The organism is Wenyingzhuangia sp. IMCC45574 (assembly GCF_054182685.1).
The window spans coordinates 3,570,031-3,800,716 of sequence record NZ_CM135169.1; the positions used below are offsets into that span (position 1 = coordinate 3,570,031).

At 33.6% G+C, this 230,686-nt stretch carries 169 protein-coding genes, 3 tRNA genes and 3 rRNA genes (2 of these 175 running past the window's edge); 104 read left to right on the top strand and 71 right to left on the bottom strand.

The features are described 5' to 3' along the window. The 3 genes from ppk2 to ACXHHC_RS15300 form a co-directional block, all read left to right on the top strand. Positions 1 to 51: the end of a polyphosphate kinase 2 gene (gene ppk2 / locus ACXHHC_RS15290; RefSeq protein WP_458227236.1), read on the top strand. The gene continues 732 nt to the left of window position 1, outside the view; the window shows 51 of its 783 coding nt (coding positions 733–783); its start codon lies off the left edge, out of view; the stop codon is at positions 49 to 51. Positions 52 to 111: 60 nt separating this feature from the next. After that, entirely contained in the window at positions 112 to 1,182 is a 1,071-nt protein-coding gene (locus tag ACXHHC_RS15295) for a hypothetical protein (RefSeq protein WP_458227237.1), read from the top strand. 122 nt (positions 1,183 to 1,304) lie between these two features. Beyond that, positions 1,305 to 2,027 (top strand): DsbA family oxidoreductase, encoded by a 723-nt coding sequence (locus tag ACXHHC_RS15300; RefSeq protein ID WP_458227238.1) that lies wholly within the window; start codon positions 1,305 to 1,307, stop codon positions 2,025 to 2,027. A 94-nt stretch (positions 2,028 to 2,121) separates the two neighbouring features. On the opposite strand, the gene ACXHHC_RS15305 is transcribed toward ACXHHC_RS15300, so the two are convergent. The 3 genes from ACXHHC_RS15305 to ACXHHC_RS15315 all read right to left on the bottom strand — a co-directional run bounded on the left by ACXHHC_RS15305 (position 2,122) and on the right by ACXHHC_RS15315 (position 6,312). Then, positions 2,122 to 2,991 carry a GNAT family N-acetyltransferase gene (locus tag ACXHHC_RS15305; RefSeq protein ID WP_458227239.1) on the bottom strand — a complete coding sequence of 290 codons (870 nt, stop codon included), beginning with the start codon at positions 2,989 to 2,991 and terminating at the stop codon, positions 2,122 to 2,124. 81 nt (positions 2,992 to 3,072) lie between these two features. Beyond that, positions 3,073 to 4,992, bottom strand: a complete 1,920-nt coding sequence (locus tag ACXHHC_RS15310) for a P-loop NTPase fold protein (RefSeq protein ID WP_458227240.1) — start codon at positions 4,990 to 4,992, stop codon at positions 3,073 to 3,075. 111 nt (positions 4,993 to 5,103) lie between these two features. Then, a complete protein-coding gene (locus ACXHHC_RS15315) occupies positions 5,104 to 6,312 on the bottom strand; it encodes an RsmB/NOP family class I SAM-dependent RNA methyltransferase (protein ID WP_458227241.1) in 1,209 nt (402 codons plus the stop codon). Positions 6,313 to 6,619: 307 nt separating this feature from the next. Here ACXHHC_RS15315 and recG point away from each other — a divergent pair, with 307 nt between their 5' ends. The 5 genes from recG to ACXHHC_RS15340 all read left to right on the top strand — a co-directional run bounded on the left by recG (position 6,620) and on the right by ACXHHC_RS15340 (position 14,561). Then, entirely contained in the window at positions 6,620 to 8,719 is a 2,100-nt protein-coding gene (gene recG / locus ACXHHC_RS15320) for an ATP-dependent DNA helicase RecG (RefSeq protein ID WP_458227242.1), read from the top strand. Between the two features lie 39 nt (positions 8,720 to 8,758). Next, on the top strand, positions 8,759 to 9,889 hold the full coding sequence (locus ACXHHC_RS15325; RefSeq protein WP_458227243.1) for an MBL fold metallo-hydrolase: 1,131 nt from the start codon (positions 8,759 to 8,761) through the stop codon (positions 9,887 to 9,889). Positions 9,890 to 10,024: 135 nt separating this feature from the next. Next, on the top strand, positions 10,025 to 12,451 hold the full coding sequence (gene pheT / locus ACXHHC_RS15330) for a phenylalanine--tRNA ligase subunit beta (RefSeq protein WP_458227244.1): 2,427 nt from the start codon (positions 10,025 to 10,027) through the stop codon (positions 12,449 to 12,451). Between the two features lie 105 nt (positions 12,452 to 12,556). Further along, positions 12,557 to 13,597 (top strand): quinone-dependent dihydroorotate dehydrogenase, encoded by a 1,041-nt coding sequence (locus ACXHHC_RS15335; RefSeq protein ID WP_458227245.1) that lies wholly within the window; start codon positions 12,557 to 12,559, stop codon positions 13,595 to 13,597. A gap of 1 nt (position 13,598) precedes the next feature. Further along, positions 13,599 to 14,561, top strand: coding sequence for a glycosyltransferase (locus ACXHHC_RS15340; protein ID WP_458227246.1), 963 nt, complete (start codon positions 13,599 to 13,601; stop codon positions 14,559 to 14,561). Between the two features lie 35 nt (positions 14,562 to 14,596). On the opposite strand, the gene ACXHHC_RS15345 is transcribed toward ACXHHC_RS15340, so the two are convergent. From ACXHHC_RS15345 to ACXHHC_RS15375, 7 genes are all read right to left on the bottom strand, one after another. Then, the gene (locus ACXHHC_RS15345) at positions 14,597 to 15,139 is read right to left on the bottom strand and encodes a pyridoxamine 5'-phosphate oxidase family protein (protein WP_458227247.1); all 543 of its coding nucleotides are present in this window, start codon (positions 15,137 to 15,139) and stop codon (positions 14,597 to 14,599) included. 401 nt (positions 15,140 to 15,540) lie between these two features. Next, positions 15,541 to 16,992 carry a 23S rRNA (uracil(1939)-C(5))-methyltransferase RlmD gene (rlmD, locus tag ACXHHC_RS15350; RefSeq protein WP_458227248.1) on the bottom strand — a complete coding sequence of 484 codons (1,452 nt, stop codon included), beginning with the start codon at positions 16,990 to 16,992 and terminating at the stop codon, positions 15,541 to 15,543. Between the two features lie 98 nt (positions 16,993 to 17,090). Next, positions 17,091 to 17,549 (bottom strand): TspO/MBR family protein, encoded by a 459-nt coding sequence (locus tag ACXHHC_RS15355; protein WP_458227249.1) that lies wholly within the window; start codon positions 17,547 to 17,549, stop codon positions 17,091 to 17,093. A 3-nt stretch (positions 17,550 to 17,552) separates the two neighbouring features. Then, the gene (locus ACXHHC_RS15360) at positions 17,553 to 18,941 is read right to left on the bottom strand and encodes a TolC family protein (RefSeq protein WP_458227250.1); all 1,389 of its coding nucleotides are present in this window, start codon (positions 18,939 to 18,941) and stop codon (positions 17,553 to 17,555) included. Beyond that, on the bottom strand, positions 18,941 to 20,335 hold the full coding sequence (locus ACXHHC_RS15365; RefSeq protein ID WP_458227251.1) for an HlyD family secretion protein: 1,395 nt from the start codon (positions 20,333 to 20,335) through the stop codon (positions 18,941 to 18,943). Before ACXHHC_RS15365 ends, ACXHHC_RS15360 begins: the two co-directional genes overlap by 1 nt. A 3-nt stretch (positions 20,336 to 20,338) precedes the next feature. Beyond that, on the bottom strand, positions 20,339 to 21,973 hold the full coding sequence (locus ACXHHC_RS15370) for a peptidase domain-containing ABC transporter (RefSeq protein ID WP_458227252.1): 1,635 nt from the start codon (positions 21,971 to 21,973) through the stop codon (positions 20,339 to 20,341). Between the two features lie 58 nt (positions 21,974 to 22,031). Beyond that, a complete protein-coding gene (locus tag ACXHHC_RS15375; RefSeq protein WP_458227253.1) occupies positions 22,032 to 23,000 on the bottom strand; it encodes a sodium-dependent bicarbonate transport family permease in 969 nt (322 codons plus the stop codon). A 198-nt stretch (positions 23,001 to 23,198) separates the two neighbouring features. On the opposite strand from ACXHHC_RS15375, the gene ACXHHC_RS15380 reads away from it, so the two are divergent. Beyond that, positions 23,199 to 24,122: a LysR family transcriptional regulator gene (locus ACXHHC_RS15380; RefSeq protein WP_458227254.1), complete on the top strand. Its 924-nt coding sequence runs from the start codon at positions 23,199 to 23,201 to the stop codon at positions 24,120 to 24,122. On the opposite strand, the gene ACXHHC_RS15385 is transcribed toward ACXHHC_RS15380, so the two are convergent. The 10 genes from ACXHHC_RS15385 to ACXHHC_RS15430 are packed head-to-tail and all read right to left on the bottom strand — an operon-like array spanning position 24,116 to position 31,757. After that, complete coding sequence (locus ACXHHC_RS15385) at positions 24,116 to 24,577, bottom strand: SRPBCC family protein (protein WP_458227255.1); 462 nt, start codon at positions 24,575 to 24,577, stop codon at positions 24,116 to 24,118. The genes ACXHHC_RS15380 and ACXHHC_RS15385 overlap by 7 nt on opposite strands. A 16-nt stretch (positions 24,578 to 24,593) precedes the next feature. Then, entirely contained in the window at positions 24,594 to 24,776 is a 183-nt protein-coding gene (locus ACXHHC_RS15390; protein ID WP_458227256.1) for a Lacal_2735 family protein, read from the bottom strand. 4 nt (positions 24,777 to 24,780) lie between these two features. Next, positions 24,781 to 25,476: an SDR family NAD(P)-dependent oxidoreductase gene (locus tag ACXHHC_RS15395; protein WP_458227257.1), complete on the bottom strand. Its 696-nt coding sequence runs from the start codon at positions 25,474 to 25,476 to the stop codon at positions 24,781 to 24,783. 7 nt (positions 25,477 to 25,483) lie between these two features. Continuing rightward, positions 25,484 to 25,756: a TIGR03643 family protein gene (locus tag ACXHHC_RS15400; protein ID WP_458227258.1), complete on the bottom strand. Its 273-nt coding sequence runs from the start codon at positions 25,754 to 25,756 to the stop codon at positions 25,484 to 25,486. 10 nt (positions 25,757 to 25,766) lie between these two features. Next, a complete protein-coding gene (locus ACXHHC_RS15405; protein ID WP_458227259.1) occupies positions 25,767 to 26,183 on the bottom strand; it encodes a hypothetical protein in 417 nt (138 codons plus the stop codon). Next, entirely contained in the window at positions 26,170 to 27,654 is a 1,485-nt protein-coding gene (locus ACXHHC_RS15410) for an FAD-binding domain-containing protein (RefSeq protein WP_458227260.1), read from the bottom strand. The genes ACXHHC_RS15405 and ACXHHC_RS15410 overlap by 14 nt, the downstream gene beginning before the upstream one ends. A gap of 4 nt (positions 27,655 to 27,658) precedes the next feature. After that, positions 27,659 to 29,080, bottom strand: a complete 1,422-nt coding sequence (locus ACXHHC_RS15415) for an SDR family oxidoreductase (protein WP_458227261.1) — start codon at positions 29,078 to 29,080, stop codon at positions 27,659 to 27,661. Between the two features lie 60 nt (positions 29,081 to 29,140). Next, positions 29,141 to 29,782, bottom strand: coding sequence for a flavin reductase family protein (locus ACXHHC_RS15420; RefSeq protein ID WP_458227262.1), 642 nt, complete (start codon positions 29,780 to 29,782; stop codon positions 29,141 to 29,143). A 3-nt stretch (positions 29,783 to 29,785) separates the two neighbouring features. Next, positions 29,786 to 31,096 (bottom strand): ABC1 kinase family protein, encoded by a 1,311-nt coding sequence (locus ACXHHC_RS15425; RefSeq protein WP_458227263.1) that lies wholly within the window; start codon positions 31,094 to 31,096, stop codon positions 29,786 to 29,788. A gap of 4 nt (positions 31,097 to 31,100) precedes the next feature. Beyond that, the gene (locus ACXHHC_RS15430) at positions 31,101 to 31,757 is read right to left on the bottom strand and encodes a TetR/AcrR family transcriptional regulator (RefSeq protein WP_458227264.1); all 657 of its coding nucleotides are present in this window, start codon (positions 31,755 to 31,757) and stop codon (positions 31,101 to 31,103) included. A 340-nt stretch (positions 31,758 to 32,097) separates the two neighbouring features. On the opposite strand from ACXHHC_RS15430, the gene ACXHHC_RS15435 reads away from it, so the two are divergent. Continuing rightward, positions 32,098 to 32,346, top strand: a complete 249-nt coding sequence (locus tag ACXHHC_RS15435; protein ID WP_458227265.1) for a hypothetical protein — start codon at positions 32,098 to 32,100, stop codon at positions 32,344 to 32,346. Here ACXHHC_RS15435 and coaD read toward each other — a convergent pair. After that, positions 32,336 to 32,800 carry a pantetheine-phosphate adenylyltransferase gene (gene coaD, locus ACXHHC_RS15440; protein ID WP_458227266.1) on the bottom strand — a complete coding sequence of 155 codons (465 nt, stop codon included), beginning with the start codon at positions 32,798 to 32,800 and terminating at the stop codon, positions 32,336 to 32,338. The two genes, ACXHHC_RS15435 and coaD, sit on opposite strands and share 11 nt — an antisense overlap. A 4-nt stretch (positions 32,801 to 32,804) precedes the next feature. Beyond that, a complete protein-coding gene (locus tag ACXHHC_RS15445) occupies positions 32,805 to 33,785 on the bottom strand; it encodes a D-alanine--D-alanine ligase (RefSeq protein ID WP_458227267.1) in 981 nt (326 codons plus the stop codon). A gap of 90 nt (positions 33,786 to 33,875) precedes the next feature. Between ACXHHC_RS15445 and ACXHHC_RS15450 the strand changes: the two genes are divergently transcribed. Both ACXHHC_RS15450 and ACXHHC_RS15455 read left to right on the top strand, forming a co-directional pair. After that, positions 33,876 to 34,475, top strand: a complete 600-nt coding sequence (locus ACXHHC_RS15450) for a PASTA domain-containing protein (protein ID WP_458227268.1) — start codon at positions 33,876 to 33,878, stop codon at positions 34,473 to 34,475. Positions 34,476 to 34,483: 8 nt separating this feature from the next. Then, positions 34,484 to 35,494: an RluA family pseudouridine synthase gene (locus ACXHHC_RS15455; RefSeq protein WP_458227269.1), complete on the top strand. Its 1,011-nt coding sequence runs from the start codon at positions 34,484 to 34,486 to the stop codon at positions 35,492 to 35,494. Between the two features lie 48 nt (positions 35,495 to 35,542). Here ACXHHC_RS15455 and ACXHHC_RS15460 read toward each other — a convergent pair whose 3' ends face one another. After that, a complete protein-coding gene (locus ACXHHC_RS15460; protein ID WP_458227270.1) occupies positions 35,543 to 39,151 on the bottom strand; it encodes a T9SS type A sorting domain-containing protein in 3,609 nt (1,202 codons plus the stop codon). 123 nt (positions 39,152 to 39,274) lie between these two features. Between ACXHHC_RS15460 and yaaA the strand changes: the two genes are divergently transcribed. The 3 genes from yaaA (at position 39,275) to dnaK (ending at position 42,905) form a co-directional block, all read left to right on the top strand. After that, complete coding sequence (gene yaaA / locus ACXHHC_RS15465) at positions 39,275 to 40,033, top strand: peroxide stress protein YaaA (protein WP_458227271.1); 759 nt, start codon at positions 39,275 to 39,277, stop codon at positions 40,031 to 40,033. A gap of 141 nt (positions 40,034 to 40,174) precedes the next feature. Next, positions 40,175 to 40,834, top strand: coding sequence for a hypothetical protein (locus ACXHHC_RS15470; protein ID WP_458227272.1), 660 nt, complete (start codon positions 40,175 to 40,177; stop codon positions 40,832 to 40,834). A 163-nt stretch (positions 40,835 to 40,997) separates the two neighbouring features. Beyond that, positions 40,998 to 42,905, top strand: a complete 1,908-nt coding sequence (gene dnaK / locus ACXHHC_RS15475; protein ID WP_458227273.1) for a molecular chaperone DnaK — start codon at positions 40,998 to 41,000, stop codon at positions 42,903 to 42,905. A gap of 190 nt (positions 42,906 to 43,095) precedes the next feature. Here the strand turns inward: dnaK and ACXHHC_RS15480 are convergent, their stop codons facing one another. From ACXHHC_RS15480 to ACXHHC_RS15490, 3 genes are all read right to left on the bottom strand, one after another. Further along, entirely contained in the window at positions 43,096 to 43,296 is a 201-nt protein-coding gene (locus ACXHHC_RS15480) for a hypothetical protein (protein ID WP_458227274.1), read from the bottom strand. Between the two features lie 35 nt (positions 43,297 to 43,331). Beyond that, positions 43,332 to 43,766, bottom strand: coding sequence for an Hsp20/alpha crystallin family protein (locus ACXHHC_RS15485; protein WP_458227275.1), 435 nt, complete (start codon positions 43,764 to 43,766; stop codon positions 43,332 to 43,334). 118 nt (positions 43,767 to 43,884) lie between these two features. Then, positions 43,885 to 44,796, bottom strand: coding sequence for a histone deacetylase family protein (locus ACXHHC_RS15490; protein ID WP_458227276.1), 912 nt, complete (start codon positions 44,794 to 44,796; stop codon positions 43,885 to 43,887). A gap of 77 nt (positions 44,797 to 44,873) precedes the next feature. Here ACXHHC_RS15490 and ACXHHC_RS15495 point away from each other — a divergent pair, with 77 nt between their 5' ends. Next, entirely contained in the window at positions 44,874 to 45,296 is a 423-nt protein-coding gene (locus ACXHHC_RS15495) for a secondary thiamine-phosphate synthase enzyme YjbQ (protein WP_458227277.1), read from the top strand. Here ACXHHC_RS15495 and ACXHHC_RS15500 read toward each other — a convergent pair. The 11 genes from ACXHHC_RS15500 to ACXHHC_RS15550 form a co-directional block, all read right to left on the bottom strand. Continuing rightward, a complete protein-coding gene (locus ACXHHC_RS15500; RefSeq protein WP_458227278.1) occupies positions 45,277 to 46,116 on the bottom strand; it encodes an SGNH/GDSL hydrolase family protein in 840 nt (279 codons plus the stop codon). The genes ACXHHC_RS15495 and ACXHHC_RS15500 overlap by 20 nt on opposite strands. 100 nt (positions 46,117 to 46,216) lie before the next feature. Beyond that, positions 46,217 to 46,720, bottom strand: a complete 504-nt coding sequence (locus ACXHHC_RS15505) for a hypothetical protein (protein WP_458227279.1) — start codon at positions 46,718 to 46,720, stop codon at positions 46,217 to 46,219. 41 nt (positions 46,721 to 46,761) lie between these two features. After that, positions 46,762 to 47,145 carry an alkyl hydroperoxide reductase gene (locus tag ACXHHC_RS15510; protein WP_458227280.1) on the bottom strand — a complete coding sequence of 128 codons (384 nt, stop codon included), beginning with the start codon at positions 47,143 to 47,145 and terminating at the stop codon, positions 46,762 to 46,764. A 78-nt stretch (positions 47,146 to 47,223) separates the two neighbouring features. Next, positions 47,224 to 48,513: a cryptochrome/photolyase family protein gene (locus ACXHHC_RS15515; protein WP_458227281.1), complete on the bottom strand. Its 1,290-nt coding sequence runs from the start codon at positions 48,511 to 48,513 to the stop codon at positions 47,224 to 47,226. Next, entirely contained in the window at positions 48,500 to 49,192 is a 693-nt protein-coding gene (locus tag ACXHHC_RS15520; protein ID WP_458227282.1) for a lycopene cyclase domain-containing protein, read from the bottom strand. Before ACXHHC_RS15520 ends, ACXHHC_RS15515 begins: the two co-directional genes overlap by 14 nt. After that, positions 49,192 to 49,650, bottom strand: a complete 459-nt coding sequence (locus ACXHHC_RS15525) for a sterol desaturase family protein (RefSeq protein WP_458227283.1) — start codon at positions 49,648 to 49,650, stop codon at positions 49,192 to 49,194. Before ACXHHC_RS15525 ends, ACXHHC_RS15520 begins: the two co-directional genes overlap by 1 nt. Next, positions 49,643 to 50,104 (bottom strand): hypothetical protein, encoded by a 462-nt coding sequence (locus ACXHHC_RS15530; RefSeq protein WP_458227284.1) that lies wholly within the window; start codon positions 50,102 to 50,104, stop codon positions 49,643 to 49,645. The genes ACXHHC_RS15525 and ACXHHC_RS15530 overlap by 8 nt, the downstream gene beginning before the upstream one ends. 2 nt (positions 50,105 to 50,106) lie before the next feature. After that, on the bottom strand, positions 50,107 to 50,943 hold the full coding sequence (locus ACXHHC_RS15535) for a phytoene/squalene synthase family protein (RefSeq protein WP_458227285.1): 837 nt from the start codon (positions 50,941 to 50,943) through the stop codon (positions 50,107 to 50,109). Next, the gene (locus ACXHHC_RS15540; protein WP_458227286.1) at positions 50,940 to 52,406 is read right to left on the bottom strand and encodes a phytoene desaturase family protein; all 1,467 of its coding nucleotides are present in this window, start codon (positions 52,404 to 52,406) and stop codon (positions 50,940 to 50,942) included. Before ACXHHC_RS15540 ends, ACXHHC_RS15535 begins: the two co-directional genes overlap by 4 nt. Positions 52,407 to 52,545: 139 nt before the next feature. Further along, entirely contained in the window at positions 52,546 to 53,394 is an 849-nt protein-coding gene (locus ACXHHC_RS15545) for a LytTR family transcriptional regulator DNA-binding domain-containing protein (RefSeq protein ID WP_458227287.1), read from the bottom strand. A gap of 8 nt (positions 53,395 to 53,402) precedes the next feature. Further along, positions 53,403 to 54,320, bottom strand: a complete 918-nt coding sequence (locus ACXHHC_RS15550) for a lysophospholipid acyltransferase family protein (RefSeq protein WP_458227288.1) — start codon at positions 54,318 to 54,320, stop codon at positions 53,403 to 53,405. A 63-nt stretch (positions 54,321 to 54,383) separates the two neighbouring features. Here ACXHHC_RS15550 and ACXHHC_RS15555 point away from each other — a divergent pair, with 63 nt between their 5' ends. The 3 genes from ACXHHC_RS15555 to ACXHHC_RS15565 all read left to right on the top strand — a co-directional run bounded on the left by ACXHHC_RS15555 (position 54,384) and on the right by ACXHHC_RS15565 (position 57,426). Beyond that, positions 54,384 to 55,037 carry a rhomboid family intramembrane serine protease gene (locus ACXHHC_RS15555; protein ID WP_458227289.1) on the top strand — a complete coding sequence of 218 codons (654 nt, stop codon included), beginning with the start codon at positions 54,384 to 54,386 and terminating at the stop codon, positions 55,035 to 55,037. A 74-nt stretch (positions 55,038 to 55,111) separates the two neighbouring features. Beyond that, a complete protein-coding gene (locus ACXHHC_RS15560) occupies positions 55,112 to 56,764 on the top strand; it encodes a SulP family inorganic anion transporter (RefSeq protein ID WP_458227290.1) in 1,653 nt (550 codons plus the stop codon). Positions 56,765 to 57,096: 332 nt separating this feature from the next. Next, positions 57,097 to 57,426 (top strand): hypothetical protein, encoded by a 330-nt coding sequence (locus tag ACXHHC_RS15565; protein WP_458227291.1) that lies wholly within the window; start codon positions 57,097 to 57,099, stop codon positions 57,424 to 57,426. Between the two features lie 198 nt (positions 57,427 to 57,624). On the opposite strand, the gene ACXHHC_RS15570 is transcribed toward ACXHHC_RS15565, so the two are convergent. The 11 genes from ACXHHC_RS15570 to polA all read right to left on the bottom strand — a co-directional run bounded on the left by ACXHHC_RS15570 (position 57,625) and on the right by polA (position 69,286). Continuing rightward, positions 57,625 to 57,966, bottom strand: a complete 342-nt coding sequence (locus ACXHHC_RS15570; RefSeq protein ID WP_458227292.1) for a VOC family protein — start codon at positions 57,964 to 57,966, stop codon at positions 57,625 to 57,627. Continuing rightward, the gene (locus ACXHHC_RS15575; protein ID WP_458227293.1) at positions 57,959 to 60,319 is read right to left on the bottom strand and encodes an efflux RND transporter permease subunit; all 2,361 of its coding nucleotides are present in this window, start codon (positions 60,317 to 60,319) and stop codon (positions 57,959 to 57,961) included. The genes ACXHHC_RS15570 and ACXHHC_RS15575 overlap by 8 nt, the downstream gene beginning before the upstream one ends. A gap of 105 nt (positions 60,320 to 60,424) precedes the next feature. Then, entirely contained in the window at positions 60,425 to 60,979 is a 555-nt protein-coding gene (gene frr, locus ACXHHC_RS15580) for a ribosome recycling factor (protein ID WP_458227294.1), read from the bottom strand. A 7-nt stretch (positions 60,980 to 60,986) separates the two neighbouring features. Further along, positions 60,987 to 61,697 carry a UMP kinase gene (pyrH, locus tag ACXHHC_RS15585; RefSeq protein WP_458227295.1) on the bottom strand — a complete coding sequence of 237 codons (711 nt, stop codon included), beginning with the start codon at positions 61,695 to 61,697 and terminating at the stop codon, positions 60,987 to 60,989. 149 nt (positions 61,698 to 61,846) lie between these two features. Next, complete coding sequence (gene tsf / locus ACXHHC_RS15590) at positions 61,847 to 62,812, bottom strand: translation elongation factor Ts (RefSeq protein ID WP_458227296.1); 966 nt, start codon at positions 62,810 to 62,812, stop codon at positions 61,847 to 61,849. Positions 62,813 to 62,899: 87 nt separating this feature from the next. Next, positions 62,900 to 63,649 (bottom strand): 30S ribosomal protein S2, encoded by a 750-nt coding sequence (gene rpsB, locus ACXHHC_RS15595; RefSeq protein ID WP_458227297.1) that lies wholly within the window; start codon positions 63,647 to 63,649, stop codon positions 62,900 to 62,902. A gap of 244 nt (positions 63,650 to 63,893) precedes the next feature. After that, the gene (gene rpsI, locus ACXHHC_RS15600; RefSeq protein ID WP_458227298.1) at positions 63,894 to 64,280 is read right to left on the bottom strand and encodes a 30S ribosomal protein S9; all 387 of its coding nucleotides are present in this window, start codon (positions 64,278 to 64,280) and stop codon (positions 63,894 to 63,896) included. Positions 64,281 to 64,282: 2 nt separating this feature from the next. Then, positions 64,283 to 64,744 carry a 50S ribosomal protein L13 gene (rplM, locus tag ACXHHC_RS15605; RefSeq protein WP_458227299.1) on the bottom strand — a complete coding sequence of 154 codons (462 nt, stop codon included), beginning with the start codon at positions 64,742 to 64,744 and terminating at the stop codon, positions 64,283 to 64,285. 166 nt (positions 64,745 to 64,910) lie between these two features. Beyond that, positions 64,911 to 65,726: a TerC family protein gene (locus ACXHHC_RS15610; RefSeq protein ID WP_458227300.1), complete on the bottom strand. Its 816-nt coding sequence runs from the start codon at positions 65,724 to 65,726 to the stop codon at positions 64,911 to 64,913. Positions 65,727 to 65,892: 166 nt separating this feature from the next. Next, positions 65,893 to 66,465, bottom strand: coding sequence for an RDD family protein (locus tag ACXHHC_RS15615; RefSeq protein WP_458227301.1), 573 nt, complete (start codon positions 66,463 to 66,465; stop codon positions 65,893 to 65,895). A 28-nt stretch (positions 66,466 to 66,493) separates the two neighbouring features. Beyond that, positions 66,494 to 69,286 (bottom strand): DNA polymerase I, encoded by a 2,793-nt coding sequence (gene polA, locus ACXHHC_RS15620; RefSeq protein WP_458227302.1) that lies wholly within the window; start codon positions 69,284 to 69,286, stop codon positions 66,494 to 66,496. Positions 69,287 to 69,499: 213 nt separating this feature from the next. On the opposite strand from polA, the gene ACXHHC_RS15625 reads away from it, so the two are divergent. Further along, positions 69,500 to 69,799 carry a thioredoxin family protein gene (locus ACXHHC_RS15625; RefSeq protein WP_458227303.1) on the top strand — a complete coding sequence of 100 codons (300 nt, stop codon included), beginning with the start codon at positions 69,500 to 69,502 and terminating at the stop codon, positions 69,797 to 69,799. Here ACXHHC_RS15625 and ACXHHC_RS15630 read toward each other — a convergent pair. After that, the gene (locus tag ACXHHC_RS15630) at positions 69,796 to 70,428 is read right to left on the bottom strand and encodes a polysaccharide deacetylase family protein (protein ID WP_458227304.1); all 633 of its coding nucleotides are present in this window, start codon (positions 70,426 to 70,428) and stop codon (positions 69,796 to 69,798) included. The genes ACXHHC_RS15625 and ACXHHC_RS15630 overlap by 4 nt on opposite strands. A 3-nt stretch (positions 70,429 to 70,431) precedes the next feature. Beyond that, the gene (locus ACXHHC_RS15635; RefSeq protein WP_458227305.1) at positions 70,432 to 73,509 is read right to left on the bottom strand and encodes a glycosyltransferase family 117 protein; all 3,078 of its coding nucleotides are present in this window, start codon (positions 73,507 to 73,509) and stop codon (positions 70,432 to 70,434) included. Between the two features lie 228 nt (positions 73,510 to 73,737). Here ACXHHC_RS15635 and ACXHHC_RS15640 point away from each other — a divergent pair. After that, positions 73,738 to 73,808 (top strand) — tRNA-Gln (locus tag ACXHHC_RS15640). Positions 73,809 to 74,006: 198 nt separating this feature from the next. Next, positions 74,007 to 74,159 carry a hypothetical protein gene (locus ACXHHC_RS15645; RefSeq protein WP_458227306.1) on the top strand — a complete coding sequence of 51 codons (153 nt, stop codon included), beginning with the start codon at positions 74,007 to 74,009 and terminating at the stop codon, positions 74,157 to 74,159. 70 nt (positions 74,160 to 74,229) lie between these two features. On the opposite strand, the gene ACXHHC_RS15650 is transcribed toward ACXHHC_RS15645, so the two are convergent. Further along, positions 74,230 to 74,661: a helix-turn-helix domain-containing protein gene (locus ACXHHC_RS15650; RefSeq protein ID WP_458227307.1), complete on the bottom strand. Its 432-nt coding sequence runs from the start codon at positions 74,659 to 74,661 to the stop codon at positions 74,230 to 74,232. 415 nt (positions 74,662 to 75,076) lie between these two features. Here ACXHHC_RS15650 and ACXHHC_RS15655 point away from each other — a divergent pair, with 415 nt between their 5' ends. After that, a complete protein-coding gene (locus ACXHHC_RS15655) occupies positions 75,077 to 75,277 on the top strand; it encodes a hypothetical protein (RefSeq protein ID WP_458227308.1) in 201 nt (66 codons plus the stop codon). Between the two features lie 29 nt (positions 75,278 to 75,306). Then, positions 75,307 to 76,095 (top strand): hypothetical protein, encoded by a 789-nt coding sequence (locus ACXHHC_RS15660; RefSeq protein ID WP_458227309.1) that lies wholly within the window; start codon positions 75,307 to 75,309, stop codon positions 76,093 to 76,095. A 54-nt stretch (positions 76,096 to 76,149) separates the two neighbouring features. Here the strand turns inward: ACXHHC_RS15660 and ACXHHC_RS15665 are convergent, their stop codons facing one another. The 8 genes from ACXHHC_RS15665 to ACXHHC_RS15700 all read right to left on the bottom strand — a co-directional run bounded on the left by ACXHHC_RS15665 (position 76,150) and on the right by ACXHHC_RS15700 (position 83,702). Beyond that, positions 76,150 to 76,617 (bottom strand): hypothetical protein, encoded by a 468-nt coding sequence (locus ACXHHC_RS15665; RefSeq protein ID WP_458227310.1) that lies wholly within the window; start codon positions 76,615 to 76,617, stop codon positions 76,150 to 76,152. An 11-nt stretch (positions 76,618 to 76,628) separates the two neighbouring features. Further along, positions 76,629 to 77,207 carry a hypothetical protein gene (locus ACXHHC_RS15670; RefSeq protein WP_458227311.1) on the bottom strand — a complete coding sequence of 193 codons (579 nt, stop codon included), beginning with the start codon at positions 77,205 to 77,207 and terminating at the stop codon, positions 76,629 to 76,631. Between the two features lie 23 nt (positions 77,208 to 77,230). Further along, the gene (locus ACXHHC_RS15675; RefSeq protein WP_458227312.1) at positions 77,231 to 77,545 is read right to left on the bottom strand and encodes a hypothetical protein; all 315 of its coding nucleotides are present in this window, start codon (positions 77,543 to 77,545) and stop codon (positions 77,231 to 77,233) included. Further along, positions 77,532 to 77,813 (bottom strand): hypothetical protein, encoded by a 282-nt coding sequence (locus tag ACXHHC_RS15680; RefSeq protein WP_458227313.1) that lies wholly within the window; start codon positions 77,811 to 77,813, stop codon positions 77,532 to 77,534. The genes ACXHHC_RS15675 and ACXHHC_RS15680 overlap by 14 nt, the downstream gene beginning before the upstream one ends. 213 nt (positions 77,814 to 78,026) lie before the next feature. After that, positions 78,027 to 81,107: a hypothetical protein gene (locus tag ACXHHC_RS15685; RefSeq protein WP_458227314.1), complete on the bottom strand. Its 3,081-nt coding sequence runs from the start codon at positions 81,105 to 81,107 to the stop codon at positions 78,027 to 78,029. An 8-nt stretch (positions 81,108 to 81,115) separates the two neighbouring features. After that, the gene (locus ACXHHC_RS15690) at positions 81,116 to 81,604 is read right to left on the bottom strand and encodes a hypothetical protein (RefSeq protein ID WP_458227315.1); all 489 of its coding nucleotides are present in this window, start codon (positions 81,602 to 81,604) and stop codon (positions 81,116 to 81,118) included. A gap of 12 nt (positions 81,605 to 81,616) precedes the next feature. Then, a complete protein-coding gene (locus tag ACXHHC_RS15695; RefSeq protein WP_458227316.1) occupies positions 81,617 to 82,834 on the bottom strand; it encodes a hypothetical protein in 1,218 nt (405 codons plus the stop codon). Between the two features lie 475 nt (positions 82,835 to 83,309). Next, positions 83,310 to 83,702: a hypothetical protein gene (locus tag ACXHHC_RS15700; protein WP_458227317.1), complete on the bottom strand. Its 393-nt coding sequence runs from the start codon at positions 83,700 to 83,702 to the stop codon at positions 83,310 to 83,312. Between the two features lie 275 nt (positions 83,703 to 83,977). Here ACXHHC_RS15700 and ACXHHC_RS15705 point away from each other — a divergent pair, with 275 nt between their 5' ends. From ACXHHC_RS15705 to ACXHHC_RS15865, 33 genes are all read left to right on the top strand, one after another. Continuing rightward, positions 83,978 to 84,964 (top strand): family 43 glycosylhydrolase, encoded by a 987-nt coding sequence (locus ACXHHC_RS15705; RefSeq protein ID WP_458227318.1) that lies wholly within the window; start codon positions 83,978 to 83,980, stop codon positions 84,962 to 84,964. 230 nt (positions 84,965 to 85,194) lie between these two features. Next, positions 85,195 to 87,612 carry a glycoside hydrolase family 2 TIM barrel-domain containing protein gene (locus ACXHHC_RS15710; protein ID WP_458227319.1) on the top strand — a complete coding sequence of 806 codons (2,418 nt, stop codon included), beginning with the start codon at positions 85,195 to 85,197 and terminating at the stop codon, positions 87,610 to 87,612. After that, a complete protein-coding gene (locus ACXHHC_RS15715) occupies positions 87,612 to 89,045 on the top strand; it encodes a carbon starvation CstA family protein (protein WP_458227320.1) in 1,434 nt (477 codons plus the stop codon). The genes ACXHHC_RS15710 and ACXHHC_RS15715 overlap by 1 nt, the downstream gene beginning before the upstream one ends. Before the next feature lie 297 nt (positions 89,046 to 89,342). After that, positions 89,343 to 90,134: a T9SS type A sorting domain-containing protein gene (locus tag ACXHHC_RS15720; protein ID WP_458227321.1), complete on the top strand. Its 792-nt coding sequence runs from the start codon at positions 89,343 to 89,345 to the stop codon at positions 90,132 to 90,134. Between the two features lie 175 nt (positions 90,135 to 90,309). Beyond that, a complete protein-coding gene (locus ACXHHC_RS15725; RefSeq protein ID WP_458227322.1) occupies positions 90,310 to 91,656 on the top strand; it encodes a T9SS type A sorting domain-containing protein in 1,347 nt (448 codons plus the stop codon). Between the two features lie 145 nt (positions 91,657 to 91,801). Then, complete coding sequence (locus ACXHHC_RS15730) at positions 91,802 to 94,621, top strand: hypothetical protein (protein ID WP_458227323.1); 2,820 nt, start codon at positions 91,802 to 91,804, stop codon at positions 94,619 to 94,621. A 300-nt stretch (positions 94,622 to 94,921) separates the two neighbouring features. After that, positions 94,922 to 97,828, top strand: coding sequence for an outer membrane protein assembly factor BamB family protein (locus ACXHHC_RS15735; protein ID WP_458227324.1), 2,907 nt, complete (start codon positions 94,922 to 94,924; stop codon positions 97,826 to 97,828). Positions 97,829 to 97,831: 3 nt separating this feature from the next. Beyond that, on the top strand, positions 97,832 to 99,403 hold the full coding sequence (locus ACXHHC_RS15740; protein WP_458227325.1) for a T9SS type A sorting domain-containing protein: 1,572 nt from the start codon (positions 97,832 to 97,834) through the stop codon (positions 99,401 to 99,403). A 121-nt stretch (positions 99,404 to 99,524) separates the two neighbouring features. Next, complete coding sequence (locus tag ACXHHC_RS15745) at positions 99,525 to 100,991, top strand: sulfatase family protein (RefSeq protein ID WP_458227326.1); 1,467 nt, start codon at positions 99,525 to 99,527, stop codon at positions 100,989 to 100,991. A gap of 29 nt (positions 100,992 to 101,020) precedes the next feature. After that, entirely contained in the window at positions 101,021 to 102,988 is a 1,968-nt protein-coding gene (locus ACXHHC_RS15750) for an FAD-dependent oxidoreductase (RefSeq protein WP_458227327.1), read from the top strand. Between the two features lie 148 nt (positions 102,989 to 103,136). After that, positions 103,137 to 104,327 (top strand): hypothetical protein, encoded by a 1,191-nt coding sequence (locus tag ACXHHC_RS15755; RefSeq protein WP_458227328.1) that lies wholly within the window; start codon positions 103,137 to 103,139, stop codon positions 104,325 to 104,327. 9 nt (positions 104,328 to 104,336) lie between these two features. Next, positions 104,337 to 106,160, top strand: a complete 1,824-nt coding sequence (locus ACXHHC_RS15760; protein ID WP_458227329.1) for an alpha-1,3-galactosidase-related protein — start codon at positions 104,337 to 104,339, stop codon at positions 106,158 to 106,160. A 156-nt stretch (positions 106,161 to 106,316) separates the two neighbouring features. Continuing rightward, the gene (locus ACXHHC_RS15765; RefSeq protein WP_458227330.1) at positions 106,317 to 108,599 is read left to right on the top strand and encodes a beta-galactosidase; all 2,283 of its coding nucleotides are present in this window, start codon (positions 106,317 to 106,319) and stop codon (positions 108,597 to 108,599) included. A 213-nt stretch (positions 108,600 to 108,812) separates the two neighbouring features. Continuing rightward, positions 108,813 to 109,700, top strand: a complete 888-nt coding sequence (locus ACXHHC_RS15770; RefSeq protein WP_458227331.1) for a sialate O-acetylesterase — start codon at positions 108,813 to 108,815, stop codon at positions 109,698 to 109,700. Between the two features lie 5 nt (positions 109,701 to 109,705). Then, entirely contained in the window at positions 109,706 to 111,202 is a 1,497-nt protein-coding gene (locus tag ACXHHC_RS15775) for a sulfatase (protein WP_458227332.1), read from the top strand. 14 nt (positions 111,203 to 111,216) lie between these two features. After that, complete coding sequence (locus ACXHHC_RS15780; protein ID WP_458227333.1) at positions 111,217 to 112,632, top strand: sulfatase; 1,416 nt, start codon at positions 111,217 to 111,219, stop codon at positions 112,630 to 112,632. Positions 112,633 to 112,641: 9 nt separating this feature from the next. Continuing rightward, positions 112,642 to 115,275, top strand: a complete 2,634-nt coding sequence (locus ACXHHC_RS15785; protein ID WP_458227334.1) for a sugar-binding domain-containing protein — start codon at positions 112,642 to 112,644, stop codon at positions 115,273 to 115,275. 10 nt (positions 115,276 to 115,285) lie between these two features. Beyond that, on the top strand, positions 115,286 to 116,680 hold the full coding sequence (locus ACXHHC_RS15790) for an arylsulfatase (RefSeq protein WP_458227335.1): 1,395 nt from the start codon (positions 115,286 to 115,288) through the stop codon (positions 116,678 to 116,680). A 3-nt stretch (positions 116,681 to 116,683) separates the two neighbouring features. Then, entirely contained in the window at positions 116,684 to 118,147 is a 1,464-nt protein-coding gene (locus ACXHHC_RS15795; RefSeq protein ID WP_458227336.1) for a twin-arginine translocation signal domain-containing protein, read from the top strand. 103 nt (positions 118,148 to 118,250) lie between these two features. Then, complete coding sequence (locus tag ACXHHC_RS15800; RefSeq protein ID WP_458227337.1) at positions 118,251 to 119,777, top strand: sulfatase family protein; 1,527 nt, start codon at positions 118,251 to 118,253, stop codon at positions 119,775 to 119,777. A gap of 216 nt (positions 119,778 to 119,993) precedes the next feature. Next, entirely contained in the window at positions 119,994 to 121,409 is a 1,416-nt protein-coding gene (locus ACXHHC_RS15805; RefSeq protein ID WP_458227338.1) for a sialate O-acetylesterase, read from the top strand. 467 nt (positions 121,410 to 121,876) lie between these two features. Beyond that, positions 121,877 to 122,701 (top strand): SGNH/GDSL hydrolase family protein, encoded by an 825-nt coding sequence (locus tag ACXHHC_RS15810; RefSeq protein WP_458227339.1) that lies wholly within the window; start codon positions 121,877 to 121,879, stop codon positions 122,699 to 122,701. A 136-nt stretch (positions 122,702 to 122,837) separates the two neighbouring features. Continuing rightward, positions 122,838 to 125,528, top strand: a complete 2,691-nt coding sequence (locus ACXHHC_RS15815; protein ID WP_458227340.1) for an outer membrane protein assembly factor BamB family protein — start codon at positions 122,838 to 122,840, stop codon at positions 125,526 to 125,528. A gap of 12 nt (positions 125,529 to 125,540) precedes the next feature. Continuing rightward, positions 125,541 to 126,446, top strand: a complete 906-nt coding sequence (locus ACXHHC_RS15820) for a sialate O-acetylesterase (RefSeq protein ID WP_458227341.1) — start codon at positions 125,541 to 125,543, stop codon at positions 126,444 to 126,446. A gap of 1 nt (position 126,447) precedes the next feature. After that, on the top strand, positions 126,448 to 127,953 hold the full coding sequence (locus tag ACXHHC_RS15825; protein ID WP_458227342.1) for a sulfatase: 1,506 nt from the start codon (positions 126,448 to 126,450) through the stop codon (positions 127,951 to 127,953). 184 nt (positions 127,954 to 128,137) lie between these two features. Beyond that, entirely contained in the window at positions 128,138 to 129,568 is a 1,431-nt protein-coding gene (locus ACXHHC_RS15830) for an arylsulfatase (RefSeq protein WP_458227343.1), read from the top strand. Between the two features lie 5 nt (positions 129,569 to 129,573). Further along, positions 129,574 to 132,528, top strand: coding sequence for a T9SS type A sorting domain-containing protein (locus ACXHHC_RS15835; protein ID WP_458227344.1), 2,955 nt, complete (start codon positions 129,574 to 129,576; stop codon positions 132,526 to 132,528). Next, entirely contained in the window at positions 132,525 to 133,205 is a 681-nt protein-coding gene (locus ACXHHC_RS15840) for a glycoside hydrolase family 78 protein (protein ID WP_458227345.1), read from the top strand. The genes ACXHHC_RS15835 and ACXHHC_RS15840 overlap by 4 nt, the downstream gene beginning before the upstream one ends. 16 nt (positions 133,206 to 133,221) lie before the next feature. Beyond that, positions 133,222 to 136,272 (top strand): glycoside hydrolase family 2 TIM barrel-domain containing protein, encoded by a 3,051-nt coding sequence (locus tag ACXHHC_RS15845; RefSeq protein WP_458227346.1) that lies wholly within the window; start codon positions 133,222 to 133,224, stop codon positions 136,270 to 136,272. A 131-nt stretch (positions 136,273 to 136,403) separates the two neighbouring features. Continuing rightward, positions 136,404 to 137,936: a sulfatase family protein gene (locus ACXHHC_RS15850; RefSeq protein WP_458227347.1), complete on the top strand. Its 1,533-nt coding sequence runs from the start codon at positions 136,404 to 136,406 to the stop codon at positions 137,934 to 137,936. 714 nt (positions 137,937 to 138,650) lie between these two features. Further along, on the top strand, positions 138,651 to 140,216 hold the full coding sequence (locus tag ACXHHC_RS15855) for a sugar porter family MFS transporter (RefSeq protein ID WP_458227348.1): 1,566 nt from the start codon (positions 138,651 to 138,653) through the stop codon (positions 140,214 to 140,216). A 3-nt stretch (positions 140,217 to 140,219) separates the two neighbouring features. Next, positions 140,220 to 140,963, top strand: coding sequence for a ThuA domain-containing protein (locus ACXHHC_RS15860; protein WP_458227349.1), 744 nt, complete (start codon positions 140,220 to 140,222; stop codon positions 140,961 to 140,963). Positions 140,964 to 140,974: 11 nt separating this feature from the next. Next, on the top strand, positions 140,975 to 141,805 hold the full coding sequence (locus ACXHHC_RS15865; protein ID WP_458227350.1) for an SDR family NAD(P)-dependent oxidoreductase: 831 nt from the start codon (positions 140,975 to 140,977) through the stop codon (positions 141,803 to 141,805). A gap of 62 nt (positions 141,806 to 141,867) precedes the next feature. On the opposite strand, the gene ACXHHC_RS15870 is transcribed toward ACXHHC_RS15865, so the two are convergent. Then, entirely contained in the window at positions 141,868 to 142,785 is a 918-nt protein-coding gene (locus ACXHHC_RS15870; RefSeq protein WP_458227351.1) for a 3-keto-disaccharide hydrolase, read from the bottom strand. A 318-nt stretch (positions 142,786 to 143,103) separates the two neighbouring features. On the opposite strand from ACXHHC_RS15870, the gene ACXHHC_RS15875 reads away from it, so the two are divergent. The 9 genes from ACXHHC_RS15875 to ACXHHC_RS15915 all read left to right on the top strand — a co-directional run bounded on the left by ACXHHC_RS15875 (position 143,104) and on the right by ACXHHC_RS15915 (position 161,848). Then, a complete protein-coding gene (locus ACXHHC_RS15875) occupies positions 143,104 to 144,399 on the top strand; it encodes a hypothetical protein (protein WP_458227352.1) in 1,296 nt (431 codons plus the stop codon). Positions 144,400 to 144,433: 34 nt separating this feature from the next. After that, on the top strand, positions 144,434 to 146,011 hold the full coding sequence (locus ACXHHC_RS15880) for a sulfatase-like hydrolase/transferase (protein ID WP_458227353.1): 1,578 nt from the start codon (positions 144,434 to 144,436) through the stop codon (positions 146,009 to 146,011). Between the two features lie 119 nt (positions 146,012 to 146,130). After that, on the top strand, positions 146,131 to 147,948 hold the full coding sequence (locus ACXHHC_RS15885; RefSeq protein WP_458227354.1) for an alpha-1,3-galactosidase-related protein: 1,818 nt from the start codon (positions 146,131 to 146,133) through the stop codon (positions 147,946 to 147,948). A 228-nt stretch (positions 147,949 to 148,176) separates the two neighbouring features. Beyond that, positions 148,177 to 152,025 (top strand): ATP-binding protein, encoded by a 3,849-nt coding sequence (locus ACXHHC_RS15890; RefSeq protein ID WP_458227355.1) that lies wholly within the window; start codon positions 148,177 to 148,179, stop codon positions 152,023 to 152,025. Between the two features lie 167 nt (positions 152,026 to 152,192). Beyond that, positions 152,193 to 156,137, top strand: a complete 3,945-nt coding sequence (locus ACXHHC_RS15895) for a DUF1588 domain-containing protein (protein WP_458227356.1) — start codon at positions 152,193 to 152,195, stop codon at positions 156,135 to 156,137. 17 nt (positions 156,138 to 156,154) lie between these two features. Then, positions 156,155 to 157,507, top strand: a complete 1,353-nt coding sequence (locus ACXHHC_RS15900; protein ID WP_458227357.1) for a DUF1552 domain-containing protein — start codon at positions 156,155 to 156,157, stop codon at positions 157,505 to 157,507. Positions 157,508 to 157,613: 106 nt separating this feature from the next. After that, the gene (gene fucP, locus ACXHHC_RS15905) at positions 157,614 to 158,933 is read left to right on the top strand and encodes an L-fucose:H+ symporter permease (protein WP_458227358.1); all 1,320 of its coding nucleotides are present in this window, start codon (positions 157,614 to 157,616) and stop codon (positions 158,931 to 158,933) included. A gap of 4 nt (positions 158,934 to 158,937) precedes the next feature. Then, positions 158,938 to 159,939 (top strand): cytochrome-c peroxidase, encoded by a 1,002-nt coding sequence (locus tag ACXHHC_RS15910; protein ID WP_458227359.1) that lies wholly within the window; start codon positions 158,938 to 158,940, stop codon positions 159,937 to 159,939. A 10-nt stretch (positions 159,940 to 159,949) separates the two neighbouring features. Further along, positions 159,950 to 161,848, top strand: a complete 1,899-nt coding sequence (locus ACXHHC_RS15915) for an outer membrane protein assembly factor BamB family protein (RefSeq protein ID WP_458227360.1) — start codon at positions 159,950 to 159,952, stop codon at positions 161,846 to 161,848. Between the two features lie 208 nt (positions 161,849 to 162,056). On the opposite strand, the gene tnpA is transcribed toward ACXHHC_RS15915, so the two are convergent. Next, the gene (gene tnpA / locus ACXHHC_RS15920; protein WP_458227361.1) at positions 162,057 to 162,512 is read right to left on the bottom strand and encodes an IS200/IS605 family transposase; all 456 of its coding nucleotides are present in this window, start codon (positions 162,510 to 162,512) and stop codon (positions 162,057 to 162,059) included. Between the two features lie 1,126 nt (positions 162,513 to 163,638). Between tnpA and ACXHHC_RS15925 the strand changes: the two genes are divergently transcribed. The 9 genes from ACXHHC_RS15925 to infB all read left to right on the top strand — a co-directional run bounded on the left by ACXHHC_RS15925 (position 163,639) and on the right by infB (position 178,868). Next, positions 163,639 to 164,994: a sulfatase gene (locus ACXHHC_RS15925; RefSeq protein ID WP_458227362.1), complete on the top strand. Its 1,356-nt coding sequence runs from the start codon at positions 163,639 to 163,641 to the stop codon at positions 164,992 to 164,994. Between the two features lie 2 nt (positions 164,995 to 164,996). Then, positions 164,997 to 166,406 carry a sulfatase-like hydrolase/transferase gene (locus ACXHHC_RS15930; protein ID WP_458227363.1) on the top strand — a complete coding sequence of 470 codons (1,410 nt, stop codon included), beginning with the start codon at positions 164,997 to 164,999 and terminating at the stop codon, positions 166,404 to 166,406. An 8-nt stretch (positions 166,407 to 166,414) separates the two neighbouring features. After that, a complete protein-coding gene (locus ACXHHC_RS15935; protein ID WP_458227364.1) occupies positions 166,415 to 167,893 on the top strand; it encodes a sulfatase family protein in 1,479 nt (492 codons plus the stop codon). 7 nt (positions 167,894 to 167,900) lie between these two features. Further along, positions 167,901 to 170,249 (top strand): glycoside hydrolase family 2 TIM barrel-domain containing protein, encoded by a 2,349-nt coding sequence (locus ACXHHC_RS15940; protein ID WP_458227365.1) that lies wholly within the window; start codon positions 167,901 to 167,903, stop codon positions 170,247 to 170,249. Positions 170,250 to 170,395: 146 nt separating this feature from the next. Beyond that, the gene (locus ACXHHC_RS15945; protein ID WP_458227366.1) at positions 170,396 to 172,282 is read left to right on the top strand and encodes an alpha-1,3-galactosidase-related protein; all 1,887 of its coding nucleotides are present in this window, start codon (positions 170,396 to 170,398) and stop codon (positions 172,280 to 172,282) included. 101 nt (positions 172,283 to 172,383) lie between these two features. Next, positions 172,384 to 173,955, top strand: coding sequence for a sulfatase family protein (locus ACXHHC_RS15950; RefSeq protein WP_458227367.1), 1,572 nt, complete (start codon positions 172,384 to 172,386; stop codon positions 173,953 to 173,955). Positions 173,956 to 174,084: 129 nt separating this feature from the next. Continuing rightward, positions 174,085 to 174,549 (top strand): ribosome assembly cofactor RimP, encoded by a 465-nt coding sequence (gene rimP / locus ACXHHC_RS15955; RefSeq protein WP_458227368.1) that lies wholly within the window; start codon positions 174,085 to 174,087, stop codon positions 174,547 to 174,549. After that, positions 174,550 to 175,800 carry a transcription termination factor NusA gene (gene nusA, locus ACXHHC_RS15960; protein ID WP_458227369.1) on the top strand — a complete coding sequence of 417 codons (1,251 nt, stop codon included), beginning with the start codon at positions 174,550 to 174,552 and terminating at the stop codon, positions 175,798 to 175,800. 62 nt (positions 175,801 to 175,862) lie between these two features. Then, a complete protein-coding gene (gene infB, locus ACXHHC_RS15965; protein WP_458227370.1) occupies positions 175,863 to 178,868 on the top strand; it encodes a translation initiation factor IF-2 in 3,006 nt (1,001 codons plus the stop codon). A 216-nt stretch (positions 178,869 to 179,084) separates the two neighbouring features. Here infB and ACXHHC_RS15970 read toward each other — a convergent pair whose 3' ends face one another. Continuing rightward, on the bottom strand, positions 179,085 to 179,618 hold the full coding sequence (locus tag ACXHHC_RS15970) for a DUF1697 domain-containing protein (RefSeq protein ID WP_458227371.1): 534 nt from the start codon (positions 179,616 to 179,618) through the stop codon (positions 179,085 to 179,087). Between the two features lie 96 nt (positions 179,619 to 179,714). Between ACXHHC_RS15970 and pta the strand changes: the two genes are divergently transcribed. Together pta and ACXHHC_RS15980 are read left to right on the top strand one after the other, a co-directional pair. Further along, complete coding sequence (gene pta / locus ACXHHC_RS15975) at positions 179,715 to 181,808, top strand: phosphate acetyltransferase (protein WP_458227372.1); 2,094 nt, start codon at positions 179,715 to 179,717, stop codon at positions 181,806 to 181,808. A gap of 87 nt (positions 181,809 to 181,895) precedes the next feature. Next, a complete protein-coding gene (locus ACXHHC_RS15980; protein WP_458227373.1) occupies positions 181,896 to 183,080 on the top strand; it encodes an acetate/propionate family kinase in 1,185 nt (394 codons plus the stop codon). 7 nt (positions 183,081 to 183,087) lie between these two features. Here ACXHHC_RS15980 and ACXHHC_RS15985 read toward each other — a convergent pair whose 3' ends face one another. Both ACXHHC_RS15985 and ACXHHC_RS15990 read right to left on the bottom strand, forming a co-directional pair. After that, complete coding sequence (locus tag ACXHHC_RS15985; RefSeq protein WP_458227374.1) at positions 183,088 to 184,893, bottom strand: ATP-binding protein; 1,806 nt, start codon at positions 184,891 to 184,893, stop codon at positions 183,088 to 183,090. A gap of 9 nt (positions 184,894 to 184,902) precedes the next feature. Further along, positions 184,903 to 185,505, bottom strand: coding sequence for a response regulator transcription factor (locus ACXHHC_RS15990; protein WP_458227375.1), 603 nt, complete (start codon positions 185,503 to 185,505; stop codon positions 184,903 to 184,905). A gap of 194 nt (positions 185,506 to 185,699) precedes the next feature. On the opposite strand from ACXHHC_RS15990, the gene ACXHHC_RS15995 reads away from it, so the two are divergent. From ACXHHC_RS15995 to ACXHHC_RS16025, 7 genes are all read left to right on the top strand, one after another. Further along, positions 185,700 to 186,365 (top strand): hypothetical protein, encoded by a 666-nt coding sequence (locus ACXHHC_RS15995; protein WP_458227376.1) that lies wholly within the window; start codon positions 185,700 to 185,702, stop codon positions 186,363 to 186,365. A 20-nt stretch (positions 186,366 to 186,385) separates the two neighbouring features. Further along, positions 186,386 to 188,401: a hypothetical protein gene (locus tag ACXHHC_RS16000; protein WP_458227377.1), complete on the top strand. Its 2,016-nt coding sequence runs from the start codon at positions 186,386 to 186,388 to the stop codon at positions 188,399 to 188,401. 126 nt (positions 188,402 to 188,527) lie between these two features. After that, on the top strand, positions 188,528 to 189,364 hold the full coding sequence (locus ACXHHC_RS16005; protein ID WP_458227378.1) for a hypothetical protein: 837 nt from the start codon (positions 188,528 to 188,530) through the stop codon (positions 189,362 to 189,364). Next, positions 189,357 to 190,385 carry a lipid A deacylase LpxR family protein gene (locus ACXHHC_RS16010; protein ID WP_458227379.1) on the top strand — a complete coding sequence of 343 codons (1,029 nt, stop codon included), beginning with the start codon at positions 189,357 to 189,359 and terminating at the stop codon, positions 190,383 to 190,385. Before ACXHHC_RS16005 ends, ACXHHC_RS16010 begins: the two co-directional genes overlap by 8 nt. Positions 190,386 to 190,477: 92 nt before the next feature. After that, a complete protein-coding gene (locus tag ACXHHC_RS16015; protein WP_458227380.1) occupies positions 190,478 to 191,158 on the top strand; it encodes a Crp/Fnr family transcriptional regulator in 681 nt (226 codons plus the stop codon). 58 nt (positions 191,159 to 191,216) lie between these two features. Continuing rightward, the gene (locus ACXHHC_RS16020; protein WP_458227381.1) at positions 191,217 to 192,146 is read left to right on the top strand and encodes an anti-sigma factor; all 930 of its coding nucleotides are present in this window, start codon (positions 191,217 to 191,219) and stop codon (positions 192,144 to 192,146) included. A 124-nt stretch (positions 192,147 to 192,270) separates the two neighbouring features. Continuing rightward, the gene (locus ACXHHC_RS16025) at positions 192,271 to 192,924 is read left to right on the top strand and encodes an outer membrane protein (RefSeq protein WP_458227382.1); all 654 of its coding nucleotides are present in this window, start codon (positions 192,271 to 192,273) and stop codon (positions 192,922 to 192,924) included. 41 nt (positions 192,925 to 192,965) lie between these two features. Here ACXHHC_RS16025 and ACXHHC_RS16030 read toward each other — a convergent pair whose 3' ends face one another. Next, positions 192,966 to 193,391 (bottom strand): hypothetical protein, encoded by a 426-nt coding sequence (locus ACXHHC_RS16030; RefSeq protein WP_458227383.1) that lies wholly within the window; start codon positions 193,389 to 193,391, stop codon positions 192,966 to 192,968. Positions 193,392 to 193,469: 78 nt separating this feature from the next. On the opposite strand from ACXHHC_RS16030, the gene ACXHHC_RS16035 reads away from it, so the two are divergent. The 14 genes from ACXHHC_RS16035 (at position 193,470) to ACXHHC_RS16100 (ending at position 208,425) form a co-directional block, all read left to right on the top strand. Next, entirely contained in the window at positions 193,470 to 193,880 is a 411-nt protein-coding gene (locus ACXHHC_RS16035; protein ID WP_458227384.1) for a winged helix-turn-helix transcriptional regulator, read from the top strand. 5 nt (positions 193,881 to 193,885) lie between these two features. Further along, positions 193,886 to 194,566 (top strand): hypothetical protein, encoded by a 681-nt coding sequence (locus ACXHHC_RS16040; RefSeq protein WP_458227385.1) that lies wholly within the window; start codon positions 193,886 to 193,888, stop codon positions 194,564 to 194,566. Between the two features lie 73 nt (positions 194,567 to 194,639). Beyond that, positions 194,640 to 195,200, top strand: coding sequence for a TetR/AcrR family transcriptional regulator (locus ACXHHC_RS16045; RefSeq protein ID WP_458227386.1), 561 nt, complete (start codon positions 194,640 to 194,642; stop codon positions 195,198 to 195,200). Positions 195,201 to 195,268: 68 nt separating this feature from the next. Beyond that, on the top strand, positions 195,269 to 195,832 hold the full coding sequence (locus ACXHHC_RS16050) for a carboxymuconolactone decarboxylase family protein (protein WP_458227387.1): 564 nt from the start codon (positions 195,269 to 195,271) through the stop codon (positions 195,830 to 195,832). A 775-nt stretch (positions 195,833 to 196,607) separates the two neighbouring features. Continuing rightward, positions 196,608 to 198,127: ribosomal RNA gene (locus ACXHHC_RS16055) — 16S ribosomal RNA — on the top strand. 84 nt (positions 198,128 to 198,211) lie between these two features. Beyond that, positions 198,212 to 198,285 (top strand) — tRNA-Ile (locus ACXHHC_RS16060). 156 nt (positions 198,286 to 198,441) lie between these two features. Continuing rightward, a tRNA-Ala gene (locus ACXHHC_RS16065) sits at positions 198,442 to 198,515 on the top strand. Between the two features lie 244 nt (positions 198,516 to 198,759). Next, positions 198,760 to 201,537 (top strand): 23S ribosomal RNA (locus ACXHHC_RS16070). A 207-nt stretch (positions 201,538 to 201,744) separates the two neighbouring features. Beyond that, positions 201,745 to 201,853 (top strand): 5S ribosomal RNA (gene rrf, locus ACXHHC_RS16075). The 16S, 23S and 5S rRNA genes sit together here with 2 tRNA genes alongside, the layout of an rRNA operon. 958 nt (positions 201,854 to 202,811) lie before the next feature. Then, complete coding sequence (locus ACXHHC_RS16080) at positions 202,812 to 204,020, top strand: PAS domain-containing sensor histidine kinase (RefSeq protein ID WP_458227388.1); 1,209 nt, start codon at positions 202,812 to 202,814, stop codon at positions 204,018 to 204,020. Beyond that, positions 203,992 to 205,035 carry a response regulator gene (locus tag ACXHHC_RS16085; protein ID WP_458227389.1) on the top strand — a complete coding sequence of 348 codons (1,044 nt, stop codon included), beginning with the start codon at positions 203,992 to 203,994 and terminating at the stop codon, positions 205,033 to 205,035. The genes ACXHHC_RS16080 and ACXHHC_RS16085 overlap by 29 nt, the downstream gene beginning before the upstream one ends. A gap of 90 nt (positions 205,036 to 205,125) precedes the next feature. Then, entirely contained in the window at positions 205,126 to 206,229 is a 1,104-nt protein-coding gene (locus ACXHHC_RS16090) for an ATP-binding protein (RefSeq protein WP_458227390.1), read from the top strand. Between the two features lie 501 nt (positions 206,230 to 206,730). After that, complete coding sequence (locus ACXHHC_RS16095; protein WP_458227391.1) at positions 206,731 to 207,114, top strand: DUF6326 family protein; 384 nt, start codon at positions 206,731 to 206,733, stop codon at positions 207,112 to 207,114. A gap of 114 nt (positions 207,115 to 207,228) precedes the next feature. Continuing rightward, on the top strand, positions 207,229 to 208,425 hold the full coding sequence (locus ACXHHC_RS16100; protein WP_458226684.1) for an IS256 family transposase: 1,197 nt from the start codon (positions 207,229 to 207,231) through the stop codon (positions 208,423 to 208,425). A gap of 17 nt (positions 208,426 to 208,442) precedes the next feature. Here the strand turns inward: ACXHHC_RS16100 and ACXHHC_RS16105 are convergent, their stop codons facing one another. Both ACXHHC_RS16105 and dnaE read right to left on the bottom strand, forming a co-directional pair. Beyond that, the gene (locus tag ACXHHC_RS16105; protein ID WP_458227392.1) at positions 208,443 to 209,039 is read right to left on the bottom strand and encodes a Crp/Fnr family transcriptional regulator; all 597 of its coding nucleotides are present in this window, start codon (positions 209,037 to 209,039) and stop codon (positions 208,443 to 208,445) included. A gap of 204 nt (positions 209,040 to 209,243) precedes the next feature. Continuing rightward, positions 209,244 to 213,746, bottom strand: a complete 4,503-nt coding sequence (gene dnaE, locus ACXHHC_RS16110; RefSeq protein ID WP_458227393.1) for a DNA polymerase III subunit alpha — start codon at positions 213,744 to 213,746, stop codon at positions 209,244 to 209,246. 412 nt (positions 213,747 to 214,158) lie between these two features. Here dnaE and ACXHHC_RS16115 point away from each other — a divergent pair, with 412 nt between their 5' ends. Then, on the top strand, positions 214,159 to 214,377 hold the full coding sequence (locus ACXHHC_RS16115) for a hypothetical protein (protein ID WP_458227394.1): 219 nt from the start codon (positions 214,159 to 214,161) through the stop codon (positions 214,375 to 214,377). Between the two features lie 76 nt (positions 214,378 to 214,453). Here the strand turns inward: ACXHHC_RS16115 and bioB are convergent, their stop codons facing one another. After that, complete coding sequence (gene bioB / locus ACXHHC_RS16120) at positions 214,454 to 215,569, bottom strand: biotin synthase BioB (protein ID WP_458227395.1); 1,116 nt, start codon at positions 215,567 to 215,569, stop codon at positions 214,454 to 214,456. A gap of 50 nt (positions 215,570 to 215,619) precedes the next feature. Beyond that, positions 215,620 to 216,777, bottom strand: coding sequence for a beta-ketoacyl synthase N-terminal-like domain-containing protein (locus tag ACXHHC_RS16125; RefSeq protein WP_458227396.1), 1,158 nt, complete (start codon positions 216,775 to 216,777; stop codon positions 215,620 to 215,622). Positions 216,778 to 216,877: 100 nt separating this feature from the next. Between ACXHHC_RS16125 and ACXHHC_RS16130 the strand changes: the two genes are divergently transcribed. Next, a complete protein-coding gene (locus ACXHHC_RS16130; RefSeq protein ID WP_458227397.1) occupies positions 216,878 to 217,216 on the top strand; it encodes a cupin domain-containing protein in 339 nt (112 codons plus the stop codon). 59 nt (positions 217,217 to 217,275) lie between these two features. On the opposite strand, the gene gldJ is transcribed toward ACXHHC_RS16130, so the two are convergent. Next, positions 217,276 to 218,988 (bottom strand): gliding motility lipoprotein GldJ, encoded by a 1,713-nt coding sequence (gene gldJ / locus ACXHHC_RS16135; protein WP_458227398.1) that lies wholly within the window; start codon positions 218,986 to 218,988, stop codon positions 217,276 to 217,278. Between the two features lie 118 nt (positions 218,989 to 219,106). Between gldJ and porU the strand changes: the two genes are divergently transcribed. The 3 genes from porU to ACXHHC_RS16150 all read left to right on the top strand — a co-directional run bounded on the left by porU (position 219,107) and on the right by ACXHHC_RS16150 (position 225,278). Continuing rightward, a complete protein-coding gene (gene porU, locus ACXHHC_RS16140; protein ID WP_458227399.1) occupies positions 219,107 to 223,033 on the top strand; it encodes a type IX secretion system sortase PorU in 3,927 nt (1,308 codons plus the stop codon). A gap of 29 nt (positions 223,034 to 223,062) precedes the next feature. Beyond that, positions 223,063 to 224,145: a type IX secretion system outer membrane channel protein PorV gene (porV, locus tag ACXHHC_RS16145; RefSeq protein WP_458227400.1), complete on the top strand. Its 1,083-nt coding sequence runs from the start codon at positions 223,063 to 223,065 to the stop codon at positions 224,143 to 224,145. Between the two features lie 62 nt (positions 224,146 to 224,207). Further along, entirely contained in the window at positions 224,208 to 225,278 is a 1,071-nt protein-coding gene (locus ACXHHC_RS16150) for a 3-oxoacyl-ACP synthase III family protein (protein ID WP_458227401.1), read from the top strand. Here ACXHHC_RS16150 and tsaD read toward each other — a convergent pair. Then, positions 225,275 to 226,297: a tRNA (adenosine(37)-N6)-threonylcarbamoyltransferase complex transferase subunit TsaD gene (gene tsaD, locus ACXHHC_RS16155; protein ID WP_458227402.1), complete on the bottom strand. Its 1,023-nt coding sequence runs from the start codon at positions 226,295 to 226,297 to the stop codon at positions 225,275 to 225,277. The two genes, ACXHHC_RS16150 and tsaD, sit on opposite strands and share 4 nt — an antisense overlap. Before the next feature lie 94 nt (positions 226,298 to 226,391). Between tsaD and ACXHHC_RS16160 the strand changes: the two genes are divergently transcribed. After that, positions 226,392 to 230,686, top strand: the 5' portion of a protein-coding gene (locus tag ACXHHC_RS16160) for a translocation/assembly module TamB domain-containing protein (protein WP_458227403.1). The gene runs 52 nt beyond the window's last position; the window shows 4,295 of its 4,347 coding nt (coding positions 1–4,295); it begins with the start codon at positions 226,392 to 226,394; its stop codon lies off the right edge, out of view.

Here is a 230,686-nt window from a genome sequence, read left to right on the forward strand (position 1 = left end):
ATTAAATATTTATTGTCTAGAATACCTTACGACAAGAAAAGAAAGGTGTAACAAATCAACGTTTGAAAATAGATAAAAGGATATTTTCAAAACTGTTTAAGAAGAAGATGTATGCAGCAACCCGATTATCAAAACATATCTAAAAAAAAGCCAACTTATCCGGTACAACCTTTTTTTAGTGAATACCTATCAAATTATAATAGAAACGTATTAATCCCTATTTTTTACGACGACCTGCTTCGTTTTTCTGGAGCTATAGAAGTGTACGATGAACATGGAGAAGATACTTTGTGGGTACGTGTGTATTATCCAGAACACGAGCGTATAGGTATAGATAGAGATTTAAAAAAAGTATATTCTATTTTACACGGTGATGGGTCGGATACTTCGGTGCCTTTTTTAAATATAGATGCGGTAGATTACTGTACGTTTGGGAATTCTAAGCCTTTTAGAATTAAGGTGCGTAATGTCTTAAACGATAACTATACCTACATGTACATAAAAAAAGCAGATGCTTCTCGTGTGTATGGTTTGGAGTTAGAGCACTTGTTATCTCCTAACCGTATTAATTTTTTGGTACATGGTGAAACTTTAATAGAAGATCATATTTCTGGAATTCCTGGAGATATTTTTATACAAGATGGATTGGATTCGTATTCTGTTAGAACCCAAAAACAAATAGCCAAAGAATATGTAAAGTTTAACGAACGTTGCATTGTTCGTTTGTTGGGAGATATGCGTTCTTACAATTATGTAATAGTACCCACTCACGATTTTGATCAGGTACGTTATAGAATTAGAGCTATTGATTTTGACCAACAGTGTTACGAGGGGAAACTAAAAGTCTACATGCCTCAATATTTAAGAGAAAATAGGGTGTATGTAGATATGGTTCATAACAATCTACGACCAGAATCTATACAGCAGTACAAACAAGAGGAGCGATCTACTATTGCCAAGCGTATTCTATTAGGAAAAAAGAGAATTCGTGAATTGGTAAACTGTATGTTACAAGACCGTATTTCTTCCGATGAAAAAATAGAACAGTTAAAAAAGGATTTGGTAGATTATACTAAGGATACCAAGTTTTTAAAGTGCAAATGCATGGGCGAAATTATGGAAACCGCTTTTAATTATGTAGTAAAACATTACAAAGATAATAGAGAAGCTTTTGTCTGGTAGCTTTACCAGATAGCTTTTAAAATAATAGGTGATCGTAAGAAACGATTACCTATTATTTTTTGTTAAAAGTGCATGTGTAAGTAATCCCTAAATTTGAGACAAAAAAAGAAATTTAATAGAACATGAATACAGATAAAATGAATATAGAGGTTTGGAGCGATATTATGTGTCCCTTTTGTTTTATAGGGAAACGTCGTTTTGAAAATGCATTGGAGAAATTTCCAAACAAAGAAGGAATAAATGTAAGTTGGAAGAGTTTTGAATTGTATCCGGATATAGATACTAAGGCAGATACAGGGATTAAAGACTTTTTAGTAAAATACAAAGGAATTTCCGAGGATCAAGCATTGGGTTTAATGTCTAATGTTCGTCAGGCAGCAGCGGATACTCAGTTAAATTTTAATTGGGAGGAAGTAGTAGTGGCAAATACACGCAAAGCACATGAGTTGGTGCATTTGGCAGCAAAACATGGGGTTCAGAACCAAATGAAAGAGCAATTATTCAATGCGTATTTTACAGATGGTAAAAATGTAGACGATTTAGAAACGCTACTTCAAATAGGAGAGGGACTTGGACTGGATAGAGAAGCAATGGTAGTTTCTTTAACTACGAATGAGTTTACACAGGCAGTAGAAGCAGATGTTCGTGAATCTCAAATGTTGGGGGTATCTGGAGTTCCGTTTTTTGTGCTGAATAGAAAATATGCTGTGTCTGGTGCACAATCTGAGGACTACTTTTTAAAAGCTTTAGAAACTGCTTATGGAGAATGGAAAAATGGCGGATTGGCTACCATTGATGAAAAACAACAAGGTAGTAGCTGTACGCCTGGGAGTGGGTGTTGTTAATTTATATTAAAAAATAGTTCACGAATAGGTGCTCGTTATAAACGAGTACCTGTTTTTTTGAGGTATGTAGAAAGGTGAGTGTTGCGTATACAAACTATCCCAACTCAAAAGTAGTGATTCCATAGGTTTTCTGAATGTCTGTTTTAGGAGTGGGACCTAAATACATTCTAGCACATTCAAACGTGTATTTTCCTTTGTGTTTTTCTACGAGTTCTATGGCTTGTTGGTTTACTAGCGGAATGTCTAAATACACAGGAGCATCTAAGGCTGTGTTTAAGCAGGCTTTAAATAACTCTTCGGGAACCTTAGGAGAGTTCGCAAACAAAGGGCCTATTTTAAAACCGTTATTTACTTTTCTAATCGCCGCATAACCTTTAACAGTGTTGTCTGTAGAAAACTGAATAGCGTTACTGTTTGGGAGTTTTAACCATTCTCGTAAAAAGTTGTTTCTTTCATAGACAAAGCATGTTTGGTCATAGTTAGCTATGGTTGTGAAGTCAGATTGCTGAATGGGAGTCACTAGCTCGCTGTATGTATAATGTTTTCCTGTAAACTCATAACGAACATCTTTAAAAGCAATGTTAAAACCACCTTTGTTGTAAAAAGGTTGCATGGCTACCACACCGTCCATACCAATGGTTGCTTTGGGTTTAAGTCTGCTCAGGAGTAAGTTTTTTCTTAAGTGCCATAGTTTTTCTCCTATTCCGTTCCCTCTAAAGTCTGGGTGTACAATAAACAAACCCATAAAACCAAATTCTCCATGGTAAGAAACCACAGAACCACCAGCTATCAATTCGTTATTAGCGTAAAAACCATAAAAGCCCTCGGGGTCTGCTGCCCAAAAAGCATCTATGTCATGGGTGCCTGGATTCCAACCCTCGTTTTTAGCCCAGCTTAAGAGTGTTTTTAAACTGTTCTTATCTAGTGGTTGAATGGCTAAGTTTTCTACTTCTATTTCTTTCATGCTGTTTTCTTGTGTTTTTTTTAGCGTATTGAAACACTAATTGTGGTTGTAGTCCTCGAAGGGATTCGAGAACTAGAGGGATTATGCTTGAGACTTAAGAGTTTCTATACGGATCAATATTTTATCAAGAGTATCTATAAGTATATTTATTTGAAATTTCTTTATCGAAGACAAATGATTTAATTCATTATTTAATAAAGACATTAAATCATTTAAACAATGAAAGTCGTCTATGCAATATTTTCCTAGTGAAACATTGGCATAAATTTGCTCAGGAAAGTATCTCTTATTAAGGAAGTCTATAAAGTTTTGAATATTATGATTGGTCAAAGAAAGAATATTGGATGTCAATATCTTAGGATTAACTTTAGAAAATATAGAACTCTTTTCAAGAGATATATTACTACTCATAGATATTTCGGAAAGTCTTATTTCTAATTCGTTTATATTTTTATTAGTTATGCTTTCTAAAGTTAGTTTGATTGTTTTATTTTGATTTTTAGTGTTGTAAATTTTTATTCTTTCATTGCAGTATTGTTTTAAGTTTATGAAGAAAGCTGATTTACTCTGTAAGTATCCTTTACCATGAGAAAAGTCTTTTATTAATTGAAATGATGAGTATTGACTGTTATTTAATATTTCTTCAAATTTAGTTCTCAATTCTAAATCAAGTTTTTTTATATCTGTGGTGTGTATTTTATTTAGGTCTAATTCATAAAATATCATTGCTATGTGTATAAGAATATATGGGTTGTCAATTTTATTGTTTTTATATTCTTTTTTCATCTCTTTTAGTAAATCAGTAAACTCTTCATTTTCGAGGTTACTCCATAACCATAGTTTTTCCCAATTTTGAAGTTTAGATGTTCTAAATAATTTGTTTTCTAAAATACTATTGTTTAAGTCTGTAATATTTGAATAACCGTTATTTATAAATTCTGAAATGAATTCATAATTAATTATTTCATGTTCATTTTGTAGCTGGAATTTATCTATTATAATCTTGTACTTTAATCTTATGTTTTTAACATCTTCGTCTTCATCTTCAAATAATCTAGAAATGTTTCCTGATATTTTATGATTACCATTTTTGTATTCTAAATAAACTAATAAAAAATGGGCAATTAAGCTTTTACAAAATGTATTGTAGTTTTCTTTGCTAGTAATCTCATTAGAAAATTGAGAAGTGAATCTATCAAAATCAAAGATAGCTTGTCTGAGAATTCTTAAATTTTCAATTTTTGAAGCGATAAACAGCTCCTTGATTATCTCTAAGTTGTCTGAATATATTTTACTTTTAGATGTGTTTAATGTTTTGACAAACTGTTGAATAGCAGTTGAGGTGTTTGGTGATAAAGTAAGTGTCTGTCCAATTAATTTTTCTTTGAATTCATTGTACTCTTTTAGATCCTCGTTTTGCTTTGTAAACTTTGTTTCGTCTCCGATTAATATAACATTGCATGAGAGGTGTTCAACAAATTCATTTATATACCCGAATAGTTCATTTAATCTAATATTAGCTCTTTCTAAGTCATCAAAAATTAAAATTTTAGATCCCTTAATTTTTTCATTATCAGATTTTAAGATGCCAATAGAGTCTATGTTAATAGAGACTCTACCATCTGTTTCACCATCTCCATCAGTATCAATATTTATACTTGTGGCTGTTTTAATGACTCCAAAAAGTATTTTTTTTATAATCTTTGCAGATTTGGAATAAAGAAGGGGGTTTAGGACTTCTTTAATTTTTGAGATGATTTCATTTTTAGTTTTGACACCATAAAGACTTATGTAAATAGGTTTTAACTCTATTGTTTCTTCATCGAGGATGTTAGTTTCTTTATTCTTCCATTGATTAATTTTGTTCTTAATGAAGTAAGTTTTTCCTGCTCCCCACTTACCTTTTAATAACACAGCAAATTTAGGGTTAGGGGTGGCAATATACTCATCTAAGTATTTTTCAATCTGGTCGTTTGAGTTAAAATTAAGTTCTTTATTCATATCAATTTCTTATTTGAAGTATAACAATTATAAAATCAAGTCCTTGATAAAAATAAAAAATCCCAACACTAAAATTAGCATTGGGATTGATATTTTATATTAAAAAGAAGTCTATTCTACTCTTTCTAACAAAGCCATATAGAAACCATCGTATCCAGATTTATGGGCTAGTATTTTTTTGTCTTCTATAAATTTAAAATTCGGGTTGTTGGCTAAGAAGAATTCTACCTGTTGTTGGTTTTCGCTAGGAAGTACAGAACAAGTAGCGTATACCACTTTACCACCTACTTTTACAATTTTAGAATAGCGATCTAAAATTTCGCGTTGGGTATCTTTAATATTTTCAATGAATTCAGGGGCTAATTTCCACTTACTGTCTGGGTTTCTTTTTAAAACTCCCAAACCAGAACACGGTGCATCAATTAATACACGGTCTGCAGTGTTGTATAGCTTTTTAATTGTTTTGCTAGATTCTATTTTACGTGTTGTAATGTTATGAGCACCCGCTCTTTTGGCACGTTTCTTAAGTTCTACCAATTTACCACCGTAAATATCTGTAGCAATAATAGAACCTTTGTTTTCTAATAAAGCGGCAATGTGTAGGGTTTTACCTCCTGCACCTGCACAAGTGTCTACTACACGCATTCCAGGTTTTACATCTAAAAAGTCTGCTACTAATTGAGACGAGGCATCTTGCATTTCGAACAATCCACTTTTAAAAGCAGCTGTTTTAAACACATTTTTACGTTCTTCTAATTCCAACGCACAAGGATATCCTTTAATAGGTTGGGTAATAATATCGTCTTTAGCTAAAATGGTTTTAAGCTGTTCTTTGGTTCCTCTTAATGTGTTGGTACGCAAAATAGCAGATGCAGGAATGTTTTGAGCTTTAAGCTCTTTGGTCCAAACAGTTTCTCCTAGCTCTTTTGCACCTAGTTCATCCATCCAGTCTGGAATAGATTGCGCTATGGCACGGTTGCTTTGTAGTTCGTCAAACTTTCCTTTAATTCTTCTTACAGGAGTGTCTACAAAATATTTCCACTCAGGTAGTTCTATACCTCTTAAGACTGCCCATACAGCAAATAATTTCCACAAATTATCGCGAGTATAATGATCTTTAGTTCCAGCAATTTCGTTGTACAAACGTTTCCATCGTACAATTTCATAAATAGTTTCGGCTACGAACTTACGATCTCTAGCTCCCCATCTGGCATCCTTTTTTAGTGCCTTTTGCACCACTTTGTCGGCATATTCCTCCTCATTAAAAATAAGCTGTAATGAATCTATTACTGTAAAAACTAAATTTCTATGTAGTCTCATTGGTATTCCTTTTTGGAAGTGCAAAGTTAGTGTTTTACATTGGATGTAGCAGCCGAAAATTTTCTTGATAAAAATTAGCTAGAAAAGGATAGATTTAAGGAAATCTATCCTTGGGGTATAGAAATTAATCTTTAGGGGTAGATTAATAATATCATACTTTAGTACCACGAATATAGATTTTTTTTTTAATTCATGTGGAAAAAATATACATCATGTATGTATATTCGTTTTTGATGTGTTTTTTAGATTGATATTGTTTAAGTTTGATTAGCTGTTCTAAGCTTTTAATTGTTCTGATAGCGTACATATGTTCGATTTTGATACCAATGTTTCTTTTTTAACAGGCATAGGGCCTGCCAAAGCTGCTGTACTCCAAAAAGAAATGGGAGTGTTTACGGCCAATCAACTATTGAATTTATTTCCCAATAGGTATGTAGACAAATCTAAAATATACACCATACGCGAATTATTACCCAATCAGGCAGAAGTACAGTTAAAAGGAATAGTAGTAGATATAAAAGAAGTAAAGCAAAAAAGAGGTTCTCGTTTGGTAGCTAGTTTTAAAGACGAAACCGGTACAATGGAACTGGTTTGGTTTAGAGCTTCTAGATGGTTAAAGGCGAGTATAAAAGTAAACGAACCGTATATTATATATGGTAAAATAAACTTTTTTAACGGTTTGTTTAGTATGCCTCATCCAGAAATGGAGTTAGAAGCCAATTATAAAAGAAGCTTGTCTCAGGGGTTGCAAGCGGTATATCCTTCTACAGAAAAAATGAGTGCCAAGGGATTTAATAACAAAGTAATGGGGAGAGCCTTGGAGCATTTGTTAAAAGAAGCATACCCTTTTATAGAAGAAACCTTGTCTCAGGAAATTTTAGACGATTTAGGCTTGCTGCCTAAAAAAGATGCCTTGTTTAATATTCATTTTCCTAAAAGTCACGAATTATTAGCACAGGCCAAAAAACGATTAAAGTTTGAGGAGTTTTTTTACATACAAACACAACTCATCAGAAATAAGTTTATAAGAAAAGACAAAATAAAAGGTTTTGTTTTTGAACAAGTGGGCGAAAAATTCAATTCGTTTTACAAATCGGGCTTACAATTCGATTTGACCAACGCACAAAAGAGAGTACTTAGAGAGATTCGTGCAGACATGGCAAGTGGTGCACATATGAATCGTTTGCTACAGGGAGATGTGGGGGCAGGTAAAACCATTGTAGCCTTACTTTCTATGTTAATAGCTTTGGATAACAATTTTCAGACAGCCATTTTAGCACCCACAGCTATTTTAGCAAGTCAGCATTATTTGGCAATTTCGGAATTAGTAGCTCCATTTGGAATTACGGTAAAGTTATTAACCGGTGCTACCCGTGTAAAAGAAAGAAGAGAAATTCATGCTGGTTTGGAAAGTGGAGAACTAGAAATTTTAGTAGGGACACATGCCATACTAGAAGACAAAGTGGTGTTTAAAAATTTAGGATTGGCTATTATAGACGAGCAGCATCGTTTTGGAGTGGCCCAACGTTCTAAAATGTGGATGAAGAACACCTTGCCACCGCATGTATTAATTATGACTGCCACTCCCATACCCAGAACCTTGGCCATGAGTGCATATGGAGATTTAGACGTTTCTATTATAGACGAATTACCACCAGGAAGAAAACCTGTACAAACCGTACATCGTTTTGATAGTGCTCGTTTGCGTGTGTTTAAGTTTATGCGAGATGAGATAGCAAAAGGAAGACAGGTCTATGTGGTATATCCATTAATAGAGGAATCCGAGGCGATGGATTATAAAGATTTAATGGATGGGTATGAAAGCATTCAACGTGAATTTCCCTTACCAAAATATAAGATTAGCATTGTGCACGGGAAAATGAAACCCGATGATAAAGAGTTGGAAATGCAACGCTTTGTAAAAGGAGAAACACAAATTATGGTGGCTACTACGGTTATAGAAGTAGGAGTAAATGTACCCAATGCATCGGTAATGGTAATAGAAAGTTCCGAGCGTTTTGGACTCTCTCAGTTACACCAGTTGCGTGGTAGAGTAGGACGTGGAGCCGACCAGAGTTATTGTATTTTAATGTCGGGCGTAAAACTATCTAACGACTCTAAAACTCGTTTGGAGACCATGGTGCGCACCAGTGATGGTTTTGAGATTGCCGAAGTAGATTTAAAATTAAGAGGGCCAGGGAATTTAATGGGTACGCAACAAAGTGGGGTGCTCAACTTAAAAATTGCCGATTTGGTAAGAGATTCTAACGAGTTACATATGGCAAGAAACAAGGCTGTAGAGGTGTTGCGAGAAGATCCTAATTTAGCATTGCCTCAAAATTTACCCATAAAGAAGACCTATGCACAAATACACAGAAGAACCAGTATTTGGGCGAATATAAGTTAACGTAGCGAGAATTATCGCAACAGATTGTAGTAGTAAATAATGAAACGAATCGTAAAAAAGACAATGGTAATTTTTTTGTTTATAATTGTAGGTCTGGTAATTGGTTATTTTTTATTCACCAATTATTATCCAAGTTTTGGAGGTGATATAAGTTCAGAACAAAAAGAAATATTTAAAACTTCTCATCAGTACAAAGAGGGGAAGTTTAACAATACCAATCCAGTTCCCAAAGAATTAAGTTTTATGGAAACTCTAAAGTTGGCATATACATTTTTTACCACTAAGGTGCCTAATGGAAGACCTAAAGAAGCTTTGGCTGTAAAGAAAATAAATGCAGATGCTATAGAGAGCTACCAAGGAGATGCTCGTATGGTCTGGTTTGGACACTCATCTTTTTTACTACAGATAGATGGAAAAAACATTTTATTAGATCCTATGTTTGGTAAAGTTGCTGCTCCACATCCTTTGTTGGGAGCAGATCGTTTTAACGAGGAGTTTCCTGTAAAGATTGATAGTTTACCACAAATAGATGCAGTGATTTTCTCGCACGATCATTACGACCATTTAGACTACGAAACCATTGTGAAAATAAAAGATAAAACCAACCATTTTTACTTGCCTTTGGGAGTGGGAACGCATTTAAAGGCATGGGGAGTGCCTGCAGGTAAAATAACGGAATTGGATTGGTGGAAAGAAACTACTTTAGATGCTATAAAGTTGGTGTGTACACCGGCTCAACACTTCTCTGGTAGAAAGTTTAACAACGGACAAAGTACGCTGTGGAGTTCTTGGGTAATTACATCTAAAACGGAAAATATTTATTTTAGTGGAGACAGTGGTTATGCCAAGCATTTTAAAGAAATAGGAGAAAAGTACGGTCCTTTTGATTTGGCTTTGATGGAATGTGGGCAGTACAATAAAATGTGGTCTGATATACATATGATGCCCGAAGAAACTGCGCAAGCGGGTGTAGATGTAAAAGCTAAGAAGCTAATGCCTATTCATTGGGCAGGATTTAAATTGGCTTTACACGACTGGAAAGATCCCATTCAGCGTGTTACAAAAAAGGGGAAAGAGTTAAACTTGCCAATTATTACCCCAGAAATTGGAGAAGAAATTAAAGTAAAAGACTCCATCTCAATTTATGACAATTGGTGGAAAGATCTTTAAATATGAATGGCCTACTTGCATAACATCAATTTTAAATCTGTTAATTGTTAATAGAACATTATCATTAACCAATTAATCATTGCACATTGCTAATTGAAATCGTAAATTTGCGCACTTAAAAGAATTTTTGAACAGATGAAAATATCGTACAATTGGTTAAAACAATTTATCCAAATTGACTGGGAGGCTGCTAAAACAGGAGAGTTGTTAACAGATCTTGGGTTGGAAGTTGAAGGAATTGAGAAGGTAGAATCTATCAAAGGAAGTTTAGAGGGAGTTGTAGTAGGAGAGGTACTAACTTGCGAAAGACATCCTAATGCAGATAAATTAAGCGTAACTACGGTAAATGTTGGCGGAGAGGCTCCAATACAAGTAGTATGTGGTGCACCTAATGTTGCTGCTGGTCAAAAAGTACCTGTAGCTACTGTAGGTACCGTATTGTACGATGACAAAGGAGAAGGATTCAAAATTAAAAAAGGAAAAATTAGAGGAGAGGAAAGTCATGGAATGATTTGTGCTGAAGACGAGTTAGGTCTAGGTTCTGGTCATGATGGTATTCTAGTATTAGATGAAGATGTAGTACCTGGAACTCCTGCCGCTAAGGTTTTTAATATAGAAGTAGATGAGGTTTTTGAAATTGGTTTAACACCAAACAGAGCCGATGCTATGAGTCATATTGGAGTTGCCAGAGATTTAAGAGCTGGATTGTTACAACAAGGAATTAAGAAGGAGTTAATATCTCCATCGGTAAGTGATTTCCACATATACGAACGTTTGTTAAAGTTCGATTTACATGTAAAGGACTTTGATAGATGTCCTAAATATGGAGGAGTGGCTATTAAAGACGTAAAAGTTGAAGACTCTCCAGAATGGTTGCAAAATAGATTAAAAGCAATTGGGGTAAAACCAATTAACAATGTAGTAGATATTACCAACTATGTGTTACACGAGTTGGGACAACCTTTACATGCTTTTGATGCCAATAAGATTAAAGGAAATAAAGTAGTGGTTACTACTTTAGATGAAGGTACTAAATTTACCACCTTAGATGAGGTAGAGAGAGAGTTAAGCACAGAGGATTTAATGATTTGTGATGCTGAGGAAACACCACTATGTATAGCGGGAGTGTTAGGAGGTTTGGAATCTGGAGTTACAGATAGAACTACTTCTATTTTCTTAGAGGCAGCGTACTTTAATCCTGTATCGGTTCGTAAAACAGCTAAAAGGCATGGTTTAAATACCGATGCTTCTTTCCGTTTTGAAAGAGGAATAGATCCTAATATTACCAAGTATGCTTTAATTAGAGCTGCTTTGTTAATAGAAGAAATTGCAGGAGGTAAAGCAGTATCTGATGTAGATATTGTATATCCAAATAAGATTGATGATTTTGAGGTGTTTATGTCTTACGAAAACGTAAGTAGAGTTATTGGACAGGAATTACCAAGAGAAACAATTAAAAATATTTTGGCTTCGTTAGAAATTAAAATTAATAGCGAAACAGAAGGAGGTTTAGGTTTGGTAGTACCTGCTTATAGAGTAGATGTTCAAAGAGAAGCAGACATTGTAGAAGAAATTTTACGAGTGTATGGTTACAACAATATCGAGTTTTCTCACAAGTTAAACACTTCTATAGAGTCTTCTATTTTTGATGGTGTAAAAACAGAGAATACAATAGCAGAGCAGTTAAGAGTACAAGGTTTTAACGAAACCATGGCCAACTCTTTAACAAAAGCTTCTTATGTTGATTTGTCTGACAATTTGAATGCAGAGCACAATGTAGAAATGTTAAATCCTTTAAGTAGCGATTTAGCAGTGATGAGACAATCTTTATTGTTTAGTGGATTGGAGTCTGTAGCTTATAACATCAACAGAAAAAACAACGATATTAAGTTCTACGAGTTTGGTAAAACATACCATAAATACGGAGAAAAATACGACGAAGCAAAACACTTAACATTATTTGTGTCTGGTAACAGAAGCAAAGAATCTTGGGTAGACACTACTAAAGCAACAGATTTCTATTACATAAAGGCTATTGTAACTGGAGTTTTAGAAAGATTAGGACACAGTAACTTAAAGACAACTCCTACTAAAAACGATGTGTTTTCTGAAGGGATTACTTTAGGGTTAGGGAAAATGAATTTGGTAGACGTGGGTATTGTAAGTCCAAAAATCTTAAAAGAATTTGGGATAAAGCAACCTGTATTCTATGCAGATTTTAATTGGGATACCATTTTAAAAGTATCTCAAAACAATAAAATGAAAGTAAGTCCTTTACCAAAATATCCATTGGTAAAAAGAGATTTAGCCTTATTGTTAAATAACGAGGTAGCATTTAAAGATTTGTACAATGCAGCTTTCCAATCGGAAAAGAAGTTGTTAAAAGACGTAGATTTGTTTGATGTGTACGAGGGAGACAAGTTGCCTAAGGGTAAAAAGTCTTATGCATTGAGTTTTGTGTTACAAGATGAAAACAAAACGTTAGAAGACAAACAAATAGAAAAGATAATGAGTAAGCTTCAAGGTTCGTTCGAAAAACAGTTTGAAGCATCCTTAAGATAAATTAAAAAGCCTTTACTATTTTGTAAAGGCTTTTTTTATAACCGGATTCTTGCCAATAGAATCCAAATAAAGTTCGTAAATTTGCACAAATTTTAAGCAGGGCATATGAGTTTATACAAGTCAATTATTCGTCCAATCTTTTTTCAATACGACCCTGAAAAAGTTCACTATTTTGTTTTCGATACTGTAAAAGCATTGTCTAAAATACCCGGAGTTCCTGCGTTAACTAGAGCTTTTTACAAAGTGAATCATCCTAAGCTTCGCAGAGAGTTGTTTGGAATTAATTTTGAAAATCCGGTAGGTTTAGCAGCTGGGTTTGATAAAAATGCTGTACTGTTTAATGAGTTAGCAGATTATGGTTTTGGGTTTATAGAAATAGGTACTGTTACTCCTAAAGGACAAGAAGGAAATCCTAAAAAGCGTTTGTTTCGTTTAAAGGAAGATGCAGGTATTATCAATAGGATGGGGTTTAATAATCTTGGAGTTACAGAGATTGTTAAAAACTTAAGAAATAACAAAGGAAAAGTAATCATTGGAGGAAATATTGGGAAAAACACCAACATTCCAACAGAGCAATATACGCAAGACTATTGCGAGGTGTTTGAAGAGTTACATCCACATGTAGATTACTTTGTACTAAATGTAAGTTGTCCTAACGTAAGCAGCCACGCTAAATTAGAAGACAAAGATTACTTGTTAGAGTTGGTAGCTGCAGTGCAGAAAATTAACAACACTAAGAAAGAGCAAAGACCTATTTTATTAAAAATAGCTCCAGACTTAAATCACAATCAGTTAGATGAGATTATAGAGTTGGTTGCAGAGACTAAGTTAGATGGGGTTATTGCATCTAATACCTCTGTAAACAGAGAAGGTTTAAAGGCTACAGAAGAACAATTAGCAGCTATTGGAAACGGAGGATTAAGTGGAAAGCCTATTAAAGATAGAAGTACGGCAGTTGTAAAATACTTAGCAGAAAAGTCTAACAAAGCATTTCCTATTATAGGAGTAGGAGGTATTCATTCTGCAGAAGATGCTTTAGAGAAAATAAAAGCTGGTGCCGATTTGGTACAGGTATATACTGGATTTATATACGAAGGCCCATCGTTAGTTAAGAAAATTAATAAAGCGATTTTAAAGACTTTATAAAATGACACCAGAGCCAACTTATTCATTTATTGTTCCTGTGTATAACAGACCGCAGGAAATTGATGAGTTGTTATATAGTTTAACAAAGCAAGAGTTTCATAAACCTTTTGAAATTGTAATTGTAGAAGATGGTTCGGATTTTCCGGCTAAAGAAGTTGTAGATACCTATCAAGATCGTTTAGATATACAATATTTTGTTACCCAAAATGAAGGAGCGGGAATGGCTCGTAATTTTGGAATGACACATGCGGATGGAAAGTATTTTATCATTCTAGATTCGGATGTTTTGGTACCAAGTAATTACTTAAAAAGAGTACACAAAGCATTAAAAGAAAATTATACCGATGCTTTTGGAGGACCCGATGCAGCACATCCTACTTTTACCAATCTTCAAAAAGCAATTAATTTTTCTATGACCTCTGTAATGACAACTGGAGGAATAAGAGGGAAGAAAAAGAGTGTGGGTAAGTTTCAGCCCAGAAGCTTTAATTTTGGAATCTCTAGAAAAGCTTTTGAAAAGACAGGAGGTTTTTCTGAGATGAAATATGGAGAAGATATTGATTTAACATTCCGTTTGTGGAATCATGGTTTTGAAACTCAATTGATAGAAAAAGCATTTGTATTCCATAAAAGAAGAACCAGTTTAGATGCCTTCTTTCAACAAACACATAAGTTTGGAACAGCAAGACCTATTCTAAATAAAAAGTACCCAGGTACAGCTAAAATTACCTATTGGTTTCCAAGTGTTTTTATTCTTGGTTTTATTAGCGCTTCTATTTTATTTATGGCAGGGTATTGGCAGTTAATTATAGCCTATTATCTGTATTTTACACTATTGTTGATGAATGCACTTTTAGTGACTAAAAATGCCGCAGTAGCTTTTTTAACGATTATTACCACTTTAATACAAATGGCTGGCTATGGTTTTGGTTTTCTAAAGAGCCAGTTTGGAGTGAAGGGTTAAATATGGATTAAAAATTAATCATTTACCATTGATAATTATCCCAGTATTTTAGTCTCAAAACCATCAATACTTTGGGTGTTTTTTTCTTCCCAATAATTCTCAATTTTCTCTTGGCCTTGTTTTTCTGCCCAGTCTTTCAATACGGTTCTATCTTCTTTAAAATCCATAAATGGGACAGCAAATCCACAAGAACTTTGTACCAAGTCTATATCCATAACAATAACTTGTCTAGATCCTGCTGTGGTTGGAAATAAAGAAATATACTCTTGGTATTCTACATCTCTTGGGTGGTATATTTTAGCGGTTCCATAGAGCCTTAAAATAAGAGGCTTTCCCTCAAAAGCACAGAACATAATCGTCATTCGGTTACTTTTTAACAAGTGAGCAGCAGTTTCATTTCCACTACCTGTTAAGTTTAACCAAACTATTTTGTTAGCATCTATCACCCTAAAAGAGTCCATTCCTTTAGGAGATACATTTACATTACCTGTGGCTGCTGCAGTACCTACAAAAAAGATAGGTTGTTTTTTTATGAATTCTTGATGTTCTTGTCCTATTTCAGCATATTTTTTTCCCATAGTTGTAATTTCTATTTACAATAATAAAGCTACTATAAATTTCCTAAGCTTTAATAGTTAATTATGTTATAACTGTTTTAAAGTAACTTTAAAGATGTTGTTTTTTTTCTCAAATGATTTTTAACAGGTAAAAGAATGCTGTTTAAGTTTTTTGATTTAACAAATGATTAGTAAGTTTGTTTTTTATTAACCCCCAGTTCTAAAATATTTTTAGTATCTTAAAGAGAAAAAATTATGAGAGAAAAAATGACCTATTTTATTCTTATCCCCGCGTATCGTGGAGTAGAATTCGTATTTAACAGTTTCGGAACATTGATTAAGTCCTTTTCTGGCATGAGTGCTAAAGGAAAACAATAGAAAAAAAGAAAAGCATGTTATTAAAAATAACATGCTTTTCTTTTTTATTTTTCAAACAACACCACACTTTCTATGTGTGAAGTATGTGGAAACTGATCTACCAAACTCATTTTAGAAATTTTATAACCAGCATTCATTAGCGTTTCTGTATCTCTAGCCTGTGTGGCTGGGTTACAAGAAACATAGACCATTCTACTGGCACCTAGTTGAATTACTTTGTTCAAGGTTTTAGGAGCAATTCCTGCTCTTGGAGGATCTAAAACAATGGTTTCAATTTTTCCTTTGTATTGTGGGTATTGTAGTAGAAATTTTCCAACATCAGCAGCGTAGAAATCTACCCCTTTAATATTGTTTCTTTCTGCATTCTTTTTAGCATCAACAATAGCTTCTTCTACAATGTCAACTCCAATAATCTTGGTATCGGTAGTTTTAGATGCTAAAATTTGACCAATAGTTCCTGTTCCGCAGAACAAGTCCATTACAATTTTACCGTTTACAGTTTCTGCTTTTTCTAAAGCATAGTCTATTACTTTGGTGTATAACTTTTCTGCAGACTTAGGGTTGGTTTGAAAGAAACTTTTCATAGAAATTTCAAAGTTCAAACCAAGAAGGTTTTCTACAATAAAATCTTCTCCAAAAACAATTCTTTCATTCCCCGTAACAGCAAGTGTTCTGTCTCCAATTTCGTCGTTTGTAGTGTGGATTAGTCCTGCCAAACGACCGCCAAACAATTCTTTTAACAAGGCAACAAAACCGTCCATATCGAAGTGAGAAATTAGGGGACTGGTAGTTACCAAATTGCATAGGATTTGGTTGGTTTTATAAGATTTACGAACTACAAAATAACGAAAGAATCCTTTCTTTTGTGGTGCGTGCCATGCTTCTAAGCCAGAGGCAATACAAAACTCACGAATTACTTTTAAGTTGTCTTCTATTTTGGGATCAAATAAACCAGAGTCTTTGTCTAAGTTTTCTGTACACCACCAAGTTCCTCGTTTTTTAAAACCTAGAGCAAACTCATCAACATCTGTTTTTTGTTCAAAGTCATAACGAATGGCAGAAAAACCATATTCCATTTTGTTTCTGTAATGGAAAGCTTCTGGTGAACTAATAAATTCATCAAATAAATCTTCTATGTTTTCAACTTTCCCAATACGCTTAAACAATTCAAGTGTACTGTCTTTTTTGTATTCGTGTTGAATGTCAATAGGTAATTTAATATATGGAGCTCCAGGAATAATTTGGTAAGGCACCTCAACTTCTTGTTCAGAAGGTTCTAAAACTTCAAACAACTTAGCTTCTGCATAGCGTTTGCTCGTCTTTTTAATTTGTGCTTTTACAGTTTGTCCCGGTAGTGTATTGGGAACAAAAACCACAAACTCACCTTCTTCATTTCTAATTCGTCCTATACCTTTTCCTCCAAAGGCATAATCTTCTATTGTAATAGAGATAATTTCTCCTCTTTTTACAAACTTATTTCGTTCTCTTCTTGGCATGCCGCAAATGTACTTCTAAGTTTTTAAAGTTTAAAAGTTGCAGGTTGAAAGTTTTTTAAGAATTAGATTATTGAGGTCTCAGTACTAGTATCTAACTACTAATTCATAAAAACGATGTAAGCATTTAAAGAAGTAGCAATGAGCAACCAAATAAAATAGGGAGCTATCCAAAAAGAATTAAATTTAAGCGTTTTTAAGTTCTTAAATAAGAATAAAGAGACAACAAGACTTAACACTATAATAACCAACAACCCCAGTGTTGTTTGGTTAAGTGTGAAGAAAATAGGATTCCAACTGGTGTTTAAAATCCATTGAATAGCATAGAGTGACAGAATTCCTTTTAAGCCTGTAGCTACTTTTGTTAGTTTGGCCATGTAAACAGCAAAACAAATCATAATAGTGCTCCATGCAACTCCAAACATCCACCCAGGAGGTGTCCAAGGGGCTTTGTTAATGTTTTGGTACCAACCAGAGGCTACACCTGCTTTGGTTGATAAACTTCCAATCCAAAGGGCTAAAAAATTAAGAGCAAGGAATATTAGGAACTTTTTGAACATACACTATTCTTTGGGTATTATTTTATTGGTCAATAATAAATAATCCAGATAGTTCGTGATCAATTTGTTTTGACTACTTAGTAATTTTAACTCAGACTCAATTAACTTCTCTTGTCTTTTGTTGATTAAAAAGAGTGAACTCTCTCCAAATTCAAATCGTTGTTCTTCTGCTTTAAGAAGTCTAGCATATCCATCTACATTTTTCTCTAAAAAGAAAATTTGTTTAATTAAAGCTTCCTGATTTTGCTGGTTGGCTACTAACTTATTTTTTACTTCAGTCTTTTTGTAGGCAATATCATACTCAACATCGTTAATCTTATATTTACCTTCTCTTACTTTTCCTATTCCTTGTCTAAAAAGGATAGGGAAAGATAATTTTGCTCCCCATTTGTAGTCATTTGCATTAAAGGCAGGACGGAGACTTTCTTTTGTAGTTTCAAAAAGAGGGTTGTATTTTACCTTTAACTTAGGCTTTAATTTTTCTTTGTTTAATCGTTGTTTGATTTCTAATTGTTCTTTTTTTGCAACCTTTTCAGCAATAATTGGAAGTTTTTCCAAATCATCTTTATATTCCATCAATTCATTTTGAGGAATGGCACTTCTCTCTGGTCTAATAGTTTCTTTTAGTAGAATAGGTTGGTTTTTGTACCACATGTGGTTTTCTACCTTTAATTTTTTCTCTAGTAAAAGCTGTTTGTATTTTTCTAAGTTGATTAGGTTGTTTTGCAAATATACTCTTGCTTCTAAGGTGTCTATGGATGTTTTTTCCCCGCTTTCCAAAGATCTTTTGGTGTTATGTAGGTAAAGATAGCTCAGTTTTATGTTGTTTTGTAAAAACTCATAAGTTAAGGTGTACTGTTGCCAATCAGCATAGGCTTTAGAAGCTTTGTAAACGAGTTCGTTTAGCAATTGCATTTGTTGATTTTTAGCAATCTTTTGATACACTTTAGCTGCTTTTAAATCTGTTCTCCTTTGGTTTACTAGTAAACCTTGTAATAGATCTACTTCTACACCAGCATTCCATAAACCTCTGTATGTAGTTTTATTTTCTGGGTTTAAAAATTTTCCATTGTTGTTGCTAAAGCCCCCTACAACGTTCACTCCAATAGGAGTGGGTATGGTAATTTTGTTTTCAAAAATACTATAGTACTCCTTACCTTGAAAGTCTTTCTGATCTACGCTAGAAGTCAACACAGGGTCAAAACTACCTTTTGCATTTAATAGTTTTGCTTTGGCAACTCTTTCACGCAAATTGGCACTTTTAGCCAAAGGATGATGGTTTATTACGTTCGAAATAAACTCCTCGTAGCTTAATGTGTTTTCTTTGTCTTGGGCATGTATGCCAAGTGCAGATAGAAATACAACTATGTATGAAATGATTTTTTTTGTCATTATTTCACCGATTTAAGAGGTGCCTTTTGTTTTACTTCTTCGTCTTTCTTTTTATCTACATTTTCACCTTCTCCTTCTCTGTAGAAGTCTGCTGGGAAACCGTTTAAATTACGCCACAATTCGTAGTAAATAGGTACATCTTTTAATAAAATAAAAGTATAAGTTCCTGTTCCTATTCTTAAATCTTTTGGCCATTCTTTGTAAGAACTGTCTGGAGCTATTAAGACTCTATATTTTCCGTTTTTACTAATGTTTTGATCAATTGCAAAAATTTTACCTGAGAAAATTCCTGTAGATTTTTCTGGCCATCCACTAATTACAATTGCAGGCCAACCATCGAACCTTAACCTACAGTGATCGTTAATTTTTAATAAAGGTAAATCTTGTGGTTTTACATACACTTCTACTGCCAAATCGTAAGTAGAAGGCATAATGGTTAAGATATCTGTACCTTCTTTAATTAACTGCCCTGTACCTTTCTTTATGGTTTTGGTTATATAACCATTGGTAGGAGAGGTAATGTGATATAGGTTTTGTCGTTGTTGATAATTACTTAACTTATTTCTTAATTTAGACGTGTTAGACTGTGCTTCTAACTTAGAAGACAATGCACTTTGAATGTCAGAATTACTTTTAGCAATCTTTTGATTGTAGTCCTGAATAATAGAAGAAAATTCTATTTCTAAGTTGATCAACCCGTTTTTTTGATTTTCTAATTTGTTTTCTTGCGATAAGTACTTTGCATAATTCTCCTGATTCTTTAATTCTTTCTCTTGCAAGTCAGACAAAGATTTTAAGCCTTGCTTGTAAAGCTCTTGGGTACGCTTAAGCTGGTTGATTGATATTTTGTATTTTATTTCATACGCGTTTAAATCAATACTATCAATCTTAATTTTGTTCTTAGTTTGAAGTATTTTGTTTTTTACTTGCGCTAATTTTAATTCTTTACTTTGTCTAATAGATGAAAGCTGCTCTTTTAAAGCGATAATTTTATCTTCGTAAGAAGTAATACTTCCCGATTTAGCATCTACTTGCTCTTGAGTTCTTAGAACCAAATTAGGATCGAAGTAATCGTTTTTTACTTCGGAAATATATACTAAAGTGTCTCCTTTTTTAACATAATTACCTTCTCTTACATACCACTTTTCTAATCTACCCGAAATGATAGATTGTAAGGCTTGAGGTCTTTGTTCTGGAAGTAAAGTAGTTACATAACCTTTACCTTGTATGTTTTGTGTCCAAGGAACAAATAGTACAAATAATACCAATAACACTAAGAATATACCGTAGTAAATTCTTCTTTTGCTATCATCTTTTCCTTTAAAATGACCGCTAGTCTTAAAACTACTTAGCTTAACTAAATGACTAATTGAATTTTCAGAAATATTTAACATTGCTTATAGTTTAATAATTTTACTACATTGTTGATCCCAGTAGTGGTAATCTGCAATTATAATAGCTGTCCAACTTCTTTCTGGCGACATAATATAATCGATTATAGATTTTTTCTCTTCTCCATCTATAAAGTGTAGTGGGTCTTCTAGAAGTAACAAAGAAGGGTTTCCTATGAGTGCTCTGGAAAGAATAATTTTTTGAATAATGCTTCTTGCAATTCTTCTTCCTTGAGGGTCTAGTAATGTTTGCAGCCCTTCTGGTAACGCTTTTATGTATTCGGTTAAACTTAAAATGTCTAAAATTTCATCTAAGTTTTCTTTACTAATGTCTTTGTTTAGCACAATGTTTTCTTCTATTGTACCTTCAAAAATTCCAGAAGTAGGAACAGTAAAAGAAACTTTTTCGTAGAAATTTTCTAATTTGTAATAACTATCAGGTCTATTGTTATAGAGTAATTTACCATCAGACGGAGGTGTTATTCTAGCAATTACATTTAGTAACGTTGTTTTTCCTGAACCGGATTTTCCTCTTAGCAATACTTTAGATTTGGCAGGAATGCTAAATGATATTTTGTCTAAGGTATAATCTTCTGCTCCCGGATATTTAAATGATAAATCTTTTAATTCAATACTAACTCCTTCAGATGCATCTAAATTTGCTTTACCAGTACACTTGTCTAAGCTTAAATCTGTAACAAAACCTATTTTGTCTAGTGCAGTTAACACATCGTAAATTGTTTCTACCACCTTCATTATTTTCTCTACAGAGTTTATAATTAAAATGATAATAATTTCAGAAGCAACAAACTGTCCAATATTCATCTGTTGGTTAAATACCAAGAAACCTCCAAGAATTAATAAACTGGCAGCTACCCAAACTTTAAAACCAACAAAGAGTTTAAACTGTTGAATTAAAATTTTAAAGTGACTTTCTCTACTTTCTAAGTAGTTTAGGTTAATGTCGTCTGTTTTGTTTAAGTGTAGGTTTTTCTGACTATGAATTTTAAAGGTTTTAGTATTGTTCGCAATTTCCTCTATCCAGTGAGCCAAACTGTATTTGTATTTACTTTCTGTAATACTTGTAGCCAAACCTTTAGGTCCCGTAATTCTAAAAATTAGAAATATGATTAAAAATAAACTCAGCCCTAAAATAATAAAAGAGCTACTGTAGAATGTTAATAATACCAGACCAAAAATAATTTGAAAAGCTGCTAAGGAGAAGTCTATCAATATTTTTGGAAGCCCTTTTTGGATGGTCAATACATCAAAAAAACGGTTTACCATTTCTGGTACATGTATCTTATCAAAATTTAGTTGTTTTATCTTAGGAATACGGTAGGCAAATTCAAATGCAGATCTTGCAAAAATATCTTGTTGAATATCTTCTACAATTCTCATTTGATTGATTTGAACTTTACCGTTAATAGCAATACCAACGAGTACAAAGGAAACTAATACTACCCAAGAGGTTGTTAATTCTCCTGTTTGTAAATAGTTGATAATTGCTTGTATTCCAAGAGGTAAAGACAAGTTTACCAATCCGCTAACAATAGCATAGTAGTAAATTAGCCTTATCTTCTTTTTGTATTGTCTAATTAGAGTCCAAAAACGGACTAGTGGTGATGTTTCTGTAGCCATAGATGCTTTGTTGTTAGCAAACACTTAAAAAATAAAAATATAAAAAACCTATCAATAATTAGGCCGAAAAGCTTTGTATAATACTGTAATAAAATGGAATTCCTATAATAACATTTACGGGAAATGTAAGTCCCAGTGCCATAGGTAAGTAAAGTCCAGGGTTTGCGTTAGGGACACTTTCCTTCATAACGGCTGGAACGGCTATATAAGAGGCACTACTTCCTAATATAGCGAATAATAATTGATTTCCAGGGTTGTCTGTAATATAAAAACTGATGAATAATGTGATTAAACCGTGTACAAATGGCATTAACAATGAGAACACAAAGGGTTGAATTCCATTCTGAATTAAACTCTTAATGTGTTTTCCACTTTTAATACCCATATCTAGCAGAAAAACTGCCAAGAAACCTTTAAAAATATCTGTTGTAAAAGGTTCAATATCTGCGGCTTGTTTACTAGTAGCCATAGCTCCAATAATTAAACTACCTACTATTAAAAGCACACTACCATTGGTAACAGAGTGTAATACAATCTTTTTAAAATTGCTTTTCTCTTCTTTAGTTTTCTTAAAAATGTTAATCAGCGAAATTCCCACAATAATAGATGGTGCTTCCATAATTGCCATAATGGCAATCATATAGCCACTAAAACTTACCATTTCAAAATCTAGGAAAGAACAGGCGGTTACAAAAGTTACAGCACTTACAGAGCCATAAGAAGCAGCTATTGCTCCTGCGTTGTCTGCTCCTAATTTTTTTCTTAATAAAAAGAATGAAGTAATTGGTATTAGTAAGGCCAATCCTAGCGCTAAGATTACACTGTAGAGTACTTCGTAATTTAAGCCACTGTGAGACAATTCTTGTCCTCCTTTAAATCCTATAGATAATAAAAGATACATTGAAATGAATTTAGAACTCTGACTAGGTATTTCTAAATCACTTTTTATTTGCACGGCAATGATCCCTAGAATAAAGAATAATAGAGACGGATTTGTAATGTTTTCTAGAATAAGTTGATAATTCATAATTTGATTTTTAGAGGAAACACTTTTAGCGATTTAATGTTATCCGAATCTTTTGTTTAAATTAGATTGTAAATGATTTTTTGACTTTTGTTTTGTTTTAAATTGAAATAGCTGAGCTTTAATTGTTAGCGCAAAATTAACACGAAATATGTATTAATTTTTATTTAATGTTTTTATATTTGATATAAATATTTACTTATGAATTATACTTTACACCAATTGAAAGTTTTTTTAAAAGTTGTTGAACTTAAGAGTATAAGTAAAGCGGCTGTTGAATTACATTTAACGCAACCTGCAGTTTCCATTCAGGTAAAAAAATTACAAGATCAATTTGAGGTTCCTTTAACCGAGGTGATTGGTAAACAGCTACATATAACCGACTTTGGTAAGATATTATCTGTAAAGTGTAAAAAAATTATAGAAGTAGCCGATGAGATTAAGAGTACAGTGTCTCAATACAAAGGTTTGCTTACAGGTAAATTAAAAATTTCAGTAGTTTCTACAGGTAAATATGTAATTCCTTACATGATAAAATCGTTTATGGATATGTATCCTGGTATTGATATTTCTATAGACGTGTCTAATAAAACGAGTGTAATTAAACACTTACAGAGCAATACTACAGATTTTGCTTTGGTATCTGTTATTCCAGATGGATTGAAACTAAAGAGAATTGAGTTGATGGAAAACAAGCTCTATTTTGTGAGTAAGAATTCTGCTGAGAATGAAAATATTATAAAGAAGCCTAAAGACTTAGAAAAGGTAAATTTATTGTTTAGAGAAGAGGGATCGGCAACCAGGGCTGCTATGGAAGACTATTTAAAGCGACATAAGATTCAGGTGCTAAATTCAATGGAATTAGTTTCTAACGAGGCAATAAGACAGGCAATTTATGCAGATGTAGGTTTTTCTTTAATGCCTATTATTGGGTTAAAAGGTGGCTTAACTACAAAGGAAGTTAAGATTCACGAGCTAGATGATCTACCAATCATCACCAAATGGAATTTGGTGTATTTGGAAGAAAAAAAATTAACTCCAGCTCATGAAGCTTTTGTAAAGCACTTAATCGAAAAGAAAGACGAATTGATTTCTAAAAACTTTGATTGGTCTTTGGCTTATTGATTGAACATTTTTTCTACAATCTCAAATCGATATTTAAATATTTGATTTAGTTTTTTCTTGATAAATAAAGAATTTGCCACTGCTCCTAATATGCCAAAAGGAGGCTGATAGGTAACAATATCTTTCATGATGACACCGTTTTCGGTTTCTTCTAGAATGTGCTGATGGTGCCATATATTATAAGGACCAACTCTTTGTTCGTCTACAAAATAATGTCTATCTCTTACATGTGTAATTTCGGTTACCCATGTAGTTGGAATACTTAAAACAGGTTTTACAATATAACTAATAATCATTCCCTGGTACATAGGTTCGTCCCCGTTGTCAGAGGTAATATCGAATCCCATAAATTTTGGGGTGATTTCTTTTAAGTTTTTAGGAGATGATATAAAATCCCAAACAGTGTCTAAATCTGCTTTTATAAATTGTTCTCTTTTTAGTTGATAAAAGGCCATGTGTTTTATTTTTTTATTAAGCTGTTTTTTGCCCTCCTCGTAATTCTTGAAGTTTGGTTGCAATTTGCTCTGCTTCATACATTTTTTCGTCGCTTTTAGTTCTGTTTACAGAGGAGAGTTCAAAAGCTTCTTTTAATATTTTTTTATGTTCTTTTTCTAACTTTTCTAATGGAGATTTTTTCTTAAATAGTGAAAACATATGCTTATACTTTTAACGTTGACATTCCTCCGTCTACATGCATTACTTGTCCTGTAATCCAAGAAGCTTTAGAGGAGATTAAAAAACAAACCATTGCTGCTAAATCTTCTGGTTGCCCTACTTTTTTTAATGGATGCCTTTGTGCGTTTGCTTCTATTTTGGCATCGTTACTTAATAATTTTTTAGCTAAAGGGGTTTGTGTTATAGAAGGTGCCACGCAGTTGACTCTAATTGTGGGGGAGAGTTCTGCAGCCAAACTGCGTGTCAATCCTTCAATAGCTCCTTTAGAGCAGGCTACCTGAGTATGAAAATTATACCCTTGTTGCACTGCTACTGTAGAAAAGAGCACAATACTAGGTTGAATCCCAGCTTTTAATTTTTTTAAACAAAATTGTATCACCTTTATCGCTCCAACAACTTGCAGGTTATAGTCTGTTAGAAAATCGGCAGGTTTAATTCTGGCAAAAGGAAATAGGTTTATACTACCAGGACAATACACCAAACCATCTATGGCATCGGGTACAAACTCTAAATTCAATTCGTCCTGTGTTACGTCCAAAGGAAAGTAACTAACATTTTCTTGATCTTCTGGAGGTGTTGTATTATAGGTTCCAATAACCTTGTTTCCTTCAGAAGCTAATATTTTTGTGGTTGCTTTTCCAATTCCAGAAGAAGCACCTATTACTAAATAGGTTTTCATATTTTTCTTATCGTTTTGATATTTTATTTCCTGTAATCTGTCTTTGCAAGGAACATTTAAAGGTTCCTTTAGCGAATGTTCTCTTTTTTAAATGCTTAGTAGCTCTTCCTTGTACCCTTTTTCGCCACATTCTAAAGCTAGAAGCTTTCATCTCCTTTCTCATCAACTCAATTACTGCTTGCTCTTTTAATCCAAATTGGTATTCAATTGCTTCAAAAGGAGTTCTGTCTTCCCAAGCCATTTCTATAATTCTATCTATTTTATTTTCTGATAAATCCATTGCAGGGTTTTTATAAGGGGGATAGAGATTCGTTTCTAATTGTTAAAATTCTATTTATAAAAGAGATGTTGCTTTTGTATCTCTGGTCTTTTCTTAATTTGATAAAATTTCCATTGGCGTGAATACTAAACAAATCGCTATCAAAAAAAGACAATTGATAATAGGGTATAGGCCAAGAGTATCTGTCTAAAGATTGATTTAGATGTACTAAGATCCCCTTGGGCCTTAACTCTATATTTACATACTTAAGATCTTTTAAATCATTGAGGAATTCGTAGTACTTAGGACTTACTTGGGATAAAATCATTTTAGAAGAACCAATTCTTCCCATCCTAATTCTTTGCATAAAAGAAAAAGGAGTACCAACAATACGGTTGATTTCATCTCTGATTTTGTCATTTTTATAGCTCGTCTTATACAGCATCATTCAATGGCTTTGGTTCAATTACATGTTTTTCTATAATTCTTTCGTTTTCTTCCATTACCAATGGGTCATTTTTCATTTCCCATAGAATTTTTGTAGCCCTTTTTCTATTTTGCTTTAAATCTATAATAGGCATAGGGTAATCTATTCCCAATTTCATGTTGTACAGCCCTTGTTCTAAAGGTGACATTAGGTAAGGTTCGTGTATGTGTTTGTTTTGTAAATGTGCCAACTCTGGAACCCATTTTCTAATAAAATCAGCATTGGTATCGTGCTCGTATCCATTTTTAACCGGATTGTATATTCGCAAAGTATTTACACCTGTTTCGCCAGCTTGCATTTGTACTTGGGCAAAGTGAATTCCGGGTTCAAAATCTATAAACATTTTAGATAAATACACAGCACAGTCCTGCCATGGTTGCCATAACAAATGCGTAAAGAAAGAAACGATCATGGCACGCATTCTAAAATTTAAATAACCTGTTTCATTCAAACAACGCATAGAGGCATCAATCATAGGAATACCGGTATTACCTTCTTGCCAAGCAATTTGGTATTTCTGAGAAATGGCCTTTTTTAGTAATTGATAGCCTTTGTTTATACTAGAATCCTCCATGGTGTGTTCCATTTCGAATTTTTGAATGAAATGAGCTTGCCATTTTAAACGAGCGGTAAAAGCATCTAAATCTTTTTTGTTTTTACTAAGCGGACGTATTCCCTTGGCAGTTTTCCAAACTTGTCTTGTAGATAGGTTTCCCCATGCCAAATAAGGAGATAGTCTACTGCAAGATTCAGTGGCCTCTTTGGGTTTAGATATTCCTTTGTTGTAGTTAAGGTAACGATCTTTAAAAAAACTGTTTTCGTATTTTAAAGCTTCTGTAACACCTCCTCGCTGAATGCTGTTTTGATCTGGAGTTGCTAAATCTATTACTGTAAATTGTTTTTCTAGCTCTTCTATTTCGTGAATGGTCAATAGCTGATTCTTTGGGTTAAAAGGAATCAAAGGAGCATTCATATAATCTTTCCATTTGCCAATCCATCCTTTTCTGTTTTTAATACCTCTTAAAATTCCATTCCAAATATTTTCTTTCCATGTAATAAGGTTGTTATGACAATAGCGAGCTATTTTTTGGTCTCTATGATAGGTACACAATAGACCTGTTTCTTGATGCGAAAACAAATCTCTTATTACATAGTGTTGGTGTAGTTGGTTTAGAACAGCAGCTACTTCTGAATGTACTGCTAAAATCTTAGAGTTGTAAGGAATTAATAGTTGGTTTAAATCTGCTATAGATTCTTTAATAAAGTTCCAATGCCTTACATCGTAATGAGGATCTTTTATTAAAAAGTCTTCCATTACAAAAAGGAGTAATACTCTTTTTCCGGTGTTAACGGCATTAAAAATTGCTTCGTTGTCCTGTAGTCGTAAATCTCTTTTTAACCAAACCACAGCTAAAGGTTCTTTTGTGTACATAGGTTTAGATTTTGATTATGTTTTTTAGCATTCCGTTGAAAATGAAACCATGAAAAGGAAGTACAGCATACCAATACAAACGACCATACAAACCTTTAGGTCTAAAGATGGCTCTTTGGTATAATTTGTCTTGCAATACTTTAAATTCTAGCCAGGCCTCTCCAGGTAATTTCATTTCAGCGTAGAGTAATAATTTCTTTTCTTCTTTGTTGGCATATAGCACTCTCCAAAAGTCAATTACATCTCCTGTTTGTATTTTATCATCGTGGGTTCTCCCTCTTCTTAATCCAACTCCTCCGTATAACAGATCTATATAACCACGTATTTTCCATAGAATATTACCGTAGTACCAACCTGTATCTCCTCCAATAGACCATATTTTATCCATGGCTGTGTTTTCGTCTATTATTTTTGCATGTCTAATGTCTCTAAAGCAACCAAATTTTGGAGGATTGATGTGTTTACCAAAAGAGTCTGTTGCAATAGGGGAGTTTACTGCATCTTTCCAGCTAGATACAATTTCGTTTTGTTCTATTTTCTTAAAAGCACTTTTAACGGCTTCTTGGTAAGAAATAGGGACAATGTTAAGAATCTCGTTTATATCCGATGGTTTTGCAACTACCTCAACTTTCATACTATCTACTAAGCTTGTTGCTAGTGAATGCGTTGTGGTTGTAACAAAATAAAGCCAGTAAGACGAAAGCTTAGGTGTCATTACAGGAATGGTTACAATCCATCTTTTAAAGTTTCTTACTTTGGCAAATTGCAATAACATTTCTTTATAAGTCATAACCTCTGGTCCGCCTATATCAAAAGACTTGTTGTATAGTTTTGTTATTTTTATTGCCTTACTTAAAAACTGTATAACATCTACAATACCAATAGGCTGAGTTTTGGTGTTTAGCCATTTAGGAGTAACCATTACAGGTAGTTTCTCTACCAAATCACGTATAATTTCAAAAGAAGCACTACCGCTACCTACAATAATACCTGCTCTAAAAGTAGTTAGGTGGTAAGTTCCCTGACTAAGAATATCTTCCACTTTTTTTCTAGAACCTAAATGTTTAGATAGATTTTCATCATTTACAATTCCACTTAGGTAAATTACCTGTTCGCAGTTTGTTAAGTTTAGTTGATATCTAAAGTTATTGGCACAAATTTCTTCTAAAGTTTCAAAACCGTTTGCATCTGCAGACATAGAATGTATTAAGTAATAAGCTACATCTATATTGTTAGGAATGTTTTGTAAGGTTTCTGCTTTTAAGAAATCTACTTCTATAAAAGTTATGTTAGGACTATGTGTATATTCTTCGGGGGTTCTGTCTAAATCTCTTACACAGCAAACCAACTCGTGATTGTTTTGCAACAATACGGGGATTAATCTAAGTCCAATATATCCTGTGGTTCCTGTGATTAAGATTTTCATTTTTTTATTGCTTTATGCTGTAGGCTTTAGGCCATAAGCTTGTTTTTAAATTGTTGAAGCCTAAAGTTCATCGCTTAGAGCAGATAACTGCTTAGGTCTTTGATATGGTAAACGTTCTATTAAGTCGGTTTTTACATATCCATCCAAACCATTAATTCCAACGACTTCTCCTTTTGCTAAATCAACAAAACCGTCTTTGTGAATTAAGTCTTCTCTTACATATAGTTGTTGAATTTCTCCAATTACTAGAATGGTTCCATTTTCTTCTATTTTATACTCGTTTACGTATTTCATTAAGAGTTGCACAGGACTGTTTGCAACAAACGGAGTTGCACTTCCTGTTTTGTATTCCTCTTCCAAGTTGGTCACTTCAAACTCATTTACTTCAAACGGGTATTTAGCACTGGTATGGTGTGCATCTGTAATACTATTTTGGTGTATGTGATTTATAGAGTAATAACCATTCTCTTTGATATTGTCATAGGTGTTTCTTGCAACCGTAGTAGGTCTAAAAATCATACCTAACAATGGAGGAGCAGAGCCAAAGTGTACTACAGAACTAAATACAGATACATTTACAATGCCGCTGTTAGATATTGAACCTACTAAATTTGCAGACTTAATTCCGGTAACACTGTTTATTAAGTTGATTTTATAAAGATGCTCTAGCTCTTTTATTTCTTTGTTGCTAAATGTTTTCATGTATTAATACTTTAAATAGTTGTTAATAATGATGTCTTTTGCTTTTAAATCGTGCATTAAATTATAAAGCCCAAAAAAGGTTCTGTTTATGTATATAAAATGCTTAGATCCACGATTTCCATTCATGTTCTTTAACTCCTTGTTATCGTTAAATCGTTCGCTTAATTCTGCTATTTTTCCAAAGAATGTAGCATCCGAAAAATCGAAAACCTCCCCATGAAATGGTTGTGTAAATAAGCTTAGTAATTCGTGAAACAACGCTGTGAAATAAACAATCTCTTTATTATTATCGTTAGGAGTTAAGATCTCTAACTCGTACAATTTTTGCTGAAAAATATCTTTATTATCAATCACCTCTGGATTAGATAATTCAAAATAAGGAACATAAAATTCTTCGGGAATTTCTTTGGTACATCCAAAATCTAAGGCTACCAACTCATAGTTTTTAGAAATTAGAAAATTCCCTGGATGTGGGTCTGCATGTACCTTTTTTAAAGATCTAATCTGAAACATGTAAAAATCCCAAAAAGCTTGTCCTAGTTTTGTTCTAGTGGTTTCATCAATACTATCAATATTCAATTCAGACATATGTACTCCTTCCATCCAATCCATAGTTATTATTCTATCGGATGAGAGTTTAGGATAATAAGTTGGAAATTTTAAGTTGGGTATTTTTTTACAAGCTTCTGAGATTTCTATACTTTGTGCTACCTCGTGTATATAGTTGGTTTCTTCTATTAATTTATTTTCTACTTCTTTAAAATATTTGTCAGAACCTTCGCCTCTAATATTAAACATTTTAATAGCGATGGGTTTTACCAATGCCAAATCAGAACTAATACTTTGTGCCACTCCTGGATACTGTATTTTAACGGCCAATTTTTTTCCGTTTAAGGTTGCTTTGTGTACCTGTCCAATACTAGCAGCGTTTACAGAGTTTAAATCAAACGTATCGTATATTTGATTGGGGTTTTTACCAAAATATTTTCTAAAAGTTTTTAACACCAAAGCAGATGACAATGGTGGAACAGAGAACTGGGACAAAGAAAACTTATCTACATAAGCTTTAGGAAGGATGCTTTTTTCCATACTTAGCATTTGAGCAACCTTTAAAGCACTTCCTTTTAAATCTTTTAAACTATCATAAATATCAGCAGCATTAGACTTGTCTAAATTGTTTTTAGCTGCTGTGGCATCTCCAACGGTTTTTTCAACATTGTATTTAAGGTAGTTAATTCCAACCTTTGCTCCGGTGCTAATTAATTTAGAAGCCCGTTGTATTTTTCCTGTAGGTATACTGTCTAGTGTTTTCATAAGCTTATAAGGTTGGTTTTATTTTTTCTTTAAAAAAGAATTTTCCAAAGTCTATAATGTTTTTTAAAGGTGTTATGTCTAGTAAATCAAAACTTGCGTTTACAGATTTTTCTATAAAGATGTCTGTCTTTTCAAAACCAGCAGAAGTGTCCTCTATCCAAAACTTAAGAGTAAACAAGAGTTGGTTCCAAGCCATTTCTTCTATTCCTTTATTATTTAACTCATTTATTTTTTCTTTTTTAAAGTCTATTTTCTCAATATCTAATGCTTTAACAAATCCTTTAAAATGTGTTCTTAAAGGTTGTAGCATTTTAATTTTTTCTAAAATGTTTTTACTCTCTTTTAATGTTTGTATTACGTAGCTACGATTAGCTGTTAAAAGCTCAAAAAAGGTGTAATAGAAAACCAAAAGTTTGTTTTTTGCATCTAGGTGCTCAAAACTTTCGTCTTGTGAAATTAAATTGATGGTTTCTTTATAGAAAGTAGCATAGACATCCTGAGCAATACTTTCGAAAGAGTTGTAATGATCGTAGAATGTTTTTTCTTCGATGTTTAGTTCTTTAGAAAAACTATAAATGGATTTTGGTTGTGCTCCATGTTCTAGCACATATTCCATGTATTTTGACAAAATTTGTTGTTTGTTTATTTCTGTAGATTCCATAGTTGGCTGTTGTTTCTATTAAAATTACATCTAAACAAGGGGCGAATCAATTTTTACGAGACAAAAAAAGGAGGAGTATGTATGGTGTAAATGGTACTTTGTTTCCCTTGGTTTTATTGGGGCTGTACGGGATTTGTGATAAATAGGAAGCTGTTTTCAAAACTTTTGAAACAGCTAAAAATCCATTTTGTGGTTTTTGGGACTAGAAAGTTTCAGATGGGATGAATGGTTTCTATATTTTTTGCGGTTTAACGTTTATTTAACATTATCATGATTATTAGGTTATCTGAATAGGAGGGCTGGTTGACTATTTTTGTACCACCAATATAACTAACAGTTAATGAGAACTTTACTATTGTCAGCGTTGCTTTTAATTTCTACTCAGATATTTGCTGGTAAAACCAATCCTACTACAGATGGAGGAGATGGTGTAAATGAAGTTCCTAAAACTAATGTAGAAAGTTACTTTAAAAAAGAAAAGGTAGATTTTAAAGAGGTAAAAGACCTTTTTAGAAAGAATAAAAGGATAGATAGACTTTTCACACCAAAGGGTAAAAAGTCTATCAGAAAAAAATATACTATTGCTTAGTAGCTTTTATAACTGCTTCTGGAGCAAAGTTGCTTAAGTCTCCGTTGTGCTTTAAAATATCTCGAACAATACTAGAACTTATAAAAGAGGTATCTGCACTGGTTAACAAAAACACCGTGTCTATACCTGTTAATTTTCTATTGGTAATAGCAATGGCTTTTTCAAATTCAAAATCTGCTGGGTTACGTAAACCTCTTAGTAAAAAATCAGCATTCACTTCTTTACAGAATTCAGTAGTCAATCCAGAGTAAGTGGCAACAGTAATTTTTGGCTCGTCTTTAAAGGTTTCTTTAATAAAGTCTAAACGTTGTTCTAAAGAGAATCTATATTTTTTGGTATCGTTAATTCCAATAGCAATTACCAATTCATCAAACAAAGGCAAAGCACGTTCTATAACATTAGCATGACCAAGTGTTATAGGATCAAAAGAACCAGGGAAAACTGCTTTTTTCATAAGATTAGTTTGTTTTTAAAGCCATTTCTATGGCATTACTTAATAAATCAGTTAAAGGAATTCCTGCAGCTTTAGCCTGTTGTGGCAATAAACTTTCTGTGGTCATTCCTGGTACCGTATTCATTTCTAAAAAATACGGAATATCTTCAATAAAAATAAATTCAGATCTAGAAAAACCACTCATATTTAATGCTTTATATGCTTTGGTAGCTTCTGTATGCAAATTTTCTAATTGTTTTTTAGAGATTCTCGCTGGTGTTATTTCTTTAGATTTTCCTTCGTATTTTGCTTCATAGTCAAAGAAATCGTTCTCCGATACAATTTCGGTTGCAGGCAAAGGGATAATTTTATTTTGATAGTTGATAACACCAATAGATACTTCTGTACCATCTAAGAAGGCCTCAATTAAAATTTCGGTGTCCTCTGCAAAGGCTTTTTCAAAAGCTTTGTCAAAATCGTCTATGGTATTTACTTTAGAGATTCCAAAACTAGATCCTGCGTTGTTTGGTTTTACAAAACAAGGCAATCCTAATTCAGTAACAATAAAAGCTGTATCTATAGCCTCTCCTTTGTTAAAATACAAAGATTTAGCGGTGTTAATTCCGTGTTTACGTAACACGCTTAAACAATCTCTTTTGTTAAAGGTAAGTCCCATTTGGTACGATGGAGCAGAGGTATGAGGAATATCCAACATTTCAAAATATCCTAATAACTTTCCATCTTCTCCAGGAGTTCCGTGTATCACATTAAATACACAGTCAAAAGCTATTTTCTCTTGATGGATGGTTACAGAAAAATCGTTTTTATCGATTGGGAATTCTTTGTCATTTTCATCTAGGACAATCCATTTTTCTTTAGTGATAATTACTCTGTACGGATTGTATTTGTTTGTGTCAATATGATTAAAGACAACATTTCCACTAATAATAGAAATTCCATACTCGCTAGAGTAACCTCCCATTATTACAGCAATATTTAGCTTCATAAATACGTTAAATTTGGAGGCTAAAAATATTAAATATTAAATCAAAACCCTAGATGTAGGTTTTATATCTTTGCAAAAAAAGTTTTTGGAATGAAGCTATTACGTTTTTTAGGAAGTAAAATTTTTTGGATTAACACTGCCATCATTATTGTTTTAACATTAGGTGTAAGTATTGGAGTGGGGACTTATTTAGATACGTACACACATCAGGATCAAAAAATTGAAGTTCCAGAGTTAAGAGGACTCACCACCGATGAGGTTAAAGTAGTATTAGAAGATTTAAAATTAAGGTACGAAGTTTTAGAAACAGGATCGTATCAGCCTGAAATACCTAAAGGAGCCGTGTTAGAACAAAATCCTGCTGCAGGGCAAATTGTAAAAGAAAAAAGGAAAATATACATTACTACCAATCCACAAGGTTATGCCTTAAGTTCTATACCAGAGTTTTATGGAAAAACTAAAAAAGAAATAGAACAAATTATTATAAATAGTGGTTTTGTAATAGGAGAGTACGAAGAAGTAGAAGATATTGGAACTGTAATTAGAGGTTTAAAATACAAAGGAGAAGATTTAAACATAGGTGATAAATTACCTAAAACGTCGGTTATAGATATTGTAATAGGAAACGGAATGAGGAGTCAGATACCTGTAGTAACTGATTCTATTATTCCTGTGACAGATAATATATAAATTGGAATATGAGTGATTTTAATGTAGCAGAGGAGAATTTTGAGCATTATAAATTTGTTGCAGAACAAGGGCAGCAACCTTTACGTGTTGATAAGTTTTTAATGAATTTTATTATGAATGTTACCCGTAATAAAGTTCAACAAGCGGTTAAAGATGGTAATGTTTTGGTAAATGATGAGGTGGTTAAATCGAATCATAAAGTTAAGGCAGGAGATGTTGTAAAAGTTGTTTTTGAGTATGCTCCAAGAGAAACCGAAATTTTACCAGAAGATATTCCTTTAGATATAGTGCACGAGGATGATGATGTTATTGTATTAAATAAACCTGCCGGAATGGTAGTACATCCAGGTCATGGAAATTATACAGGAACTTTGGTAAATGCTTTAATGCACCATTTTAAAAATTTACCAGAAAACGCTGATGGTAGACCAGGCTTGGTACACAGAATAGATAAAGATACTAGTGGTTTATTGGTAGTGGCAAAGACAGAACATGCGTTGGCTCATTTATCACAACAATTTAAAGAGAAAACTTCAGAGCGATTGTATTATGCTTTGGTTTGGGGTAATATTCAAGAAGACGAAGGTACTATAGAAGGACATATAGGAAGACATTTAAAGAACCGTTTAATGCAAGACGTGTTTCCTGAAGGAGATTTTGGAAAAGCTGCAGTTACACATTTTAAAGTGTTAGAGCGTTTTATGTATGTTACTTTGGTACAGTGCGAATTGGAGACAGGTAGAACACACCAAATTAGAGCTCATTTTAAACACATTGGTCATACCTTATTTAATGATGAGCGTTATGGAGGAAATGCGGTTTTAAAAGGGACTACTTATACTAAATACAAGCAGTTTGTAGACAATTGTTTTAAGTTGATTCCAAGACAAGCTTTACATGCTAAAACACTCGGTTTTGAACACCCTACATCTGGAGAGTTTTTACGATTTAATTCTGACATACCAGAAGATATGGTTGCGGTGTTAGAAAAATGGAGAGGTTATACGGTAACGAATTAGATATAAAAAACAAAAGCACCTTTTTTAGGTGCTTTTGTTTTTTATAGATTATTTGGTAATCGCAATTTTTGTTCTACTGGTTGTTTTGTTTAATCTTTCTACAGACAAAATGTAGATTCCCGATTGTATATTGCTAATATCGATAAAAGGAATGTTGTTTGTTTTAACTAAGCTTCCTGTCATATCATATAATTCTATTTTGTTGATATCTTCTATGTTAATGTTAATAAGTTCACTAGAGATTTCGATATCAATTTCATCATTTGTAAAAATAGATATGTCATTAGATAGAGAACAGTTATCTAAAGCAAGAATTTCACTGGTTCTGGGGTTAGAAGCATTGTTTGATGGCCAAAAACTTCTAATAACTTCATTTTCTAATAATGGTTTAACTGCACAGAAATCAGTTAAGTTTTGATTATACATAACCCTTAGATAATTCATTTGATTTATATTTTGAATACCATCCAAAGATTGTAGGCTATTGTTAGCTTCTATATTTGTATAAGGTGCTTTTCCTAAGTTATGTAAAGCAGAAATAGAGTTTAATTTAGGATTGTGTACAATTCTTATTCTATTTACTTCTTTAAGATTATCCAAACCATCAAGTGTTTCTAATTCAGGATTTCCGTATGCAATAGGTGAAGAATAAGAACTAGAACCAATGACTAAATAGTTTTTTACAGTATTTAATTTTTCCAAGCCTTTAAGATTCTTTAGGTTGGCGTTTTTTTGAATATAAAATGTATATACAGAGGTAAGGTTTTCTAAACCTTGTAGAGAGGTAATTTTGTTATTTTCTCGAATGTTTAGCCATCCTTCTACACTTTCCACGTTATTTAGTCCTTCTAAGGATTCCAAAGAGTTATTTTCTCTTACAATCATAGAAGCTAAATTCATTTTTTTGTGAATGCCTTTCAGCACTTTAAAATCTCTAAGGGCATTATTAGAGCTAATATCGATAGAGGAATTTATAAACTCTAAGCTTTCTAAACCATCAAGAGAGGTTAATTGTTCGTTTCTATGAATTATTAAATCTTTCAGATTGGTTACACTACCAAGGCCATGTAGTGAAATTAATTGATCGTTATTTTCAATTGTAAGAACTTTAGTATTCATCTTACTAAGAGCCGATAAACTATTAAGAGATGAATTGTTAAAGGAACTAAATCTGTATGAAGTTTCAAGATTTTCTAGACCACTTAGAGATTTTAAAGCAATATTGTTATTTATGGTAATAGCTCCTTCAACTTTAGTAAGAGATATCAGCTTGTCTAAATTCGTGATATTTCCTATTTCATTTTCTTCTATAACTAGGTTCCCTGTAATTTTGGAATAGTTAAAGGTGTCTATTTCTGATTGTTGGGTAAAGATTAAACTTCCATTGTATGTGTCAATACCGTCAAATCCACCACTAACAGCGCAAAAATTATTCTTTAAATCGTCATAAGTGGGATTGTATCCATTTTCATAAATTGATAGGTTTTCGTCTTTGATTACATTGTTAGATACGATGTTTGATACACTACAAAGATTTAAACAGTTGCTATTATAGGTAATGTTCAAGACTCCACCTATAGAAGTTATGTTTTCTATTCCAGAGACAGATTCTAAACTTTTGTTAGACGATATGGACATACTTCCATGTATGCTTTTTAGAGCACTTAGGCTGGTAATATTTTTTAGAGATTGATTGTTAGAAATATTAATTGATCTAAGTAGCCCAGTGTAACGCTCATCTTTGTTTACTTGTTCTAGTTTTTCGAGTCCCTTTAATGATGTTAAATTTGAATTTCCAATAATTTTAAATTCCCCATGTAAAGTTGTTAGGCTTTCCAGTCCTTCTAAAGATTCTAGTAGAGAATCGTCATAAAAAGAAACTCCTTCAGGAGAGTAATTCATTGTAGTACCAATAGATAATGGGCCATTGATGGTTTTTAGCTTATTTAACCCCTCTAGGTTGATTAGTTTGTTATTATCAATTAAGGATACAAAGCCAGAAGAGGATATGTTATTTAACCCAGATAGGTTTTCCAATGAAGGGTTTTCTTTAATGGATATACCATTTTTAACCGATTGAATTTTTTCTAGTCCTTTAAGATTTAGAAGAGATTCATTGTTTTGAATAATAATACTATTTCGCCAAGCATTTCTATTTTCATCGCTATCTATTCTCTGTAAGGAGCTTAAACCTTTAATAGAGATTAAGTTTTTGTTATTCATAACTCTAAGAAATCCAACTATGGTTTCAAGCTTATCCAATCCGTCTAAAGAGATTAATGAAGGATTTCCTGTACCATCGTCATAGCCATATTCTCCTCCTCCTATGTATAGATTGTATACTTTTTTTAAGTTATTTAGTCCTTGTAAGTTTTTAAGGTTTGTGTTTTTTCGAATATATAAACTTCCTGTAATTTCTATTAATTTATTTAGTTTACTAAGATTTTCAATGTGTGAAGTATCTCCTTCTATGATTAAATTTCCAGCAATCAACTCGTAACCATTATCGTAAAACTGATCTAGTTGGTCTTGAGTGTATATATTATGGCTGATGGAGGAATTATTGTATAAAACCTTTACGGAACACTTATTTTTTAATTCTTCTGCTGTTGGATTGTAAACATTATCTTTTGTAATGAAACTTCCTGAAATATTGTTTGTTGTAACTAAGTGTTGAATACCACAATAGTTGTCTAACTTATCATTGTTTTCTACATAAAAACTACCTTCAATATTTTCAAGAGTACTGAGTTTATTGAGGTTTGTAATAATAGATGTGGAGGTGGAAGGCTTTATCGTTAAATCTCCTATAACTTTTTTATAAGGAAAGTTGTCTACACTATTTTGATCATCGAGTGTAACATTTCCTCTGTAGGTAGTACATCCTTCATTTATAACTTCATCTTTAGATGGATTATAGGCATTGTCAGTAATAATTACATTTTCATCTTTCTTGTTTTCAATTAGATGCTTTATTCCACAAAAATTTTTTAAATCTGAATTATTAATAATTTTTATTTTTCCTACTACAGATAAGATATTTTCTAAATTTAAAAGACTTGTAATACTACCAGTTAGATTTTCTTCAATTATTAAATCTCCTTTTATTTTTGTATACTTTCTGTTTCTATTTATATCAGACTGAGATTTTAAAATTAAATCTCCATCAAGCTGAGAACAATCTTTCGGAATCTCATCAAAATAAGCAGGGTTGTATTTATTCCCATACACAGTAAAGTCATATACCCAATTTTTTTCTATACCGCAAAAACGGTCAAGGTTAATATTGTTGGTAATTAAGACCCTATCAGGGTATATTTCACTACTGTTTAGGCCGTCAAGAGATTCTAAATTGGTGTTGTCTTTAATAATTATGTAACCGTAAAAACCCTTAATATTTTCTAGCCCTTCTAAATTTTTTAAATTTTTGTTGCCTCTTATATAAAGGTTCCTAATGCTTGTTAGTTTATAAAGACCATGTAAATTTTTAATATCTCCAGGGTTGGTTTCCGAGATAATTAGCGATGAACTAACGGATGAATAATTAAAGTTATCTATTTGATCTTGAGATGTAATAGTTAGTACTCCAAAGTAGGGTTGTTGACCATAGGAAAAAGCACTAAATAACATCAATAATAATAAGATGTATTTTTTCATAAAAGCAATTTATAAGGACGCGAAATTAATATTTTCTGACATTTGTTAGTGTTTATTAGTGTTAAATTAGTATGAACAATCTATTTAAGTTTTTAGTAGTTTTGTTTATCAAATTGAAGAAGTATGAAAATAGTAGTATCTCCTGCAAAATCTTTAGATTTCGAATCAAAATTACCAACGGATAAATTTACCCAAGGAGTATTTTTAGAGCAAGCTGAAGTTTTGAGTAAAGTTTTAAAAACTAAATCACCTAAAGACTTATCTACTTTAATGAAAATCTCAGATAAATTAGGAGAGTTAAACTGGCAACGCAATCAAGAATGGGCATTGCCTTTTTCTAACGAAAATGCAAGACCTTCCGTTTTTGCTTTTAATGGAGACGTGTATACTGGTTTAGATGCATATACTTTAAAGGAGAGTCAGCTAGATCAACTTCAAGATAAGTTACGAATACTGTCTGGACAATATGGAATTTTAAAGCCATTAGACTTAATGCAACCTTATCGTTTAGAAATGGGAACCAAGTTAGCTGTAAAAGAGCATAAAAACTTATATCAGTTTTGGGGAAATAGCGTAACAGAGAAATTAAACCAAGAATTAACAGAAAACGAAGTCTTTGTAAATTTGGCAAGTAATGAGTATTTTAAAGTAGTAAAACCCAAACTATTAAAAGTTCCTGTAATCACACCTCAGTTTAAAGACTATAAAGATGGTAAACTTAAGATGATTTCTTTCTTTGCAAAGAAGGCTAGAGGTTTAATGGTACGCTATATTATAGATAAAAAAATAGAATCTGTAGAAGGACTTAAAGGTTTTAATTACGAAGGATATGCATTTGATGCTAATTTATCAAAAGATGATGAGTTAGTTTTTACAAGATGAAAAATTTAAACGTTTTTTTTATGTAGTTGATATAAGTCACTTTTTTTGAGGGGTTTAGTTGTAAATACACAATAATTTATTACCTTTAGACATATATGTAACCTAGTGGTTGTGTATAATTACCCTTAATACCCTAAAATAATGATTAAGTTCATCCTATATAAAGTAATCCTAAGGATCAAGGATTTTTTCTTGAACACCAAAATTATACCTAGAAAATACGTTTATTCTTCTAATAGTTATCGTAGCAGGATAGATGAAAAGTATACGAATATAAATTCCTATACCTCTGTTGTTGATGACTTCTTAAAAGCAAATTTTAACGATACACCTACAGATATATCTTTCTTAGGAGTAAAGCTAGGCACTAGTAGAAAACAATTGCTTCAGTCTTTGGGAATTCCCAAGGCTACCATTACAGTGTCAAACAAGCACGATTTACAGGTGCTGTACTATAAGAAGTCTTTTGCTAAACAAAGAGCAAGAATAGAATTTCATTTTTATAGAAAAAAGTTATTCTACATACATGTTAGACTTTCAAGAGTAAATGCTATTATAAGAAAAGATTTATATGCTGTTTTAAAAAAGAAATACGGTGTCATACATTCTTCTAAAGATTTGGGTTATAAAAATCATAACGGTCATACATTAATGATTAATGACAATCTAAATTTTAACTTGAACTATTTTTTATTAGATGCTGAGTTCTTAAAGAATTTAAATTTCGAAACGAACCTTACCAAAAAGAGAAAGAGTAAGTCTAAAGAAAATGAAATAAGATATTATTACGAAAATTTATAACGGTAACATCAACGTAAAAACTCCTTTTAAAATTTAAAAGGAGTTTTTTTATGTCACCTTGTCAGCTATTCTGACAAAATTATAGTTGTTTATTCATGGCATACATATTGACTATACCAGATTGTAAAAATGAATCGACAACTTTATTAAATAATAAATCATTATGAGTAAGATTATTGGAATTGACTTAGGAACAACCAACTCATGTGTTTCTGTAATGGAAGGAAACGACCCAGTGGTAATTCCTAACGCGGAAGGAAAAAGAACAACACCATCTATTGTAGCATTCGTAGAAGGTGGTGAACGTAAAATTGGAGACCCAGCTAAAAGACAAGCGGTAACCAACCCTACTAAAACTATTTATTCTGTAAAGCGTTTTATGGGAAATAAATTTTCTGAATCTACTAACGAGGCTGGAAGAGTACCTTATAGCGTAGTAAAAGGAGATAACGATACTCCTAGAGTAGATATTGATGGACGTTTGTATACGCCTCAAGAAATTTCTGCGATGACGTTACAGAAAATGAAAAAAACAGCAGAAGATTACTTAGGGCAAGATGTTACTGAAGCTGTAATTACAGTACCTGCATACTTTAACGATGCACAACGTCAGGCAACTAAAGAAGCTGGAGAAATTGCTGGTTTAAAAGTACAACGTATAATTAACGAGCCAACTGCTGCGGCATTAGCTTATGGTATTGATAAGAAAGGTAGCGATCAGAAAATTGCTGTTTACGATTTAGGAGGAGGTACATTTGATATTTCTATCTTAGAAATTGGAGACGGAGTTTTTGAAGTATTGTCTACAAATGGAGATACACACTTAGGAGGTGATAACTTTGATGAGGTAATCATTGACTGGTTAGCAGATGAGTTTAATGCTGAAGAGCAAGTAGATTTACGTAAAGACCCTATGGCTTTGCAACGTTTAAGAGAGGCTGCAGAGAAAGCGAAGATTGAATTATCTTCTTCTGCTCAAACAGAGATTAACTTACCATACGTTACTGCTACTGCTTCTGGACCTAAGCACTTAGTTAAAACATTAACTAGAGCTAAGTTTGAGCAATTAGCTGCTGAATTGGTAGTTCGTTCTATGGAGCCAGTAAAGAAAGCTTTAGCGGATGCTGATTTAGATACATCTGAAATTGATGAAGTAATATTAGTAGGAGGATCTACTCGTATTCCTGTAATTCAAGAAGAAGTAAAGAAGTTCTTTGGAAAAGAGCCTAACAAAGGAGTAAACCCAGATGAGGTAGTTGCAATTGGAGCTGCTATTCAAGGTGGAGTTTTAGCTGGAGATGTTAAGGATGTATTGTTATTAGACGTTACACCGTTATCATTAGGTATTGAGACTATGGGGAATGTATTTACTAAGTTAATAGAAGCGAATACTACAATTCCTACTAAAAAGTCACAAGTATTCTCTACAGCTGTAGATAACCAACCATCTGTTGATATCCACGTGTTACAAGGAGAAAGAGCAATGGCTGCGGATAACAAAACTATTGGACGTTTCCAATTAACTGATATTCCACCAGCGCAAAGAGGTACTCCTCAAATTGAAGTAACTTTTGATATTGATGCAAACGGAATTATTAAAGTTTCTGCTGTAGATAAAGCAACCAACAAATCTCAAGAAATTAAGATTGAAGCTTCTTCTGGATTGTCTGAAGAAGAGATTGCTAAAATGAAAGCTGATGCTGAAGCAAATGCAGATGCAGATGCAAAAGCTAAAGAAACTGCAGAGAAGTTAAATACTGCTGATCAGATGATTTTCCAAACAGAGTCTCAATTAAAAGAGGTTGAAGGAAAATTACCAGAAGATAAGAAAGCACCAATTGACGAGGCTTTAACAGAGTTAAGAGCTGCACATGCTGCTAAAAACGTAGAAGGTATTGATCCAGCAATTGAAAAGTTAAATACTGCTTTACAAGGTGCTGCTGCTGAATTCCAAGCTGCTGCTCAGGCAAACCAAGCAGGAGGTGCTGCCGATGCTGGTGCACAACAAGCACAACCTAACGGAAACGCAGAAGATTCTGTTGAGGACGTAGACTTCGAAGAAGTTAAGTAGCCTGTACTGAGCGGAGTCGAAGTATAGACTTCGAAGAAGTAAAATAAAAACTAAGAGGCTTTAGATTAAATTTAAGGTTGAATATATAGCCCACTTTCAAAAAATTGAAAGTGGGCTTTTTTGTTTTGATGTATTATTGATTTTTTTATAAAAAAACGCTTCAGTATTTACTGAAGCGTTTCTGTTAAGTTTAAGAAGCCAACTCATATGAATCTGTCAGTATAGCTTCTATGACTTGTCTGTAACGATTGAACTTTTTTTGATACAACCAATTTTTTAATTCATTTAGTTCTTTGGGATTTAACCATTTTTTTGATTTCATCAACTCTTTCATAAATAAATCAGGTTGTTTATATACTTGATTTAAAACGTGTTTTTGTAATTCTATCATTTTGGTAAAATTTTAAAACAGGAGTTAAACTTAATTTATTGTACTTCTATTAGTTGAACAGGCTTTGGTTTAGCTTCTTCCTTTTTAGGTACCCATAATTTTAGAATACCATTTTCGTAAGAAGCTGTAATCTGATTTTGATCAACTTTATCGGTCAATCCAAAAGATCTACTGAACGATTGAAAGCTATATTCTTTAACCGTATAATTTTCGTTAGTGTTTTCTTCGTTTTTAAATTCTTTTTGAGAAGAAATAGTCAATCTGTTGTTATCTATTTCAATTTTAAAATCTTCTTTTGTAAAACCAGGAATGGCCAATTCAATCGAGTATCCATCTTCCTTCTCTGCAATATTTGCTAAAGGTGAAAACACATTGTTGTTAGAAAAATGTTTGTTTGCATCATTTATATCGTATGGGAAAAAACGATCAAACAAACTTGGGTAATTGTTTGAAAATTTAATTAATGACATAATTGTTTGATTTTAAGTTAAACACTTCATTTTGATATCTGTATAACAAATTATATGCCGACGCATTGTAAATGAAAAAATGACATTTTAAAATTGAAAAAATGTCAGAATCGTAAACCTAAGAGTGATTAGTTATCAAATCCTGAGCAATTCTAAACGTATTGCAATGTGCTTCTACAATGGTTTTTATGTCTTTAGAATAACCACCTCCCATACTACATACTACAGGAATGTTTTTATTAAAAAGAGTTTCCAAAACAAATTGGTCACGTTCTTTACAACCTTCAATAGAACAAGCTAGCTTGCCTAGTTTATCGGAATCTAAAATGTCTACACCAGATTGATAAAATACAAAATCTGGTTGTTGTTCGTTGAGTAGTTGCGGTAGTGTTTGTTTTAATGTATCTAGATACTCTTTATCCTTACAATCATTCTCTAAGGGAATGTCTAAATCAGATGTTTCTTTTTCAAACGGATAATTGTGTTTTCCATGCATAGAAAATGTAAAAATCTCTGGGGAGTTTCTACACATTTCAGCTGTCCCATTACCTTGATGCACATCCAGATCTATAATTACTATTTTTTTTGCGAGTTTGTTTTTTAATAGATAAAATGCAGCTACTGCTTGGTCGTTTAAATAACAAAAAGGATCAGGCTTGTTGCTGTAAGCATGGTGTGTGCCTCCAGCTACATTCATGGCAATTTTATGTTTTAATGCATACAAACTACAGTCTATGGTTCCTTGGGTAATAATTAATTCACGTTTTATTATTTCTGCACTTAATGGAAAGCCAGATTGACGAATTTCATTTTTGGAAAGTTCTAAATTTACAAGTCTATTTACATAGGCTTCTGTATGTGGGCCAATCAAATCTTCTATGTTTGCTTTTTTAGGTTTAAAGAAGTTGTCAAAATCGCAGGTTCCTTCGTGTAAAAGCTGTTTGGGAATCAAATCGTATTTTTCCATGGGAAAACGATGTCCATCTTTTAAAGTGTGTTCGTAACAGGGATGAAAGGCAATTTTAAGCAAAAGACAAATGAAATTTAATTTGATGTTCAAAGTTAAATTATACATCTTTGAATTACCATAAATTAGGTCAAACTATTATGAAATTCTATCAAAAAGAAATACAGTTAAAACCAAAGGTAAGAGGGTACCATTTGGTAACTCAAGAGGTGGTTAATGCTATTCCTGAGTTAAAAACGATGAAAATAGGGCAGTTACAAGTTTTTATAAAACATACTTCTGCCAGTTTAACTATTAATGAGAATGCAGATCCAACTGTGAGATATGATTTTGAAACACACATAAATAAAATGGTGCCAGAAGATATGCCATATTATCAGCACGATTATGAAGGAAGCGATGATATGCCTTCACACATAAAAGCTTCTATGATGGGGTGTTCTGTTACTATTCCTGTTACCAATGGAAAATTAAATCTTGGAATTTGGCAGGGAATTTATTTGGGGGAGCATAGGAATTATGGAGGAGCAAGAACCGTTGTAATTACAGCTTTTGGTCAATAAGTCCATTTATTTCTTTTTGAATTGATTTGCTTTTCTTTTTAGCTTCTTTATACGGGATTCCCACTTTCATATTAGGTCTTTTATGTCCTGTATAAGTAAGCCAAGCATCTTTCATTGTTTTTTGACGTTTATCGACTAACGTAAACAAGGCCTTTCCCTTAGGATATTTGGCCAAAGCTTCATTAAACGTTTTAAAATCTTTAAATTGATTATAGCCTAAACCAGCTAAGATCTGTTGGGTCATTACCCAATGTCCATGTGGTTTTGGGTGAATTCCATCACGAGTAAACGTAAAATCAGGGTTCGATTTTTGTTCGTTCAAAAGTTCGTTTTTCATTCCCTGGTGCAAGTTTATTACTTTCCATTGGTGAGTAAATGTTAAACTCATTAACCAATTGGAGTAAATATCTATAACGTTACCATACGCAGGGTCTGATTTTTTATCATATGGAGTAGTGTTGATATAGATTACAGGGAGCTTTCTCTTGATCAGTTCTTTGTTTAACCAAAACATACCTTGTTTATAAGCTTTAAATCTATCTTCGTTGAAAGGCATATAAATCCCATCATTAATACCATAAGAAGCAAACACAAAGTCAGGTTTGGTTTTATCTAAAATTCGTTGCAAGCGTTCTCTTAAATCTGGACGAGGGAATTTACCTTTGGCATGATCTGGTTCCGAAAGACCAGATACAGTTTCGCTAGGGAGTCCTACATTAATATATTCTCTTTTAACTTTGGGATTTTCTAATGTAAGAATGGTTTCTAAATAAGAAATATAATGCCCTTGATAGGTAATGCTATTTCCTAGAAATAACACGCGTTTGGCATTCTTAGGAATAACATAATTTTCTTGACTATGGCCAGTCAGTGAGAAAAAAAGAAAGAGTACAAATAGAGAAAGACGTTTTAAAAACATTTTATTTAACAGGCGTTAGAATTAAAGTTTTCCATCTACCTCTAGAAAAAGCAGTACCGTTTCCTTCTGGAATTTTACCATTGGTATGGCTACTGAACGCAATTTTTAGAACTGCACCTTCTTTAATTTTTACTTTACCAAAATCTAAAGTCTGTTCTTGATAATCTATAGTTGTAGGTTTGTTTTGTTTTTCACCAATCAGTTTATCATTAATAAAAACCTTATAGTGTGATTCTCCGTCAGTTTCTCCTAATGTTGTAACAGAGATGTTATATTTTCCTTTAGGAATAGAGGTTGTTGCTTTAGCCATTGCAAATTTTCCTTTGTGCTTACCTGCGTTTACAGCCAATGCTTTTTTGTATTTATGTATATAAAATTGAACATAAGGCTTTTGAGATACTTGCTCAAAATCTGAAATAGCTTGCAGAGTTATAGTGCTTTTTTGCGTGTTGATATTTGAACATCCAACTAATAGAATAGCTAAAAGGAAGAATATTTTTTTCATAAAAAAAGAAATTGTTAGTCTTAGTTTTAAAACTAAACAAATTAAGTTAATTTCCAACGATATTCTTTATGGACTTTCCATATAATTTTCCCGAAAGGGATCCACCAGATTAAATCGTTAAAAATTAAAGTGTAAAAGAATTCAAAAGGAACGATACCCTGTGCGTAGTTGGTTACAAAACCTAAGGGGCCAAATATTTTTCCTAAAAATCCCACAGCAATCACTGGCCAATGTCTCATAGGGTTGTAAGAAGCCCACCAATATCCTAAACCATAGACTCCTACAATCATACCTACTCCTTGCCATATCATGGGCATATTTAAAGGTTGCATTCCTACCAATTCAAAAAACTGATTTGGAAACAGTACTACCCAAGCTCCCCAAAGGAGGTTGTATATTGCTGCAATTTTTAAGGTTGTTTTCATAATTATATGTTTTTCGTTTTTTGTGTATTTGTTTATTCGGATTATTGTGTCGTCTTAACAAATCAACGAATTCACAAATCAACTTTGATTATTTAGTGCTTCTTTATACGTGCTAATCGCTCTTTCTCTGGCCATTTTATGGTCTACCATAGGTTTTGGATAACTAAGCTCATTTATTTCGGGTACCCACTTTTTTATATACTCTAAATTTTTATCAAATTTTTGAGTTTGTGTAGTTGGGTTAAAAACCCTAAAATACGGAGCAGCATCGCAACCTGTACCTGCAGCCCATTGCCAGTTTCCATTATTGGCAGACAAATCAAAATCTAACAGTTTTTCTGCAAAATAAGCTTCTCCCCATCTCCAATCTATCAAGAGATGTTTGCATAAAAAACTAGCAACAATCATGCGCACTCTATTGTGCATATGTCCCGTTTTATTCAATTCTCGCATTCCGGCATCTACAATAGGATACCCCGTTTGACCATTGCACCATTTTTGAAATTCATCTTCGTTATTTCTCCATGGAATGGCATCGTATTTAGCTCTAAAACTTTGTTTTTGTACATGTGGAAAGTGAAATAATATTTGCATAAAAAACTCTCTCCAAACCAATTCGCTTAAGTAAACAGCACTTTGTTCGGGTAAATCTAAAATTACTTGACGAATGCTTAACGTTCCAAAGCGTAAATGCAATCCTATTCTTGTTGTGTGATTTTTTGCGGGGAAATCTCTATGATCGCCGTAATTAGGAATTTTTTTTTGGTTGAAATTAGGGATTTCAATATTCGAAATTTCAAAACCTATTTCTTGTAATGTTAAAATCTGTGATTCAAATTTTAAAAAATTAGAGAAATCACAATCTTGTGTTTTTAGAGCTGTTTTGTTGAATTCATTCAGCCATTTGTTTTTATAGGGAGTGTAAACCGTGTAGGGTTTACCATCTGCTTTTACAATTTCGTTTTCTTCAAAAATTACCTGATCCTTATATCTGTGAAATTCAGCATTGTTTTCTTGAGCTATTTTGTAAATGGTTCTATCTCTTTCTAAGGCATAGGGTTCGTAATCTTTGTTGGTATAGATTGATGTTATATGGTATTCTTGAAATAGTTGTTCCCAAACCTCTTGAGTAGTACCGTAAAAAACACGTAGGCTACTTCCTTTTTCTTTTAGTGTTTTGTCTATATTAGATAAACAGCTATGTATAAAACTTACCCTGGCATCTTTTTTTGGAAGATGTTGTAAAATATTTGTGTCAAATATAAAAATAGGGACTACAGGAATTTCACCTTCTAAAGCTCGGTTTAAAGCAGTATTGTCAAATAGTCGTAAATCTCTTCGAAACCAAAAAATATTAACTTTTTGCATTCCATTTTTGTTTAAAAAGTTGATGAAAGTAAATGTTTCCAAAAATTAGTAACATTCCATAAAAAGTATCTTCTATGGGAATGGTAAACATTCTAATTCCTAAATTCTCTTGATTGTTGTACCATACAATAGGTTTTTCTAAAAAGCTCCCGGTTAGAATTCCGTTACTACCAAAGAAAAAAGGTAGAATTGCAAGAAAGGTTACATAGTAATAGAATAAATGAACCTTACGAGTACGTAAATACAATAGAAAACTACCGCATAGTAAAAAGGTTAAAAAGGAATACCATTTGTTGTAGTTCATAAAACTAAGGCCTATTAAAAACAACCCTAGAGCATAATTCAATTGTTTTAATTTTAAAGAAGTTTTTTTGTTTGGAATAAGGTAAACAAAAGCAAAATAGGTAAACGAACAAGCATAGGGAATACATACAAAGAATAAGAGTTCTTCTAAAGGCAAATGCCCTATGTATATTCCGGTTAAATAGTCTGGATTAAATCCCCAGAACTCTTTTTGTGTAAATATTTCGTCCCATATTAAGAAGAATAAGCCCACTAAAAAACAGCTGGTAAAAAATGCTTTCCATTCCTTATAAAATGCATGCTTTTTATAGAAACTAAAAGCAAAAGGAATAGAAATACAAGCCAAATCTATTATTAAATAGGTGTATTGCTGCATTAGAAATATTGCTTAAAGTACTTAAAAGGAACATACAACATACCAAAACATTCGCCTTCTTCTTTACCTAAATGTTTGTGGTGTACTTTGTGTGCTTTTCTAAGTGATTTTATATATGGGTTTTTAATATTCTTAAACCATGGGAAACGTTGGTGAATTATAATATCATGTACTAAGAAATAAGCTATTCCATATAGAAGAATTCCCAATCCGATAAAGAATAAAAAGTTTAGTTCTGGTCTAATTCCAAAGTAGAATAGAGCAATGCTTGGAATTGCAAAAATTACAAAAAAGGCATCATTTTTTTCGAATATTCCTTGGTATTTAGGTTGATGGTGATCTTCGTGGAGGTACCATAAAAAACCATGCATTACAAATTTGTGGGTACACCAAGTAATACATTCCATAAAAAGAAAAGTACCCAATGTTGTTAATAGAAATAAAGTAATACTACTCATTTTTTATTTTTTTTATATGTAACAAAATGATGTTCTGATACTGCTTGTCAATATCACTTTGTGTAATGTGTTGTTGAATGAATGTGTAATCTTGTTTTAAATTTGCTCTGTAACCTAAAAATTTTGGAGCCATTGTTTGAGTTAACCAACGTATGTATTTAGCTTCTACACTAGTAGGGTGTTCTTTAATGTAGCCCTCTAGTAGGTTTTTTCCTTTTTTAAAATATTTTAATTTATCAAAAGGAGACCATACAAATTCGGCTTTTTTCATAGTTGCTGCTGCCAAATACGGAGTAATTTTATCACATTTAGAAGCTTTACAAATCAAAATCATTTCTTCCAGCTGTTTTGCGTTTACACCTGCCTGAAAAATGTTTCTTACTTTACGTAAGGAATCACATTCATTAGCAAATAGTTGTAGAGAAAAAAACAGAGAAACAAATAACAATTTCATACTTAAACCAGCCTTAAGGAGTACTTTGTGTACGCTCTCATTAAAATTAAGATTTTTGTTGGGTTTGACACTCTAATTCTTTCATTCATTATTTGTTCGCTTTCAGTTGCTTTTAATTTTTTTAGCAATTTTAAATAGTATTTGTAAGCTAAATAAACCCCCATTTTACTTTCCATAGGAAGTTTTCTAATTCCAATTAGAGCTTGGGCAAAATCATTTTCTATATCCAGAATTATTTCTTGTTTGGTTTCTGGTGTCATTGGAAGTATGTTCAGGTTAGGAAAATAAGAGCGATCTAAATTTTCTAAATCATCTTTTAAATCACGTAAGAAATTTACTTTTTGAAAAGCAGAACCTAACTTCATGGCATAAGGTTTTAATTCTTGAAACCTTTCCTCGTTGTTGTCTACAAAAACACGTAAACACATTAAGCCCACAACATCTGCAGAACCATAAATATACTCTTCATATTCCTCTTTAGAAAGGTATTCTGTTTGAGATAAGTCACGTCTCATACTTTTTAAAAAGTCCAATACATAAGAATGTAAATCGTATTTTAGAACTACTTCCTGAAAAGAATTTAAAATGGGGTTTAGACTAATTTTTCTGTCTAAAGCCTTAAAGTATTCTTCTTCAAATTCGTTTAGTAGTGTTTCCTGTGGATAGTCATGGAAAGTATCTACAATTTCATCGGCATAACGAACAAATCCATAGATAGCATATATAGCAGATCTAATAGAGGGGGCAAACAGCAAAATCCCCATAGAGAATGAGGTACTGTATCTTTTGGTAATCAGTTGGCTACATTCGTAGCTTGTAGAGTCGAATAGTGCTTTCATGATGTAGTGTTTTTAGAAATGAGTTTGCTAACAATTTCACCCGAAATAATAGCTGGGGGAACTCCAGGTCCGGGAACGGTTAATTGTCCTGTAAAATATAGATTGTTTATTTTTTTACTTTTTAATTTAGGTCTTAGAATATGTGTTTGTAATAGGGTGTTTGCCAAGCCATAAGCGTTTCCTTTGTAAGAGTTAAATTGCTCTTTAAAATCGTTTACACAATAACTTTCTTTAAATAAAACATGTTCTCTAACGCTTTGTTTTGTAATTCTTTCGAGTCTATTGATAATAATATCAAAGTATTTTTCTCTTATTTCTGGTGTATCTTCCAATCCTGGTGCAATCGGAATTAAAAATGTACCCGCTTCTTTTTCTTCTGGAGCAAAATAATCATCGGTAATACTTGGGAAACTGGCATAGAACAAAGGTTCTGTTGGCCATTCTTTTGTGTCGTATATAGATTTTGCGTGTACATCAAAACTGGTGTCGAAAAATAAAGTATGGTGTTCTACGTTTTCTAGTTTTTTATCAAAAGCTACATAGAAAAGTAGGGCAGAAGGAGCAAAGGTTTGCTTTTCCCAAAATTTATCAGAATATTGTTTAAATTGATTTGGCAATAAGCTTTCCGTAAAATGATAGTCAGCACCACTTAGTACAACATCGCAAGGGTAGGTGCTAGATTGAGTTGTTACGGAGGCAACTTGTTTGTTGGTAAGATTAAATTTTTGAAGGTTTTGATTACAAATAATCTCTACCCCTAATTCTTCTGCAAGTTTGGCCATTCCTAATGCCACTTGATGCATTCCTTTTTTAGGATGCCAAGTTCCTAATTTTAAGTCTGCATAATTCATGAAATTGTAAAAACCAGGAGTAGTTTCTGGTTTTGCACCTAAAAAGAGAACTGGAAATTCTAATATTTGTTTTAGCTCTGGGTGTTTAATATGTTTGGCTACTTGCGATTTAATAGTACTAAAAAAAGCACCAATTTTTAGAGCTGTTTTAGGTGTTATAATTTCAAATAGATTTTCTCCGGGTTGATATACTAAATCTTTAATAGCTAAATTGTAATTGTCTTCGGCATCGGCAATAAATTTCTGCAATTGTTTTCCGCTTCCTTTTTCTTTTTCTTCAAATGTATTTACTACAGTATTAAAATTGGCAGCAATGTTAATTGCTTTGTCAACATCTGCGTAAACTTTATAACCAGGATCTAATTGTTCTAGTTGATAATAGTCAGAGGGATGTTTTTTAAAATCCCCAAAGAATTTTTCAAAGACATCTGGCATCCAATAAAAAGTTGGTCCCATGTCGAACACAAAACCTTCTTTTTTTAATTGTTGAGCTCTTCCTCCCACATGGGAATTCTTTTCCAAAATGGTAACGTTGTAGCCATATTGGGCTAAGTAGCAGCTAGCGGCTAGCGAGGAAAATCCCGCACCTATTATTATAATTTTTTTGCTCATTATAAATATCTTATTTACAGATGTTTATACAAGTATACAAATTACAATATTTGACCTATTAAATAAGGTGTATTTGGGTGGTATTTGTGATTGATGGGATGAATGGGCAGTTTACCACCGTAAAATGTGGTAAAAAGGACTAGTTTATTAACTGCTCTTTAGGGAAAGATCTAGAAACAGGAACCACATCTTCTATTTGTTTAAAGTAAACCTGTAAAGTTCTTGCGTTCCCTTCTACTTTAGAAATTTCATATTTGTTTACTAAGAAAGATCTATGACATCTTACAAATTGGGGATATTGTTCTAAAATAACAGCTACCTTTTTTAAGGTAATTCTAATAAGCTCCTTTTTAAGTTTATGATCATTTAAATAATAAACAGTAGTGTAGTTGTTGTTAGATTGTGCATAGAAAATAGTATCTATATCTAACTCCAAAGGAGGTTCTTTTATATTGTCAGATGGTATGCTTACAATGACCTTTTTTTCTTTTCGAATATTTTCTATAACACTTTTGGTAGGTACATTGTGTTTTCTGAATAGATGACGTTCTACCATAAAAATGATAAAAAATACTGGAAAAACACCTATAGAAAGTACCACTGCTACAAATCGTAGAAAAGAGAATTTGGGCATGTAATGAGCTACATAAGCAGTATGATAAAAATAGTTGGTAGTGCTAATAATTAAGAAAGAAACGAGTAGAAAAAGAGCTTCTTTTTTAACCGTCCAACTTTTAACACTAAAGATAAAAGGGAATATTTTAGGCAAGATAAAGTAGGTAATAAACAAACTAAAACTTACCAAAATACCATAACCAACAATTAAAAAAGGGTTGGCCGTAATAACTTCATGAATTCCATAGGGTTGAAATACCAGTAAAAATAAGTAGGTAAACACACCTACACCTAACACCATAGATAGTTTAACACTTAAATTATCAATAAGGTAATAAGGTTTGTTACACCAAGCTATAAATTCTTTAATCATTATTGTTTTTAACTATGTCTAACTAATACGTCTTTACTGTCTTTAGGAGCTTTTCCTATATGCTTAAACCTTTTGTGGGTCCAGAAGTATAGTTCTGGTCTGGCAGAAATATCTTTTTCTAATTTTTTTAAATAAATATCTGTAAGCGGATAACCGTCTGTTTTTTCGGGTGATTTAGATAGTATTTCAAATGTAATTTCATAATACCCCCTTTTTGGCATTTCTACGTGCATGTAAATTACAGCAAAATTAAAACGTTTTGCAAGCATTTCTGCTCCGGTATGAATAGGTACTACATGCCCAAACAAAGGTGCCCAGTAATGTGTTTTACTCACCTGTGGAGATTGGTCACTTAACAATCCGTACAAAGATTTTATTCCTTTTCTGTAGTTACTGGCTATCTGAGGAATGGTTTCTCTGGTAGGTACAAAATGAGAGCCAAATCTACCTCTGTTTTGTTTAACGTAATTATCAAAATACTTGTTTTTTAATTTACTGTAAGCCCCATAACATTCTAAACTAGTAGAGTGATTGATGTTAAATAACCATTCCCAATTTCCTAAATGTGCTCCTACCATAATCACACTTTTGTCTAATTGCTCCAGCTCTCTAAATATTTCTGGGTTTACGTATTTGTATCTTTTTTCTATTTCTTTCTGACGAATTCCAAAACCTTTTAACATTTCAATAAAAATGTCTACAAAGTGTCTAAAAGACTTTTTTTCAATAACTAAAAGTTCTTTGTCTGTTTTATCTGGAAAACACAATTTTAAATTTTTTCTAACCGTACTTTTTCTGTATCCTATAATGTAATAAACTAAATAATAGAATACATTAGATACCCCATATAAAAACCAAAGTGGTAATTTTGACAGTATAAAAATAATAGGATAAATAATTAGAAAACTAACCTTGTCTTTGTTCATGTTGTATTATACTAAGTAAGGGCAAATATCGTAATATATATTCTACAAAATAAACGAAACAAAATGAATTTTTTAGTATTACTAATTATTGGAGCCAATGTAGCGGCGAGTTTAAAAGGTTTTAAAGACAGGATTTTCTTTGATAAATACAAGTTCAATGTTTTAGCAATTCAGAAAGGGGATCAGCAACGTATGTTTTGGTCTGGTTTTTTACACGTAGACCCTATACATTTAGGGTTTAATATGTACGCTCTGTACTTGTTTTCCAATCAATTATTATATGGCTTTTCAGATTTACAATTCATAGGGGTATACTGTTTCAGTTTGTTAGCAGGTAGTGCTTTAACACTTGTTGTACATAAAAAAGAGCCTTATTACAATGCTGTAGGAGCTTCGGGGGCAGTAATGGGAATCATGTATGCTAGTTTTGTTATGTTTCCAGATAAAGAATATTCGTTTATGTTTTTTCCATTCATAGAGATTAAAGGATACTTATTGGGAATAGGATATTTATTTTATTCTATTTATGGAATGAAAAAGCAGTTGGGTAATATTGGACACACTGCACATTTAGGAGGTGCGATTGCAGGGTATATACTTACCATCTTAATGAAACCTCAAGTATTCCAATATCAACCATATAAAGTGTTGTTTTTGGCCATTCCAATTGTAGTACTTTGGGTGCTTCATAAAAAGAACATATTGAGTCAATTATAAGTATTTATTAATACTATATTATTGGTTTACTTCTATTTTAAAGCTTACTTTTGCAGCTTTAAAATAAAAACAACATGACTAACTTTTTCAAGACTTTAACTGCAAATCCTAAGAATGATATTCTAGCAGGGATGACGGTTTCTTTGGCAATGATACCAGAAGTAGTAGCTTTTGCTTTTGTTGCTCAAATAGATCCATTGGTAGCTTTATCTGGAGCTTTTGTAATTGGGTTGATAACAGCAATATTAGGAGGACGTCCGGGATTAATTTCTGGAGCTGCTGGAGCTGTGGCTGTAATTTTTGTTCACATGATTCAAGAAGGACACGAAAAAGGGATGTTATTTGATACTCCTATAGAAAACATGGGGTATTTCTATTTGTTAGGTGCCGTAATTTTAATGGGAATTATACAAATATTAGCAGGAGTTTTTAAACTAGGACGTTTTGTTCGATTGATTCCACACCCAGTTATGTTGGGGTTTGTAAATGGTTTGGCAATTGTGATTTTTTGGGCTCAAGTAAAAATGTTTACCCATAAAACGTTAGAAGTTTCTGCAGAAGGAGTTAAACACTACATCTCTAATTTTATGACAGGTCCAGAGCTATATACCATGATTGGTTTAGTAGCTTTAACAATAGCAATTATTGTTTTTTTACCTAAAATAACAAAAGTATTGCCTGCGGCCTTAACCGCAATTTTAATAGTAACATTAATTGTAGTATTCTCTGGTATGGACGTTTCTACCGTAGGTTCTTACATTCGCGAGGGTGGAGGAGATGGGTTAAAAGGAAAGTTCCCAACACCTAATATGGAGTTATGGCAAAACTTACCTTTTAATTTAGATACTTTAACATTCTTATTACCATATGCATTCTTAGCAGCATCTGTAGGATTGATAGAGTCTTTAATGACCATGAACTTGGTAGATGAGTTAACAGATACTAGAGGGAATGGAAACAAAGAATGTGTAGCACAAGGAATTGGAAATATTACAAGTGGATTGTTAGGTGGAACCGGAGGTTGTGGTATGATTGGACAAACCGTAATAAACATTAATGCAAAGGGAAGAGGACGTTTGTCTGGAATTATAATGGCTTTAACCCTATTGTCTTTTATTTTATTTGCAGATACTTATATAGAACAAGTACCTATTGCTGCTTTGGTAGGGGTAATGTTTGTAATGGTTTTTGAAACATTCGCTTGGTCTAGTATCCGTATTTTAAGAAAGATTCCAGTAGCAGATGCGTTTGTGTTAATCGCAGTGTCTGTAATTACCGTAGTTTTCGATTTAGCGATTGCGGTTTTTGCGGGAGTTATTATTTCTGCCTTGGTATTTGCATGGGAAAATGCTGTTAGAATACGTGCTAGAAAAAGAGTAAAGGATGGAGTGCCAACTTATGAAATTTGGGGGCCTTTATTCTTTGGTTCTGTAAATGTGTTTAACGAGAAATTCGATCCTAAAAACGACCCTAAGTACATAGAGATAGATTTTATTGAATCTCGTATTACAGATCACTCAGGTTTAGAAGCAATTAAGAATATTGTAAATAAATACAATGAGTTAGGAAAAGAGGTAAAGCTACGTCATTTAAGTAAAGACTGTAAAGTCTTGCTAAAGAAAGCAGATCCTAAATTTGCAGAGATGATTGTAGAAGATATAGACGATCCAAGATATAATTTGGTAGAAGATCCAGAAGCTTTTACTAAAGGGCTAAATGAGGCTTAAAAACTATATCAGTTAAATATATAAAACCGTAATGACTTAAAGTTGTTACGGTTTTTTTAGATGTTATTTTTTTAATTTTATGTTAGAGCTTGTATGGCATGATTTTTTGTTGTTGTAAATGAAATTTACTTCAATAAGTAAGTATGACGTTAAAAGAAAAAGTTACTATGAAAATTTTCATGAAACAGACCCAAGAGAGTCTTTTTTAATCCCAGGCTATAGAACTTATTCTGGTGGGCTGCAAGGTCCCCAACCAAAAATAAGTGTAGATGCATATATTTATAAGGGTAAAACACGGTTGTTTAATAATTAAGAGAGAGTGAATAATATTTATGAGTGAAAATAAGAATATAGTGTTAGTAATATCGGTTTTAATTGTTTTTATATTTTTTTTAATTGGTAATGAATATACCTTTGAAGATCGTGTTCTAAAAAAAGCATTAAATAAAAACTATAGAGGAGTTATTGTTGAAAAATATATAGATTATGAAAATCATGCTATTCCTAAAGTAGTTCTAAAAGATAAAAGGGAAGTTATAATTTATAAAAAGATATACGATAAAATAGAATTGGGTGATTCAATATCTAAACTAAAAGGAAGTTTTAAAGTATACTTATATAAACAGAAAAGAAAGATAGTTTTTGATACGGCTAATTATTGAATGTTTAAACTATCACAAAACTATTTTTCCCTCAGGTTCTCGGTGTAAACCAGATGACTCGGAAATGTTTTCCGAGCCTAGAATTTAATGTTATTTTGAGTTTAACTCTAGTTCTCTCCCCAAATGACGATACTTTCGAAAACCTATTTTTGTTAACGTGTAAACACTAATTTACCAAAACCCTGAATTAGCAGATAACTATTTATCCGACCAAATAGCCAATTCATTCCCAGCAGGGTCTATAAAATGAAAACGTTTACCACCTGGGAAAGAAAAAATAGCTTTAGAAATTTGCCCACCAAATTTTACAACTGTTTCTAGAATGGATTCAAGGTTTTCGTGGTACAACACAACCAAAGCACCGTTAATAATAGGTTCTTCAGAGTATTCAAAGCCTCCTTCTAAACCACTATCACTAAATGCGGTGTAGTCGGGTCCATAATCCATAAAAGTCCATCCAAAAGCATTAGCGTAGAATACTTTTACAGCAGCTAAGTCTTTCGCTTTAAACTCAATGTAATTAATAGCAGTTCTAGTCATTCGTTTTTTTTTTAGCAATATTTCGTTCAAAGGTAATTAACAAAGAAGGAAGAATTACCAAGTTAGAAACCATAGCGAACAATAGGGTAATAGAAATCAACCCTCCTAAAGCTTTAGTACCTCCAAAACTAGAAATAATAAATACCAAGAACCCAAAGAATAATACAATGGAGGTATAGAACATACTTAACCCAGTCTCGCGTAAGGCTTTGTAAACAGATTTTCGAATCTTACCCTTACTAGCTTGTAGTTCTTGCCTGTATTTGGCTAAAAAGTGAATTGTATCGTCTACTGATATACCAAAGGCAATACTAAATACTAAAATAGTAGAAGGTTTTAGTGGAATTCCTAAGTAACCCATAATACCCGCAGTAATCAATAGTGGCAATAAGTTCGGAACCAATGAGATTAAAATCATCTTATAGTTCAAGGATAATAAAAAGAATCTTTTGTTCTTAAACAAAGAACCAATAAAAATAGAGATTAAGATTACCGCTAAAGTTAAAGAAGTAACTAAGTTGTTAATTAGGTAATTGGTTCCTTTTACAAAAACCAAAGCCTTACCAGTCATTGTTACATGATATCTTTTTTCAGGAAAATGGTCTTTAATAATAGATTGTAAACGATCCTGAATTTCTTCCATACGTTCCGTACCAATGTCTTTCATAAACGTAGTAATTCTTGCATATCTACCAGTACTATCTACCATACTATTCAGTGCATTGGTATTACCACCAGAGTTTTTGGCATAACTTAATATAAAGTTCTTTTCTTGAGACGTTGGTAAAGCGTAAAAATCTACATTTCCGTTGTAAAAAGCTTGCTTAGAAAATTTTACCAAATTATTTATAGAAATGGGTTTAGAAAGTTCAGGTATTTTTAGAATTTCCTGCTCCAATTTATCAATACGTTTTAGGGTGCTTAGTTTCATAACACCTTTGTCTTTTTGGGTATCTACCAATATTTCTAACGGAAGTACCCCTCCAAATTCTTTTTCAAAAAATACAATGTCTTTATAGAATTGTGTTTTTTTAGACATGTCTTCAATCAAACTACCCGATACTTTAATTTGATTGGCACCAATCAATGCAACAAAAGCAATTAAAAAAGTAGCTAAGTAGGCATATTGTCTTTTATGACGTACAATCTGAGTCATTTGATTGATAATACCATCGGCCCACTTCTTTTCTAAGTGTTTTAAGTGTTTAGCTTTAGGCAAAGGCATAAAGCTATATAAAGTAGGAATCAATGTAATTGACAAGACAAAAATCCCCAAAATACTTACGGCAGCCACAACACCAAACTCTTTTAATAAAGTACTCTTGGTAAAGATAAAAGTGGCAAAACCTGCAGAGGTGGTAATATTAGTCATTAAAGTAGCATTACCAACTTTGGTAATAACTCTCTGTAATGATTTTGCTTTGTTTCCGTGTTTTTTAACTTCCTGTTGATACTTATGAATCAGGAAAATGGCATTAGGTACCCCAATTACAATAATTACAGGTGGAATTAAAGCGGTTAAAATAGAAATAGTATATCCAAATAAACCAATAAAACCAATAGACCAAACAACACCAATTATTACGACACTTAAAGTAATAGCCGTGGCTCTAAAAGAACGGAAGAAAAGAAAGAAAATTAGACCTGTAATTGCCAATCCCAGCCCAACGAACATTCCCATTTCAGATTTTACACTGGCGGAATTCATACTACGGATGTAAGGTACCCCAGAAACTCTAACCTGTAGGTTGTTGTCTTTACTAAATTTATCTATCAAAGGGTTAAATACATCTCTAATAAAGATTGCGCGAGCTTTGGTATTTACTACCTGCTTATCAATGTAAACCAAGGTCTGTACCGTACCTGTTTCTTTGTTAAAAAGTAAATTGTCGTAAAAAGGAAGATCGTTAAATATGTGATTTTTAACGTCTTGTATTTCTTTTAGGTTAAGGTTCTTTTTATTGAAAAGTGACTTTAGTTCAAAATTTTGCTTACTTACATTCTTCTCTAATTCTTGTATGTTGGTAAAAGAAATAACTCCTTCTATTTCTTTTTTAAAGGAACCAATAGTATCCGCTAAATGTAACCAATTGTTAAATTTTTGTTCGTTTGTAAATAGGGTATTATCCTGTACAGCCAATACAATAATATTTCCTTCTTCTCCAAATATGTCTAAAAACTCATCATATTCAATATTAATAGGATGGTCAGAAGGTAATAGGTTTGCCTCAGTGTACGAGAACTGAACATTTCTAAATTGTAGCCCTAAAAGAGCAGTAAAAAAAGCAATAATGATAAGAGTCGCAACTCTATGAGTTAAGATAGTCCTAGCCAGCGTATTCCAAAAATTCATAACCGGTGTTCGTGTTCAGTGGTATTAGTTCATGATAAAAGCTATCTAATTTAGGAATTTATCCTCTATTAGATAGCTTTTTGGTTGATTTTAAAAGTATTACAATTATACTTTCATAATTTCTGCATCCTTAACTACGTACAATTCATCAATTTTTTTGATGTAAGTGTCTGTTAAGCCTTGAATGTCTGCTTCAGCATTTGCTTTTTCATCGTCAGAAACCTCAGTTTTTTTAATATCGTTGTTAGAATCTCTACGAATGTTTCTGATACTAACTTTTGCATGTTCAGCTTCCGATTTAGCTTGTTTAGAAAGTTCTTTACGTCTTTCTTCTGTTAATGCAGGAACGTTAATGATAATACTTTCCCCATTGTTCATAGGGTTAAACCCTAAGTTAGCATTCATAATCCCTTTTTCAATTTCTGGAATCATGTTTTTTTCCCATGGCTGAACTGTAATAGTTTGGGCATCTGGAGTGTTTACATTGGCTACTTGACTTAATGGTGTTTGAGAACCATAATAATTTACCATAACACTTCCTAACATAGAAGGACTAGCTTTTCCAGCTCTAATATTACTAAACTCTTTTACCAAGTGGTTAATGGCATTTTCCATTCCTTCTTTGGCAGAATCAATAATAAATGTAACTTCTTCGTTCATAATATTCTTATTTATCTGTTACTACTGTACCTATATTTTCACCTTTGATTAACTTTTGTAAGTTACCTCTAGTGTTCATATCAAAAACTAAAATAGGTAATTTATTTTCTTCACTTAAAGTAAATGCTGTAGAATCCATAACTTTTAAACCTTTTCCTAAAACATCTTGATAAGAGATTGTTTCGAATTTAGTTGCTGTTGGATCTTTTTCTGGGTCTGCAGTATAAATACCATCTACACGAGTTCCTTTTAAAATTACATCTGCCTGAATTTCGATAGCTCTTAATACAGATGCAGTATCGGTAGTAAAATACGGGTTTCCTGTACCTGCTCCAAAAATAACAACTCTTCCTTTTTCTAAATGTCTAACAGCTCTTCTTTTAATAAATGGCTCTCCAATTTCTTCCATTTTAATTGCTGTTAACAATCGAGTAGGTACGCCTACAGCTTCTATAGCGCTTTGCAAAGCCATACCGTTAATACAAGTAGCCAACATACCCATGTAGTCTCCTTGTACTCTATCCATACCCTGTGCAGCACCAGAAACACCTCTAAAGATATTTCCTCCACCAATCACAATTGCAATTTCCAATCCAGTATCTACTGCTTCTTTAATTTCTTGAGCATATTCTGCTAATCTTTCTGGATCAATACCGTATTGGTTATTCCCCATTAAAGCTTCTCCACTTAGTTTTAATAGTATTCTTTTGTATTGCATGGTTGTTATTAAGATTTGTGCAAATATAAAATTTTAGTTTAAAATTTAGTTCGCTTCGTTGGTTTCTTGTTGATGATTTCTAATCAATAAAAAAAAGCCTCTCAAAATTAATTTGAGAGGCTTTCTATTTTATCATTACGATAATTAGATTATCCTAATGTTACTCTTGTAAAACCAGTAACTTCAACGTTAGAAGCTGCCACATATGCTGCAACAGTTTTCTTTTCGTCTTTAATAAAGTTTTGGTCTAATAAACATTGTTCTTGATCTAAAGTTGTGTTGTCAGAAATGAATCTTTCCATTTTTCCTGGTAAAATTCTATCCCAGATTTTCTCTGGTTTTCCTTCAGCAGCCAATTCAGCTTTAGCATCTTCTTCTGCTTTTGCTAAAACTTCTTCAGTTAATTGAGACTTAGAAATAAATTGAGGAACGTTTTTTAAAGTTTTCCCTAATCTTCCTAATTCAATGTTATCTTTTTCAATAGCAGCAATTCTTGCTTCAGTTTCAGAAGCAACAAATGCAGGATCAAAATCTTTGTAAGATAATGAAGTAGCTCCCATAGAAGCAACTTGCATTGCAATATCTCTAGATAAAGTATCAGCGCTATCAATAGCTTCAGATAAACCTACTAAAGAAGCAATCTTGTTTCCAACGTGAATGTAAGAACCTACGAAAGGAGCTTCAACTCTTGCGAAATCATTAATCTCTAATTTTTCTCCTACTACACCAGTTTGTTCAACTAATTTATCAGCAACAGAAACACCACCAAAGTCAGAAGCTAAAAACTCTTCTTTAGTTTTGTAGTCTAAAGCTGCAGCTGCTAAAGATTTAGCTAAAGCAACAAAATCTTCGTTTTTTCCAACAAAGTCAGTTTCACATCCTAATACTATAGAAACTCCAACAGTTTTGTCTTCGTTTACTACAGAGATAGCTGCTCCTTCGCTAGACTCACGATCAGCTCTTTTTGCAGCCATTTTCTGACCTCTTTTACGTAATACTTCAATCGCACCATCAAAATCACCTTCAGCTTCGATTAAAGCTTTTTTACAGTCCATCATACCAGCTCCAGTAATCTTTCTTAATTTCATTACATCAGCTGCTTTAATATCTGCCATAGTTATATTTTTTTAATGTTATTTTATAAAATGAACGGTACAAAATTAGAAAAGTTTTGTACCGTTACATGTTAAATTTTTGTAATATTATTTTGCTCCTTCAGTAGCAGGTGCTTCAGCCTCTTGTGCAGGTGCAGCAGCAGCTTCTTTACCAGCTTTTCTTTCGCTTAATCCTTTAGCAACAGCTTCAGTAGTTAACGATAAGATCTTATCAATAGATTTAGAAGCATCATCGTTAGATGGAATTACAAAGTCAACATCACTAGGATCAGAGTTTGTATCTACCATTGCAAAAACAGGAATGTTTAATTTCTTAGCTTCTGCTACAGCAATGTGCTCTTTCTTAACATCAATAATAAATAAAGCTCCAGGTAAACGAGTCATATCAGAAATAGAACCTAAGTTCTTTTCTAATTTAGCACGTTGACGATCGATTTGTAATTTTTCTCTTTTAGATAAAGCATCAAAAGAACCGTCAGTCTTCATTCTATCAATCTGAGCCATTTTCTTAACAGCTTTACGGATAGTAACAAAGTTAGTTAACATACCACCTGGCCATCTTTCTGTAATGTAAGGCATGTTTACAGCTCCAGCTTTTTCAGCAACGATATCTTTAGCTTGTTTCTTAGTTGCAACAAATAAGATTTTTCTTCCTGATGCAGCAATCTTTTCTAAAGCAGCAGATGCTTCGTCAATTTTAGCCGAAGTTTTGTATAAATCAATGATGTGAACTCCGTTACGCTCTGTGTAGATGTAAGGAGCCATACTTGGGTTCCACTTTCTTGTTAAGTGTCCAAAGTGTACACCAGCATCTAATAATTCTTGAATATTTGCCATAATATATATTGTTTAGAATTGTTATTTAGGCAATGGCTGAGTAGTTTCTTACAGATGTTAGATTTCAGAAGTTGAATAATTAAATTATTCAGGATTTCTAGGATCTTATATCTAAACTGAAAGTCTTAACCATTTGACTAAACAATGTTTTTAATTTGTTGTTAGCTTTGTAAAGCTAAAGGCTGAAAGCTTAAGAATAAATTGATAAACTTTAAACCTTGTAACTTTAAAAACTTTGTAAATATTAACGCTTTGAGAATTGGTATTTCTTTCTCGCTTTCTTTTGTCCGAATTTCTTACGTTCAACCATTCTAGGGTCACGAGTTAATAATCCTTCTGGTTTTAATACAGTTCTGTATTCAGGATTAATTTCACACAATGCTCTAGAGATTGCCAAACGAATAGCTTCAGCTTGTCCTGTAACTCCACCACCGTAAACATTTACAGTAATGTCAAAAGACTCTAAGTTGTCAGTTAATAATAAACCTTGTTTAACTTTGTACTGTAAAGTACCAGTAGTTAAGTAAGCATTTAATTCTTTTCCATTAACAGTAATGTTTCCTTTTCCTTCAGAAACGTATACTCTTGCTACGGCAGTTTTTCTTCTACCAATTTTGTGAATAGTTTCCATAATTATTTAAGGTCGTTTAAGTTAATAGCTGATGGTTGTTGAGCTTCTTGAGCGTGCTCAGCACCTGCATAAACGTATAAGTTTTTGTAAAGAGCGCTTCCTAATTTGTTTTTAGGTAACATTCCTTTTACTGCTTTTTCGATTAATCTTGTAGGATCTTTTTCGAACATTTCTGTTGCAGTTAAACTTCTTTGACCTCCTGGGTAACCTGTGTGACGAATGTAAGATTTGTCAGACCACTTGTTTCCAGTTAATTGAACTTTTTCAGCGTTGATGATTACAACGTTGTCACCACAATCTACGTGTGGAGTAAAGCTTGGCTTGTACTTACCTCTAATAAGTTTTGCAACTTTAGAAGCTAAACGACCCAATGTTTGTCCGTCCGCATCAACTAAAACCCACTGCTTATCAACAGTTGCTTTGTTAGCCGATACCGTTTTGTAACTTAATGTATCTTTTGACATTAGTTTTTGTATATAATTAAACAATAATTCTTCTTGGATTCTCCAAGGGATTGCAAAATTAGCACTATTTTTTTAATTGGCAATAAAAAAATAAGGCTATAAATTATTTAAATTTACAGCCTTTTTATTTTTAAAAGATTCATTTTCAGAATCCTCGTATATCAGATTATAGCTTTGCTTTTTTAGCTAATAATTTCTTTTGGTACCTGCTTTGTACTATATCTATTAAAACCAATATGGTAATTACAAAATAGAAAGTAGTTTTGCTCATTGGTGTAATATGATTTCCAAATAGTTCTATATGGGCTAAGTGTCCTCCTTCTGTAAGTAGCATAATTCCAACTATAAAAAGTATAAAAAGTCCCAGAACTTCATACATTCTGTTTTTCTTTAAGAATTTAGATACTTTATCAGCTAAAACTAACATTAGTCCACCGCTTAAAACAATAGCAATAGCCATAATAATAAAAGAAGTGGTCTCATCTTTTATCTCGCTAGTTAAGCCAATAGCAGCTAGAATAGAATCAAAAGAAAAAACAAGGTTCATAATTACAATAGTAACAATTGCTGCTGTGGCACTTTTTTTTGATTTTGAATCGTTGTCAACCCCTTCTTCTAAATCGTGTAAAGAAAGCATGTGCCAAATTTCTTTAATGGCGGTGTATAAAATAAATCCACCTCCAACAAGTACTATAATGCTGTGGCCGTTAAATGAAAACTTTACAATGTCTTTAATTTCTCCAGTTAACAAAGAGAATGGTTCTTGAAAAAGGTCTATCACGGAGACTAGTATAAATAGAAGAACAATTCTTAATACAATAGCTATTAAAATTCCTTTTTTTCTAACTCCTGCTTGGGTTTCAAGAGGTGCTTTTTTAGATTCTAAAGAAATGTATAATAAATTGTCGAATCCTAAGACTGCTTGTAGTATAACAAGCATAACCAGTGTAAAAATGCTTTGTAAGCTAAATAAATTTTCCATAGTAATTTTGAATTGTTCTTTGTTGTAAAAAAGTGATGAGTTTTGTTTATTCGAATACAGAGTCTACCTAAAAAATATATAGATCTTGGTTAGAAATAAATCTATTATTACGATACTTAAATACAAAAAAAATCAAGCTTAAGTTTATAGAACTGTATAGGTGTAATTAATCTTCTTTTTCTAAGACAACTTTGGTTTTAGACCATCTATCGTGCCAACCACCTTCACTACCCAAAAATGAAAAAGCGTCAAAAGGAACGATTCGATAGGCACTTCTTGCTAGAATCGTATTCAAAGATGGTTTTTCATTTTCTTCGGTCAGCACTTTTGTTTTCGTGATGATTTTTCCAAGTGTTTTTCCAGTATAAAACTCAAAGACTGAATAATAGATAAATGTAATAATGAACCCGGTTACGTAATCGAATATTTTATTCCCTTCCATAGATAGAATAAATGAAGGAGCTAGTAATCCTAAAATAAGCCCAAGGATAGCTGCAATAATCAACTTAAAGACTAAGTCGATTAAATAGTTTGCAAAACGCTTACTCTTAGAGGCTTCTTCATAAAGATTATCTAATTCTAAAAGATCGTTTTTTGCTTTTAAAACAGAATCTTCATTGTAATCATTACAGGTGTTATCATAATTAGGCTTTTTGAGTGTTAATCCACAAATAATTCCTTGTTCTAACGTTGCTTTGTGATTAGTGCAGCTTTTACATAAAGATAAGTTCTTTAACATAATTTATTTTTTCCAGTAAAAGTATCAATTAATGCGCATCTAACCAATTGTTTCCCATATCTGTATCTACTACTAAAGGAATGCTTAATTTATAAGCATTTTCCATCTTAGAAATGATTAAAGGTTTTAATTCTTCTAGTTCATCTTTATGGATGTCAAATACCAATTCATCATGTACTTGCAGTAACATCTTACTTTGATAATTTCCTTCTTCCAAGGCTTGCTGAATGTCAATCATAGCTATTTTAATAATGTCAGCAGCGGTTCCTTGGATAGGAGCATTTACAGCGTTTCGTTCGTCAGCAGAACGTACAATAGCGTTTGCGGAGTTGATGTTTTTTAAATATCGACGTCTGTCTAATAAGGTCTTTACGTAACCGTGCTCCTTGGCAAAGTCTACTTGATCTGCCATGTATTTTTTCAGCGTAGGATAGGTTTCGTAGTAGGTGTCAATTAGTTCTTTAGATTCTTTTCTACTTAAATTCGTTTGTTGACTCAGTCCAAAGGCAGAAACTCCGTAGATAATTCCAAAGTTTACAGTTTTGGCATGGCTACGTTGTTCTCTTGTTACCTCTTCTGGTGCAATACCAAAAACCTTGGCAGCTGTGGAGCGGTGAATGTCATCTCCATTTTGGAAAGAAGTAACCATTTCTGGATCTTGACTTAGCTCTGCGATTAATCTTAATTCTATTTGAGAGTAATCCGCAGCAAAAAGAATGTAGTTTTCGTCTTTTTTAATGAAAGCTTTACGAATTAATTTTCCTCTTTCGGTTCTTATAGGGATGTTTTGTAGGTTCGGATTGTTAGAACTTAAACGCCCTGTTGCGGCAGTAGATTGACTATATGTTGTGTGTACTCTATTAGTCGTAGGGTTTACTTCGTTTGGTAAGGAATCTACATAAGTGTTCTTCAATTTTACCAATCCACGATAACTTAATATTTTATCTACAATTTCATGTTCCGAGGCTAATTTGTTTAGGATGTCTTCTCCTGTAGCGTATTGACCTGTTTTTGTTTTTTTGGGTTTGTCAACCAATTTCATATTTTCAAATAAAACAATACCTAATTGTTTTGGTGAAGCGATATTGAATTCTTCGCCTGCTAAAGTGTATATTTCTTTTTCTAGGTTGATAATATCAGAGTCCAATTTAACAGATAATTCTTTTAAGAAATCAACATCTAAGTTAATTCCCGCTAGTTCCATTTTTCCTAAAACTTTTAGTAGTGGAAGTTCAATAGAATCGTATAGTGTTTCTAGGTTGTTCTCTTTTAGCTTTTCTCTAAATTGTTTTTCTAATTGAAAACACACGTCGGATTGTTCGCAAGTATAGGGTGTGATATTGTCTAGACTAACGTCGGAAAGTTTTACTTTGTTTCTTCCTTTACCTAAAACCTTTTCCTGATGTGTTACTTCGTAATTTAAGTACGTTTCTGACAAGACTTCTAATTGATGTCTCATGTCTGGATGTAACAAGTAGTGTGCTAAACTAATGTCAAAAATATCCCCGTGTAATACAATGTTGTAGTTTGCCAATATTTTAATATTGCTCTTTACATCATAACAAATCTTTTCTATAGATCTGTTTTCAAAGAAGACTTTTAGTTCTTCTAGAATTTGGAGTTTGTTTTCGGTTACAGGTATGTAGTATCCGGTATTGGGTTCGTATGAAAATCCAAACCCTATAATTTCATCCTTAAAATTTTCTCTTTCCGTCACCAGTTCAAAAGACACCTTGGGTTGTGTTGCTAGTTTTCTTAAGAATAGTTGTCTAGAAAAGTCTGTGTTTATATATTGATAAACAGATTTAGAGGAAGAGATAGTGCTGTAGCCTGTTGAAACCTGTTCGGGAGTAGATCCTTCCGAAAATAAATCAAGTTGATCACTAGGAGTGATGAGGTTTGTCTCTTTTTTTTCGGCTGTTACAACAGTTGGTTCTGGATTAAAAAGTTTGTTAATGCTGTCTGCAATTCTTCTAAACTCTAGATCGTGAAAAATTTTATGAACTTCTTCTAGGTTGGGTTTGCACATTGTAAAATCCTCTTCGTGATACGCAACAGGACAATCCAACATAATAGTTGCAAGCTGCTTAGATAGAATACCAAGTTCTTTATTGGCTTCTACTTTTTCTTTCATTTTACCTTTTAACTCGTGTGTATTAGCTAAAAGGCCTTCCATAGAGCCGTATTGTTTAATAAATTTTTTGGCAGTTTTGTCTCCAACACCAGGTAATCCAGGGATGTTGTCAACAGCATCACCCATCATTCCCAAATAATCTATCACTTGTAAAGGGGATTCTACTTCAAATTTTTCTTTTACTTTTTCTACGTCCCATATTTCAATACCATTTCCCATTCTTGCAGGACGATACATAAATATGTTCTCAGAAACCAATTGTGCATAATCTTTATCCGGAGTCACCATGTATACCTGGCATCCTTCTTTTTCTGCCTGTTTGGCAAGTGTTCCAATCAAGTCGTCTGCTTCAAAACCAGCTTCCTCAATAATGGGGATGTTCATGGCTTTTAAGATTTCTTGTATGTAAGGAACTGCAATTTTAATAGCTTCTGGTGTTTCTTGCCTGTTGGCTTTGTATGCTTCAAAAGCTTCAGTCCTTGCTGCAGATCCTCCTTTGTCAAAAGCTACTGCAAGTAATTCTGGTTTTTCTCTTTTAATAACATCTAGTAGGGAGTTAGTAAAACCTAAAATGGCAGAAGTATCCATGCCTTTAGAGTTTATTCTAGGATTTTTGATGAGGGCATAATAACCTCTAAATATTAATGCAAAAGCGTCTAATAGAAACAGTCTTTTTTCCGAAGCCATACGTGAAATTTTAAGTAGGGTAAATGTAACTAAAACTAGTGAATTGTAAGTGAAAGATTAAGTAGATACTGAGGTTTGTTAATAAACTGTTTTCTTTGTGTGAAATTATTTGTTGTTTTTTTTGTATAATTGTATAAAAAGTTATATTACACTAATTTTTGTGGTAATACAAATATTTGTCCAATAAAAAGGAGTTTAAAAAACAATACTAATATGACGAAATTTGGTGATTTAATTAAGGTAGATGTTCCTGTGTTGATTGATTTTTATGCGCAATGGAACGATGAAGAAGAAGAGCCTACAGGTATGGTTTTAAGAGATGTTGTTGCAGCTTTAGGTGATAGAGCAAAGGTGATTAAAATTGATATTGAAAAGAACGAAACTTTGGTGAATGCTTTAAAAGTAAAAGCGAATCCTACTTATGTTATCTATAAAAATGGAGATATGAAATGGAGGCAAGCTGGTGAGCAAGATGCTAATACTTTGATAAGTTTAGTGCAGCAGTACGTTTAAGGAATTACCTTAAAACAATACCCTTTATCTTTTAATTCTTTCAATACCCTAGGAAGTGTTTCTTTAAGTCTTGGAAATGCTTTTATACTGTCGTGAAATACCACAATGCTACCATTAGAAACATTGTTAAGTACGTTTTTGGTACATTTCACGTGAGAGATTGTATTGTCAAAATCTCCGCTTAGCACATCCCACATAATAATTTGATATCCCATTTCTATAAGCTTCTTTACTTGTTTTGGAGTTGTTTTTCCGTAGGGAGGCCTAAATATTTTTGAAGAATTTTTTTGGCTGATATGCTCTTCGGTAAGAAGTATGTTTTCTATGTATGTTTGATTGTTGTTTTTCCAACCATTTAGATGGTTAAATGTGTGGTTCCCAATTTTGTGATTTTCTGAAATGATTTGTTTTAGAATTTCAGGATGTTTTCTAATATTATCGCCAATGCAGAAGAAGGTTGCCTTAGCGTTGTAAATTCTTAGTTGTTCTAATACCCATGGTGTTATTTGGGGGATTGGACCATCGTCAAAAGTAAGATAGATTTCTTTTTCCTTTGTGTTAAAACTCCAAACCAATTTCTTAAAAAAGGTCTTAAGTAAGTTTGGAGTTTTAACAGGGTATGTTTTCATATATTATTTCAATAATCCTTCGAAAATTTCTATATGTTCAATGAATTCTTTTTCAACTTTTTCTTTGTAAACAGTGTCTTTCTCGTACTTATTTACGTCTGCAGCAATTGTTTGGTACATTCTAAACTCTGTATCTAGTTCCTGAGAAAGGTAGTTGATGTTTCCTCTAGTTAACTTGCTAAAATAAAGTAGTTTTTGTTGGAATATATTAAGTAATAAATCTGCGGCTTTTCTAGCTTTTTCGGGCCTGTTTAATAAGTAGTATTGTTCTGGAAATCCAAGGCAGACACCATACTGTTGGTATTTTTCTATAGGTAGTTTTTCAAAGCTAATATCTAGTATTTCTTCAGCTTTATCTAGTTTACCTTCGTTAATTAATGCTTCAACTAATCTAGAGATGTTGTTTCTGTATGATATAGAGTTTTTTCTAGATTCATTATCAACGTAAAAGTCTTTTCCATGATGACCAAAATCCCAAGATTTTATTTGTTCATAAAGTTTGTCAGAGTCAATTCTTCCCATACCCAAAATACCATATTCGTTTGGTGTTTTAATAGGTACTAGTTGAAAAGCTAAACCATCTAATTGTAAGTGATCTTTTAGCCATAAGTATTCGTCGTCGCTATTAGATCCTCCAGTAAAATAGATAGGTCTTTCCCAATTGTTGTTCGCTAAAATGTCTAACATTAAAATTCTGTTTTTAGTCAAACCTCTTTCATCTACATCTAAATCCATGTGGTCAACAATTAAGGCAGAGTCTTTTGCTTTAACAATTCCATTTTTTAGAACAGCTTCTTTATCAATGTTTAATCTAAGTTTGTTGGTAGGATAAAATTTTTCAAATTTCCCTTCTCCAACTTCAAGATAGGTCTTTTTACTAGGAGAACTTATCCATGTCATAAAGTCTTTAATGTCCCATCTTCCTTCTAGTTGCCCCGTATGGTAAGCTACATCCAAAGTTCCCCAGCGGTATTGTTTGTGAGTTAGTTGAGATGGAATAGGAGGGGCATCATAAGTTTTTCGCTTCATTTGGTCTATATACCAATCTGTAGCTAGTAAACTTGTATTGATGATTTTAATATCGGTTCTGTAACCTTCTACTTCTTGCATGTACCAAAGTGGAAAGGTATCGTTGTCTCCAATGGTAAATAAAATAGCGTTTTTGTCACAAGAATCTAAATATGCTTTTGCGTTAAAAAATGCAGTGTATTTGTTAGATCTGTCATGGTCGTCCCAATTTTGTGAAGCCATTAATAAGGGAGATACTAATAAGCAAGAAGCTGGTATTAATATGGCTACTGCTTTAGATGGTTTTATAAAAGAGCTTACTTTTTCAAAAATAGCGTAAACTCCAAAACCAACCCACATTGCAAAAATATAGAAAGAACCTACTATTGCGTAATCTCTTTCTCTTGGTTCAAAAGGCTTTGGGTTTGTATAAAATATAATAGCAAATCCGGTAAAGGCAAAGAAAAGTAATAGGTTGTAAAAGTTTCTCTTGTTTCTAGTAGATTGATATATTAGGCCTATTATTCCAAGAATAAATGGAATCCCAAAGTATAAATTTCTCCCTTTGTTGTTTTTCATTTCATCGGGTAGGTTGTCTTGAGATATTCCTACGGCTAAATTGTCTATGGGTTTAATTCCAGACATCCAGTTACCGTTAAAAGGATCCATTCTACCCTGCTCGTCATTTTGTTTTCCAATAAAATTCCAAAACAAATATCTAAAATACATGTATCCAAATTGAAATTTAGCCATAAAGGTTATGTTCTGACCAAAAGTAGGTTTCTCTCTACTCTTTTCAGGAATTCCTGCAATAGATTTGTAATAAGGTTCAGAGGCTGGCATTACCATTCGTGGTATAAAACCTTTGTGTTTGTCAGATGTTTTTTCGCGAGCGTTTTTGTAATCGTTTACAATAATGTATTTACCGTTTTCTAAATCTTTTTCATACTTAGGTTTTACATCTTGCATTATTACTTCTCCATTTGCATCTCTTGCAGGTTCTCTATCGTATTTAGAAGAGTAATAGGTGTCGTAAAAAATATTTGCATCACCGTATTGTTCACGATTGTAGTAGGCTAATAATTCTCTAGCAGAAGCAGGGTTGTTTTCATTAATGGTGGTGTTGGTGTTAGATCTTATAGGGAGCATAAGCCAGCACGAAAATCCAATCATCACAAATAAAATAGAGAGTAAAGCAGTGTTTGCTAAATACTTTTTATTTTTTTTGGTGTAGTTTAATCCAAAGTAGAAAGCAGCTATAATTACCAAGCCAGCTATAATAGTACCAGAATTAAAAGGTAGTCCTAAATTATTAATAAAAAACAATTCAGAAATACTAAAGAATTTAAGGGTAAAAGGAAACAAGAATTTAAATATAAATACCAAGGCTCCTACAGCAATAATGTTGGCAATAATAAAATTTTTAGTATTGTATTTTTTGTAATAGTGGTTTAAATATATAAATACAATAGAAGGTATTACTAATAGAGATAGAATGTGTACACCAAAAGATAGTCCAATTACTAAAGAAATTAAAATTAACCACTTATTACCTCTTGGTTCTGCAAAAGCACTTTCCCATTTTAATCCTAGCCAAAACAATAAGGCCATTAAGAAAGATGACATAGCGTATACTTCGGCTTCTACAGCACTAAACCAAAAACTATCAGAGAAGGTGTAAGTTAAACTACCTACAAAGGCACTACCTAAAATAGCAATTGCCTTGTTAGTGGTGAATTCACTTTTTTTAATAGCAACTCTTTTTATTAAATTGGTAAGTGACCAAAACATAAATAGAATGGTAAAAGCACTAGCTAAGCCAGACATAAAGTTTACCATATATGCTACGTTGCTACTAGAGCTACTAAACATTGCAAAGAAAGCACCTAACATTTGGAATAATGGAGCACCGGGTGGATGTCCAACCTCTAGTTTAACAGAAGTTGATATGTATTCTCCACAATCCCAGAAGCTAACAGTGGGCTCTAGTGTTAGAGTATAAGTAACTAGTGATATTCCAAAAACAATCCATCCTAGGATTATATTCCATTTCTGATAAGTATTTTCTTTCATCTGATGATATAAAGACTAAAATTTTAGTCACAAATTTAATTAATTAAAGATGTTGGCAGTGTAAATATCAAAAAATGTTCCCTTTTATAATCAGCGAGTATATAAAAGAAAAAAATATTTTATTGATAATCAGACATTAGTCTTTTTAAGTGAAAAAAAAACGATTTTTTTTTGAAAAAAGTTTTGTGGAATCGTAGATGTGCTGTATATTTGCATCCGCAAACGCACTGTCCCATGGTGTAATGGTAACACTCCGGTTTTTGGTACCGTCATTCAAGGTTCGAGTCCTTGTGGGACAACTTTAAGAAGCTCAGTTATATAACTGAGCTTCTTTTTTTTTATATAAGTTCCTCAAAAAACTTTTTTAGAATTATTTGTGTCCTAAATAATTGATAATGAGTTGTTAGTTTGTCCTGGTGTATATCTGTTGTGGTTTATTGTTTTCAAATAATGTTATAATTTCAAGACTACGTTTAATTAATAACAACTTTCTTGATATGGAAAAAGATACGAAAACAACAAGAGGTCAAAAAGAAAACAAAAACATAACAACTATAGAGCAAGTACATGAAATCTTAATGAACGAGATTAGAAAAAACTATAAAATAATTAAAGACTTTGAATCAAAAAACGCATTCAATAATAAATAGTTTTTAAGTATTCTATTCTGTAAGTTTTTGTAGTTCAGGCATTTTTATGTGTGGGTTAAGGGGAGTAGGGTTAAAAAACATCTTTTGACTTGATTTTTCCTTTAATAATTGCTCTCTGAATTATAATAGTTTCGAACATTTTAAAAATTTTATTGTTCTCAAACGACCTTTTATCTAAGTTCAATGATATATAGGACATGATATCATCAACAGAGTATTCATCAAGAATTTCATCTAAACTACGGGGTTTTTCTTCTTTTTTTACAGAAGAAGTTAGGTCTCTGTTGGTGTTTTCTTTTTCGGGTTTGTAATGCATGTTAAATAAACTTATGAATAACGGAATTTTAGATTTTGGTATCTTTCCGCTTGTTTCATAATTATATATTGTGTTTTTACTCATCCCTACTTCTTGACCTAACTCTTCTTGAGTCATGTCTAGTTCTTTTCTTTTTTTAGCTAATTCAAATCCATCCATATTCCTAAATAGTGATAGCTTAGTCACAAAAAAGTGACTAAAAATTTTATTTTTTTGATTGTTAATCACAAAATTGTGATTATATTTGTGATTAATGAGGCGTTAATACAAATATAACAATTAAAGGTTATTGATAATATTTTATAATGCTCATTATAAAAATGATATAAGTTAGTTACCCCTATCTTGCTAGACTATCTTATTGTTTGCTAGAAAAAGAGAAAAAATATGTTAAAGATTAAGAACATAGCGTTATGCTGTAGCATAAATACTATTTATGTACCTCAAGTGTTTTTTGCAAAAATCAACTTTTACTTAATTCGTATTCTGCGGAATATTAATTTCTAGATTCATTATTAGCTAAAACTACATTATTCCTATCATTTTTTAGAGGGATAATTTAAAAGTTCAAAAGATTGTTGAAAATTAGAAATTAATAAAAATGGGAAGATCAAGAGCATTTAATATGGCGTTGGAATTGTCAGATAAAAGAGGATATAAAGAATTAAAAAACTCTCATTCATACATTGTATGTGATTCTATTTTGGTGAATCATTCCAATAGAACCTTTTTTTTTACCCAACGTAGTGTTGCTAAAACAATTATTCAGCACAGCCGCTTTATTGCAGAGGTTGTGTCCTAGTTTTATTAGAATTATTAAAAGAAAAAGTTATGAAAGAAGGATATTGTGCAAGTATAAATGTAAGTGCGTTTTTTAAAGATATTTCGGAAATGGATGCAGATTGTGTGGGTTGGTATACAAAGTTAATTTTACACGAGTTTGAAAAAGGAAGTTTGCCTAATAGTACCGAAAAATTAGCATCTCTTTGTGGGGTAGCTTATTCGGAGTATCCAAGGTTTAATAGAGTATTTCAAAGGTATATTAAGATGAAGTTTATTCCCGATGAAGAGAATAGATTGGTGCATGGACAGTTTTCCGAATTGGTTAAAGAGAAAAAATTGTACTTAGACAAACGTGTAATCGCTGGAAAGAAAAGTTATTTAATAAAATTTTTAAAAAAGGAGTATCATATGGACAAGACTCTTGCTAATTACGTAAAGGAAAGGCTGAGTTTGGAGGATTTAAATCTAAAGAATGATAAACTTTTAAAGAAAAAAGTTGATCGTTTATTGAAAGAAAAAAACATAATTCTTTTTAAGAGGAAAGATGTAGAAGCTTGGTCATATCAAGAGACTTTAAATACTTCTAGAATTGATGATATGAAATTTAAAGAGGACGTTGTTACTTTTTTTGATCAAAAAACTCCAACCTTAACAAAACGTGCTATGGATTATATGGGGAATATTAATGATTATGATTTCTTTAAAGAGCAAACAGAGGCTTATATGGAGTACAAAGAATTAACTTCTGGTAAATCTATGTGCTGGAGAAGGTATAAAACAAGTTGGAGAAATAAAGATTGGAGAAAGCTTTTAGGTAGATTAGAAGAAGCGGGGTAAAAAAAGTTGACTAAGATAAATTTAGTCAACTTTTAAGGTTTAGAAAATTAGGGGCTAGTTATTAATTCTTTTGATAAAAGCTTGTACAGCTGCTTCTATTCCTCGTCTTAAAATGCTTCTAAAACCAAAAGTGGCTATTAGAATTAATCCAGCTATCCAGGGGTACCATTCAGGTAAATCATTTAACGTTTTAAAACTATCTATCATATAAGTATTAAGGTTTTCCCAATTTCCTGTTTTGTATGCGGTAATAAAGGGTACAATTATTACAATGGCAAAAGGTGTGTAAACAATCGTCATTAAAAACTCATCTTTCCAAGATTTTTGCATTTGTTTCACACTTTCAAAATCAATAGAATTGTCAGATGCTGTTATGCTTTCAATTCTTTTAACTTCTGCAAATGTCTTAGCTTCATTAATTTTGTTTTCTGATTCTATTTTAGAGAGCTTTCTTTTAGCTCTATTTTCTATGGCTTTTTTTCCTATGCCAATAAGGTCTAATACTGCGCTTATCCAATTCATAGTGTTCGTGTTTAAAATTCATTTAATAATATATAGGTTACGCTGTCTTGATTGTTTAATTGATCGAGCGTGTAATAATAATCTTTAGCGTCGTTTACAACTTGGCACCCAACAGACCAACCGTTTATAAACCAGTTAATTCTTTTTTGGTGTATAGTATAAGTGTTGGTATGAAAATTAAAGCCTTTATTGTATTCCCAGTTCCAATTTTTATTGGGGTCTTTAGGAGATGTTTTACGGATAATTTTAAATCCACCTACTTGTCTTAGTGCTTTCATTTTTTTCTTGTGAAGTCCAGGTTTCCAAACATTGTAATAACATTCGTCTGCTTTAATCTGGCCAACCCCTTTTTTATTCCACTTAAAGTAATTTTTAAAGCCATATGAACCACTATTTGTGGTTCCTGTAAGGACGTTGACACATTTTAGTTCCTTGTTAAAATGATAGAATTTATCATCGTATTTGTTAAATGCATTCTCTGAAGATCTTACTCCAATTAAAAAATCCTTATTAGGAAATCCAGAAAAACTTTTAAGGGATTGTATCTTGTTTAGTAGTTGTCTGTCTGTATATTTTTTTACGTTTGTCATGGTCTAAATTTTAAGGTTTGTGGTTACTGTGTTGAAACAACAATTTCCTCTATGTAGTATTCATTAATTCCAGAGATGTCTGTTTTTCTTATGTAAGCTTCGAATCGAATCTCCAGATGATCTTCATATGTTTTTAGAAATTGAATTTCATCGCTTATAGCATATAGTTTTCCTATATGAAGTGACTTTAATTGTTTCCAACTGATTAAGGTTTTGTTTACCGTCAGGTAGAAAGAGTTTAGAATATTTTCTATAGATTCTGTTAAATCTAATATTCTAGCTTTGTAGATTTCTCTTTCCGATTTTAGTTTTTTTATATTTTGTTTATAGTTTTCCACGTATAACTTCTTTTAGTTGTATTGTAAATTGATGATATTTTTCAACAAAAGTTTTCATGTCATGGTTAGCCTCTTTTAAGTCCTTAGTGTGGCTGTTTATGATCTCCATAATTTTGCTGTCCTTTTTTGCCAATTCTTTTTCCTTGCTTTTGTACAAATAGATAATAACCCCACCAAGAGCAATAATGCTTGATATTAAGATGGATTTAAGACCTAAATCTTCGTAATTACTAGGGGCGTGTTGTAAAAAAAATAAATAATTAATCATATTGTTTTCTTTTTTTGGGATTATAGAATTGAGTAGGGGTGGAGTTTCCTCAATTTTATAATCAGTGTTATAATAGCTTTTTTTTAGTTTTTTGTATAGGAAATACCATATCAGAATAAAACTCTGATATGGTATTAGTCAAGGAGTAACTTTGTATAAAAATTGCTATGATCTATGATTAAATGAAATGTAAATATGTTACTCCTTGAATTTTTAATTATTGAGTTTTAATTCTCTAATACCAGCTTCAGGAAATCCTTCTGCATTGTATTCTAAATTGCTCTTGTCAACACCCGTAAATGGTGTCCAGTCAATTTTATTGATTCGAATGTGAGCCACATCAAAATCAGCATTGATTCCTGCCCAAGAACCTAATCCACTGTTGTACATGTCTGTACCATTGTTATAGAACTCTTCTATTTTTGCTTCTTTAAAAGTTGGGAACCAACCTCCAAAGGTGTACTTCATAATATTAAACGGTACAAATGCTCTATTGGTTCTAATTAGGACATTGTCTACATACAATTCTGTTCTATCAGGATACCATGCAATTCCCCATTCGTGGTATTGATTGTCGTTGTACCTGTGAGCCAACTTTGTTAAATAGGCTAAGTATTGTTCACCTCCGTAGCTTGTTTGGTCGTACGCCCATCCATTACCAGATGATTTTTCACCAATCCAGTTGTTAAATTTACAAGCATTAAATAATGGCTCGTTTCTATCCTGTACGAATGAAGATTCCTTTACCCATGAACTAAAACTATTTGGGTTGTTGGTGTCAATCAGTAAGAAGGTACCGTATTTATCTGCTGATGATGGGTCTTGTACACCAACTCTGTACTGGTCGTCTATAGCATCTGGGTCGAAATATGCATTTTCTAATTCATCCCAACTAGCGAATACTCCCATACAAACATGTGATGGTAATTCCATATCAATTTCATTGTTAATAACCATGTAAGGGTCTCCGCCAGAGTAGGGTTGTCCTCCTTTGGCAATCCATTCGTCCCATCTTGGGTCTGATGGATACAACTCCATGTAGTGGAAGAACCATAGAGCAGGTGATAAACCACGCATTTCTGTTGGAATCTTCATGTTTACATTCATTCTACCATATTCACAATATTTTTTTGTGATTAAAATAGAACCCACTCGTGTTGTTCTGTCTGCTCCTACGTTAGGATCATTTGGTCCTGTGTACTGAGATGGAATACCGTAACCGTTGAATGAACTGTCTTTGGCTGGTTTTGCAACACCTTTAATTTCTCCGTTTAGCGGGTGTTCGTCTCCATGTTGTTCCAAAACAACACACTTCTCGGTTTCATCAAAGTATATCAGTTCACCATTGGTTCCTCCATTATACCCTCCCCACTGAGTGTGGTTTGTATCGAATAATCCAACAAACTTTTCTTTCTCAGCTTCAAAATCCGCAGCATTGCTAAAGTCTACCGAAAAAGGTTGGTCGTGTAATTCGTCTTGAGGGTCTAACAAGGTAATTGCAGCTTGTCCAATTTCTCCACTTGTATTGGATTTACATGTAATTGTATAGTCTCCACTAGGAATGTCTGGGTCAATAATTGTATTAATGGCATCAGATCTAACAAACCCAATCCACTTTATATCTGTTTTGTATTCGTTAGTACTTACATTTCCTGAGTTTAATGCAGGGATGTCTATTTCGTATGTAGCTGCATTTACTGTTGTAAGATTTATCAAATCACCATTAGTAGAATCGTTAATTAGTAAAGTGCCATTGTTGTCTTTAAAAATACTATCTAAAGTTGTACCTCCAGCTTGTTGAGCATCTATACTATTAATTTTAAAATCTAATAGATCTTCCGATGTTCCTGATGGAAGAATGATGTTAAAATCTAGCCTAAAAGAGTACGCAAAATCATTAGGTAAAACAAATTGGGTGATGTTCCCGTTTCCATTACTTAGTGTTTTGGTGATTTCTACCTCTTGGAAAGAAGAACTAGTATCGTATTGATATAGGTATCCTTTTAAACAAAAAGTGTAATCATCACCTGGCGAATTTAAATCGTAGTTAATGTCTACAACAACATCACTTCTGTTAGAAACACCTCTAAATGGAGCGATTGTTTGGTCTCCTAGTTTAATATTGGTGTTTGGTAAGAATACTACATCTCCACTAGCTGAACTGGTGTTCTTAAATACCAATGTTGGTGTGTAATCATAGAATTTAAAAATCTTAAATAAGTTTTCAATAATTTCTCTTTGATTTGCATCATTGGTGTCATCCATTGGGGTGTCAGATCCGTACTCGGCCAATGTTTTGGTATAAATAGTGTCTGGTAATTCTGTAAAATACATTCTATTTATATTTAAACCATTGGTGCTTCCGTCTTTTGCTCCAAAATACACTCGATCGTTAGAGCTAGATGTAAAGAAAGATGGATTGATACCAGAAGAAGTAATTTTATCTATTACATTACCTTCTTCGTAGATGTATGCTCTTACTTCTGGGTTAAAAATTAAACGAATTCCATACCACTTGTCCGTTGCGAAAGTTTGTGAAAAGGACACGGTGGTCGTTTCATCACTAAGACTAATAATTCCGTTGTTATATGTAACTTTAAAGAATTGGGTCTCGCTTGAATTGTACGATTCAAGTAGTACTACATTGTTGTTTGTACCATCTATATAGAAATTAAAACAAAGGTTAGAGTCTTGGGTTGACATGATGTTGTACGCAAATAAGCGTGCATTCTCATCAGTATGTGACCAGTTTAGACCTAAATATCTAGACTGTCCAATATTAAAAGCTTTTGATACAATTTCTGTATTGTTACTACTTGTTTTAGTAACCCAGCTTTTTCCGTTAGGAGACTCTAAAGGTCCCCAAAGACTGTAAAATTCTGCAAATTTCTCGGTGCTTTTGTAATAGAAACCGTTTGTATTTGTTGGTTCCGATATTTCTTGCAATCCGTTTAGGTACCAAGTAAAATGTTGGCCTTTGTATAATTTTTTCATGTATAATGGACTTTCTCCAACATACATATTTCCACAAGTAGTGAATGTTTCCACGTATTCTATTAGAGTAGTCTTGTTGACTACTCTAATTTGGTATTCAGTTTTCTCTAATAAATTTTCTAAAGATACTTTTTGGTTTAAAAAACCTTTGGTGTCTACAGTAATGTTATCAGCAACCAAAGACCACACGGAATCAGAAGCTAGTTTGTAGTAAAAAGCCATGGTCTGATTTACATCTGCTTTTTTAACAAAATTCACTTGTTTTATTTCGTATTTAATAGGGGTCTTATCTACACTCATAACATTTTTTATTTATATGAAACTAAATTAATTCCTGTGATAGTTGCTTGACTATCAATGTCTGTTCCTACAGCTACAGCTAGGTTCTTAATCCATAGTGTATCCGAAACTTTTTCGTAGATAATATTTTCTACGGTGTCTACAACTCTTGTTCCTATTGGTTCCGAAGAATATTGACTAGAGAAATAAGTTGTTTGGTCTACTACAGATCCGTCTAAGATGTAGTTTACTGCTCCTGCGTTAGAGTTACCAGATGAACTTCCTTCTGATGAACTTTGTTTTTGAATTAGATCGATGTCTAATATTCCTTCTTTAAACCAGTATTCTTCTATACTTCCATTAGAGATTATTCCTACGGTTTTACCTAGGGTTCTAAAAGGTGAGGTTAAAGTTGTTAATGCTTCTGATATGGAGTTGTATGGTCCATAATCGAAATCTACATTTGCTGAAGCTGCGCTAATAATTCTTACTTTGTTGTTTAATCCTGTGTACGGCATTTTATTTGAATTTTAAATTAAGTTTAATGATATAATTACGTCTTGTCCTAGTGGTGCAAGACCTTGGAAATAGTATAATGTATGGCTTTCGTCATCTATTGATATTGTAGATGTTAAGTACGAGTTGTTTGTACTAGAGTAGAAAATGTCTGCTGCAATAGCACTGTTTACGGCACTTTCTAATGATAGTCCAGATGGAACAGTAAAGAAGTGTACATTTTCTGCATCAAAAGGAGCATTTATTGTGTCATTTTGTGTTAATGTACTAGACGAAAAACTTTTGATGTTTACAGATGTTGGAATGCTGTTACTCTGTCCGTAGTACACCGTTGTATTGTTTGTAGGTGTTGGGTCTTCGTTGTTAGAGTTGTCGGTACCACAACATTTAGATACTAAATTGGCATCGGCAGTTCCAAATTTAAACCAGTATTCTTCTTGAATACTGTTGGCTAAGTCGTAGATTAAAACGGTTAAACCAACGGTTCTTGATCCTGCAGGTATTGCAGCTAAGGCATTTGCAACAGAAGTATACGGTCCGTAATGTGCATTAATACTGTTGATTAAATTTTGAACGTAATTCTGTGTTGTAAAGGGGCTTAAACCATCTCCATCATTATTTAGTTCGCTTAAATTACTGATGTTTTGAGTGTTTAAGTCGGCTAATGTTGCAAATGGACTTGTTCCGTCTCCATCATTGTTTAACTCGCTAACGTTTGTTGTTCCTCCAGTGTTTACATTGCTTAAATCTAAAAGTGTAGCAAACGGGCTGTTACCATCACCATCGTTTGTTAAATCACTTGTTTTAGTTACAGATGGACAAGAATTGAACTGAAGACAGTAGTTGTTGTTGTCTATCAGGTTGTGGGTTCCTGTAGTTTGATTAGCATCTAAGGTATAAACAATGTGTGTGTTGTTTATAATTTGATAGCTGTCTACTTTAAACTCTAGGCTGTTGTCAGAGTTGTTTTCGTCAACAATTTTTAAAGTTAATTTTTGATCTCCAATATAAGTAAGTGCTTCCGTTTGGTCTTCACTTTCACTGTTTTGAAGATTTACAATTAACGATGTAATTGAGGTGGGGGCTGTGTTACCACTGTTTGTGGAAAAGAAACCTCCGGTCTGTTCTGCTGTAGCAACATTACTTACAAAAGAGTAACCAATGCTGCTATTGAAGTCGTCTAGACTAATGTCTATAGAGATCTTTTTGCTGTTACATGAATTTATTATCATAATTATTATTTATTTGTTACCTCAAAATTATTTTAAAGAAGTCTTGAATATTTTTTTGAGAGTATTTTGATGTGCTTTTTTGGAGCTTGTTAAAAAAGAAGTCTTTGTTTAAAAGGAAGGTTTATAAAAAGTGTTGAACAAGTGTTTGAACAAGTAGTTGAACACTTGTTCAAAAAGTGTTCAAACCTTCAGTGTTTACGGGGGATTGTAAATTGCTTTTTTAGAGATAAAAACGTAAAAAAGTTAACTTTTTCACAAAAAAGTGACTTTTTTTTAATGTTTTATCTGTGGGTTTTTGTGTTTAAGTGGTTGTTTTTTAGTGTTTTACGTCTGTTTTTGGAGTGGTTTTTAAAAATGTCAAGTTTTTGAAGAAAAAAATAAAAGTGTCAAGTTTTTGAAAAAGTTGACAAAAAAGTTGACAAAAAACTTGACAAAAAACTTGACAAAAAAATAAAAGGGCAAAAAAAATGCTTCCTTATTTGGAAGCATTTTTTAAATATTCTAATTGTTGTTCTAAGAGGTTTTTAATATCCGAGAGTAACCTTGGGACATCTTCAAATGTAGGCCTGAATGTGTTTAGGTTCTCTTTTATAATATCCTCTGGATCTTTTAAGAGGATGGGTTTGTTGTAGCTTTTTAGAAATTCTTCGTTTACATAAGGGAAGCGGTCTTTTATTTTATATATAAGACTGATAGAAATGCCTCGGTTTCCTTGTAGGATACCGTAAATAGATGAATTACTAGAATACTTTAATTCTTTAGATAGCTCATTTCCAGTCATATCAAGAGCGCTAAGAAGCTCACTCATTATACTAGAGTCTTGTTTCAATTTTTGTTCTTTGGATATTTCCATTTTTTTCTTTTTCAATATTCAAATTTTTTAATTTGTTAGTATGTCATTTATAGGACAGAAAGAGTAATCCCGAAGAATGTCATATTTCATAGCTGTTTTTCTACTCTTTCTAAGTAAAAAAATCTACCTAAATATACATATTATTTTTTATTTTAAAAGTGGTTTTTACAGTAGTAAGTGGTATTTTAGATTGTTTTCCATGCTTAAATTTTAATGATATTAATCATGCAAAAGAATGCTGTTTACAGTTAGTTTTGTTTCTATAGAATATTTAAAATCCCAATTGTATTATGTGTAAATTAAGAAGTCTAATTTTTTTATTGTTTACAAGCGTATTGTTAGCGCAAAATCCTTTTGTAACTCATAAATTTACAGCAGACCCTTCTGCAAGAGTTTTTAATGATACTCTGTATGTCTATAGCTCTCATGATGAGGATGATGCTACTTATTTTGATATGTTAGATTGGGCTTGTTTTTCTACCACAAATATGAAGGATTGGAAAGATCATGGGGCAATTTTTTCTTTAAAAGATATAAAGTGGGCTAAAAAATGGGCTTGGGCTCCAGATGCTGTAAAAAGAAACGGGAAGTATTATTTCTATTATCCGGTAGAAAGAACAAAAATAGGTGTTGCTGTAGCGGCTCATCCAACAGGACCTTTTACAGATGTGTTAGGGAAACCTTTGGTAGATAATAAACAGGAACCTTTTGCAGGACCTGAACCTATAGATCCGGCAATTTTGATTGATGACGATGGGCAAGCGTATATGTATTTTGGTTGTAGAGATGCAAGAGTTGTAAAGCTAAAGGATAATATGATTGAGCGAGACGGTGCTTTGCATGAAGTTCTTATTTTGGATAAGCAAGGAAAACGATTGTTGTGGAAAGAAAAAGGGAAACAAGATCCTAGATTACAATTGAGTCATGGAGGAGATGGAGTGTATGGAGAAGGACCTTGGGTGTTTAAAAGAAAAGGATTGTATTACTATGTATATTCTAATGGTTGGGCAAAAGATGCAACCATGGTGTATGCTACCTCTCAAAACCCATTAGGGCCTTTTGTGTATCAGGGAAAAGTAATGGAGCCTGTAAGTTCTTGGACATCGCATGGTTCTGTAGTTCAGTATAAAAAGAAGTGGTATGTGTTCTATCATACTCAAGACCTTTCTAATAGTGGTTTTAAACGTTCTATATGTGTAGACGAATTGTTTTTTAATAAAAAAGGTGAAATTATTCCAGTAAAACCTACTAGAACTGGAGTGTCTAAAGTAGAATAAGTTAATTAATTGTATAGTTTTAAAAGCTTCAAACGAGTTGGTTTGAGGCTTTTTTTGTACCAACTGATTCAATTAATAGATTCAGAGAGACTTTGTGAGTCTTGTTTTCAACTACTTTCGTTTTTGGATGTTGTAATTACTGGTGTTGAGTTTAGTCAATATATAGTTGCAAACAATTTCTGTTAAATAGTAATTTACCCAATCCCAATAAAAAAGAAATCAAAACACTTATGACGTTAAAACGTATTATTCTGAGTTTATTTTTAATTGTAAGTTTTTCTGTATTATCTCAGAATCGTGTTAGAATTAACAAAAGTTTTAATAAAGACTGGAAGTTTAGTTTAACAGATAGCCTGCATTATACCGATAAAGATTATAAGGATGTTGCTTGGAGAAAATTGAACTTGCCACATGATTGGAGTATGGAAGGTGCTCTAAGTAAAAAGAATTCTGGAAGAAATGCATGGTTACCTGGAGGTGTTGGTTGGTATAGAAAAACGTTCTCTTTGCCAAAAGAATATAAGGGGAAGTATGTAGAGATTCAGTTTGATGCCATTTACAGAAATTCAAAAATTTGGATAAATGGAGTTTATGTAGGAGCTCAGTATAATGGTTTTACAAGTTTTTATTACGATATAACGGAGTATTTAAATTTTGATCAACCCAATGTAATCGCTGTAAGAGTAGATCATTCTGATATACCAAGTGCTCGTTGGTACACTGGTTCTGGAATTTATAGAAATACATGGCTAACAGTAACCGATCAAATTCATGTGAAAAAATGGGGAACTAAGATTACAACTCCCAAAGTTTTGGAGAAAGAAGCTTTGGTAAAAGTAGAGACCATTTTAGAAAATTTTAAAGGAAAAGCCACTGTAGAAGTACGTACGGTTTTATTTGATGAAGATCAGAAAAGAGTAGGGGAGAGTAAGAAGAAGTTAAAAGTGAATTTAAAGACGACTTACAAAACAATTCAGAAAATTAAACTTTTGTACCCAAAAAAATGGGATGTATTTTCTCCTAGTTTGTATACAGCCAAAACAGAAATTATAGTAGACGGGAACGTTGTTGATGATTACAAGAGTGTTTTTGGAGTTAGAACGTTAAATTTTGATGCTAAAGAAGGTTTTTTCTTAAATGGAAATCCATTAAAAATGAAAGGAGTTTGTTTGCATGTAGATGCTGGTTCTATGGGAGTTTCGGTTCCTGTAGAGGTGTGGGAAAAAAGACTAAAAGCATTAAAATCTGTAGGTTGTAATGCAATTAGAACAGCTCATAATGTAGCAGCACCAGAATTTATGGATTTATGTGATCGCATGGGGTTCTTGGTTATGGATGAGTTTGTGGATAAGTGGAATGATGATGGCTTGGGAAGAGGAAAAAAGAGAAAAGGAAACTTTTTTAATCCAATGGGGTTTGCTAATCCTTATTTTGAGACGGAGTGGCAAAAAAATTACGAGCAATCTGTTAGGAGAGACATCAATCATCCAAGTGTTGTGATTTGGAGTGTAGGAAACGAGAATCATTCGCCAGGAACAATAGAGCAAAAAGTAGGTTTAAAGAAGTACACTAATTTTGTGAGGTCTATAGATGCAACAAGACCGGTAATTTCTGGTATGGAAAGAGGGAGAGATGAGGTTCCTGCAGATAAAGTGAGAAAGATAATTGAAACTTGTGAGTATATGGATTTAATAGCCTTGAATTATGGTGAGCAATGGTGTAAAGCTATTGGTGCTAAGAATCCGGGGAAACCTTTTGTGAGTACAGAAAGTTACACTTATTTTAACAGTACTCCAGAAAAAAGATTTGCAAATATTGAGAAATCACCATGGTTTGATGTTTTAGAAAACAACCACAATATGGGACTTTTCTTATGGTCTGGGATAGATTATTTAGGAGAGTCTAAGAAATGGCCTAAACTAGGAACAGATAGTGGATTGCTAGATTTTGCAGGTTTTAAAAAGAATAGAGCTTATTTTTATCAGTCCGTTTGGACAGAAGAACCAATGATTAAAACCTATGTTTACGAGGGAGATGCGGATGACTTTTCTACTTCAGGAAGATGGGGTTGGCCTCCTATGGGATCTAGTTGGAATTTAGAAAAAGATAAAAAGTACGATTTAGTTACTTATACAAATTGTGAAATTGTAGTGTTGTATTTAAATGGTCGTAAAATAGGGAGTCAAAAAATAGCTGATTTTCCGAACAAGATAATGAAGTGGAGTAAAATTCCTTATGAACCAGGTGAATTAAAAGCCATAGGTTACGTGTCTGGGAAAAAGGTGGCAGACTATACTTTGTATACAACTAAAAAACCAGCAAAAATTAAATTAAAATCAGATAAGAGCTTAGTTAAAAAAGGAGATATAGTTCATGTAGAGGTTGAACTTGTAGATAGAAAAGGAAAATTGGTGGTTTGGGAACCTTTAGATTTGAGTTTAGAGGTAAGTGGCAAAGCTAGAGTTTTAGCGTTTGATAATGGGAATATGAGCGATCATGCTAGTTTTGTGACTAAAAAAAAATGTAAAACTAATAATGGAAAGTGTTTGATTGTGTTAGAAGTTTTAGATGATGATAAGCTAGAAATCAAAGTGAGTTCTACAGAGTTGAAAACAGTAAAAATGTATTTAAAAAATAAAAGTTTATAATGATTTCATTTATAATTTCAATCATAATTCTAATACTAGGATATTTTGTATACGGAACAATTATCGAAAAGATTTTTGTAATTGATAAAGAGAGAACAACTCCTGCTATTGGCCAGCGAGATGATGTGGATTATATGCCTTTGCCGTTGTGGAAAGTCTTTTTAATTCAGTTTTTAAACATAGCCGGTTTAGGACCTATTTTTGGTGCTATTGCAGGAGCTATGTATGGACCTGCTGCTTTTTTGTGGATTGTATTTGGATGCATATTTGGAGGAGCTGTTCACGATTACTTTTCGGGAATGTTATCGTTAAGACATGGAGGCTTAAGTATTAGTGAAGTTGTTGGTATTTATTTGGGGCCTTATATAAAGCAATTTATGCGCTTGTTTACGGTGGTCTTGTTAATTTTTGTAGGGACCGTTTTTTTAGTGGGACCAGCAAAGATTATTGACGGAATGACAGACAATACACTAGGAATAGCTATGTGGGTTTTTATTATATTAATTTATTACGTGTTATCTACCTTGTTACCAATTGATAAGTTGATTAGTAAATTGTATCCAATTTTTGGAGCAGCAATGTTATTTATGGCTTTAGGTTTGTTTGTGGTGTTGTTTATTGGAGATTATCATATTCCAGAATTATTGCCAGAGAACCTGATTAATATGAAGCGTAATCCTGATGAGACTCCTATTTTTCCTATGTTGTTTATAACGATTGCTTGCGGAGCAATTTCGGGTTTTCATGCTACACAATCTCCTTTAATGGCAAGATGTGTTAAGAACGAGGTAGAGGGTAAGAAAGTGTTTTTTGGAGCGATGATTACGGAGGGAATTGTTGCTTTAATATGGGCTGCTGCTGCTATGGTGTTTTTTGGGGATGTTAATGGTTTAAATGATGCTATGGCGGCTAATGGGAATAGTGCAGCTTGGGCAGCTAACGAGATTTCATTAAATATGTTAGGGAAAATAGGAGGCGTTTTAGCGGTTTTGGGAATTGTTGCAGCACCTATAACATCGGGAGATACTGCGTTTAGATCTGCTAGGTTGATATTGGCAGATACATTTAAATATGAGCAAAAAACATTACTAAAGCGACTTTACCTTAGTTTGCCATTGTTTGTAATCGCTTTTGTGTTGACTAAGGTGAATTTTGCAGTTATATGGAGGTATTTTGCATGGTCTAATCAAACTTTGGCAGTAATTGTGTTGTGGACTATAACGGCATACTTAATACTAAAAGAGAAAAATTATTGGGTTACATTATTACCTGCTATTTTTATGACAATGGTTTGTAGTACTTATATATTAATTGCACCAGAAGGTTTTCAGTTAAATAAGCAAATAGCATATGTAATTGGAGGAGTTGTTACTTTGTTGGTAACAGTTGTATTTTTAGTTTTTTCTAAAAAGAAAAAAGTTTTTACGATTTAAATACGTGTTGATAAAAGTCTGATTTTACTTAGAAACACATACGGTTATATATTGAGGAAGACAATTTTATAAAATTGTCTTCCTCTTTTTATTTCACTTGTATCTAGGTGTTTATGTGTTGTTTTTAGTTTTTTTAGGGATTATTACACAAGTAAAATAGGTGTAGGTTGTTTATTCAGAAAGACATAGGGGTAAGTTGGTGTTTAAACATATCTATTCTACTTAAATGTATTTGTAAATACATGGTAATCAGAAGAAAGCGTTTTGTTTGTAGTCTAAACTTAAAACTATATAATTATGAAAAAACGATTACTTTTTTTATTTACGGTGGCTACAACATTAGGATTTTCTCAAGTAACAAAGTACGATGCGGATTGTTATGGATTTGAATATACAAATATTGAATATCAAAATGGAGTGTTTGGTAATGCGGTAGAGGCTATGGAGCAAAAAACTGGTTTTACTCAATCTACCGAGCAAGCTCATTCAGGTACTTATAGTATGATGGCAGATTTTACGAGTACTGTGCCTGGTACGGCTCCAAAGACTCAAGGTTGGAGAACACAAGTAAACGACGAGGGAGATATTTGGTTGAGTGGTGAGACAAGTTATACTATTAGAGGTTGGATATATACTACGGCTACTACTACAACTGTTGCAAAAGTAGCATTAAATGGAGGGACAGCAGCTCAGAATTTAAGCCTTGATTTAAATGGGAAAACTGCTGGTCAGTGGCATGAGTTTACCAAAGAATTTACGGCTGATTCAGGTTATACTTATGATGTAGGAGCAGGATCTGGAACTGTATTGACTTTTAATATCAACTTTACCAATATGGTAGTTGGTTCAAAAATATATATTGATGACGTAGATATTGTACAAACATCAACTTTGTCAACATCTTATTCTAAAATTGAAGGAGCTTCTGTAGATGCTTCTAATGGAGAGATTACAGTTTCAGGAGCTCAGATAGATGCCGTTTATTCTATCACAGGACAACAAGTTAAAACAACTGGTTTGTCTAGTGGGATCTATATCGTAAAGATTTCTAAAGGGAACAAACAAGATGCAGTTAAGGTGATTCTGTAATTTTTTAGTTAAGAATTGTTAGTATTAGGTTGTCTGTTTACAGGCGGCCTTTTTTTGTTGTTTATAGCCTATGTACTGAAAGGCATATTTTATTTACTTAGGTAGATATTTAATTCTTTTTTATGAGATTACTTAGCTGTTGAAAACAAAAAAATAACCTAACATTTTAATTATCATGAGAAAAAAATTACTTTTTGGCTTCTTAATAGGAGGAGCACTTTTAGCAACAAAGTCTAATGCACAGATTTTAAATGCTGATGCATTTGGTTTTGAATTGACAAATGTTGTGTGGACTACGGGAAGTAATCTTACAGCTTCACCGGGTAATGTTGTGCAAAGTTGGTCTCAAGTTGCAGGTTTTGAACAATCTAACGAGGAGGCACATTCGGGAACTTATAGTATGAAATACGCTATAGATTATACTGATGCAAATCCGATAGAAGGAAAACTTCAAACATGGAGGTCTAACACAAATAAGGAAGGGAGCTTTAGCTTAACAGAAAGAGATTATTTGGTTTCTGCTTGGGTTAAAGTTACAAGTGGTACACAACCTTCGGCGTTAAACTTACCAATAAAGGGAGCAGGGGTTAATATAGATATTTCTGGAGTTTCATCTGGGGTTTGGACTAAAGTTTACAAGGTTGTTACGACAACTGCAAATGCAGATTTAGGGGATAATAAAAACTGGATGACAGTGAATTATACAGGTACTATTCCTGCATCTGGTACATGTACTATTTATTTAGATGATATTACGATTGTAGAATATAATGGTGTACAAAGTTTTACCACCGAGGAATACTTAGGGTTCGAAGGTGCAGATGCAGAGATTGATGGTATTATAGAGCCAGCATCAAATGGAAATTCATCTTCAACAGGGTGGTTTATACAACATGATACGTACTTTTCTTTTTCAGATGTGCAAGCTAATTCTGGAGATTATAGTATCAAATTTGATTCATCAGATGGTGCAGGAACAAAACAAATTCAAGGAGGATATAACACGCCAGGAACTTCGTTAATAAGTTTTGCTGCAGGTGATTATGTAGTGCAGGCTGATGTTTTTATTCCATCAGGAAAGTCAATACCTTCTAAAATGTTTTTAAATGTGAAAGCAAATACAGAATCATCTCCAGCTACTTCTTTTAAATCAGTAGGTATAGATATTGATCAAGCTCTAGCAAAGGATACTTGGCATACAATTACTTCTAGTATAGCTACTTTTGGTCAAACAACAGATGCTGGTTATACGTTTAGGGTAGAAGCAGCCGATGCGACTACAGTAGCATATTTTGATAATTTAAGATGGACGGATGCTTCAACTTTATCAACAGCTACTTCTAAAATAGAAGGAGCTTCTGTAGCTACTTCTAATGGAAATATTACTGTTGTTGGTGCAAATTTAGATGCTGTATATTCTGTAAGTGGTCAGGAGGTTAAAGCTACAGATTTGTCTAGTGGTATATACGTTGTGAAAATTTCTAAAGGAAACAAACAAGATACTATTAAGGTGGTTATGTAAAATAGTAGATATTTTGTTTAAATTCAGCCCTTTTTCTTTTAAGAAAAGGGCTTTTTTTGTTTTCTGATACATTAAATAAATAGAGAGAGACAAAAAATATAAAAGGATGTGGTTTATTTGAATTACTAAATTATTAAGAGTTAAAATGAGAAATAAGATAAATTGTTTTTTGGGTGTATTACTGTTTTGTGTACTTGTATTAAATGCCCAAAAGGTAGACGTTAAAAGTTCTTTATATAGTATAGAAACCGATTATACGATTCAGAAAGTTAGAGTTGCAAAAGATAAGAGTAAAGACTACATAGTAGGTACTAGTTATGAAGGAACTGTTATTGGGCTAAGCTATAACGGAAAGCAATTGTGGGAACATAAGTTGTCTGGTTTCATGAATCACGATGTATGGTGTGGAGATTTGGATAATGATGGTAAGGATGAAATTGTTACAGCCAATGCAGATGGAACAGTATACTGCTTAAATAGTAAAGGGAAGTTGTTGTGGAGGTTTAAAAAGAACAGTGCTCCAATGTATGCGGTAAATATCATTAAAAAGGGAGCAAAAAGTTATGTGGTTGCTGGAGGTTTTGATAAAAGTATTTATTACTTGTCACCAAAAGGAGTATTGGTTAAAGAAATAAAATCGTCTACTTTTTCTATAGAAAAACCTTGGAGTAAGTCTAAGAAACTATTGCCAAAGCCTGCAATTGCAACAGCAAATTTTATTAGAACTGTAAAGCAAAAAAACGGAGACGATGTGTTGGCTGTTCTAGCAACAAATAATCACATGAATGTTCCTGGTACGTTATACTTCTTTAAACCTTTAGAAGACTTACCGTTTAAGAAAGTTCCGGTAAAAGGAAATAAGGCATTAAAAAAGAAAATTAGAATTAGACCTATTGGAGATTTTAAATTGATTGATGTTGATAACGATGGTGCAGATGAAATAGTTTTAGGAGCTTCTGCTCATTCTAATGATTTGTTGATTTCTACGTATGATTTGGAAGAAAATAAATTTAGTTTTCATAAAATTAATAAGGTTCGTTTTGGGTATGATATTGCTCAAACGGTGCTTTTAAAAAATAAAAAAGAGAACTTGTATTTAACTCGAATAGGAAATCAGATGAGAATCTACAATCCTTTAGAGAACAATTCAAAAGAAGAAATCATTCAAGGAAAGTACGCTTATAATGATGTTTTTAAAGATGAGAAAAATGAAAAGGTTTTGTTGGCAAGTTCACAAAGTGGAGGTAGTTGTATTCATGTGTTGAATCTAAAGAATGACCAATGGAAGAAAGCTTATAAAAAATTATCTCCAAAAGGGAAGATTGCTACCATCTTAAAAAATACAAAAAACACGAGAGATTTATTAGATTCTTATCAAAAGCCAACAACAGAACATATTTCTCAGCCAGTGTATTTAATGACCGAAAAAGTACCTGATAACTTATTAGGTTTAAAAAATAAATTAGAAAGAAAATATCAGAGTCCAGTTTTCTTAAATTCTATCCACATGAGAAATGTAGAGAAGTTTGATAGATCTGTTTTAACAAACAAGAAGTATCAAAAATCAAGAGATAGAAGAAAGAAATACACATTGTCTAGTCAAGAGGCAGTCGATCAGATAACGGCACAATACAATGGAGCTCCAGGAGTTGCTTATTGGGGAGGGCATGGAAATGATCCTTATATGTTTAGTATAAATACCACTAAAAAAATAATTGATAAAGCTGAAAACAAAAAGACGGTTTTAATTTATCCTGAAGTAGAAGATCATAACGAGGACAATTTAAACTTTTTGTTAAATGATTTAATCTATCCTTTGGCAAAGCATGCGCAAGGAAGAAATGCAAATATTTTCTTACGATCAAAGAATGTATTTTGGTTGGGGTCTAATTATTTAAGTCCTTGGTCTAGATTAATGTCTGGTGAATTTGCAGATGTTTTTGTGCCGTCTATGGAAGAAACAACAGATAAAACTATGGAGCTGAGTTTGGCTGGTAGAATGGGTATGTGGGCTAGTGGAGCTGTAAATAGTTGGGGAACAAGAGCTGTTCCAGATAATGTATCTATAGATAGGGCTAGGCAATTAGGAAATCAGCGATTGCCAAACCATATGCTTAGGATGTTGATTTTCCATACAGCAAATGGTGCGCAGTTCATTAATAATTTTGCTGTAGATCAGGATTATATGAGTATTTACTGGGAATTGATAGCTAAGGGAGCATTGTACGTGCCAAAGAGAAATGAAGTTTTAAGTATTTCTCCTGTTCATATGAGTATGAAAGAGCCAGATCATCATTATTTAAATGATGGAGCCAATGTAAAATGGACTGTTTTTTATGATGAAGAATTTGAGAAAAAGAATCCTTTTGTTTTAAGTAGAATGAATGGAACTTGGCCAGGAGCACCAGTTACAGAATGGGATTTTTCTAGGTATGCAGCTGGAGTTAAAGAAAGAAGGTTGAACTTTTTAGCACCTTATGAAAATGGAGTGGTTTTAATAACACCTCCACAACAAGGTGTGTTTGCTAAAGGTGATGTTCCAAGAGGTTTGTTAAAGAATAATCTGCATCCTATTTATAAGAATATAATGAAGGAGTATATTACCGATGGACATAAATATTATTCTAACGACGGTACGAAAACGTACAATGCAGATGAGTATTACAAGGTAATAGAATCGGATATTAAAGAAAGTTCTAAAAAATTACCTATTACGGTTTCTGGAGATGTAGCATGGGTAGTTTCTCAAATAGCTCCCAAAAAACTAAGATTAACTTTAATAGACAATGGTTATATCAATCCAGAGAAAAGCAGTGCGTTGGTTCGTTTTAATACAATTAAACCAACACAGGTAAAAGACGTATTAAGTGGAGAACAATTTAAAGTTTCTGATACTGTATCTAAAATAGAGATTCCTTTAGGAGGATTCCGATTTATAGATGTACTACTTAAAGAAGCGTTGTAATATTCTTGTTTTTACTATAATTTACAAGCCAGTACTATAGAGTAGTACTGGCTTTTGTTTGTTAGAGTGCAGTATTCTTTGGGAAGGAATATCTAAAAAGTACTGTGTTTGGTTTTTTTAGCGTTTATGATACGTAAGGTTAAGGAGTAGATTTACCGTATCAAAAAGACTTTTTTGAATTTATTCTGTATTAGAATTTTATTCACAGATACAAAATAAAAATTTTAAGAGAATGTAAAGGTTTTTTGCTGTTGTAGTTTTGATAATAAAACCAATAATTATTTAGCTAATAATCAAAAAATGAACAAAACTACTTATCTGTTTTTAATTGTTTTGATAGTTCAGTCGTCTTTTTGTCAAAAGAAGTATGATTTTGAAACCGATCAACAGCAATGGAAAAAATCAGCAGAGAATGCATGGAATTTCTCTACTGACAAGAAATTTGCAGGAACTACATCTTTAAAATACACACTTCCTAATACCGCCAAAGAAATAGGAGCTATTTATAGTCTAGAAGTTGGTCAGACAGTTCACAAAGTAAGAACTGCAAAGTACAACGGTACAGATGTAATAGTAGCCAGTACTTATGAGGGGACCATGATGGCTCTTGATTTTAATGGAGTGATTCTTTGGAAAAATACGTTGTCTGGTTTTATGGTACACGATATTTGGTGTGTAGATATTACAGGGAATGGAAACGATGAGGTATTGGTAGCAAATGCCGATGGAACTATTTATTGTTTGGATGTAGATGGAAAAGAGTTGTGGAGCTATCAAAAGAACGAAGTTCCTATGTATGCTGTTACTGCGGTTAAAAAAGAGGGGCAGTATTATGTTGTTGCGGGGAGTTTAGATTTAAACTGTTATTATTTGTCTTCCACAGGTAGTTTGGTAAAAGAATTAAAATCTGCAGATTATTCTAACGAAAAAACATGGGGAACAACTACTGCAAAAGATTTTGTGCATTATGCTAATTTTTTAAGACCCTTGCCAAAAGATGCAGATAATGATTATTTAATTATGCATGCAAGTAATAACCCTTCTCAGGATAGAGGGGCTGTTTATATGTTTGATGTATTAGAAGATAATTTTATTAAAAGAGTAGAAACAGAAGCCACTAGTCCAATTGGAGAACTACGATTTTCGGATTATGATAAAGATGGTACTTATGAAGTGTTGATGGGAGCTTCTAACCATCAAAATAGCGCAAATGTGTCGCGTTTAAACTTAAAAGATGATACTACAGATCAGTATAAAATAGACAGATTAGGGTTTGGGTATTCAGTCGTTCAGCCAGAATTAATTTTAGACGGAACTACTGAAAAGTATTTTTTCTTAGTGGGGAATTTTATTGTTTTAGTATCTAAGGACTTTTCATCAGAAGAGAAATTGTCTACCAAATATTCGTACTACGATATGTGGAAACGACCAAATTCAAACCAAATTGTTTTGGCAAGTTGTCAAAGTGGAGGTAGTCAGATTCATATTTTAGATACGGGTCACGCAGATTGGAAACAAGAATATCAAGATTTAATTCCAGGAGGTAAAATTCAGAAAATATTAGCCAATACAGCAAAGTCTAGATTAGGTTTGGCTTCTTATACCAAACCAGCTTTGCAAAGAGATGCAAGAGATATCTACTTTATGACAGAAAGTACAGATAACGGTGTAGCTAAAACCACAGCAGACAACATTAGAGTAAATTACGATACACCTGTATTTTTGGGCGGTAGTCATTTTTCTAAAACAGAAAATTGGGATCGTTCTAGTATGCCTAATGAGAAGTATAAAAATAGAAGAGACTCTAGAAAAAAATACGAGCTTACTCAACAACAATCCATTGATATGATTAATGCTTGGTATGATGAGTCTCCTAAAGGAGATGCCGGAATTGCTTATTGGGGAGGACATGGAAACGATCCTTATTTTTTTCAGTTAGATACCAGAAAGCAAACGTTGGATTATGCCAATGGAAAGAAAACGATTATGATTTTTCCAGAGTTAGAAGATCATTCAGATGATTTTACGTGGGTGATGGATGATTTGTTTTATCCTTTAGCAGACTACGGAAGAACAAAAAACTTAAATATATATGTAAGAACAAAGCATAACTTTTGGCAGGCCAATGTTTATTTACCTATGTGGAGCGGCTTGTTGTCGGGTGAGTACTCAGATATTTTTGTTCCTTCTATGGAAGAAACTACAGACAAGGCTATGGATATTAGTATTGCAAGTAGAGTTGGAATTTGGGCTAGTGGAGCTGTAGACAATTGGGGGACTAGAACGGTGCCAGACAACCCTAGTTACGATAGATCTAGACAGTTTTGTCATCAAAGATTACCAAACCATTTTTTACGCCATTTAATTTATCATATGGCAAATGGAGCTACTCATATAAACAATTTCCCAATAGATCCAGATTATATGAGTATTGTGTGGGATTTAGTGGCAAAAGGAGCCTTGTTTGTACCAGAGCCTAATGAGTTGGTAAGTCTTTCTCCGGTGCATTTAAGTATGTTGCCTCCAGAGGAGCATTATTTGGTAGAGGGGAGTAGTTTAAAGTGGGCAACCCATTACGATGAGGATTTTTTAACAAACAACTCTTTTGTATTTAGTAGGCAAAATGCCAATTGGATGGGAGCTAAAAATACGCCTTGGGATTTTTCTACTTACGCAGGACAGGTAAAAGATAGAAGGCAGAATTATTTACCAAGTTACCCTAATGGGCTGGTGTTAATTACTCCACCACAAGAAGGTGCTAATGCAGATACTTCCGCACCCAGAGGAGCTTTAAAAGATAAGCTACATCCTCTGTATAAAGATATTTTAAAAGAATATTATACAGATGGTAGATATTATTACTCTAAAGATGGAACGCAAACATTTAGTGCAGACCAATATTATAAAACGATAGAGGAAGATATAAAGTTAGGAGCTAAAAAAATACCGTTGACTGTAAGTGGAAATGTAGCTTGGGTAGTTGCTCAAACATCTCCAACCAATTTAAGGTTAACGTTAATTGATGGAGCGTATTTAAATCCAGGAGATCGAAAAGCGGTGGTAACGTTTCAAACGGTTTCAGCAGTTGGTGTAACTGATATTTTAGATGGAAAATCTTATACTCCCTCTGGAAAAGTAACTATTGATGTCCCTTGCGGAGGATTCCGTTTTATTGATATCACATTAAGTTCACCATTAAACAATTAGGCCATGAAAAGTAGAATTTTAATACATACAATTGCGTTTTTATTTTTTGGATTCTTAGTAAAAGCTCAAGGAAAGGTGAACACTTTAAGTTCGGAATATTATGGGTTTGAAGTAGCTTCTGGAGATGATGGTTGGTGGATGCAGCAACCCGAGAATTGGTCCATAGCTACAGATAAAGGAGCTAGCGGTACGTCTAGAAGTTTAAAATATACCAATGATGCTTCTTTTACGGGGAGTAAGAAAGCATTTGGAAGCTCCTCTATTTCTGATATGCTGATTGATTTAGCTCCTGGGAGTTACGAATTAAAAGCAATGATTTGGGTAGAAAGTAGTTCAACTTCTATTTCTAGAATTAGAGCAAACTTTAGGACTGCTGGAAAGAGTGAGGTAAATGTAAATTTTGATGTTGCTACTATTGCTAAAGACCAATGGGTAGAGGTTAGGGTTCCTTTTACTATTACTGAATCTTTTGAGAATACCAATGTAAGGATTATGATGGATAGCTCTACAGGAGGAATTGGAACCTTTTATTTTGATGAATTACAGTTGTTAATTGATCCAATAGCATTACCTGTAGCAGTACCTTTTACAAGTCAAATTAATTCAACGGAGGATAAAAATATAACATTACCTGCCGGGAATTATGAGGTAGCGTTGCAGATTTGGGTTGAAGGTGGAACTACAATTCCTAGTTTTTACACACAGATAATAGAGCCATGGAATTCCATTAAGTGGGAGTTGGATGGTGTTGCCACTGAACAGTGGGTAGAACTAAGAAAAGAAATTGTAATTGCTGAAAATGTAAACGATTCTAAGTTTCAAATTTTTGTAAGTAACTTTTCCGATGGAGAAATTTATACGGGAGGTTTTTATGTAGACGATATTGAATTTACACTCACAAGTGTATTGAGTAATCCAGATTTTGATATTAAAGTAATTGGAGAAACATGTCAAGATAAAAACGATGGTAAATTAGAGATAAGTACAGAAACTGTAGGAGCTTATTATGTAGAATTTAATGGAAGCAAAATAGATTTTACAGAAACAACAACTATTGAAAATTTAAACCCGGATACTTATCATTTAAAAATAGGTTCTAATTATACGTCTACAGAGACCGAATATATTTTGGTGCTACCAGAAGCAACAAAAATTGAGGCAAGTTTATCACCTAAAACACATGCAACTTTAATTCATGTAGATAAGGGTACTGCTCCTTTTTTAGTCTACAAAAATGGAGAAAAGATAAAAGAGTTTGATGAAAATATATTCGAAGTTGAAAGTGAATTGGGAGATTTAATAGAGGTGGAAACAGCTGTGCCGTGCGAAGGAAAACTTTCCAATTTTGATGAGATGGCATTGGTGTATCCAAATCCAGCAGAAGGTTATTTTAATGTGTTTTGCCCTGCAGGATCTCGTGTTAGGATCTTTAGTACCACAGGTCAACTTGTTCAAGAAATAGAAATAAAAAAAACAAATCCTAGAATTGAATTAGGTGAAGAAATAAGAGGTGTTTTCTATGTGGAGGTTTTAATTGGTTCTAAATCAGTGGTTAAAAAACTTGTTGTTAAGTAAATGTAACCGTAAATCTTTACGCTAAAGAACATAATATCTCTTTTAAAAGACAATATTAGCTGTTAAGGAGAGTAATTTTACTATAACTTAACAGCTTACAAATTACTAACTAACTCAGAAGATGAATTTATTAATTAAACATTTAAAGATTGCCGTATTAGGTCTTTTTCTAGTGGCTTGCTCTACAAAAAAAGAAGAGAGTGTACCAGTAGCAAGTAACAAACCTAACGTTATTTTGTTTGTGGCGGATGATCATGGAAAAGATGCCTTAGGTTGTTATGGAAATCAAGTAATACAAACTCCTAATTTAGATCAGTTAGCTTCGGAAGGAGTTCGTTTTAATAATGCATATTGTACAAGTGCAAGTTGTGCTGCAAGTAGGTCTGTAATTTTAACTGGTAAATTTGGGCATGCTACCGGTTCTTACGGACATGTACACGATTACCATCATTTTAGCACTTACGACAATGTAAAATCGTTACCTGTTTTATTAGAAAAAGCAGGATACGAAACTGCGAGAATTGGAAAGTACCATGTAGCACCAGAAGAGGTATACCATTTTAATACAGTGTTAGAAGCAGATCCAAGAAGTACTTTAGAGATGGCAGATGCGTGTGTAGATGTTATAAAATCTGAAAAACCATTTTTTTTATATTTCTGTACAGATGATCCACACAGAGGACACCCTTTTAAGGCGGAACCGTGGAATGTGCCAAATACATTTGGAAACAAAAAAGAACCTTACCCAGGAGAGAATCAGGTGATTTATGATCCTAAAGATGTTGTGGTGCCAGAGTTTTTGCCAGATACCAAAGAGTCAAGAGAAGAAATAGCACAATACTACCAGAGTATATCTAGAATAGACCAAGGTTTTGGTAGGTTAATGAGTCATTTAAAAGAAGCAGGAAAGTTAAATAATACCATCGTTTTCTATATTTCTGACAATGGAATGGCTTTTCCAGGAGCTAAGACAACCGTGTATGAACCGGGAATTCAATTGCCATGTATTGTTAAAAACCCATTGGTAAAAGACAATAAAGGAGGTATTAATAATGCAAAAGTTTCTTGGGTAGATTTAACACCAACAATTTTAGACATGGCTAAAGTAGCGTACGATGCTAAAGAATTTCATGGAAAATCATTCAACGGAGTTTTGGCAGAAGAAAACCCAAAAGGTTGGAATACGGTTTATGCATCGCATACTTTTCATGAGATTACTATGTATTATCCTATGAAGGCTATTGTAGAAGGTAAGCACAAATTAATTTGGAACATAGCATGGCAGTTAGATTATCCGTTTGCATCAGATTTATGGGCTTCTTCTACTTGGCAAAGTATTTATAGAAACCATGTAGAAATGTATGGAAATAAAACAGTAGAGCAGTATTTAAAGCATGCAGAATTTGAGTTGTTTGATTTGGAAAAAGATCCAGGAGAAGTAAACAACTTAGCAGATAAAAAAGAATATCAAGAAGTATTAACTGAAATGAAGGCGAAGCTTAAAAAGTTTCAGTTAGAAACCAAAGATCCATGGTTAATCATGTGGGATCATGATAATTCCCTACAAGGAACAGGAGTGGATCTGTAGTAAGAGAAAAACCGAACCAAACATAAGAAATGAAACGTAGAAATTTTTTAAAAAACGCAGCAGGAGCAGCAGTTGCAGCAGGTGTAATGCCTTTGTCTTCTTGTAAGTCTTTAGAGGGAGCAGCAGAGGAAATTAATAAAGGAAACACAAGTGCTGGTGTTGTTGGAGGAGATGAGCAATGGCATCAATTAGGAACAGGTAAAAGAGTGCCTAATCCAGATCGTAAAAAAACAGTTGAATACGATGTGGTTGTTGCTGGAGCGGGAGTTGCGGGTATTTGTGCGGCTGTTGCATCGGCAAGAAATGGAGCTAAAACCGTATTGATTCATGATAGGCCTGTTTTAGGGGGGAATGCATCTAGTGAGATTCGTGTAACGTTAAATGGTGTAAACCGTTTGGCAACAGGAAAAGCGGAAAGAGAAACTGGAATTGTGGAAGAAATTATGTTGGAAAACAGATTGTACAATCCACAAGAATCTTATCCTGTTTGGGATCATATTGTGTATGATTATGTAGTAAGAGAGCCTAACCTAACAGTAATGTTAAATACGCAGGCTATTGATGCTACGATGGATGGAGATAAAATAGTTTCTGCTAGATGTTGGCAATTAACTACAGAGACGGAATTTACGGTAAAGGCAGATGTGTTTATTGATAGTTCTGGAGATGGGTTAATGGCTGCCAAAGCTGGTGCCTTGTATAGAACAGGTAGAGAAGGAAAAGCCGAGTTTAACGAAGATTATGCTCCAGATGTAGCTGATGGATGGCAAATGGGAGCTTCTATTTTGTTACAAGGTAAAGATCATGGTAAGCCTATGCCGTACACACCACCTACGTTTGTTAAAAAATACGATGGAGATAATGCTAACCACGAAAGAAAAATTAATAATTATTTAGATGGATATTGGTGGGTAGAATTAGGAAGTGATCATGATATTGTGGATGTGCAAGAAGAGAATAGACACGATTTAATGGGGTATTTACACGGTGTTTGGGATTATATTAAAAACTCTGGAAAGTTTCCAGATTCAGAAAACTATGCTTTGGAATGGGTAGGTTCTTTACCAGGACGTAGAGAGTCTAGACGTTTTATTGGAGATCATATTTTATCTGAAAAAGATTTAACACAGCATAAGCATTTTGACGATGCTATTGGTTTTGGAGGTTGGTCTTTAGATGAACACAATCCAGGAGGAATTTTAGATATTAAGGAAAGACCAAGTTTTTTCCATCAAAAGTTTAAAACGGTATACCAAGTACCCTTTAGTTCTTTGTATTCTAAAAATATAAGTAACTTAATGTTTGCGGGTCGTAACGCAAGTTTAACCCACATTGCGTTATCGTCTACAAGAATTCAGGGAACATGTGCTTTAATGGGACAGGCAGTAGGTACTGCAGCAACTATTTGTGCAGAAAAAGGAATTACACCAAGAGAGGTTCGTAACAAGCATATAAAGCAGTTGCAAGAAATGTTAATGCGTGATGATGTTTACATTCCAAAAGTAGTTGCTAAAGATCCAAAAGATTTAGCTAAAAAGGCAAGTGCCATTTTTGGTTCTTCTACAAAATCGGGAGCTGCTAAAAATGTAATTAATGGTGTTTCTAGAGACATAGATGGCGAAATAAATCATTGGCAATCCGAAAGTTTACCAGCAACCTTTCAAATGGAATGGGAAAGTCCTGTTAAGCTTTCTAAAGTAGAAATAAAGTGTGATACCAATTTGCATAAGAATATTACCATGCGTAAACAGCCTTTAAACGAGTGGTTAAAAAAGAGTTTTATTACGACGGTACCACCAGAGTTATTAAAGGAGTTAGATTTAGAGGTAAGAGTAAATGGTGAGTGGGTAAAAGTTGGAGAAAAAGAGAACAATATTGCGCGTTTAATCAAGTTTGATTTTGATCAGGTTCAGACCACTGCAATAAGAATTAATTTAAAAGAAACTTACGGATTTGAAACGGCAAAATTGTTTGAGGTTCGTGCTTATAAATCATAAAAACTAAAAGGGATTTTCTAAATGTTTAAATAGTGTTGTTTTTGGTGGATTTAAGTTGAAGATTGGAGTTGTAGGTCTTTTACTATGAGAAATATTTTTAAGATTTTTACAGTTTGCTTAATTGTAAGGAAACAATATTAAGTTTAGAATGAGTAGATTAACCCATAAAGTATTAAAGAGTCATTTTTCTAAGAAAACAATCGTTTTTTTTAGAAAAACGACTCTTTTTTTGTGTTTACTACTGGTGTTGGTTTTACAGTCTAATGGTTTGCCAAATCAAAAAAAGACAATTCATACGGTTGCTATAGTTCATCCTGCAATAGATAAAGATAATGCTGTTGAATGTGATTTGATAGAAGTAGTACTGTCTGATGAAACCAAGCTATTTTACTTAGATGTGGACTCTGTAAACTGCGGAGAGGATGTTTGTAAAGTAGTAACTGTTAGAATGTTTTGGGATGAGTTAGGAAGGTATGTTAAATACGAATTGCAAGATGGTGAAGGCTTAGAAAAAAAAGAAGGTGCTCCATTTACCAAAGAAGATTATAGCAAGTTAGAGTGGGTTTTAAATAATAAAAACTCAGAATTAGAACATGTTTTTAAGGAAGAGTTGGTGGTTAGTGATTTTGTAGCGCACGGAAATGTAGATGTAGATGCAGTTTCTGGGGCTACGTCTACAGTAACACCAAATGAAACCGTAGAAGGAGCTGTTTGGACTTGTTTTACACTTTGGCATTGGGCCAATGGACAAATGGTTTCTAAAATAAGATCTATTACAAGAGATAAACTTTCTGATGAGAAACTTATTAAAGACTATTTAGGGCATCCAGAAGCAGCTTACAAAAAATTTGCAATTCAGAGTTTAGAACTTAGAAAATCGTTTGATTCTTTAACCGTTTCTGCTATTGAAAAACAAGCGATAACTAGTGAATACAGTGTGTTTAAAACTGGATTGACCTATGTAGAAAATTTAAAGGAAGAGTTGTATTACAGTTCTGTATCTCGTTTGTTTAAAGAAGGAGATTATAAAAAGAGAGTTGCTTGTTTAAATTCAGTGTCAGAAACAAATAAGGGAGGAAACACTGCTTATTACAACGAGTTAAGTAAAAATATAGCTGATTTTAGTTTTCAAGAAGTAGAAATGTTTTTAACCAATTTAAAGTTGAATAATTTCTCTTCTCCTACGCTTACACAGAACTTAGTAGCATTGCTAAAAGCAGATAACTTTTTAATAGCAAGAAGAGCTTACTGGTTTTTATCCAACCAAGAAGAGTTGTTAACGAGTAAACAAAAGAAGAGAGTAAAAAAGTTTAGAAAAAAATACAAAGACAGATTATAAAATAAGATCATGAAGAACAATATCATAAAAAAGTTAGTAGTTACCTTTTGTTTGGTGTTTGCCATACAAGCAAATGCAAAAGAGGTGGTACATATAAAACCTGGGAAAGATGTAACTACACAGGTAAGAAAAGCAATTGAAAATGTGAAGGATAAAGACATTAAATTGGTTTTTTCTAAAGGAGTTTATCAGTTTTTACCAACCTATGCTCAAGAGAAGTTTTGTTACATTACCAACCATGGAAATGGTCTAAAGAAAATCATCTTTTTGTTTTCAGATTTTAACACGGTTGAGATTGAAGGGAACGATTCTGAATTTATTTTTAGAGGACAAGTTGCACCGTTTCAGTTTAATAATTGTAATAACATTTCTATTAAAGGAATTCGAATAGATTGGGATGTTCCTTTTAGTTTTCAAGGAGATGTAACTGCTGTAAACAAAAAAGAGAAATGGTTTGAAATGAAGCCTTATACCAAAGGATATTCTTGGAAGTTGGCTAAAGGGAGAATCATGTTTCCAAACATAGAGCATTTTCATTTTGCTTCTTTGGGAAGTACTTTGGCTTTTGATAAAGATACCAAACAAGTAGCGTATGGAGCTTTTGATATGTCTTTAAGACCTAACAAAGTAGTTAGAAAAAAAGGAGGGATTTTAAGAATCTACGATCAGAATATTAAACACTTTCCTAGTGTAGGTTCTGTTTTTCATTCTAAAGGGCCACATGAACAAAACAGATATGCACCGGCATTTCAGGTAACAGAATGTAACAATGTAGTTTTTGATAAGGTAATTATTCACCATGCTTTAGGAATGGGTTTTTTGTTTGAAAGAGTGGATGGAGTTAAAATTTTAAACTCTGGAATTTATATCAGAGAAGGTTCGGATAGAGCAATTTCTACCATAGCAGATGCAACTCACTTTGCAAACTGTAAAGGAGATGTTTTGATAGAGAACTGTCGTTTTGAAGGAATGTTAGACGATGGAACCAATGTACATGGAACTTATGTGGAGGTGAATAAAATTATCAATAAAAATACGATTAGAGTACGATTAATGCACTTTGAGCAAACAGGATTTAAATTTGCAGGTAAAGGAGATGAGGTTTGGTTCATTAAAACTCCAAATCCATCAAGAGGAGAAATTAACAAAGTAGCTAAGGTTGATTATATCAATGATAGATATACAGATTTAACTTTTGAAAGCGAAATACCATCAGATTTAAAAGAGGGAGATATTGTAGAAAATAAAACATGGAACCCTGTGTTTACCATGAGAGGATGTACTATTAGAGATCACAGAGCAAGAAATATAATTATTAAAACGCCTAAGAAAATAATTATAGAGAATAATGATTTGTCTTCTATGATGTCGTCAGTAATGTTAAGAGGAGAGACTTTTTTCTGGTTTGAGTCTGGAAATGTAGAAGATGTAGTGATTAGAAACAATCGTTTTAAGCATGTTGCTTATGGAGGAGCTCCGGGGCATGCAGTTTTAAAAGTATCTCCAAGACTGGGGAAAGCATTCAACCAGAGAGCAGCTTACGATAGAAATATTGTTTTTGAAAACAATACAATTGAAACTTTTGACAACTGTATTATTTGGGCAGATAGAGTAGATGGATTAATTATTAGAGGAAATTCTATTAAACAAACTACGGTAGAAAAACCACAATATCCAGATGCTCCTTTGTTTGAGTTGAGAAACTGTATAAATGTGGAGGTTACAAAAAATAAGTACGAAGGAACGGTTACAAATTATTTTAATGTGGATGAGAAAACTAAAAAAAGTATTAAAGTAAAACGTAATAAAGGTTTTAAATATACTAAGAAATAAACTATATATAGACTCTACTAAAAGCACAACTTACTAAAGTTGTGCTTTTTAGTTTATAATAAGTGTTTTTTGGTTTATTGTTTGAATTTCAGTTTGTTAAAATATGTTTTTTGAAAGTAGCTTTGTAGTTACTATATTAATAATAACTCAAATAAAATGAAAAAAATAATCTTCTTAATGGCTTGTTTTTTTTCAGTCCAGTTTTATGCACAGGATTTAGAAAAAGAAGCTCAAGCTAAAATTAAGGCTTTAGAAAAGCTCGTTAAAAAAGCAGAGAAAAAAGGAATTAATGTCTTAAAAGAAAAGACAACTATTAGAACTGCAGAGATCTTTTTAGAGTTTGCCAATTGGGATGAAAAGAATGTAGCATTTAATACCAGTGCTTTTAAATTGGTGGCTTCTTATAAAAAAGAAGCTGCAAAATATGCCAAAGATTTGCCAAGTTTTGAAAGAAATGATGTGATTAAAATGTTGGATACCGCAACAGAAAATATTCAACTTTTGATAAAAAAGAAGAGATTTAGAGCTCCTAGTCCACATGTAGATTGGAAAAAGGCAAAGGTAGATGGAGATCAAATTACTTATAACAACAAACCTGTTTTCTTAGCAGATTATACTTGGAAACCTAAAATTAAAAAGTATACAGAGTATCATGGAAATCAGGATGGTTTTTTCTTAACACCTACATATGTTATTAATGAAAATGGAGATTTTCAGCCAAGAAAAGACAAAGAGTTGGATGCGAAAGGAACGGGTTCTTTAGGTTTTATATTTTTTAACCATAAAGGAAGTCCTAAATGGGCACAGGAAAAATATGGACCTAATTTTAAAATGCGTGAAGATACTTACACGGCTTATGATATTGACAATCCAGGAGCAAGGGAAATTCAAAAGTCTTTGATAAAATCTGTGGTGCCAAGAACAGGTGGACAAAAGTTTTCTGAGTTAGGGTATATGTTGTGTAATGAACCTCATTTTTACACACAAGCAGATAAAACCAAAAAGAAGAAACCATGGGCTTCTGGAGGAGTGTCTAAGTATGGTATAGACAAGTTTAAAAAATGGTTGTCTAAAAAGCACAAAAGTATTGATGATTTAAACAAAGCTTGGAAAACAGATTTTAAAAGTTTTGATGCTGTTGAAATTCAGGTTCCTATAGATGTTAGTTTAAGAGGAACTCCAAAATGGTACGATTGGGCTGCTTTTAATATGGATAGAGTTACAGATTGGTACCGTTTTATGAAAAATGAAATTCAGAAATACGATCCAGAGGGGAAAGTACATTTAAAAATTATGCCGAATCTGTGGACAGAAAATGCAAGAGTACACGGTATTGATTTGGAGGCATTAACGGCTATGAGTGGAATTATTGGGAATGATTCTGGAGCAGAGCATAAAAGAATTTGGCAAAAAAAGCCATACGAGTGGGAAGCGCACTACGCTTTTGATTGGAGAGAGTTGTGTATGGGATACGATTTTATGAAGTCTGTAAGTCCTGATAAGATCAATTTTAATTCAGAGTTACATTACTTATCTACTAATAGGTCTAGAGATTTACACATGACACCAGAGTATGCAAGAGCTACTTTTTGGTTAGCACATACCTATGGAATGACCGCAAGTCAGATATGGTACTGGCCAAGAACAGCAACCGGAGCGGTTTCTAAGAAAGCACAAAAAGACAAAGGGTACGCAGGTTCTAATAATATGCAGCCAAGAATTACGAATGAAGTAGCTATGACTTTAATTGATTTGAATAGTTATGGAGAGGAAATAATGAGCTTACAACGTTTAAGAAAGCCTTTACGCTTGTTCTATTCTAAAACATCTGCTATTAACAAAAAGAAACATATGGACGATGTTTTTGAGTTGTACGAAGGTCTACATTTTAACGGAACTCCTTTAGGTTTTGTAACTAAGGATATTTTAAACAAACAAGATATTAAAAATTGGGATGTTGTATTGATTCAGAAAACACAGTTTGTAACCCAAGATGAATTTAATGCCGTACAAGGGTATTTAAATAATGGAGGTACAGTAGTTATAGATAAAGCAAGCTTTAAGAAGAATGAATATGGTCAACCGTTGGCTAAATCATTAAAAGCAGGAAGTGGTACAATAGTAAGAGTTGCTAGTACAGAAGAGATGGAGCACAAGGCAATGGAACTATTGGAACAAAGAGGATCATTGTCAGAAATTGTGGTAAGTGAACAGAATTCTATAGGGACAAAAGGGTGTGCTTGGAAAGTGTATCAGAAGAAAAATGGAAGCTATATTTTGTCTATTGTGAATATTGGTAAAAGCCAAGCGAATTTAAAAATAGGCTCTATTGATAACAAAAAGGTAGTGTGTAAAGACTTAATTAATGGGGTTGAAGTTAGCAATGCTCCAGTATTAAAACCAAGAGAAGTATATTTTGTAGAAGTTACTACAAAATAAAATAAAACGTAATTTATCTTACGCTAGCCAACAAAACTGAAATATTGTTTTGTTGGCTATTTTATTATAGGGGTTTAATGTGTTGTTTTTTAGTTGGATACGTAAAGGTGTTTTGGTAATATACCTACAGCAACAAAAATTAAATTTAAAGATACAGGGAAAACGTATAAAAACGCTTACTTGAACTTTGATAAAAGTTTAAAAATGAATAGTATGTTTTACAGGAAGTTATTGCTGATGATTTCTTCTTTTTTGTTTTCGGCATTTTGTTTTGCTCAAAAGAAAGAAGTTCAAGTGGTTTTATTAGGAGGGCAATCTAACATGGCGGGGCATGGTAATTACAATGCCTTAGATACAGCCTCTTTGTTAAGAGTGCAGAAAGCATCAGAAAAAGTATTGTTGGCCACCAGAGATCCAAAAAAGAAAGAACCTGTACCATTAACTGGGTATAATGGTGGAAAGAGCAAAAAATACAATTTTAGCAAGCATTTTGGGCCAGAGTTATTTAGTGGAGTGGTCCTGTCAGAAAAATATCCAGAAGAAGATTTTTTATTGATAAAAACAGCGGTCGGAGGAACTTCTTTGTACGGAGCATGGAGTCCTAATTGGACCAAAGAAAAAGCAATGGTGGCAGAAAGAGGTGAACAAAGGCAAAAAATGCAGTTGTATAAAAGTCACTTAAAAAATATAAAAAGCAACTTGGCTGCATTAGAGGCTAAAGGAATTCCATACAAAATTGTTGGGATGTTGTGGATGCAAGGAGAAGCAGATACTAATAGTGAACTGAAAGCAAATGCATACGAAGCAAATTTAAAAGAGTTAATAGCTGCATATAGAAAAGAGTTTAAAAGTAAAGACTTACCTTTTGTAGTTGGACAGGTAAATGTTTTACCAAGAAAATTTAAAGAAGGACCTTCTATTGTAAGAAAAGCCATGGAGAATGTAGCGGCTGCTGATAATAAAGTAGTACTTGTAAAAACGGCTATGGACAAAACGTGGTTAGATTTTCCAAAACATTCGGACAACACACATTACAATGTAGAAGGACAAAAAAGATTGGGAACAGCTTTTGGAGAAGCTTTGTATAAATTGATTAAATAAAGAAAATGAAATATATATTATTACTCTTATCTATTGTAATAGGGACTAAAGGATTTGCTCAACAAAAGCCAAATGTTATTTTTGTTTTAGTAGACGATTTAGGATATGGAGATGTAGGTTTTAATGGATCTAAATTTTACGAAACACCCAATTTAGACAAATTAGCAAAGAACAGTTTGGTGGTAGAGAATGCTTATATGTATCCTACCTGTTCACCATCTAGAACGGCTATTTTTACAGGAAAACAATCTTTTAGAACTGGTGTTTACAATGTTCCTGTTTTAGAACATGGAGATCAACAGCAAAATATATTCTCTAGATGGACGGTAACCAAGGAGCATGAGATTTATGCCCAACCTTTAGCTAGACATGGGTACAAAGCCATTCATTTAGGAAAATACCATATTGTTGGACCGTATCCAGGAAAAGAGTTAAGCCAACCATACCCTTTTAAACAAAAATTAACACAACCAGCACCAGGAGATTATTCATGGTTAACAGAACATAAAACCAAAGAAGTTTTACAATATTACCCTCAAGGAAGAGGATTTATAGAAAATGTAGGAGGTTCTTATAAAGGAGACCCTGCTTATGAAACAGGAGGGTATAAAAGTTACAGAGGAGGGTATAGAGCTCCGTTTAGTAACCCATTTATTGTTCATAAACCATCGGATGAGTGGTTAACAGATAGGTTAACAGATGAGGCAATTCGTTTTATGGGAGAACATAAGAACGAACCTTTTTTTGTGAATTTAAATTTTTACACAGTACACAAACCTGTAAAGGCTAGAAGTGAAAAGTTGCTTAAAAAATACCTGAATAAAAAAGGAGACAAGCACTTAGGGCAGGGAATGCAGACTGGTAAAAAACAGGAGTATGAAGCAGGTTATGCTACCATGGTAGAAAACATGGATACAAATATTCAAAGAATTATAGATTATTTAGACAAAGAAGGATTAAGAGAGAATACGGTTATTATTCTAACGTCGGACAATGGGTATAATGTAGGAGAGAATGCTTTGTTAAGAGGACGAAAGAGACAAATTTACGAAGGAGGAATTCGTGTTCCTTTGTTAATTAATTGGCCAGGAAAAATAAAAGAAAGAAGAACCGATGTAGCAGTTAGTTTGTTAGACTTTTTTCCAACGTTTTTAGAGATGGCAAATATTACAGATTATAATGATGTTTTAGATGGTAACTCTTTAGTGCCTTTATTTAAAAAAGATACAAAGAGTTTAAAGAAGAGACCATTGTTTTGGCATTTAGCAAGTCAGAACAAGAAACAAAAAACGTGTTCTGTAATTAGAAAAGATAATTACAAATTGCTTCAGTATTTAGAAGATGGGGAATTAGAGTTATACAACTTAGAGAAAGATCCTAAGGAGTCTAAAAACATAGCTGAGGTTGAAACTAAGAAAGCGAAAGCATTGCTAAATGAGTTGGTGTCTTGGCGAAAAGCGAATAAAGTTCCGTTGCCACCAAATTCATCTTTAGCATATTAAAATCTGAAATAATTATGAATAGAGTTAATCGTATAATTTTTCTATTAATGTTGTTTGTTATTAATGCAAACTCACAGCATACCGAACAAAAACCCAACGTATTATTAATTATGGTAGACGATATGAACGATTGGGTAGGAGCTTTTGGGGGGCACCCGCAAGCAATCACACCTAATATGGATGCCTTGGCTAAAAAGAGTACTATTTTTAAACAAGCCTACTGTTCTGCTGCCTTGTGTAATCCGTCTAGAACAAGTATGTTAACCGGTTATCAACCTTTTAAAACGGGTGTTTACGGAAATGTAGAAGTGTTTAGAAAAATGAAAGGATTTGAAAACACCGTTACTTTGCCTCAATATTTTGCGGCTAATGGTTATAAAACAGCAGCAGCAGGGAAAATTTTCCATAGCCCTAGAGGAACGGGTGCAAAGCCTAAAGAGGGGAGCGATCCTGGTTCTTTTCAAGAAGAACACAAAGGAGGTTTAGGTTGTCAGTTTCCGCCTAAGGAACAAAGACATCAACATGGATTAGATTTTAAAAGAGCAGGCGTAAAAGGAAGTAAAACAAGATCTTTTGATTGGCTGGGTGTGAACATTAAGGATGAAAAAACTCACGATTGGAAATCTGCAGATTATGCTGCTAACTTTTTAAATAAGAAACACGAAAAACCTTTCTTTTTAGCTTGTGGTATTTTTAGACCTCATTTGCCTTTGTATGCTCCGCAGAAGTACTTTGACATGTTTGATGAGGATAAGATACAGCTACCAAAAGTACTTGCGAATGATTTGGGTGATGCTGGAAGAATAGGAAAAAATTGGGTAGGAAATGGGAAATTACATAACGAAGTAAAAAGAAATCATCAGTGGAAAGCATTTGTTAAGGCTTATTTAGCTTGTTTGGCATATGCAGATGTATGTGTAGGACATGTATTGGATAATTTAAAAAATAGTGAATACAGAGATAATACCATTATTGTGTTAATGGGAGATCATGGTTGGCATTTGGGAGAAAAGGAGCATTGGTCTAAGCAAACGCTGTGGGAAGAGGCAACAAAAACTCCTTTAATTGTTTACAATCCTTTTAAAGGAGGAAAAGGGGCTAGTACCAAAACCGTTTCTTTAATAGACGTATATCCAACATTGATAGAAATGTGTGGATTGCCAAAGAAAAAAGATTTAGATGGAAATAGCTTTGCTCATTTAGTAGCAAACCCAAAAGGGGAATGGAAGCATTCTGCATTAACAACCAAAGGAAAGGGGAATTACACATTAAGAAATGAAAACTATAGATATATTGTGTATTCCGATGGTTTTGAGGAGTTATACGATCATAGAAAAGATCCAATGGAGTGGAATAATATTTCAGGAAAATCTGAAAGTAAAAAAGTGTTAAAAGAGTTTAGAAAAGAATTAAAAAGCTTAGTTAAATAATAACGAGAGATGAAGAATTGTACAGTGTCAAAACTATTTTTTTTATTAATTGTTGTTTTTAATAACGCGTATTTAAATGCGCAACAAAAATTTTCTACAGCAGGTTTTTATGAAGTGGAAAATAGCCAACGAAAAGTATATAATTTTAATATTGGTTGGCGATTTTTTAAAGGAGATACTGCCAATGCAGAAACAGTGGGTTTTGATGATTCTAATTGGGAGTCGGCAAGTTTGCCTCATGGTTTAGAAATTTTACCAGAGAATGCTAGTGGGGGAAGAAATTACCAAGGAAAAGCATGGTATAGAAAAGAATTTACGCTTAAAAAACAATCTGAAGCCACAAATGTAGTATTGTATTTTGAAGGGGTAATGGGAATTGCAAAAGTTTGGGTAAATGGAGTACAAGTAGCAGAGCATTATGGAGGATATTTACCTTTTGCTGCGGATATTAGCAAGGTGCTAAAACCAGGAAAAAATATAGTTGCGGTACAGGCAGATAATAGCGACAGTAAATTATATCCTCCAGGAAAACAACAGGCAGGATTAGATTTTAGCTATTTAGGAGGAATTTATAGAGATGCTTATTTAATAGAAACAAATCCAGTTCATGTAACATTACCAGAGCTTAGTAAAACCATAGCAGGAGGAGGGGTGTTTGTAGGTACCCTAGCGGCTAAGGATAAGAGTGCTAAAATTGGAGTAAGAACAGAAATTGTAAATACTTCTAAGAGGACTCAGAAAATAATAGTGAAAACAATTTTAGAAGATTCGGACTTTAAAGTCATAAAATCTACTCAGGAATCCATTCAGTTAGGTGCAGGGAAATCTAAACAATTGGAAAAAGAAATTAAGGTAAATAATGTGCGTTTATGGCACCCAGAAGATCCTTATTTGCATTACGTTAGAACAGCCATTTTGGTGGATGGAAAAATGGTAGATCAAATGCGAACTCGTTTTGGAATTCGTTTGTTTGAGATGAAAGGGCCTAAAGGTTTGTTTATCAATGGAGAATATGTTGGGAAAAAACTGGTGGGAGTAAATCGCCATCAAGATTATGCTTATGTAGGAAATGCTTTGCCAAATTCAAGCCATTACAGAGATGTAAAGTTGTTAAGAGAAGGGGGAAGCCATATTATAAGAGTTGGTCATTATCCGCAAGACGATGCTTTTTATGATGCATGTGATGAATTAGGAATGTTAACAACAACCGCTAACCCAGGGTGGCACTTTTTTAATTTCAAACAAAAAATATTTGAAGACAGGTTGTATGAAGATTCTCATAACTTGGTTAGAAAAGATAGAAACAGACCTTCTATTTTATTATGGGAAACTGCTTTGAATGAAACTCCATCTCAGCCCGATTATGCAATGAGAAATATGCATAAGGCTGCACATTCGGAATATCCTTTTCCGGGAATGTTTACAGTAACAGATTTTGAGGAAGCTAAAAAAGGTGGTTTGGATGTATTTTATCACGGGAACTCAAAAAAAATAAATTCATTTAACAGAGAGTTTGGAGATGGAAATGAAGTAGACGATTGGTATTCTCATAATTCTAAAGTAAGAGTAAAAAGAGAGTGGGGAGAGAAAGCCATGTTAGAGCAATCTTTAAGACAAGCAAAACATTTATCTGAAAGATTTAAAACGGATAAAGTAAGAATTGGAGGAGCAATGTGGGCAGGTATAGATCATCAAAGAGGGTATCATCCCGATCCTTTTTGGGGAGGACATTTAAATGTACTTCGTTTGCCTAGGTATACTTACTATCTGTACCAAAGTCAGAATTCGCCCAACTATAAATTAAAGGGAATTAAAACAGGCCCTATGATTTATAACACCAACGAATTAACTCAGTTGTCTGGCAGCGATGTAGTTATTTATAGCAATTGTGATGAAATTAAACTAACCTGGATGGGGAAAGATTATGGAACTCAAAAACCTACTAAAGATTCAGACTACGCAGGGTTGCCACATCCACCGTTTATTTTTAAAAACGTGTTTTCTTTAGATGAAATACGTCAAAGAAAAGGAGGGAAAAAGGGAGCTATTAGAAAAATGATTGCAACAGGTTATGTAGACGGAAAGGAAGTGGTAAAGGATGAGAAAATTTATGCAATGCGATCTGAAAAGTTAGAATTAAGTATTGCAGATGAGGGACTTCATTTAATGGCAGATGGATCGGATTATATACCTGTAAGAGCTACAGTAGTAGATAGAAATGGAGTTAAGAAAGTATTGGCAGAAGAGTATGTTTATTTTCAGGTAGAAGGACCTGCAGAGGTTATAGGTGGAATTCAGAATATGGGAAATCCGGCAAAAACTTCTTTTGGAATTGCAACGGCATTAATTAGAGCAACAAACAAACCGGGTGTTATAAAAGTAAAGGCTTTTGTTAAGGGCTTAGAATCTGATGAAATCATTTTTGAATCGAAAGCTGTAACACTAAAAATGTTGTTTGATGCAAACTATTTAGCTGGTTCTAAAAAAGCGAGTAAAGATAAGGTTGTTATTAAGCAAGTAAAAGAAGCAAAATTACCTGCTAATATCAAACAACTTCAAGAAGAAATAAAAATGTTAAAACTTCAGATTGTTGGTAAAGATCAAGAATTAATGGAGTTAAGAAGTAATCCTAGTGGAAATTAATTTATAGAAAATGAAACAGAATATTAAAAGAATATTGGTTGCTTGTTTAGGGATAGTAGCAATGTCTTCTGCTCAAAAAATAAGTGCGCAAGAGAAACCAAATGTAATATACATTTTAGCAGATGATTTAGGGTATGGAGATTTAAGCTGTTACGGGCAGACTAAATTTAAGACTCCTAACATAGACAAACTAGCTAAAAAGGGAATGAAGTTTACAGATCATTATTCTGGAAATGCGGTATGTAGTCCTTCTAGAGCTGTTTTAATGACGGGGCAAAGTCCTGCAAATGTATATATAACAGGGAATTCTAAAGCAGAACCTGGTATGGATTCAGCAATGACTAATTTACCAGAACTGTTTAAAAATGCAGGGTATAAAACAGGTGTGTATGGAAAGTGGGGCTTGGGAGATACGACCTCTAAAGACAATAGAAATCCTTTAAATCAGGGATTTGATGAGTTTTATGGCTGGAAAACTCAAGTTACAGCCCATACCTACTATCCTACTAAAATGGTACATAACGGAAAAGAAGTAACTGTAGAAAAAGGAGCTTATGTGCACGACCTTATTATGGATAAAGCGTATAATTTTATAGAAACCAACGCTAAAAAGAAACAACCTTTCTTTTGTTACATTCCTACAGCCATACCACATGCAGCTATGCATGCACCAAAGGAAATCCATGATAAATGGAGAAAGAAACTCCCTCAGTTTGATGAAATTATAGGGAAATATTATGCAGACCCTGAGCCTACACCAGATGTCGTAAATCCTGTGGCTGCATTTCCTGCAATGGTTCAGCATTTGGACAGTCAAATAGGCCATATCCTAAAATTATTAAAGAAAAATAAAATAGATAAAAACACATTGATTCTGTTTTCTAGTGACAATGGGGCACATCATGAAGGAGGACACGATCCTGAGTTTTGGAATTCTAATGGAGATTTAAGAGGAGGGAAAAGAGATGTATACGAAGGAGGAATTAGAGCTCCAATGTTGGCATATTGGCCAGGGAAAATAAAAAAAGGAAGTACTACTAATTTACCAAGTGCTTTTTGGGATGTAATGGCTACTGCGGCAGAGGTTATCCATCAACCAGTACCTAAACAATGTGACGGAGTATCATTCTTACCAACTTTGTTAGGAGATACAAAACATCAAAAGACAGCAGATTATCTATACTGGAAATTTACCAATTGGAAAGCAACAAAACATGCTGTTAGAATTGGAGATTTTAAGGGCGTATCGATTTATTACAACAAAACCAAAAAGAAGGCTGCAGGCTTAGCTCCATTTGAATTGTACAATTTGTCTGAAGATTTAGGAGAGCAACATAACATTGCCGCTGAAAATCCAAGTATGGTAGCTAAAATGAAAGGAATCATTAATCAGTTAAATAACTAAGAGATGGGGACTAGAAGAGATTTTTTAAAGAAGACAGGGTTAGGAAGTTTGGCATTAGCAGGTGCTTCTGGTTATGCAATGTCAAATTTAACTAGTTTAGAGGGAGAGCCTTTGTTTGCTAATTCTGGTACCATAATTAAAGGAGAAGGAAAGCAGATTAAAGTAAAGGTAACTGCTCCTTTGTTTTGTCCATATCATAGTATAGGAACAGCTGCGCAAAAAGGAGGTAATGCTTATTACTACCTTTCAGAATCTTTTACCCACAATCCATTTACATTACCAGCTTCTGGAATGTCTGGTTCTCCAGTTATTATGGATGCATTGGGTAATTTTGTAGGTTTTATGACCACGTTAGGTTTTCAGGATTCTACTTTTAGTTTTGATGGAAAAGAAACATTAACGATAAGTGTTCCAGAGGGGCAAGAAGTTTTTATAGATGAAAATGCTAAGGGAGATGAGGCATGGAAGGAGTATAATAGTATTATGATGACAAGGTTAGCTATTACACCTTTTAAGCAGACTCCAAAATTTTGGGAAGATGTAGAGTATTGTACTTGGTCTGAACAAAAAAAGTTAGCTACAAAGAGACAAGAGCATTTTCATTTGCTAAATCATGATTTTGTAAAATATTATCTAGATAAGATTATAGAATTTGGATACCCTAAAGGAAAACTAACCTTGGATCATGGTTGGGGTAGGTTTCCAGATGGAAGTATTAATTCAGGATTTGGTTCTTGGGTTCCTGATCCGAAGAAATTTCCAGATTTTAGAAAAACAATGGATTTAATCAACGAAAAAGGATTTACTCCTGGGTTGTGGATTGGTTTTCCTAAAATCCATAAAAATAGTTTAGCTGCTCAAAAATATCCCGAATTATTAGGGAATTTTAAACAAGGATCTAAACCGGGTAGAAAAGACGATATTCAATGGTTAAATGGTCAGTCTGATATTTATAGCTATGCCCATGAAGTACTTGAACGCTTTTATAAAATGGGAGTTATGAAGTTTAAAATAGATATGTCTTACAACACAAAATCGGACATGTTACCTATTCATAGAGCTTTGTACAGAGCGGCAAAAGACATTGATAAGAATATAGAAATGGAGTTTCATGTACCTGATATTTTTCTTGCCAAATATGCAGATGTCGTTAGAACGAATGATGTTTGGTTAAATGATAAGTACGAATGGGAAAAGAGGGTGAAAACACATTATGAAATTTGTTATAAATCTGCTCCAGGAAGAGGGATTAATTTAGATCATATTGGAGGAAATGATACTAGAGCAATTACTGAGAAAAAGTTTTTGGAGCATTTAGAAAGTTATAAAACAAAAGTTGGATATCCATTGGTTTCTGTTTTACCACATCACTACAGTAAAAAGTGTGTAGAAAAAACAGGAGATTATTTGTGGGAGTACGAAAAGGGAAACAAACAGATATTCTCCGATTTTTACAATAAGAAATAGTATTAAATATCCGTACAAGAGTATTTTTTTGACATATCTCTTTTGTTTTTTTAAACCCAAAGGGGGAATTTTTATCTTAAACAAAACCAAAAAATAGAATCATATGTTTTTTAAACATTCAATAAAAAATAGCTTGTTAGTGACTGTTTCCATACTTGTGGGAATTGGAACTCAAGCTCAATTTAAAAAAGGAAAACGGCCAAATATTTTATTCTGTATTGCAGACGATGCATCGGCTAAAAGTTTTGGAACTTATGGAGACACGTTTATAAATACTCCCGCAATAGATAAGTTGGCAAAGGAAGGATTGACTTTTAATAATGCGTACAACTGTAACCCAAAATGTGCACCAGCAAGAGCTTGTATTGTAACAGGTAAATACAGCTGGCAGTTAGAAGAGGCAACAAATCACTTCCCAAAGTTTCCTGCAAAATTTAAGTTCTATCCACACCTCTTAATGGAAAAGGGTTACAAAGTAGGATACACAGGGAAAGGATGGGGACCAGGAAGGTATGCTACAGAGCACAATCCATCCGGACCCGTTTATAATAAGCACAAGCTAAAGCCACCTCATAAGGGGATTAGCAACATAGATTATGCCGCTAATTTTGAAGCTTTCTTGTCAGAAAAGAAGAAAAAAGAACCTTTTTGTTTTTGGTTAGGAACCAAAGAGCCACATCGTTTTTACGAGTTGGATTCATGGAAAAAAGAAGGTAAGAAGTTAGGAGACGCTAAAGTACCTCCATTTTATCCAGACAACGTAACGGTAAGAGGAGACATTTTAGATTATGCTGTTGAGGTGGAGTGGTTTGATTCGCATGTTGGAAAGGCGATTAAATCCTTAGAAAAAAGAGGGCTTTTAAAGAATACCTTGGTGGTGATTAGTTCTGATCATGGAATGCCGTTTCCAAGAGTAAAAGGACAGTTGTACGAAGAAGGTTTTCATGTTCCGTTAATTGCTTACTGGAAAGGTAAAATAGTAAAAGGAAGAAAGGTAGAAGATTTTGTGACTTTTCCAGATATTGCTCCAACATTTATGGAAATTGCTGGTTTTGAGCCTCACGAGCAAATGACAGGAAAGAGTTTTGTAGATATTTTATTCTCTAAGAAATCTGGACAAGTAGATGCTACCAGAGATCATACCTTGTTAGGTAAAGAAAGACACGATATTGGACGTTCTAATGAAGATGGTACAGATTTATCCTATCCAGTAAGAGCTATTAGAACACATCAATATTTGTATGCGCATAACATTCAGCCAGAGCGTTGGCCTGTAGGAAATCCAGAGTATGATTTTAGAAATTGTGATGGTTCGCCAACAAAATCATTCTTGATAAATATTGATCCTTATGATAAAGACTATCGTTTTTACGAAATGAGTTTTGCCAAAAGACCAGAAGAGGAGTTGTACGATATCAAGAAGGATCCACATTGTATGGTGAATTTGGCAAATCACCCAACGTATAGAAAGGTTTGTAAAGAATTACGTGCTCAAATGGAGAAAGAGTTAATTGCACAGGGAGACCCAAGAACTTTAGGGAAAGGATCAATTTTTGACAAATACAAATATTACGGAAAACAGTTTGATTACGTGAACGGTAAAAGTTTAGGTTTTCCAAAGAAAGACTAAATAAGTACATCTGCTACAATAGGTAGATAAATTGTAATTTTTCGAGTTTAAAAAGCACAGTGTATTCATTTTAATAGTGGATTTTCTGTGCTTTTTTCTTTAGTAAGATTTTTAAATAATGCTATCAGACATATAATAGACCAGCAAAGACAAACAGACTTAAACAAACAAGGCTATGGATTGTCTTATTAATATCAATAAAAACCGAATGAATAAATGAGAAATAAAATTCAAAATACAGGCAAGTACAGTTTATTAGTATTGATGCTGATGATCACTTTTTCGGCAAATGCTCAAACTCAATTAAGCTCTTTGTTTAAAGACCATATGGTGTTACAGCAAAATACAGCTGTTTCAGTTTGGGGAACAGATGTACCTAATACAAAGGTGGTAATTAAAACCGATTGGGGAGAAGGTTCGGTAGTAAGGACTGATAAGAATGGTAGTTGGTTTGCAAAAATAAAGACCCTAAAAGCGAGTTATACTCCCTATCAAATTAAAGTAAAAGGGACTTCTGAAGTGGTTGTTAATGATGTTTTGTTAGGTGAAGTTTGGTTGTGTTCAGGACAATCTAACATGGAGATTAGTTTAAAAGGAAACCCTGGGCAACCCATTTATGAGAGTAATCATGCCATTGCTACATCTAACAACAAAAATCTACGTGTTTTTAAAGTCGCAAAAGCTATGGATTTTAAAGAGCAGGGAGTTTGTGAGGGAGAATGGAAGGTTTCTTCTCCACAAACAACGGCTGATTTTAGTGCGACCACTTACTTTTTTGGAAGGATGTTACAGGAGCAGTTAGGTATTCCTGTAGGTCTAATCAACAGTAGTTTTGGAGCCACTCCTGCAGAAGCTTGGACTCCTATGAAAACACTAAAAGATGAAAATTTATCGAGAGTTTTAAGTGCTTATAAGAATACTAAAGATATTAATAGAAAAACACCAAGTGTGTTGTTCAACGCGATGATTAAACCTTTAATACCTTATACAATTAAAGGAGCAATTTGGTACCAAGGAGAATCTAATAAAAAGCATGCAAAGGAATATGAAACCTTATTTCCTGCAATGATACAAAGTTGGAGAGTAGAATGGGGCTTGGGTGATTTTCCTTTTTATTTTGTGCAGTTAGCTTCTTTAGGCTGGGCTAAAAAAGACTGGGTGGCTTTACAGCAAGCACAGTTAAAAACATTCTTATCGGTAAAGAATACAGGAATGGTAGTTACCAACGATATTGGTAGCGTAGATTGTATACATCCTCCTAAGAAAAAAGAAGTTGGAGAGAGATTGGCTTACTGGGCTTTGGGAAATAATTATGGTTTTACAGGGGTTGAATATTGTGGCCCTATTTATAAATCTAAAAAAATAGAAGGAGGTAAAATTATTCTAACTTTTGATTATGCTCCGGGTGGAATTACCTCTATGGGGAAAGGTTTTAAAGACATAGAAATTGCCGGAGAAGACAATAAGTACTACCAAGCAGAAGCCAAAGTTACCAAACAAGGAAAATTAATGGTATGGAGTAATAAGGTAGTAAAACCATTAAAGGTGAGGTATGGATTAAAAGGAGGGTATATGGAAGGGAGTTTGTACAACACAGCAGGTTTACCAGCTTCTGGATTCTCTACGGAATAAGGTTAAAGAAAATGTATCTGCTACAGTAGATAGATGAATTGTAATTTTTTGAGTGAAAGCACAGAGAATCTATTGTTTTAAATTGATTTCTGTGCTTTTTTGTTTTGTGTAGGTCGCTATGTAGCTAAGAGTTTGTTCTATTTCATTTTAAATAAAATAGACAACTATTGTTTTCTGTAACATTTATGTTTTGCAGTGTTAAAAAACAATGCAATAATCACACGACATTTACTGTACAGTAATAGCAGGTATATATAATAGTCGTATTTGTAAAATAGAGATAGTAGAAAGTTACTTGCTGGTATTGTTTGGTTTTTTTAATCAAAATAGAAAAATAAATACTTCTTTGCTTATTTAGAGTTACATAGGGAATTGTATGAAGAAGCACAATAAAATTATTTTTTTGGATAAAAGGAGTTCTAAAATTGAATTGCTTTGTTAGAAACAAATTCATAAATAAAGAAATCATGAAAAATACTAAGAGTAGATTGGCCATTACTTTGTTTTTATTGATAACTGCTATCAGTTTTAGTCAGCAAAACAAAAAAACTAAAATTTTATTAGTAGGAGATAGTACTACTATAGGAAACATGCCTAGACAGGTAAAGCCTGAAGGTCCACATTTAGAGCAAATGATAGAGCAATTGGCTCAGGTAGAAGGTTTGTCTGCACTAGAGGTTGTAAATGCAGGTAAAGGAGGAGAAACCGCAAAGAGGTTGATAGGGAGTAAGCATTATCAGCAAAAAATAGCTAATGAAAAAGGAGTAGATTATATTTTTTTAAGAATGGGAATTAACGATTGGTTTAAGTGTAAAGATTTTAATAAAGAGTATCCTTTACAAATGAAAGCTTTGATAAAGCAATTACGTAAGGATCATCCAAAGGCTATTTTGTACTTGGCAACAATTACTAGTTTTATGCCACCAGAAAAATGTATAAAAGTAAACGATCAGATATATAAAATTGCGAAAGATGAAAAATTAGAAGTATTAGATATTTTTACTCCTTATAATAATTATTTAAAAGCCAATGGAAAGAATAGTTTGAATGTTCGTCAGTGCTACTTGTCTAAAATTCCTAAAAAATACCATGCCTGGTTAAAACCTTATACCTATTATAGAAAGGGTTGGGGTAAAAAACCAGATGGTTATGTTGTAAAAGTGAACGACATGTCTTTAGATCCAGTTTTTGGACATGTTAAGGGTTGGTACTTTGATAGACACCCTAATTCTACGGGATATAATTTAATAGCTTATGAAACAGTTAAGTTTTTAAAAGAGAGGTTACAGTAGTTTTTTGCTGTTTATTCAATTTGATGCTTGCAGAAATTAATGTATCCATACAACATATGGACTCATAAAGACAATAAGCGTTAAACTATAAAGTTTGTTCACTGTCCTATTATACAACTTAACTTCAAATTAAATTATGAGAGAAATTAAAAAATATTTTGGTAGTTGTATTGGTATAATGCTTAGTTTTTTAACCGTAGGTACGGTTAAAGCGGCTACTTCTACAGCTAGTTTTAATGTTACAGAAACTACGGTTAGAAATGCTACTGTAGGAACCGTTAAAGGACAAGAGGTCTTGTTTGTATCTAGTTTAAGCGATGGTGTTGGTTGTTATACATTGGATGGTGAAAAACTATGGAGTGCTAAAATAGAAACACCTGCGGTAATTTTTGAAATAGAAGCTGCGGATGTAGATGGAGATAGCAATGATGATTTATTAGCAGCCTCTGCAAATGGAACCATTTATTGTTGGGCTAGCACAGGAAAGTTGTTATGGCAATTTTCTTCAGATCACAAGGTTCGTTTTTCAGAAATAGCTGTAGTAAATAATGGTTCGGTTCAAATTTTTGCAGGAGGTAACGATTATCAGTTGTATGAATTAAACGCTAAAGGAGCATTAGTCAGTACTACAAAAATTAAAGGAGTCGTACGAAAAATAGAGGCAGGGAATTTTGCGAGTAAGAATAAGCAAGATCTGTTTTTAATGACTTATGCACATGATAAATTCCGATGGGAGTATTTAGGGATTTTAGACGCAAGTACTAAAACTGAAATTAAGGAGCTTAGCTATAAAAAATCTAAATACAAGGAGTTAAACAAAGCAATGCTTACAGATATTGAGGTTGCAGATATTAATAAAGATGGTTTCTCGGATGTGTTGTTCTTTGGAGATGTTAGTTGGACTCCCGTATTTATTGTTTTAGATTCAAATTTAAACCAGATTGTAAATTACAAGGGAACGAGAAAAGAATTACAGCGATATGCGAATGTAAAAGGAACTTGTTTGTTGCCTGTAAAAGATGAAATTATGTTTCAGTATGGTGGATTTACGCATCGATTAAATCTACAGGGAAAGCTGTTAGAGAAGTTGGGAACAAGATATGCAAAAGGAAATGAAATTGTGTTTAGTGATTTTACAGTAGCACCTAAGTCAAAACAATTAATTGCTGCGGGAGAAGTAGATGGAGGAAATGGAGTGTATGCTTTTAATCTTCAAAAAAAATCGTGGCTATCTACTTCACATGAGATTGCAGGTACAATGGCTCAAGTAGAAAAGAACTTGAATTTGTTGTACAAACAGATGTTAGATTTTAAAATGCCAAGCTATCAAAAGAAATCGGACAAGTCTTGGGTAATGGTAACGAGTAAAAAGATTGATTCAAAAGTTAAAAAGTTAAAAGGAAACGAAGTAGAATTTGTAATTCAAAAAGCACCAAAAGAAGGAACAGAAAGGTCTGGATTGGTAGCTAAGATTGGAAAAACGGCTTTAAAGAAAGATAAAAGAGGAAAGTATCAAGATTCTAGAGAAGCTATTGTAAATAAAGCAAAAGAGTATGAAAAAACGGGTCAGCACTTTACTTTTTGGGCAGGTCATGGTAATGATCCGTTTTATATTCAGATAGAAACTTTGGAGCAAATTTTAGAAGTAGCTCCTAACACCTGTAGAGGTTTTGTATATGCAGAGATGGATAATGTAGAAGATCCAAGGGTACAACATTTTGTTAGAGAATATGTGCCAAGATTGGCAAAAGCCATCAGAAAAAACAAAAACAGGGCAAAGCTGTATTTTAGATATAAAAATACTTTTTGGGGCTTAACCAATAAGTTACCGCTTTGGCAAGAATTGTTTTTTTCTAATAAATACAACGACATTCTTGCTCCAGCATCAGAAGATACAAGTAACAGAACTCAAGATGTAAATTTATCAGGAAGAGTGGGGATGTTTGTAGCGGGTTATGTAGATGATTTTGCCATGCGTTTAATTGATGATAATCCAACAAGTTGGAGACCGTTAAGTCCGGGTGGGCAATGCTCAATTTCTCCTTATTTAAGACAAGGGGTAATGATGGCTGCTTATGGAGCTAAGCACGGAGTGGTTGCAGATGTTCCATTTACACAAGGTCATGGGTTAAATATTTTATTTGGGTTGATGAAGTCTGGAGCTTTACCATTGGTAGAGAAAGAAGATATTTTATCTATTGGTTCTTGGCATTTAATTAAAGAGGTAGATGCTCATTTAATTCATACCATAGACAATCATCATTCAATGAAACAATATAAAAAAACGGATGATGAAGATGTGTTTTCTGTAACGCAAATGCATTGGGCAGGAACCAATATTCCAGAACACGATTATTCTAAAATAGCTTTGGGTGTAGATTATAGATGGTTAAACTACATGCCTGTAATGCCTAATGGAATGGTGCCAATTGCTCCAATTGAGTATGCTAGTAAATTGGAAAAGAGTGGAGTTTCGTATAGTGTAAGTAATGGTTCTAAAGGAGTAGTTGCTAATGAATTAGTGACTGCTAAAGAATATGCTAAGGAGTTTAAAGAAATTGTAGCGAAAGGAAAGTCTAAATTACCAGTTGTGGTAAAGGGAGCTTCTTGGAGTGCGGTAAGAATCGATAAAAATCACGTTCGTGTTATTTTAGTAGATCCAGGGTATATAGAGCCCAAAGATAGAGATGTAGAAATAACCTTTAATGGAAAGTTACCAAAGAGTGCTGTGGATATTTTATCAAAAGAAAAGGTAAAGATTGTTAAAGGAAAGGTCAATACAAAGGTGTTGGCTGGTTCTTTACAATTCATAGATTTAGAATTTTAAAAAATAAGATAGATGAAAAAAAGGCATGTTTTTTTAATTGCTGTTATATGTAGTTTTATTTGTGGTGCTGGATTGGTTCCTAATACAGCTACTGCTGTTAAAGAAAACGAAGTGGTTCATGTGGTACTTTTAGCAGGACAGTCTAATATGGCAGGTGGTGGAAATTATGATGAATTAGATGCAGCTACAAAAGAACGAACAGAAAAAGTATCCAACAGAGTATGGGTAAGTCAATCTAATACAGAACAGAAACCGTTAAGTTATTTTAAGAATAGACCCAGCAAAAAATACAATTTCACCAAACGTTTTGGACCAGAGTTGTTTGTTGGTTTAACGTTGGCAGAGGCCAATCCTGATAAAAAGTATTTATTAATAAAAGAAGCCAAAGGCGGAACTGCTTTGTATGGGGCATGGAATCCGGATTGGTCTGCTGAAAAAGCAAAATTAATAGAGAAGGGAGAAAGGAAACAAAGCTGGAATTTATGCGAAATCCATATGAGTAGTATTAAAGAAAATTTAAAACTATTACAGAAAAAAGGCTATGCTTATAAGGTTGTGGGAATGGCTTGGATGCAAGGTGAAAATGACGGTTTGTTGGATGTTTCTGCAGATTCTTATGAAGAAAATTTAAACAAACTAATAGCAAAGTATAGAAAAGAGTTCGCAGCAGAAAAAATGCCTTTTGTGTATGGTCAAATAAACTCAAGATATGGAGTTAAAGATGGGGCTAAAAGAGTAAGGAGTGCAATGGAGCGTGTGCAAAATACTGCAAATGCTATAAGTATGATACAAACACAAGTAGGTCCACCTTGGGATGATTATCCTAAGCATAGCGATAATGTACATTACAATACAGAAGGACAAAAAAGATTAGGAATTGCATTTGCCAAAGAACTGATAAGACTAAAGAAACACTAAAATGAAAGCATTAAGAATTATAATATTATTTCTAATTCCTGTTTTAGGAATAAGTCAGAACAAACCAAACGTACTATTTATTGCGATTGATGATATAAACGATTGGATTGAACCTTTGGGTGGAAACAAACAAGCCATTACTCCAAATATGGATAAGTTTACCAAGAAAGGAGCTATGGTATTTAAAAATGCGGTTTGTGCAGCTCCTATTTGTGGACCTTCTCGTTCTGCGATTCTATCGGGGTTTTTACCAAGCACTTCGGGAGTTTATGGTAATGCACATGATATGGTATATTCTGATGTGGTTAAAACCAACGCTACTTTACCAGAATATTTTTCTAAAAACGGATATCACACACTGTCTAATGGAAAGATATTCCATAAACATGGTACCAAGAATGGAATGACAGATTTTGGAGCTTGGGCTTACGATGAGTTTGCAAGAGGTAGAAGATATAACAACGATAAAGCTGCAGGTAAGTTTATAACGTCTTCTAAGGCAGGAATAATCAATGGAAAAAAGAGTCCAGAATACAAAGATAAAAGCAGTAAGTTAAGTTGGGGACCTACTAAAGATTCTTTTGAGGAAACAGTCGATTATGCAGTAGCAGATTGGGCAACAAAACAGCTAGATAGAGAGTTTGATAAGCCATTTTTTATGTCGGTAGGTTTTATAAAGCCTCATTTGCCTTGGTTTGTACCTAAAGAGTTTTTTGATATGTATGATGTAAATGAAATTGAAGATATCATTGTAAAAGAAGGTGATTTAGAAGATATTACAAACGCTCAGGGAAAGAAGCTTTTTAAACCAACAGGAGAATACAAATGGATAAAGAAGCATAATCTTGGGAAAGAAGCTACTAGAGCTTATTTGGCAAATATTAGTTTTGTAGATAGATGTTTAGGGATGGTAATGGATGCTTTGGAGAAAAGTGGACATGCAGATAATACCATTGTAATGATATGGGGAGATCATGGTTGGCATTTGGGTGAGAAATTACGTTACTTAAAAAATACTTTATGGTCAGAAGCGGTAAAGCCTCCTTTAATGGTAAGAGTACCGGGAATGAAAAAGACGATTTATTGTGAAAAACCAGTGAGTTTGTTGGATATGTATCCAACTTTGGTAAGCCTTTGTGATTTGCCTAAAAAGAAAAATATAGAAGGGCATGATTTTTCTAAATTATTAAAAAACCCTAAGTCAAAATGGGAGTATCCAGGAGTAACAATTTCTAGTAGTGGTACTTCTGTCTTAACAGAAGAGTATCATTATATTCAATACGTTTCTGGAGCAGAGGAATTGTACGATGTAAAGAAGGACCCAAGAGAATGGGAGAATTTAGCTCAGAATAAATCCTATAGAAAAATAATAGCTGAATTGAAAAAATGGGTGCCAAAGAAAAGAACCAAAGCTAAAAAAGAACATTATGGAAAGCCTAAGAATTATGTAGATGCAGATCAAGATCCAACCATAAAACAGCAAAGAAAGTTAAGTGAGTTAGAGTAACTTTTTAGCAGACAAACAGAAGAGCCTAAGTTTTTTACTTAGGCTCTTCTGTTTAAATAGTGTTGTTATTTGTTTAGATAAGGTTGTTAATAACTTAAAAGCACAAAATATAAATGCTTGCATACAGACCATGTGTACTCTTTTAAGAACTTCGTTAGCTACATAAGAATAAGATAACACTAAAATGAACGGATTTAAAATAGTTGTAATTGCTTTGTTAGGACTGGCATCCTGTAAAACATCAAAAACAAAAGAGTTTAAGACTCAAAAGAAGCCAAACATTATTTACATTTTGGCAGATGATTTAGGGATTGGAGATTTAGGTACTTACGGGCAACAAAAAATAAGTACTCCCAATATTGATGCTTTGGCGATAAACGGAATTAAGTTTACGCAACATTACAGTGGGGCAGCTGTCTGTGCACCGTCAAGATCTTCTTTAATGACAGGGCAGCATACAGGACATACTCCTATTAGAGGAAACCTAGAAGATAAAGTCCATGGAGGTCAGGTTCCATTGCCGTCAAATTCAGTTACAATAGCAGAAATGTTAAAGAGTGCTGGTTATACCACAGGTATGTTTGGTAAATGGGGATTAGGTTTTGGAGAAGGAGATCCTAATAACCAAGGCTTTGATGAGTTTTATGGTTACAATGACCAAAAATTGGCTCACCGTTATTATCCAACATATCTAAATCATAATCAAAAAATAGATTCTTTAAAAGGGAATGATTGGACAAGTACTGAGGTATATGCACAAGATAAAATTCATGAGAAGACTTTAGAATTTATAGAGGAAAATAAAGACAAGCCGTTCTTTGCTTATGTGCCTTTGGTATTGCCGCATGCAGAGTTAATTTCTCCAAAAGATTCCATTTTACAAAAGTACTTGGGAAAGTTTGATGAGGTTCCTTATAAAGATCATCCATATTCGTCTGATTACGGACCTAACATGGTGTACTACAAATATTGCAGTCAGGAAACACCGTATGCCGTTTTTGCTTCTATGGTAGACCGAATGGATGCGTATGTAGGACAAATAGTTGCGAAGTTAAAAGAGTTGGAAATTGATGACAATACGATTGTAATGTTTACCAGTGATAATGGAGCACATCATGCAGGTGGGGCTAATCCGGAGTACTTTAACAGTACTGCTGGTTTAAGAGGGATTAAACGAGATTTATACGAAGGAGGAATAAGAGCCCCTTTTATTGTTTCTTGGCCAAAGGCAATTCAACCAGGTTTAGAAACGGATCATGTTTCTGCGTTTTGGGATGTAATGCCAACATTGGCAGATATTGTAGATGTTGATACTCCAAAACAAAGTGACGGAATTTCTTTTTTACCGACCTTATTAGGTAAGGATGGACAAAAAAAGCATGAATATATGTACTGGGAGTACAATATTAAAGGGGGTAGAAAAGCAGTTCGTTTGGGAAAATGGAAAGGAGTTATCTATAAAGCAAGTGCTAAGAAATCTAGAATTGAGTTGTACGATTTAGAGGTGGATTTTGGTGAAACGATGGATGTTGCTGGAGACAATCCAGAAGTAGTTGCTCAAATAGAGAAGATTATGACCACAGCTAGAGAGGAGAGTGAATTCTTTGAATTTTAAGAAATATGAAAAAGATTATTTTTAAGATACTGTTTTTATTGATTTCTACCTCTGTCTTTGCTCAGTTAGAAGATACAGCTAGAACCAAAATGTTAGAGTTGTCGGGGTATATTACTCAGGCAGAAGACAAAGGTTTGGATGTTACCAAAGAAAAAATGAGTATTAGGGTGGCTGAGGTGTTTTTAAAGTATGCCAACTGGGACGAAAACAATGTAGCAGTAAATACGGAGTATTTTGAATTGGTAGCTAGGTATAAAGACAATGCTGCTCAATTTGCGAATGATTTACCAGATTTTGAAAGAAATGAAATCATCATCATGCTTAATGATGCAATAGCAACCATTCAAAAAGTAATTTCTGGTGAGATTGTAAGAAAAGAAACACCAATTATAGACTGGTCAAAAATTACTATAGAGGGAAATGCGGTTAAACACAATGGAAAACCTGTATTCTTAACAGATTATACTTGGAAACCTTACATTCCGGAGTTGAATGAATACTTTGGTGCAAAGGATGGTTTCTTTTTAGCACCAACCCATGTAAACAATGCTTCGGGAGGTGTTAAAAGTTGGATTTTAAATGATTTAAATACAAAAACTACGGGAACCTTTGGGAGTGTGTTTTTAAATCATTCCAATGTGTCAGATTGGGCAGAAACAAAGTATGGACCAGGTTTTAAAATGAGGGAAGATACATATACTGCGTATGATGTAGATAATCCTGGAGCCAGAGAAATGTGGGGATATTTACTTAGCGAGACTTTACCTAAAATGACGGGGAAGAAATATACGCAGTTAGGGTATATGTTAACCAATGAACCTCATTTTATTACAGCCAAAGAAGGAACTAAAAAGGTGTGGGCTACAGGACCTGTTTCGGAGTATACCAAGGAAAAGTTTAGAGTTTGGTTAGAAGAAAAGCATGGAGCCATCGCGAATTTAAATACATTATGGGGAACTAGTTTTACTGATTTTTCTGGTGTAACTATAGAAGTGCCTATAGAAAGAGGTTTGCAGGGAACACCAAAGTGGTACGATTGGCAACGCTTTAATATGGATAGAATTACCGATTGGTTTGGTTTTTTGCAAAGCGAGGTGAAAAAATACGACCCTGTAGCGAAAACTCATATTAAATTAATCCCAAAATTTTGGTCAAATAATGCAGGAGACCATGGGTTGGATATGGAGGCTTTAACACGTCAGAGCGATATTATAGGGAACGATGCTGGTGCTCATAATAACTATATGTGGGGTGGTAAAGAAGAATGGGAAGATAGGTATAATTTTGAATGGAGAGAGATGGCCATGTCTTATGACTTTTATACCAGTGTAAGTCCAAATAAAATGATGTATAATTCTGAAACACATTTTTTATCCACGGTAAAATCTAGAGATTTGTATCAAAAACCATCGTATGCTAGAATGGTGTATTGGTTGTCTCACTTGCATGGTTTAGATGTAGATCAGTGTTGGTTTTGGGCAAGAAGAGAAGATGGATCTATAAGAAATGGAGCAGGGAATGGTTATGGAGGTTCCAACAATCAGCAACCTAGGGTAGTTAACGAGGTTACTGCAACCATGATGGATATAAACTCATATGCAGAAGAGATACATCAAATCCAAAATTTAAGAAAATCAATAAGAATTTTCGATACTCAGACCACTGCTATTAATAAAGCAGGGCATATGGATGAAATATTTCATTTATACGAGTCTTTATTTTTTGAAGGACTGCAATTAGGTTTTGCTACAAAAGACATTATCCTTAATGAAGATAATACAGATTGGGATGTGATTTTGGTGTATGATACGGAGTTTGTAACTCTAGAAGAGTTAGAAGCTTTACAAGCTTATTTGGACCAAGGAGGTACAGTAATTACAGATGCTATAAGTCTTAAAAAAGATCAATACGGAAGAAACCATACGACCGTTTTAAATTCAGGAACCGGTTCTTTATTTCAATTATCAACTCAAGAAGCAATTACAAACAAAGCCTTAGAAGTAGCAGCGTTTCAAAATAGATTTCCAAATGTAAGTGTAACAGAAAGTAATGGTATTGGTGTTAAAGGGTGTCATTGGAGAGCTATAACAACTGCGGATAATAGGGAGATTGTTAGTATTGTAAATATTGGTAAAACAAGAGCTACTATAACTGTTGAGTTGAATGGTTTAACAGGAAGTGTAGCTTGTGTTAATTTGTTAGATGGAAAAACTTTAGGAAGTACTTTAGAAATGGAACCCGAGCAGGTGTTGTTTTTAGAGGTTAAAAGTTTGGGGGATGTACAAACCGATTATACCTTAAAATCTATAGGAGAAAGTTGTCCTGATGCGAACAACGGTGCATTGGAAATAACAGCAGAAAAAACGGGTGCTTATAAAGTAACTCTTAATGGGGAAGTTACAACATTTACTAAAGCTACTTCTTTAACCAATATAGCACCAGGTAGTTATAGTGTTTGTATAGAAAATGTAGATTTAGGCAAAGAGCAATGTTACGAATTTACAATTGCTGAAAGTGAAAATATAGTGGCAACAACTTCTAAAAAAGAGACAACTTTATTTGTGAATTTTGAAGAAGGAACCGCACCATATCATGTTCGTGTGAATGATAAAGAGGTGTTAAGTACACTAGAAAAACAATTTTCTTTACAAACAAATCCTGGGGATGTGATTGAGTTGACAACATCGAAAGAATGCGAAGGGACTATTGTTGAACAATTAAGTAGTTTAAGTGTTGCTTATCCTAATCCAACATCGGGTGTTTTTTATGTACATGTAGGAGATGAATCTAATGAGGTGCTAGTAGAGCTGTTTGATATGAAATCTCAATTGGTTAAAAAAGTGAGAACAAAACAAGAGGCAAGTAGAGTACATGTAGATATTTCAGATGTAACTGCAGGAGTGTACTTGGCTAAAATAAAAGGAAGTAAATCGGTAATGGTAAAAGTGATAAAAAGATGATAAAAAGAGTAATTTATTTTTGTTGTTTATTGTTAATCTTCTCTTGTAAAAAGAATAAGGGAGGAGGAGATAGTATTGATGATATAATTGTAGAAGTGCCCACGTTAAAAGAGCCTACCAATCAATTTGTTTGTTTAGATCACGAAAATATTCAGTTTGCATGGGATAAAAGTAATGAGGCTAAAACGTATCAAATAGAAATAGCAACAGATTCTCAGTTTTCTGCTATTGTAAAGAGTAAAAATGCTATCAGTACTATTAATACAACTATGTCGTTGCAAAAGGCTACGACTTATTATTGGCGAGTTAAGGCGGTTGGTGAAGAAGCCGAGAGTGAATATTCGTCAGTATTTCAATTTTATACACAAGGTGATGCAGTAACGAACCATTTGCCAAAAACACCAACTATTATAAGTCCAGAGCACGAGGAAGAGGTGTCTGGTACAAGTCTTAATTTGCAATGGGATGGTTCCGATGTGGATGCAGGCGATGTGTTAGTTTTTGATGTGTATTTAGGAACTGATGTTGATAATTTAGTATTGGTATCAGAAGAACAGTCGCTTAAAGACTATACAGCTACTGTTAGTGCAGCTACAACTTATTACTGGAGAATAGCGGCAAAAGATACAAATGGAGGAGTGGCTTTAAGCCCAATAAAGAATTTTAATGTTCAATAAAAGAAGAATTTAAAGAATGAGGAATTGGTTTATAAAATTATTGTTAGTTACTACTGTATTTAGTTATGCACAAGAGCACATTAATTTTAATAAGGGATGGAAATTTATTCAGCAGGATGTAAAAGGAGCTGAGGTTGTTAGTTTTAACGATGCTTCTTGGAGGATACTGAATTTACCGCATGATTGGAGTATAGAAGGAGAATATAAGGAAACACATCCTATGGGAGATCAGTGTGGATATTTACCCGCTGGTTTTGGGTGGTATAGAAAAACAATTTCAGTACCACAAGATTGGAAAGGGAACCACATAGAAATTGCTTTTGATGGAGTTTTTATGAATAGTACGGTTTGGGCCAATGGAGTAAAGTTAGGAGATAGGCCTTATGGTTGGATATCTTTTGCTTATGATATTAGTGATATTGCACAGAAATCAGATAAAATAACCTTTGCTGTTCGAGTAGATAACGATAAGCAACCTTCTGCAAGATGGTACACTGGTAGTGGAATTTATGCAGATACATGGATAGATGTTAAAAATAAGACTCATGTTGTAAGAGATGGAGTTTTAGTTCAAACGGATGGAAATAAGGTAAGTGTTGTAACTGAAATTGAGATGAAAGGTGTCTCGAAAAAAGTAAAAGCTAAATTAAGAACCTCAATTTTAGATGCTACTGGAACTAAGGTTGCCGAAAACTCATCAAAAGCTAAAATTAACTTAGGAGATGTTGTTACTGTTAGTGATGAATTTCAAATTACAAATCCAAAACTTTGGGATGTAGAAAATCCATACTTATATACACTTGTGTCGGAGGTACTTGTAAAAGGAAAGGTAGTTGATGTGGTAAAGACTCGTTTTGGGGTAAGAGATATCAAATGGGTTGCAGAAACAGGAATGTGGTTAAATGGTAAAAATGTAAAACTACAAGGGGTTTGTAATCATCAAGATGCGGGAGCTTTAGGAGCAGCAGTTCCAGATAAGATTTTACGTTTTAGAATTCAACAATTAAAAGATATGGGGGTGAATGCTATTCGAACAGCACATCATCCACAAACTCCTGTTTTTTATGACATGTGTGATGAAATGGGAATGATTGTAATGGATGAAATTTTTGATGGTTGGGTAAGAAAGGCACCAAATGATTATGGAGCACATAGTTTTGATGAATGGTGGCGAAAAGATGTAACTGATTGGATTCGTAGAGATAGAAATCATCCATCCGTCTTTATTTACAGTGTAGGAAACGAAACCAAAGGAGAGGTTGCTAAAGATTTAGTTGCTTTGTGTCATTCATTAGATGTTACTAGACCTGTAACGTCAGGACATTCTGGTTCCGAACATATGGATGTGTTAGGAATGAATGGGCATAGTGAGAAAAAAGGTTTTTTAGAGAATGAGTTAGCACATGAACAAGCAGGAAGAGTTTTTATAGGAACAGAAAATACGCATACATGGCAAATTAGAGGGTTCTACAGAACTAAGACTTGGTTTAGAGATGGGTATCCAAGTGCGCGACAAAAACCATATGAATGTCCAGATTTAACGGAGAAAGAAGTGTTTACAAATGACTGGATAGATACTGCAGATAGGTCTAATGAAAAACAAAGATTTAGGTCTAGCTACGACAATGCCATGGTGCGTTTAACGTCTAGAAGAAATATTCAACAGATTAGAGACATTCCAAATCATGCAGGTTCTTTTAGGTGGACGGGGTACGATTATATTGGAGAGGCAAAATACCAAGGAGGTTGGCCGTTTAAGTCTTTTATGGGGGGAGCTATAGATATGGCAAACTTTGAGAAAGATTTATTTTACTTGTATCAAAGTCAATGGACAAGTAAACCAATGGTTCACATTTTACCACATTGGACACATCCCAAAGTGGCTTTAGGTACTGAAATTCCAGTTTGGGTATATTCTAATTGTGATGAGGTAGAGTTATTCTTTAATGGAACATCTTTAGGGAAAGATAAACCAGGAAAAAAATGGGATGAAATGCAATGTGATTGGTTGGTAAAATGGCAACCAGGAACCTTAAAAGCTGTAGGATATAAAAATGGAAAAGTAGTTTCTGAGGAAGTAATTAGAACTGCGGATAGTCCGTCTCAAATAGACTTATCTGTAGATGGAACGGCTTTAGAAGCGAAAGAAGGAGATATTGCCCAAATTAGAGTAACGACCAAAGATGCCAAAGGAGAGTTTTATCCTTATGGAGAAAACAGAACTTATTTTTATGTACTAGATGCTGGAAGAATTAAGTCGTTAGACAATGGAAGCCCAGTGGATGTAGAGCAACATGTAGGACCAAACCATAGAAATGCTTTTTATGGTTTAACACGTGCATATATAGAGTCGACCAATGCAGATGCTCCTGTTTCTTTGTTAGCAGCTTGTATTTTGGGAGAAAAAAGGTTGATTACTTCTAAAAAAGTGAGTATAGATACGGGTATCATCAATTTGAGAGGGAAAAAACAAAAAGCAGCTATTCAAATTTATTACACAACTAATGGGGAACAGCCAACTACAAAATCTAAATTGTACACTTCTAGTTTTAATGTAGAGTTAGGAACCACAGTAAAAGCTTTATTGGTGTTAAATGGTAAGCCCATTCAGATACTAGAAGAGCGTTTTGCTGCAGACGAAGGGTTTACTTGGAATAAAGATGAAAAGGTAGTAGAGGTTGCAGGTGAACAAGCAGAAGAAGCAACATTATATGAAGCAAAGGCTATTAAAAAAGGGGTTAATTTTAAAGGGAAAGGTTTTGTTCGGTTGAATAATGTAAAAGGTGCTTCTGTTGAGTGGTATTATGAAAATGATGGTGGAGATGGTAAAGCTGGGATGTATATTCGTTACAGTGGAATTGCCAAAGATGCTGCTGGAACTTTTATAAAAGTAACTGTAAATGGACAGGTAGTACAGGAGAAGTTATTTTTAAGAAATACTAGAAATAATTTTAGATCTTGGAATAAGGTAAAGCTACCAATTAAGTTGCTAAGGGGAGCTAATACCATTAAAATAGAGACGGTAAAAGGTCAAGGTGTAGGAATAGACGAGATATTTATTAAATAGGAACAACAAGCTTTTAAAAGTTAAAGCACTCTCTATAGACTAGGGAGTGCTTTTCATTTATGGACAAGGACAATACAAATGGTTAAAAAGTATTTTTTTTGCAAGAAATAGTTTTTAGAACATTTAAAAATATGAAAAATAGAGGTATTGTGTACAGCTTGTTACTTGTCTGTAGTATAGTTGTAAGTTGTTCTTCTTCTAAAGAGAAGAAGTCTAAGACAGAAAGAAAACCTAATATATTGTGGATAATTGCAGAAGATTTGTCTCCTTATTTAGGTTGTTATGGAGATTCTATAAATGCAGGACATACTCCTGTAATAGATCAATTAGCAAAAGAAGGAGTTTTGTACAAAAGAGCTTATGCAACAGCTCCTGTATGTTCTGCAAGTAGATCTGCTTTGCTTACTGGAGTAATGCAAACCACTACAGGAACACACAACCATAGATCTAGTAGATTTACCAATGGAGTAGTAGTGCCAGATAGTTTGCGAATTTTGTTACCAAAAGGAATGAAAACAGTTCCTGAATTAATGAAAGAAGCAGGGTATTTTACTTTTAATAGTGGTAAAGACGATTATAACTTTCACTATAACAGACGAGCATTGTACGATGTAGGAACCAAAGAAGATTATGTAGCAGGAATGAATGGTTGGCAAGGGAATTTTGCGATTGATTTTAAAGGGGTTAAAAAATACGTTTGGAGCGACAGAAAAGACAAAAACCAACCTTGGTTTGGACAAGTACAAATTGATGGTGGAAAAAAAGACGACAAGTATGTAAGAAAAGGAGAAAAGTTAGCTGTAAACGACGTGCCTTTACCTCCGTATTTTCCAAACATACCCTCTCAAAGAAAAGCATGGACAAGACATTACAATGCCAACAGAGGTTCTGATGTTACTGTAGAACACATTTTACAACAATTAGAGGCAGATGGAGAGTTGGAAAACACCATTATATTTTTCTTTTCAGACCACGGAAGCCCAACATCTTTAAGACATAAGCAATTTTGTTACGAAGGAGGAATGCAAGTTCCTTTAATTATAAAAGGAACACACCCTGTTATTCAACAAGGTAAGGTTGTAGATAATTTGGTCTCTTTATTAGATGTTTCGGCAACCACGTTGTCTCTAGGAGGAGCTACAATGCCAAAATATTTAGTAGGACAAGATTTATTTTCTAAAGAATTTAAAGGTTCTAAATATGTAATTGGAGCAAGAGATAGATGTGATTATACGATTGATAAAATTAGAACAGTAGTTTCTGAAAACTTTAGATATATTAAAAATTACTATCCAGAAAGACCGATGTTGCAAGCTGGGTATAGAGATAATAGACCTGTAGTAGTAGATTTTAAGAAAGCTCGTAAAGATGGTATTCTAACAGAGTATCAAGAAAAGCATTGGTTTGGAGTAAGACCTGTACATGAATTGTATGATTTAAGAAACGATGTACACCAAATGAATAACTTAGCAGAGAATCCTGAATATGCAGCCGTTTTAAAAGAACATCAAGATGTTTTAGAGAATTGGGTAGTAGAGACAGGTGATAAGGCACAAGGGCAAGAATCTGCAGCTCAATTAAAAGCTACGTTTGATTTATGGAAAGATGTACCGCGTTTTAAAAACGCAAAAATCAATCCTGAATACGATCAGTTTAAGAAATAAGAAAATTAGAAAAGCTCTTTCAGTCAATTGAAAGAGCTTTTTTTATAGCTGATAAATTTCTGGGTAGAGGTCGTCTGTTTTCTCAAAAACCATTTTCTTTCGGAATCTATACTTGGAGGTATTTTCTCTATCCGTTAAAATTTTCTTACTAGATAAGTTTATTGGAGCCAAAGAAAATAGTCGATGGTTTTTTCTAGAAAGTTCTGGGTAGATTTCTTTCTGATAAGATCTGATAAAAACGTTTTGCTTACAGTAGTAAAGCGAGCATTGAATTCTTACCAATCTAAGTTCTTATTTCCTTTTATCTTTGTTGGTGCTTTATTAAAAGCTCTTATATCAAAACTATCTATTGTAGATAGTCTTTCTTTAATATCAATTCTTCTTTTTGAATCAACTGTAAAGCATAAGAAGTCATTTTTTATGCTTTAACTCTAAAACTTTAGCATTTTTTTCTTCACTCAATTTCTGTTGATTGATGTAGTTTTCTTTTACGGTTTTGCATTTGTTAAATAAATGGCAAACAATAAAATCATAGATAATTAGTCTAAGAGAACTCTTTTACTGTAGTGTTGTAGTAGCAGGATTGTGTTAAATTAGACACTATATGTGTAATAGTTGGTATTGTTCAGTTATTATAGAGTGCGGAGATAGTGTTTTTTAGAAAAACTATCACGAAATTGACAGACTTTTAATAATTATATAAAAAAACTATAAATGGGGAGTAACAAGTTAAATGCATTTGTGTATGCAGGAATTGTAGCACTGGGAGGTTTTATTTTCGGATTGGATGCTGCAGTGATGTCTGGGACAGTGAATTTCATCACCCAAGAATTTTCTCTAAACGATTGGCAATTGGGGTTGGTAATGAGTGCTCCAGGTTGGGGGGTATTGCCTGCCTTACCGTTAGCGGGGTATTTAAGTAATGAGTTTGGAAGAAAAAAAGCATTACAGTTAGTTGCTATTTTGTATTTGATTTCTGCCTTGTGTTCTGCTTTCGCTCCTTCTTACATAACTTTAGTTTGTGCACGTTTTTTAGGAGGAATGGCTTTTTGTTCCTTGTCTTTGGCAGCAATGTATATTGGAGAAATTGCACCACCTAAATGGAGAGGAAAGTTGGTTTCTGTAAACCAAGTTAATATTGTTGTTGGATTGTCTGCTGCTTACTTTATCAATTATATAATTATTCATGCAGTAGAAGCAGATGCTAGTTGGGTAGTTTCTCTTGGAGTTAAAGATAATGTTTGGAGATGGATGGTAGGATCTGAAATTTTACCAGCAATATTGTGGTTGGTTTTATTGTTTTTTATTCCTGAGAGTCCGTCATGGTTAGTGTTAAAAGGTAGAATTAGTGAAGCGAAAAATATTTTACAAAAAGTACAACCCGATGTAGATGTTGATGCACACATAGCAGAAATGCAAGAGAGTGTTTCTCAAACAGATGAAAGTCCTTCTTTATTCGTTCAGTTAAAAGAAATTGTAGGAAAACCAATGCGTTTAACGCTGATTATTGGGGTTACCATTGCCATTGTACAACAGGTAACAGGAATTAATGCGATTTTATTTTATGCTCCAACAGTGTTTGAGCAATTAGGAATGGGTACAGATGCTGCTTTTGTACAAGCAATATGGGTAGGAGTTATAGGATTAGGATTTACCATTTTAGCTTTGTTGGTAATAGATAAAATTGGTAGAAGACCAATGACAGTTTGGGGATTGTTATGGTTGGTGTTGAGTTTGGGAGTTTGTTCTTATGGTTTCTATGAGGCTCGTTATACATTGTCTAGTGAGAGTGTTCAAGAATTAAATCATATAGAAGATTATCAAAAACTAGAAGCTATAGTAGACAAAGAGTTTAAAAGCGATTCTGATTTTAAAAAGGAGTTGATCAACATATTTGGCGAATTGAAAGCAAAAGAGCATTCAAGTGCAATTATTCAGAAAGCAGCAAAATTAAATGCGAATTTAATCTTGTTTGGAGTCTTAAGTTTTATTGCAGCTTTCCACTTTTCTCTTGGTCCAATTTTGTGGGTGTTGTTCTCCGAAATTTTCCCAATTTCTTTAAGAGGAATAGCAATTCCAATGTTTGCATTAATTACAAGTGTTACCAGTGTTTTAGTTCAGTTTTTCTTTCCTTGGCAGTTGGCAAACATGGGGGCGAGTTCTGTATTCCTGTTCTACGCTTTATTTGGAGTAGTAGGTTTGGTTATTTTATTTAAAACACAACCAGAGACTAAGGGATTAAGTATAGAAGATATTCAGAAAAAATTAGTGAAGCACTAATAAATGAAGTACTTAAAACAGCTGTTTTTACTTTTCGTTTGCTGCTTGGTGTTTTCTTGTAATTCATCAAAAGAGAAAGAATTACCCGTTTTGGTAGTTCGTGGAGGGCATTATTATGATACTCCTGATTTTGAAAATATGTGTTTGGATTTAGCTGGGGTTAAGGCGGATTTGGTAATGCCTTCGCATTTTTTTAAAATGGAAACCAGTGAGCTAAAAGAAAAGTACAAAGCAGTGTTGTTTTTAAGTCAGAATAAACATTATAAAGAGTATTTTAATAATAAAAAGAAGTATTTAAACCTTACCAAAGAAGGAGTAGGGATTGTTTTTCTAAATTTTACAATTTCGTCTTATCCGCATTGGGATACGTATCATAATATACTAGGAGCAAAGTATTTTTTAAAGCCCTACACACCAAATGTAGAAGAGAGGTCTGTGTATAGTCCAAAAATAACCTTAGAGCTAAATGTTTTGGATAAGAGTCACCCAGTTACTAGAGGTTTAGATAGTTTTACGTTAACAGATGCTTTTTGTGGCAAAATATGGATGGCAGAAGGGCTTCATCCCTTGTTAGGTGTAAATCATGAAGACGTTTCTAAGGTGGTAGCTTGGACTCATGAGTATCAAAAATCAAGAGTAGTCTATATTATGCCTGGATATTACAAAGAGACATTTCAAAATACATCCTATAAAAAGCTAATAGAGAATGCTTTGTGCTATGTAGCAAAAGATGATACAAGGGAATAGATAGAAAAATGATGAAAAAAACAATCGTAATTACTGGAGCAGCTGGAGGAGTGGGAAGTTTGTTGGCAAAAGGATTGGCTAAAAAAGGGCATCATGTAGTATGTGTAGGAAGATCTGAGGAAGGTGTTAAAAACTTAGCCAATGAGATAAATACAACCATTACAGAAGGTAGTGCAAGTTTTGCTTTGGCTGATATGTCTAAAGAGAAACAAGTAGTGACCTGTGCTCGTACTATTACTAATGAGTTAGATGGTTTTGATGTTTGGATTAACAATGTTGGTGTAAACAATCACAATGCTATTGGGCCTACTTGGGAACTAGAACCAGAGAATTGGTGGGCAGAGGTGAATTTGAATTTATATACTGATTATTTAGGAACTAGAGTTGCTATTAATAGCATGAAAGACAAAAAACAAGGCTATGTGATTAATTTGGGAGGTGGTGGAGTTCAGGAGCCAAAACCTTTTGGTTCAGCATACGGAGCAGCTAAATCTGCTATTGTAAAGTTTACGGAAACGGTAAATATTGAGTTGGAAGAAGAAGGGCTAGGTATAAAAGCTTTTAGTTTTAATCCAGGTTTTATTAAAAATGATAGAACAGAAGTTTTAGTGGAGTCTGAAGTATGTAGAAAGTACATGCCAAAACTGGAAGAAATCTTAAAAGATGGAACTTCTATGTCTAATGCTCAAGATTCTATTGATTTGATTGACACGATGATTAGTGGAAGAGCAGATGCTTTGGCAGGGAAATATTTCTTTGCCGATGATAAAAATATTGAAGAAGCAATTGCGAACAGTGCTACTTTTGTAAAAGAAGAATTGAATACATTAAGGGTTAAGTAATAACCTATCTATTTATCTATTTAAGTAAATGAAAAACGAGAGCCAATGGCCCTCGTTTTTTGTTACTTGTATTCACATTTACTAGCATCGTTTTTTACAAAATAAGATTTATAGTTTTTGGCTTTTGGATCTTTACAGCCACACAAATCAAGCAACTCTATATTTTTAAAATCAACAGGGTGGCTTTCTGCCTGTAAAGCAATATACCCTTCGGTTAATAGCTGTCCGTCTTTGGTATTCCAATCATCAGGGTTCATGCCCCATTTTTCCCACTGTTCTCCTTTGTATTGTTTGTTAGGGATAGTAGCTCCAATTTGAGGGGCTTTTAAGTTCAATACAGTGTCTTTTTCAATAATAAAGGTCATAGATTCACCCCCTAAGACAATGGCTTCTGCATGTACCCATCTATCTCCGTAATAGGTCTTAGAATCGGATGAAATACAGTGTTTAAAGTTAATAGTATCTCCCATAACTACGGCAGTTCCGGGTGTACAAACGTTTCCTGTGGTTCGTTCTTTATTATCATCTAGTCCACCAAGTAATTGTAATTCAATAGAAACAGGAAAGTTTTGGTGGTAAGCATTACTTTTTGCAGATTGGGAATGTAACATCACCCCACTATTTCTAACATTCCATTTATTCCCTCCCTTTGTTTGTGTACCTGTAAATCTGTAATCGAAAGCTAGCTTGTAGTAAGAGAAAGGCTTGTTGTAGTATAGGTGACCAAATTTATTGTCAAAGTTAGTGTACTCATTATAGCGAATACTTAAGATGCTATTTTTTACCGTAAAGGTGTTTTTGTAATTGTCATTTATGTCTAAACCAGCTATTTTAATATCCCAGTTGGTTAAATCTTTTCCATTAAATAATGAAATCCAGGCTTCTTTGTTAGGGTCGTTGGATGTACATGAATTTAAAAGGAGCATAAGAATAAAACAAGTGCTTATTCTTAACAGTAAAAAATGGTTGTGTTTGGTCATTTTGGTTTTTATTTTTTTGAAGCTAAATATAGAAATTTAAAATCGTAGCTATGTAGGTGTTTTAAAGAGTTTAAGAAGGAATTATACGGATAGACTTAAATAACGTACGGAAACACAAGGGCTTAAAAAACATTTGTGCTTAACAATACAGTTTTCTTGTACTTGGAGACACTTCTTATTAATGTACTACCACAAACCAGATTTGTTGTGTCACTAATTTTATAATCAAGTTATTATTAAAAAGTATAAGAGCATCCTCTGTTTGGTGTAACGTTTCGTTAAAGAGGGTGTTCTGTACTTATGTAAACTTTAAGAAAAATGAAACACAGACAGTTACTTTTGGTATTTATGGTAGTATTATTTTCTTGTTCTAAGAACAATTCTTCAAATAATATAGAAGATATTCCAGAACAAGAAACTCCGGAAACAGTAGATAAAACAGAGCCTACAATCACTTTTGTAGATACAGATTTTTATACGGCTCCAACTTCTTTTGCTGTTACTAAGAATTTAGTGATGGATTACGGGGTGGATAATTCTTTTACTACAGATGACAGTCAAAAGTTGCAAAAAGCCATTAATGAGATCAATTCTCTAGGAGGGGGAAAGTTGCTAATTCCTACAGGTAATTATTCGTTTGCAGAGATTGTCTTAAAATCTAATGTACACATAGTAATTAGTAAGGATGCGGTAATTAGACCTTCATTAAGAGGAGATACTAAGAATTTTAAAATCTTTGGAATCGGAAGAAATAATGATAAAGTTGAGAATATAAGTATTGTTTCGGATTCTGATACAGAAAAGTTCACCATTGATTTAAAGCATGGAGATAATAGAAATGTTGGAGTTTTTGGTTTTGGATATGCAGAAAACTTTTTGATATCGGGAGTTAATATTTTGGATGATTTAACCATTTTCTCCTCTTTTACATTTGGTATTTCTCAGTACAATGGAGAATGGAAGTTTTCTGAGAATGGAATTATTAGAGATGCGATTACTTCTGGTGCGCATTATGGTTACGGGTTGGTACAAGCTCAAGCACTGCGTAATACTTTGTTTCAGAATGTTGATGGAGAAGGAGGAGTTACACTACGTTTAGAAACAGGAGAAAAGGCTATGAATAACTTACAAATTGGAGGTGTGTTCGATATTTTTGGAGATGATGTAGGAGGAATAGATGGGAACGCTGCTTTAATGATATCTCCTCATGCGATGCACTGTGGAAAAGTATACGTTCAGAATGTGAACTCTAGAGGATGTGGTTTAGGAGTTAGAATAGGTGGAGGATATGTATCTAAGAAATACGATCAAACCATTGGACTTACCGACGGAACTTATGAGAGGGTAGAACTTAGAAATGTGAAGGTAACATTTGGAAACAAAGCACAGCTAAAATCTAAGCATTACAAATACATGCCGTGTGAGTTAAGAAGTGAAATAAGTACCACTCCAATTTCAGAAGAAGGAGTTAGCTTTTATGGACCTTCGGTTGCAGGAGTATTAAGCACAGCCAATTTCCCGGTAATTTTTGAGGATAGCAAGTTAACAGCTACTGGATTTAAAGAGGGGCATGAGTTTATGGGAGAAGAAGATGCTATTGAAAATTGTAATTAATAATAAACAAGAAGGATTAATAAAGATAGAAAGAATGAAGACAAAGAGTATTTTAAGAAAGTTACAGTATAGTGCTGTTTTAGTTTTAATGGGCTTTAGTGGTTTTGCTCAACAAACAAAAAAGACAAATGTAATTTGGATAATTACAGATGAGCATAATTTTAGAACCTTAAGTTGTTATAGAGATCAGTTGTCTCCAGAACAAGCCTTTCAGTGGGGTAAAGAAGCCGCAGTAGAAACACCTAACATAGATGCACTGGCAAAGAATGGAGTAATTTTTAATAGAATGTATTGTAGTGCTGCAGTTTGTACGGCTTCTAGAGCATCTATGTTTACAGGAATGTATCCTATGACGTTGGGAATTCCTAACAACTCTAATAAAAAAGGAGATGGTAAGTATTTAAAACCAAACGTTACCACTATTGCAGATGTATTATCCAAGGCAGGATATTACACTGGTTACGCTGGTAAATGGCACTTGGCAGAGAGTAGGGCTGCAGATGGGAATAAAGACCATGATGAATGGTGGTCTCCATACCCAACAGATCATCCAGACGACAACTATGGATTTCAGGATAAAAAATTCATGTTTAACGGCGGGCATGATAAGTTTAAAGGATTGGATGATAATGGCAACCCTTATAATGCTGCAAAAAGGCCTAAGTTAATAGGTAAGGACAAATACGGTCAGCCAGTATATCAAGATAAAAAATCTAAAAATGTAAAGTTTACTACAGATTTCTTGGGAGATAGAGCGGTGGAGTTTATTGGAAAAAACAAAAACAAACCATTTTTTTACGTAGTAAGTATTCCAGATCCTCATACACCAGATATTGCGCGTACTCCATATGATACCAAGTACGAGCAGATGAAAGTTGAATTGCCAAAAACATACAATTTTGCGTATCAGAATATGGGAAAATTGCCAAAGTGGCAAAGTCCAGATAACAAAGCAAAAAACAAAGAGAAGTTTGTTAAAGGTGTGCAACAGTATTTAGGAATGGTAAAAATTGTTGATGAGAATGTTGGAAGAATTTTATACAAATTAGAAGCAGAAGGTATTTTAGAGAACACAATTATCATGTTCTCATCAGATCATGGAGATTTATTGGGGGAGCATGCAAGATTAAACAAAGGAACCATTCACGAAGCATCTGCCAAAATACCTTGTGTTGTAGCTCATGGTAAAAATGCTAAGAATCCATTAATCCCTAGAAATAAAGTCATCAACTTGGCAGCAAATAATACAGATTGGATGCCAACATTTTTAAGTCTTTTAGATGTTAAATGTCCTAAAGTTCCGGGAAGAGATTTAACACCAGTTATTCAAGATAAAGCACCTGCAGATTGGAACGATGTTACTTTTTCGCGTTTGGGTTATTATGCTGCTATAACTAGCAGGTATAAATTAAGTGTTCAGTCTAAAGGAAAACCTTGGTTGTTAGATATAGAAGCAGATCCGGATGAGGTTGTAAATTTTATAGATGATAAAAAGTATTCTGATGTAATTGTAAAGTTATCTGAAGAGCTAAAGAATTACATGAGAATTTCTGGAGACAATAATAAAAGAATTAAAGAACAAGTAGAAAAGTTAATAAACAAGCATTCATAAGGCTAAAAATAGCAACTAATTTACGCAAGCGTTTAACAGATGTACGCTAAGAGACGTAAGAAAGCCTATGCTCGGTTAGTTTTGTATTGGTAAACAAAGAAATAATTGAAAATAGTTAGATGAAAAGATTACAGATAGTTTGCTTGTTTTTTTTAATGTTAATGCTACAAGCAAAAGCACAGGTAATTAATGTAGCAGATTACGGAATAAAACCGGGTAAAGATGTTACACTAGAGGTAAATAAATTAATAACTTCTTTGAAGGGAAAAAAAGGGATTACCTTATTTTTTCCAAAAGGGAAGTACGATTTCTATCCTGAAAATGCGGTTGAGCAGTACAGAGCAGTCACCAACCATGATAATAGCTTAAAACGTATTGCTTTTCCTCTTTTTGGGATGACAGATTTTACATTAGACGGAAATGGTTCTACTTTTTTCTTTCATGGAAAAACTTGTCCAATAGTTGTGGATAAAGGAACGAACACTACGTTAAAGAATTTTACTATAGACTGGGAGCATTCGTTTGTAAACGAAATGAAGGTGACTAAAAGCAATGCCAAAGAGAATTCTTTTGTAGCGGAAATTAATAATGGAAAGTTTGATTTTTCTGTAAAAGACAACGAAATTTATTTCCATCATTACGACTGGAAAGATCCTATAGGGCAGAATATTGCTTTTGACCCTGCTACTAAAGCTCCTATATGGAATACTAGAGATTATGGTTTAAGAAGCAAGTTTGGGAAATCTAAGGTGAAAAAAATAGACAGTAAAACAGCTAAGTTTACACACTACACCAAAGTAGCTCCTCCTGTAGGAACTGTGTTTGCAACTTATGGACCTAGTCCGGGAGGAAACCGTTTTGCACAGGCAATTCACTTGGCATATTCTAAGGATACTTACCTTTATAATGTAAAGGTTTTAGCGGCTGGTGGAATGGCTTTAATTGCAGAGCGATGTGATAATATAAGCTTAGACAAGTTTGTGGTTACCTCTAGAGAAGATCGTTTCTTTTCTACCAGAGCCGATGCAACTCACTTTTTAGGGTGTAAAGGTTTAATAAAGGTAGAAAACTGTTTGCTAGAACACATGTTGGACGATGGGATTAATGTACACGGAGCTTATGTAAAAGTAGGGGAGTATGTTGGTGATAAAACGTTTTTATGCGAGATTAGTCACGTTCAACAGTTAGGGATTACGTTTGCCGAAAAAGGAGATAAAGTAGCATTGTTGTCTAGAGAAACGGTTTTACCATTTTATGAAACTACAGTTATAGCAGTAAAAAAGCTAAACGACAAACGATTTTTAATGACTGTGGAAGAAGTGCCTAGTACAATTCCTAGTGGTCCATTATCATTTGAGAATATTACTTGGAATCCGGATTTGTATATAGGAAATAACGTAATTAAAGAGAATAGAGCTAGATCTGCACTAATTACAACCAAAGGGAAGGTAACAGTAGAAAATAACTATTTCTCATCTCAAATGCACGGAATTTTAATAGAGGGAGATAATAAAGCTTGGTACGAATCCGGAGCTGTGTTAGATGTGACTATTAGAAATAATGTATTCGAAAATATTGGATATGGATCAGGGGAGGGTTATCCATTGTATATTTCTCCAATGTTTTTACCAACCCAACGTTTAGGAGATAGAAAATACCATCATAACATAACAGTCGAAAACAATACTTTTAAGAGTTTTAATGGATTGTTAGCACATGCAAAATCTGTAAAAGGATTGTATTTTAGAAATAATGTAATAGAATTGAGTAATACTTATCCTGTAGGATCTAAATTGCCTTCTGTTTCTTTAAACTATTGTGAAGATGTGGTCATAGAGAAAAACAAATTCAAGAATTTCACTTGGCCTTTAACAATTCATCAAGAAGATAATAATTCCCAAATTAAGATTAAGAGAAATAAGGGAATAAAGAAATAAACATCTCGTTAACGTTTATATTATATTTTTTTTGAGAGTCAGAATTTCTATTCTGGCTCTTTTTATTTTAGGGGAATATAGTGTGCTTTTTAGGGGGGATGTAGGCTGTAATGATTAGAAAAACACGTATGTTCTTTGTTTTAGTTAAATATGTGCAATAAAACGTAGTGTTTGTGTGCTATATTTGTGAAAGCGATGTGATTTATTGCTAATAATCTAAAGTCGGATTTGAAGAGAATATATAAGTTTTATTGTAAAATGATGCTCTTTTTGGGACTGCTATCCATTCAGGTTAGTGCTCAGAAAATTGAGGCTATTTCTTTGTTCGAAACAACCGATTTACCCACTACCGATGTTTCTAGGGTAAGACAAGACAAGCAAGGTTTTATTTGGTTTGTATCAGAAGATGGTTTGTATCGTTTTGATGGGTACAAATACGAACACCATGCCTTTTTAGATCAGAATCCTGATTTTCCTTTGAGAAGAATAAAAAAGTTTGAGTTTGATAATTATGGAAGAGTTTGGTTAGATACCAAAGACAACAGATTGTATTGTTACACCATTAAAACAAAAGAGTTACAAGAAATCTATTTTAAAAAGGATAAAATTTACTCAGAAGTAAATAGTATGACTTTGTGTGATGATAAACTATTCATAGGGCATAATACACCTCATTATTTTTCCTTAAAAGACTTAGATCTAAATGATATTAAGCCTATTAAAATAAGTAAGGTTAAGAATACAAGGTTGGGACATTGTAGAAAAAATAAGGTATGGTTTGTAATGTCTAGCCATATGATTATGTTCGATGCTAAAAAGGAAAAACTATTGCGCACCATAACAATGCCTACCAATGCTACAAGTATTTGTGTAGACGATGCTAGCAATGTTTGGATTGGAGATAATTCTAAAACAATTTATGTTTATAGTACCGAAAAGGATGAATGGAGAACAATTAACACTTCTGTAAACGGTGTAAAGTGGTTGGAATACGATGAAAAGAGAAATAATATATTGGTTACCTCTTTTACAAATATTTATCAAATAGATTTAAACGAGCAGAACGATGTTTTGGTAAATATTCCCTTGCATAAGACCATTCAGAACGGTAGAGAAACATTTATAGACAAACAGAACAACGCTTGGTTGGTGGTCTCTAATAACGATTTGATCAAACTAAACTATGGAGATTTAGATGCATACAACCTAAACTTTAAACAGGTGTATAGCGAGAAGTCTAAAAAGTTTGTTTTTCAGGATGCAACAAGTGCCAAGTGGTTGTCTGGTGGAGCAGGCCTTGTAAGAAAAAATTACGAAACCAAAGAAACCAAAGAGTATTTACCCAAATCAGACGTAAGGGCGGTGCATAAGTACAACGATTCTTTGTTTTATGTTTTTACCAAACGAGAGGTGTACGAGTTTAAGTACAATAGACAAAAAGAAGATTTTGATATTGTTAAAAAAGCATCTAAGGAACAAATAAATGTTCGGTATATAAATACAGGAATTAGAACTAAGGAGAATTTATTCTGGATAGGAAATCATAAAGGGGTAGCAAGGGTAAATGTCCAAAACAACACATCGGAATTTTTACCTGTTTTAAAATGGAGTAATGTTAATTATATAGTTTATGATGAGAGACATCATATCATTCTGGCAAGTGCTATTAATAAAGGTATTTTTCAATTTACATTAGATGATAATCACCAAGTAGTAAATGTTAAAAACATAAACCGTTCTAAAAATTTAGGAAGTAATACGGTACAGTCTATTTATATTACCTCTAATAATGTGTGGGCTGCTACTTCTAGGGGGTTAAGTAAGTTAAAGTACAACAAGAATAAAAACGAGTACTTTGTAAAGAAAAACTATACTACAGAAGATGGTTTGTCTCATAACTACGTGTCTACAGTCTTGGCAGAAAACAATAAAACCTTATGGATTGGAACGAATTTAGGTTTAAATCGATTGGATGTTAAGAGTGAAGAAATAACTTCTTATTACAAGGGATTTGGAGATGCGGCCAATAAAATTACCAATAGATATGCTATCTATGCTCACGATAAGCGAATGTATTTTGGGGTAGGCAAAGGTTTTTTAAAGTTCAATCCTAAAAACATACACAAAAGTCCTTATAAATATTCCATTTATCTAGAAGATATAGAGGTAAATGGGGTAAATGGAAAAAAAATAAAAGATTTAAAAGGTTTAAAGCATTACGAAAACTACTTAGCTTTTACAGTTTCTATACCTAATTACATTTCTCCCAATGGGGTTAAGTATCGTTATAGAGTAGATAAGAGTAAGTGGAAGGTTTCTCCTGCTAGGCACTCAACTTTTACCATTAATGATATTTCTTATGGAAATCATACGTTAGAATTGCAATGTAGCAACGAAGATGGTGTTTGGAATTCAAAGGTTGAGCGTATTGGTTTGTACATTACTCCTCCTTTTTGGAAATCGTGGTGGTTTATGACCATTTTAATTGTGTTTTCTGTTTTAATTATTCGTTTCTTAATTATCAGGTTCCGTTTAAAAAAGGAATTCGATATTCAGTTAGGAATCGAAAAAAAATTAAGAGAAACAGATCAAGAAAAAATTAAATTCTTTACAGATGTTTCTCACGATTTAAAGACTCCGTTAACAATGATTAGCCGACCAATAGAGAAAATGTTGGGGCAAGATATGCCAGAGGACGAAAAGAAGTATTTGTTAGAAACAGCCTCTAAGAATACCAATCGTTTGATAAATTTGGTAAATCAGGTGTTGAATTTCAGTACCATTCAGAGTGGAGATTTAACACTGAACATTCAGAGAATAGAGTTGATTAATTTCCTAAATAATATTGTAACTACTTTTTATTTTGAGGCCTCTCAGAAACAAATAGATTGTACACTAAAAACCGACTTAGAGGAATTAATCGTCTTTTTTGATAAAGAAAAAATAGAAAGAGTATTGTATAATTTATTGTCTAATGCATTTAAGAACACTCCTAAAAAAGGTAAAATTACCTTAGGAGTTACTTTTGACGAGGATGCTAAAACAGTAGATATAAGTATTACAGATACGGGAGTTGGAATTAGAAAAGATAAATTAAACAGAATCTTTAAACGTTTTTATCAAACAGATACAGAGAACGTAGGGCAAGGGATAGGATTGTCTATTGTAAAGGAATATATAGAGGCACATGACGGAAACGTAAGTGTAGAGAGTGAATATAAAAAGGGAACTAAGATTTCTTTTGTGTTGCCTGTAGAAGAAGAAGGGCTAATACCAAAAGAAGAAGAGGAAGAAGTAATTCAGGTAGAAGATAAGAAGCATTCTGTGTTAGTGGTAGAGGACGATGATGAATTAAGAGAGTACATTATTTACGAACTGAAACCTTTTTATAAAATTTATGTAGCGGATAATGGTAAGAAAGGAGTAGAGCTGGCAAGAGAAAAGAAACCAAACCTTATTTTAACCGATTTAAGGATGCCAGAAATGAATGGTGCAGAGTTGTGCGATACCTTAAAGAACGATATTAGAACTTCTCATATTCCGGTAATTGTAATTACAGCATTTAGCGGAATGGAAATGGATGCTTTGGCAATTGGAGCCAATGATTATATTTCTAAACCTCTAAATATTGATAGTTTACTCTTAAAAATTAAAAATCATTTAAACTTATTAGAGCAAGCCAAGGAAAAGTTTGATAGAGAAATAAGCTTAACTCCAAAAGAAGATAAAATGGAGAGTCCTCAAAAAGCATTCATCAACAAAATAATGGAGGTGATAGAAGAGGAGTTTATTCATAGAAAATTAGATATAGAATTATTAACCTCTAAGATGAATATGTCTAAGAGTGTCTTATATAAAAAAGTTTTAGAGTACACGGGGCAGTCCGTAAACGAATTAATTACAACCGTTAAAATTAAAAAAGCAGAAGAGCTGTTGTTAAATTCCGATTATTCGTTTAACGAAATTACATACATGCTGGGTTATAATGATAGTAAGTACTTTAGAGGTTTGTTTAAAAAGAAAAACAATATTACTCCACTCCAATTCAAGAAGAACCATAGGAATAGCAAGGGCTAAAACAAATGTCTTTATCTGTATATAGCATGTGTTCCCCCTTTTTTAAGGAAGATTCCCCCTTATGTTTTGCTGATTTGATAGTTAAATTTGAAATGCATTGAGAAATGTAAATCGATTTGCAGTATTGCTTGTCGTAAAAACAAAAACAACTAAAGAATCAACAAAAAATGAAATTAAGACTCGTAGTAGCCATAATTTTAACCGTCCTATTGTCTGCACTTACTTTTTTGCCAGAAAATTCAGGAAACGAATGGGGAGCTTTCATTGGGAATTTTCACCCCTTATTTTTACACTTGCCAATTGGTGCTTTGTTGGCACTTTTTGTAGTTGAGATTTTTCAGTTGTTCAATCCTAAGTTGAACTTGCAAAATATAGGACAGCCTTTACTTTGGTTTTCTGTGGTGACTATAGTTCCAACGGTGGTTGCTGGTTTTCTATTGGCTTCTACCGGAGGGTATAATAAAAATGTACTAAGCTTCCACAAATGGTTAGGTTTAATTACAGCTATTATATGTGTTTGGTTGTTGGTATTGCATTTTTGGTTGTACAGTAAAAACAAAAATAAAAACCTATATAAAGTAGTTTTAGGAGTTAATGTATTGGTGCTCTCTGTAGCTGGTCATTATGGTGGTTCTTTAACGCATGGTAGTGGGTATTTAACCAAAGACATGCCTAAGAGTCTTCAATCATTGTTTGGAATTGAAGAAAAACAAGAATACAAGAAACTACCTACAGTTGTAATCAAAGAAAAAGAAGAGCTTCCAGAACATATAAAGACTTTTCAAGATAAAATACATCCAATTTTAGACAAAAGATGTTTTGAGTGTCATAACGAAAACAAGCAAAAGGGAGACTTGCGCTTAGATAACTTAAGTTGGGATGTAACATCGGCTCATGGAGCTAAAGTGTGGGATGATATTTTATATGAGGTGTCAGAAAGAAATATGCCTCCAGAAGAAAAAGAACCTTTAACAGATGTACAAAGAGAGACGATTATTAAATGGATAGAAGAGACTGTTGCCAAGGAAAAAGCAAATCAACCTAAAGTAGCACAGAAAAAGGAGGAAGTGACTAAAAAAAAGCCAGTCTTGGCTATGGAACCTTCTAAAACGACAAAGAAATTATCTAAGGAAGAGTTGAATTACAGAAAGAAGATTCAACCCATTTTTAATAAGTACTGTTACCAATGTCATAACGCTAAAAGACAAAAAGGGAACATGCGTTTGGATAATTTAAACTGGGATATGATTCATGGAAACGATGCTGAAAAATGGCACTCTGCTTTAGATGAAATTAACAAAGGAGAAATGCCTCCTAAAAAGAAACCCCAACCTACCAATGCGGAACGAGAGCAAATTGTAAACTGGATGACCGCTTCTTTGGCTAAAGCATCAGAATCTAAGCAGGTAGCAAATAATGGGGTAATGCGTAGACTAACAAAGAAACAGTATACACATACATTGAATGAGTTGTTGGGATTGCCTATTAATTTTGGAAACGTTTTACCCGATGATGGAATTTCTAAAATGGGATTTAGTAACAACGGAGAAGTGTTGCAAATTTCGCCATTACATTTAGATTATTATCAAAAAATAGCGAGAGAAGCATTGGAGAAAGCCATTGTAAAGGGAGATAAACCAGCATCTACCAAATACAAAGTAACCTTTGGAAAAGGAATTGGAGAAGGAAAGCCGGGAGCTGAATTTGGAGGTTTCCAATCGGTGGCAATGGATAAAAAAGACTTTATTGTTGAGGTTGCTGTTGGAGACGAAGGGTATGAAAGTACTAACAACTACGATACCATTAAAAATAAAATTGGTTTTGATTTTAGAGGTTCTGAACCAGACAGGCATAGTATGGTAAAAGAAGGTTTGCTAATGCAGTCTGCAAAACCACACAAGGAAGTGCCTCCAAAATCTTGGCAAGGACCCTCTCCAAATGTAAAAATGGTGGTGAAAAACTATTTCCCAGGAGCAGGAAGTTTTGCATTTAGAATGAAAGTTTCTAAAGGATTTGTAGATGAGCATAGCGAGAGTATTTTCCCAATTAAAAACAAAGAACCTAAAGAAGTTACAAAGGAGACAATTGTTATAAATTCAAAGGATATAGATACCAAAAAGAGTAAAAATTACCTGCTAGATAAAGAAAAGAATTTACTGCAAGCAAAAGATATTACCAAGTGGGTAAATGCCAGATTCCAATACAGGGTTAAGAAAGAAGGTTATTATCAAGTTGATTTGATACATCCATATGTACATGCCAACGAAGAAAGAAGAATTACCCTTGGTTTATTAGGAGGTGGTGGAGAAAAAATAAATTTTAGGTTCAAGCAAGAAATAGAGCAAAACCAGAAAGAAACGACCACTACACCAATCAGTTTAATCTACTTAAAGCCAGGAAAACATTCTGGTTTATTAATTAGACAGTTTTTTGTTGGGATGCATCAAATAATCTTAACACCTATAGATGAGCACGATCCTCTTTTAAAAGGGATAAGAGGAAAAGCAAAATTCAACATGGAAAAGTACAAGAATGATTTTCCATCGGTTAGAACTTTTGCAGGAGCAAGAACGGATGATGGGCAAGATTATTTACACTACGATACTCCTAAAGAGGTGAAAACTTCATATGGCCATTGGGAGGATTTAGAATTCAAAGGGTATTTTGAAGATTTACCGGTACCGGTTTACGATCCCAACTCTAAAGAAGAGTTTTCTAACATGATGCACATTGGTTTTTGGAATAATTTCTTAGTGAAGGACAATAAAGATGCGGGACCTGTATTATTGGTGAAGAATGTTGAGTTAGAGATGCCATACCACCCTGTTTGGCCACCCAAAAGTCATACCGATATTTTCTTTGATTCTCCGAACAAAGGAAACAAAGAAGTTTATACAAGAGAGGTGTTAACTAAGTTTTTAGAAAGAGCTTTTAGACGTACGGTGAATAAAGGTGAAGTAAATCGTTATATGAGTTTTTGGCAATCTATTAAAAACGATTTTCCAAGTTACGAAGATGGAGTAAAAGAAACATTGGTAGCGGTGTTATGTTCTCCAAACTTCTTATACATCTTAGATCAGAACAATCCTAATATAGATAAGAAAAAAGCAGATTATTACTTGGCTTCTAAGTTGTCTTACTTTTTATGGAATTCACCGCCAAACCAAGAGTTGATTGATTTGGTAGCCGAAGGAAAGTTTAGAAAAGAGTTGCCTAGGTTGATAGGTGCTATGGTAAATGATGAAAAAGTAATGCGTATGATTCGCTCTTTTGCTACTGAGTGGTTGCGTGTAGATCGTCATAACGGAATGAATACAAATGTAAAACAGTATGAAGATTACACTCGTTTTGTAAAAGAAGATATGAATAATGAAACGTTTTATTTTCTAGAGCACATTTTAAAAAATAATCTAAGTATTCTAAACTTTATCGATTCTGATTTTGCGATGCTAAATCAAAATTTAGCAGAATTCTACGGGGTAGACGGAGTAAAAGGAAACGAGTTTAGAGCCGTTGCCATTGCAGAAAATTTAAATAGAGGAGGATTATTGTCACAGGGAGCTTTCTTAAACGGTCATTCCGATGGTGTACAAGCACATCCTATTAAAAGAGCGGTTTGGTTAAAAGAGAAAATTTTGGGAGATCCAGCTCCACCGCCACCACCAAATGTGCCCGAAATTGATCCTGATACTCCAGGTTTTGAAAAGTTGACTTTAAAAGAGCAGTTGGAGTTGCATAGAAATAAGCCATCGTGTTTAAGCTGTCATAAAAAGATAGATCCTTATGGAGTAGTATTCGAAAACTTTGATGCTGTAGGTAGATTCCAGTTAAAAGCCAAAGGAAAAGCAATAGATTCTAAATCTATGTTACCAGATGGAACCGAAGTAGAGGGAATAAAAGGGATTAAAAACTACATCTTGGCACAAAAGAAAGAAGACGTAACAAGGTCTGTGGTAAAGCATTTGTTTGCTTATGCATTGGGACGAAACGTAACGTTTGCAGATGATACAGAAATAAATAACATAGTTAAAAAAGTAAGAGAGGACAATTACCGATTCCAAACCATCATTAAAGAGATTGTTTTGAGTCCATCTTTCTCTAAAAAAATGTAACACCTAAAAGTAAGATTATGAGTAAAAAATCTTGGCACATGGACAGAAGAAGCTTTGTAAAAGGCTTAGGGGTAGCATGTATGTTACCGTATTTGGAATGTATGGGAATGACTCGTTTGTCTGTGATGGATGCTCCATCTAAAGCAGATATTCCTAAGAGATTGGTTTACTTGTATACTCCTAATGGGGTTGCAATGCCTCCAAAAGAAAGCGAATATCACGAAAAATGGAATTGGTTTCCAATGGGGAAAGGGAAAGACTATCAATTTACCAATACGTTATCCTCTTTAGAACCTTTTAGAAACGAGTTGTCTATTCTAGGAGGATTGAGTCACCCGTTTAGTAGGCAAGTTTTAGGACATATAGCAGGAGATACATGGTTAACGGGAGGTGATTTGCGTAGTGCTTATAACAATAGTATTTCTGTAGATCAGGTAGCGGCTAGGCATTTAATGGAAAAAACTCGTTTTCCGTCATTAACCTTGTCAACAGATGGTGGTGTAGGGTATAAATCCCGTGCATCTACTTTGTCTTTTGATTTATCGGGAAAAGCCATTCCATCGGAACATAGACAAAGAGAAATTTTTGAAAGATACTTTTCGCCTAATGGAGGTGGAACTTCTGTTCAGCGAAGAAAGTCCTTACAGCAAGGAAAAAAATTAGTGGACTTAATTTTAGAAGACAGTAAAGCTTTAAACAAGAAATTAGGTGCGAACGATAAAGCTAAAATGGATGAGTACTTAACCTCATTAAATAGAGTAGAACAACAGGTGGTTAGAAACGAAAAATGGTTAGATATTCCATTAAAGAAATTCGATTCGGACCATCTAAATCTGGAAGTAAATCCACAAGACCCAGAAGCATATATACGCGCTACTTTAGATTTAATGGTAATAGGACTACAGACCGATGCAACACGAGTGATGACTTATATGATGGCACGTGAGGACGGAATGGGATTTGGAGATAGTTTTCCAAAATTCACGCTTGGTTTGCCAGGGCATCATAGTATGTCTCACGATAAGAAAGCAGGACATTGGGAAGAATGGGGGAAATACGATCAATGGTTGGCAAATCAATTTGCGTATTTCTTAGATAGAATGAAAAATACGACGGATGAATTTGGGCCTTTGCTAGATAATACTTTGGTTTTATATGGTAGCTCGTGTAGTTCTACGCACAATGCAAACAATTGCCCTTTGGTGTTAGCAGGAGGTAAAAATATGGGTGCTAAGCACGGAACATACACTGAGTTTGATGCCAAGCATGTTCCTTTGTCAAATCTGTTTGTGAGTATGTTAAATGCAGTAGGTTTAGAGACAGAGAAATTCTCGGATAGTACAGGAACACTGCCTTCTATTTTGATTTAAATCAAGTATGGAGAGTTTATACATATAAATTATTAACAACAAAAAACGATAAGAAATTCAGTTGCCAACAACAAGCAACCAACAACCAACAACTAAAACGAAAAACATGTCAAATCAAAAAAATGCTCCAGTAGTGAGTAAGGAATTATTAATTCCATTTATTGTTATTACCTCTTTATTTGCTTTATGGGGTTTTGCAAACGATGTTACCAACCCAATGGTAACTGCTTTTAAAAAAGTAATGCCAGAGTTAAGCTGGTTCCAAGCTTATTTGGTACAATTTGCTTTTTATTTTGGATACGGATGCATGGCCTTACCAGCAGCCTTGTTTATTAGAAAGTACAGTTATAAATCCGGAATATTATTAGGGTTGGGATTGTATGCGGTAGGAGCTTTTTTGTTTTTTCCTGCTTCTACCTTAGAAGATTATAACTTCTTTTTAATCTCTCTATATGTAATTACTTGTGGACTGTCTTTATTAGAAACCACAGCGAATCCGTTGATTTTATCCTTAGGAGATAAGTCTACAGCTACTAGAAGATTAAACTTAGCACAAGCTTTTAATCCAATAGGTTCTTTGTCTGGAATGTTGATCGCACAATTTGTGGTGTTAAGTCAAATACAATCTAATAACATTAGCGAAGAAGAATACAATGCTTTAGATAGTATGGCTAAAAGTACCATGAGAACCGAAGATTTAGGGATTATCAGTAGTCCGTATTTGGGAATTGGAGCAGTGGTATTGGTAGTTTTGGCAATTGTTTGGTTTACAAAAATCCCCAAAGTCCAAGAGGAAGAAGAGATAACACTAAAAGAATCGTTCCAAAAAATATTTGCTAAAAAAGCATTTTTACCAGGAGTTTTAACCCAAGCAACTTATGTAGGTGCACAGATTATGTGTTGGACAGCTATTTTTCAATACGTGGAATATTTAAATCAATCTAGACCTGCAGACGACCAATTGCAAGCAACGTACTGGAACATGTTTGCGATGTCTATCTTTTTAGCAGGACGTTTTATTGCTACTGGGTTGATGAGTAAGTTTAAAGCACCAAAATTATTATTTATCTACGCAATTATGTCTGTGTTGTGTTGTTTTGGAGCTATTGTAATGCCAGGAATGGCCGGGCTGATAAGTTTGGTGTTTGTATCCTTATTTATGTCTATTAACTTCCCAACTATTTACGGAATTGCTTTAAAAGATATGGATGGAGAAGCAAAAGTAGGATCGGCATTTTTAGTAATGGCGATTGTAGGTGGAGCTATTTTCCCTCCAATGCAAGGATTGATTATTGACATAGGTGGACCCGAATTGGCAAATACTACCATTTTAGGAGTGCCAGAAGTAAAATTCTCGTTCATTATGCCTATGATCTGTTTGATTCCAGTGATTTTTTACGGGTATTCTAATGCTAAAGAAGCTTAGTGTTTTGAAACTCTTACCATACAGTTGTTGGTTAGCGCTTTACTTTATATCTACAGGAGTTCTGTTGGGTCAGACTTCTGTAGATGGTAAAGCCAAACAATTGAGAGAATTGCTAAAACCTTATTTTGTTCCTATAACAAAAGACACAGCGTTTATAGCTAAAAACAAAGCGAAAATAGCTTTGGGAAAACAACTGTATTACGATAAAGGACTATCAGTAGGAAAAGGAATTTCTTGCAATAGTTGTCACGATTTACAAAAGTATGGTACCAATGGGGCTTATTATCTAAGTCAAAAAGAAAAAGGTGTTTTTTATAGAGACGTACCCTCGGTATATAACAATGCGAGTTATGAATTGTTTAATGCGGATGGAGCTTTAAATAACTATGCTAAAAAGATAGCAGAAGCGTTTACAAGTCAACACGAAATGGATGTTGATGTAACTAAAGTCGTTCACTATTTAGAAGCGAATACAGGTTATGAACAGCAATTTAAAAAAGCATTTTCTAAAAAATCCAAACTGATTAGTTTTATCAATCTAGTTGAGGCTTTACAAGCCTTTATGAGTGAGTTAAAAACACCAGCTCCAATAGATACCTTTATCAAAGGAGACCATACTGCTTTAACCGCAGTTCAGATTCAAGGAGGAGAATTGTTTGTGAGTAAGGCATGTTATTCTTGTCATACAGGTTCCAATTTTGGAGGACAGATGCTTAACAAACTTGGAGTAGAAGAACCATGGCCTAATCAGAAGGATTTAGGATTTTACCATATTAAAAAACAAGCTGCTTATAAGATGTTCTTTAGAGTAGCCCCGTTGCGGAATGTAGAAAAAACAGCTCCCTATTTTCACGATGCTTCTTCTGCACGATTAGATAAAGCCATCAAAAGAATGGGAATCCACGAAAGAGGGATACAGCTAAAAGTGGTAGAAATAGCTAAAATTAAGGAGTTCTTAAAGTCATTTACAGGAAAGCTTCCCAAAGAATACATAAAAAACGAATAAATAGAAATAAATGAATCAACTAAAAAAACTAGTTACAGGAATTTGTGCTACTCTGTTAATGATTTCTTGTAATACCGCTCAGAATAGTGTTACGGTTGCTAATAGTGCTAATCAATGGCCAATGTCTGGAGGACCTGACGGAAGTTGGAAAGTAAAAACCAATGAACATGTACCAACCAAATGGTCTGTAAGAACAGGAGAAAACATCAAATGGAAAACCACCCTGCCAGAAGGAGGGCAAAGTGGAATTGCCATTTGGAAGGATAAATTGTTTTTAACCATCAATCCACCAAATAAGAACCCTAAACACGAGGTGTTAGTAGCGGCTTATCGTATAGCAAAAAAAGAGTACGATGAGGCATTTGCAGCTGAGGTAAAGGTGTTGGATAAGAAACGTACTAAAGAATTTGTAGCCTTACAAAAGGTGTATAACAGTATTCATGATGAGTGGCAGGAAGTGTTAGCTAAAAATGCTTATTACCAACATGGTTCTGTTTTGGAAAGACCCAATATAGAAAGAAACATGATGCGTAAAGACAAGGTAGGAAAACAGTATGCCAAAGCATTAAAAGCTTACAGAGACTACGTTCATCAACAATCTAAAGATTTAAAGCAACTGTATTTAGACTCAGAACGAATTCGAAAAGGAAAAGATGGAGGGGCAGTTAGCAAAGACATCATTTTGTTATGTCTGAATTCGGAAACAGGAGCCATTCTTTGGGAGAAAACCGTAAAGGGAACTATAGATAGTCAGTATAATTATGGATTTAGTGATGCAACCACTCCATGCCCAGCAACAGATGGAGAGCATGTGTGGGCAATAAATGCAAGTGGAGGAATGGCTTGTTTTACTATGGATGGAACCTCTGTTTGGGAACGTACATGGGTGCCTACTACAGGAAGACCGTTTAACAAACAGTTTGATTCTATGTTGTTTGAAGATTTAATATTAAATGTAGAACCACCCGAAAAAGGAGATAAAGACAGAGTAAAAGGTTGGAACTACCTACATGCTTTTAACAAAAAGACAGGAGAGCGTATTTGGGTAACTAAAGAAGCTTTAACACATTACAATACTCCAATTATAGGAGAAACGGCAGCAGGAAAACCAGCAGTTTTAATTGGTAGAGGAGGACCGCATGGCGTACCAGAAAGACCTTTAGGACTAAGTTTAATTTCTTTGGCAAAAGAAAACCAAGGAACAGAAGTTTGGAGTTGGGAACCTAAAGAACCTAATAAATTATCAGGTTGGGGAGCGTTGAGTACACAGCATTGGGATGCCAACAAGGCTTCTTGGTTTTACAAAGGAGATGACCATGCTACCATAGATACCAAAACAGGGAAGTTAATTGACAAGAAACCTTTGAACGTGGTAAATCAATATAGTTTTGATGAAAGTAAGCAGACTTATGTTTTACAAGAAAACCTAAAAATAAAAGGATTGCAAAACCAAAGACATTGTAACCTGTCTGCAGGAGACAATATGTTTTACATGGTGCGTTACAGTCCGTTTATAGCAAAGCATAATACTATTACAGGACTGAATGAGCATTTAGAAGTGCCAAGAGATTTAGATGTTGATGGAAATTATGTATATGGGCATCCACAAACTAATGATGGACTAAATTCCAAAGGGCAATTAAACGCAGCAGATGCCAGAACCAGAGGAAATGGTTTCCAAAAATGTTTCTTAGGTTCTCCTACCATGATTAACAATTATGTGTTTTTTACCAATGCAGTAGGAATGGTCTATGTAATAGATGCCAATGCCAAAACTTTTGACGAGTCTGCTCTAGTTGCCGTAAACGACTTGGGAGAAAGCGGAAAAACATGGTCTGTAAATTCCTTGAGTTATGCCAATGGGAAAATCTACCACAGAACTATGAAAGAAGTAATTTGTATTGAATAGTTTTTATTCGGTTGAACTACTGTAATAAGTGAAAAGCAACTCCTAAAGGGGCTGTTTTTGTTGTTTGGAAGTAAATGAATTCCTTGAGGAATGACATATTTATAGCTCTGTTAGGAGCGATATATTCTTAGTCTCATAGGTAAAGAGGTTTTATAAAAAACTCCGTTAGGAGTGACATATTCCCTCCCCCTAAAAAATAGAATGTATATTATTCACTAAAAATATATTTCTCGTTAAAATCAATTTCATAAGCGTTTAAAAAATCTACATATTCATCTTTAAAAGATTTCTTTTTGTGATGTTCTTCTTGTTTTTTAATATAGTTCACAACCGGTTTTACTCCAGATTGGCTTACAGTAAAAGCACCAAAACCATTTTGCCATTCAAATTTTCTAGCTGTAAGATTCTTTTCATTTATCCATCTGGAAGAGTTGGCTTTTATACTTCTAACCAACTCGGAGAGGTTACAATTGGGTTTGGTACTTAGAAGTATATGGATATGGTTTGGCATTCCATTAATAATCATTAGTTTTTGATTGTTACTAGATATGATGCCTGTAATGTATTTGTATGAATCCTCTTTAAATGTATTGGTAATTAGATTGTTCCTCCCTTTTACCGCAAATACAATATGAAAGTATAGTTGTGAGTAGGTATTTGCCATAGCTTTTTTACAAACAAGATAGTTAATTTAAATTTTATGTTTGCTGAGGTGCCGCTCCTCTGGAGCTTTGTTTTTTAGTTAGGTGCTAAATGTTAGTAATATATCGCTACGCTGTAGCTTTGTAGACAGGTGTTTGTCTAAGGGAGGTATTGTGTTTTTATAGGTGCCGCTCCTTTGGAGCTTTGGTTTTTAGTTAGATGCTAAATGTTAGTAATATATCGCTACGCTGTAGCTTTGTAGATATGTGTTTGTCTGGGGAGGTATTATGTTTTATAGGTGCCGCTCCTTTGGAGCTTTGGTTTTTAGTTGAACTCTAAATGTTAGTGATATATCGCTACGCTGTGGCTTTGTAGATAGGTGTTTATCTAGGGAGGTATTGTGTTTTTATAGGTGCCGCTCCTCTGGAGCTTTGATTTTTTAGTTAGGTGTTAAATGTTAGTAATATATCGCTACGCTGTAGCTTTGCAGGTAGGTGTTTGTTTAAGGGAAGTATTGTGTTTTTATAGGTGCCGCTCCTCTGGAGCTTTGGTTTTTATTTAGATGCTAAATGTTAGTAATATATCGCTATGCTGTAGCTTTGTAGGTAGGTGTTTATCTGGGAAGGTGTTATGTTTTATATGTGTCGCTCCTCTGGAGCTTTGGTTTTTAGTTAGGTGCTAAATGTTAGTAACATATTGTTATGCTGTAGCTTTAAATAATTAAACTTTTAGTTACTTCTAAAAGAACTCCGCTAGGAGTGATAGGTTCCTAGAAGCGTCATAATAATATAAAAATTGAACTCCGTTAGGAGTGGTATATGAAAAGATGATTCGTACACCCTTATTTAAAACTCCGTTAGGAGTGACATGTTTTTTACAGGAGTTCCAAGTACAACATCAATAGAAAAAATAGATTCCTTATCTTAAAGAACAATCAAAAATAGATGGGTTTAAAAATGATGTTCTCTAAGTAAATTGGAATCCTAAAAAGTCAACTAAAAACTGTTAAAAGTCTACGGATAACTATAATTTTCTTGGATATTAAAAATATGTACTCCTGCGTATAATTGCAGTACTTAAAGAGACATTTTCGCCTTTTGTTTTGGTTACATTTGTTTGTTGATTAATGTAAAAACACTTAGAATCAGATGAGAAGAATTGTATTATTTGCTTTGGTTATAGCCTTTGCAATAAATGCCAATGCACAAGAAAAACCAAATATTGTGCTATTGTTTGTAGACGACTACGGGTGGTCGGATATAGGTTACAGAAATGCATCTTTTGAAACTCCAAACTTAGACAAACTTAAAAAAGAGAGTTTAGATTTTCAGAGAGCCTACATTCCAACTCCAACATGTAGTCCAAGTAGATTGTCTTTATTAACCGGAAAAGAAGCGGTTCGTTTGCAAATGGTAAGACACATTCATTTAGATCCTAACAAGCCAGATGCAAAGTATGGATTGTGGAAAACAGACCCTGTACAAATGCCATCATTAAATTACTTGCCTTTAGAAGAGGTAACGTATGCAGAAAAAATTAAAGAGCACGGATATTACAATCATTTTGTAGGAAAGTGGCACTTGGGACATACAGGACGTTATCCAGTAGATCAAGGATTCGATTCTGAATTTGGAGTAACAGATGCTGGGCATCCAAAGAGTTATTATTTTCCATTTTTCAAAGCAAAAGACGACCCTAAAGGTTTTGTTAAAAACTACAAAAAAGGAGATTATTTAACGAATGTGTTAACAGATGGAGCGGTAGATTTTATCCAGAACTACGACAAAGAAAATCCGTTTATGTTAACATTTTGGTACTACTCTGTACACGGACCTTCTGTAGGAAGAAAAGATTTGTTAAAAAAATACCAAGCTAGAGGGATTAAAGGAAAATACGCACACCACCATGCCATGGTAGAGGCTATGGACGAGTCGGTAGGACGTGTAAGAAAAGCTTTAGAAGATAAAGGAATTGCAGACAATACGGTAATTATTGTATTGTCAGACCAAGGAGGAGCGTATCCTAACGATCCGTTAAGAGGAGGTAAAAAAGGAGGAGATACTTTGGCCGAAGGTGGAGCAAGAGTCCCTTTTATGGTTTATTATCCTGGAGTAACCACTCCATCGGAATCTTTTACTCCGGTACAATCTATAGATGTTTTTCCAACAGTGGTAGAAATTGCATCAGGAAAAAAATGTAGAAACAAAGACATTCAGGGAGTAAGCTTAATGCCTTTAATCAAAGGGAAAAAGATCAAAAAACGTAATATTTTCGGATTCAGAAGTTACGAAGATCAATACACTTCTATCATCAACGGAGACTGGAAAATTATTAAATACCATTCAGGAAAATATCAGATGTACAACGTTGCTGTAGATCAAAGCGAACAAAATGATTTGATTGGAAAAGGTTTGCCAATGGAGAAGAAACTAAAAAAGTCTTTAGCTAAATGGGAAAAAGAAGCAGTACCTGCTTTTGGACCACATCAACTTAACGAAAAATAAACATGACAAGAACTAACTTAACCCAATTATTACTAGCAGTAGTAATACTAGTTTCTTGTGGAAAAAAACAAGAAACAACCACTAATAAACCTAAAAAACAATTAGATAAACCGAATATAGTTTTCTTACTAGCCGATGATTTAGGTTATGGTGAATTAGGTTCGTATGGTCAGAAAACAATTAAAACTCCGTTTTTAGACGAGGTAGCTACCAAAGGATTAAAGTTTACAGACTTTTATGCTGGTACTTCTGTGTGTTCTCCATCTAGAGCGGTATTAATGACAGGAAAGCATACCGGACATTTAAGTATTAGAGGAAACAAAGGAAAATGGCCTAAGAAATGGGATAGAGTACCTTTAAAAAAATCTGAAACTACGGTTGCAGAGGTGTTACAAGGAGCAGGGTATCAAACCGCTATGATTGGTAAATGGCACTTAGGAGTTCCAGAAGATGTGTCTACTTGGGCTCATGGTAGAGGTTTTGATTACGCAGTACAAGAGCAGTGGGGAGAAGATAAGAATGGAAAGGAGATTGACGAACGTGTACATTGGGTAAACAACGATCAGGATTCTATCTTTTACAACTATAATAACTACAAGTGTTTGGATGAATTTAGAACCAATTTTGCATTGGATTTCTTAGATAAAAAGTCAGACGAAAAACCTTTCTTTTTATACATGTCTTACAGAATTCCACATGCGCACGAATTCTTTTTAAGTAAAAATGATTTGTATGCTGATAAAATGGAAGAATGGCCAGAGATTGAAAGAAGACATGCGGCTAGAATCACGATGTGGGATGAGCAGGTAAAACGTTTGTTTGACAAGTTAGAGGCTGATGGTGATTTAGAAAATACATTGATTGTGATTTCTAGTGACAATGGACCTACAAATGAAAATCATCATAGTTATAAATTCTTTAACAGTTCTGGAAGTTTAAAAGGATACAAAAGAGACTTGTACGAAGGTGGAGTTAGAGTGCCTATGATCGCTTTTTGGAAAGGAAAAGTTAGAGAGGGTAAAACCACTAATTTTCAAGGAACTTTTTACGATATAATGCCAACGTTTGCAGACGTTGCTGGAGTTAAAGCTCCAGAAGGAATTGATGGGATTTCTATTTTACCTGAATTGTTAGGTAAAAAACAAGAAGGACACCCGTTTTTATACTGGGAAATTCAAGAAGGACCTTCTGTAAAAGGGTTTAAGCAAGCTACACGTATGGGAAAATGGAAAGCGGTTCGTTATAAGAACAACTATCATACAGAATTGTACGATTTAGAAGCTGATTTGTATGAAACCAACGATATTTCTGCAGCTCACCCAGATATTGTGGCTAAAGCAGAAGAGATTTTAAAAAGAGAGAGTGTAAAAGACGAACATTTTCCATTTTCTGGAGGAGTGTTTAAAAATTAATAAAAACCATGAGAAGATTAATTATTGCCTTATTGGCTCTAGTAAATATTAGTGCTTTTGCTCAGCAGAAACCAAATATTATTTGGATTATGGCAGAAGACATGAGTACAGATTTAGAATGTTATGGGTTGCCAGATGTTAAAACGCCTAATCTAAATAAAATGGCAGCAGACGGTATTCGTTTTAACAATGCCTTTGTAACCAACTCAATCTGTTCTCCTAGCCGTTCTTCTATGATGGTGGGAACACATCAGGTAAAAACAAATACACACCATCACAGAAGTAATAGAAATCAACCTTTAGATGCGCAGTTTACTCCGTTTACCAAGTTGTTAAGAGATGCAGGCTATACAACTATTTTAGGGCATCATGGTGTTTATAGCCAAGGTAGAAAGATAGATGTTAACTTTAAGCACAGTCCACTTGGAGAATGGGATGGAAAGACAAAATTTGGGTTGTTTGATAAATACGATCGTTTTGAAACAACAGATCAACCTTTCTTTGCTCAAATTCAGTTAAAGGTAACTCACAGAGGAGATTGGTGGAACGACATAAGAGCAAAGTCTAAGCACCCTCAAGATCCATCAAAAGTAACCTTACCTCCTTATATGGCAGATCATCCTGCAATTCGTTTAGATTGGGCTAAGTATTTAGATCAGATTGAATACATGGACAATGAAGTAGGTATGATATTTAAAGAATTGGAAGAGAAAGGAATGGCAGACAATACCATTGTTATTTTTATAGGTGATAATGGACGTTGTAACATTCGTGGAAAAGGGTATTTACAAGATCCAGGATTAAGAATTCCATTATTGATTAAATATCCAAAAGGAATTAAATCTGGGCAGGTAACAGACAAGGTAGTTTCATCAACAGATATTACAGCTACTATTGTAGACTGGGCAGGAGTAAAAGTGCCAGATTATATGACAGGGCAACCTATTTTTAATAAAGATTTTGACAGAGAGTATGTATATGGAGCTCGTGATTTATGGGATGAGATACTAGAAAAGTCAAGAGCTGTAACCTCTGGAGATTGGTCGTACATCAGAAACGATAAACCAGAAGTTCCATACGATGCGCACCAAGCCTATTTAGAGTTCTTTAGACCTGCAGTGCATGTAATGAGGCAGTTGTATAAAGAAGGAAAGTTAAACGAGCACCAAAAGCCGTTTTTTGAGCCTATAAAACCTGCAGAAGAATTATACAATTTAAGAGAGGATCCACATCAATTAAAAAACTTAGCCAACAATCCTAAGTATAAAAATATTTTAACAAAGTTGCGTAAGAAGACCTTGCAGTTTGATAAAGAAATGACTCCTGTAAGTAATTTCTATGATCCTAAGCCTGTTCCTGGACCAGAAGTAATTCGATTTATAGAAAAAGAGTTGCCAGCAGATTTTGCAAGAATGCAAGCAGGAGAGGAAATTGGAATTGGAAGAATTAAAAAGTTATACAAAGCATATTTAAAAAAGAAGAAATAGATTAGAGATGGTAAAAATTATAAAAGCTAGTTTAAGTTTACTTTTGGTGATTGTTTTTCAATCAACTTTAGCACAAAATGGAGACAAGTCAAAAGTAAGTATCAACAAAGGATGGAAATTTAACTTGATTGAACAAAACGAGTCTGATGATAGTTTTGAAAAATCGACTTTTAACGATGCTGATTGGCAGCAAGTATCATTGCCACACACAGCTAACGTAGAGCCTTATTTGGTAAACGATCAATGGCAAGGAATCTGTTGGTATAGAAAAGAACTTAAGACTCCTGAAATTTACAAAGGACAACGTATTATCTTAGAGTTCGAAGGAGCAATGAACTATTCCGAATTGTGGATTAACGATGTATTGGTTAGCAAACACGATGGAGGGTTTTTACCTGTAGTGCTAGATGTAACGGATTATTTATTTGGAAAGAAAGGATTGGCAAAGAAAATGTCTTTAGCGATTCGTTTGGACAATAGAGACAACCCGGTTACAGGTCCTAAACCATTAAAAAGATTAGATTTTAACACATTTGGAGGTTTGTATAGAAATGCATGGATTATTGTAAAGAACGATGTGCATATTTCTCATGCAGCTATTGCAAATAAAGTAGCCGGTGGTGGAGTTTTTGTAACCTACCCTAAGGTAAAAGCAAAAGAATCTGTAGTAAAAGTACAAACACATGTAGTTAACAATGGTAAAAATGCAGCCAATGTAGAAGTTGTAAATAGCTTGTATTTTAATGGTGCTTTGGTAAAAGAATCAAAAGAATCTGCAAAAGTAGACGAACGTTCTAATCAACATCAAGTAACAGAAATTCGTGTTAAGAATGCCAAATTATGGTCTCCAGATGTACCAAATTTATATACTTTAGAAACTAAAGTGCTAAAAAATGGAAAAGTTGTAGACAAGCAAGTACAGCGTATTGGAATTAGAGAGTTTACTTTTCAAAAAGATCAATTATACATCAATGGGAAAAAGACATTCTTAAGAGGTGTAAACAGACATCAAGAATACCCGTTTATTGGATATGCACTTTCTGACAATGCTCAGTACCGTGATGCAAAGAAAATTAAAGATGGAGGGTTTAACTACATCCGTTTGTCTCACTATCCGCAATCTCCTGCTTTTATGGATGCTTGTGATGAGTTAGGGATTGTTGTGATTGATGCAATTATGGGGTGGCAGTACTATGGTGATAACAATGCTTTTAGAGATTACTGTTATAGATCTGCATCTCAATTAATTCGTAGAGATAGAAACCATGCCTGTGTATTGGCTTGGGAGGTGTCTTTAAACGAAACACAAATGCCAATTTTCTTTATGGAAGAGTTAGATAAAATTGTACATGCAGAATATCCTGGAGAACATGTGTATTCATGTGGGTGGATGCACGAAGTTTATGATATTTATTTACAAGCTCGTCAGCATAGAATTATGCATCCAATGCATTTAAAAGATGGACAACCGTATTCAGTTTCTGAATATGGAGATTGGGAGTATTATTCTAAGAATGCTGGTTTAAATCAAGACAACTTACCTAATGACATGAGAGATGAATATAGCAGTCGTCAGGCAAGAGGGTATGGAGAGCAAAGATTGTTAAGACAAGCATATAATGTACAAGAGGCACACAACGACAACTTAAAAACCAAAGCATATTCTGATAGTTACTGGGTAATGTACGATTACAATCGTGGATACCATAATACTGTAGAGGAATCTGGATTGATGGATTTGTTTAGAATCTCGAAATTTGGATACGATTTTTATCAAAGTCAGCGAGAGGTAAAAGATGGAGGTGTTTTAAAAATTGCTTCTTACTGGAATAAGAAATCACCGTTAGATGTAAAAGTATATTCTAATTACGATGAAGTTGCTTTGTACTTAAACGGAAAGTTAGTAGCAAAGAAAAAACCAGATACAGATAAGAACTCTACCTTGCTAAATCACCCTCCTTTTACGTTTAATGTAAAAAAGTTTAAAGCAGGAACTTTAAAAGCGGTTGCATATGCAAAAGGGAAAAAAGTAGCAACAACAGAAGTAAAAACACCAGGTAAAGTTGCAGGTTTAAAGGTGTGGTTAGATGAGTCTGGAAAGAAAGCAGAAGCAGGTGTAAACGATGTTGTTTTCTTGTATGTAGCAGCTGTAGATAAAAATGGAACGATTGTTCCAGATTATTCTGAAGAAGTTTCTTTTAGTATAAAAGGAGATGCGCAGTTAATGAATGTAGGAGCAATTAAAGCAGAAGCAGGTATTGCAACAGGTTTGTTAAAGGTAGGAGATAAAAAAGAGAAGATAGAGGTTAAAGTAACTACTGCTAAATTCTCTAAAACATACAGTTTAGCACTGTAAGGTAGATTTAATTATTATTACAAAGGTTCATCTTTTATGGTGGACCTTTTTACGTATACAGACAGATAATTTACCTGTAGAAATAAAGAGACTATACAAAAAGACAACCTTTGTAATTATAGATAACTCACAAAGATTTAAAAAGAATGTTTAAATTAAAATTACAGCAAGGTTTACTGGCGATATGCATGTTGTTGTCTTTGCAGTTTTATGCAAATGACATACAAGCAGTATCGTTTACGTTTAAAACAGATATTGCAAAAGATGCCACACCAGCAGTTTTGGATAAGATGTTGAAACTAGATAAAAAACAATCCAACGAAATAAAGTTTGAGAAAGGTACGTACCATTTTTATTCCGAAAAAGGATTGGAGAAGTTCTGTTATATTTCCAATCACGATGATGTAATGGTAAAAACTGCTTTTCCAATTTTTGGGTTTAAAAACTTAACGATAGACGGACAAGGAGCAACTTTTATTTTTCATGGAAGAATGGTGCCTTTTTTAATTGATAAAAGTGAAAATATACATGTAAAAAATGTAACGATAGATTGGGAAGTACCTTTCCATAGTGAAGGAGTAATTGTTGCTGTTGATGAAAAGAATAAAACATTTGACATGTCTATTTCGGATGCATATCCTTATGAAATAAGAAACGATCAATTGTACTTTATAAAAGAATACTACGAACATACATTAGGACAAACGATTATGTACGATCCGCAACGTAAAGCAATCATGTTTGATACAGAAAGCTATACTGGTTTAACGTTGTCTAAAAAAACGAAAGTATCAAGAAACGTAAAGGACATAAAGTACAAGTACGAATATGACAAACGCTCTAAGTTTTTCGGTCCCTTAGGGAGAGAGAATCAGATGTATGTAAAAGAACTAAAGCCAGGTTTGGTTAGAGTTTTTAATCATAAAAAGAAATTACCACCAATTGGGATGGTCTTAACTAGCAAAGGAGCTCAGAGTGTTAATAGAATAGCTCCCGCTTTTAGAGTTACGCATACCAACGGGTTTAACGGAACAAATGTAAACATCTATCATGCAGGAGGAATGGGGATTATTGCCGAAAACTCAGCAGATTTAACTTTAGATAACTTTAACATTACTCCATCTAACGGTAGAATGGTTTCTACTACTGCAGATGCTACCCATTTTGTGGGATGTAGAGGGAAGGTTATACTTAAGAATTCAACCTTTAACAATCAGTTAGACGATGCAATGAATGTACACGGAACGTATCAGAAAATAGTAGATGTATTAGATGCTAACAGAATTGGTGTGAGAATGGGGCATTCTCAGCAGCAAGGTTTTCCTATAGGAAAAGCAAACGATGCTATTGGATTGGTTCGATTGAGTACTTCTTTTTTTCCATATCATAAATTAACCATCAAAAAGATAGACTATATCAACAGTCGTTATCAAATTGTAACTTTTAACGAGGAGTTACCTAAAGGAGTACAGCAAGGAGATTTAATAGAAAATTTAGATGCATATCCAGAGGTATTGGTAGAAAACTGTGTAATTAGTAATAATAGAGCAAGAGGTTTGTTAATTTCTACACCAGTAAGTACTACAGTTAGAAATAACTTTTTTAGCACAGAAATGGAGGCAATTTTAATTCCTGTAGAGAGCGGACATTGGTACGAATCGGGTAACGGAGCAAATATTACAATTGAAAATAATGTGTTCCAAGATTGTCAGCACAGTGGATTTAATAGGGGGGTAATTCGTTTTGCAACCGATGATGACAACGAAAATATTGCTTTTAAGAATATAAAAATACTAGATAACACCTTTAATCAGTTCGATAATTTGATTTTACAAGTTACCAACACAGATGGTTTACTATTTACTGGAAATAAAATTACAAATTCAGGAAAATTTAAAATGTTACATCCCGAAAATGCTGCAATAAAGGTAAGTGCATCTAAAAATGTGGTGTTTAAAAAGAATAAATACAAAGGGAAAGCAAAGCAAGTTTTAGAGAAGGATAAATCACTACCAAAGTTGAGATTTAGATAAAATCTAGTACTAGACATTATAAAAAAGATATATATTGTCTCGGTTCGATGATGATATTTTATAAATTCGTGAACATATAAATACTAAAAAACACTTAAATAATGAACTTTAAAAAAATCATGTTAGCAGGTGTAGCAGTCCTAACCATAGGAAGTGCTTTTTCTTGTAAAACTGAAAAACAAAAAGAGAACAAAGAAGCTACAGCAACAGCTACCAAACCAAACGTTGTTGTAATTTATTTAGATGATTTAGGGTATGGAGATTTAAGCGCATACGGAGGAGATGTTTTAAAAACACCTAATATTGATAAGTTGGCAAATGGTGGAGTAAGATTCACAAACGCTTATGCTTCTTCTGCAACATGTACACCTAGTAGATTTGCATTATTAACAGGGGTTTATCCTTGGAGAAATAAAGATGTTAAAATTTTACCAGGAACAGCTCCATTATTAATTACAACAACACAACAAACGTTACCAAAATTATTTAAGTCTAAAGGATACGATACAGGAATTGTAGGTAAATGGCATTTAGGTTTAGGTTCTGGTCATGTAAATTGGAACGAGCACATTTCTCCTGGACCAAATGAAGTTGGTTTCGATTCAGCTTATATTATGGCTGCAACTCAAGATAGAGTACCTACAGTATATATTAAAGATGGAAATGTAGTTGGTTTAGATCCAAAAGATCCAATTGAGGTTAACTACAAAGAAAATTTTAAAGGAGAGCCTACAGCTATTTCTAATCCAGAAATGTTAAAAATGACTTGGCATCACGGACACAATAATAGTATTGTAAACGGAATTCCTAGAATTGGATACATGAAAGGTGGAGAAGCTGCTAAGTGGAAAGACGAAGACATGGCAGACCATTTCTTAGCAAAAGCAAAAGCTTATGTTAAAGATCATAAGAACAATCCTTTCTTTTTATACTATGCAATGCAACAGCCTCACGTGCCAAGAACTCCACACCCTCGTTTTGTAGGTAAGTCTGGATTAGGACCAAGAGGAGATGTAATTTTAGAAGCTGACTGGGTAGTTGGTGAATTCATTAAAACTTTAGAAGAGCAAGGAGTTTTAGACAATACTTTAATCGTTTTATCTAGTGATAACGGACCTGTATTAAACGACGGTTACAACGATGGAGCAGATACTAAAATTGGAAACCACAAACCAACAGGACCATTAAAAGGAGGAAAGTATAGTTTATACGAAGCAGGAACTCGTGTTCCTTTCTTAACATACTGGAAAGGTCATATAGCACCTAAAGTATCTGATGCAATGGTGTGTCAAATGGATTTATTAGCTTCTTTGGCTAAATTAGTAGACGGAAAAGTAGAAGGAGCATCAGACAGTCAGGATGTGTTAGATGCATTATTAGGAAAATCTGATATAGGACGTGAGTCTTTAATTATTGAAGCGACTAGTAGAACAGCCTTAAGAAAAGGAGATTATATTTTAATTCCATCTTACAAAGGACCTAAATTAAATGAGAAAGTAAATATTTTAATGGGGAACTCTAAAGACATTCAATTGTACAACTTAAAAGAGGATATTGGGGAAGACCATAACTTGGCTACCGAAAAGCCAGAGTTAACAAAAGAGTTGTTTGATGAGTTTATTTCTTTAAGAGGAGAAAACTATAAGAAAATAAGACAATTGAAGTTGAAATAAGAAAATTTCATACCTTTTGTACTCTGCTTGTAAGAGCCCTTGTTTATCAAGAAAAAACTCTTATATTTGCAGTGGAATATTTGAAAAGAGAGTAAGTGGGGCTATAAGCCCCACTTTTTATACACATATATGGACAAAAATAAGGTCGAAAGTCTATTAGACTCAGCTATTGAAGAAAATCCGTCTTTGTTTTTAGTAGACTTACAAATCGGTGCAGAAAATAAGATTTTAGTAACGATTGATGGAGACAATGGAGTGCCACTTAACGAGTGTATTCGCATAAGTCGTGCAGTAGAGCATAATTTAGACAGAGAAGAAGAAGATTTTAGCATAGAGGTGGCAACACCAGATATCGCCAAACCTTTAGTAATGAGAAGACAATATTTAAAGAATATTGGTAGAACATTAAAGGTACGTACAGAAGAAGAAAAGTACGAAGGTAAGTTAGCAGAAGTAACAGAAGAAACTATTGAGCTAACTTGGCAAACAAGAGAACCAAAACCTGTAGGGAAAGGAAAGGTTACTGTAGATAAAACAGCAACTATACCATATGCAGATATAAAGGAAGCAAAAGTAAAAATAGTATTTAGTTAAATGGAAAATATAGATTTAATCAATTCGTTTTCTGAATTTAAAGAAGATAAGAATATAGATCGTGTGATGTTGATGTCTATCTTGGAGGAAGTTTTTAGAGCTGCCTTAAAGAGAAAATACGGATCAGATGATAACTTTGATATTATTGTAAACCCAGATAAAGGAGATTTAGAAATTTGGAGAAACCGTGTGGTTGTTGAAGATGGATTTTCTGAAGATGATAACGAAGAAATTGAATTGGCAGAAGCTAGAAAGATTGAGCCTGACTTTGAGGTTGGTGAAGAAGTATCTGAAGAGATTAAATTACATCAATTAGGAAGAAGAGCAATTTTAGCATTACGTCAGAACTTAATTTCTAAGATTTATGAGCACGATAGCACAAATCTATACAAGAAATTTAAAGAGTTAGAAGGAGATTTATACTCTGCAGAGGTGCACCACATTAAACACAATGCGGTTATCTTAATAGATGATGAACAAAACGAAATTGTATTACCTAAGAGTGAGCAAATTCGTTCTGACTTCTTTAGAAAAGGAGATGCAGTAAGAGGTATTATTAAAACGGTAGAGTTAAGAGGTAACAAGCCAGCAATTATATTATCTAGAACTGCTCCTGAATTCTTAACAAAATTATTTGAGCAAGAGATACCTGAGGTATTCGATGGATTGATTACAATTGAAGGAGTCGCAAGAATACCAGGAGAAAAAGCAAAGATTGCTGTAGATTCTTATGATGATAGAATTGACCCAGTTGGAGCTTGTGTAGGTATTAAAGGATCTAGAATTCACGGAATTGTACGTGAATTAGGAAACGAGAATATTGATGTGGTAAACTTTACAAAAAACCCACAATTATATATTTCAAGAGCATTAAGCCCTGCTAAAGTGGTAAAAATAGATATCTTTGATGCGGAAGGTGAAAACAAGCCTAAAGCCGAAGTATATTTAAAGCCAGAAGAGGTGTCTAAAGCTATTGGTAGAAACGGAGTAAACATTCGTTTGGCAACACAATTAACAGGTTACGAAATTGACGTGTTAAGAGAAGGTGCAGAAGATGATGAAGATGTAGAATTAACAGAATTTTCTGACGAAATTGAATCATGGATTATTGACGAGTTCAGAAACATTGGTTTAGACACTGCTAAAAGTGTTATAGAAAAAGATGTGACTGAATTAGTGAGCAGAACCGATTTAGAAGAAGAAACTATTATTGAGGTTCAACGTATTTTAAAAGAAGAATTTGATAGATAAAAAATAGCAATATTTATATTTCCTCAAAAGATCTTCTTAACCAAAAAAAGTAAAAAGTATATATGTCTGTAAGCAAAGTATTAAGGCTTAACAAAGTTTTACGAGAATTAAATATATCGTTAGATAGGGCGGTAGAGCATCTAGCATCTAAAGGGCTAGAAATAGAGGCACGTCCTACAACGAAAATCTCCAATGATGAGTATCAAATCTTATTGGATGGTTTTCAAACAGATGCACAAAAGAAAGCTGTGTCTAAGGAAGTTGGTGAAGAAAAGAGAAAAGAGAAGGAGGAATTACGTTTAGAGTTAGAAGAAAAGAGACGTAAGGAAGAAGAGGAAAGAAATAGGGTTTTAAAGGCTAAATCAGAAAAACTAGAAGTTAAAACAGTTGGAAAGATTGACTTAAATCCTTCTAAACCTAAAGCGGAAGAAAAATCTGAAGAGCCTAAGAAAGAAGAACCAAAGCAAGAAGCTCCTGTTGTAGAAGAAAAAACAGAAGTTAAAGAGCCAGAGGTAATTAAAGCAAGTGCTCCTAAATTGGGTGGTTTAAAAATAGTTAAGCCAGCAGAAGCTCCTAAAGCTAAAGAAGAACCTGTAGAGAAAAAGGAACCTGTAGAAAAGAAGGAACCTGCAAAAGAGGTTGTGTCAGAAAAGCAAGAAGAAAAGCCTCAGCCAAAACAAGAGGAAAAACAAGCTCCTGCTAAACCACATCCAATTGATCAGAAACCTGCTGAGACTAAACCAGCAGCAAAAGAGGCTCCTAAAGCAGAAGCTCAGGCTACAAACAATCCTGAAGAAGGAGGAGAGCCAGAAGCTATTAAGACTCAATATCAAAAATTATCAGGACCAAAATTAACAGGTACTAAAATTGATTTAAAACAATTTGAAAGACCTAAGAAAAAGAAACCTGACAATAATAACAATTCTAACGATCCTAAAAAGAAACGTAAGAGAATTGTAAAACCAGCGGGTAACAATACTCAAGGGAATAACAACAACCGAGGAGGTCAAGGAAACAACAACAACCGTGGACCAGGTGGAAATAACCGTGGACCAGGTGGAAACAACAGAGGGCCAGGAGGAAATAACAGAGGACCAGGAAACAGAAATGTTAGACCAGGACAGAGAGGAAGATTTAATTCAGCTCCTGTTACTAAAGAAGAACCGTCTGAAGAAGAAGTACAAAAGCAGGTAAGAGAGACTTTAGAAAGATTACAAGGAAAGTCTAAAAAGAATAAAGGTGCTAAATACCGTAGAGAAAAGCGTGATTTACACCGTCAGCAAACTGAAGATGCACAAGCACAAGAAGCAGCAGAAAGTAAAATATTAAAAGTTACTGAGTTTGTTACTGTAAGTGAAGTAGCAACAATGATGAATGTTGGAGTAACCGAAATTATTTCTGCATGTATGATGCTAGGAATGATGGTAACAATGAACCAACGTTTGGATGCTGAAACTTTAAAGATTGTTGCAGAAGAGTTTAACTACGAAGTTGAGTTTATTGGTGCAGAAGTAGAAGAATCTGTTGTTGAAGTAGAAGATGCAGAAGAAGATTTAGAAGAAAGAGCTCCTATTATTACCATTATGGGACACGTTGACCACGGTAAAACTTCGTTATTAGATTACATTCGTAAAGCAAATGTTATTGCCGGAGAATCTGGAGGAATTACACAGCACATTGGTGCCTACTCTGTAAAGATTGGAACAGGACAAAAAATAGCATTCTTAGATACACCAGGTCACGAGGCCTTTACAGCAATGCGTGCTCGTGGTGCTCAGGTAACAGATTTAGTTATTATTGTTATTGCTGCGGATGATGATGTAATGCCTCAAACAAAAGAAGCAATTAGTCACGCACAAGCTGCAGGTGTACCAATTGTATTTGCATTAAATAAAATTGACAAACCAACTGCTAATCCAGACAATGTAAAGCAACAATTAGCGAGCATGGATTTATTAGTAGAAGATTGGGGAGGAAAGTATCAGTGCCAAGAAATTTCTGCTAAATCAGGACAAGGTGTTGATGAATTATTAGAAAAAGTAGTTTTAGAATCTGAGATTTTAGAATTAAAAGCAAATCCAAATAAATCTGCCTTAGGAACTGTAGTAGAAGCTCAGTTAGACAAAGGACGAGGATATGTATCTACCATTATGGTACAAGCAGGTACATTAAAAATTGGAGATTATATTTTAGCGGGTAAACATTCTGGTAAAGTTAGAGCTATGTTCGATGAGCGTGGTAAAAACGTTGCAGAAGCACCACCATCTACACCGGTATCTATATTAGGTTTAGACGGAGCACCACAAGCTGGAGATAAGTTTAATGTATTTGAAGATGAAAGAGAAGCAAAACAAATTGCCTCTAAACGTTCTCAATTACAACGTGAACAATCTGTAAGAACACAGAAAACATTAACATTAGACGAAATTGGTCGTCGTATTGCTTTAGGAGATTTCAAGGAATTGAATATTATCTTAAAAGGAGATGTGGATGGATCTGTAGAAGCATTAACAGATTCTTTCCAGAAATTATCTACAGAAGCAATTCAAGTAAATATCCTACACAAAGGTGTTGGAGCCATTACAGAATCTGATGTATTATTAGCTTCTGCCTCGGATGCAATTATTGTTGGATTTAATGTAAGACCAGCAGGAAATGCAAGAACGGTTGCTGATACAGAAGAAGTTGATATTAGAACATACTCTATTATTTACGATGCAATTAACGACTTAAAAGATGCGATGGAAGGTATGTTATCTCCAGACACTAAAGAAGAGTTGTTAGGTAACGTAGAAATTAGAGAAATCTATAAAATTTCTAAAGTTGGTAACATTGCAGGATGTATGGTTGTGCAAGGTAAGATTACTAGAAACTCTAAAGTACGTATTGTTAGAGATGGTATTGTAATTCACGATGGTGAGTTAGAAGCATTGAAACGATTTAAAGACGATGCTAAAGAAGTTACAAAAGGATACGATTGTGGGGTTCAGATTAAGAACTACAATGATATTGTCGTTGGCGATGTAATTGAATCGTACGAAATTGTAGAAGTTAAAAAGAAATTATAAGAACTATAATTTACTAGAATATATAAACCCTGAACTTGTTTCAGGGTTTTTTTGTGCTTAATTTTGAGAAAAAGTTATGATAGAATTAGTTTTTAAAACCCTACCAGCTGACTTTTTTGTGAACGGTAGTATTCCAGTAAGGGTTATATTCATTGTGGTTTGCATTATCATCTTATTCGCAAAAGTGAATAAAGCCATTAATGAAAGAAGGTAATTTTATATATCCTTAGCCAAGCCAATCAACTTCTGAACCGTATTCCAGTTACGCATGGTAGCTCTAATTCCCAATTGCTTTTCTAAATAGTTATTCGTTAATTTAGATTTGCTGTATTGTGTTTCGTATTGTAGGTGAATCGCATTATCATCAATTGTAAATAAATCTCCTCCAAAATCTTTGTTTTTTAAGTTGTCTATTTTCTCAGAACTAGCTTTTTCATCAGTAAAGGCTATATAATTTCTTTTTTCCAGGATTTCATAAGGATGAGCTTTTACAATTTTAGTAAAATCAGTAATAGAAAAACTAAAAACGTCAATATCGTATTGATATACTTTAGCAATAATTACTTTTATTTTAGAAGACATCAATTCTGAATTTTGAATAGAACTTTGAATGACAAAATTACCACTTTGGATATAGCTTTTAACAAAATCGAATTCAGTTTCCTGTAGTAAAAGGTTTACAAAGTCTTTCATTATCAACTTATTTTTACCAGATACATTTACCCCTCTAAGTAATACTATATAGACCATTTTGTTAAATGTTTAAACTTTAGCTTAAAAGTATGATTTATATTAGTTTTTCGCTTTCCTAAAAAGCTTAATTTTGTCAATAAATCAAAAACATTTATGAGTAAGGCCATCTATATTGCTGCTTCGCATTCCAACAGTGGAAAGTCAATTGTAACATTAGGTTTAATGCGAATTTTGTTAGGAAAGACCACAAAGGTTGGTTATTTAAAACCGATTATCACCAAAGATAAAAATCATAAAGACTTTCATATAGAGACCATCTTATCTCATTTTGATTTAGATATAGACTACGATGATGCCTATGTGTTTACAGGAAAAGAAGTCATTGCCAAAAGAAATCAAGGTAAAGGAGGAGATGTAATAGATACCATTATTAAGAGGTACAAAAAAATGGAATCTAAGTACGATTTTGTTTTGGTAGAAGGGACAGATTTTGAAGGAGATGCTACTTCTTACGAATCGGATTTAAACGTAGAGATTGCCAAAAACTTGGGAATTCCAGCGTTGTTAATTAGTAAAGCTAAAAAAGGAGCCTCTGTAAACGATGTTGTAGAGAGCACCAAGTTAATTTACGATACCTTTTCGGGACACGATGTAAATGTTTTGTCTGTTATTATCAACAAAGTGAACAAAAATCATGTAGATATGATTGAAAGTCACTTGCAAAGAATTGTTCCAGAATCAGTAGTAAAGGCTGTAATTCCATTTTCAAATAAATTATCCAACCCTACAGTGGCAGAGATTGTTAGAGAGTTGGGAGCAGATGTATTGTTTGGTGAATCTAGTTTAAACAACCCTATTGGAGCTTATGGTGTGGGAGCCATGCAGTTACGTAACCATTTGGAAACCTATGTAGACGATTATTTGGTGGTAACACCAGGAGATAGAGCGGATATTATTTTAGGAGCGCTACAGGCTAATATTTCTAAAAACTATCCTAAAATGGCTGGTATTGTTTTAACGGGTGGATTGCAACCAGAAAAAGCAATTTTAAAATTGATAGACGGACTTTCTGATGTAGTGCCAATTTTATCGGTACCTACAGGAACTTTTGAAACAGCTACCAATTTGTCTAATGTACAAGCGCAAATTTATGCGGAGAACAATGATAAAATTTTAGCTTCGTTACGAATTTTTGAAAAGTTTGTACCAACAGAAGAACTTACCAACCAATTGATTCAGTTTAAAGTAGATGGAATGACTCCTAAGATGTTCCAATACAACATGATTGATAGGGCTAATAAGACAAGAAAAAGGGTTGTGTTACCAGAAGGAAACGATCCAAGAGTTTTAGAAGCTGCATCTATGCTGGCTACTTTAAATATTGTAGATATTACTTTATTAGGAAATCCAGAAGAGATTAAAGATAAAGCTAAGAAAAGTGGTATTGCAGTAAATTACGAGAAAGTAAAAATTATAGATCCAGAAAACTCGGAGTACTTTGATTATTTTTCTGATTCATTTTATGAATTGAGAAAACACAAAGGAATGAATTTGGATACCGCAAAAGAGACCATGAGAGATGTTTCTTATTTTGGTACCATGATGGTGCACAAAGGAATTGTAGACGGAATGGTTTCTGGAGCAGTAAATACAACTCAACATACAATTAGACCTGCTTTACAATTTATAAAAACCAAACCCGATGTTTCTGTAGTGTCTTCTATTTTCTTTATGTGTATGGAAAACAGAGTAGCGATATTTGGAGACTGTGCTATCAATCCAGACCCAACAGCAGAACAATTGGCAGAAATTGCAATCTCATCAGCAGATTCTGCGGCTAATTTTGGAATTGAACCAAGAGTTGCAATGTTGTCTTACTCATCTGGATCATCAGGAAAAGGAGCACATGTAGACAAAGTAAGAACGGCTACAGAAATTGTAAAAGAAAAACGTCCTGATTTAAAGATAGAAGGACCAATTCAGTACGATGCGGCTGTAGATCAGGGAGTTGCTAAGAGCAAAATGCCTAATTCGGAAGTAGCAGGTAAAGCAACGGTGTTGGTATTCCCAGATTTAAATACAGGAAACAATACGTATAAAGCCATTCAAAGAGAAACCGGAGCATTGGCAATTGGACCTATGTTACAGGGATTAAACAAACCCGTAAACGATTTAAGTAGAGGATGTACGGTAGATGATATCTTTAATACTGTAATTATTACCGCAATTCAAGCACAAGAACTTTAATATAGTACAAAGTACTTAGTACAGAGTATAAAGTTATATTAGTACTCATTACTAACTACTCTGCACTCAATACTAATAACAGCAACAATGAACATACTAATAATTAATTCAGGAAGTTCCTCGTTAAAATATCAAATGATAGAAATGCCATCAGAAAAGTTGGTGTGTAAAGGTTTGATAGAGAGAATTGGACAAGAGAATTCTAAATTAGAATACAGTCCGGTAGGTGGAGAAGAAGTAGCAATTACTTTGTCTATTCCAAATCATAAAGAAGGATTGTCTCAGGTGGTTTCTTACTTGTTAGATGAAAAAGTTGGAGTTTTAAAATCTACCAACGATTTAAAAGTGGTTGGACATAGAGTGGTTCATGGTGGAAGCACATTTTCTAAGACTAGAATTGTAACCCCAGAAGTTAAAGATAAAATTAGAGACCTATTTTCTTTAGCTCCCTTACATAACCCAGCAAATTTATTAGGTATAGAGGTTTGTGAGGAGTTGTTCCCAGAAGCAAAGCAAGTAGCGGTTTTCGATACTGCTTTTCATCAAACAATTCCATCAATAGCCTATAAATATGCATTGCCAAAAGAATTAACCGATGAGAAAAAAATACGATTGTATGGTTTTCACGGTACAAGCCATAAATATGTATCCGAAAAGGCAAATGAATTTTTAGGTACAGAAAATTCTAAAATAATAACGTTGCATATTGGGAATGGAGCTTCGGTTTCTGCCATTCAGAATGGAGCATGTGTAGATCACTCCATGGGGTTTTCTCCTACCACAGGTTTGCCAATGGGAACCCGTACAGGAGATATAGATCCATCAGTTGTTTTACACTTGGTTAAAAATTTAGGATATACACCAGATGAAGTAAGTAATATTCTAAACAAACAAAGCGGAATGTTAGGAATGACTGGTTATTCAGATTTTAGAGATTTGGTAAGTCAATCTAACAGCGGAAACGAAGATTGTACAGAAGCCTTGAATTTATATGCATACCGAATTAAAAAGTACATTGGATCTTATGCTGCTGCTATGAATGGTTTGGATGCAATTGTATTTACTGCAGGAGCAGGTGAGAATTGTATTGAAATTAGAGAGTTGGCTTGTAAAGGTTTAGAGTATTTAGGTATAGACTTAGATAAAGAGTTAAATAATATAAGAGCCAAAGAGTTAACTCAAGTACAAACGGAAGCTTCTAAGGTGAAAATTTTAATTATTCCAACCAATGAAGAATTAGAAATAGCCAAACAAGCTTTTGAGCTGGTGTAGTTAATTCTTACAATATTTTAGAGGAAGTATTTGTTACAGGCAGAGTTACTGTAAAAGTACTTCCTTTGTTTTTTTTAGTGTTTATGGTGAATTCTCCACCTAAAATTTCAGTCCTACTTTTAATACTTTCCAATCCAATTCCCTTTTTTCTAATTTTATCTGGAGAAAAACCAATACCGTTGTCTTTCACATTTAGTAGAAAATAATCAGAAGTACATTCAAAAGAAATAAAACAACTATCTGCTTGCGAGTGTTTTATTGTATTGTTGGTAAGTTCTGTAATTATTTTATAGATTTCTTCTGCAAAAACTTTGGGGATGGAATGCCCTTTTTTATTGTGGTATTTAAAATCAAACTTTATATAAGTTAAACTTTGCATTTTATCACAATAGCTTTGTATGGTTTGTGTAAAGTTAGTTTCGTCTACTTTAGGCGTAAACATATTGGTTAAAAGTATTTGGTATTCACTTCTAAAAGAACTAATAATATCGTTTAGCTTTTCTGTGTCAGGATTAATTTTAACTTGTAAACTTAATGCTTCTATATAACTACCAAAAGTATCGTGTACATTGCTAGAGAATTTTTGTTTTTGAGTATCTTCTATTCCTTTCATAGAGCTTTTTAACTCTATATTTTCTTCTTTTAATACAGCGGCTAAAAGTTTTCCTTTTACTATTTCTGATATAATATAGTACATCACTAAAATCAATTCTAATATGATGGTTAGGTAGAAAATATCAGAAAAAAAGTAACTTTTTAAATGCGAGTTGTTTTGTGTAGGGTTGTACAATTGATAAAAAAAAGTTCCTACAATGGAAAATGTAAAACCTATGGCGAGATAAGCAGGAATGGTTTTTTTTACTAATAATAAAACATGTAAAAGCGCAATAGTAATTAAACATACCTTTAGTATTACCCAAACAAATAGATACCAATGCTCTAATCCTCCAAAAAATATTTTATAGATGTATACTAGTGTTAAAAAGGAGCATATATAACCAATTGCAAAAAATACTTTTTTAATAAGCGATTGTCTTTTGGTGTGTAAAGGGTAAAAATTAGCATAGAAAAAGGCAGCACACATTGTGGCCAGAGTCTGAGAGAAACTTTTAGCAGAGTTGACTAAAAAATCGCTTTTACTCCATATGTATTGTACACCTATTCCCTTGTTAGCTAGTATTGTGGTGATTATAAAGAATATAAAACCACCATACCAAGCCAAACTATATCTTTTTTGACTAATTAATAAGGCAAGAATAATTAAAATTAAAGAGGCTAAGAATGTTATGGTTGTCCCAAAAAGAAAATATTCAAGTTGTACCCTTTTAAGAAAGCTGTTAGTTTTGTTTAAAAAGAGTTCTAACCTTGCTTTTGGCTCATCATCTTTAATTTGAATTAGATAATAAGTGTCTTTTGTTGTTGGTTTTAATTTCCAGGTAGGATGTCTGTAAAAAATGTTTTTAAAACCAAACTTTTCGTAATAGTTAATAGTCGCTAGACTGTCTATTCCGTTTGGATTATAAGAGAAAACTTTACCATGATGTAGGTACGAATTTGCGATGGTAAAATAAAAATCTTCAGTATGAGCTTTGGTTTTAAAGTAAAACCAAACAAATTTTCCTTTAGGAATTTTATGATAGATGTTATTTCCAAAAGGTTTGGTAAAGTCTCCTTTTTGTAAATGTTTAATGGCACTAGTAATGGTGTTACATTCAATAGTGTCAGAAAGGAAAAAACAATCTGAGTATATATTTTTTTTCTGGCCAAGGCAAAGTGTGCACACTAAAAAAGTAAGACAAAAAAAGTGTTTCATAGTAGTACCTTAAGTAATAATAATTCCTTTTTGTATTGCAAACTTTAAAAGTTCCAAGGTGTTTTTAGTTCCTGTTTTAGAAAAGAGATGCTGTTTATGCATTTTTAAGGTATTAGCACTTATATTTAAATGCTGACATATCTCTTTTTCTGTATTAAACTGGTAGCAACATTTAAGAATTGTAAGCTGTCTTTTAGTTAAAAAAACAGTTTCCTTTTCTGCGGTTTTACTTTCAATAGTGTTTAAAGTATGTAAATCTTTGATAATATTTGGGAAGTTTTTAAAGTCTGAGTCTTTGCCTATTAATAAATCTACACCATCGGCAATAACATCTTTGGTAATAATAGGATTGTTGTAACTGGTAAGACAGATAATTTTAAAAAGTTCTTTTGTAGGTCTTATTTGTAGGATGTGATCTAAAGATCTTTCACCATTAAAACTTAAATCGAGAATTAAAATATCAAACTGAGTATTGTTGGTATATTGTATGGTTTCATCAATCGTATTACAGCAAGCGACTATTTTAAATTCCTCAAAAGACCCTAGGTAATTTTCTAAAATCCCCAAGAAGAATAAATTATCGTCTGCTATGATGATTCTACAAAGCTCCATAGAGCAATATTACGTTTTAATATAAGAATAACACTCATACTAAAGTATTACGTTTTTTGCAGCTGTATGTTTTTTGTCAGTTTTTTACCGAATACAAACTAAAGTGTGTAATAGCCCCATTTCTTTCTTAGTTCATTTGTAATTGGGGAGTTTGTATATAATTCTTCTACGGAACAATCTAAACTAAATTATTTATGAAAAAATTATTAACGATTATTTGCGTGTTTTTTGCTACGGGGATAGCAATGGCACAAGAGACTGACTCAAAAGAGAGGCATTTTGCTATTGGAGTTAGTGGAGGAACAGGTTTTGGAGGAGATTTATCCTACAAGCTAAACGATTACTTTTCTGTATCTGCAAGGTACAATATGCTAAGTTATAGAGAAGAAGGAATTAAGCAAGAGTTAGACGGAGAAGACTTTTTAATAGATGCAGAAGTTGATTTTAAGAATATAGACTTAGTTTTTAGCATTTATCCTTTTAAAAGTTCTTTTAAAATTGTGGCTGGAGCTTCTTATTTTTTAAACAGCGATTTAAGTATTCAGACTTCTTTTGCAGAAAGTGTTTTTATAGGTGATGTAGAGTTTACACCAGAAAGTGGAGCGGGTAATTTAATTATCAATTCTGATTTTGGACAAGTGGCTCCTTATTTAGCAATAGGTTTTGGTAGAGCAGTACCTAACAAAAGATTAGGTTTTGGTATAGAGGCAGGTGCTTACTATACAGGTTCGCCAACAGTAACCCTAGATGCTACTGGAGTTATAGAAAATACGGTAGACCAAGAACCACTAGTACAAGATGCTTTTTCGGAGTTTAAATTTATTCCCTATTTGGCACTTAGGTTAGCTTACGCATTTTAAAAAACTAAAAGAATAGAATCATGAAAAATAGAATTACAAAAATAGCAGCTTTAAGCTTATTGATGAGTTTAGGAGCTTGTGATGTAGATAAAATTACGAGTTTAAGGGATGAGTTTCAATTGAGTATTTCACCTGATGCAGTTGATAATAAAACAGAAGTAACTATAGATAATTATGAATTAGCTGGAGATGTTCCAAGGAACATTACAATTGAGTTTACAGGTGAAAACTCCAATTTGGTTTACTCATCATCAGGTGACAAAACTATAGCGTTTGGAGATGATAATGTGGTTAAAATAGGTTTAAAGAAAGGAGTGAATTTTGCTTCTGAAGAAAGCCCTATAGAGACAACCGCTAAAATAAATGCTCCAGGATTTAAAGAAGAAACAGTAGAGTTTGTTTTTACAGGAGAAGCTTTAAGTGGAAGAACTGTTTTTTTAAAATCGGATACATATGAACCGGTTGGTGTTGAGGTTGTTAATAAAAAAATTGATTTGGTATCAGGTAAAGTAGATTCTGATATATTAATTGAAACAACATCAGGAGGAACAGAGGAAGAAATAGAGGTATTGATTCCCGAAGGTGCTATTTTTGAAGATGAAAGCGGTAATATAATTTCAGAAGCGTTTGATCTTGAAATTAAAACATTGGATCCAGGAACCGATGACGAGAATGAAGCTTTTACAGATGACGATATAGAGGATTTACCTATTTTGACCGAAGAAGATGCCTTAAGTAATTTATTGGGAGAGGATGCATTAGCGGCAAGATTCTCAATGACTGATGGTACAAATCCAGAGTCAAAAATTAACGTTGCGAACACTCTTTATTTACCTTTTAATGCGATTAGTTTCTCAACTCCTGGGGTCTTTAAATCTTCTAAAATAGTGAGCTATAGATATTATTTAACAGGAAAGCATCCTGTAACAGGGGCAGATTACACAGTAGATGATGAATTTATTACTGTAAGAAGAGTCTCTATTTTAAGACCTAGTGGAAAAGTTAGAGGAAAACGATTTAAGACTTTAAATAAAGTGAAAATAAATGCTAATAATAAGCCTTATTTAGAGACTTCAATTTTAGCTGGTAATACAACCGTGGCTCATTACTTTAAAATGGATAAAGTTGAAGCTAAATGTGATGAATTTAGGTTTACTTATTCTGGGGTTCCATCTGAGTCAGTTAAGTTTAGAGTACATAATGTATTTATGCCAGGCAAAAATATTTTTTCTAACTTGTTATATATTGGAGGTGATTATTTTATGGATGGTCATCACCTATCAATAATTAAAAATATGCAACGAAAAGTTGGATTTTACCTAGAGAAAACAACTTTAGATAACAGTGGGAGGTTGTTTCCTGGTGAGGAAGTAGTAATAGACTTTAATGAATTACTTACTTTTTATAAACTTTGTAAAGATTATCATAAAGAAAAGAAACAATGGTCTCTTGTACGTAGATATGTAGAGTCTATATATTTTTTAAAAGCGTTATCAAGACCAGAGTTTGAATTTAAGTCTTATAGATATCATCAAAACACACACTTTGGAGAAGAAAGCACCCTTTTGTCTGGAGGAAGATATACTTATAAAGTAAATTCTTTAGAAACGTACTCTGACTTTTGTGGTGGAATAGAACTCTTTTCTGAAAAGTTTAAAAATGAGATTGAAACATCTACAATTTTACCTTCGAATATTACAGTAACCATGCCTTTGAATATTAATTTGAGTGCGGATTGTCCTAAAGCTAAAGTGGTATTAGCAAATGAATTGGTTTATTACAGAGATATTTCTGTTCCAGAAAGCTTTTATCCTTGGGGAAGACAAAAAAATATTTGGGGAGTATTTTGTAGAACAGATGCTCAAGGTAATATAATAGATGAGGTTCCTGAGTTAAAAGATAACGCAGAGTATGAATTTATGACTTACTATGATGGGAAAAAAATTACTCCTGTTGTTAAGGGAAGTGAGGTGAAGTCTAAAGGAATCAATTTCAATATCAGTAGTCTATGTGCTAAAATTGAAGAAGCTCTTTAAATTTAATAGAATAATAAAGTTTCAATACAAAGAAGTTGAAATGTTTTATTTAGTTTAGTTCTTACCCCTAAGGAATTATTAGAATCCTTAGGGGTATTTTGTTTAAAACAATTAAAAAGTATAAAAATGAAAAAATATAGTATTCTATTATTAGTGGTTTTGTTGTGTAGTTGTGTTGCGCACAAAAACTCATATCAGAATCAAAACTCCAAAGTAACAGTAGAGTTTTCGGTTCAAAAAAAGGATTCTACAGAGCAAGACAAAGCAGATAAAAATAAAATAGTTGAACTTGCAGTAAAACAATTAGTAAGTTTTGGAATTAATAAGATAGGAGATTGGTTAAATAAGGAAAAAGATAAATATTCTGCTACCTATAACACTGTAAAGCAAATAGAATACTACAATCATAATAACAATAGAATTACCATAAAAAGAAAGATAGATAAAATTGTTAAAAAAGATACGGTAAAAGATGCTGTTGCGATGGAGTTTTTGTTGGACATTGAAAAACATGAAAATTACATGAAATTAGTGCCATACAGTTTAAAATTAAATTATCCAAAGGCAAAAATCACAGAAAAATCATGTTTCTGTGATCCTCAAAAAACATCTAAGGTCCTCATAAACTTTAATATAAAGCTATTGGCAGCTTGGCAAGATAAGAATGGAGAAAAACGAGTAGAAGAGCTTACTGACACAGATTTTAGTTTTGTTCAAAAATTAAGTTACAATACAGAGCAAGAAACTATATTAAATAAGGCACTTGATAAGGTTGTTTCAAGCGACATGATAAAACCTATTCCGTATTCAAGTTCAGGAGGAACAACGTTATTGGTGAAAATAAAAGTAGATGAAATAGATGGTTGTGAGAATGAGGTTGTAAAAATTGCTAATATTTTTGAAAAGAATAAGAGTGATATAGTAGATGGTATTATGGATTTAAAAAAGGTGAAAAATGAATAAAATAATAACAATTATACTGTTTTTTATAACGCTATCTTGTTTTTCACAAAACAGAGATGGATATCAATTAATGGTTACTCTAGAGAACGATTCGTTTGTGTATTTTTTAGGCTTGCCTAATAAAGATGAACACTACACTGGAGGGGCAAAGGTAGAGTTATTTACACCTGAAATTAAAGCCAAATGGTTGCCGTTTCTAAAATTAAAAAAAGCTGAGAAATACAGAAATACATTTGCTCTTTCTATTGCTGCTTTTACTCCTTTTGATTTGAGCGAGGGAATAAAATATGGAGATAGACCTTATGCTTCTTATACGGCTTTAAGTTTTGGTAAAGAATCTTATGCGGAAGATAGTTTCTTAAAGTCTGAACTATACCTAGGTTTTTTGGGTTTAGATTACGCTGGAAATGCACAATCATATATGCACAAGAATGAATGGTTTGGTACAAAGAGAATTATACCAAAAGGTTGGGATAATCAAATAGGGTATGAAGAGAAAAATTTTACTTTAAATTATGCAATTACTTATCTAAAAAACTTAAAAAGTAATAAATGGGGTGGGGTTTTAGCTTATCGTTTAGATACAAATTTAGGTAATTACATGTTAGATTTTGGAGCAGGTTTACGTTTTGCGTACAACTTAAATAATTCCCCTTTTTTAACAGGTATTATTATTAAAAATCAAAAAAAAGAGATAGTAAAGGTAAAACCCATAAAAAAGAATTTAAGGCTGAATGTATTTTTTGAACCCAAACTAAAAGGAGTTCTATATAATAGTACTTTGCAGGGTGCTCTTATTAAAGATAAGAGTATATATAAAATTCCTGGTTCTGATATACGAAGAGTTCAGTTTGAGTTTAATAGTGGTATAAATATAGCTTTGTGTGATTTTGCTTATTTAGATTTTACCGTAAATGGAAGGAGTCAGGAGTTTAAAGGAGCAAAAAGATTTCATTATTGGGGGGGGAGTAAACATAGGAGCCAGATTTGGAGGGAAATAAGAAAAGATAGAGGTTTATAATAAAAACAAATCACCTGCTAAAGATCATTTTTAGCAGGTGATTTTGTAATATAGAATACAATTTTTCGACATTTTATAGAAACAAATTATATATGTCTAATCAATTGTGGTTTATAGAAAATGTCAACTTATTTGGCAAATTATGTCCGCATAAGTTTAAAGAGTATGCTACTACACATCGTTTTGTAGACTTTAAAAAAGACGATTATGTGTATTTTTCTTCGGATAGAGCTAGCAAATTGTTTTTAATTCAAACAGGTAAAATTAAAATAGGTTATTACACCAACGACGGAGAAGAAGTGGTAAAAGCCATTTTAGGAAAAGGACAAGTGTTTGGAGAAAAAGCGTTGTTAGAACAGAACTCGCGTAATGAATTTGCTCAGGTATTGAATAATACTACAACCGTTTGTCCTATGGATGTTTCTACGTTGCATGATTTGATGAGAGACAACCAGAATTTTGCATTGAGTATTTATAAGTTTTTAAACTTTCGAATCAAAAAATTAGAAAGGAGATTGGAAATTTTAATGTTTAAAGATTGTAAAACAAGAGTTGTAGAGTTTTTAGCAGATTTATCTAAGGATTTTGGAGTAGAAACCAGTCAAGATACAATTGAAATAGAGCATCCTTACACACAAAAAGATATTGCTAGTTTGATTGGAACTTCTCGCCCAAACCTTAATATAATCATGAACGAATTGAAAGAAGAAGAGGTTATTGAGTTTACAAGATCAAAAATAATTTTAAAAAAAGAGCTAGTGTTAGCTAGCTAACATTCTAAAAGGTATAGCATCTCTAATTTTGTTTCTATAATCAAAAACAAATCAAGAGATGAACAGAAAAATTTTAGCAAGTGCCTTTTTATCATTAGGTATCATGTTTACATCATGTAATAATGATGATGATAACACAGTAACAGAAAAGAGTTATAATTTAGATCTATCTATTAACGGGTTAGAAAATTTAGGAAACGATTACGTATACGAAGGTTGGATTATTGTAAACGATGCACCTGTGACTACGGGAGTATTTACAGTTGATGACAATGGAACATGGTCTCAAAAATCTTTTTGGGTTGACCAAACAGCTTTGGGAACTGCAACCGCTTTTGTATTAACCATAGAGCCAGCAGATGATTCAGATCCAGCACCTTCTGCAACCAAATTGTTAGTTGCACCATTCGCTAACAATACAGCTACTGTTGCGGCCAATACCATTCCGGGAATTAATACAAGTGGTGATGGTGTTTTTACTACTGCTGCAGGAAAGTATTTTTTAAGAACTCCTACAGACGAAACTGGAGACAACAATATGAATGATGAAAACGGAATTTGGTTCGGTACACCAGGAGCACCTCCAACAGCTGGTTTTTCTGGAATGCCAGAATTAGATATGGATTCAGGTTGGAGATACGAAGGTTGGGTTGTTGTTGATGGAACTCCAATTTCTACAGGTACTTTTACAAGTTTTAGCGACAGAGATTCAGGAAACCCATTTAGTGGAACAGAAGCAAATGCAGGACCTCCAGTACCAGGAGAAGATTTTTTCTTAAACGCACCTGATGGAGTTACCTTCCCATTAGATGTAAGAGGGAAAACAGCCGTAATTTCTATTGAACCTTATCCAGACAATTCAGCGGCACCATTTGCTATTAAGCCTTTGGTAAGTCAAATTGCAATGGATGCAGATACAGCTCCAACAGCTCATGATTTTGGAGCAAACTTAACAAGTTTCCCTACTGGAACAATTACAAGAAAATAATTTGTTTTGAGTTTTTACGAAAAAGGTTAGCTAAATTATTAGTTAACCTTTTTTTAACGTTTTGAAATTTCTTTGGCCTTGTTGTTGACTAATGTTTAGTATTAATTTAAAAATTTTATTGAACATGAAAAAAATGTTACTAAGTGTATTAATGTTTACAACACTTATTGGGTTTTCCCAAGAAAAAGAATTTGAGTCTCCTTTTAAAAAAGGAAGGTTTGCAATTGGCGGTACTGTATCATTTAGGAATAATGAGAATACAAGAGTGTCTCAAGATGGAATTGATGAAATAGTGTCCAAAAACAAAAATGAGTATTCCACAATAAGGCCATCTTTTGGATATTTCATAAAAGACAATATGGTTGTAGGGGCTTCATTAGGTTATGGATACTCGAAGAATTCTTCCGAAAATGAATACAATAATGGAATCAATTTAAATGAAACTAATAGTAGGTTTGAAAGTTATAGTTTAGGAGGGTATGTAAAAAAGTATTACAAGTTATATCACCGATTTTATTTTTATGTATCTGGAGATGCTAATTTTAGTATAAGTGATACTTCTGATAGTGATTCAAAGGGAAAAGGTTTTTCAATTAGCTTTAACCCAGGTTTAAGTTGGGTGCTGAATAAACATTTGGCAGTAAAAGTTGGTTTTGATGATGTGCTAGGTTATAGATATAACTCTTTCGAGTTTGAAAATGGAGACTCTTCCGGGAATGAACTTTTTGCAGATTTAGGCAATTCTACACTATCTGTAGGATTCAGGTATTTTTTATAAAATACTTAAAGCACCTCTTGATAAATTTATTGAGAGGTGTTTTACTTTTCTAAATACTCTTTTAAAGCTACACCAATAAATTCTTTCCAAGTAGGAGCACACACATCGTAACAGATAAATTTGGGTGTTAAACCTTTATGAGTAAAGTCTAGTTGTATCTTGTTTTTTGCTATTGATTTAATAGTCCATTTTAAAGTAGTTCCTACCCATTCTTTCTGAACTCCTTCTAAGTTCCCTATAATCTGATTGGCATCTATACATTTCCATTCCAAAATATCGTTTGGTTTATACTCTATTACTTTAAACTGATACCAAGGAGCTCCCCAGTCAACAGTAAAAACATCGTTTGTTTTGTAAACTGGACTGTCCATATTCCCCCACCAGTCATTAATGTTCAATGTCAAAGCATCAAATACTTCTTTGGGAGTACATTCTATAATTACTGAAGTTGTAAAATCGTTATCCATAATTTTAACTGGTTGCGTTTTTAAATCGGTTGAAAATTACATAAACTAATTGTAATTTGCAATCAGTATTTTTATTTTATGAAAACACCCAAATCTTTTTGTCCCCAAAATTTATTCTTAGAAGTCTTAGGAGACAAGTGGACATTACTCATTATTAGAGATATGATGTTAAGTAACAAATGCTATTTTAGAGAGTTTTTACAGTCTAAAGAGAAAATAGCAACAAATATCTTATCCAATCGTTTACAAACACTAGAACAAGAAGGGATCATACATAAGAAACAAGATCCTAGTCATAAACAGAAAATAATTTACCTACTAACAGAAAAAGGAATAGATCTATTTCCAATCTTGGTAGAAAATGCCAAATGGAGCTTAAAATACAAACCTGTAGATAAAGAAGATGCACGGGTGTTGAGTTCTATTTTAGATGGGGGAGAACAAAAGTTACAAGAGATTATAAAACAATTAAAAGAAAATCATCAATAAGATATATGAATATTGACAATATCATCAAAAGTAGAAAAACACAAAAAGTTTTGGCTAATGAAGCTTGGGAGGTTGCTACAAATAAAGAAGAATTAACAAATACAATTAATGAGTTGTTAGATTTGGCTGCTGCTGCACCTTATCATTATAAAAGTGATTTAAGTTACCAATCAGACGAAAACGAGTTGAATTCTTGTTTACCGTTTCGTTGTTATGTGTTAGACACCGGGAATTGTAGAGCATTGGTACAGTATGCAGATGAGCAAGAGATTGAATTAAAAAAACTAAAAAACATGCTCAATGCTGCTGATGCGTTATTGGTAGTTACGTGGTTGCCTAAAATTCAAGATAAAGATTTAGCCAAAGAAGAAGAACCTTTTCCTTTTGAAGGAAGTTTAACGAATATGGAACACATTGCTGCGGGTTCTGCAGCTATTCAGAATGTATTAATTGGAGCTACAGCAAGAGAAATACCTAATTACTGGTCATCAGGAGGAGCGTTAAGAGATAAAGAACTAAGAAATTATCTAGAGATATCCATGAGGGAAATTTTATTGGGAGCTATTTTCTTATTTCCAAAAGATGCGGAAGAAAGAGAGGTGTTTATAAAACTAGGTGGTCTAAGAAACGCAGGAAAAGAGAAAAATACTTGGTCTAAGTGGGTTGATAAGAATCTTGATTTTTAACAAATGTTGTTTAGAATAATTTTACTTTTTTAAAACTAAACGATTGTTTAGTTTTGTAGTGTAAAGAACAATTATGGCTAGAAAAAAGCAATATACAGAAGAAGAGGTAATAGAAAAAGCAACAAATCTATTTTGGAAAAATGGATATGAAACTACTTCTATGCAAATGTTAGAGAGAGAAATGGGGATAAATAAGTTTTCTATTTATTCTAGTTTTGGGAGTAAGGATGGTGTTTTTTTAGCCTGTGTAAAAAACTACAGCCGAAAAATATCTTCTATACAAAGTACACTAAAGAAATCCAACAATGGTCTTGAAGGAATAAAACAGTATTTTTTTGATTTTCTATCTTTTTCAAGAGAATATGAATCCCAAAAGGGATGTTTAATTACAAATACTTTCAATGAAAAGGATTCAAACATGGATGAGATTATTACAAAGGAACTATTCAACTTTACTGATAATATGAAAATGCTAATAAAAATGAACTTGGAGCAAGAGAACAGAGGTGAAGAGTTTGTTAATACCCAAACAGAATACTTAATGATAGCGTTGTATGGCTTAGCTTCTGCATCAAAGAGCTTTAAATTAGAACAATTAGATATTTATATAAATAATATATTTCTAAGTATTTAAAATTTTTTACACTAAAACTAACCGATTGTTTAGTTATTTTTTTATCAACCAATTTCAATTAATAAACTATGAGTACATTACAAATTCACAACATCGAAACTGCTACAGAAGCAAGCAAAGAACAATTAAAAGAATCTATAAAAGCTTTTGGTATGATTCCGAACTTGCATGGAGTGTTAGCCAATTCTCCAGAAACTTTAAGGTCTTACAAGTTTTTACACGAACAGTTCCAACAAACATCCTTTGATAAAGAAGAGTTAAATGTAGTTTGGCAAAGTATTAACGTTGAACATGGATGTGGTTATTGTGTTCCTGCGCATACGGCTATTGCAGGTATGATGAAAGTAAACCCTGAGCTTACAGAAGCATTAAGAAATCAAGAATCATTGCAAACCAAAAAACTACAAGTTTTACAAGCTACTACTTTAAGTATTGTTAGGAATAGAGGTCGTATTAGCGATGAAGAGCTAGAAGTGTTTTATGAAGTAGGTTATGATGAACAACAAGTTGTAGAAATCTTATTAGGTTTAGCTCAAAAAACGATTAGTAATTATGTTAATCATATAGCAAGCACCCCTGTCGATGCCCCTTTTCAAAAATTTGCTTGGAAAAAGGAAACCACAAATGAATAGATAGTTGTGATTTAGTTTCGTAAAAAGCAGTTCTAATACAGAACTGCTTTTTCTATTTAAGTGTCCCGTCCTAAAATAAGTTGATACAAATTCAACATATTTACGAGTTCTTATTTATATACAGAAAACAATAGAGAATATTGAGATTTGAATTCCTTGGTTTTATATAGTGTATTATCTCGTTAGGGAGTTGTAGTGCCATATATAGTAATAGTATTTAGTTTTATTGCTGAGGTTCTATATTTAGGAGGTGTTTTACTATAATGATTGTCTCTTATATATATAGTTGATTCGTTTTTTAGACAATTAAGGGTTTTTCAAAATATGTAGTAAATTTATTTTTCTGTAAATCAATGTGTTAAACGTTTTTTCTGATTTTTTACAGTTTTTTGCTTGTTTAAGGGAAATAGTTGTGTATCTTTGCACCCGCAAACGCAGTAAGGCAAACGAGCTGAGTTAGCAAAGTTCATTAGCAGGGTAGGAGTTTTTAAGTTACAGATTATCATTAGAATAACTAGTTTTAGTTGTTTGATTAAGGTGTTGATTAAAGCTTAAAATTTTCTTAAAAAAAACTTGAAAAAAGTTTGTTTTAAGAAAGAAAAGATTCTTACATTTGCAGCCCGCTTCGGCGGAGTAACAAAAGCCACTAAGTGGTTAAGTTCATTGAGAAATTTGAAATTGACAGCGCGAATTAAAGAGTAGATCGCATGGAAGATTGCTGAACTTGTTTCAGTATCACCATAGATTTTTTTGAGCATCGAAATATAAAAATATAACGATGAAGAGTTTGATCCTGGCTCAGGATGAACGCTAGCGGCAGGCTTAACACATGCAAGTCGAGGGGTAACAGGGATAGCTTGCTATTTGCTGACGACCGGCGCACGGGTGCGTAACGCGTATAGAACCTACCTTAAACTGGAGAATACCCTTTGGAAACGAAGATTAATACTCCATAGTGTTATTGAATTGCATAATTTGATAATTAAAGATTTATTGGTTTAAGATGGCTATGCGTCTTATTAGCTAGATGGTAAGGTAACGGCTTACCATGGCAACGATAAGTAGGGGTCCTGAGAGGGAGATCCCCCACACTGGTACTGAGACACGGACCAGACTCCTACGGGAGGCAGCAGTGAGGAATATTGGTCAATGGAGGCAACTCTGAACCAGCCATGCCGCGTGAAGGATGACTGCCCTATGGGTTGTAAACTTCTTTTATAGAGGAAGAAACGCAGATACGTGTATTTGTTTGACGGTACTCTACGAATAAGCACCGGCTAACTCCGTGCCAGCAGCCGCGGTAATACGGAGGGTGCAAGCGTTATCCGGAATCATTGGGTTTAAAGGGTTCGTAGGCGGGCTGATCAGTCAGAGGTGAAATCCCATAGCTCAACTATGGCACTGCCTTTGATACTGTTAGTCTTGAGTCATATGGAAGTGGATAGAATATGTAGTGTAGCGGTGAAATGCATAGATATTACATAGAATACCGATTGCGAAGGCAGTCCACTACGTATGTACTGACGCTGATGAACGAAAGCGTGGGGAGCGAACGGGATTAGATACCCCGGTAGTCCACGCCGTAAACGTTGGACACTAGTTGTTGGAATTCTTCAGTGACTAAGCGAAAGTGATAAGTGTCCCACCTGGGGAGTACGGTCGCAAGATTGAAACTCAAAGGAATTGACGGGGGCCCGCACAAGCGGTGGAGCATGTGGTTTAATTCGATGATACGCGAGGAACCTTACCAGGGCTTAAATGTAGGATGCATTATTTAGAGATAGATATTTCTTCGGACTTCTTACAAGGTGCTGCATGGTTGTCGTCAGCTCGTGCCGTGAGGTGTCAGGTTAAGTCCTATAACGAGCGCAACCCCTATCGTTAGTTGCAAACAGGTAAAGCTGTGGACTCTAGCGAGACTGCCGGTGCAAACCGCGAGGAAGGTGGGGATGACGTCAAATCATCACGGCCCTTACGTCCTGGGCTACACACGTGCTACAATGGCAATGACAGCGAGCAGCCACTCAGCGATGAGGAGCGAATCTATAAACATTGTCACAGTTCGGATTGGAGTCTGCAACTCGACTCCATGAAGCTGGAATCGCTAGTAATCGCATATCAGCCATGATGCGGTGAATACGTTCCCGGGCCTTGTACACACCGCCCGTCAAGCCATGGAAGCTGGGAGTGCCTGAAGTCGGTCACCGCAAGGAGCCGCCTAGGGTAAAACTGGTAACTAGGGCTAAGTCGTAACAAGGTAGCCGTACCGGAAGGTGCGGCTGGAACACCTCCTTTCTAGAGAAAAAAAGGTGTTTAAAGAAGTTAGGTTTACTTTTTAATTGCTGTTAATTTTTAATGATATATAATACAATCACATAGAGTCTCGTAGCTCAGCTGGTTAGAGCGCTACACTGATAATGTAGAGGTCGGCAGTTCGAGTCTGCCCGAGACTACAACAAGCGAAGCTTGTCTAGTAAGACAGGTAGAGATAAAAAAAGACAACTTAGTTGTCAGATTGTATTAAAAAAGGAAATTCTAGAAGCAGATAATTACAAATTACGAATTAGTAATTACTAATGACTAACTACTAATTACTAACACTAGTATAAGGGGGATTAGCTCAGCTGGCTAGAGCGCTTGCCTTGCACGCAAGAGGTCATCGGTTCGACTCCGATATTCTCCACAACAATAGCTATAGGCTCTATGCCTTATGCTATAAGCTGCCAAGCCTAATGCGTATAGCATAAAGCTTACAGCGATTAAAGTTCATTGACATATTGATAAAAAATATTTAAGAGAAAAATATTTTACTTGAGTAGACATACAAATTTAGTAGTTAGTATAGAGTATATAGTACAAAATATTAATTACAAGAATCATAAAATAATTACGGTTTAACTGTAATAAATTAAAGACGCAAATAGGTACAATAAGCTAATTAAGGGTGTATGGCGGATGCCTAGGCTCTCAGAGGCGATGAAGGACGTGATAAGCTGCGATAAGCTTCGGTTAGGTGCACATAACTTTACCCGAAGATTTCCGAATGGGGCAACCCAGTATATTGAAGATATACTACCGAGAGGAGCAAACGTGGTGAACTGAAACATCTAAGTAACCATAGGAAGAGAAAATAATAATGATTTCGTTAGTAGTGGCGAGCGAACGCGAATTAGCCCAAACCTATTTTGTTACGGCAAAATAGGGGTTGTAGGACTGAGTCATCAAGACACAATTGAACTAGAATCCTCTGGAAAGTGGAGCGATAAGGGTGATAGCCCCGTATAGGTAAGAGAAGTTATTGTATCAGATTCCTGAGTAGGGCGGGGCACGTGGAACCCTGTCTGAATCTGCCGGGACCATCCGGTAAGGCTAAATACTCCTGAGAGACCGATAGTGAACTAGTACCGTGAGGGAAAGGTGAAAAGAACCCTAAGTAAGGGAGTGAAATAGATCCTGAAACCGTACACCTACAAGCGGTCGGAGCCCTATGGGGTGACGGCGTGCCTTTTGCATAATGAGCCTACGAGTTACTTTATCTAGCAAGGTTAATGTATTCAGTACAGGAGCCGTAGCGAAAGCGAGTCTTAATAGGGCGTTTTAGTTAGGTTGAGTAGACGCGAAACCTGGTGATCTACCCATGGGCAGGTTGAAGCTCTGGTAACACAGAGTGGAGGACCGAACCCGTTGACGTTGAAAAGTCTTGGGATGACCTGTGGGTAGGGGTGAAAGGCCAATCAAACCAGGAAATAGCTCGTACTCCCCGAAATGCATTTAGGTGCAGCGTTGTGGTTAGTTATATAGAGGTAGAGCTACTGATTGGATGCGGGGGCTTCACCGCCTACCAATTCCTGACAAACTCCGAATGCTATATAATATACACAGCAGTGAGGGCATGGGTGCTAAGGTCCATGTCCGAGAGGGAAAGAACCCAGACCATCAGCTAAGGTCCCCAAATATATACTAAGTTGAATAAACGAGGTTTGACTGCCCAGACAGCTAGGATGTTGGCTTGGAAGCAGCCATTCATTTAAAGAGTGCGTAACAGCTCACTAGTCGAGCGGTCGAGCATGGATAATAATCGGGCATAAGTATATTACCGAAGCTATGGACGAAAGTGGTAGGGGAGCATTCTAGTTGTGTTGAAGGTGTATCGTAAGGTATGCTGGAACGGCTAGAAAAGAAAATGTAGGCATAAGTAACGATAAGGCGGGTGAGAAACCCGCCCTCCGAAAAACTAAGGTTTCCTCAGCGATGCTAATCAGCTGAGGGTTAGTCAGGGCCTAAGGCGAACCCGAATGGGGTAGTCGATGGACAACAGGTTAATATTCCTGTACCTGCACCCGTTAAAAGTGACGGATCTCCCAGATGCTTGCGTACTGACGGAAATGTACGCTGAGCCTAGACTTCGGTCGAAGCGAAAGTAAGTAAGAGGTTCCAAGAAAAGCGAGGGATGCAGCCTGTACCGTAAACCGACACAGGTAGTTGGGATGAGTATTCTAAGGAGCTCGAGTGATTCATGGCTAAGGAACTAGGCAAAATCGACCCGTAACTTCGGGAGAAGGGTCGCCCATCTTCGGATGGGCCGCAGTTAAAAGGTCCAGGCGACTGTTTATCAAAAACACAGGGCTCTGCTAAAACGAAAGTTGATGTATAGGGCCTGACACCTGCCCGGTGCTGGAAGGTTAAGTGGAGGGTTTAGCTTCGGCGACGATCTGAAATGAAGCCCCAGTAAACGGCGGCCGTAACTATAACGGTCCTAAGGTAGCGAAATTCCTTGTCGGGTAAGTTCCGACCTGCACGAATGGTGCAACGATCTGGACACTGTCTCAGCCATGAGCTCGGTGAAATTGTAGTATCGGTGAAGATGCCGATTACCCGCTACGGGACGAAAAGACCCCGTGAACCTTTACTATAGCTTAGTATTGGCTTTGGATAAGTAATGTGTAGGATAGGTGGGAGACTTCGATCATGCGTCGCTAGGCGTGTGTGAGTCATTGTTGAAATACCACCCTTTGCTTATCTAGAGTCTAACCCAGCGATGGGGACAGTGCTTGGTGGGTAGTTTGACTGGGGTGGTCGCCTCCAAAAGAGTAACGGAGGCTTCTAAAGGTACCCTCAGTACGCTTGGTAACCGTACGTAGAGTGCAATGGCATAAGGGTGCTTGACTGCGAGACTTACAAGTCGATCAGGTTGGAAACAAGAGCATAGTGATCCGGTGGTTCCGCATGGAAGGGCCATCGCTCAAAGGATAAAAGGTACTCCGGGGATAACAGGCTGATCTCCCCCAAGAGCTCACATCGACGGGGGGGTTTGGCACCTCGATGTCGGCTCGTCACATCCTGGGGCTGGAGAAGGTCCCAAGGGTTGGGCTGTTCGCCCATTAAAGTGGCACGCGAGCTGGGTTCAGAACGTCGTGAGACAGTTCGGTCTCTATCTGTAGCGGGCGTTAGAAATTTGCGTGGATTTGACTCTAGTACGAGAGGACCGAGTTGAACTAACCTCTGGTGTATCAGTTGTTCCGCCAGGAGCATTGCTGAGTAGCTACGTTGGGAAGGGATAAGCGCTGAAAGCATATAAGCGCGAAACCCACCACAAGATGAGATTTCTTTAAAGGGTGGTTGTAGATCACGACCTTGATAGGATACAGGTGTAAAGGTGGTAACATCATAGCCGAGTATTACTAATAACCCATAGGCTTATGTACCTTGCGGGCTTTAATAATTATGATTTAAATTTTAGTACAAAGTATTAAGTACATAGTACAAAGAAACTCAAGAAAAAATAGACATAAAATCTTAGATATTAGTTATCAATATGTACAACATAATTAATTACGAAATGATTAATTAGGAATTACGAATGCATTCTATAATTCGTAATTTACTAAATCGTAATTCGTAATTGACAACCTTAAGGTGATTATTGCAATAGGGCTCACCTCTTCCCATCCCGAACAGAGAAGTTAAGCCTATTAGCGCAGATGGTACTACCACTGGTGGGAGAGTATGTCATCGCCTTTTTTTTATCCTGAAATAAATTCAGGATTTTTAAACCCTGAACCTAGTTCAGGGTTTTTTATTTTATAACAATCCTTCATTACATTAGTAGTGAAGGATTGTTTGTTTTAGATACTTTTTTACCGGGTATAATTAGGAGTTGGGGAGTTGGGAGTTGGGGAGTTGGGGAGTTGAGGAGTTGAGGAGTTGAGGAGTTGAGGAGTTGAGGAGTTGAGAAGTTGAGGAATTGAGGGGTAAAGGAGTTAAGAAGTAAGAATCAGGCTTTTTGGTTTGGGATTCTAATATCTAATAACTCATATCTAAAAGTCTAAAAAAGTGTTAGGGATAGCAACGGCATCCTTTTGGTGATAGAGCTTAGCTTGTTTAGATTAGGAATGATGTTTTAAACAATGATAAACCATTTAAAGAGGAATAACATTAACATACACCAAAAGATATAGTGGATAGCCCGACCCTTGATTAAAAGGGGAACACCCAAAAATAATAAAGCCGAATCTATGAATTTAGAATCGGCTTTTTAGTTTGGGTTTGTATTTTGCTGCTCTTTTAAGCGCACTGTTTTAATCTGTCGATGCATGTTTTATTTGTTTTTAGTTTTTTTATCCATGCGATACGAATTGTGATCTGCTTTTTCATGGTTAAATGTTTAATAAGTTTTACATTAATTTTTTTACGAGCTTCTTTTCTCGTCCTTTTTAACGTCTGAATAAAGGCTTAAAATAGGTTTTAGGTCTTTCAGAAGTGTAGCTTTTAGCTGTTGTTGAATAGAAAGCATTTCTATTGTCGTTGGTGTGATTGTTTGTTTTAATCATAACTTTAAATTTTATTGTTTTTATCTACGACAAAGTTCGGAAGAAGGTGTCTTATAAATATTGTCCTAGGTTTTCTTTAAAGTTGATTATAATCAACCCAATAAAAATTATAATTGTTTATTTTTGGTTGGATAGGCTATAAACAACGAATGAATAACAATACTTACAGTCAGAAGCTCAATAATATTTTAAATAATTTGTTTCACGGTATTTTATTAATGAATACCAAAGGAAAAATTTTAGAGTTTAACGATGCTAGTTTAAAAATCCTTGGCAAAGAAGCTGATGAATTGATTCAGCTAGAAATTAAAGACTTTATTAATACTAAAGATTTTGAAGATTTTAACGAGTACTTTAATGATTGCTTAAACTCTAAAGTGAAAACTTATAGGAGGTTTGAAACTGAGTATTTAGAGAGTGATCATAGGCTTTTGTTAGAGATAGATTGCAATCAGCATTTTTTATCGGAAGATGATAACCAAGTTTATGTAATTGGAGTACTAACGGATGTTACCGAAAGAGTAAAGTTAGAAGAGGAGTTGGTAAAACAAAAAGAAACTAAAAAGATATTATTAGAGAAGTTAGAACGAGAAGAAGAGTTAAACGATTTAAAAACTAAGTTTATATCAATTGCCTCGCATGAGTTTAGGACACCATTGGCGGGTATTTTATCTTCGATAGATTTAATAAAGAGATATTTAACAGTAGATGAAACTGTTTGGGAAGGATTTAGGCATAGAGTTAAATTGGATGCTCATATGGAAAAGGTTAAAACTTCTGTCCAGACGTTGAATCAGGTTTTAAACCAGGTTTTATCTATAGATACCTTAAGAGAAGGAGAAATTCAATTTATTGAGGAGGAGTTTGATTTAGAAGAATTATTGAAAGTTGTAGTAGATGAATTTAGACTTTTATTAAAGGAGGGTCAGCAGCTCTTTTTTGAATTTTTGTCTGGGGATAAAAATGTAGTTTTAGACAAAAGTATTCTAAAGAATGTAATGATATGCCTTTTGTCTAATGCTGTTAAATATACACCAGAAGGAAAGAACATATTTGTTTCTGCTAATGTTGCTACAGAAAAAATTTATATAGAAATAAAAGACGAAGGTATTGGAATTCCAAAAGCTGGTCAGAAATATTTGTTTAAACGCTTTTACAAGGCCAAAAATGCCAAGAACTTACAAGGTATTGGTTTGGGCTTAAACATTGCTCTTAGATATGTTCATATTATGAATGGAGATATTACGTTTGAGAGTGAGGAGGGAAGAGGAACTACTTTTAAAGTATGTTTTGAGAAAGATTTTGATGAGAATAAAGAAATAGAATTCAATGAAAAAGATATTGTTGATAGAGGATGATTTAATTATGAGGGAGAATATCTCTGAGTTAATTGAATTGGCGGGCTATGAGGTTCAGGTTGCAGAAAATGGACTAAAGGGAGTTGCGTTGTGTAAGACCTTTGAACCAGATTTGATTGTATGCGATGTGATGATGCCAGAATTGGATGGTTATGGTGTGCTGTATATACTGAGTCAGAATGCTGACACTGCTACAATACCTTTTATTTTTTTAACTGCTAAAACAGAAACGGACGATTTAAGAAAAGGAATGGAGTTGGGAGCAGATGATTATTTGTTTAAGCCTTTTGATAGTACTGAGTTAATTAAAGCAATAGAAAGCAGGTTAAGAAAAAGCCAATTGTTAAAGAATAAATATGAAACCAATAGCGAGGGAATTCATGATTTTTTACAACAAGCAAAAGAAGTTGTTACATTAGAAGACATTAAAGAAAAATCTCACGTATTTCAATACGGAGCTAGAGAATATATTTATAAAGAAGGAGAGCATGTACACTTTGTGTATTATATAGAAAAAGGTAGTGTAAAAGCATATCGTCATAGCGACGAGGGTAAAGATTATATTACATCTGTATATACAGAAGGACAGTTTTTTGGATTTCAACCTATTTTTGAAGAAAGAAATTACGATGAAATTACAGAAACTTTGGAACCCACCATTTTGACTAAAATATCTAAAAAAGATTTTTTAACCTTGGTTTATGAGAATAGAGATGTCGCTAGAAATTTTATACAAATGATTTCTAAAACGTTAAGCTCTAAAGAAGATGATTTGATGTTAATGGCCTATAGTTCTGTTAGAAAAAGAGTTTCTAAAAAGATTCAGGAATTATTAAACGGTAGTGATGAAATTACTATTCTAAGAACAGATTTAGCCAAATTAACAGGAACAACTAAGGAGAGTTTAACCAGGGTTCTTACAGAGTTTAAGAACAGTGAAATAATTGAAGCGAATGGAAAGACGATTAAGGTGGTTGATTTGGAGAAATTAAAACAAATGGATTTAATTTGGTAGCTTATTGAGCTTCATAAAATAAATATGTCTTTTTATTGAATTCTATTTATTATTGCGGAGTATTTTTTAAAGTACAAAACAAAAAATGTTATGAATTACCAAGTATTTGATCAAATGATAGAAGGTGTTTCTGTAATCAATAGAGAGCGGGAATGTATCTACACAAATAAAGCTTTCCAAGATCAGTTTAGTAGGAAAGCAGAAGAAATAGTAGGACGGAAGGTTTCTGGGATTTTTCCGGGATTTGAAGGTGAATTATATGATTTGTTTGAAAAAACAATGAATGAAAAAGTTCCTACTAGAAAAATAAATTATTACCGATGTCCCGAGGGAGATGCTACCTGGACTTCTGTTAGAATGAGCCCTATTGACGAGGGAGTACTATTAATGACTTTTGACCTTACGGAGCAAAAACGTATGGAAGAAGAAATTAAAGTAGCAAATAAATTGTTAGAGTCTAGGGTTAAAAAACGCACACATGAACTAAGTCGCTCTTTACGAAGAGAGAAAGAATTAAATAGGGTAAAAACAACCTTTGTTTCTATGGCTTCTCATGAATTAAAAACTCCGCTAAGTGCTATTTTATCGAGTACGTCTTTAATAGAACAATATATTAAGAAGGGTACTATAGATAAATCTGAGAAACATTTTGGAAGAATTAAAACTTCTGTAAAGAATATGGTTGATCTTTTAAATGATTTCTTGTCTATAGATCAACTGCAACAGGGGGTTATTAAAACAACCAACGAGGAATTTTCTTTAGGTACTTTGTTAGAGGATATAGAAGAGGAATTGTTATTGAGTGTAAAAACAAAGCAAAAAGTCCATTATAGTATTAAAGGTGTTGATTGTGTAGTTTTGGATAGACATATTTTGAGACACATTCTTTTAAACTTAATATCTAACGCCTTAAAGTATTCTGAAGATGATGTTTTGGTAGAAGTATTGGTATCTAATGTTATAGAGATTATTATTAAAGACAAAGGAATAGGGATTCCTCAACATCAAGTTGACGATATTTTTTCTCAATTTTTTAGAGCTTCTAATGTAGCTGCTATAGAAGGTACGGGCTTAGGGTTAAATATAGTAAAGCACTATGTAGATCTTTTAGATGGTGATATTTCTTTTGAAAGTAAAGAAGGAATAGGGACCCTATTTAAAGTGATTTTGGAAAATAAATCGAATTCTTTTTAAGAGAGAAATAACTCCAAAAATAAAAACCGAATCTGAATTAACAGATTCGGTTACATACTTAAAAATGAAATGAAACGTTCTAGTTTCTATTGTTGTTTATCAATATTATTATCTTTTGTAAAAGAGTTTCTTAAAAGAAATTCTTTGGTTCTCTTACTTTTATCTTTTAAAGAAAGGTTTAAAGTAAGTTTGTGATCTTTCAGAAGCATTTTGTCTAGCCGTTGTAACGTGAAATGTGTTTCTTTCTCTGTTTGTGTGTGTTGTTGATTTGATCATAACGTTCTTGTTTTTGTCTATAACAAAGGTCGGGAGAAAGAGTGTCCTAAAGATTGTTCTATGTTACAGCGAGTGTTGATTTTAATCAACTTTTAAAAAAGCGAGTATTAAGATTAATGGATACTTTAGTTCGTTGTAATAGCATTTAAGTTTTCTTTCTTGACGAGAGTCAATGAAGAAGACCGAGTTTCTTTGGAATTTTGCTTTAAACTTAAAAAGCAAAGTATGAAAAAAAGAACTTTATCTACAGAAATGAAACTTTCTCTTTTATGGATTGTTGTATTGTTTAATATGGTGTTTGCAGATGTATTTTCTTTAGTAATAGAAATTGTAAAGGGAGGAGTGTTTGAGATTCCGTTACAGGTAACAACTATGATGGCTATTGCAGCTATTTTAACGAATTTTTCTATTCTAATGATTTATTTATCTAATACATTGCCTTACAAAGTAAATAGGAAGGTAAATATAATTGTAGGAATATTTACGTTGTTTTATGTGGTTGGTGGTGCTAGTATTTTACCACATTATATAATTATGGGAGGAATAGAGGTGCTGTGTTTATTGACTATTACTATTATGGCCTATAATTGGAAAAATGAAACGGTTTAGATATGCTATTTTCCTACCATACGGGCACTAAACCATAAAGTGTGTAAGTTCTAAAAACAGGGTTTGAAGATGTTCAAACCCTGTTTTTTTGTTTAATTATTAATTTTACACTTTATGAAACCAGAAGACTTATTAAACGACGACTTTTTAAAGCAATTCAAAACGGGCGATGAATTGAGTAATTTTTTAGCCAAGATTCAAAAAAGAGGAATTGAAAAAATGTTAGAGGGAGAATTAGATGCTCACCTAGACTATGACAAACACCAAACTTCTCTAAGTGATAATACACGTAACGGCTACTCCAAAAAGAAAATCAAAACTAGTTTAGGGGAATCTGAAATCACAGTTCCAAGAGATAGAGACGGTAGTTTTAACCCTATGATTGTAAAGAAGAGACAAAATACTTTAGATGGTGTAGAAAACATCATTATTAGCCTCTATGCCAAAGGGATGTCCGTATCTGATATTGAACAACAAGTCTTAGAGCTTTATGATTTCAATATCTCTAGTTCTGCTATATCTCGAATTACAGATAAAATCAACTCAGATATCGTTGCTTGGAAAAACAGACCTTTAGACCCTTGCTATTTGATTGTTTGGATGGATGGAATTGTATTTAAAGTTCGAGAAAACTCAAAAATCATCAACAAGACCATCTATATAGCTGTGGGATTGAAAACCAATGGTAAAAAAGAAGTACTAGGTTTATGGTTAGGTAAGAATGAATCTTCCGCTTTTTGGATGACGGTTTTAACTGATATCAAAGCTAGAGGAACTCAGGATATTTTAATCACAGCTACGGACAATCTAAATGGATTTACAGATACTATAAAGACCGTATTCCCTGAATCGGTAACTCAAATATGTGTGGTACACCAAATTAGAAACTCTTGTAAATATGTGGTCTGGAAAGATAGAAAAGTGTTTTCTAAAGATATGAAAGAAATCTATACAGCTCCTACTAAAGAGGCAGCCAAAGCTGCTTTAGAAGACTTTAAGCAGAAGTGGAACTCTAAGTACTCCTATGCTATTAAAAGTTGGGAAAACAACTGGGATGAACTAACTGTGTTCTTTGACTTCCCTGTAGAGATTAGAACTATTATTTACACTACTAATCTTATTGAAAACTTAAATGGAAAAATTAGAAAGTATACCAAAAATAAACTCTCATACCCAACCGATGATGCAGTAATTAAATCCGTGTTTTTAGCTTTAAGAGAATCAACTAAAAAATGGACGATGCCTATCAGAAATTGGGGAGTAATACTAAACCAGTTTTTAGCTATATTTGAAAATAGGATCCAGCTATAAGTAGCTAAACCCTATTTTTAGAACTTACACAAATTAAGGGACAGTGTCACCATACGTTTTCTTATTCTACTTAATGTTTCTGGTTTAATCCCTAAATAACTTGCTATTTGGTATTGTGGTACTCTGTTGATTAAATCGGGTCTGTCTTGTTGTAATTTTAAATAACGCTCCTCGGGTTTTAACGATAAAAACTCAGTGAGTTCATCGTGTTTTTCTCCCAGCATTTGTTCTACACCAGAACGACAAAAAGATTCGAATCTAGGGTGTTTTTGATAGAGTTCATTTTCTTTTGTAGCATTTAAAATAGCCAGAGTACAATCTTCACTACACACAAAATTAATTTTAGAGGGAGCTTTGTTTAGCATACTGCTAAAATTAATAACCGATTGTTTTTCAGTGTAAAATGCAATAGTTTTCTCTTCTCCATCTAGTTGTTTGTATTCTCTAACACAGCCTTTTATTACAAAGTAAGCATTTTGGACTATTTGCTCTTCTTTTAATAAATGGGTTCCTTTTTCAAAATTTTCAATAGGAAAACTACGTTTAATGTCTGCTTTTTCTTCTTCGGATAAAGGAGTTAATTGAGACATCATGTCTACAAGGATGTGGTTCATTTTAGGTAGTAATCTTTTTTATCGAGTTAGTAATTGAACCTTTCGAATTCCTCAAGGCAGGCTATATGTTTGAGCTATTTTTTTAGAATTTGAGAATATAGGAGTTAAGAAGTCTAATTCTTAACTCCTATATTCTTATTTCTGAATTCTAAAAAATAAAAAGTGAGTAGTGAAAGCACGGCTAAGGCCCAAATAAATTAAACCTTAAGAACTCAACTTATATTCAAACCCCTCCTTGTCTAAATAACCAAATAGTTCTGATGAAAGATTTAGTTTATAGGTTCTAGAAGGCATTTCTATGTCTATTTTGTGTTTTTCGGATACAATGTTAAAGCCAACGGTTTGCTTGGCATCTTTTAAATTATATCCTGATAATAGCATTTCTAACTGTTCTACACGGTGTTTTTTAATTTCGTTTAACGTAAAACGGAATGTAATCTTTTTACACTTTTCCTTTAAAACTTCAGACAACAACATAAAGTTAGAGAAACGAATACGAGGGTCTCCCATGGAACCGTCTTTTTGCATCCAGCCTTTGTCTACATTACCGGTTAGGTGTAAAAATGAATTGGGAACGAGCATGTGTTTAAAGCGTAAATAGTCTTCTCCAAACAATCTAAATTCGTGAGAATCTGTATAATCTTCTATCACAAAAGAACCCCATCCATTTCCGTTTTTGGCAATTCTGTGTTCTGCATTGGTAAGGATTCCTGCAAAAGTGAATTTTTTACCAACTTGCTTTTTTAAGTCCTGATTGAACATAGCAATAGTTTCGTTGGTAAATTTCATTTCGTTTTTAAAATCGTCTAATGGATGTGCAGAAATATAAATTCCGACTACTTCTTTTTCCTTAGAAAGAGTTTCCATAGTACCCCATGTTTCGCACTGTGGAATTATAGGTTCTGGCAACTGTACGTCCGAAGCTTCTCCAAACAAAGAAACTTGAGAGGAGTTTTGACTTTCTTGATATGCGTTACCAAATTTCATTGCACGTTCTAAGAACGTACTTCCTTTTTCGTCGGTTTCAAAAAACTGAGCACGGTGTGCATCTTTAAAAGAATCAAAACCACCTGCGAGTGCTAAACCTTCAAAAGCTTTTTTATTACAGGTTCTTAAATCTACTCTTTTCGCTAAATCGAAAATAGATTGATAAGGACCATTTTCTTTACGTTCTTGGACAATAGAATCTACAGCAATACCACCTACTCCTTTAATAGCTGCCATTCCAAAACGAACGGCTCCTTGATCGTTTACAGAGAATTTTGCGTAAGATTCGTTTACATCTGGCCCTAATACTTCTAGGCCCATTCGCTTACATTCTTCCATAAAGAAGGTAACCTGCTTTAGGTCGTTCATGTTGTTAGAAAGTACAGCAGCCATATATTCTGCAGGGTAGTGGGCCTTTAAATATGCGGTTTGAAAGGCTACCCAAGCGTAACAAGTAGAGTGCGATTTGTTAAAGGCATAGGATGCGAAGGCTTCCCAGTCTTTCCAGATTTTCTCTAGCTTTTCTGCATCATGGCCTTTTTCTGAAGCTTGTTTGATGAACAAAGGCTTCATTTTTTCTAGTACGGCCATTTGTTTTTTACCCATGGCTTTTCTTAGTGTATCGGCCTGACCCTTGGTAAAGTCTGCCAACAATTGAGACAGTAGCATTACCTGCTCTTGATATACTGTAATTCCGTAGGTTTCTGCCAGGTATTTTTCCATGGCAGGTAAATCGTACACAATTTCTTCTCGTCCGTGTTTACGATCGATAAAGTTTGGAATGTATTCTAAAGGTCCTGGGCGGTACAATGCGTTCATTGCAATTAAATCTGCAAAGACAGTAGGCTTTAGCTCTCGCATGTACTTTTGCATACCAGGAGATTCGTACTGGAATATTCCTACCGTTTCTCCTCTTTGGAAGAGCTCATAAGTTGCTTGATCTTCTATATCAAACGATTCGGGATCGAGTTCCACTCCGTGACGAGCTTTTACAATTTCGCAGGTATGCTTAATTAGGGTTAGTGTTTTTAACCCCAAGAAGTCCATTTTTAGTAGTCCAGCATCTTCTACTACAGAGTTGTCGAACTGTGTAACGTACATGTCGGAATCCTTGGCTGTAGCTACAGGAACGAATTTTGTAATATCGTCTGGTGTAATAATAACTCCACAAGCGTGAATTCCGGTATTTCTTACAGAACCTTCTAAAATTCTTGCTTTATTAATGGTTTCGGACATTGGAGTGTCTTGGTCTGCAAGACGAATTAACTCCTCTATCATTTCCTTTTCTTCCGAACGTAAACCATCACGTTTACCTTTACTCTTAGGATCTTCTCCCCAAATATTTTTTAGTTTGATTCCTGGAATCAACTTGGCAATCATATCTGCTTCGTATAAAGGCAAATCTAATACACGAGCGGTATCACGAATAGAAGATTTGGCAGCCATGGTACCGTAAGTAATAATTTGCGCTACCTGATTTGCTCCGTATTTGTCTATTACATAGTCTATTACACTTTGCCTTCCTTCGTCATCAAAATCAATATCAATATCGGGCATGGAAATACGTTCTGGGTTTAAGAAACGCTCAAAAAGTAAATCGTATTTAATAGGATCTATATTGGTAATTCCTAAACAGTAGGCAGCTGCGGACCCTGCTGCAGATCCACGACCTGGTCCTACAGATACTCCCATATCTCTAGCAGCTCTAATAAAATCTTCTACAATTAAGAAATATCCAGGGTACCCTGTTTTGGCAATTACATCTAACTCTAAGTCTAAACGTTCCCGAATGTCATCAGTAATTTCTTCGTAACGTTCTTTAGCTCCTTCGTATGTTAAATGTCTTAAAAAGTTATTTTCTCCACGTTTACCACCGTCTTCTTTGTCTTTTATATCTTGAAATTGTTCAGGAATGTCAAAGGCAGGTAATAATACATCACGTGCTAGGGTAAAAGGAGTAATTTTGTCTACAACTTCTTGAATGTTGCTAATTGCTTCTGGAATGTCTGCAAACAATTCCTTCATTTCATCCGACGACTTAAAATAGTATTCTTCGTTTGGTAAACCGTAACGGTAACCACGACCTCTACCTATTGGAGTTGCTTGTTTTTCTCCGTCTTTAACACATAATAAAATATCGTGTGCATTGGCTTCTTCTTTTTTAATGTAAAAAGTGTTGTTGGCAGCAACGGTTTTAATATCGTGTTTTTTACCAAGGTCGATGAGTACTTTGTTTACCACATTTTCATCTTCCTGACCATGTCGCATTAATTCAATGTACAAATCGTTCCCAAATTGTTCTTTCCACCATAGCAAAGCTTCTTCTGCTTGCTTTTCACCTACATTTAAAATTTTACTAGGAACTTCACCAGATAAATTACCAGTTAATACAATAATATCTTCTTTGTATTTTTTAACAATTTTTCTGTCTATACGAGGAACATAATAGAATCCATCTACATGTGCGGTAGAAGACATTTTAGCTAAGTTGTGATATCCTTTTTTATTTTTAGCTAAGAAAACTATTGGATACCCGTTATCTTTTGCCGTTCTATCTAAATGATTTTCACAAACGTTTAATTCACAACCAACAATAGGAACTAAATCTTTTTGTGTAAACTCTTCTCCGTTCTCTTCTGCTTCTTTTCTTTTGGCTTGAATTCCTTTATTATATCCTGCAGCTGCATTGGTAAAGTGAAAAGCTGCCATCATGTTCCCGATGTCGGTCATGGCAACCGCAGACATTCCCATGTTTCCTGCAGTATGAACCAGTGCACCAATTTCTATGGTAGATTGTAGAATAGAATATTGTGTGTGGTTGTGTAAGTGTGCAAAAGCAACATTTTTTAATCTTTCTAATCCTTCCTTTACACTAACTCCCTTACCAGCAGCTCCTTGTTGCTTTGCTTGACGTTTACGAATTTTATCACTTTCCTGTTTTAGGTTTAAGTGTTGTAAACCAATTACTTTGATAGGAGTTGGGTTTACTGTTTTAAATTCAGTAAAATAGTTAGAAGGAACGTCTAGTTGCTCAATGGTGAATCTTTCTTTACGAATTAATTCAAAGAAACAACGAGTTGTTGCTTCCACATCGGCTGTTGCGTTGTGAGCTTCTCCAAAACCTACACCAAACAAATAATTGTGTAATTCGGTAAGTGTTGGTAATTTAAATTTTCCTCCACGACCTCCAGGTATTTGACACAGGCTTGCCGTTACTTCGGTACAAGTGTCTAGTATTCCTAATTTATTTTTATCTTCTTCTAGTAAATTGTCAAAAGGCCAAGTTCCCTCTTTGTTGGCTTTGGTTTTAAAACCAAAATTTTCTAACTCAAGCTCATGGTAGCGTAGGGTGTCATTATTAGGAGTAATTCCCATTCTGTAGAACTCGGCTCCCATTATATTAACATCGAATCCTACATTTTGCCCTACAATAAATTTTGTTTTGGTTAAAACGTTGTTAAATTTATCTAGTCCCTCTTTTAAGGAAATTCCTTGTTCTTGTGCTAATTCTGTAGAAATACCGTGTATTTTTTCAGAATCAAATGGGATGTTAAAACCATCTGGCTGAATCATAAAGTTGTCGTGCTCTATAACTCTTCCCATTTCATCATGTAACTGCCATGCTATTTGTATACATCTTGGCCAGTTATCGGTATCTGTCATAGGAGCTTTATAGCTCTTAGGAAGTCCAGTTGTTTCAGTATCGAATATTAAGTACATGTCCTATTTTTTGGGAATTTTGGGGATTGTTAAAATTACAAATTCATTTTTCTAAAACGATTAATTGTGGTCCAAAGAGATTCATTATTTATTAACATTTCTACATGTATTTTTAATTAAAAAGGATGTATTTAATAATGGTTGATAAATGTTAGTTATAATATGTAGGGAATTAATGTTTTTTTATTATATTTAGTTTAGTGATACGTAATCGATTGTTATACAAAGTGTAAGGTAGTTCTATAAACAATGACTACTTTTGCACTCAGGTAAGAGTAAAATTTTTTATCAATATTTACGTTATCATAAAACTAAAAGAGTATAAATTCCAACCTGTATGATTATATCATATGATATCGACCCCTATTAAGATAGTCGGAATTTTTTAATTATTAATTAAAACATTAACACTATGAAAGAAATTCTAAAAGAAGCAGAAGAGTACAGCAACATGAGTATGTCTAGAATGTCCTATACAGATAAAGTAAAGGCATCTATGTTAGGGAAAAAAATCGTTTTAACGATTAATGAATTTTATAAGAAATCCAAAGACCCTCAGTTAATGGAGGTTATGAAATTAGTGACTGCAAAAAAGAAGAAGATTGAAAAAAGATTACAGATTTCTATCTAATCTTATTTTATTAAAATCAGCAAATAAAAAAAGTATCAGAATTGTCTGATACTTTTTTTATGATATATATTTAAGACTAGTTGCTAGCTTTTTCTGTCGCTCTAATTTCCTTGGCTTTTTGCTTGGCAGCTTCGTTTCTGTCTATTTTATGTTCTGGTCTTGTCCATTTAGGGTTTTCTCCTAAGGCTTGGTATTCTGAATCTTTAGCTTCTACAGATTTAGGTTGTACTTTCTTTGTAAAAGGTTTCATAGGAATCAATCCTAATTTATCAAACAACTTCATATCCTCATTTACATCAGGGTTAGGAGTTGTTAATAGTTTGTCTCCTGCAAAGATAGAGTTGGCACCTGCAAAGAAACAAAAAGCTTGTCCTTCTTGAGACATTTGAGTTCTACCCGCAGACAAACGAACTTGAGTTTCTGGTAATACAATTCTAGTAGTGGCTACCATACGAACCATGTCCCATATTTCAACAGGTGTTTGGTCTTCTAGTGGAGTTCCTTCTACAGCTACCAATGCATTTATTGGAGTAGATTCTGGTTGAGGATTTAATGTAGATAAAGCAACTAACATTCCGGCTCTATCTTCTATAGATTCTCCCATACCAATAATTCCACCAGAACAAACTGTTACGTTTGTTTTACGTACATTATCTATGGTGTCTAATCTATCTTGAAAACCTCTGGTAGAGATAACTTCTTTGTAATATTCTTCGGAAGAATCTAAGTTGTGATTGTAAGCGTACAAACCAGCTTCTGCTAAACGTTGAGCCTGATTTTCTGTAACCATTCCCAATGTACAACAAACTTCCATGTCTAGTTTGTTAATGGTTCTTACCATTTCTAATACTTCATCAAACTCTTCACCATCTTTAACATTTCTCCAAGAAGCTCCCATACAAACTCTAGAAGAACCCGAAGCTTTAGCTCTTAATGCTTGTGCTTTTACTTGCTTAACAGGCATCAAATCATTTCCGTCAATATCTGTGTGGTAACGAGCAGCCTGAGGACAATATCCACAATCTTCTGAACAACCTCCTGTTTTTATAGATAACAAAGTAGAAACTTGTACTTCGTTAGGGTTGTGATGTAATCTATGTATAGTAGCAGCTTCGTATAAAAGCTCCATTAAAGGTTTGTTGTATATTTCTAGAATTTCTTCTTTCGTCCAATTATGTCTTACTTCACTCATAAGTTTCTTTTTGATTCGGTAAAAATAGTAAAATTTGATTCTATTAAAGACTAATTTCTCTTTAAAACAATACTTACTGCATTGCCTCCAAACCCTACAGCATTTACTAAAATTCGATCTAGTTTTTTAGGTGTATAGGTGTTTGAAATATAGGGAATATTTATAAATTTCTGATGCTCTAGCATTAATAAAGCCAGTTCCATACTTAAACAACCAGAGGTTCCTAATGTATGTCCAATTTTCCATTTGTTAGAGGTAAGTGCAGGAGTGTTTTCTCCAAATATTTTTTGAATAGCATTGTATTCCGAAGTATCACCTTTAATAGTTCCAGGTGCATGCATTACAATAGCATCTATTGTTCCGTTGCTATTTTTTAATGCCATTTTCATGGATTTTTGAAAACATTCAGCCTCTTCTGTAATGGATATATTGTGTTTTAATTTTTCGGTAGCATAACCAATAGATTCAATAGTTGCTATGGCATTTTCTTTTTCTCCTTTTTCCAAACAAAAAAAGGCAGCACCTTCACCTAAGCACATGGTGTTTTTAGATTTGTTAAAATCTAAAGCCCTAGAAGGAAAGTCTCCTTTGTTTTCTGCATATATTTTTAAGGCTTGCATTTGTGCAATGGTAAAAGCAGTATTTGGAGCTTCTGTAGCACCTACCAAAAACTTGTTAGACATTCCTGAGTTTAACCAGGCAATTCCATTTAGAATAGCATGTAAACCTGTAGAACAGGTAATGGAGTGTGAAACAGTTGGTCCGTTAGATTGTAAGTCATCAGCTACCCAAGTTGATAAATTACCCAGTGTAGTTGTAGGAGAAGTTAAAGGGTGTGTTTTACCCAATTTACTTTCCGAAAAATCATTGTAAAATTTCTCAAATAGAGAAGTAGCTCCTCTAGAAGATCCAATATTAATTCCAAATTCTGAATTAGGTTTCCAATTGGCATTTTCTGTTGCTTTTCTTCCACAATAAATAGCCATTAAGACAGTTTTGTCTAGGTTGGCATATTTAGGATTTGATTTTTTTAACTGATCTAGTTCTAGTTCTAAATCCTTTGGTAAAGCTCCAACTAACCCAGAAACTGATTCAAACTCTTTAAGGGATAAGAAATGACGGTTACTGGTGTAATTGTTCCAGATTTTATCTTTTTCAGTTCCTAAAGGGGAAATTGAGCTATAACCAGTAATTGAAATCAACTCCATTTGGTAAAATTTACGCGAAGATACTAACTAATAACAATTGAAAACGATAGAAATTAAATTTTAGCTTTTATTATTTTTACATCACAGAAATTTTAATTGTATGAAATTAGTAAAGACGACTGAGTTAGCCGAGCTACCAACGAGCCATGATCCAGAAATAAAAAAAAAGGTGTTTGTTTCTAATGGAGAAATTCCAAAATTGATGCAGTTTGGTTCTGCTGTTTTTAAACCTGGACAAGAAGTAACATCTCATAAACACGAAACAATGTATGAGGTTTTTTTAATTCAGAAAGGAAAAATAGATTTTGTAGTAGAAGGTAAAAAAGTTACCGTTTCTACAGGAGATTGCATTACTGTTGAAGCAGGGGAGATGCATTCGCAACACAATAATTATAAGGAAGATGTAGCTTGGATATACTTTGGAATTGCGACAGATTAAATTGCATAAAAAAAGTGAATCTCAGGAGATTCACTTTTTTTATTTTAATTACTTTTTTCTTAATTGAAAGCTTTAGGCTTTTTATGACTTACCCCTACTTTACTAGCGGCACATCTAAATCCGATAAAGTTAGTAGACATGTATTCTTCTAAGAATCTTCTCTGAGCAGGGTCTAACCAGAACTCTCTATCTTTCCACGATCCACCTTTGTAAACTCTAGAATAATTAGTGATTAATGTTGTTCTAGGTTTTTTGTCGTAGATATATTCTAATTCTCCAGTTTCTTCGTTTTTAACAGGTTTTTCTATTATAGGAGAGTTGTACATTCTTTTAATTCTGTCTTTATCATTTTGAATTTGATAATTTCTAGTAGAAGTTAAATCTCCGTCACCAAAATCTTTATTATCCGATTGTTGATAACTTAGATTTAAGTAAGTGTCATTATTTGTAACTGGAACCTTAATAATCTGACCAGGTAATACAGAAGGTACTATTTTACCGTTAGGTAATGTGTCGTATTCGATATCTTCGAAACTAGCTACAATAGCTTTTCCTGTTTCATCAATTTTTCTTTTTCTAAAGACATTTCCTCTTGCATAGTTAAAGTCGTTAAAGTCAGAGTCAATTTCTGGACGGTAAACGTCAAATACCCATTCCGCAACATTTCCAGCCATATCATATAACCCATATGCATTTGGAGGGAATTTTTTTACTGGAGTTGTAATGTCTCCGTAATCTGAAGTCCAACCAGCAATACCACTGTAATTACCCTTAGATTCTTTAAAGTTAGCGTGCTGTGTGTAGTATTTACTTTTACGGTTTCTCGTGGTTTCGCTTGTCCAAGGATATTTTTTTCTACCTCTAATAGAATTATAAGCTCTGTTCTGTACATCTCCTCTAGCTGCATGTTCCCATTCTAATTCAGAAGGTAATCTAAATCTTAAATATGGAGAAAACTCATCAATATTTAATTTAATATTTCCTTTGTCAGTTTCGCTAGCAATAGAATCTTGAACGAAATCATCTGGTTTTGTAACATATTCTGTGAAAATATCAGTATTTCCACTGTATAATAATTTAGGATCAGCTTCAAAAACTTCAACATCAAAATGGTCTCTACCTTCAGTTGTTATATTGTTTGCAGGATCCCATAGGTCTTTTAATAGCCCTTTTTCAACCATCCCTTTTTCCGCTACTCTATTTGTTCGCCAAGTACAGTAATCATTAGCTTGTCTCCAACTAACACCTACAACAGGGTAGTTTTGAAATGCTGGATGTCTGAAATAAGTTTCAGTTAATCTACTGTCACTTCTTAAAGGGTTTCTCCATACGTTTTCATCTGGGATAGCAGACGAGTATATGTGTTTGTATTTAGGGTTTTCTTGTGGGAAAACTTTCTTTAACCAATTAATATATTCGTTGTATTGGGCATTGGTGGTTTCGCATTTGTCAATAAAAAAACCTTTTACATTTTCTGTATGAGGTTTGTTATTGCTTTCCATCATTACGTCTTGCTGAATTTGACCCATAACAAAAGATCCACCTTCTACATATGCCATAGATTTAGGAGCTTTAGTTTTGTCTGAATTCGAAAGACTTACCAAACCATCATTTTCAGGATCGCTTAAGTAAAACCCTGCATTACCTTTTGTAGTGTAAGATGCAGTTTTAGAGCCAGTAACTTTTTGCGTTAATTCTTTAATTTTTTCACAACTTGTAAACACTAATGTTAAACAAGAGCTAAGAAGTAAAGGTTTTAGAATATTCTTCATAAGAATAAGGTGTCATTGTTTTGTTAACTGTGTGCAAGATATTATTTAATACTTAATTATACAATCATATTTAAAGACCAAAGCTAAATTATTATATTCGTGCAAAAATACAGCCACAATGAGGTTTATTAGCTTTTTTGCATTCTTCTTTACAACCATAAGTGTTTTTTGTCAGAAAAAAACATTCATAATAGACATGTCCTTAGTTTCTCAGAAATCAATTCAGGAGAAAGTTTTTAACGGAAATGACATCTATTTAAGAGAAAATTTTATTCCATTATTTTTTAAACAGTGGGTAAAAGAAGAGACGGGAAGTATTTCTGATTATACGATATCTAATGTGAAGGAAGAAACAATGTCATCTAGTACATTGGGAAGTGTAGAGGTAAATAAGTTGCCTAACGGACTAACATATAATTTAAGAGCGGTAAAGGAAAGTAAAAAAGAGTTTTACAGTTTTGAGCTAAGCCCACTTTATAAAAAGGAATCTGGAGAAATAGTAAAAGTTACTTCATTTGACCTTAGTTATAAAGTAACAAAACAAAAGAAAGCCTTTGTAACCTCTGGTTCTGATGATGTAGTAACGAATTCTGTTTTAAGCTCAGGGAAGTGGTATAAATTCGCTGTGGATAAAACCGGGGTTTATAAATTGAATGTCTCTTTTTTAGCATCTCTTGGAATTAATACAAGTAATTTGGATCCTCAAAAAATTAGAATTTTTGGTAATGGGGGGAATATGTTACCTGAATTGCTAAGTATTGAAAGATCACAAGATTTGGAAGAAAATGCCATTTATGTTAGCGGTAGTAATGACGGTCGTTTTACAAATAATGATTATATTTTATTTTATGCACAAGGGCCTTTAACATGGCAGTTAAATAGTAGAGAAAATATTACTCATAGACAAAATATATACTCAAACTATAGTTATTATTTTATCAATGTAGATTCTGGTGAAAATGGGAAGAGGGTTGAAAATATGGAGCCGGTTAATTTAGCGACTACTAAAGCAGTAACGACTTACACAGATTATAAATTACACGAGAAAGAGCTGACCAATTATATAAGAACAGGACGTAAGTGGTATGGTGAAGATTTTTCTGTTGAAAGTGTAAGGACTTTTGACTTTGATTTTAAAAATATAGATATTTCTACTCCTGTTATTTCAAATGTTAATTTTAGCGCGAGTTCTACAGGTGTTACCAACTATAGTCTAGTGTATGATAATCAGGACGGTGTTGATGGAACGAATGTTGAGTTGTTCAAAAATCAAATATCTAAAATAAGCTCAGATTTTGTATTCAGAGAAAGAAATGGAATCAAATCCTTTAACACTGAAAGAAATAATGATTTAAGATTTCATTTAAATTGGGATAATAGTGGTGATTTATCAGCAAAAGGTTATCTAGATTATATTAGAGTGGTTGCCGATTGTTTTTTAATTGCAGATACACGTCAATTTGGATTTGTAAATTTTGATTCTAATACTACAGGAGAAGTTTTAGAGTACAAAATTCAGAACAAGAGTAATATTGATTTTGTTTGGGATGTAACAGATTTTAAAAATCCAAAGAGTTTAAATGACATAAATCTAAGTGATTCTGATTTTAGTTTTAAGGAAATAACAGATGGTGTACTTCAAAAATATCATTTGGTTAAAGAATCAGATGCTTTAGAACCAATAAATTTAGGGGCAGAGACTGTTGTAGAAAATCAGAATTTACATGCTCTTAAAGATGTTCAGTATTTAATTGTAACGCAAGCAAGTTTTATTTCTCAGGCAGAACGTTTGGCAAATTATCATAGAGAGAATACTAAAATAGACGGAGAACCTATCAATGTAAAGGTGGTCGATTTGGCTAAAATATATCTAGAGTTTGGATCTGGAAGCCCAGACATAACGGCAATTAGAGATTTTGCTAAATTTTTGTACGATACTGGAAGTACAGATGCTAAGAGGTTAAAATATCTTTGTTTATTTGGAGATGCTTCTTTTGATTATAAGGGGATTACCTACAGAGATGGAAATATTGTACCTGTATACCTCTCTAATAAGAGTAATAATTTAATTACATCTTACAACTCAGATGACTATTATGCTTTTTTAGATGAGACCGACGATGTAGTAGACAATCAAGAACTGTCTCTGTCTGGAAGAATGGAAATTACAACAGGTAGAATTCCTGTTAGAACTCCTACTGTTGCTAAGCAATATGTAGATAAATTGTTAAACTATTATTCTTCAAATTCTTTTGGGAAATGGAAAACGAGAATTACATTTTTTGGAGATGATGGTCAATATGGAGAGCATCAATCTTTGATAAGATATTTAGAGGAGTCTGCATTAAAAATAGAGGTAAATAATAAAAATGTTAACCTTTCAAAATTATACACTGATGCTTTTAAAGAGGATATTACTTCTGGAGGTGGAGCTTATCCTGATTTGGTTAAAAGATTTGAAGAAGCATTTAATAATGGTTCTGGTGTTATAAATTATTTTGGACATGGTGGTACATCTTCTTTAGGAGAAGAAAATTTTTTAGATCTTCAAACAATTAGAAGTTATAGGAATTTAAATAATCTTCCAATTTTTATAACAGTAACTTGTGATTTTTCTAGGTTTGATGATCCTTCGTTTTTATCTGCAGGTGAAGAATTGATAGAAAGTAAGTTTGGAGGAGCTGTTTCTATGATAACAACTACTAGAAGGGTGTTTATTTTATCGGGTAGAACAATTAATAATAAGTTGGCCGATTTTATGTATGAGTTTGATGGAAATCAAAGAACAGTAGCCGAGGCTCTAAAAGATGTGAAAAACGATATTTCAACAGAGGGAGAGTTGTTTGTTTACTTTTTTGGGGATCCATTAATGAAATTACCTGTGCCAGAAGATGGTATAGAGATAGAAAATGTATTTAAAATAACCAAAAATGAAGAAACCGAAGAAGACATACTAACCCGAGTTACCGAGTTAAATGGATTGTCTAAGATTAGGGTAACTGGTAAAATAGTAGAAAAAGATAGTGTCTTGATTGATGGTAAATATGTAAGGCCCGTTTTAAGTGATTTTAATGGAAACTTATCGGTGACTTTGTTTGATAAAGAAATTGAAAGAACCACTTTGTTAAATGAAGTTGTTGCAAGTGGAGGAACGGTAAGAGAAAGTGATAAAGTGAAATTTAAATCTTTAGAAAATAAAGTTTTTGTTGGAGATGCTACCGTAGACAACGGACTGTTTACTTTTGATTTTATTTTGCCTAAAGATGTAAATCCTATTTCTGGTAACGCAAAATTTAGTTTTTATGCATCTTCAAAAAATAGAGAAAAAGCGGGAAGTAATTTTGATTATAAAGTTGGAGGTTTAGATGCTGATGCAAAAGAGGATAACACACCACCTGTTATAAATCTATTTATGGATAATGAATCTTTTGTTGACGGAGGTGGAACAGGTATTACACCTACACTAATCGCAAAAGTAGAAGATGAGAGTGGTATTAATACCTCGCTAAACTCTTTTGGACACACAATCTCGTTGGTAATTGATGGTGATTTAACCAATCCAATTACATTAAATGAATACTATCAGACTGAAAAAGATGATTTTACCAAGGGGATCATCACCTACGAAATGCCTGCACTTCCAGAAGGAGATCATACAATTACATTAAAAGTTTGGGATTCACACAACAATTCATCCATTCAAACGTTAAACTTCTTTGTACAGGCAGATTTAAAGTTTAAAATAGATAAAGTTTTAAATTATCCAAACCCTTTTATCAATCATACTGAGTTCTGGTTTGAGAACAATAGAAAAAATGAACCCTTAGAGATTAAAGTACAAGTATATACTTTGTCTGGTAAGTTGGTAAGAACTTTAAGAGGAGCAAGTTTAAATACGAGTCAGATTATAAAGGCCGTAACTTGGGATGGTAGAGATGATTACGGAAATAAATTAGGTAAGGGCGTTTATCTGTATAAAGTGGTTGTTAAAGAAATTATTTCAGGGCAATCCGATGAAAAGATTGAAAAATTAGTATTATTGTAAGAACTTATAAACTGACGAAACTAAAAAATATGAATTTACGAATAAAACTGCTTCTTGGGGTTGCGACTATTTGCTCGCAATTACAAGCTCAAGACAACGCAATAACAACCGTAGCTCCTTTTTTAAATATTGTAACGGATGCAAGGTCTGCGGCAATGGGAGATGTTGGTGTGGCTACTACGGCCGATGGAAACTCAATATTTCACAATGGTGCTAAAATGGTGTTTCATAAGAGCGAAGGTAGTTTGGCAATTAACTACACGCCATGGCTTAGACAATTAACAGATGATATATATATCGCAAATGTTACTTACCAACAAAGAATAGACGAGAGAAGTGCATTTGGAGGTGGAATTAGATACTTTGACTATGGAACCATAGAAGTGACTCAGGAAGGTGCTACTACAGCAACCGAAGCACAGCCATTTGAGTTTGCAATTGATGCTGCATATGCATTAAAGTTAAGCGATAATTATTCTATGTCTGTAGCTTTAAGATACACTAGGTCTGATTTAAGTATTACAGGTACAACCTTAACAGATATTGAGCCAACAAATGGATTTGGAGTAGACATTTCGGGATATTATCAATCTGATGAAATGGCATTTGACGAATTTAATGGTATTATACGTGGAGGTTTTGCAATTACAAACTTAGGACCCAAAGTTGAAACTTTTAACAGAGAAGAGTTCTTGCCAACGAATTTAAAATTAGGAGGAGGTTTCGATTTTATTTTTGATGATTACAATCAGGTAGGGGTAACTTTAGAGTTTACAAAGTTATTGGTGCCGTCTGTTAATGGAGAAGATGAGAACTTTATTTCTGGAGCATTAAAGTCTTTTGGAGATTCGGATAATGAATTACAAGAAGTTACGATAGGATTGGGAGCTGAATATTTATACAATGAATCTTTTGCTTTTAGAGCAGGTTACTTTAAAGAACACCAGGATAGAGGAAATAGAAACTTTATAACATTTGGAGCCGGATTTAAAGCAAGTTCTTTTACAGTTGACTTATCATACCTGTTAAGTAACTCAGTAGTGAATAATCCTCTAGATAGAACATTAAGATTCTCTCTAGCTTGGGATTTTGGTGATACTTTTGAGTTTTAATAGTAAAATATAACTACATTTGAAGCGGTGTTTTAACACCGCTTTTTTTATATTTAATATCTATGTACAAAAATATTTTAATAACGGGAACTGGGAGTGCTATTCCAAATGTAATCGTTAATAACAAGGACTTTGGGGAACACGTATTTTATAATGAAGATGGAACTTTGTTTGAAAAAGAAAATATTGAAATCATTGAAAAGTTTCAGGCGATAACGGGTATAGAAGAGAGAAGGTACGCAGATAAAACCATCAATACATCAGATTTAGCAGCAATTGCCGCTGAAAAAGCAATTAAAAGTGCTGGTATTGATAAAGAAGAGTTAGATCTAATTATTGTTGCACATAACTTTGGAGATGTAAAACATGGAAGCATACAAGGAGATTTACTTCCAAGCTTAGCTACCAGAGTTAAAAACATTCTTAATATAGAAAAGCCAGGTTGTATTGCTTACGATATTTTATTCGGGTGTCCGGGTTGGGTACAAGGTATTATACAAGCAAATCAAGCTATAAAAGCGGGAGATGCAAAAAAAGCCTTGGTTATTGGAGCAGAGACTTTGTCTAGAGTAGTAGATAAACATGATAGAGATAGTATGATTTTTGCAGATGGTGCAGGTGCTACTATTTTAGAATTAGTTGAAGAGGAGAAAGAAAGAGGGATTTTAAGCACAGCTGCCCAAACATATGCATTAGAGGAAGCAGAGTATTTATATTCGGGTCCATCTTACAAGAAAGAAAATGATCAAGATGTAAATTACATTAAAATGCTAGGGCGTAAAATTTATGAATTTGCATTGACCAAAGTTCCGGCTGCTATTAAAATAGCAATGGATAAAAGAGGCTTGGAAATTGATGATGTATCTAAGGTTTTTCTACACCAAGCCAATGAGAAAATGGATGAGGCAATCGTAAAAAGGTTGTATCGCTTGTTTAGAAAGCCAGTAAAAGAAAATGTAATGCCTATGTCTATTCAAAAGCTAGGGAACAATTCTGTAGCAACAGTTCCCATCTTGTATGATATGGTATTAAAAAATCAGTTAGAACATCATTCGGTTGCCAAAGATGATATAGTCATATTTGCGTCTGTAGGAGCAGGGATGAATATAAACGCTGTTACTTATAAACTTTAAGCATCTACTTTTAATCTAGGATTGGCCGTAATCGACGGGTCGTCGGTTAGGCCTAATCTATATTTATGATACGCTGTAATGGCAATCATTGCAGCATTATCAGTTGTATATTCAAACTTAGGAATATAACTTTTCCAGCCAAAGTGTTTTTGAGCATCGGTTAAACGTTTACGTATTTCAGAGTTTGCAGAAACCCCACCAGCAATCGCTACTTGCTTTATTCCTGTTTCGCTAACGGCTTTCTTAATTTTATCCATTAAAATTTCAGCAATTGTATTCTGAACACTCGCACAGATGTCCGCTAAGTTTTCTTCAATAAAGTGTGGATTGTTCTTAACTTCTTTTTGAATAAAATATAGTATTCCGGTTTTTAAGCCGCTAAAACTAAAATGATGATCTTTTACTCTTGGTTTAGAAAACTTAAATGTAGGAGTTCCTTCTTTGGCATATTTATCAATAAGTGGTCCTCCAGGGTAAGGTAGCCCTAAAATTTTAGCAGTTTTATCATAAGCTTCACCAACAGCATCGTCTATGGTTTCTCCCAATACTTCCATGTTTAAATAATCGTTTATTTTAACAATTTGAGTGTGACCACCGCTAATGGTTAAACACAGAAAAGGGAATGTTGGTTTTTGTTCGTTGGCATCGTCAATAAAATGAGCTAAAATATGAGCCTGCATGTGGTTTATGGCTAATAAAGGAATGTTTAAACCTAAAGCCATAGATTTCGCAAAAGAAGCTCCAACCAATAAAGAACCCATTAGCCCTGGACCTTGAGTAAAAGCAATAGCACTTAATTGCTCCTTTGTGATATTTGCTTTTTTTAAAGCAATGTCTACTACAGGCACAATGTTTTGTTGGTGGGCTCTAGAAGCAAGTTCGGGAACAACACCTCCGTATTTAGCATGTATTTCTTGATTGGCTACAATATTAGAAAGTATTTCTTCGTTACATATTACAGCAGCACTTGTGTCATCACAAGAAGATTCAATAGCTAAGATATAGGTCTTTTCGGGCATAGTTACGGTAGTTTTCACTAATTTAGTGCGCACAAATTTAGGCTTTATAAAAACAATAAGAAAAATACTAGTTAGATTTTTAATAGCAACTGTTATGTTGTTGTTATTGCTGCTTTTTGCGTTGCAATTTGGTAAAACACAATTGTTTATAGCAGAGCGTATTTTAAACTCTTTAAATCAAAAAAACAATGTTTCTATAGAGTTAAAAGCTTTTAAAATAAGTCCAATAGGAAATTTTTATATAAAAGATGTTTTAATTAGAGACCATTGTAAGGATACTCTTATTTACGTGAACGATATAAAAGGTAGCTTAGATCACTTAAAAGGGATTCAAAACAACAAGCTGTCTTTTAGAAATGTAAAAGTAACAAATGGTTGGTTAAGAGATTGTTTGTATAAAGGGGAAGATAAAAGTAACTTAACGTTTTTTGCTAATAGTTTTAAATCTACTAAAAAGAAAAAAAAGAAACCATTTCAATTAGAGTTCGATAATTTAAAACTAACCAATTTAAGGTATTTCAATATTCGAAAAGAAAAGCCAGTTGTCGATTTTAATCATATTTCTGGAGTTGTGCATAGGTTATCTATTAAAGGAGCAGATGTTAGTGTAGCAACAGATTCTTTAAGTCTTAAAGATATATATGGTATAGAGTACAAAAAGCTATCTACAGATTTTACTTATACATTCTCTAAAATGTGTTTTAATAACACGCATTTGATTACTCCTAAATCGGAAATTTTTTGCGATGTTGTTTTTAAAGCAAACAATAAAAGTTACGCACATTTTGTAGATAATGTAAATCTTTCTGGAAAAGTATATCAAAGTAAGGTTAGTTTAGAGGATGTTAAAAAAATATATCCTTACATAGAGGGGAAACAGGTGCTTAATTTAACATCCAATGTATCTGGAACTTTAAATCATTTAAAACTTAATAAAACAGAAATAATAGCGAAGGATCATTCCGCATATTTTGTAGGAGATTTTATCGTGAAAAATAGCATTCATAAAAGAGAAGAGTTTTGGTTTCAAGCTAAAAACGCAAGTATAGAGACTCATACAAATAAATTGAAAAGTTTTGTGCCTACTTTATATTACAATGCACTGCCTAATAATTTTTATGGTTTAAGTCAGGTGAATTATATAGGAGATCTTTTTGTGTCTAGAGAAAAATTAGTGCTAGCAGGAGAAGCAATCACAAACTTAGGAAGCATTAATGTAAATGGTTTTATAAAAGAAATTAATACTCCTAAAAAGGAACTAGAATTTGAAATCTTAAAAGGTTTTATACCTGATAACCCCGTTGTTAAAGAGTTGAAAAAAATAGCCTTTAAAGGAAAAGTAAAAGGGACTATTGAGGATAAAAAACTAGATTTAACTACAAAGTTTGATTTTAAAGAAATTAACTACAAGAAAAACAAAATAAAAAATTCAGTTCTAGAATTAAACTTTAAAGATAATGAGCTGTTGTCTCGTTTAAAAGTAAACGATTCGTTATTGTCTTTGGTGGCTGATATTAATTATAAAAAGAAAAGGAATAACAAGGAGTTTGATTTAGATTTTAAAATAAAGAAAGCTAGAATATCAAAGCTTTTTCCAGAGTATGTCTCATTTCAAAAAAATATTATTGCCGATGGTAAGTTGTCTCTACAAAAAACGAATGATAGTCTTGTTTCTATTGGGGCATTAAAGAAATTAAGAATAGATACAGAATCTGAATCTTTAAAATTAAATGATGTAGATTTATTTTTATTCGCTAAAGAAAAAGAAAAGAAGATTAAGTTAAACTCAAAGGACTTGCTAAGTCTAGAAGTAAATGGAGACTTTGAATTTGAAGATTTAGAAAAATTAGTAGTAAATGCACTCTATAAATTTATTCCTAGTTCCAAATCTAGAACAGAAGTAAAACAACAAACGCTAAATTTCGATTTAAAAGTATCGCCTAAACTTGCCAAATCTTTTACCAATAAGATAGAGCTAAAAGATTACTTAAGTGTATCTGGTGTGTTAGACAGTAACGGTGATAAAGGAATTATTAAAGCCGTTTTACCTGCGTTCTCGTCTAAAGATATGCAAGTTGATAGTCTTAAAGTGGTGCTAGATAACTCTAACCAATGGCTAAATTCTAATATTTCTATAGATAAGTTTAGGTTTAAAAAACAACAGTACGAAAACCTATCGTTACTTGGTAAAAAAGTAAATGACACCCTTTTTGTAAGGTCAAATTTTAATTCAGATAAAATAGAGAATAGAGCTATATTCTATCTAACCGCAGAAAAGAATGCCGTCTATTTAGGAATAGAAAATGTTTACCTTAAATACTTAAATTCTATATGGACGAATAAAGCAAAAAGTAAGAACAAAGTATATTACAATTACAAGAATAAGGAATGGTATTTTTATGGGCTTTCTTTTGCCAATAGAGACCAAGAATTCGATTTTGACGGAAGTATTAAAAAGGATAAATCGAAAAATCTTAGGTTAACGCTAAAAAACGTTCATTTAGAGGAGGTATTACCAGGTGTAGATAGTCTAAAAATAGGAGGACAGGCCAGCGGTAAGGTATTCTTTAATGAAAAAAACAATTTGTTAAGACCTAATGGAGATTTGTTCGTTAAGAATTTAAAAATTAATGGTATCGGTTATGGTAATCTAGCTACAAGCTTAAAGCCTAATAAAAAGAAATTAGGCTATAATGTGAATTTTAGAATTGTAAAAGATGATATTCAGAATATAAATGCCAAGGGTTCGTTTCTTTTGAACAAAGAAAATTTTCTAGCTTCAACCATTAAGTTAAATGTATTGTTAAAAGATTTACAGCTAAAGTCTCTAGGTCCATTGGGAAGAAATGTTCTTTCCAGCATTAGAGGTAAAGCAGCTGGAGAGTTTTTAGTTACAGGAAGATTAGATGATTTTAATACCAATGGTGAAATTAATTTAAAAAACGCAGGTTTAAAATTTCCCTATTTAAATACAGACTACAATTTTGTAGGTAACACTAAAGTTGTGTTAAAGGGGAAGAAGTTTCTATTTGGTAATGTAGATTTAGAAGATAAGATCTTTAAAACAAAAGGAACATTAACAGGAGAAATTAATTACGACAAGTATAATAATTGGAAGTTAAACCTAAATGTAAACGCAGAAAATTTAGTTGCTCTAAATACAAAACAAGAAGAAACATCTAAGTATTATGGTACAGCTTTTATCAAAGGAAATGCCACTATTATAGGTCCTACTTCTAATTTGGCAATAAATGTAACTGGAACTACATTACCGCAAACAACTTTTGTTTTGCCAATTAGCGATGTTAAAGAGACCGAAAACAATAAGTTTATATTCTATAAAGAAATCTACGACGATCAAGAAGGAGAGGAGTTTGATGAAGCTGAGGTTGTAACAGAAAGTGGGGTGAGTGTAAATTTAGATTTAGAAGTTACAAAAGATGCGTTTGCAGAAGTAGTAATAGATCAAACTACAGGGAGTTCTTTACAAGCAAGGGCAGATGGTAGACTAAATATAAGTATTGATAAGTTCTATAATATTTCTATGTATGGAGATTTGGAGGTGGATGAAGGTATGTACATCTATAAATATGGTGGAATTGTTAACAAGCCGTTTGTTGTAAACCAAGGAGGAACGGTTTCTTGGGATGGAGATCCTTATAAAGCAGAGTTAGACATAGTAGCTGTACATAGCGTAAAAGCAAATCCTAAAGTTTTGTTAGAGAATTTGTCTGTTAACAGAAAGATAGATGTAGATTTAATAACCAAAGTTACGGGAGAGTTGTTCGATTCTTCTCAGGAGTTTTTTGTAGAAATTCCTAATGCAAGTTCTACTGTTAAATCAGAGTTAGATTTTATAATGAACAGCGATGAAAACTCCAAAATGCGACAGTTTTTTTCTCTTTTGGTGACAAAATCTTTTTACGATGAGAATTCAGTAGGAAATACATCTTCAGTTCTTTCAAGTACAACCTCGGATATTATATCGAATGCTATTACTCAGATTTTTAACAATGACGATAGTAAGTTACAGGTCAATATAGGGTACACAGCCGGACAATCAACCGATATAGATAATTTAGAAGTAGACAATCAGCTAGATATAGGTGTTGCTACAGAGATTAATGATAGAATATTAATTAATGGAAAATTAGGAGTGCCTGTTGGAGCCAAAACACAATCTGCCGTAATTGGGGAAGTAAAAGTTGAGTTTTTAATAAATAAAGACGGTACACTAAGGTCTTCTGTGTTTAATAGACAAAATGAGATTCAATATTCACAAGACGATCAAGGTTATACGCAGGGGATAGGATTAAATTATCAAATAGATTTTAACAACCTAAGAGAAATGTTAAAAAAAATTGGATTGATTGATGAGAAGAAAAAGAA

Excerpts from the sequence above, each read along its gene's own strand:
- ACXHHC_RS15295 (WP_458227237.1), top strand. The coding sequence starts at position 112 with ATGCAGCAACCCGATTATCAAAACATATCTAAAAAAAAGCCAACTTAT.
- ACXHHC_RS15300 (WP_458227238.1), top strand. The coding sequence starts at position 1,305 with ATGAATACAGATAAAATGAATATAGAGGTTTGGAGCGATATTATGTGT.
- ACXHHC_RS15305 (WP_458227239.1), bottom strand. The coding sequence starts at position 2,991 with ATGAAAGAAATAGAAGTAGAAAACTTAGCCATTCAACCACTAGATAAG.
- ACXHHC_RS15310 (WP_458227240.1), bottom strand. The coding sequence starts at position 4,992 with ATGAATAAAGAACTTAATTTTAACTCAAACGACCAGATTGAAAAATAC.
- ACXHHC_RS15315 (WP_458227241.1), bottom strand. The coding sequence starts at position 6,312 with ATGAGACTACATAGAAATTTAGTTTTTACAGTAATAGATTCATTACAG.
- recG (WP_458227242.1), top strand. The coding sequence starts at position 6,620 with ATGTTCGATTTTGATACCAATGTTTCTTTTTTAACAGGCATAGGGCCT.
- ACXHHC_RS15325 (WP_458227243.1), top strand. The coding sequence starts at position 8,759 with ATGAAACGAATCGTAAAAAAGACAATGGTAATTTTTTTGTTTATAATT.
- pheT (WP_458227244.1), top strand. The coding sequence starts at position 10,025 with ATGAAAATATCGTACAATTGGTTAAAACAATTTATCCAAATTGACTGG.
- ACXHHC_RS15335 (WP_458227245.1), top strand. The coding sequence starts at position 12,557 with ATGAGTTTATACAAGTCAATTATTCGTCCAATCTTTTTTCAATACGAC.
- ACXHHC_RS15340 (WP_458227246.1), top strand. The coding sequence starts at position 13,599 with ATGACACCAGAGCCAACTTATTCATTTATTGTTCCTGTGTATAACAGA.
- ACXHHC_RS15345 (WP_458227247.1), bottom strand. The coding sequence starts at position 15,139 with ATGGGAAAAAAATATGCTGAAATAGGACAAGAACATCAAGAATTCATA.
- rlmD (WP_458227248.1), bottom strand. The coding sequence starts at position 16,992 with ATGCCAAGAAGAGAACGAAATAAGTTTGTAAAAAGAGGAGAAATTATC.
- ACXHHC_RS15355 (WP_458227249.1), bottom strand. The coding sequence starts at position 17,549 with ATGTTCAAAAAGTTCCTAATATTCCTTGCTCTTAATTTTTTAGCCCTT.
- ACXHHC_RS15360 (WP_458227250.1), bottom strand. The coding sequence starts at position 18,941 with ATGACAAAAAAAATCATTTCATACATAGTTGTATTTCTATCTGCACTT.
- ACXHHC_RS15365 (WP_458227251.1), bottom strand. The coding sequence starts at position 20,335 with ATGTTAAATATTTCTGAAAATTCAATTAGTCATTTAGTTAAGCTAAGT.
- ACXHHC_RS15370 (WP_458227252.1), bottom strand. The coding sequence starts at position 21,973 with ATGGCTACAGAAACATCACCACTAGTCCGTTTTTGGACTCTAATTAGA.
- ACXHHC_RS15375 (WP_458227253.1), bottom strand. The coding sequence starts at position 23,000 with ATGAATTATCAACTTATTCTAGAAAACATTACAAATCCGTCTCTATTA.
- ACXHHC_RS15380 (WP_458227254.1), top strand. The coding sequence starts at position 23,199 with ATGAATTATACTTTACACCAATTGAAAGTTTTTTTAAAAGTTGTTGAA.
- ACXHHC_RS15385 (WP_458227255.1), bottom strand. The coding sequence starts at position 24,577 with ATGGCCTTTTATCAACTAAAAAGAGAACAATTTATAAAAGCAGATTTA.
- ACXHHC_RS15390 (WP_458227256.1), bottom strand. The coding sequence starts at position 24,776 with ATGTTTTCACTATTTAAGAAAAAATCTCCATTAGAAAAGTTAGAAAAA.
- ACXHHC_RS15395 (WP_458227257.1), bottom strand. The coding sequence starts at position 25,476 with ATGAAAACCTATTTAGTAATAGGTGCTTCTTCTGGAATTGGAAAAGCA.
- ACXHHC_RS15400 (WP_458227258.1), bottom strand. The coding sequence starts at position 25,756 with ATGGATTTATCAGAAAATAAAATAGATAGAATTATAGAAATGGCTTGG.
- ACXHHC_RS15405 (WP_458227259.1), bottom strand. The coding sequence starts at position 26,183 with ATGATGCTGTATAAGACGAGCTATAAAAATGACAAAATCAGAGATGAA.
- ACXHHC_RS15410 (WP_458227260.1), bottom strand. The coding sequence starts at position 27,654 with ATGTACACAAAAGAACCTTTAGCTGTGGTTTGGTTAAAAAGAGATTTA.
- ACXHHC_RS15415 (WP_458227261.1), bottom strand. The coding sequence starts at position 29,080 with ATGAAAATCTTAATCACAGGAACCACAGGATATATTGGACTTAGATTA.
- ACXHHC_RS15420 (WP_458227262.1), bottom strand. The coding sequence starts at position 29,782 with ATGAAAACATTTAGCAACAAAGAAATAAAAGAGCTAGAGCATCTTTAT.
- ACXHHC_RS15425 (WP_458227263.1), bottom strand. The coding sequence starts at position 31,096 with ATGAAAACACTAGACAGTATACCTACAGGAAAAATACAACGGGCTTCT.
- ACXHHC_RS15430 (WP_458227264.1), bottom strand. The coding sequence starts at position 31,757 with ATGGAATCTACAGAAATAAACAAACAACAAATTTTGTCAAAATACATG.
- ACXHHC_RS15435 (WP_458227265.1), top strand. The coding sequence starts at position 32,098 with ATGAGAACTTTACTATTGTCAGCGTTGCTTTTAATTTCTACTCAGATA.
- coaD (WP_458227266.1), bottom strand. The coding sequence starts at position 32,800 with ATGAAAAAAGCAGTTTTCCCTGGTTCTTTTGATCCTATAACACTTGGT.
- ACXHHC_RS15445 (WP_458227267.1), bottom strand. The coding sequence starts at position 33,785 with ATGAAGCTAAATATTGCTGTAATAATGGGAGGTTACTCTAGCGAGTAT.
- ACXHHC_RS15450 (WP_458227268.1), top strand. The coding sequence starts at position 33,876 with ATGAAGCTATTACGTTTTTTAGGAAGTAAAATTTTTTGGATTAACACT.
- ACXHHC_RS15455 (WP_458227269.1), top strand. The coding sequence starts at position 34,484 with ATGAGTGATTTTAATGTAGCAGAGGAGAATTTTGAGCATTATAAATTT.
- ACXHHC_RS15460 (WP_458227270.1), bottom strand. The coding sequence starts at position 39,151 with ATGAAAAAATACATCTTATTATTATTGATGTTATTTAGTGCTTTTTCC.
- yaaA (WP_458227271.1), top strand. The coding sequence starts at position 39,275 with ATGAAAATAGTAGTATCTCCTGCAAAATCTTTAGATTTCGAATCAAAA.
- ACXHHC_RS15470 (WP_458227272.1), top strand. The coding sequence starts at position 40,175 with ATGATTAAGTTCATCCTATATAAAGTAATCCTAAGGATCAAGGATTTT.
- dnaK (WP_458227273.1), top strand. The coding sequence starts at position 40,998 with ATGAGTAAGATTATTGGAATTGACTTAGGAACAACCAACTCATGTGTT.
- ACXHHC_RS15480 (WP_458227274.1), bottom strand. The coding sequence starts at position 43,296 with ATGATAGAATTACAAAAACACGTTTTAAATCAAGTATATAAACAACCT.
- ACXHHC_RS15485 (WP_458227275.1), bottom strand. The coding sequence starts at position 43,766 with ATGTCATTAATTAAATTTTCAAACAATTACCCAAGTTTGTTTGATCGT.
- ACXHHC_RS15495 (WP_458227277.1), top strand. The coding sequence starts at position 44,874 with ATGAAATTCTATCAAAAAGAAATACAGTTAAAACCAAAGGTAAGAGGG.
- ACXHHC_RS15505 (WP_458227279.1), bottom strand. The coding sequence starts at position 46,720 with ATGAAAAAAATATTCTTCCTTTTAGCTATTCTATTAGTTGGATGTTCA.
- ACXHHC_RS15510 (WP_458227280.1), bottom strand. The coding sequence starts at position 47,145 with ATGAAAACAACCTTAAAAATTGCAGCAATATACAACCTCCTTTGGGGA.
- ACXHHC_RS15515 (WP_458227281.1), bottom strand. The coding sequence starts at position 48,513 with ATGCAAAAAGTTAATATTTTTTGGTTTCGAAGAGATTTACGACTATTT.
- ACXHHC_RS15520 (WP_458227282.1), bottom strand. The coding sequence starts at position 49,192 with ATGCAGCAATACACCTATTTAATAATAGATTTGGCTTGTATTTCTATT.
- ACXHHC_RS15525 (WP_458227283.1), bottom strand. The coding sequence starts at position 49,650 with ATGAGTAGTATTACTTTATTTCTATTAACAACATTGGGTACTTTTCTT.
- ACXHHC_RS15530 (WP_458227284.1), bottom strand. The coding sequence starts at position 50,104 with ATGAAATTGTTATTTGTTTCTCTGTTTTTTTCTCTACAACTATTTGCT.
- ACXHHC_RS15535 (WP_458227285.1), bottom strand. The coding sequence starts at position 50,943 with ATGAAAGCACTATTCGACTCTACAAGCTACGAATGTAGCCAACTGATT.
- ACXHHC_RS15540 (WP_458227286.1), bottom strand. The coding sequence starts at position 52,406 with ATGAGCAAAAAAATTATAATAATAGGTGCGGGATTTTCCTCGCTAGCC.
- ACXHHC_RS15545 (WP_458227287.1), bottom strand. The coding sequence starts at position 53,394 with ATGATTAAAGAATTTATAGCTTGGTGTAACAAACCTTATTACCTTATT.
- ACXHHC_RS15550 (WP_458227288.1), bottom strand. The coding sequence starts at position 54,320 with ATGAACAAAGACAAGGTTAGTTTTCTAATTATTTATCCTATTATTTTT.
- ACXHHC_RS15555 (WP_458227289.1), top strand. The coding sequence starts at position 54,384 with ATGAATTTTTTAGTATTACTAATTATTGGAGCCAATGTAGCGGCGAGT.
- ACXHHC_RS15560 (WP_458227290.1), top strand. The coding sequence starts at position 55,112 with ATGACTAACTTTTTCAAGACTTTAACTGCAAATCCTAAGAATGATATT.
- ACXHHC_RS15565 (WP_458227291.1), top strand. The coding sequence starts at position 57,097 with ATGAGTGAAAATAAGAATATAGTGTTAGTAATATCGGTTTTAATTGTT.
- ACXHHC_RS15570 (WP_458227292.1), bottom strand. The coding sequence starts at position 57,966 with ATGACTAGAACTGCTATTAATTACATTGAGTTTAAAGCGAAAGACTTA.
- ACXHHC_RS15575 (WP_458227293.1), bottom strand. The coding sequence starts at position 60,319 with ATGAATTTTTGGAATACGCTGGCTAGGACTATCTTAACTCATAGAGTT.
- frr (WP_458227294.1), bottom strand. The coding sequence starts at position 60,979 with ATGAACGAAGAAGTTACATTTATTATTGATTCTGCCAAAGAAGGAATG.
- pyrH (WP_458227295.1), bottom strand. The coding sequence starts at position 61,697 with ATGCAATACAAAAGAATACTATTAAAACTAAGTGGAGAAGCTTTAATG.
- tsf (WP_458227296.1), bottom strand. The coding sequence starts at position 62,812 with ATGGCAGATATTAAAGCAGCTGATGTAATGAAATTAAGAAAGATTACT.
- rpsB (WP_458227297.1), bottom strand. The coding sequence starts at position 63,649 with ATGGCAAATATTCAAGAATTATTAGATGCTGGTGTACACTTTGGACAC.
- rpsI (WP_458227298.1), bottom strand. The coding sequence starts at position 64,280 with ATGGAAACTATTCACAAAATTGGTAGAAGAAAAACTGCCGTAGCAAGA.
- rplM (WP_458227299.1), bottom strand. The coding sequence starts at position 64,744 with ATGTCAAAAGATACATTAAGTTACAAAACGGTATCGGCTAACAAAGCA.
- ACXHHC_RS15610 (WP_458227300.1), bottom strand. The coding sequence starts at position 65,726 with ATGGAAAATTTATTTAGCTTACAAAGCATTTTTACACTGGTTATGCTT.
- ACXHHC_RS15615 (WP_458227301.1), bottom strand. The coding sequence starts at position 66,465 with ATGTTAAAGAACTTATCTTTATGTAAAAGCTGCACTAATCACAAAGCA.
- polA (WP_458227302.1), bottom strand. The coding sequence starts at position 69,286 with ATGGCTTCGGAAAAAAGACTGTTTCTATTAGACGCTTTTGCATTAATA.
- ACXHHC_RS15625 (WP_458227303.1), top strand. The coding sequence starts at position 69,500 with ATGACGAAATTTGGTGATTTAATTAAGGTAGATGTTCCTGTGTTGATT.
- ACXHHC_RS15630 (WP_458227304.1), bottom strand. The coding sequence starts at position 70,428 with ATGAAAACATACCCTGTTAAAACTCCAAACTTACTTAAGACCTTTTTT.
- ACXHHC_RS15635 (WP_458227305.1), bottom strand. The coding sequence starts at position 73,509 with ATGAAAGAAAATACTTATCAGAAATGGAATATAATCCTAGGATGGATT.
- ACXHHC_RS15645 (WP_458227306.1), top strand. The coding sequence starts at position 74,007 with ATGGAAAAAGATACGAAAACAACAAGAGGTCAAAAAGAAAACAAAAAC.
- ACXHHC_RS15655 (WP_458227308.1), top strand. The coding sequence starts at position 75,077 with ATGGGAAGATCAAGAGCATTTAATATGGCGTTGGAATTGTCAGATAAA.
- ACXHHC_RS15660 (WP_458227309.1), top strand. The coding sequence starts at position 75,307 with ATGAAAGAAGGATATTGTGCAAGTATAAATGTAAGTGCGTTTTTTAAA.
- ACXHHC_RS15665 (WP_458227310.1), bottom strand. The coding sequence starts at position 76,617 with ATGAATTGGATAAGCGCAGTATTAGACCTTATTGGCATAGGAAAAAAA.
- ACXHHC_RS15670 (WP_458227311.1), bottom strand. The coding sequence starts at position 77,207 with ATGACAAACGTAAAAAAATATACAGACAGACAACTACTAAACAAGATA.
- ACXHHC_RS15680 (WP_458227313.1), bottom strand. The coding sequence starts at position 77,813 with ATGATTAATTATTTATTTTTTTTACAACACGCCCCTAGTAATTACGAA.
- ACXHHC_RS15685 (WP_458227314.1), bottom strand. The coding sequence starts at position 81,107 with ATGAGTGTAGATAAGACCCCTATTAAATACGAAATAAAACAAGTGAAT.
- ACXHHC_RS15690 (WP_458227315.1), bottom strand. The coding sequence starts at position 81,604 with ATGCCGTACACAGGATTAAACAACAAAGTAAGAATTATTAGCGCAGCT.
- ACXHHC_RS15695 (WP_458227316.1), bottom strand. The coding sequence starts at position 82,834 with ATGATAATAAATTCATGTAACAGCAAAAAGATCTCTATAGACATTAGT.
- ACXHHC_RS15705 (WP_458227318.1), top strand. The coding sequence starts at position 83,978 with ATGTGTAAATTAAGAAGTCTAATTTTTTTATTGTTTACAAGCGTATTG.
- ACXHHC_RS15710 (WP_458227319.1), top strand. The coding sequence starts at position 85,195 with ATGACGTTAAAACGTATTATTCTGAGTTTATTTTTAATTGTAAGTTTT.
- ACXHHC_RS15715 (WP_458227320.1), top strand. The coding sequence starts at position 87,612 with ATGATTTCATTTATAATTTCAATCATAATTCTAATACTAGGATATTTT.
- ACXHHC_RS15720 (WP_458227321.1), top strand. The coding sequence starts at position 89,343 with ATGAAAAAACGATTACTTTTTTTATTTACGGTGGCTACAACATTAGGA.
- ACXHHC_RS15725 (WP_458227322.1), top strand. The coding sequence starts at position 90,310 with ATGAGAAAAAAATTACTTTTTGGCTTCTTAATAGGAGGAGCACTTTTA.
- ACXHHC_RS15730 (WP_458227323.1), top strand. The coding sequence starts at position 91,802 with ATGAGAAATAAGATAAATTGTTTTTTGGGTGTATTACTGTTTTGTGTA.
- ACXHHC_RS15735 (WP_458227324.1), top strand. The coding sequence starts at position 94,922 with ATGAACAAAACTACTTATCTGTTTTTAATTGTTTTGATAGTTCAGTCG.
- ACXHHC_RS15740 (WP_458227325.1), top strand. The coding sequence starts at position 97,832 with ATGAAAAGTAGAATTTTAATACATACAATTGCGTTTTTATTTTTTGGA.
- ACXHHC_RS15745 (WP_458227326.1), top strand. The coding sequence starts at position 99,525 with ATGAATTTATTAATTAAACATTTAAAGATTGCCGTATTAGGTCTTTTT.
- ACXHHC_RS15750 (WP_458227327.1), top strand. The coding sequence starts at position 101,021 with ATGAAACGTAGAAATTTTTTAAAAAACGCAGCAGGAGCAGCAGTTGCA.
- ACXHHC_RS15755 (WP_458227328.1), top strand. The coding sequence starts at position 103,137 with ATGAGTAGATTAACCCATAAAGTATTAAAGAGTCATTTTTCTAAGAAA.
- ACXHHC_RS15760 (WP_458227329.1), top strand. The coding sequence starts at position 104,337 with ATGAAGAACAATATCATAAAAAAGTTAGTAGTTACCTTTTGTTTGGTG.
- ACXHHC_RS15765 (WP_458227330.1), top strand. The coding sequence starts at position 106,317 with ATGAAAAAAATAATCTTCTTAATGGCTTGTTTTTTTTCAGTCCAGTTT.
- ACXHHC_RS15770 (WP_458227331.1), top strand. The coding sequence starts at position 108,813 with ATGTTTTACAGGAAGTTATTGCTGATGATTTCTTCTTTTTTGTTTTCG.
- ACXHHC_RS15775 (WP_458227332.1), top strand. The coding sequence starts at position 109,706 with ATGAAATATATATTATTACTCTTATCTATTGTAATAGGGACTAAAGGA.
- ACXHHC_RS15780 (WP_458227333.1), top strand. The coding sequence starts at position 111,217 with ATGAATAGAGTTAATCGTATAATTTTTCTATTAATGTTGTTTGTTATT.
- ACXHHC_RS15785 (WP_458227334.1), top strand. The coding sequence starts at position 112,642 with ATGAAGAATTGTACAGTGTCAAAACTATTTTTTTTATTAATTGTTGTT.
- ACXHHC_RS15790 (WP_458227335.1), top strand. The coding sequence starts at position 115,286 with ATGAAACAGAATATTAAAAGAATATTGGTTGCTTGTTTAGGGATAGTA.
- ACXHHC_RS15795 (WP_458227336.1), top strand. The coding sequence starts at position 116,684 with ATGGGGACTAGAAGAGATTTTTTAAAGAAGACAGGGTTAGGAAGTTTG.
- ACXHHC_RS15800 (WP_458227337.1), top strand. The coding sequence starts at position 118,251 with ATGTTTTTTAAACATTCAATAAAAAATAGCTTGTTAGTGACTGTTTCC.
- ACXHHC_RS15805 (WP_458227338.1), top strand. The coding sequence starts at position 119,994 with ATGAGAAATAAAATTCAAAATACAGGCAAGTACAGTTTATTAGTATTG.
- ACXHHC_RS15810 (WP_458227339.1), top strand. The coding sequence starts at position 121,877 with ATGAAAAATACTAAGAGTAGATTGGCCATTACTTTGTTTTTATTGATA.
- ACXHHC_RS15815 (WP_458227340.1), top strand. The coding sequence starts at position 122,838 with ATGAGAGAAATTAAAAAATATTTTGGTAGTTGTATTGGTATAATGCTT.
- ACXHHC_RS15820 (WP_458227341.1), top strand. The coding sequence starts at position 125,541 with ATGAAAAAAAGGCATGTTTTTTTAATTGCTGTTATATGTAGTTTTATT.
- ACXHHC_RS15825 (WP_458227342.1), top strand. The coding sequence starts at position 126,448 with ATGAAAGCATTAAGAATTATAATATTATTTCTAATTCCTGTTTTAGGA.
- ACXHHC_RS15830 (WP_458227343.1), top strand. The coding sequence starts at position 128,138 with ATGAACGGATTTAAAATAGTTGTAATTGCTTTGTTAGGACTGGCATCC.
- ACXHHC_RS15835 (WP_458227344.1), top strand. The coding sequence starts at position 129,574 with ATGAAAAAGATTATTTTTAAGATACTGTTTTTATTGATTTCTACCTCT.
- ACXHHC_RS15840 (WP_458227345.1), top strand. The coding sequence starts at position 132,525 with ATGATAAAAAGAGTAATTTATTTTTGTTGTTTATTGTTAATCTTCTCT.
- ACXHHC_RS15845 (WP_458227346.1), top strand. The coding sequence starts at position 133,222 with ATGAGGAATTGGTTTATAAAATTATTGTTAGTTACTACTGTATTTAGT.
- ACXHHC_RS15850 (WP_458227347.1), top strand. The coding sequence starts at position 136,404 with ATGAAAAATAGAGGTATTGTGTACAGCTTGTTACTTGTCTGTAGTATA.
- ACXHHC_RS15855 (WP_458227348.1), top strand. The coding sequence starts at position 138,651 with ATGGGGAGTAACAAGTTAAATGCATTTGTGTATGCAGGAATTGTAGCA.
- ACXHHC_RS15860 (WP_458227349.1), top strand. The coding sequence starts at position 140,220 with ATGAAGTACTTAAAACAGCTGTTTTTACTTTTCGTTTGCTGCTTGGTG.
- ACXHHC_RS15865 (WP_458227350.1), top strand. The coding sequence starts at position 140,975 with ATGAAAAAAACAATCGTAATTACTGGAGCAGCTGGAGGAGTGGGAAGT.
- ACXHHC_RS15870 (WP_458227351.1), bottom strand. The coding sequence starts at position 142,785 with ATGACCAAACACAACCATTTTTTACTGTTAAGAATAAGCACTTGTTTT.
- ACXHHC_RS15875 (WP_458227352.1), top strand. The coding sequence starts at position 143,104 with ATGAAACACAGACAGTTACTTTTGGTATTTATGGTAGTATTATTTTCT.
- ACXHHC_RS15880 (WP_458227353.1), top strand. The coding sequence starts at position 144,434 with ATGAAGACAAAGAGTATTTTAAGAAAGTTACAGTATAGTGCTGTTTTA.
- ACXHHC_RS15885 (WP_458227354.1), top strand. The coding sequence starts at position 146,131 with ATGAAAAGATTACAGATAGTTTGCTTGTTTTTTTTAATGTTAATGCTA.
- ACXHHC_RS15895 (WP_458227356.1), top strand. The coding sequence starts at position 152,193 with ATGAAATTAAGACTCGTAGTAGCCATAATTTTAACCGTCCTATTGTCT.
- ACXHHC_RS15900 (WP_458227357.1), top strand. The coding sequence starts at position 156,155 with ATGAGTAAAAAATCTTGGCACATGGACAGAAGAAGCTTTGTAAAAGGC.
- fucP (WP_458227358.1), top strand. The coding sequence starts at position 157,614 with ATGTCAAATCAAAAAAATGCTCCAGTAGTGAGTAAGGAATTATTAATT.
- ACXHHC_RS15915 (WP_458227360.1), top strand. The coding sequence starts at position 159,950 with ATGAATCAACTAAAAAAACTAGTTACAGGAATTTGTGCTACTCTGTTA.
- tnpA (WP_458227361.1), bottom strand. The coding sequence starts at position 162,512 with ATGGCAAATACCTACTCACAACTATACTTTCATATTGTATTTGCGGTA.
- ACXHHC_RS15925 (WP_458227362.1), top strand. The coding sequence starts at position 163,639 with ATGAGAAGAATTGTATTATTTGCTTTGGTTATAGCCTTTGCAATAAAT.
- ACXHHC_RS15930 (WP_458227363.1), top strand. The coding sequence starts at position 164,997 with ATGACAAGAACTAACTTAACCCAATTATTACTAGCAGTAGTAATACTA.
- ACXHHC_RS15935 (WP_458227364.1), top strand. The coding sequence starts at position 166,415 with ATGAGAAGATTAATTATTGCCTTATTGGCTCTAGTAAATATTAGTGCT.
- ACXHHC_RS15940 (WP_458227365.1), top strand. The coding sequence starts at position 167,901 with ATGGTAAAAATTATAAAAGCTAGTTTAAGTTTACTTTTGGTGATTGTT.
- ACXHHC_RS15945 (WP_458227366.1), top strand. The coding sequence starts at position 170,396 with ATGTTTAAATTAAAATTACAGCAAGGTTTACTGGCGATATGCATGTTG.
- ACXHHC_RS15950 (WP_458227367.1), top strand. The coding sequence starts at position 172,384 with ATGAACTTTAAAAAAATCATGTTAGCAGGTGTAGCAGTCCTAACCATA.
- rimP (WP_458227368.1), top strand. The coding sequence starts at position 174,085 with ATGGACAAAAATAAGGTCGAAAGTCTATTAGACTCAGCTATTGAAGAA.
- nusA (WP_458227369.1), top strand. The coding sequence starts at position 174,550 with ATGGAAAATATAGATTTAATCAATTCGTTTTCTGAATTTAAAGAAGAT.
- infB (WP_458227370.1), top strand. The coding sequence starts at position 175,863 with ATGTCTGTAAGCAAAGTATTAAGGCTTAACAAAGTTTTACGAGAATTA.
- ACXHHC_RS15970 (WP_458227371.1), bottom strand. The coding sequence starts at position 179,618 with ATGGTCTATATAGTATTACTTAGAGGGGTAAATGTATCTGGTAAAAAT.
- pta (WP_458227372.1), top strand. The coding sequence starts at position 179,715 with ATGAGTAAGGCCATCTATATTGCTGCTTCGCATTCCAACAGTGGAAAG.
- ACXHHC_RS15980 (WP_458227373.1), top strand. The coding sequence starts at position 181,896 with ATGAACATACTAATAATTAATTCAGGAAGTTCCTCGTTAAAATATCAA.
- ACXHHC_RS15985 (WP_458227374.1), bottom strand. The coding sequence starts at position 184,893 with ATGAAACACTTTTTTTGTCTTACTTTTTTAGTGTGCACACTTTGCCTT.
- ACXHHC_RS15990 (WP_458227375.1), bottom strand. The coding sequence starts at position 185,505 with ATGGAGCTTTGTAGAATCATCATAGCAGACGATAATTTATTCTTCTTG.
- ACXHHC_RS15995 (WP_458227376.1), top strand. The coding sequence starts at position 185,700 with ATGAAAAAATTATTAACGATTATTTGCGTGTTTTTTGCTACGGGGATA.
- ACXHHC_RS16000 (WP_458227377.1), top strand. The coding sequence starts at position 186,386 with ATGAAAAATAGAATTACAAAAATAGCAGCTTTAAGCTTATTGATGAGT.
- ACXHHC_RS16005 (WP_458227378.1), top strand. The coding sequence starts at position 188,528 with ATGAAAAAATATAGTATTCTATTATTAGTGGTTTTGTTGTGTAGTTGT.
- ACXHHC_RS16010 (WP_458227379.1), top strand. The coding sequence starts at position 189,357 with ATGAATAAAATAATAACAATTATACTGTTTTTTATAACGCTATCTTGT.
- ACXHHC_RS16015 (WP_458227380.1), top strand. The coding sequence starts at position 190,478 with ATGTCTAATCAATTGTGGTTTATAGAAAATGTCAACTTATTTGGCAAA.
- ACXHHC_RS16020 (WP_458227381.1), top strand. The coding sequence starts at position 191,217 with ATGAACAGAAAAATTTTAGCAAGTGCCTTTTTATCATTAGGTATCATG.
- ACXHHC_RS16025 (WP_458227382.1), top strand. The coding sequence starts at position 192,271 with ATGAAAAAAATGTTACTAAGTGTATTAATGTTTACAACACTTATTGGG.
- ACXHHC_RS16030 (WP_458227383.1), bottom strand. The coding sequence starts at position 193,391 with ATGGATAACGATTTTACAACTTCAGTAATTATAGAATGTACTCCCAAA.
- ACXHHC_RS16035 (WP_458227384.1), top strand. The coding sequence starts at position 193,470 with ATGAAAACACCCAAATCTTTTTGTCCCCAAAATTTATTCTTAGAAGTC.
- ACXHHC_RS16040 (WP_458227385.1), top strand. The coding sequence starts at position 193,886 with ATGAATATTGACAATATCATCAAAAGTAGAAAAACACAAAAAGTTTTG.
- ACXHHC_RS16045 (WP_458227386.1), top strand. The coding sequence starts at position 194,640 with ATGGCTAGAAAAAAGCAATATACAGAAGAAGAGGTAATAGAAAAAGCA.
- ACXHHC_RS16050 (WP_458227387.1), top strand. The coding sequence starts at position 195,269 with ATGAGTACATTACAAATTCACAACATCGAAACTGCTACAGAAGCAAGC.
- ACXHHC_RS16080 (WP_458227388.1), top strand. The coding sequence starts at position 202,812 with ATGAATAACAATACTTACAGTCAGAAGCTCAATAATATTTTAAATAAT.
- ACXHHC_RS16085 (WP_458227389.1), top strand. The coding sequence starts at position 203,992 with ATGAAAAAGATATTGTTGATAGAGGATGATTTAATTATGAGGGAGAAT.
- ACXHHC_RS16090 (WP_458227390.1), top strand. The coding sequence starts at position 205,126 with ATGAATTACCAAGTATTTGATCAAATGATAGAAGGTGTTTCTGTAATC.
- ACXHHC_RS16095 (WP_458227391.1), top strand. The coding sequence starts at position 206,731 with ATGAAAAAAAGAACTTTATCTACAGAAATGAAACTTTCTCTTTTATGG.
- ACXHHC_RS16100 (WP_458226684.1), top strand. The coding sequence starts at position 207,229 with ATGAAACCAGAAGACTTATTAAACGACGACTTTTTAAAGCAATTCAAA.
- ACXHHC_RS16105 (WP_458227392.1), bottom strand. The coding sequence starts at position 209,039 with ATGAACCACATCCTTGTAGACATGATGTCTCAATTAACTCCTTTATCC.
- dnaE (WP_458227393.1), bottom strand. The coding sequence starts at position 213,746 with ATGTACTTAATATTCGATACTGAAACAACTGGACTTCCTAAGAGCTAT.
- ACXHHC_RS16115 (WP_458227394.1), top strand. The coding sequence starts at position 214,159 with ATGAAAGAAATTCTAAAAGAAGCAGAAGAGTACAGCAACATGAGTATG.
- bioB (WP_458227395.1), bottom strand. The coding sequence starts at position 215,569 with ATGAGTGAAGTAAGACATAATTGGACGAAAGAAGAAATTCTAGAAATA.
- ACXHHC_RS16125 (WP_458227396.1), bottom strand. The coding sequence starts at position 216,777 with ATGGAGTTGATTTCAATTACTGGTTATAGCTCAATTTCCCCTTTAGGA.
- ACXHHC_RS16130 (WP_458227397.1), top strand. The coding sequence starts at position 216,878 with ATGAAATTAGTAAAGACGACTGAGTTAGCCGAGCTACCAACGAGCCAT.
- gldJ (WP_458227398.1), bottom strand. The coding sequence starts at position 218,988 with ATGAAGAATATTCTAAAACCTTTACTTCTTAGCTCTTGTTTAACATTA.
- porU (WP_458227399.1), top strand. The coding sequence starts at position 219,107 with ATGAGGTTTATTAGCTTTTTTGCATTCTTCTTTACAACCATAAGTGTT.
- porV (WP_458227400.1), top strand. The coding sequence starts at position 223,063 with ATGAATTTACGAATAAAACTGCTTCTTGGGGTTGCGACTATTTGCTCG.
- ACXHHC_RS16150 (WP_458227401.1), top strand. The coding sequence starts at position 224,208 with ATGTACAAAAATATTTTAATAACGGGAACTGGGAGTGCTATTCCAAAT.
- tsaD (WP_458227402.1), bottom strand. The coding sequence starts at position 226,297 with ATGCCCGAAAAGACCTATATCTTAGCTATTGAATCTTCTTGTGATGAC.